This is a genomic window from Burkholderia sp. AU6039 (assembly GCF_002223365.1).
In the GTDB taxonomy this organism is placed as follows: domain Bacteria; phylum Pseudomonadota; class Gammaproteobacteria; order Burkholderiales; family Burkholderiaceae; genus Burkholderia.
Genome location: NZ_NKFK01000006.1, coordinates 168,418 through 399,103, shown reverse-complemented (window position 1 = coordinate 399,103; position 230,686 = coordinate 168,418). Strand labels below are relative to the sequence as shown.

The following is a 230,686-nucleotide window of genomic DNA, read 5'->3' as shown; positions in this document are numbered from 1 at the left end:
GTCGCGACGAAAAGCAACGGCATCGCGATCAGCATGCCGTGGTGGGACGCGCGCACGGCCGAGATGGCCGAACGCTATCCCGACATCGCCGTCGACAAGCAGCACATCGACATCCTGTGCGCGCGCTTCGTGCTGCAGCCTGACCGCTTCGACGTCGTCGTCGCGTCGAACCTGTTCGGCGACATCCTGTCGGATCTCGGGCCGGCCTGTACGGGCACGATCGGCATCGCGCCGTCGGCGAACCTGAACCCCGACCGCAAGTTCCCGTCGCTGTTCGAACCCGTGCACGGCTCCGCGCCCGACATCGCGGGGCAATTCATCGCGAACCCGGTCGCGATGATCTGGTCGGCAGCGTTGATGCTCGACTTCCTCGGCAACGGCGCCGGCCCCGAACGCGAAGCGCACGATGCGATCGTCGCCGCGATCGAGGACGTGCTGCGCACGGGGCCGCATTCGCGCGATCTCGGCGGCAATGCGGGGACGCAGGAAGTGGGTGAGGCGATCGCCGCGCGGATCGCGGGCTGACGATCGTGCCCGGCGTGATCGCACGCGCCGGGGCGTGACTGCGTGAATCGGTGAGCGGTGAGGGAAGTGCGGTGAGCAACACGCAACGTATTTGCGCACTCGTGCGAGTACCGTCGCCTGCACGGTGAAGTCGAGTGGTGAGCAATACCGCCCCGCAACGCGCACGGCTCCCGCGATCCGTCGTCGACGTCGACACGATCGGTGAGTTGCACATCGCGCGCGTGCACACCGATCGTCAATCCACTGCCGGCGCTGTGCGATCAGTGAGATGCATCACGCGGTGAAGCACACCGTTGCGTGCAAACACGTGCATCACGAGAGGCCAACGGGTGCGGCGCGTCGGCCTTGCCCGATGCGATGCCGCGTCGAACCGCTCACTGCGCACAGTCCGACGCGACATTTCACCTCCTCCCGAAAAATCTCACCCTCAGCGCACCAAGTCCCGAATTTCCTCACCGTTGCATCCCGGTGATGCGTTCGTCGATCCGTCGAGCCGAGCCGACGCGCGCGTCACAGCCCAAGGTCGGACAGCCCCGGATGATCGTCCGGACGACGGCCGAGCGGCCAGTGATAGAGACGATCCTGCTCGCGAATCGGCAGGTCGTTGATGCTCGCGTGACGATGCGCCATCAGGCCGTTTTCGTCGAACTCCCAGTTTTCGTTGCCGTACGAACGGAACCAGTTGCCGGCGTCGTCATGCCATTCGTAGGCAAAGCGCACCGCGATGCGATTGCCGTCGAACGCCCACAGCTCCTTGATCAACCGGTAGTCGAGCTCGCGCGTCCACTTGCGCTGCAGCAGCCCGACGATCTCGTCGCGGCCGGTCACGAATTCCGCACGGTTGCGCCATCGGCTTTGCGGCGTATAGGCGAGCGACACGCGTTGCGGGTCGCGCGTGTTCCATCCGTCCTCGGCGGCGCGCACCTTCTGGCGCGCCGTTTCGAGCGTGAAGGGCGGAACGGGCGGACGGACTTCGGGGGAGGCGGACATGGGTTGCTCCTGTTCAGGTTCTGGCCGCGGACAATCGCGGCCGGTTCGGATTCGCTGCTTCGACTAGCGGGACACCACGTCGAGCAGCAGTTCGGCCGTTGCGCGCGCGTCGCGCGCAGCGTTTGCATCGCCGGTGACGAGTGCCACGCCGATGGCACCGTCGATCAGCACCAGCCATTGGCGCGCCAGACGCGCGAGCCCGCGTCGTTCGATGCCGGTTTCGTCGGCATACGCATCGAACCGCTCGCGTACGAATGCCAGCAGGCGTGCCTTGTGCTCGCGTGCGACGACGCGCACAGGGTCGTCCGCGTCGGGAATCTCGCCCGATGCGTTCAGGAACGCGCAGCCGTGAAAGTCGGGCTGCCCGAACCAGTCGCGCAGCACGTCGAACATGCCGAGCAGTTGCGCGCGCGGCGCCTTGCCGCGCGCCAGCGTTGCATCGACGAACCAGCGCATCCAGCGCTCGTCGCGACGTTCGAGCGCGGCCACGACCAGCGCCTCCTTCGATTCGAAATGCGAATAAAAGCTCTTTCTGGCCGCGCCGGATCGCTTGACGATCGCGTCGACGCCGGTTGCATGGATGCCGCCCGAATAGATCAGCGCTTCGGCTGCATCGAGCAACCGGTCGCGAACGCCCGGTTCGGCGGAGGAGTCGTGAGGTGTGTTCATGGGTTTACGGTAGAACGATCGTTCTCCGTCGTCAACACCCGCATGAAAAAGCCCTGTCGTCGAGAGGGCTGAATCGCGGTCTGGCCGCGTGACATGGCCCGCCGCGTTTACGACATTTTTTCTTGAAGCGGACGCGCGACGCTCACTACACTTCGGTCACCCTGTCTGGGCAAAGGACATCATGCAGCGACCGGAATCCGCGCGCCCCGCGCGCGCCTATGCGGCTTATGCGAAGCGGCTCGACGGCCGCGTCGTCGTGCGGCGCTTCGACCCGCGCAGCGATTCGTACGACGCGTTGACCGCGCTGCTGCATCGCGCGTTCGTACCGCTTGGCGCACTGGGCTTCAACTGCCCGGGCGTCGATCAGCCAGCCTCGGCGACACGCGAACGCGTGCTCACCGGCGAGTGCTTCGTCGCGCTCGGCAATGCGCACCTGGTCGCGACGATGACGATGCGTTCGCACGATCCCGATTCCCGCTGCGATCCGTATCGCAGCCGGCACGTTGCAACGCTCGGCCAACTGGCCGTCGATCCCGTCTGGCAGGATCGCGGCATCGGCCGTTCGCTGCTCGCGTTCGCGCAACGGCGGGCCGCCGCGCGCGGCGCGACGCACCTCGCGCTCGACGCGCCGTATGCGGCCGTCCGGCTCATCGATTTCTATCGACGCGAAGGATTTCAACCGGTCGACGTGATGCGCTTTCCCGGACACAACTACGACAGCACGATCCTGTGCAAAGCCATCAGCGTCGGGAGCGATCGCATCGTTGCCGCCGATACGGCGCAATTCGACGTCACGCGGCACGTCGGAGCCGCTTCATGAAACACGATATGCCGAAGCGCGAAGGTGGCGACGATCACACCCGGCTCGACGTCCGGCAGGCTCGGGTGCGCGCGGCGCGGCGGCTGCGCGGTGTGTTGAAGCTGACGATTCTCACGATCGCGGTCGCTCAAGCGCTGGCGTTCGCGTTCGAAAGCCTGCTGGTGATGGCCGGCTTCGCGCCGGATGCCGCGACGGTGCTGCTGTTCCGCTTCGTCACGTGCGCGCTCGTCAGCTTCTGGCTGCAGGCGGACGCGTTGCGCGCCTATCAATACGCGGCGCAACACGGGTTCGTCACCGTTCCCGGCGCGCACGGCGATCCGGCCGACATCGCGCCGCAATGCCCGAAGCGCTGGCTCGTCATGCTGAGTCTTCAGCTCGACCCGCGAAGGGCGAATGGTGAACGGATCAAGTAGTGGCCTGCGCACCGGTCGATATCCATCGATGTCGATCGCTTCGCGCATGAGTGAGTCGCAATGACGCGTGAAGGCTCACGGTTGATGGTGCGGTTCGGCATGGCATCGCATGGCGTGCGTAGCGAACGATCACGCGGCAAGCCAGGAGGGTGGTGCGTGGAAGCGTGATGACGGGAAGCGAGGCAGCTGACGACAGGTGAAGTGAACGTGCGATTGCAGGTCACCGATGTGCGACGGTGTCGCGATTCGGCGCGCAAACACAGCTCCCGAATAATCTCACCTTGAGCGCGGATTCGCGTGTTTCGACTCGAAAACGCAGACGTAAAACAGAAACGGGGCAGGCGGCAAACACGCCGCACCGCCCCTTCTCGACACTCAGGCCGTCCAGTCGAGAATCACCTTGCCGCTTTCACCCGACAACATCGCGGCGAAGCCTTTCTCGTAATCGTCAGCCGCGAAGCGGTGCGTGATGATCGGCGACAGGTCGAGGCCGCTCTGCAGCATCGCGACCATCTTGTACCAGGTCTCGAACATCTCGCGACCGTAGATGCCCTTGATCTCGAGCCCCTTGAAGATCACCTGGTTCCAGTCGATCGCCGTCTGCGCCGGCGGAATGCCGAGCAGCGCGACCTTGCCGCCGTGGTTCATCGCCTCGAGCATGCTCGTGAACGCGCTCGGTACGCCCGACATTTCGAGGCCGACGTCGAAGCCTTCGGTCATGTGCAGGTCGGACATCACGTCGCGCAGCGACTCGCGCGCGACGTTGACCGCGCGCGTCGCGCCCATCTTGCGCGCGAGTTCGAGCCGGTAGTCGTTGATGTCGGTGATGACGACGTTGCGCGCGCCGACGTGCTTCGCGATCGCGACGGCCATGATGCCGATCGGGCCCGCGCCGGTGATCAGCACGTCTTCGCCGACGAGGTTGAACGACAGCGCCGTGTGCGTCGCGTTGCCGAACGGATCGAAGATCGATGCGAGATCGTCGGAAATCTCCGGCGGAATCTTGAATGCGTTGAACGCGGGAATCGCCAGATACTCGGCGAACGCGCCTTCGCGGTTCACGCCGACGCCGACCGTGTTGCGGCACAGATGCCGGCGCCCCGCGCGACAGTTGCGGCAGAAACCGCACGTGATGTGCCCTTCGCCTGACACGCGATCGCCGATCGCGAAGCCGCGCACTTCCTGCCCCATCTCGACGATCTCGCCGACATATTCGTGACCGACATGCATCGGCACGGGAATCGTCTTCTGCGCCCAGTCGTCCCACTTCCAGATATGGATGTCGGTGCCGCAGATCGCCGTGCGGCGGATCTTGATCAGCACGTCGTTGTGGCCGACTTCGGGGCGCTTCACGCGCGTGAGCGTGAGGCCGGGGCCGCGCTCGAGCTTTGCCAGTGCTTTCATGATCGCGCCTCCGTCAGATGATGCCGAGCGACTTGCCGACGCGCACGAACGCGGCGACCGTCTGGTCGATCTGCTCGGGTGTATGTGCGGCGCTCATCTGCGTACGGATGCGCGCGCGGCCGCGCGGCACGACGGGGAACGAGAAGCCGATCACGTAGACACCTTCGTCGAGCAGCTTGTCGGCCATGTTCGTCGCGAGCTGCGCGTCGCCGAGCATCACCGGGATGATCGGATGCGCGCCCGGCACGAGTGTGAAGCCGGCCTCGGTCATCTGCTTGCGGAACCGCGCGCCGTTTTCGCGCACGCGCTCGCGCAGCTTCGCGCCTTCGTCGCTGCCAAGCAGCTCCAGTACCTTCAGCGATGCCGCGGCGATGCTCGGCGTGAGCGTGTTCGAGAACAGGTACGGGCGCGAGCGCTGGCGCAGCAGTTCGACGACCTCGCGACGCGCGGCGACATAGCCGCCCGATGCACCGCCGAGCGCCTTGCCGAGCGTGCCAGTGATGATGTCGACGCGGCCTTCGACGCCGCAGTGCTCGGGCGTGCCGCGGCCGTGCGTGCCGATGAAGCCGACCGCGTGCGAATCGTCGACCATCACGATCGCACCGTAGCGATCGGCGAGATCGCAGATGCCTTTGAGGTCGGCGATGATGCCGTCCATCGAGAACACGCCGTCGGTCGCGATCAGCTTGTGGCGCGCGCCCGCCGCGTCGGCTTCCTTGAGCTTCGCCTCGAGGTCGGCCAGGTCGTTGTTCTTGTAACGGAAGCGCTTCGCCTTGCAGAGGCGAACGCCGTCGATGATGCTCGCGTGGTTCAGTTCGTCGCTGATCACCGCGTCGTTCTCGTCGAGCAGCGTCTCGAACAGCCCGCCGTTCGCGTCGAAGCAGCTCGAATAGAGGATGCTGTCCTCGGTGCCGAGAAACGCGGCCAGCGCGCTTTCCAGTTGCTTGTGCACGGTTTGCGTGCCGCAAATGAAGCGTACCGATGCCATGCCGAAGCCGTCCTGGTCGAGGCCGGCCTTCGCCGCGTCGATCAGGCGCGAATCGTTCGCCAGACCCAGATAGTTGTTCGCGCAGAAATTGAGCACGCCGGCACCACCGGCGAGCCGCACGTCCGCCGCCTGCGGACTCGCGATCTCGCGCTCGGTCTTGTAAAAACCGTCCGCGCGGATCTGGTCCAGCGTCCCGCGCACCTGGGCGAGAAAGGCATCACGCATCGCAAAGCTCCTGACAGGGTTTCGCATTCCGCAACGCGCCACTCGTGGCGGCGGCGCAACGGCCTGCTACTGTTATAGTCGGTCGTTCGGTTGACCGCATTTATCCGATATTCCGAACTAGAATTCGAAATATCGAACAACTCTAAGCGAACGGAATCCAGATGGCAAGTTCCTCCGGTTCGCGGCGCACGCCCGCCAGCGCCGCACCGCAACCGCCGGCCGCGACGCCGCCGCGTGTCGGCGAGCAGATCCAGCGGCTGCGCAACGAACGCAAGCTGACGCTCGACGACCTGTCGCGCGCGGCCGGCGTATCGAAATCGATGCTCTCCGAGATCGAACGCGACAAGGCCAACCCGACGATCGCCGTGGCGTGGCGGCTGACGAACGCGCTCGGCATCACGCTCGACGAGCTGTTCTCGCAGCCGAAGGCATCCGAGACGATCCGGGTGGACGGCCCGCACGACATCCCGACACTCGCCGGCCATGACGGCCGCTACCAGTTGCGCGTGTGGGGCCCGATCGACCTCGCCGGCAAGTTCGAGTGGTACGAGCTGACGCTGCCGGGCGGCGGTGCACTGATATCGAACGCCCACGAACCCGGCACGCGCGAGCACCTCACCGTGCTGCAGGGCGCGATGGAAATCGAAGCCGCGGCAGCCAGCCGGCGCCTGAAGGTGGGCGACACCGCGCGCTACCCGGCCGATGAGCCGCACGCAATCCGCAATCCCGGCAAGACCGAAGCGCGGGCATTGCTGATCGTGATCCATCGCTGACGGCGCGAATAGCTGGCCAAACGGACAAAGGGTCTATTGCAGGCCAGTTGCGGAAAGTACTGTATGTTTGTACAGTATACGGACATTCCGCCATGCATGGGCCGGAGTCGGCGCACCGAGGCGCCGGCCCGGTCGACAGGAGCCTGCAATGACAGAAGAACAAGATTTGGCCGCGCTCAGCTTCAAGGCTGCCGCGCACGACCTCGAGCTGATTGTCCGGCATATCGCCGGGCGCTACATCCACCAGCGCGTCCCGCTGACGTGGAGGCTGCTGCACGCCATCGAGGCCGAGGCGCTTGCCGATCTCGGCTTTGCCAGCCGGCACGAGGCCGGCATGCGTCAATTGTTCGAGCGACAGTTGGACATGACGTTTCCCGAAACGGACGATCCGATCGACTTCGGGCGCTCGAATGCGCTGCCCGCCGTATTTTCGTTCGCGGTTCTCGCCTATGAAGCGGCGTCAACCGCGTCGAACGACACGGCGCCGCCCGCGCGCGTTCATCGCCCGGCCAAGGCATGGGGCGACTGAGTTCCAGCCCGGGCCGCCGCATATGGCGACCTTGTCCTGCCTCTTGCTGCCCGAGACGTTGCGGAAAGGGCTACCATACACGCAACTAACGGAATAAATCACATGTCTCTTCCCGCCTCTTCCGACACCCCGGCACGCCCGGAAGAAACAGATCTGTTCGACCGCGGCGCATCCGACTGGATCGTCTCGCCAGAAGCCGCATTCGATGCCTGGCTCGCGATGCAGGACTATCGCCGCTCGTCAGCCGACGTCTATCGCGCACAATGGGGCGCGTTTCTCACATGGATGCGCGCGCACCAGAAGAATCTGGCAACGGTCGATACCGCAACCATCGCGAATTTCGTCGGCGAACTGCCGATCCGGAAAACCCAGCGAATGCGCTATTTGCGGCTGATCGAGCGTGTGCTCGACCACATCCGGCGTACCGAATACGCGTCGACCAACCCGGCCCGGTTCATTGCTCAGGACGGCGAAGCGAGCTGGCGCAAGGCGCGCGACAACGAACCGACCGGTTTCCTCACGCCGGCCGAGCGCGCGACGTTGCTCGCGTACCTGTTCTCGCCGATCGGCGTATCCGGTTCCGCGTACTGGAAAGAGCGGCGCGACCGCGCACTCGTTGCCGCCTTTCTCGGTGCCGGCATCAAAACCGGCGAAGCGCGTGCGCTTACGATTAGTTGCATCAATACAAGTGGAACGTCACTGCGAATCGAGTCGACGCATCCGGATTTCGCACGCGAAACCCACCTGGCATCGTTCGCGATCGCGCTGCTGGAAGCCTGGCTCACCGAGCGCAAGCGCCAGGACATTCCGGGGGAACTCGTGTTCCCGGCATCCCATGCCGGGCGGCCGATGCACAAGGCGACGATGCTGCGCGCGATCGACGCGATCGTCGAATCCGCCGGGCTCACGTCGTCGCGCACCGCGCGCGCGAGCCCGCAAACGCTGCGCAATACCTATGCGGCTGAACTGTTCGAACACGACGTGCCGCCCGAACGGGTCGGCAAATGGCTGGGCTTCATGCGGCCGATCTCGTCGAACCGCCTGCATCGTGCATGGAAGAACTGGCGTGACGGTCTGGCCGACAGCAACGGTGACGCGTCCGACCACGACGAAACTCACTGATCACGAATTGGCTGCTCACGCGAAGCGATCCGTGAGCAGCCTTGTGTGGCGTAGCCTCACCGTTTCACAGCTCCCGAAAAACCTCACCTCAAGCTTCCCGGATCGTCTCACCTGTGTGGCGCGGCCTATGCTGGCGTCACGTGTGCGCGAATCGCGCGGCCGCTTCGAATCGGGACGGCCATGCGCCCGAAGCATGCTCGCACTCGGGGCAGGCCACTTCGAAACCTTCTTCGCCGTGTGACAGCTCCGGCTCACCGTCGCAATGCGGACAATGGGCCGGCACCGGAATCTCCTGATCCAGCGAGGTGCCGATCGCGGCAAACGCCTCCGCATCCAGTTGCCCGGCATCGGCCAGACGGCGAATCAGCGCGGCGATTTCCGGATTCATGCCGCGGCTCGCGCGCAACGAACTCACATCGCGCGTCGCACGTTCCAGTTCATCACCCTGGCTGCGCAACTGTTCTTCAAGCCGGTCGGCACGTGCCTTGGCCGAACTCAGTTGCTGCAGGAAATCGAATTCCTTGCGTTGAACGTCGCGCAAACCGCTCTGGTAGGTCGACGCCATGCTGCGCAACGAATCCAGCTCGACCAGCATCGGTTTCACGCGGCGTTCGGCTTCGGCCACTGCGTCCTTGATTTGCTGCGCATAGTGCTCGGTGCGCTGCTGCAGTTCGGCCTGCAGCGCATCGATGCGATCGCGCAGCGCCGCATTTTGCGTCTGCTCGGCTTCGACGCGGCCGGCGGCCGCCGCCAGTTCCTTCTCGAGTCGGGCGACTGTGGTGAGCAACGTCGCTTCACTGGCCGAACCGTGCGTCGTTTGCGACGCGAGCTGGACCTCGAGTTCGGTCACGCGAGCCTGCAACTGCTCGTTTTTCGCTTCGCCACGCGCGAGCGCGCCTTCGAGCGTCTCCTGGCGGACGGTTGCGTCGCGCAACCGCTGTTCGGCGTCGGCAATGCCGGCACGAACCTGCTCGCGATCTGCATCGAGACTGTCGCGCGCGGCTTTCAACGCTTCTTCATAGAGTGCGCCGAGCAACGCACCTGCCTTTTCCTCGACGGCTTTCGGGATTGCGGCACCGTCGAGCCTGATTTTGGAGGCGGAACGGATGCGCTCCCAGAAATGGTCGATGTCTTTCGGGATATCGCTGGCGCTGCCGGTCTGGGTGAGATCGCGGACATTGGCAGCCGACGGCCGGATGCCGAGATCGAAAAACAACCGCTTGCAGGCGTGCAGCGACAGTTCCTGCCGTCGTGCACCGTTCGCCCGCAGCGATTCCAGTTCGTCCCGAATGGCTTGACGTATTTCGTCCAGGGTCATCGCTGTGCTCACAGACATTGAAATGTGTCAATCATAACGAAATACGTATCTATCGATACTTGTTTCGGCTTGCCGTTGTGAATTTACGTCGCTTTGCACAGAAATCGGGTCTGTGAGCCAATCCGGTCGACTGTGGTCCAGGATTCCGTGAAACAAAGCGAAGAAAGTTAGCCAAGTCCTTGTCGCGCAAGCATTTTCCTGCAGACCTCGAATTTCGGCATTTGTTTCACATGACAGCGGATCCGATTGCCTGTCGGTGTTCAGGGGTTGGGGTGTCTGTGGAAAACTCGTTAGCCGATGTCTTGAGAGTATTAGAAGTAAACACCCTTGAACCCTTAGTTAAAAACGTTAACGCCACGGCACAGCCTTATGCTGCAAGGCTTTCCGGCCGACAAGGTGAAGTTTTACGGGAGCCAAGGTGATCTTCTGCGGGAGCTGACGTGATGGGGTTCAGGGAGCTGCGTGAGCCGTTGCGGGAAAGGTCGTGAGCGGATTCGGGATCACAGTGAAACACGAGATTTACCAAAGGTGAGGCTTTTCGGGGCCTCACAGCCATAGAACCCGCGCAGTGCCTGACTGCACAGTTTTCTGCCTGTGCAGACATAGGTGAGAATTTGCGGGACCTTCTTCGCGCCCCGATTCTGCCCATCTTTTAGGCAGTTTTTCCGAAAGGTGAGGTTTCACGGGACTCCACGGGCGTTTGGTGTGAGGATTTCCGGGAAACGAACGCCATTTTGCACAGCAAAAGCGCTCTTGGGGACCTGTGAAGCCCTAAAGGTGAGGCTTTTCGGGAGGGAAATCCGGGTTTTCCTGCCCGTATCCGCTTAAGGTGAGGTTTTTCGGGGCCCCGGTCACAGGCAGTGATTGCGGCCACAGGTGAGACTTTTCGGGAATGGAATTTGCCCGAAAAATGGTCAAAGGTGAGGCTTTACGGGACCAGTGAGCGGCTGAATTCGTCGAAAAGCCCGCCAGGACTGGAAGAAATCTCGTTTTTGCTGTGCCACTTTTTGGCACAGGTGAGATTTTTCGGGGCCTGACATGAGGTTGTCGTATGAAGGATTTCCGTCGAAAGGTGAGGCTTTTCGGGGGATGTCGGCGGCGCACAGCCAAATGCTTTCTGTGCATAAGTATCGGAAGGCATTGGGATTTTTGATACCGAGGCGGTTACGGTGAGGTTTTTCGGGAGTCGTTTCCCTGCCTGTGGCGGCACAGCGATTTTTAGGTAAGGTGAGCGTTTTCGGGAGGCCCTGGTGGCGAATCCCCCGCGTGTCGGGCATTCGCCGATATCCGGACGAATGAAGTCACTGTGCTCAAGGTGAGTATTTTCGGGACCCGATACGGTTTGTGCGCTGTACAATGCGCGCCCGGGCCGGCAAAGCACGCCTGATCGGGTCGCGCGGGCCGGTTTCGCAGGCGTCTTTCGGGATGTCGGATCCGATTCCGATTTCCCGGCAAGTCACGCCTGTACATGCATACAGGCCGATGGAGAGCGATCGGGAGGCGCATCGACGTGGGATCGCAACCCTGTGCCGAACGCACGGCAGCGCAGTCGTAAAATTACGACAAATCGAAAGGTGAGCCGATACGGGAGCCCGTTTCGCACGTGTCGTGCACAGGGGAAATTCTGTGAATCGGCGCATCCCGCAGCACGTCTGGACGAGTCCGGAACGCTGCAAATCCGGAGCGGTGAGGGTTTTCGGGAGCGCCTGGGGTGAGCGCCGTTTTGCACGCGCACTTCACCCGCTATGGTGAGCATGTCGTTCTGGACGCACTTCACCGCAGGCGCTATCCTTCCGGAAAACTTCTCCTCCGACCCGACGTATGGCCACGACGAAGCGCGCCAAGAAAACCGATGTGGATGTGGTGAGTGCCAGTTCAGCCGAATTGCGGAAGGCCGTCGAGGCGATCGCAATTCAGCCGAAGAGCGGCAAGATCACGCTCCTCACTCGCAAGCTGTTCAATGTCCTGCTGGCCGTGGCGCAGCAGGCCGACGACTCGGGCGATACGTATCGCGCGCTGCTGTCGGACATCGTTGCCAACTCCGCCTTCGATTCGAACGACACCGCGCTGGTGAAGGAACACCTGCGCCGCATGGTGTCGGTGCAGGTCGAATGGAGCACGGGGACGTCGAGCCAGAAGCCGGGCCGCAAGTGGGGGATCTCGACGCTGATCGCCGACGCGGAAATTCTCGAGGATCCGGCGACCCGCCGCGTGTGGGTCGAATTCTCGTTCGCGCCGAAGATCAAGAAGAAGCTGCTCGACCCGGTCCAGTATGCGCGCCTGAGCCTGCAGTTCCAGAGCCAGCTGCGCAGCAGCGCTGGTCTCGCGCTGTACGAAATCTGCGTGCGCTACCTGACGAACCCGAGCCACCTGACGATGCGCGAGCCGTGGGAATGGTGGCGGCCGATCCTGTCGGGCACGCCCGACACGGAAGCCGGCGACGAGGCGAAGCGTGAGTACAAGTACTTCAAGCGCGACTATCTGCGTCCCGCGATCGCGGAAGTGAACGCAGTCACCAACATCTTCGTCGAGCTGATCGAGCATCGTGAAGGGCGCCGTGTCGCGGAGATCCAGTTCCGCGTGACCGAACGCAAGCAGCCGATGCTCGCGCTCGACGAACACCCGAACGTGTTCGACAGCACGCTGGTCGACCGGATGGTGAAGCTCGGGATCCCGTTGAAGGAAGCGCAGACGCTCTATGCGGACAGCGAGGAGAATCGCATTCGTGCCGCACTGCAGATGACCGAGCAGCGGATGCGCAGCACTACGCTGCCGCCGGTGCGCAGCGCGCCGGCGTTGTTCAAGGATGCGCTGAAGAAGGGTTATGCGCCGCCGGTCGAGTCGGTCGACGCGCTGCCTGCCGGCACGCCGTCCCCGAAGGTTGCAGCGGCTCAGCCGGACGATCTGAAGGCACGCCTGCTGAGCGAGTTCGCGGCGTTCCGCCGCAAGGAAGCGAAGGTGCTGTACGAAGAGCAGGGCGACGCGGAGCGCGAAGTGGCGCGCGAGTCGTTCGAGTCGGAAGCGCTGCCGACGATGGGCACGCATCTGCGCGATGACTGGCGCAAGCGCGGCCTCGATTCCAAGCTGGCCGAGACGGCCTTTTTCGACTGGCTGGCCCAGAGGACCTGGGGCGAGCCGACGGATGGCGACCTGCTGTCGTTCACGCTGAATCAGTCGCGGGCCGCCTGAGGCCCGCTCAGGCCCGCTGACGAGCCGCCGCCGGCCCCGCCCTCGATTGGCGGGCCCGGCGTCTTCACCAGGCGCTGCAGGCCGTTTCCATCACTCCGACAACAGCATCCGCTCGAGCTGCTCGAGGATCGCGTCGCGCTTGTCCTTCGGGAGACCGCGCAGGCGCAATTCGATGCGATCTTCACCATACGATTTCAGGTCGCCGACCGACTTGCCGCCGAGCTTGATCTCGAGACGCTGCGCATAGCGCTGACGGCCCGCGGCCTTCGGCGTTTCCTGCGCCGCGACGCGGCCCTTGACGATGTCCGACACCTGGCGCGTGCTGAGATCGTCGGACACGATCTTGTTGATCAGCCGCAGCGTCGCCTCGGTGCCGCGCGCGTTGTGATAGCGGCCGACCTGATACGCCATGTTCGAACCGAAGCGATCAGGGCGCGCGACCATTTCCTGCATGATCGCTTCCGGCAGCTTGCCGATCGACAGCGCGACGGCCACCGTCGATTCGTCGAGGCCGAGGTGCTCGGAGAGCTCCTTCTGGCTCTGGAAATGCTTGTCGTCGAGGAAGCGGCGCCACACGACGGCGTTGTCGAACACCGTTTGTGAATCGCGCTGGACGTTGAGATCGTAGCCGAGCTTGTAGCTCTGGATGCCGATCGGCACGTCGATCACGATCGCCTTGACCGATTCCTTGTTCGCTTCCTTCAGTGCCCGCACGCGGCGGCCGCCGTCGCTGACGAAATACGTGCCCGGGTTCTCGTAGTCGGGAATCACGTGGATCGCCTGCTGCTGCCCTTGCTTGGCGAGGTTGACGGCGAGTTCGGCAATCGACGACTTCAGATAGAAGTGCCGCGGATTGAACGGGCTATGCTTGATCGCCTTCAGCGGCAGCTCGATCACCTGCCCCGGCGCATAGCGGTTCTCGAGACGCCACGCGCGATATTGTGCCGATTCATCGATCGACGGATCGAGCGTGAGTTCGGGAGCGGGCGACGGCGCGATATCTTTCTTCGCGGATTTGGTCGGTGCCGGCGTAGGTGTCTCGGACTTGACGATGCCGTCGATCGCATTGAGTCGATCAAGCGCCGTGCGCTTCTCGCTCGTCGTGATATCCGGGCGCGCTTGGAATCCTTTGGCAAATTGGGAGGGTTTCATGTGACTCCTTTGTGCGCATAAAGTCAGGGCAGCATGGCGACGATTTCGTCGGCGCATGCGCGAATTTCTGCGGCGGCCAGCTTGCCGCCACGATCGTTCATCTGCAGTACGGTCTGACCGAGCGCCATCGCCTGCTTGTACGCTTCCCGGGTCGGGATCTGCGTTTTCAGCAACGGGAAGCCGAGTTCCTCGAGCGCACGCTTGAGCTCGCGGGTCAGCATGCGCTTCTCTTCGGTCTTGTTCAGCAGGAAGACGGCGCGGAGGTCTTCGTTCATGACCTGCGCTTGCTGGATCAGTTTGACCAGCCCGACGCTCGACCAGTAATCGGCCGGCGACGACGACGTCGGGATCACGGCAATCGATGCGGCCAACAGGACGACGCCCGATACCTTCTCGGTGATCGACGGCGGGCAGTCCACGACGATGATGTCGTAGTCGTTGATGAACTTCTTGATCTCGCGATGGATCTGGCCATCGGCTTCGGCCAGGTTGACGACCGGAAACGGAATGCCGGTGTCGCTGTCGCCGGATGCGCTCGACCAGTGAACCAGTGTGTTTTGACGGTCTGCGTCGATGACGAGGACGCGCTTCCCTTTTTCATGGAACGCGGCACCGAGGTGCATGGCAATCGTGCTTTTGCCGACGCCACCTTTTTGTTGAGTGACTGCAATGATTTCCGCGGCCAATTTTCACTCCTATTTTGGTCGTTGGAATTCTACAGGACGATATTTGGATTTCAATGAAATTGTCGTTAGACAACTACGCATTGGCCATTTGGACGATCGGTTTATGCGCATAAACGAAGCGACGATGGCAGATGACTTGATCGGATGGTGTGGCGGATGCCTGCGAGGTCGGTGAGCGACTCGGTCGCGTTGCATGTGGCGTCGTCGGTGTGAGTAGCGAGTTGACGCGCAGGCAGCGTGCACTGTCCTATCGTTCGATGGGGGAGCCCCGGCTGAGAGCTGGAGAGTTTGTGCGCATAAACTCTCCGCGGAAAGCGTGGCGCGCGATTCGTGCCGGGAGGGCCGATGCTTCTGATCTAGGTTTGTGAGTGGCACACCCTGGCCGGGTATGCAGCATCGAGATATCCCACTTGACCTGCGGACGTCGACCTAACGGGCTATCCAGGCGCTACGTTTATGCGCATAAACCGCGAGCGATAAACGGCGAGTAACCAAGGTCACCTGCCGGCCGCGCCGGAATCCAGTGCCGGGCGGCCTACTTGCGAGGCAGCATACCGACGCGGCAATCCCACCGAAGCAGGCATCACACCCACTCAGGCATCACACCCACTCAGGCATCACACCCACTCAGGCATCACACCCACTCAGGCATCACACCCACTCAGGCATCACACCCACTCAGGCATCACACCCACTCAGGCATCACACCCACTCAGGCATCACACCCACTCAGGCATCACACCCACTCAGGCATCACACCCACTCAGGCATCACACCCACGCGCCGAAGCGTTGTATTCACCGCGCCGCGAATCGCGAGGTCCCTGCGCCCGGCAGTCGCCCGCTTTATGCGCATAAACCAACCGGCCTGCGGCGCCACCGGCCACACCCTTTGCAGACCGAACCCCATCGTATTGGTCAGGCGCGCGAACCTTTGATCACCATCCCGCGATAGAGCCCCGCGCGCCTTTATGCGCATAAACCCACCAATTCATTGAAGCGCGTCCTGACCAGCACTCCCCTTTCGCGATCCATCGCACCGCATCATCCGTCGGCCTCTACGAAGCAGCGAATCCGCGCCCGATCTCCCGATTACTCGTCGCCTGCCCCACCAAGCCACCCAATACAGACTGGCTACAATACAGGGCTCTACCCTCCAGGCCTGAATGATGATCACGATCTACCACAACCCCCGATGCTCGAAATCGCGCGAGACGCTTGCGTTGGTCGAGTCGCTGAATACCACCGGTGCGCCGTTGAATGTCGTCGAGTACCTGAAGACACCGCCGACGGTCGAGGAACTGGAAGCGCTGCATCGGCAGCTTGGCCGCCCGGTCCGCGACATGCTGCGCGACGGTGAAGAGCCGTACAAGGCGCTGAATCTGGCCCGCGCCGACCTGACCGATGCGGAAGCCTACGCGGCGATCGCCGCGCATCCGATTCTGCTGCAGCGCCCCATCGTCGTTTACCGCGGCAAGGCCGCCATCGGCCGGCCGCCCGAATCGGTGCAGGCGCTGTTCGAATAATTCTTGCCCGCCGTATTTTTTTGATTGCGTCAGCCCAGCGCAAGCATTAGCACGAGCATCGGCAATTGAAGCCAGCTCGATCACCGGGCAGCATGCGACCCCGGCCCTGACGATCGCCGTCACGCGATCCGGGCCTAGCCTTCCCCGGACGACGCACCGTCGTCATCCGGGGCAGGCCCCCGCCCCGCCGCCGCTTTCGCGGCCGTCCGCAGCAGCGCGATCTGCCCGCGATAGGCTCTGCAGCCACTGCAGGTCGGCAGGTGTACGCGCACCTGCAGGCGCTCATGCAGGGTCAGATGCCGGTCGAGTGCATCCGACAGCAGTCGCGTCACGTCAGTACATTTCCCCGGCAGCATCTTCGGTCGTCAATCCTTGTTCGCTCAGGCAGGTTCGCAGGCGCGTGCGCGCCCGGTAAAGCAGCACGCTGCAATGATTCGTCGTCAGCGTCAATTCGCTGCAGATGTCCGTCATTTCGAAGTCGAGGAATTCGCGCATCATGAACACGCGCCCGATCTGCTCCGGCAGGTGATCGAGGCAGGCCTCGAACAGCGTCCAGAACTGCTGCTGCTGCAACAGCGTTTCGGGGCGTGGCCACGGTCGCGGTTTCGCATGCGCGGCCCAGTGCCCGTTTTCCTTGAACAACTCGCGATCGAGCACCGATTCGCCGTCGAGCTCGGCATCGAGCGCGGACAGGCTCACCGTCCGCTGCCGCGCGCGCAGCACGTCGATCAGCTTGTTGCGCAGGATGCCGAACACCCAGGTCTTGTGCGCCGACAGCCCGGCGAAATCGCCCGCATGCGACCACGCGGCGGCGAGTGCTTCCTGCACGGCGTCTTCGGCCGCATCGGCATCACGGAGCTGGAGCCGCGCGAAGCGCAGCAGGTCGCGCCGCAGTTGCGCGAGATAAACGGGATCGTCGTAGGCGGACGGCATGAATGGGTTGCAAGTCTCGAAGCGATCGCGCGTGCGCCACAGGGCAGGCGCATCGCTGTGCGAGCAGCTTACTGGGCGCGGTGCCGGCCTGCAATGCATGTTCCGTCACGAATTCACGAAACCGGCCGGCGCGCTGCGCTATGCTTGCCGAACCCTGTGTCGCGTGTCGGCAACGACTCGCGGTAGGCAATCTGTAATGTCAGAGCATAACGGCCGAGTTATCCACAATTTCTGTGGAAAACCTTGTGGAAAGTCGGCCGGACGGCCCCGTGGGGCGGTTCGCGGGCTGGCTTGCCTATAAACAGACCTTTGTCGCCCGTTCGGAAGTAATCGATCCGATTCCTCACTCACCGGAAGGAGAATGTCATGTCCTATCGCATCGCTGTGGTCGTCGGCAGCCTGCGTCGCGCTTCGTCGAACCGCGCGCTCGCACACGCCGTGATCTCGCTCGCCCCCGCCGATTTCTCGTTCGAGTTCGTCGAGATCGGCGAGCTGCCGCTGTACAGCCAGGACTACGACGCGGATTTCCCGGAAGTCGCGAAGCGCTTCAAGCAGTCGATCGAGGCCGCCGACGCGCTGCTGTTCTTCACGCCCGAGTACAACCGCTCGATTCCGGGCGTGCTGAAGAATGCGCTGGACTGGGGCTCGCGCCCATGGGGTTCCAACTCGTGGTCGGGCAAGCCGGGTGCCGTGCTCGGCACGTCGCCGGGTGCGACGGGCACCGCGCTCGCACAGCAGCACCTGCGCAACGTGCTCGCGTATCTCGACGTGAAGACGCTCGGGCAGCCCGAGATGTTCATCAAGCACGATCCGGCGCGCATCGACGACCAGGGCCAGATCGTCAGCGAAGACACCCGCAAGTTCCTGCAGGGCTTCGTCGATCGCTACACGGGCTGGGTGCGCTTGCTGAAGTCGGCCTGAGCGCCACGCCCGATCACGCCGCCGGCACCGGCGCGGGCCCGCACGCAGCGGGTCACGTGCCGGTGTGCCGCGCGTGTCGTGCATCGCGTGCTTCACGGATGCCCAGCAGGATCTCGTCGAGCAGCGCGATGTCGAACGGCTTCGACAGCACGCGGACGTTGACGGTGCGCGTGCGGTCGAGCTCCTCCGCGTAACCCGTGACGAGTATCACGGGCAGTTTCTCCGGCCGTTGTTCGACCGCTTCGGCGAGGTCGATGCCGTTCAGGCGGCCCGGCATGTGGATATCCGAAATCACGAGATCGAACGCGTCGTTCGCGGCCGCGCCTTCGATGAGGCGCAACGCGTCGTCGGCGGTGGGCGCGTAGGTCACGCGGTGCCCGAGCAGCGACAGCAGCGCTTCGGTGCCGGCCGCGACTTCGCCGTTGTCCTCGACGAGCAGCACGTGCAGCCCGGCGAGCGTCCCCGCCCCCGCATCGTGCACGACCGCCGGCGGCCGCGCGACGACATCCTCGACGCGCGCGCGCGGCAGGTAGAGGCGCACCGACGTGCCGGCGCCGACCGCGCTGTCGATCGTCGCGAGGCCGCCCGAGCGTTCGCAGAACGCGAACACCTGCGGCAGGCCGAGCCCCGTCCCCATCCCCTGCGCCTTCGTCGTGAACAGCGGCTCGAACGCGCGCGCGAGCACGTCGGGCGCCATGCCCGAACCCGTATCGTCGAGCGAGATCTGCACGAAATCGCCGGTGAGCGGAAAACCGTCCTCGCGACGCAGTGTCACGTTGCGCGCGCCGACGGTGAAGCGGCCGCCGGTCGTCATCGCGTCGCGCGCGTTGACCGCGAGATTGATCACCGCGAGCTCGAGCTCCGCGACGTCGACGCGGATCGGCCAGACACCCGGCTCGATCGCGACGACCAGCGACGATTTCGAACCGAGCGATGTCTTCAGCAGTTCGCGGCACGTGCCGACCCATTGCCCGACGTCGATCGTCTCGTTGTGCAGTGGCTGCTTGCGCGCGACACCGAGGAGCTGGCGCGTGAGCGACTGCCCGTTCTTCAGCGCGCGTTCGATCGCGCCGAGTTCCTTGTCGAGATGCTGGACCCCGCGCCGCCGCGCGATCTGCACGTTGCTCGAGATGATCATCAGCAGGTTGTTGAAGTCGTGCGCGACGCTGCCGACGAGATTGCCGAGCGCCTGCATCTTGCGCGACTGCCGGTATGCCGATTCGATCGAGCGCCGCATCGACGCTTCGGCCTGCCAGCGGTCCCACGCCTCCTCTTCCGCCTTCAGCCGCTTGAGCGACAGCCAGATCACGGACCACAGCGCAATCGACGGCGCGAACATCGAGATGAACAGCACGCTCAGGTGTTCATACCATTCATGCCAGATCGCCGACGTGCGGTACGAGCACGTCACGTAGACGGGGTAGCTGCCGACCTGGCGATACGCGACGATCTCGCTGCTCGCGCCGTCGTGGCGCACGCGCACGACGCCGGCGCGCGGATCGTTGCGCGCGTCGCCGAACGTGACGGCGCGATCGGTGTGCGCGAGTGCCGGCGGCGGCGGATACGACGCGATCACCGCGCCGTCCGAGCGCGCGAGCGCCATCGTCATCGGCGTGCTCGCTCCGCCGAGCAGGTCGCGGTAGAACGCGTTGAAATACGACGACTTCAGCGCGATCGACACCATCCCGGCGAACGAACCGTCGCTATGGCGCCGCGCGACGCCCGTGTTGAACACGGGAATGTTCTCGAGCTTGAGCGGCCCCATCATCAACCGCGAGATGTGTTCGATGACCTTGCCGTCGCGGATGCCGGCGAAGTCGTCGCGGTTCGCGATCGACGCATAGGGCGCCGGATAGTAGAGGCTGTTCGCGAGCAGCATCCCGCTCGCGCCGAAGATCGACACGGCGGCCACCTGCGGATAGCCGCCGCCGATCGTGTTCAGCGCTTCGTGGATGTCGGACTCCCGGTTGCGCACGGTCGCGTCGTCCATGTCCTGCACGAGATCGACGATGCGCGCATCGAGCGTCTCGCTCAGGTCGAACACCTTGAGCGCGTGCTCCTCGGCCACCCGCACCGTGCGCATCGTCACGTCGCTCGCGGCGGCCTCGCGCGTCTTCAGGTCGTTGTACGCCATCACCACGACGTAGATGCACGGCAGCACGATCGCCGCGACGAGCAGCACGATCAGCGTCATGCGACGCACCGCGAAATCGTGCTCGGGCGCACCGGACGCATAGTTGCCGTCGTCCTGCCAGTCGTCGGCGGGTGGGGAGGCGGGAGCGTGGGAATCGGCGGGCCGGTCGGACATCATCGAGGAAGCGGGTGAGGCGGAGGTGCCTGCCATCATAAACGAGTTGCGACGGCTCGCCGCACGGCCCCGGACGCCAACCATCCTGTCGATTTCGACAGGGGGAAATTGTCAGATTGAAAACGCGACGAATCCGGCAGCGCAAACGTACACAAGGAAAAATTTTGCGTACTTATCTCGAAAATGGTCGGGGCTGTTTTCGGAATGGCGCGTGTTCGGATCAATTCTGTTCGAAATGCTGAAAATGGCGAGTTGCATCGCCTCCGGTTTACTCAGAGAATCGCGCCTTGCTTTCCCTATGACAGATATATGCGCCCGCCGGTGTTCGCCGCGCGGTGCGTCGCGCGCACTCCGCGTCGCGGCGCCCGCGCGCGGCCGCCAGACGGTTGCCCGCACACCCGAACGCATGGCGCCTAAAGAAGTGCGCCGCGCGGTCGTTAACGCGAGAGAGACCATTCCGTATACCGCATCGCCCCATGCCTTTGCCGATTGTAATTGCCGACGATTCGCTGCTCGCTCGCAAACTTCTGACAAAGGCGCTGCCGGGAGGCTGGGACGTCGAAGTCGCGTATGCCGCGAATGGTCGAGAGGCCTTGGCGCTCTATCGTGACGGCAAAGCTTCCGTAATGTTTCTGGACCTGACGATGCCCGACATGAGCGGATATCAGGTCCTGGAGACACTGCGCCACGAAGATCTGAACACGTTCGTGATCGTGGTATCCGCCGATATTCAGCCGCAGGCGCAAGCACGCGTGCGCGAATTGGGCGCGATCGCATTCGTAGCCAAGCCCGTGACGTCGGAGGCATTGCTGCCCATTCTCAAGGAGTATGGGTTGTATGCCTGACTCGGTGTTCACGGCGGAGCAACGCGACGCGTTGCAGGAGATCGCCAACCTCGCAATGGGCCGCGCCGCCGCGCGGCTCGCGTTGTTGCTCGGGCACTTCATCGAGCTGTCGGTGCCGCGCGTGCGGGTCGTGAAAGCGACCGACGCGGGCGACGCGCTGCGCGAGATGACGGGCATTCACGACAACGTGACCGCCGTGCGCCAGGGTTTTCGTTCCGACATCAAGGGCGAGGCGATCGTGTTGTGCCGCACCGCGAGCATCGCGCGGCTCATGTCGGTCGTCGACCGCACGTTCGGCGATGGCGTGTACGGCGGGATGGCGACACCCGACGAAGTCGTGTTCGACGTCGCGAACGTGCTGATGGGTGCGTGCGTCGCGTCGATCCTCGACGAGCTCGGCCGCAAGCCCGTGTTCTTTCCGCCGGGGCTGCTCGGCGCGAACGTGTCGTTCGACGACGTATTCCAGCCGACCGAGCTGGCATGGAGCGTGGCATTGCTGCTGGAAGTGAACTTCGGGCTCGAGGACCACGCGTTCCGGGCCCACTTCGTGATGCTGATGGCCGAGGATTCGATCCGGCTGATGGGCGACGCGCTCGACGCGTTGCTGTCCGCGCTATGACGGCCGCCACCTCGTCGCTGAGCGACCTCGTGATCGAGCGGGTGGGCTTCGGCCTGTTCGTGCTCGACCGCGCGATGAACGTGCTGATGTGGAATCGCTTCATGCAGGACCACAGCGGCATCCCGGCCGCGGACGTGATCGGCCGCAACCTGTTCGACTGCTTTCCCGACCTGCCGCGCGCGTGGCTGTCGCGCAAGCTCGAGAGCGTGTTCCAGCTCGGCAGCTTCGCGTTCAGCTCGTGGGAGCAGCGGCCCTACCTGTTTCGCTTCGAGCATGACCGGCCGATCACGGGTGGCGTCGACTACATGCAGCAGGACTGCACGTTCATGCCGCTCACGCGCGGCCGCGACGTCGAAGCCGTGTGCGTGACGATCTCGGACGTCACGCATGTGAGCGTGATGCAGCGCGAGCGCGAGGAAGCGGTCGCGAAGCTGCGCGAGCACGCGAATCGCGACGGCCTGACCGGCATCGCGAACCGGCGCTTCTTCGAGGCGCGGCTCAGCGACGAATTCGCACGCTGGCAGCGCTATGGCGGCGACATGTCGGTGCTGCTGTTCGACCTCGACCACTTCAAGACGATCAACGACCGCTTCGGGCATGCGGCCGGCGATGCCGTGCTGCGCGAGACGGCGCGTCGCGTCGCGTCGATCGTGCGCGCGCAGGATACGTTCGGCCGCTTCGGCGGCGAGGAATTCGCGTTGCTGCTGCCATGCACGAATCTCGACGAGGCGATGCTCGTGGCCGACAAGGTGCGCGATGCGATCGGCAGCGTGCCGGTCGATGCCGAGGGGGTCAGCGTGCCGGTGACGGCGAGCGTCGGCGGCGCCTGTGCGAAGGCGGGCGCGCCGACCAGCGACGTGCTCGTCAACGAGGCCGACGCCGCGCTCTATCGCGCGAAGCGGCTCGGGCGCGACCGGTCGGTCGCGTATGCATAGGTAGCGCATCCGCCCCGCCGTGCGCGGAGCGGATGCGCCGGGCGCGTGCCGCGCTCAGCTTTTCGCGATGTCGGCCAGGACGCCGGCGAGCACGGCCGGCTGCGACATGAACGGCGAATGGCTGCTGTCGAGCTGGTGCACGTGGGTCGGGTTGCCGGGCGCGAACGCGTCGGCTTCGTCGATGAAGCGCTGCTGCAGCGCGGGCAGGATCACGCGATCCTGCAGGCACTTGATGTAGTGACGGTCGATCGCGCCCCAGCGTGCGGCCGTCGTCGGGATCGCGGTCGCGAACGGCGCGGCCGGCACGTCGCAGCTCATCAGGTTCGCGACGGCCTCGAAGTCGGCCTGCGGCACGTCGTCGTACAGCGCGCGCTTCGCGAGCTCGCGATAGGCGGCGTCGCCGCTGCGCGGATCGATGCGCAGCGCACCGGCGACGCGCGGGCTCGCCAGCATCAGCGGGCCGAGCATTTCCCCCTTGTTTTCAGGTGCGCGCACGTAGTCGAGGCCCGGCACGCCCGACGCGGGCATGAAGGCCGCGAGATAGACGATCTTCGCGATCTTGTCCGGCGCGCGTTCGGCGGCCGCCGTGATCGCGAGGCCGCCCATGCTGTGCCCGACGAGCACGACCTTGCCGCGGCCGAGTGCGTACGCGTCGTCGACCGCCTGCATCACTTGCGTGGCGTAATCGTCGAGCGTCGTGTTCGCGACCGGCGACGGCTCGGCGCCGAACGCGTCCTTGTCGAGCGGGCGTGCGAAGTAGGAAGCGGGAAAACGGGCGTTGATGCCGTGCGCGGGCAGGTCACGCGCGATCGACAGGTGGCCGCGCGCGGCCAGCGCGGCCGCGACGTGCGCGTAGCACCACGCGCCGTGCCAGGCGCCATGCACGAGCACGAAAACGGGATGATCGGACTGCGGGGTGGCGCTTGCGTTCGTCTCCATGGTGTCCGGGTCTTCAGATCTTGAGAAAGGTGTCATCTTAGACGAACCCGTGTGCGCCCTGACGGGCCGGATTCGATCCGTCCTCTTGTCTCGTACAGGCCACATTTCGTTCGTATCTGATTTGAATTTATCGCGAAGCACGCTAATTTGTTGCTTTACTTGCGATTGCGCCCCATGAACGTCGACTATCTTTTCTACCGGAGGCCGGACAAGCCTGGCCCCTATTCGCTCGACGACCTCGGCGACATCGCGCCGCCGATCGGCCCGGGCGACCTCGTGCGTGCGGGCATCGCACGCGTGTTCGCGCAGATCGACTGGCAGGAATCGCCCGATGTGCCGGGCGCGTGGTTCGGCACGGGCGGCGCGACATTCCAGTTCACCGCGGAGCCCGACGGCCGCGTGACGAGCTTCATGGGCTCGCGCCTCGAACGCCGCTCGATGCTGCAACTCACCCGCGAAATGGGGCTCATTGCGCTCGACCTGCAACGCGACATCGTCTACGGCTGACGCGCCGCCGGCGCCGGCGCCCGCCCGGGCCGGCCGCGCTTGCCGGCCAACGGCTTCCGGCATGCCGCCGCACGTGGCGCGTGTCCGCCATCGAACTTCAAAGATTGCTATACTTTCGCCCAATTCCGGCTTCCGGCCGGTAATTTGTGCCTGTCTGTGTCGATCGTTCGCATATCTCGCACGCATTTGACACCCTGACCATCCCAGCCGGGCATGGCTTCTTCAATCGCCCCGCGTGGGTGTCTCCGTGGAGCTCGTCTTGGCCGTTTCCCATTCCGTCGTGGACGAACAAGAAACCGACGCCGCTGCCGTCACATCGGGCAGTTCTTTCTATCTTGCGATGCGCATCCTGCCGGCCGTGCAGCGCGATGCGATGTTCCAGGTCTACGCGTTTTGCCGCGCGGTCGACGACATCGCCGACAGCGACCTGCCACGCGCCGAGCGCCACGCGGGCCTCGATCGCTGGCGCGCGGACATCGACGCATGCTTCGCCGGCCGCCCGCCGCGCCACCTGGCTGCGCTCGACCGCGAGATCCGCGCATTCAACCTGCAGCGCGACGACTTCCACGCGATGATCGACGGGATGGCGATGGATGCGGTCGAAGACATCTGCGCGCCCGACGAACCGACGCTCGACCTCTTCTGCGATCGCGTGGCGAGTGCGGCCGGCCGACTGTCGGTGAGGATTTTCGGGATGCCGGAAGCCGAAGGGATCAAGCTGTCGCATCATCTCGGCCGCGCGCTGCAACTGACCAACATCCTGCGCGACATCGACGACGATGCGGCGATCAACCGTTGCTACCTGCCGCGCGAGCTGCTTGCGCGCGAAGGCATCGCGATCACCGACCCGGCGACGATCGTGCGCGATCCGGCGCTGCCGCGCGTGTGCGCGACGCTCGTCGAGCGCGCGCTCGAGCACTTCCGCCAGGCCGACGCGGTGATGGACACCTGCGCGCGTGCGCAGGTGAAGGCGCCGCGCATCATGTCGGGCGCGTATCGCTGCATTCTCGAAGCCGCGATCGCACGCGGCTTTGCCTTCCCGCGCGCACCGCTGCGCAAGCCGAAGGCGCGCATGCTGATGATCGCCGCGCGCTACGCGCTGTTCTGAGCCGACCGAGTCGATGCCCAGGACCGTCCACGTGATCGGCGCCGGCGTTGCCGGCCTGTCGGCCGCGGTCGAGCTGCAACGCCGCGGGCGGCGCATCGTGCTGCACGACGCGCACGCGCATGCGGGCGGCCGCTGCCGCTCGTGGTTCGACGGGACGCTGAACACGACGCTCGACAGCGGGCTGCACACGGTGTTCGCGGGACAGCCGGCGACGCAGCGCTACCTGCGCGCGATCGGCGCGGCCGACCAGCTCACGGGGCCCGCGCTGCCTGAATTCCCGGTCGTCGACGTCGCGTCGCAGCAGCGCTGGACGCTGCGCTTCGGCAACGGGCGCTGGCCGTCGTGGCTGTTCGATGCCGCGTCGCGCGCGCCGGACACGACGCCGCTCGACTACCTCGCGCTCGCCCCGCTCGCGTTCGCGCGGATGGGCCGCTCACTCGCACAGACGATGCGATGCGACGGCATGCTGTGGGAGCGTTGGCTGCGGCCGTATTTCCTCGGTGTGCTGAACGTCGAGCCGCGCCACGCGAGTGCCGAACTCGCGCGCGCGGCGCTGTGCAGCACGTTTTCCGCGGGCGGCCCTGCTTGCCGTCCGCTCGTCGCGCGCCACGGCCTCGGCAGCGCATTCGTCGAACCGGCGCTGCGGATGCTGCAGCACGGCGGCGCGCAGATCCGGCTGAATTCGCGGCTCGACGCGTTCGAATTCGGCGCGCACGGCAACGCGGTCGATGCGGTTTCGGTCGGCGGCGAGCGGATCGATCTCGCGCCGGGCGACGCCGTCGTGCTGGCCGTGCCGCCCGAGGTCGCGCAGCCGCTCGTGCCCGAACTCACCGCGCCCGACACGTTCAGCGCGGTCGTGACCGCGTATTTCGCGGCTGAAGCGCCGGCCGGCAATCCGCTGCAGACGTCGGTGGTCAACGGTGTGGTCGATACGGTGCGCACCGGCGGCGGCCAGCTCGCGGCGACGATCCGCGACGCGGGCCGCTGGCTCGACACGCCGCGCGACACGCTCGCGCGGCGCATCTGGGAAGACGTCGCGCGCGTGACCGGCGCGAACCCGGAAACCATCCCCGCGTGGCAGCTCGTCGTCGAGCCGCACGCGGGATTTGCGGCGGTGCCGTCGCAGGAAATGAAGCGTCCGGCCGTGCGTACGCGCTGGACCAATCTTGTGCTGGCGGGCGACTGGATTGCCACCGGCTTGCCCGCCACGATCGAGGGTGCGATCCGCTCCGGCCAGCTGGCCGCGGACGTGCTCCAGACACAGTAAGTAAAAGAGGGACCGATGAACGATCTCACCGAAATGGCTACCCTGTCCGCCGGCGCCGTGCCGGCCGGCGTCGATACGGCCGTCGCGCGTGCGACCGACGCGCTGCTGGCCGCGCAGAACGCGGATGGCCACTGGGTCTACGAACTCGAAGCCGATTCGACGATTCCCGCCGAATACGTGCTGCTCGTCCACTATCTCGGCGAGACGCCGAACCTCGAGCTCGAACAGAAGATCGGCAAGTATCTGCGCCGCATCCAGCAGGCCGACGGCGGCTGGCCGCTGTTCACCGACGGCGCGCCGAACATCAGCGCGAGCGTGAAAGCGTATTTCGCGCTGAAGGTGATCGGCGACGACGAGAACGCCGAGCACATGCAACGTGCGCGCCGCGCCATCCACGCGATGGGCGGCGCCGAGATGTCGAACGTGTTCACGCGCATCCAGCTCGCGCTGTACGGCGCGATTCCGTGGCGCGCGGTGCCGATGATGCCGGTCGAGATCATGCTGCTGCCGCAGTGGTTCCCGTTCCATCTGTCGAAGGTGTCGTACTGGGCGCGCACGGTGATCGTGCCGCTGCTCGTGCTGAACGCGAAGCGCCCGCTCGCGAAGAACCCGCGCGGCGTGCGCATCGACGAACTGTTCATCGATCCGCCCGTCAACGCCGGGCTGCTGCCGCGCCAGGGCCACCAGAGCCCCGGCTGGTTCGCGTTCTTCCGCGTGGTCGATCATGCGTTGCGCGCGGTCGACGGGTTGTTCCCGAACTACACGCGCGAACGCGCGATCCGCCAGGCCGTGTCGTTCGTCGACGAGCGCCTGAACGGCGAGGACGGCCTCGGCGCGATCTATCCGGCGATGGCCAACTCGGTGATGATGTACGACGCGCTTGGCTACGCGGAAGATCACCCGAACCGCGCGATCGCGCGCAAGTCGATCGAGAAGCTGCTCGTCGTGCACGACGATGAAGCGTATTGCCAGCCGTGCCTGTCGCCGGTGTGGGACACGTCGCTCGCCGCGCATGCGCTGCTCGAAACGCGCGACGCGCGTGCCGAGGATGCCGCGATCCGCGGCCTCGAATGGCTGCGTCCGCTGCAGATCCTCGACGTGCGCGGCGACTGGATCTCGCGCCGCCCGCACGTGCGGCCCGGCGGCTGGGCGTTCCAGTACGCGAACGCGCACTACCCGGACGTCGACGATACGGCGGTGGTCGCGGTGGCGATGGAGCGCGCGCAGCAACTCAAGCAGAACGACGCGTATCGCGATTCGATCGCGCGTGCGCGCGAGTGGGTCGTCGGAATGCAGAGCAGCGACGGCGGCTGGGGCGCGTTCGAACCGGAAAACACGCAGTACTACCTGAACAACATCCCGTTCTCGGATCACGGCGCGCTGCTCGATCCGCCGACGGCCGACGTGTCGGGCCGCTGCCTGTCGATGCTGTCGCAGCTCGGCGAGACGCCGCTGAACAGCGAGCCGGCACGTCGCGCACTCGACTACATGCTCAAGGAACAGGAACCGGACGGCAGCTGGTATGGCCGCTGGGGGATGAACTACGTGTACGGCACGTGGACGGCACTGTGCTCGCTGAACGCGGCCGGCCTGACGCCTGACGATCCGCGCATGAAGCGCGGTGCGCAGTGGCTGCTGTCGATCCAGAACAAGGATGGCGGCTGGGGTGAGGACGGCGACAGCTACAAGCTGAACTATCGCGGTTTCGAGCAGGCGCCGAGCACCGCGTCGCAAACCGCGTGGGCGCTGCTCGGCCTGATGGCGGCCGGCGAGGTGAACAACCCGGCGGTGGCGCGCGGCATCGACTACCTGATCGCCGAGCAGAACGAAGAAGGCTTGTGGGACGAGACGCGCTTCACGGCGACGGGCTTCCCGCGCGTGTTCTACCTGCGCTATCACGGCTATCGCAAGTTCTTCCCGCTGTGGGCGCTCGCCCGCTATCGCAACCTGAAGCGCGACAACACCACGCGCGTGACGGTCGGGCTGTAACGCGTGGCGCCGCAATCCACCGGCTCGTTGCCCGTCATCGCTGTGACGGGGATGGCGTTCGAGGCGCGCATCGCACGCGGCGACGGCGTCGAAGCCGTCTTTGCCGCACGGGCCGACCGCCTCGAACGCGCGCTGACCGAGGCGACCGCGCGCGGTTGCGCGGGCATCGTGAGCTTCGGCACGGCAGGCGGGCTCGCGCCCGACCTGGCGCCCGGCGCGCTCGTGGTCGCGAGCGCGATCGACGGGCCGTTCGGTCGCGTCGAGACCGACGCGGGCTGGAGCGCGCGGCTCGTCGCCGCGCTGCACGACACGCCCGTCTGGGCGCGCGTCACGCGCGGCACGATCGCGGCCGTCGGCGCACCGGTCATCAGCGAGCAGGACAAGACGTCGCTGCATCGCGCGAAGGACGCGCTCGCCGTCGACATGGAGTCGCATATCGCGGCGGCCTTCGCGGCGGCGCGCGGCGTACCGTTCGCGGTGTGCCGCGCGATCGTCGATCCGGCGTGGCGCACGTTGCCGCGCGCGGCGACGGCCGGCCTGCGCGACGACGGCAGCACGGCGATCCTGCCGATCCTGCGCGAACTGCTGAAGCAGCCGTCGCAGCTCGGCCCGCTGCTGCAGGTCGCGAGCGATGCGCGCGCGGCGCGTACGACGCTGATCCAGGCGCGGCACGCGTTCGAGCGTGCCGGTGCGATGCGGATCGCCTGAGCGGCACGCGCCGCCTGTCTCGCCCTTCTCCCCCGGTTTCCGTTTCTCGCGGACAAAAAAAGAGCGCTGCATCTGCAGCGCTCTTTGTCTTTGCGGCGGTGGCCGTTGCAGCGTTACTGCTGCACGGCCGGCGCGCTCGCGGGCGTCGCGGGTGCGGCCGCCGATGCCGCAGCCGGCGCAGCGGCCGACGCAGCAGCAGGCGCGCTCGCGGGCATCGCGTTGTCCGCGCCCGGATCGTCGTACTGCGGCAGCCCCGGCGCGGCCGGTGCGTTGTTCGGCGTGGCGCCCGATGCGCCGCCCGCATCGCCCGGATCCTCGTAGTTCGGCAATCCCGGCACGGCCGGCGTTCCGGCCGGCACGGCGCCCGATTCACCCGGTTCGTTGTAGGTCGGCACCGTGGCCGACGACGACTGGCTGCGATACGTCAGCGACTTGCGTTGCTGGAGGTACGCGTCGCGCACGAACGAATACGGATCGAGCGCGGCCTGCTTCAGCAGGTCGGTCGCGCCGAGCAGATCCGAACGCGCGCTGATGAACTGCGCGATGTACATCGGGTTGCGCGCGGCCGGCTCGATGTAGTTCAGCAGGTTGAAGCGCACGTCCACCGCGCGGCCGACGCCGTCGCGGATCGTGCTCGGCCCGAACACGGGCAGCACGAGGTACGGGCCCGACGGCACACCCCAGCGCGCCATCGTCAGGCCGAAGTCCTGGTGATGCTTCGGCAGCCCGGCGGGCGTCGCGATGTCGATCAGGCCGGCGACGCCGAACACCGAGTTCATCGCCACGCGCATCAGATCTTCGGTGGCGTCGGTGATGCGGAGCTGCAGCAGGTTGTTCGCGATGTTGCCGAGATCGCCGAGGTTCGAGAAGAAGTTGCTGATCGCGGTGCGCACGGGCGTCGGCGTGACCTTCTGGTACCCCTTCGCGATCGGCTGGGCGATGTTCGTGTCGACGGTGTCGTTGAACTTGTACATCGCCCGGTTCATCGGCTCGAGCGGGTCGTTGGGGTTGCGGTTCGGTCCCGTCGCGCAGCCGGTCAGCGCCGCGCTGGCGGCAACGGTCGCCGCAATGATTCGCACCTTATTCATTGATTCCTTGCGATTGGTTCTTGGCGCGTTTGACGCGCGGTTTGCCCATCAGGACGGGCTGGAACACCACGGCGCCGATCAGCGTGCAGGTCAGTGCCAGCGCGAGCAGCTTGCCCATGCTCGACGTGCCCGGGTGGTGCGACAGCCACAGGCTGCCGAATGCGGTCGCCGTCGTCGCGGCGCTGAACAGGACGGCATGCGTGAGGCTCGAGTGCAGCAACCCGGTTTGCCCCGCGCGCCACGCCATCACGAAATACACCTTGAACGCGACGCCGACGCCGAGCATCAGCGGCAGCGCGATGATGTTCGCGAAGTTGAGCGACATGCCGAGCACGACGCACAGCTCGAGCGTCACGACGCCCGACACGAGCAGCGGCACCAGCGTGCGCAGCACGTCGCCGAAGCGGCGCAGCGTGACCCACAGCAGGACCGTGATCGAGATGATCGACCACAGCGCCGCATGCAGGAACGCGTTGATGATCGTGTCGGCCGAATGCAGGATCGAGATCGGCCCGCCGGTCGTGCCCGGCTCCGCGGCTTTCACGGCCTTCGCGAAGCGGCGCAGCATCGTGTCGTCGCCCGGGTCGACGCCCTTCGGCACCTTCGGCGAGATCTGCACGAGCGCATGGCCGTCCGGCGCGACCCAGTCGCGCACGAGCTGCGGCGGCAGCGATTCGCGCGTGACGTCCTGCGGCTGCAGCAGCGACGCGAGCTGGTTGAGCGCGATGCGCAGCGTATCGGAGAACGCACGCTCGGCGCGGTCGCGCGTCGCGGCATCCGCGGCGGCGAGCTTCGCGAGCGACGCCGACAGGTGCTGCGCGGCGGCTGCGCCCGGGCCCGGGTGATCTTCGGCCGCGTAGCTCAGCAGGTCCGACACGCGCTTGAGCGCGGCGACGCGCTGCGCGTCGGTCGCGGGCGGCGCGGGCGGCTGCGTCAGCGCGGGCAGCAGGTCGCTCGCGGCCGCGGCGATCGCCGCGCGCTTGGCCGGCTGGTCGGCGGGGATGAAGGTCGACAGCGTGGTCGTGCGGCCGACTTCGGGTAGCGCGTCGAGGCGCTTCGCGGCCGCATCGGCCTGCGCGAGCGACGGCGCGAGCAGCGTGACGTCGTTGACGGCGGCTTCCGGCGAATCCTTCAGGGCGAGCAGCGTCGCCATCGATTCGCTGTTCGGGTCCTTCAGGTGCAGCGGGTTGAAGTCGAAGCGCAGGAATGCGAGCAGCGGCAGCGCGCCGATCACGACCACGAGCGTGCCGATCAGGATCGGCTTGCGATGGCGGTCGAGGTAATCGTCGACCGGCGCGAGCCACGGAAAGCCCGGCGTCTTCGATTCGCCCGGCGGCGCGAACAGGCGCAGCAACGCGGGCAGCAGCGTGATCGTGGTGAGCAGCGCGACGAACATCCCGACGCCCGCGATCAGGCCGAGCTCGGACACGCCGCGATAGGCGGTGGGGATGAACGAGAAGAAGCTCGCCGCGACGGCCGCGGTGGCCAGCGCGAGCGGCATGCCCATCGAGTGCGCGGCGCCGATCAGCGCGTGGTCGATGCGCGGATCGCGGAAGCGCTCCTCGCGGTACTTCACGCCGTACTGGATCGAGAAATCGACGCCGAGGCCGACGAACAGCACCATGAACGCGACCGAGATCATGTTCAGCGAGCCGACCATCGCGAGGCCGAGCGCGGCGGTCACGACGAGGCCGACGAACAGCGTGACGAGCACCGAGCCGATCATCCGCTTCGAGCGCAGCGCGAGCCACAGGATCACGAGCACGGCGAGCAGCGTGAAGACGCCGTTGAGCGCCGCGCCGTCCTCGACCGACGCGAATTCGTCGTCGGCGAGCGGCTGTTCGCCGGTCAGGCGCACGACCGCGCCGTAGCGCTTCTCGAGGTCGATCGAACGGGCCGCGTCGCGGATCACCTGGCTGGTTTCCGCGCCGGCCTTCAGCGCGCCGTAGTTGACCACGGGCTGCACGGTGACGAACGCGCGCGCGGGCTGCCGCGCGGCATCGTTGTCGACCAGCGCGCGCCACGAGAACGCGGCCGGCTTGCCGGCCAGCACGTCGTCGACCGTCGCGGCGCTGCGGGCGAGCAGCTTCGCCATCGTCGGCAGCTTCACCTGGCCGGTCAGCAGCGGCTGGCCGAGCGTGGTGGAGAGCGTCGTGGCGAGCCCGGTCAGGCTCGGGTTCTTCGCGAGTTCGTTGACGAGCGGGCGCGCGCTCGCGAGCTGCGCGGTCGTATCGGTGACTTCCTGCGGCGACAGGAACAGCAGCCCGTTGTGCTCGAAGAACGGCCCGCCGCCGGGCTCGGCGACCTGGCCGATGCGGCCGGCGGCGGCATCCTTCTGTAGCGCGTCGGTCAGCGCCTGCGCGGCGGCATTCGCGAATTCCGGCGCGGGCGCCTCGACGACCGCGAGGATCGTGCCGTTGCGTTGCGGGAACGCTTTGTCGACGGCGTGGCCGAGCGCGGCAAATTGCGGTTCCGCATCGACGAGCTTGCTGATGTCGGTGTTGATCTTGAAATGCTGCGCGACATAGACGCCGCTGAGCGCGGCGATGACGAGCGACAGCACGACGACCCAGACGGGCCGGCGTACCGACCATGCAACGAGTCGGACGATGAGAGATGTCACCATGTGGCGGTGGGGAGCGGCTGGAAAGGGCAAAGTAGCCAAGTATACCGGCGCAGCGTGGCGGCGGTCGTGACGTTGGGGGTTACGAGAACGGAAGGAGATTTGTTCGCGGCGGCGGAATCGATACCGGTGGCCGGCCGGTTTGTAAGGGGATATTTACATAAACGGCGCCGCGCTGCTTCGACGCGCCGCCGCGAGCCTGTGACAAAGGATCTGAAAGGTAACAGTCGGTCACGGCGGCGCACCGAGGCGTCGGGCCCGGTATACTTTGCTCCGTCGGCCGGTGCAATGAACCGGTCGTTTTTTCTCATCGAGCGATATTCGTATGAAACGTCATCTGTTTGCTTTCGTCGCGGCGGCCGCCGTGTCGGTTTCCGCTTTCGCGCAGAGCGCGCCGGTCGATATCGTCCGCAACGCGGTCGAGGGCACCGTCAACGCGATGAAGGCCGATCCGGCCGCCCGCGGCGGTGACATGGCGAAGGTCTCGGCAGTCGTCGAGCAGCGCTTCCTGCCCGCGACCAACTTCGAGCGCACGACCCGCATCGCGGTCGGTGACGCGTGGAAGCAGGCCACGCCGCAACAGCAGCAGGAGCTGTACAAGCAGTTCAGGCTGCTGATGACGCGCACCTACGCCGCGTCGCTCGCGCAGCTCGGCAGCCAGGACGCGAAGTTCTCGTTCAAGGCCGGCGGTGCGTCGGGCGCCGACGCGCTCGTGCAGTCGACGGTCACGACGCCGGGCGACAGCCAGTCGGTCGGCTATCGTCTCGGCAAGGTCGGCAACGACTGGAAGATCTACGACATCGACATGTCGGGCGCGTGGCTGATCCAGGTCTACCAGGGCCAGTTCAAGAGCCAGCTCGCATCGGGCGGCATCGATGGCCTGATCGCGTATCTGCAGAAGCACAATTCGCGGACGAACTGACGGCCGCTGAGCGATCCGGATTCCGGATGCACGAAGGGCGCCCTCGGGCGCCCTTTTTCATGGCGGTGCGCTGGCGGCGCGTTACGCGCCGACGCCGAGCATCCGCAGGCAATCGTCGACCACCGCATCGACGAACGCGGCACGATCCGCTTCCGGCGCCGCGATGATGTGATCGGTCGCGCCATGCACGCCCGCATAGATCAGCAGCGCGGTGACCTGCGGATGCGCGAGCCGCCAGGTGCCGGCCCGTGCGCCGCCGTCGAGAATCGCGCCGAGCTGGTCGAGGATCGCGTTCTTGTCGGCATTCGCGCGATCGTGGTGATGGTGGTTCGTGTAGACGATGTCGTGCGTGCGGTAGGTCGCCGCGTAGGTTTCGATGTTGGCGCGGATCCACGCGCGCAGGCGCGCGAGCCAGTCGTCGGCGTCGCACGCGTCCACCGCGTGCTGCAAACGGTCGAGGAACGACGCCGTGTAGCGCTGCGCGAGCGCGGCGAGCATGTCGGACTTCGATTCGAAGTAGTGATAGAACGTGCCCTTCGCGACCTGCGCGTGTTCGACGATCTCGCTGATGGTCGTCGCTTCCACGCCCTGCGCGAGAAACAGCGTCTCGGCCGCCGCCATCAGTTCCTCGAGGCGCACTTCCGCCGGCTTCGTGCGCGGCTTGCCTGCCGGCGTGTCGTCTTTCACTGTCCTGAGTCCTGCCTTGGTCCTGTCCGTCATCGCGCGGCTCGACGCCCGTTCATGCAAAGCCCGCAGTTTAGGCCAGCGTCCTGCTCACGGCCAACGCAATCCATTGACCGACGGTCAGTCGATATATATGATGAGAATCATTCTCATCTCAATGCCCGTCAAGGGCTGACCACCATGCCTCGCTATCGTCGCGCCGCACTCGTCCTGGCCGCCTGTCTCGGCACCTTTCTCGCCACGCTCGACATCAGCATCGTCAACGTCGCGCTGCCTACGCTGCAGACGGCGCTCGATACCGATATCGGCGGCCTCCAGTGGGTCGTCAATGCGTATGCGCTGGCGCTGTCCGCGTTCATGCTGTCGGCCGGGCCGCTCGGCGATCGCTACGGGCACAAGCGTGTTTGGCTCGCCAGCGTCGTCCTGTTCACGGCGGGGTCGGTGGTGTGCGCATGCGCGGGCAGCATCGAGCCGCTGCTGATCGGGCGCGCGATCCAGGGGCTCGCCGGTGCGTTGCTGATACCGGGCGCGATGCCGATCCTCACGCATGCGTTTCCCGATGCGCGCGAGCGTGCCCGCGCGATCGGCGGGTGGTCCGCGTTCAGTGCGCTCGCGCTGATCCTCGGGCCGCTGGTGGGCGGCCTGCTCGTCGAGCATGGCGGATGGCAGAACATCTTCCTCGTCAACGTGCCGATCGGCATCGTGACCGTGCTGCTCGGCGCATGGGGCATTCCGGAGCGCCGGCATCCGCAGCACGCGGCGTTCGATCCGCTTGGCCAGGCACTGAGCGTGATCTGGCTCGGGTTGCTCACGTACGGGCTGATCGGCATCGGCGAAGCCGGCGCGTGGCATGCGAAGGTGCTCGCGCCGCTGGCGGGCGCCGCGGTGGCGTTCGTCGTGTTCGTGCGAGTCGAGACGCGTGTCGAGCGGCCGCTGCTGCCGGTCTGGCTGTTTCGCGACCGGCGGCTGGTGCGCGCCAATCTCGCGTCGTTCGTGCTCGGGTTCTCGGGGTACAGCAGCCTGTTCTTCCTGTCGCTGTTCCTGCAGCAGGCACAGGGGCGCACGCCTGCCGAGGCCGGCTGGCAACTGATGCCGCAGTTCGTGATGACGGCGATCACGTCGATGCTGTTCGGGCGCATCGCGGCGCGTATTCCGTTGCATGCGCTGATGGTGGCCGGGTACGGCCTGATCGGCGCGATGCTCGCGGTCATGGCCGGCTTCGGTGCGGGCACGCCGTATGGGCCGGTCGGTGTCGCGCTGGCGGTGCTCGGCGTCGGCATGGGGCTCGCGGTGCCCGCGACCGGCATGACCGTGATGGAACTGGCGCCGGCCGAACGCGCGGGCATGGCGTCGGCGACGATGAACGCGTTGCGCCAGACGGGGATGAGCGTGGGCATCGCGGTGCTCGGCAGCATGATGAGCGTCGGTGCGCTGCACCGGATGACGGCCGCGATGCAGGCGGCCGGCAGCGCGCAAGCGGATACGCTCGCGCGACAGGCGGTGATGGAGCATGTGTTTGCGGCAGGGCAGCCGGCGCTGCTCGGTGCGTATCGGGACGCGATGGCGCACGGGTTTTCGGTTGCGGTTTTGTGTTCCGGGATCCTTAGTATTTCGATTGCTGTGATGCTGATGGTGCGGCGTGAAACGGAGAAGCAGTCGGGACGCGCGGCGGCGGCGTGCGTGACGTCGTCACAATCGGAATGACAGTGGTCGATCAACTTTTCATGCGTGTCACGACACGCACGGCGGCGGCAAGAACGGCTTTCAGATCACGTCATCCGACGAAGAGCGCATTCTCACCGCTGTTCATTCGACCAAGCTATCGAATGACATATGTGCCGATGTACATGAGCATCGTGGGAACTGCCAAGGCGACCAAAGAAGATGCCAATTTTTTTGCCGTGACGCGGTGGCGACTGATTCTCCAACCCGTGAAGGCGAATGCAAGTGATGGCCCGATCAGAAACGCAACGAGCAGAATGGTAGTCGGCCACGGCGGAGAGCAGAGGTCGATTTCATGGCAAGAATTCCGATCGGAAGGCCACCGCAAACCGGTATGAATGCGCCAGTCGATTCGACTCCCGATCCAGCATGCAAACCAGGTCGTGATCAGGCCCGCGGTCCAGTACGCAAGTGAAAATCCGGCACGTTTCACCTGATCTCCCAGAAAAGGATGGTTTTCGATTTTGCCAGATCGGAGTAGCCGAGATCCGTGAGTGGAATCTGCAGGCTGGATATTCCGATTCGTCGGCCTATCGACGCGAAGATACCTCTCGTACTGGATACCGGGAGGCGAGAACCGTTCCAGAGGTCGATATGTCCGCCGCTAAAGTCGTCGGCAGCGTCGCCCTGTTGTTGCCAGTACCCGAAGAAGAAAATGATGCCGGTGCGATTTCTGACCCGGTTTTCCCAATCGGGGCCGGTCACGTTCTCCGGAGCGGGTAATCCTGCGATCGGGCGCAGCTTCAACCATTCAGCAAACTCGTATGCGCGTGTGGCCGTCGATTTGCCGTTGAGCTTGAGGCGGCCCAGTGTCGGCTTGCCTGGCATTGGCCGGACCCGCTTCTGCGAAAACGACTTCATCTCGATGCCGACGTTGTGCAGCGTTACACTCATCCGGATGGCGCACTGGTTCTGGTACTGCCCGTTTGGATCGGCGTATGGATTTCCGTGAGCATAGTTGCTCCAGAGTTCGGAAAACGTCACCGACTTCAGTTGGACTTCCTTGTGCGAGTTTTGAACGGCGGTCGTCCTCACGACTGTTTTTGCGTTTGGCATTACGCATCCCCGCTCAATCGTGCGAGCGCTTCGTCGCCCCAATAGACCGTGTACGTGCCCTCATGGCTCGTATGAACACGCGGCAGGTATCCGGTGGCATCGAGTCGACCCGAGTGAACACGCCCGTCCGATGTTTCGATGATGTACGGATAATCCGGCAATGCGCCGTTTCCGACGGCGCGAACGCATTCGTCATATGCGCCCGCGGCTACGGCCGCCGTATTGCGTTGCGGATTCGATCCGGACGAAACGACGCCTTCCGTTTCCGCTTCGTCATCGCACCATGAATTGCCGGAGAGCACCGCGATGATGCGTGGCGGTGTCGCACATCGACATAAAACGATGTCGCCATCGGCCGCCGTTTCGCCCATGAATGCGATGCGCTTCGGTCCGCCGGCCTTGGCAATCTGTCCAGTACTTCCGCATGCTTCACAGAACGCGGGGCCGCCGATCAAAGCAACCTGATGGCCAGCGTCGCCAAACGTGAATCGTGGCCCTGCGTAGGCAATGACGTGTCCCCCGGTTTCCAACTCGTCGCCGACAACGGCGATACGGCGCATCATGATTTCGCTCCTCGGTCCAGATCACCGATATCTGCCGGTGATGCCGGTTGCCGCACGACGAGTTCATGCAGGCGTCATGCGAAACACGAGCACGATGCTCGTTCCGGCAAGCGAAAGGATTCCATCGACCCGGGGAGCGGTCGATTGGACGAGTATGAAATTGGACGGCGAATCGTGAGGTGGACGCCGTTGACATGCTGGCCTACCTCCGCCGATGCTCGACCGCGAACTTGATCAGCTCGGCCTGCCCTTCTATCTCCAGCTTGCGCTTCAGATTGAGCCGGTGCGTCTCGACCGTGCGCACCGACAGCCCCGTCTGCTGCGCGATCTGCTTGCTGGACAGCCCTTCCGCCAGCGCGTCGAGGATGTCGCGTTCGCGCGGCGTCAACCGGTCGAGCGGCGACGCGGTCGCGCTCGCGTGGATCATCCGCGCGGCGAGCCCCTCGCTGAAGAACGTCTGGCCGGCCAGCACCGCGCCGATCGCACGCACGATCTCGCTCGCGGGCGAATCCTTCAGCAGGTAGCCGCTCGCGCCGGCACGCACGGCCTGCGTCACGTATTCGATGTTGTCGTGCATCGACAGCATCAGCACGCGGATGCCCGGAAAGCGCTCGTGGAACACGCCCGCGAGCGTGATGCCGTTCATCCCGTTCATGCCGACGTCCATCAGCGCGAGATCGGGTTCGAGCGACGCGGCAAGCGCGAGCGCCTCGTCGGCGTTGCCGGCTTCGCCGACCACGGACAGGTCGGCCGCTTCGAGCCGCATCCGCAAGCCGTCGCGCACGAGCGGGTGATCGTCGACGAGCAGCAGTCGGGCGACGGGCCGGGCGGTGTCGGGGGCGCTCATGCGTGAAAGGTCTCCTGTGATGGGGCGCGTCATGACGCGGCGCCGGGCAGTGGCACGCGCGCGGCGACGATCGTGTGGCCGACCTGCGACGTGATCGTCAGCATGCCGCCGAGTGCGTCGAGGCGCTCGCGCATGTTGCGCAGGCCGATGCCGCGGCGCGCGTCGGCCTGCGAGCGTTCGGCGTCGAAGCCGCAGCCGTTGTCGGCGATGGTCAGCATGACGGATTGCGCGCCGACGTCGAGCGTGACGGCCGCGCGCGACGCCTGCGCATGATGCACGATGTTGCTGAGCGCCTCCTGGGCGATCCGGAACAGCGCGGTGTTGACGGCTTCGGGCAGCGGCCGGGTGCCGCTGTGCGCGACCTGCGTATAGCCGATGTCGATGCCGCTTTCGGCGCCAAGCTCGCGCACCAGTTGCTCGAGCGCGGCTGCGAGGCCGAGGTCGTCGAGCATCGACGGACGCAGCGCATGCGAGATGCGCCGCACTTCGCGCAGCGTGTCGCCGAGCCGCCCGACGCCCGATGCCAGTGCCTGCTCGGCTTCGGGCAGGCGGCCCGTGCCGCGTTCGAAGCGGGCGAGCGCGGATTCGAGCATCAGCTTCGCGGACACCATCATCTGGCTGATCCCGTCATGCAGCTCGCGCGACAGCCGCGCCCGCTCCTGCTCCTGCGATTCGACGACACGCTGCGCGAGCAGCTTGAGCTTCGCGTCGGTGCTGCGCGACTCGCTGACGTTCAGCACCAGCGCGCACACGGCGATCGCCGCCGCGCCGGTGAGCGCGATCGCGGTGAGCCAGCTCATCGTGCGCTCGATGTTCGCGGATGCGCGTGCGTCGATGCGCTGCAGCGCGGTGTCGACGTCGTCGAGATAGATGCCGGTGCCGACCATCCAGCCCCAGCGCTCGAGCGCGACGACGTAGCCGAGCTTCGGCGCGACGCGGCCCGTCGACGGCCGCTGCCATGCGTAGCGCACGTAGCCGCCGCCGCTCGACGCCGCGCCGATCAGCTTCTGGATCGTCAGCGCGCCCTGCGGGTCGCGCATCGACCAGTAGTTGTGGCCGACGCGCTCCGGCTCGCGCGGATGCATCAGCGAATTGCCGTGCAGGTCGTACACGAAGAAATAGCCGTCGGGGCCGAAATCCATCTTCTGCAGCATCGCGAGCGCCTGCGTGCGCAGCAGCGCGTCGTCGCGCGCGTTGCGGCCGCTCGCGTCGTAGAGCGGCATGATCGCGCTCGTCGCCAGCTCGACGTAGTGCTTCAGCTCGACTTCCTTGCTCGACAGGTACGCGGCCTGGATCGTCGCGTGCTGCGTGCGCGCGAGGGACGTCGCCTGCTGGCGCACGCCGAAGCCGATGCCGGCGATCGCGAGCAGGAACGGCACGATGGCCAGAAGGAAGATCTTTGCCTTGAGTCTCATGGTGGTGCGAAGCAGCCGCGTACCCGCGCGGGCGGGCCGGGTGCGTCAGCCGTGCGGCGGCAGGTCGAGGCGACATTGTCGGCGATTTTGCGCACGGGCGGCGACGGCGGCCGTCCGGCCCTTGCTCGGCCATCGCTCGGCGGCGTGGCGTGTCCGGCCGCTCAGGCCTGCCGCGCCGCGAGGCCGCCGGAAGCGGCCGGGTGCACGACGATGCGGTTGCGCCCGCCTTCCTTCGCGCGATACAGCGCGTCGTCGGCCAGCTTCAGCGCGCCCTGCATGTCGTCGTCGTGTTCCGGATAGCTGGTCGTCACGCCGATGCTCACCGTCAGGCGGCCGGACGTGCCGGCGTCGTGCCGGATGCCGAGATCGAGGATGCCGGTGCGGATCGTTTCGGCGATCGTCACCGCGCCGTCCGTGTCGATGTCGGGCAGCACCACGACGAACTCCTCGCCGCCGTAGCGTGCCGCGTAATCGGCCGGGCGGCGCAGGCAGCCGGCGATGCAGTGGCCGACCGCGGCAAGCGCGTCGTCGCCGGCCTGGTGCCCTTGCGTGTCGTTGTAGCGCTTGAAGTAATCGACGTCGATGAACAGCAGCGACAGCGCGTGCTGCGAGCGCGCGGCACGGCGCCATTCGCGCGCGAGCGTGACGTCGAGCATCCGGCGGTTGTCGAGGCCCGTGAGGCCGTCGGTGCGCGCGAGCGCCTGCAGTTCGGTTTCCGCTCGGTGGCGCTTGCGCAGCTGCACGTCCAGCAGCAGCGACAGGCCGACGAAGCCGATCGCGAGCGCGACCATCGCGGAGCCGATCGGAATCGCACGGTCGTACCACGCGGCGTAGGTATCGGCTTCCGAGCGCGCGACCATGATGATGAGCGGCAGGTTCTCGAGGTGCCGGAACACATACAGGCGCCGCACGCCGTCGATCGACGCGGTGTCGGCGAAGCTGCCTTCATTGGCGGTCATGAACCGCCGGAACGTGCTGGCGTGGCTGATGTCGCGGCCGACGATCTTCGGGTCGTACGGCTCGCGCGCGAGCATCCTGCCGTCCGTGTTGATCAGCGCGATCGAGCCGCGATCGCCCAGCGACAAGCGCGAGAACAGGTTCTGGAAATATTCGAGCCGGATCGACATCACGGCGACGCCGCCGAACGCGCCGTCGGGCTTCGTGATCCGCCGGCTGAGCGCGATGCTCGGCGAGCCGCCGCGCAGCCGCGAGTGATACGGCGGGCTGACGTACAGGCCGGCGTCGGGATGATCGCGGTGCACGACGAAGTACGGCTCGTTGCTGAAGTTGGCCTTGCGCGGCACGTCGCTCTTGCCGTCGACCTCGATGTCGCCCTTCGCGTCGAGCACGTAGATCCCGCCGAGGTACTTGGCGGTCGTCGCACGGTCGAACAGCACCTGGCGCCGCAGCGGCATCGGCAGCTTGACGACCTCGGGGTCGTTCTCCCCCTCGACGACGGCCTGCAGCGACAGCGAATAGATCTCGATGTTGCGCTCGATGTCCCACGACGCCATCAGCGCCAGATTCTGCTGCATCGCGATCGAGCGGTCGTGCGCGTCGATGCGGCCCTCGTACAGCACGACCCCGCACAGGAGCAGCAGGACCAGCGCGATCAGCAGCCCGGTATAGAAGATCAGGTGCGGCAGCAGGAACCGGCGCAGATGAACGGCGACACGGCTCGTCAGGCCGGATTCGCTGGGCATTGCGTAGTCGGTTTCTGCCATGGTCGGTGGATCGGTGGGCATTGCCGCCGGGAGGCGGGCCGATGCGATTGTTCGTATGACGTGTCGGCGGAGATCCGTTACGCGACCATTCCGACGCCTTCCTGCCGGCCGGCGGGGAAATTGGACGCCGATTATCGGTAATCGCGGCCAGATATACCGGTAAATCAAGCATTCACTGGTGACATCTGCGCCGATTCAACGATCCGACGAATCGGGCAACGCGAATTCAACGGAGTATAACGCGCGCGTCCGCGTGCGCGGAAAATGTTGGGGGCCATTGATCCGGATCAAATTTCAGCGAATTCCCGGGCTGGCGAATATCGGGCAGCGCGTTCCAGCGCAAGGCTTTGCGGCATGAAGGGCCGTGGCGCGCGGCATGCAGCCGCCGATTCTCTCCGGATAACGGCACACGCAGGCGAAAAATGAAGGCAGACGATATGTGCCGATTATTCGTTTCAACGGCCGGGCGAACGCGAAAATGAAAAACGGGCGGCCGTCGCGGCCGCCCGTTTCGTGAAGCACGCCTGCGCTTAACCGCCGTGCTGTTGCGCCTTGAACGCGAGGCGGAACCGGTGCAGCAGCGGCTCGGTATAGCCGCTCGGCTGCGACGTGCCCTGCAGCGCGAGCGCGCACGCGGCCTTGAACGCGGTCGACTGGTCGTAGCCGGGTGCCATCGGGCGATAGTTCGGGTCGCCGGCGTTCTGCTGGTCGACGACGCGCGCCATCCGCTTGAACACGTCGAGCACGAATGCCTCGGTGATCACGCCGTGGCGCAGCCAGTTCGCGATGTGCTGGCTCGAGATGCGCAGCGTCGCGCGGTCTTCCATCAGGCCGACGTCGTGGATGTCGGGCACCTTCGAGCAGCCGACGCCCTGTTCGACCCAGCGCACGACGTAGCCGAGGATGCCCTGCGCGTTGTTCTCGACTTCGCTCAGGATCTCGGCCTCGCTCCACGCGGCGCGCTCGACGACCGGCACGGTCAGCAGGCCTTCGAGCAGCGCGTCGCGTTCGCTGGCGTACGGCGTCTTCTCGAGTTCCTGCTGGACGGCCTGCACGTCGACGAGGTGGTAGTGCAGCGCGTGGAGCGTCGCGGCGGTCGGCGACGGCACCCATGCGGTGTTCGCGCCGGCGCGCGGATGCGCGATCTTCTGCTCGAGCATCGCGTGCATCAGGTCCGGCATCGCCCACATGCCCTTGCCGATCTGCGCGCGGCCGCGCAGGCCGGCCGACAGCCCGGCGAGCACGTTGTTGCGCTCGTACGACTGGATCCACGCCGACGACTTCATGTCGCCCTTGCGGATCATCGGGCCCGCTTCCATCGCGGTGTGCATCTCGTCACCGGTGCGATCGAGGAAGCCGGTGTTGATGAACGCCACGCGTGCGGCGGCCGCGGCGATACATGCGGCGAGGTTCACGCTGGTGCGGCGCTCCTCGTCCATGATGCCCATCTTCAGCGTGTTGCGCGGCAGGTTGTACAGATCCTCGATGCGCGCGAACAGCGTATCGGCGAACGCGACTTCGACCGGGCCGTGCATCTTCGGCTTCACGATGTAGATCGAGCCGGTGCGTGAGTTGCGCTTCGCCTTCAGGTCGTGCAGCGAGCACAGTACCGTGACGACGCCGTCGAGGATCCCCTCCGGAATCTCGTTGCCGTCGCGGTCGAGCACCGCGCCGTTGGTCATCAGGTGGCCGACGTTGCGCACGAACAGCAGCGAGCGGCCGTGCAGCGACAGCGTGCCGCCGGCGGGCGTGGTGTACTCGCGATCGGCGTTCAGGCGGCGCGTGAAGGTCTTGCCGCCCTTCGCGACTTCCTCGACCAGCGTGCCCTGCATCAGGCCGAGCCAGTTGCGGTAGAGCTGGACCTTGTCTTCCGCGTCCACCGCCGCGACCGAATCCTCGCAGTCGATGATCGTGCTGACCGCGGCTTCGAGCACGACGTCCTTCACGTGCGCGAGATCGGCGCGGCCGATCGGCGTCGACGCGTCGATCTGGATCTCGAGGTGCAGGCCGTTGTGCTTCAGCAGGATCGCGGACGGCGCGTCGGCCGCGCCCTGGTAGCCGACGAACTGCGCCGGCTGCGCGAGGCCCACGACGCCCTTCGCGGTTTCGACGGCGAGCTGGCCGTCCTGCACGCGGTAGCGCAGCGCGTCGCGGTGCGAGCCGCTCGCGAGCGGCGCCGCGTTGTCGAGCACGTTGCGCGCGTAGTCGATCACGCGCTGGCCGCGCGTCGGGTTGTAGGCCGTCGTGCGTTCGGCGCCGCCGTCTTCCGGCAGCGCATCGGTGCCGTACAGCGCGTCGTACAGGCTGCCCCAGCGGGCATTCGCGGCGTTCAGCGCGTAGCGCGCGTTCGACAGCGGCACGACGAGCTGCGGGCCGGCCTGCGTGGCGATCTCGCTGTCGACGTTCGCGGTGGCTGCCGCGACGTTCGACGGGACCGGCACGAGGTAGCCGATCTGTTCGAGGAACGCGCGATACGCGGCGTGGTCGCGCACGGGGCCGGGGTGCGCACGGTGCCAGGTGTCGAGTTCCTGCTGGAGGCGGTCGCGTTCGGCGAGCAGCTCGCGGTTGCGCGGCGCGAGGTCGTGCACCAGGGCCGAGAAACCGCTCCAGAACGCGGCCTTGTCGATGCCGGTGCCCGGCAGCGCTTCGTTTTCAATGAACTGGCTCAGCGCTGGCGCGACTTGCAGTCCTGCTTGGTCGATCATCGTTAATCCTCCCGGGGAAAAAATCGCGCGCGGCTTTGGCTGGTTACGCTGCGACGCTTTGTGTGCCGGCGCGGGCGATCTGCGCGTCCTGTTCGGACTTTACGCCAGACACGCCGATCGCGCCCGCGATCCGGCCGCCGACCGTGACCGGCACGCCGCCTTCGAGCAACCCCGTCAGCGGCGCGCTGAGAAACGCGGTGCGGCCACCGTTGATCATATCCTCATACGCCTTCGTCTCGCGCCGGCCGAGCGCCGCCGCGCGCGCCTTGTCCTGCGCGATATACGTGCTGGCCGGCGATGCACCGTCCAGGCGCGCAAAAGCGAGCAGGTGGCCGCCGTCGTCGACGACGGCGATCGACACGGCCCAGCCGTGGTGCTCCGCTTCCGCGCGGGCGGCGGCGAGCATGCGGTCGGCATCGGCGAGTTCCAGTTCGGGTTTCGTCTGCATGGCAATCCTCCGGAATCCGGTCAGTTGACGAGATGGTTGTCGACGAGCTCGATCCAGTGGCGCACGGGCGTGCGGCCCGCGCCGTTCAGGTGAGTCTGGCAGCCGACGTTGGCCGTGACAATCAGGTCCGGCCGCGCGGCCTCGAGCGCGTCGAGCCGGTTGTCGCGCAGTTTCGTCGCGAGGTCGGGCTGCGTCAGCGAATACGTGCCGGCCGAGCCGCAGCACAGATGGCCGTCGGCGACATTCGTCAGATCGAAGCCGAGCCGCGTCAGGATGCGTTCGACCGCGCCGCCGAGGCGCTGCGCGTGCTGCAGCGTGCACGGGCAATGCACCGCGATGCGGCGTGGCGTCGACCCGGCCAGCGCGTCGAGCGGCTCGGCCGCGATCACCTCGGCCAGATCGCGTGCGAGCGTGCTGACGCGCTGCGCTTTCTCCGCATAGACGGGGTCGGAGCGCAGCAGGTCGCCGTATTCCTTGACGAAGGCGCCGCAGCCGCTCGCCGTCAGCACGATCGCTTCCGCGCCGGCTTCGATCGCGGGCCACCAGGCGTCGATATTGCGGCGTGCGCGGGCGAGGCCGGCCTCCTGCGCGTTCAGGTGATATTCGGTCGCGCCGCAGCAGCCGGCTTCGCGCGCGGGGCTCACGCTGATACCGAGCCGGTCGAGCACGCGCGCGGCCGCCGCATTGGTGTTCGGCGACAGCGACGGCTGCACGCAGCCTTCGAGCATCAGCACGCGCCGCGCGTGGCGCACGGGCGGGCGCGGTGCGGCCGCGGGGACGGCGGCCGGGATCTTGTCCTGCAGCGTGCCGGGCAGCAGCGGGCGCAGCGCGCGGCCGGCCTTCAGCAACGCGGCGAACGTCGCCGGGCGCGGCACGACATGCCGCAGCCCCGCGCGCAGCAGGCGCTCGCGCGCGGGCCGCTGCACGCGCTTCTCGGCTTCCGCGCGGCCGATGTCGAGCAGCGTGTGATAGCGCACGCCGGACGGGCAGGTCGTCTCGCAGTTGCGGCACGTCAGGCAGCGGTCGAGATGCTGCTGCGTGCGCTCGCCGCACGGCTCGCCTTCGAGCAACTGCTTGATCAGGTAGATGCGCCCGCGCGGACCGTCGAGCTCGTTGCCGAGCACCTGGTAGGTCGGGCAGGTCGCGTTGCAGAAGCCGCAGTGCACGCACGCGCGCAGGATCGCTTCCGCTTCATCGGCCCGAGCGAGGGCCTTGCTTGCTTCGCTGAGATTGGTTTGCATCGGCGGGTCGGGATCGGGTTCGCGTCAGAAGTCGGCGTACAGGCGGCCGGGATTGAAAATCGCATGCGGGTCGAGCTGCGCCTTGAGCTGCCGGTGCACGCGCAGCAGCGCGGGCGGCAGCGGCTGGAACGGCTCGCGCGTCGTGCCCGGTGTGAAGCAGGTCGCGTGGCCGCCCCACTGCGCGGCGAACCGCGGCACGTCGGCCGGTGCGGTATCGCTCTTCAGCCAGCGCTGTGCGCCGCCCCAGTCGACGAGCTGCGCGCCGGGCAGTGCATCGAGCGGTGCGGAGGCCGGCGCCGACACGCGCCACAGCGGGCGCGGATCGTCGAAGAACGGCAGCGCCAGGTCGCGCAGTCGAGCCCAGAACGCATCGTCGCGATCGTCCATGCGTTCGCCGCCGATCGTGTCGCGCGCGGCTTTCACCGAGCCCTCGCCGCCTTCGATCCGCACGCGCAGCACGCCGTCCGCGTGGCATGCGCCGGCGAGCGGCAGCCCCGCGCGACGCCATGCGGCGACGCGCGGCACGGCTTCGTCCACGGCAAGCTGTAACGCGAGATCGCCCGTCGCGCGCGGCTTCGGCAGCACCTTCAGCGACACCTCGGTCACGACGCCGAGACAGCCGAAGCTGCCCGCGAGCAGCCGCGACACGTCGTAGCCCGCGACGTTCTTCATCACCTCGCCGCCGAAGCGCAGGTGCTTCGCGTGACCGGTGATCACGCGGCAGCCGAGCACGAAGTCGCGCACCGCGCCGGCCCACGGGCGGCGCGGGCCCGACAGCGCCGCCGCGAACATGCCGCCGACCGTGGCCGCGCCGCCGAACGTCGGCGGCTCGCACGGCAGCATCTGGCCGGCCGCGTCGAGCATTGCTTCGAGCTCGGCGAGCGGCGTACCCGCGCGCGCGGTGACGACGAGTTCGGTCGGGTCGTACGACACGATGCCGCGATGCGTGCGCACGTCGAGCGTGCGGCCTTCGACCGGGCGGCCGAGGAACGCCTTCGTGCCGGCGCCGCGGATGTGCAGCGGCTGGCGATCGTGGATCGCCGCGTCGACCTGCGCGACGAGCGCCGCGCTGTCGTCGATCGATTCGATTTCGCGTCGCATCAGAAGCGCTCCAGTTCGGGAAACGGCAGCTTGCCGTGATGGACGTGCATCGCGCCGAATTCGGCGCAGCGGTGCAGCGTCGGGATGTTCTTGCCGGGATTGAGCAGCCCCTGCGGATCGAATGCAGCCTTCACCGCGTGGAAGAACGTGATCTCGTCGGCGTTGAACTGCACGCACATCTGGTTGATCTTCTCGCGGCCGACGCCGTGCTCGCCCGTGATGCTGCCGCCCGCCGCGACGCACAGCTCGAGGATCTTGCCGCCGAGCGCTTCCGCGCGGTCGAGTTCGCCGGGCCGGTTCGCGTCGAACAGGATCAGCGGGTGCATGTTGCCGTCACCCGCGTGGAATACGTTCGCGACCGGCAGCCCGTATTCGGCGGACAGCGCGGCGATGCCTTCGAGCACGCGCGGCAGCTCGCGGCGCGGGATCGTTCCGTCCATGCAGTAGTAGTCCGGCGACATGCGGCCGACCGCGGGGAATGCGTTCTTGCGGCCGGCCCAGAAGCGCTGGCGCTCGGCTTCGTCGCGTGCGACGCGGATCTCGGTCGCGCCCGCGTCGCGCAGCAGCGCGGCGACGCGTTCGGCGTCTTCGTCGACGTCGGTCGGCGAGCCGTCGAGCTCGCACAGCAGGATCGCCTGCGCGTCGACCGGGTAGCCCGCGTGGATGAAATCCTCGGCCGCGCGGACCGCGAGGTTGTCCATCATCTCGAGGCCGCCGGGGATCACCCCCGCGCCGATGATTCGCGCGACTGCCGCGCCGGCTTCGGCGACATCGTCGAAGCTCGCCATCAGCACCTTCACGCTTGGCGGCTTCGGCAGCAGCTTCACGGTGACTTCCGTGACGATGCCGAGCATCCCTTCCGAGCCGGTGAACAACGCGAGCAGGTCGAAGCCGGGTGCGTCGAGCGCGTCGGCGCCGAGCGTGAGCGTCTCGCCGTCGATCGTCAGGATCTCGACCTTCAGGATGTTGTGCACCGTGAGCCCGTATTTCAGGCAGTGCACGCCGCCCGCGTTTTCGGCGACGTTGCCGCCGATCGAGCAGGCGATCTGCGACGACGGATCGGGTGCGTAGTAGAGACCGTGTGGCGCGGCCGCCTGCGAGATCGCGAGGTTGCGCACGCCGGGCTGCACGCGTGCGATGCCGGCATCGGGGTCGATGTCGAGAATCCTGTTGAACTTCGCCATCACGAGCAGCAGGCCTTTTTCGAGCGGCATCGCGCCGCCTGACAGCCCGGTGCCCGCGCCGCGCGCGACCACCGGCACGCCGAGCGCGGCCGCGACGCGCAGCACTGCGCGCACCTGCTCGACCGTGTCGGGCAGCACGACCGCGAGCGGCACCGTGCGGTACGCGGCAAGGCCGTCGCATTCGAACGGCTTGAGCGCCTCGCGTTCGTGCAGCACGTCGAGGTCGGGCGCCGCCGCGTGCAGCGCGGCGACGAGCGTGTCTCGGCCGACGGTCGCGAGTGGGCCGTCGATCCGTTCGTCGTAGATGAAACTCATCGGGGTTGTCTCCGTCTCCTTCATGCGGCGGCCGCGCGATGGGCGGTGCGCCGGATGGAGGGGATTCTTGGCGGGCGGCGCGCGCGTGTCCAGACGTGGCGAATGTGGTCATACCAGTTTTTACGAGGCGGCCGGAAATCTGCTGTATCGGTCGCCATAAAACTGAATCGTTAAAAGGGTTTGTGGGAAAATTGCCGATATCCTTTCGAAGTGGTCATACCAGTATGGAAATGCAGGATCGAGTGGGCCCGGCGCGGAACGTGGCCGACGTCGTTGCCGAGCGCATCGAGCAGCTGATCGTCGACGGCGTGCTGAAGGCCGGGCAGGCATTGCCGTCCGAACGGCGGCTGACCGAGAAGCTCGGCGTGTCGCGCACGGCCGTGCGTGAAGGGATGAAGTTGCTGCGTGCGCGCGGCATCATCGACACCACGCACGGCAAGGGCTCGTTCGTGGCGAGCCTGACCCCGCAACGCGAGATCACGCCGATGATGCATCTGCTCGGCTCGCAGCCGCGCACGCTGTACGACCTGTTCGAGGTGCGCGGGATGCTCGAGACGGAGGCCGCGCGGCTCGCTGCGTTGCGCGGGACGCCGGCCGATTTCATCCTGATCAAGCGCCGCTATGAAGAGATGACCGCGGCCGATGCGCAGGATCTCGACCCGGCCGCGCGCGCGAAGCTCGATCACGCGTTTCATCTGGCGATCTGTGAGGCGTCGCATAACCCGGTGCTCGTGAATACGCTGCAGTCGTTGACGGATCTGCTGCTGAGTTCGGTGTTTGCGTCGGTGAACAATCTCTATCACCGCGAGCCGTTGAAAAAGCAGATCGATCGGCAGCATGCGCGGCTCTATAACGCGGTGACGGGGCGGTTGCCCGATCAGGCGCGCAAGGCGGCGAGCGAGCATATTCGCCAGTGCGTCGAGTATCTGCGGGAGATCGAGCAGGAGGAGCAGCGGTTGGTGCGGTCGACGTTGAGGCTCGAAGGGTGGACGTGAGGTCGGCTATGCGTGGCGGTGTGTCTTGATGCGCATCACGCACAGTGGGTCGGCTGCAGACGCTTGTCACAGGGCCATGTCAGACTGTGAGCCATTCTTCGTGTGGTCTCGCTGCTGCCTGCCGTGATGTGTGGACGCCGTCGTGTGTGTAGTGCCTGACGGAACCACGCCGGGCGAACCGGTGCGCCACGCTTCCTGAACGGAGGACATCGCATGTCGAACCGGACCCACGACGACGGGCACGACGCCCGCCCCGCCAAAGCAGCCGAAGAATTCGCTGATGCGCAGCGCGACGCGTTACTTGTGTTGCTGAATGAGCTGCTGGAGGCCGAGCGCGCAGGTGCGCGGGTTGCGTCGGAGACCGTGGCGGAAATCGACGATCCCGAACTTCATCGGCTTGTGGCCGGGATTCGCCAGGATGAGGCGCACTGGTGTGCGGTGCTGGTCGACGCGATTCGGTCGCTCGATGCGACGCCGACGCATGCTACCGGGGCGTTTTATGAGAAGGCGATGGCGATTGATGAGGTGGCCGAGCGGCTGGCGTTTTTGAATCGTGGGCAGCGGTGGGTGGTGAGGAAGTTGCAGGCGTTACTGCCGACGCTTGCGCAGCCGGATATGCACCATGCGCTCACGCAGATGCTGGTGGCGCATGAGAAGAATATTGGGGCGGTTGATGCGCGGCTGAGGGAGGATTGGGCGGGTGGGGGGCCGTGATGGGCACACGGAGAGATTCCGTGCGTTAGACCATCGGAGTACGGCTAGAAACAGGTATCCGATCGTTTTGTTCGGATCGTCGGCAATTGCACATATCGGAAGCGACTGGTCAGCTCCAACCACGGAAATCGCTGTCTAAATGTGGTTTGCGTTAGCCATGGTCGCACTGGGTATATTGCGTATTTACTCACTATTGCACGGGGCAATTTTCCGGCGCGTTGGTCGATTATGTGCTTGCGTTAATTAATTTATATTCGTATATAATTTTAGCTCATGGTTTTCGTATTTGGGGGAAATGTTGAATCCGAATATCGGGGGTGAGTGTCGGAGTTGTGTGTCGGGTGACTTTAAAAGATTGGTTTCGGAGTATCAAAGGGCGGTTATCGAGGCTCTTGTGCTTATGCAGCGATCTGGGATACAGATGCCAAATTCGGCATATGGTTGGGTATACGCAGAAATTCCGATGAGCGGAGAATTGGATGGTGGAGGGCATTACTTCAAACACGGCTTGGGCTGTGAGGTGCGTTGCTCTGGAAAATCGGTTGATTTTGATTTTGGAAAAAATGGTGAGGTTGGTGGATTTGATGCGTGGTGGTTAGCCAAATTTGCCGGGGAGAATTTGGGGGGCTATGGGTTTGATAATTTTGCTATGTTGGATGAATATGTAAATTTATTAATATCCACGGGGGAGTTGACTCAGACCTTGGATGGCCTGTGCTTTTTTAGCGGCGCAGAATCATTGTATGCTGTTGATGTCGATGGAAGAAAGCCGGGAGATAATCTTCCATTAAAAGACAAAGATCCCATTCTCGTGCTCCATGCGCAGCAGTTTCAGGCGGCTGACTTAATGAGGAAGAGTTACGAAAAAATCATAGAAAAATTAAAAAAGCGCGATCGTCTCAGTCTGAATGATAAAATAAGCGCCGGAATATATCTGTCAACTTGGCTCGGATTTCTTCGTGTGACATGTGAAGGTTTTTTTACGCTCAAAATCCGTAAATTGCTTCAGGAGGAGCGTCCGGGAGAGTTCATTGAGATTGTTGCGCAACATGATGTGGTCTTGAAGTTGGAAAAACAGCATCGAGATGCCCTCAGAGATTTTAGGAATAATACCTTTCACCCTCAACGGGATATTCGAGTGAAAAGAGAGTTTTTCGATTCTGAGAAGGGGCGTATCCCGTGGGCGCACGAGCTGCACAATGAAGTGGCTCAATTCTTTAGTTCATATCGAATTCAATGTGAGGCTCATTATTTTGTGCAAGGGAGATTGAGTGAGTTGGACATAAGGCGGAATCGTGTTCAACGACGGAAGCGGTCTGTATCTTGAGGCGACATGGTATGCGTGCGTGTTGTCCGGTCGTCAAATTCACGGCGCTTTGATGGGCCGACGAAACATCTGCTATGCAATGCTTCGCGCTGGGTGTGCAGAAGGGACGTCAAACGGTGAAATCTGGTTCATCAATCAACCTCCATGGATTCCAAAGGTAGCCAAAAAAAAGCCCGCCGAAGCGGGCAACCTCACGATGCGGAGGGGGAGATACGAATAAGCGTGGCCGCGTGCTCAACCTTTTGTCGCACCAAACGTCAGCCCCGCCACAAAATGCTTCTGCATCGCGAAGAACATCGCGACGGACGGCAACGCCGCCAGGATCGATCCGGCGGACACGAGATTCCACGACGTCGTCCATTGCCCCTTCAACGCGGCAACGCCAGCGGTAATCGGCGCGGCCTCATCTCCTTGCGTAAGACACAGCGCCCAGAAGTAGTCATTCCACACGAACGTGAAAACGAGAATCGCCAGCGCCGCCAACGCGGGCCGAATCAACGGCAGCACGATCCGGTAAAAAACCGTCCATTCCCCCGCCCCTTCGATCCTTGCCGCTTCGATCAACTCGAACGGCAACTGCTTGATGAAGTTGCGCAGGAACAGCGTGCAGAACCCGGTCTGAAACGCGACATGAAAAAGAATCAGCGCTTCGACCGTATTGAACACGCCGAGCCGCAGCGACAAATCCCGCACCGGAATCATCAACACCTGCACGGGCACGAAGTTACCGGCAACGAACGTCCCGAACAGCGCCGTACTTCCGCGAAACTTGTAGGTGGCCAGCGCAAAGCCGGCCATCGCCGCCAGCGCGATCGACCCGACAACGGAAGGCACCGTAATCTGCACGCTGTTCCAGAAGTAATGCAGCATCGGCGACGTCGTCAGCGCGTCGCGATAGTTCTCGATCATCGAGAAGTGCCGTGGCCAGCCCCAGTAGTGGCCCTCGACCAGTTCCTCGGTCGAGCGCACCGACGTGATGAACACGGCGATCATCGGCAGCAGCCAGATCAGCAGCGCAACCGGCAGCGACAACTTGTACAGCCTGCGCGAGACAGGCTTCCATTGGGCAACGGGAGTCGGAAACATGATGGCCACCGGTCAGGTTATTGCTCGTTGCGCAGCAGGCGGCGCAACTGGAACACGATGTAGACGAGCATGATCGCGAACAGCACGACCGCGATCGACGCGGAATAGCCGAGCCGGTAGTACTTGATCGCCTGGTCGTACATGTAATACGCGAGCACGGTCGAGCTCTCGAACGGGCCGCCGCTCGTCATCACCGAGATCAGGTCGAAGCTGCGCAGCGCGCCGATCACCGTGACGACGATCGCCATGAAGGTGGTCGGCCGCAGTTGCGGCAGCACCACGTGCCACAGCAGCGCGAAGCCGCGCGCGCCTTCCATCCGTGCGGCTTCGATCTGTTCCGGGTTGAGCGACGTAAGGCCGGTGAGGTACAGGATCATGCAGTACGCGGTCTGCGGCCACAGCGCGGCGAACACGATGCCGAACGTCGCATAGCGCGCGTCGCCGAGCACCGGGATGCCGTGCCCGGCGATCAGCGCGAGCAGCCCGAACGTCGGATCGTAGAACCACGAGAAGATCAGCCCGACGACCACGCCGGACAGCACGAACGGCGCGAAGAACAGCGACTTCACGAGCCGGATGCCGGCCACCGCCTGGTTCAGGTACAACGCGAGCGCGAGGCCGAGCGGCGGCGCGAGCATGAAGAGCGCGAGCCAGATCACGTTGTTGCGCAGCGCGGTGTAGAACGTCGGCGCATGCAGCAGCTCCGCGTAGTTCGCGAGCCCGACGAAGGTGCGCTCGGTCATCCCGTCCCAGTTGTACAGGCTCAGCCACAGCGTCGACAGGATCGGCCAGATCACATAGACGGCTACCATCGCGCAGGCCGGCGCGAGAAAGAGCCATGCGGCGCGCTGTTGGCGCCGCACGGCAGGCGACGGGCGACGCGCGGGCACCGCGGTGGCGGCGGATGCGCCGCGCGGCGGCGGCGCGGCGCCCGCGCCGGCGGGCGGGGGGGACGTGATCGGACTGGACACGGCAAGCCTCCTGAACGGGCACGGCGGCACGAGGCCGCCGGTTGAGTCACACGGTCACTTCTTGTAGATGCGCTTGCGGGTCTGTTCGAGTTGCGCGAGCACCGTATCGAGCTGCGCGGGATTCGCGACAAACTGCTGCATGCCCTTCATCCCCTCGTCCGCCATTTCCTTCGTCATGTCGCGGTCGTAGAACTGCGCGACGCCGCCCTTCGTATCGGCGAGGATCCGGAAGCCGATACGCGAGATCGGATCGGCCGGCTCCGGCGACTTGCTGTTGGCCGACAGCGAGCCGAGCCCTTCCGCGAGCTTCGCGCCCATCTCGGGCGTTTCGACGAACGCGAGGAACGTGTGCGCATCGGCCTTGTTCTTCGCCTTCGTCGGAATGTGCAGCGATTCGACCGGGCCGTCTTCGGCGGTCGGCACCTTCGGGTCGATGATCGGGAAGCGGTAGTAGCCCATTTCCTGCTTCACGTTCGGCGGAAAGCCCGCCGCGATGAAGGTGCCCATCAGCATCATCGCGGCCTTGCCCTGGAACAGGAACGGCTGCGCGCCGTCGAGATCGTAGGACAGCGCGTTGTCGATGAAGTAGCCCGCGTCGATCAGCGACTTCCACGTCATGTAGACCTTCTTCACGCGCGGGTCGGTGTACGGCACGTCGCCGGCCATCAGCTGCTGGTGAAACACGTTGCCGTTCAGGCGCAGGTCGAGGTAATCGAACCAGCCGGCGAGGGTCCATGCGTCGCGGCCGCCGATCGCGATCGGCGTGATGCCGGCCGCTTTCAGCTTCTTGCACGCGTCGAGAAACTGGTCCCACGTCTTCGGCTCGTCGGCGATGCCGACCTTGTGGAACAGGTCCTTGCGGTAGAACAGCCCCCACGAGTAGTAGACGGTCGGCGCCGCGTACTGCTTGCCGTTGTACGAGGATGCGTCGCGCGTCGACGCGTACATCGTGCCCCAGCCGTTCTTCGTCCAGTCGCCGCTCAGGTCCTCGAACAGCCCGCGCTTCGCGTAGTACGCCATCCGTTCGCCGGCGTGCCAGTTCACGACGTCCGGTGCGACGGTCGTGAGCCAGGCGGGGAGCTGCACCTTGTACGCTTCCTCGTCGACGAAGGTCGCCTTCACGTCGATGTCGGGATGCGCCTTGTGGAACGCTTCAATCGTCGACTGCCAGACCGCGCGCTGGCTGGCGCCCTTGAACGCGATGTTGATCGTCAGCGTGCCGGCATCGGCGGGCGCCGTCATGCCGAGCGATGCCAGTGCGACAGCGGCGGCCGTGGCGAGCCGAACGGCGGTGCGAAGGGGGCGATGGGTCATACGTGTCTCCAGTCCTGGGTGTCGTTGTGCGTGACCGGCGCGTCGTGGCGCCGGTCGCGGTTGCTACGGACGGCTTCGATACACGGCCACGTCTTGTGGCCCGACTTGCGCCGTGCCGAGCACGAACGCGGACGGCGGTACCGCGTCGATCGTGTGCGGCGCGTCGCCATAGTTGAAAACGTAGGTCAGGCCGCCGCGCCGGCTTACGCGTACGCCGTCGCCGAGCGGCGCGGGCGCGAGGCCGGCTTCGGCCGCGACATCGGCGAACAGCCGGGCGGTGGTCGCGTCATCGAACAGCGCGGCCCAGTAGTGCAGCGTGCCGTGCGATACCCACGCCGGGTGACCGTCGGCGAAGCGCGCACGCACGACGCCGTGCGTGTCGTCGTGCAGCTCGACGAAGTCGCGCCAGTGGCGTGCGTTGCCGGCGAGCGGCGCGCCGTCGCGCAGCGTGCCGTCGATCCGCTCGGTCACGTTCGGCCGCAGCGATTCGACGCGCCACACGCGCACCGGCAGGATCGACGCGAGCGGGCCGGGCGGCAGCGTCGGCGGGATCTGCAGGTCGACGGTCTTCGAACCGGTGCGCGGGCCGAGCACGACATGCGCGCCGGAGGCGGCGAGCCGCGTGGCGAAATCGTTCGGCACGACCGGCAGCGGCGGCACGACGACGAGGCGGTAGCCGTCGAGCGGCGCGTGCGCGGAAACGATGTCGACGTCGAGGCCGAGCGAGCGCAGCGCCGAGTAGTACTCGAACGCGAAGCGCGGGTAATGGAAATCGGCGCCCTGCGGCTGCACTTCGAACAGCCACTTCGCTTCGTAATCGAAGACCAGCGCGACGGGAGCGCGCACGGCGCCGTCCGCATCCGCGCCGGCGTCGTGCACGGCCGCGATCTCTTGCGCCACGCGTTGTGCCTCGCGGCCGCCTTCGTCGAGCTTGTCATCGGGGGTATGCAGGCCCGCATGCATCTGCTCCTGCGCGAACGGCGCCTGCCGCCAGCGGAAGTACGACACGCAGCCGGCGCCGTGCGCGAACGCTTCCCAGCTCCACAGGCGCACCATGCCCGGCAGCGGTGCAGGGTTCCACTGCGCCCAGTTCACCGGGCCGGGCTGCTGCTCCATCACCCAGAACGGCAGTTTCGACATGCCGCGATAGAGATCGTGATTGAACGACGCGAAGTCGGGATGCCCGGTGCGCAGCCAGCGCGCTTTCACGTCGGGTGCGAACCATTGCTCCTCGAGCGCGCCGAGCGGATAGCTGTCCCAGGTCGCGATGTCGAGGTCGCGCGCGACTTCGTAGTGATCGAACTCGGTGAACAGCTGCATGAAGTTGTGCGCGACGGGGCGGCCCGGCGAATGCGCGCGGATCACGTCGACCTGCATCCGGTGATAGCGCGCGACTTCGTCCGACGCGAAGCGCCGGTAGTCGAGGCGATGCGATGGGTGGGCCTCGGTCACGGTGCCGACGGGTGCGTCGATCTCGTCGAAATGGCGATATTCCATGCTCCAGAACACGGTGCCCCACGCGCGGTTCAGCGCGTCGATCGTGCCGTAGCGCGCCTTCAGCCACGCACGGAAACGCACGAGCGCGGCCGGCGAGTAGCTGACGACGGTCTGGTGGCAGCCCAGCTCGTTGTCGGTCTGCCAGTAGCGCACGGCCGGGTGGCGGCCGTAGCGTTCGGCGACGGCCGTGCAGATCTGGCGCGACGCCTCGAGATAGGTCGGCGACGAGAAGTCGTAGTGGCGGCGCGAGCCGAACGCGCGCGGCCGGCCGTCCGCGCCGATCGCGAGGATGTCGGGGTGGCGATCGACCAGCCATTTCGGCGGTGTCGCGGTTGGCGTGCACATCACGATTTCGAGGCCGGCCGCGCCGAGCACGTCGACCGCGCGATCGAGCCAGCCCCAGTCGTATTCGCCCGGCGACGGCTCGATGCGGCTCCACGCGAATTCGGCGATTCGCACCTGCTCGATGCCGAGCGCTTTCATCCGGCGGGCATCGTCGGCCCACATCGTTTCCGGCCAGTGTTCCGGGTAGTAACAGACTCCGAGGCGCATGCCCGATCCTTATGCGTAATGGTGAACGTGGACGTCGGCGCACGCGGGCACCGCGCGGCCGTCTTCGGTGAAGAGATGGCAGGCCGCGGCCGGCGCATGCACACGCACGCGTTCGCCGCTGCGCACCTGCGCGTCGCCGGGCACCTTCGCGATGATCGAGTGGCCGCCGGGCTGGTCGAGATGCACGTAGGTCTGTTCGCCGAGGCGTTCGACGAGCGCGACGTCGCGCGCGAGCGCCGTCGTGTCGTGTGCGGCGCCGAGCGTCAGGTGTTCGGGGCGAATGCCGAGCGTCACGGTAGCGCCCGCGCCGAGCGCCGAGCCGTCACGTGGCAGTACGAAGGTTTCGCCGGACGGCGTGAGCGTGACGGTCGTGCGATGCGCATCGCAGGCGGTGACGACGGCCGGCAGGAAGTTCATGCGCGGCGAACCGATGAAGCCCGCGACGAAGCGGCTCGCCGGGTGGTGGTAGAGGTCGAGCGGCGCACCGACCTGCGCGATGCTGCCGTGCTGCGCGGTATCGGCGCCGGCATGCAGCAGCACGATCTTGTCGGCGAGCGTCATCGCTTCGGTCTGGTCGTGCGTCACGTAGACGACGCTCGCGCGTTCGAACTGCCGGTGCAGCTTCGCGATCTCGATGCGGGTCTGGCCGCGCAGCGCGGCGTCGAGATTCGACAGCGGCTCGTCGAACAGGAACACGCCGGGCTCGCGCACGATCGCGCGGCCGATGGCGACGCGCTGCCGTTGTCCGCCCGACAGCGCCTTCGGCTTGCGATCGAGCAGCGTGTCGAGCTGCAGGATGCGCGCGGCATCGCGCACCTTCCGGTCGATCTCGGCCTTCGGCACGCGCGCGAGCTTCAGCCCGAACGCCATGTTCTCGTAGACCGTCATGTGCGGAAACAGCGCGTAGCTCTGGAACACCATCGCGACGCCGCGTTCGGCGGCCGGCACGTCGTCGACGCGGCGGCCGTCGATCGACAACTCGCCCGCGCTCAGATCCTCGAGCCCGGCGATCATCCGCAGCAACGTCGACTTGCCGCATCCGGACGGCCCGAGGAACACGCAGAACTCGTGCGCGCCGATCTCCAGATCGACGTCGCGAATGACCGGCGCGTGATCGCCATAGGCTTTCTGCACGCGCCGCATCGAGATGCTCGCCATTGTCTCCGCTCCATGTTCTAATGCGCTTTCATCAATGATTAAGCGCTTAATCATCGCGATCAAAAAAAGAGGCGATGCGATCGCGGCCGAGTCGCGCCCGTCGGTCGGGCGGCAGGGTGTGCGGCGATAGTGCGCCGCTTCGGTGAGCGAAGCAAATACTGGATAGACGTCTCATATAGTGAGCAAGCGATGGCAACCCTGGATGAAGTGGCGCGCCGCGCCGGCGTGACGGCCGCAACCGTGTCGAACGTGCTGCGCGACCGCGGCCGGGTGGGCGAGGCGACGCGGGCGCGGGTGCTGGAGGCCGTGGCGGCGCTCGGGTATCGCCCGCATCTCGCCGCGCGGGCGCTGGCGGAAGGGCGTGCGCCGACGGTCGCGCTGATGGTGTCGAGCATCGCGAACCCGTTCTATCCGGAGTTCGCGCTGGCGGTCGAGCGTGCGGTGCGGCGCAACGGGCAGTTCCTGATCGTCTGCAACACGAACGAAGATCCGTTGCAGGGGCGTGCATATCTCGACCAGATCGCCGGCACGATCTCCGAAGGCATTCTCGTGACCAATGCGAACCTGCATCTGCCGGATCTGCGCGACGTGGCGGCACGCGGCGTGCCGGTCGTGCTGTGCCTGTGGGAGCGGCCCGAGGCGCCGCCCGACGGGTTGCCGTGCGTGGCGATCGATTTCCGCGAGGCGGGGCGGATCGCGACGCGGCACTTGCTCGAACTGGGCCACGAGCGCATCGGCGTGATCGTCGGCGGGTCGGCGAGCGGCGTGCAGGCGGCGCGCTACGACGGCTTCGTCGACGTAATGCGCGAAGCGGGGCTCGATGCGTCGATTGTCGCAGCCGAGCCCGATTCGATCGAAGGCGGCGTGCGCGCGGCGGGGTGGTTGCTCGATGCGCACCCACGGTTGACCGCGCTGGTCGCGACCAACGACCTGCCGGCGATTGGCGCGATGCATGCGGCGGCCGATCGCGGCCGGCGTGTGCCCGATGACCTGTCGATCGTCGGGATCACCGACATTCACCTGGCGAGCGACACGCGGCCCACGCTGACGACCGTCGCGATCCCGACCGCCGAGGCCGCCGGGATCGCGGTCGAACTGCTCAATGCGCTGCGCGAGGCGGGTGGTCACAGCGATGCGGCATCGCGCGTGCGGACCGCGTCGCGGCCGAGGCTGGTGGTGCGGGGGACGACGGGTCGTGTGGCGGGCGGCGGCGCGACGCCGTCGGTTTGATGCGGGGCGCCGCGAGTAGGTTGAAGTCGCTGTCGTGATCGTTGCGCCCCGGCATCGGGTGGCGCCCGCCTTAGCAAACGGCACATGGCAAGCGGCAAACGCACCGCCGTCCTCACCCGCCTTCGACGAGCCGCATCACGATGTTTCTGGCCGATTCCAGATGCGCGACCGTCATCGAGCGCGCCGCGCGCGCATTGCGTTCACGGCACGCCTGCAGGATTTCCTCGTGCTCGACCTGGAACGACGGCGTATCCGCGAGCAGCGTGGCCTGCAGGCGCTCATACCGTTCAACCTGGCTGCGCAGCTCCGCGATCGTCTTCAACTGCCGCGCGTTGCCGCAGCACGAATACAGCAGCGCGTGGAATTCGCGGTTCAGTTCACCCTGCCGGCGCGGCACGGCCGCGTCACCGAGCAAACGATGGACGAGCTCGGCGCGTGCGAGCGTCTCGTCGTCGAGCCGCTTCACGCTCCGGTAGATCGCGTCGCCTTCGAGCAGCGCGCGCAGGTCGTAGATTTCCTGCACATCCGACGCACTCAGCATGCGCACGACGGCGCCGCGATTCCTGAAGATGTCCAGCAAGCCTTCGCGCTCCAGGCGCTGGATTGCCTCGCGCATCGGAATCCGGCTGATGCCGAACCGGTCGGCCAGGTCGCGTTCGACGAGCCGCTCGCCGGCTTCCAGCTCGCCGTTGATGATCATGTCCCGCAACGAGGCGGCGACCGCGTCCGCGGTGGAATCGAGTTTGGCTTCCATGCCTGCATGTTCCGTCAATTTGGAATAATGGTATACCAAATGAGAATCCGGTGCCAAAATGGCGAGCGCAGGCGGGCTTCGCAAAACGACATCCGGCCCGGCCGAAGCAACCCACATCAATGGAGAGCGAGATGGCATCTGGCGAACACACGTATCGCGTCGCAGTAGAGTGGACGGGCAATCGCGGCACCGGCACGTCGGGGTATCGCGAGTACGGGCGCGATCATCTGATCCGGGCCGGTTCCAAGCCGGATATTCCCGGTTCGTCCGACGCGGCGTTTCGCGGCGACGCCGCGCGCTGGAATCCGGAAGACCTGTTGCTGGCGTCGGCATCGGCGTGCCACAAGCTCTGGTACCTGCATTTGTGCTCGGAAGCGGGTATTCGCGTGCTTGCGTATGTCGACAACGCGGAAGGCACGATGGTCGACAGTGCCGATGAAGGCCGCTTCACGGAAATCGTGCTGCGCCCGCATGTGACGATCCAGGCCGGCGACGATCGCGAGCGGGCGGCACATCTGCATCATGACGCGCACGCGAAGTGCTATATCGCGAACTCGGTCAACTTCCCGATCCGCTGCGAACCGGTGATCGAGTTCGCCGCCGCGTGACGCCGACACCCGCCTGAGTGAAATCGACGATGAAGCTCTTCTACTACCCCAGCAATGCCAGCATGGCGCCGCACATCGTGCTGGAAGAAATCGGCAAGCCGTTCGAACTTGAATTCGTCGACCGCACGCACGACCAGCACAAGTCGCCGGACTACCTCGCGCTCAATCCGAACGGGCTCATCCCGGTGCTGGTCGACGGCGACCTGGTGCTGTACGAAGCCGCCGCCATTTGCCTGCATCTCGCCGATACGCATCCCGAGCAGCGGCTTGCACCCGCACTCGGCACGCCGGAACGCGCGCAGTTCTACAAATGGCTGATGTGGCTCACCAACACGCTGCAGGCGACACTGATCGCGTATTTCTATCCGGAGCGCTGGGTCGATGTGGGCAATGCGGCAGGCGCCGCGCAGGTGAAGGCTCACGCGGAGGCGAAAATCGCGGCGTTGCTGGATCAGCTCGACCGCCAGCTGGAGAAGAGCGGCGGCCCGTGGCTGCTCGGCGCGCACTATACGGTGCTCGATCCGTATGCGCTGATGCTGTGCCGCTGGACGCGCGGCTTTGCCGAGCCGGCGCGGCAGCGTCAGGTACTCGGCGGCTATCTGCAGCGGGTGCTCGCGCGCCCGGCGATCCAGCGGGCGTTGCAGACCGAAGGGCTTGTGCAGCCCTGGGTGTGACGGAGCGTACGCTCTGGTTGAAGGGGGGCCTTCCGACAGATCTCGGAAGACCCTTGCGCGAATAACTGCACATCACAACGTTCAACCGTGAATCAATTTTAGTTCGCAGTTTGGTTCCGAGTACTTAACGGGTGCGTGTACGACCGGTGCACGAGAATTCGATCTGATTTGCTGTATATGTGCTTTGGGAACTCGACCAGAGATGTTCGAGTGCACGTCAATCAGACGCGTCTGGAATTCGATTTTTGTGGTTTCCCATCAACGGCTTGGCAATTGTTGACAGTCATTTTTCGGTGTTTCAGTAAGCTCGCTGTCAATAACCAAACGAATGGGCGCAGGCCGCGTCGATAAGAATGAACAAGAATACGCACCGCCTGGTGTATTCCAGGCTTCGGGGTATGGTGGTGGCCGTCGCGGAGACGGCGACTGCTGAGGGGAAATCGGCAACGGGCGAGGCGCGCGCGCGGCGGCGGTCGTCGGCGTCCGGCACGCGCGCCGTCGCGGCGGGCGTGGCCGTGCTCGGGATGTTGCCGGCCTTCTCCGGTGCACAGATCGTCCCGACGCCGGGTACCAGCACGCACGTGATCCAGACGCCGAACGGCTTGCCTCAAGTCAACGTGGCCGCGCCGTCGGGCGCCGGCGTCTCGGTCAACACCTACAATCAGTTCGATGTACAAAAGGCCGGCGCGATCCTGAACAACTCGGCCACGATGGTCCAGACCCAGCAGGCGGGCTGGATCAACGGCAACCCGAATTACAGTGCAGGCCAGGCCGCCCGGATCATTGTCAACCAGGTCAACAGCCCGAACCCCTCCCAAATTCGGGGCGCTTTGGAGATCGCCGGCTCACGGGCGGAGCTCGTCCTCGCGAATCCGTCGGGCATTTATCTTGATGGCGCGTCCTTCATCAACACCAGTCGCGCAACCCTCACAACGGGCGTGCCGTACTACGGTGCCGATGGCTCGCTCGCTGGCTACAACGTCAATCGCGGGCTCGTGACGGTTGCCGGTGCAGGCCTGAATGCCGCCAATATCGACCAGGTGGACCTCATCGCACGCGCGGTGCAGGTGAACGCGGCGGTTTACGCGAAGAATCTGAATGTGATCGCCGGCGCGAGCCAGGTCAATCACGACACGCTCGCCGCGACACCGATTGCCGGCGACGGCCCGGCTCCGTCGGTTGCGATCGACGTGAGTCAGTTGGGCGGTATGTATAGCAACCGGATCTTCCTTGCATCGAACGAGAACGGCGTCGGGGTGGGCAACGCCGGCACGATCGCTGCGCAAGCGGGCGACCTGACGCTGCAGTCGAACGGCCGGCTCGTGTTGACGGGCAAGACCACGGCTAGCGGCAACCTCGCGCTGTCGGCTGCCGGGGGCATCCAGAACAGCGGCACGGCGTACGCGCAGCAGTCGGCGTCGGTGTATACTGCCGCCGATCTGACGAACACCGGGACACTCGCCGCGCAACAGAATACGACAGTGGACGCGGGCAGCGTCAATTCGACCGGTACGCTCGGCGCGGGCGTGAACAACGACGGTTCGGTTGCGCACAGCGGTGACTTGAACTTGACAGCATCGGGTCAACTGAACGCGACCGGGCAGAATGTGGCGGGCGGTAACGCATCGCTAGCGGGCGGCAACGTGAATCTTGCCGGCAGCCAGACGGCGGCAAACGGCAATCTGTCGCTGAGCGCGACGGCCGGCGACGTGAACGTGTCGAATGCTACCGCGAGCGCACAAGGCGCCATTCAGGCACATGCATCCGGTACGGTGATCAACGATCACGGCAGCCTGTCGAGCGCCGGCAGCACGACGCTGACCGGTGGTGCCCTCTCGAACCAGAGCGGCAAGGTTTCATCGCAGGGGCCGCTGTCGGTCAACGTGGCCGGCCAGATCGCCAACGAGTCTGGCGAATTGGTCTCGGAGAGCACGGCGGACATACAGGGTGGCGCCGTCGCGAACAACCAAGGCACCATCCAAAGCGCAGCCGGCATGACGGTGGCTGGCGTGTCACTGGATAACACGGCCGGGCGAATCACGTCGCTCAATGGCGATGGCTTGTCGGTGACGACGAGCGGCCAATTGACCAACGCTACAGGCACGACGGCTAATGGTGCGCAAGGCGGTGTGATCGGCGGCAACGGCGATGTTTCGGTCCGCGGCGCAAACGTTGTCAACCGCGGCGCGATCACTTCCAACACAAATCTGCATGTTGCAGGCCAGTCGGTCGACAACGGTGGTGGCACGCTGCAAGCCGCGCAGAACGTTGCGGTCGACGCCGGCTCGTATCTGATGAACAACGGCGGCTCAATCGTCGGCCAGACGGCCACAGTCAGCGCCACGACGCTCGACAACAGCGCCGGCACCGTGCAGGCCGGTCAGGTCTCGTTGAATGCGACGGATCTCGTGAATCACGGCGGCACGATCACGCAGACCGGGGCCGGGGCGATGAGCGTGAACGTGTCGGACACGCTCGACAACTCGAATGGCGGCACGCTGCAAACCAACAGTACCGACCTGACGCTCACCCCTGCCGCACTCGTCAACGACGGCGGCACGATCACCCATGCCGGCAACGGCACGCTGACGCTTGGCGGTGGTACGGGTTCGGTGTCGAACGTCGGCGGCGCAATCGCCAGTAACGGGCATTTCGTCGCGCAAACCGGCACGCTGAACAACACGTCGGGCTCGATAAACGCGCAGACCGGATTGACGGCGACCGTCGCCGGCACGCTGAACAACGCGAGCGGCAAGCTGTTGTCGAACACCGACGTGAGTGTCACCAGCGGTACGCTGTCGAACGATGGCGGTCAGATTGGTGCGGGCACGAACGCGACGATCCACACCGGCTCGATGACGAACCAGGGCGGCTCAATCGTCGCGCCGAACCTGTCGGTCACCGCTGATTCGACGCTCGACAACAGTGGCGGCAAGCTCGAAGCCAATCAGCTTGCGTTGACGGCCGTAAATCTCGTCAACCACGGCGGCACCATCACGCAGTACGGTTCGTCGGCGATGGGCATGAACGTCAGCGGCACGCTCGACAACTCGGCCGCCGGTGTGATCCAGACCAACAGCACGGATTTGGCGCTCACGCCAACTGAGCTGAACAACGCGGGCGGCACCATTACGCACGCCGGCACGGGCACGCTGACGGTCGCACCGGGCAATGGCGCCAGCGCGTTGAACAATGCGTCGGGCACCATCGTGACGAAGGGGCAAGCGATTGTCGATGCGGGCAGTTGGAACAACTCGAGCGGTATCCTCGCCGCGCAGCGTGGCATCAACGCCACGATTGCGGGCGACCTGAACAATGCGCAGGGCTTGCTGCGATCAGACGCGTCGCTGTCATTGAAGAACGGTGGTGCCCTGTCGAACCGGGGCGGCCACATCCAGGCCGGGCAGTCGACGGCCGGCGACACCAGTACGCTGGATATTCAATCGGCCTCGATCGACAACGCGGACGGCGCCATCGTCGACCTCGGCGCGGGCAAGATGACGGTCCAAGGCGGCAGCCAGATTGCGAACAGCCACGCTGGTGGCGTATCCGGCATGGGGGCGATTACCGGCAACGGCGACGTGACGATCGGCGCAGCATCGATCAGCAACACGCAAGGCGGCCAGTTCAGCGGCGGCTCGCTTCACGTCCAGGGCAACACCTTGGACAACAGCGGCGGCACCATTGGCAACGTTACGAATTCGACCGGCGACGTGAACGTCACGACGACCGGCGCGATCACGAACACGAGCGGCCAGATCAGCTCGACGCATGACCTGTCGGTCGCGGCGGCCACGCTGCAGGGCGGCGGTACATACAACGCAACCCACGACGCGAACGTGAACCTTCAGGGCGACTATTCGGTGGCGTCCGATACGCAGTTCAACGTCGGTCACGATCTTGCCTTCACGTTGCCCGGCACCTTCACGAACAACGCGAACCTGCAGTCGGTCAACAACATGAGCGTCAACGCGGGCAACATCGTCAACGTGGGTGCCCTGACTGCCGGCGGCCTGCTGCGCACGCAGTCGACCAACCTGACCAATACCGGCGCGCTCGTGGGCACGAGCGTGTCGCTCAACGCGACGAATACGATCTCGAACCTCGGCCCGACCGCGCTGATTGGCGGTTCAGACAGCAACGGCACGCTCGAAATCCTCGCGCACGACATCGAAAACCGCGACGACACGACCGCGACTGATTCGATGGCGACGACGGCCATCTTCGGCATGGGCAAGGTCGTGCTGGCTGGCGGCAAGGACGCAAGCGGCAACTACACGAACGCCGCGCTCGTCAACAACGTCTCGGCCCTGATCCAGTCGGGCGGTGACATGGAACTGCACGCGGACAAGGTGACGAGCACGCGTCGCGCGATGAAGACGTCCACCAGCCAGATCGATCCGGCATCGCTCGCGCAGTTCGGCATTCCGATCAGCGGTCGCACGGGCCAGATCGGCGTGAAGGATCCGGACAGCATCGGCGGCGTCTACACCGAGCCGCCTCATGGCGGTCAGTGGAACAGCACGTATCAGTTCACGACCTACTACGCGGACAGCGCGACGGCGACGACCGTGACGGACATCAGCCCGGCCGCGCAGATCGTGTCGGGCGGCAAGATCGATGCGTCGTCGGTCGGCACGCTGCAAAACTACTGGAGCAACCTCGCGGCGGTCGGCGACATCAAGATGCCGGCCTACTACGACGCCGACGGCTGGGCGGCGTCCGGCCAGAAGCTGCCGGGCGTGTCGGTTTCCTACTCGGGCCAGTATCACTACAACAACTACGACAACTCGGAACACGACTGGCAGTTGCCGTTCGGCAACGCACCTTTCGTGACCGGTCGCCCGGGTGGTTACACGCAGGCGGCGCCGGCATCGATCAAGGATTACAAGCTACCGAAATACGACTCGACGTTGAGTTCGAACGGCACGATTTCGGGCACGGGCGTCAGCGTCAACAATACGGCGGGCAACGCATCGATTCCGTCGCTCGGCTTGCTGCCGGGGCAGTCGGTGCCGGGTCTCACCCCCACCAACCTGAGCGGCAACGCGAGCGGTGCGAAATCGGGTGCGTCGGCCGTGCACGGCGGTCCGTCGGCGCCGGTCGATCCGATCATCGCCAGCGCGACGGCGCTGAACGTCCTGAACAACCTCACCATTCCGCAAGGCGGCCTGTTCAAGCCGACGACCGCGCCGAATGCGAGCTACGTGATCGAAACGAATCCGGCGTTCACGAACCAGAAGAATTTCATGTCGAGCGACTACTTCTTCGGTCAGCTCGGCGTCGACCTCACGCATATCCCGAAGCGGCTCGGCGATGGTTTCTACGAGCAGCAGCTCGTGCGCAACGAAGTCACGGCGCTGACCGGCAAGGCCGTGCTCGGCCCGTACGCAGACCTGCAGACCATGTATCAATCGCTGATGGCGGCCGGCGCGGATCTGTCGAAGTCGCTCGATTTGCCAATCGGCGCGAGCCTGTCGGCCGATCAGGTGTCGAAGCTGACCAGCAACGTGGTCATGATGGAAACGCGAGTGGTCGACGGTCAGTCGGTGCTCGTGCCGGTCGTCTATCTCGCGAAGGCCAGCCAGCAGAATATCGACGGCCCGTTGATCAGCGCGACGAACATCGATTTCCAGAATGCACAGTCGTTCACGAACAGCGGAACGATCAAGGCGGACAACACGCTGGCAATCCAGGGCAAGCAGATCGACAACGCATTCGGCGCGCTGCAAAGCGGCGGACTGATGTCGCTGAAGACCGAGAACAACATCGACCTGACGTCGGCGAACGTGAAGGCCGGCAGCCTGCAGCTCGACGCCGGGAAAGACCTGATTCTCGATACGGCGACGAAGACGAATACGCGGGTGAGCCGCGACGGTGCGACGAGCGTGGTGACCACGCTTGGGCCGACCGCGAAACTCGACGTGGCGGGCGATGCGTCGATCACGACGGGCGGCAACTTCCAGCAGAACGCGGGCAACCTGTCGGTCGGTGGCAATCTCGGCATGAATGTCGGCGGTAACTGGGATCTCGGCGCGGTGCAGACCGGCGAGCACAAGATCGTGCAGCGGGCGAACGGCGTGTCGAATACCGACATCAACAAGGTCACCGGCAGCTCGGTGCAGGTTGGCGGCGCTTCACTGATCGGCGTTGGCGGTGATCTTACCGCCAAGGGCGCGCAGATCGACCTTGGCCAGGGCGGCACGATCGCGGCGCAGGGCAACGTGACGCTCGGCGCCGCAACCGCGACCTCGACTGTGAACAGCAACAGTTCGGGCAGCGACAGTCACGGCAGCTATGCGGAGACGCTGCATACGTTGGATCAAGCACTGACCGGGACGACGCTTAAGGGCGGCGACACGGTGAATATCGTGTCGGGCAAGGACATTACCGTAAGCGGCAGTGCGATTAGCCTAGACAAGGGCAACGCGAACCTGCTGGCGGCCGGCGACGTGAATATCGGCGCGGCAACCGAGACACACGAGCTGAACTCGCACGAAACGCACAGCCACAGCAATGTCGTAAGCGGCGTGAAGGTTGCGAGCGGGATCGACCAGACGATGACGCTCAATCGCGGCAGCCTGGTATCGGCGGACGGTGTGAACATCGTCAGTGGGAAGGACGTCAATGTTCAGGGCAGTACCATCGTCGGAACGAACGACGTTGCACTCACGGCTGCGCGTAATGTGACGGTGACGACGTCGCAGGATACCTTGCAGTCGTCGAGCTACTACGACAAGAAGGAGTCGGGGCTGATGTCGGGCGGTGGCCTGTCCGTGTCGATCGGCAGCAGTTCGTTGAAGACGACCAGCCAGACGAGCGAGGTGTCGAACAACAGCAGCACGATCGGTTCGCTGAAGGGCAACGTCAGCATCACCGCTGGAAACGACCTGCACGTGACGGGAAGCGACCTGATCGCAGCGAAGAATCTCAGCGGGACTGGCGCGAACGTGACTATCGATGCCGCGCAGGACACGAACCACCGCGGCGAGACGCAGGAAGTGTCGAAGAGCGGCCTGACGCTCGCGCTGAAGGCGCCGGTGATCGACGCGGTGTCGAATGCGGTGGGTCAATCGCGTGCGTCCAGTAATAGCCAGGACGGCCGTGCGGCGGCGCTGCACGGGATGGCCGCGGCGAGTGCGGCGTGGGATGCGAACGTAGCCGCGGGCGACGTGGTCAACGCGCTGGGCGCAGGAAAAACGCCTGAATTCAAGGTCGAACTCAGTGTCGGCAGCAGTCATAGCAAGAGCGCGTTCTCCGAAGACAGCGTGACGAATCGGGGCTCGAACGTGAATGCGGGCGGGACGGTGGCGTTTGCGGCAACGGGTAACGGGCAGCCAGGCAGCGGCAATGTGACGATCGCCGGCTCGAACGTGAACGCAAACGACGTGATTCTGGCGGCAAAAAATCAGGTCAATATCGTCAATACGACGGATACGGATTCGACGCGCAGCACGAACGAGTCGAAGAGCGCAAGTGTGGGCGTGTCGGTGGGTACGGGCGGCTTTGGCGTGTCGGCGGCGATGTCGAAGGCCAACGGCGACGGCAACAGCGATCTGGCGACGCAGAACAATAGTCACGTGAACGCGGCGAATACGGTCACGATCATCTCGGGCGGCGATACGAATATCATCGGCTCGAACGTGAAGGGCAATCAGGTGAACGCCGATGTGGGCGGGAATCTGAACATCGTGAGTGTGCAAGATACGATGTCGAGCGCAGCGCATCAGTCGAGTTCCGGCGGCGGCTTCAGCATCAGTCAGGGCGGCGCCAGTGCGAGTTTCAGCCAGAGCAAGGGCAACGCGTCGGGCAGTTATGCGGGCGTCAATGAGCAAGCCGGGATCCAAGCGGGTGATGGCGGCTTCAATATCAACGTCACTGGCAATACCGACCTGAAAGGCGGGCTGATCGCGAGCGGCGCGGATGCGTCGAAGAATTCGCTGACGACGGGTTCCCTCTCCTACTCCGACATCCAGAACCAGTCGCACTACGATGCGAGCTCGAGCGGTTTCAGCGCGGGCGCGACGACCGGCGACGGCGGGATGAACTACAGCACGCACGGCAGCACGTCGGGCAAGAATGCCGGTGGTGCCGCGCCCATGCTTGGCCAAAACGACAGCGGCAGCGACAGCGCGACGACGAAGAGCGGCGTCAGCGCCGGAACAGTCACGATCACGGATTCGGCGAACCAGAAGCAGGATGTGGCGAGCCTGAACCGCGATACGACGAACACGAACGGTACCGTCGCGAAGCTCCCCGACATGCAGAACCTGCTAGCCAACCAGTCGGACATGATGGCTGCGGCCAGCGCGGCAGGTGAAGCCGTATCGCGCAGGATTGGAGACTACGCGGACAAGATGATGAAGGACGCAGCGGCCAATGGCGACCAGGCAGGAGTCGATGCGTGGAAGGAAGGTGGAGCGAACCGCGCGCTGATGCAAGGTGCCGGCGCGGCACTCGTGACCGGGCTCGCCGGCGGCAACGCGGTCGGCGGCGCAGCCGGCGCGGCGATTGCGTCGATCGCGTCCGGCAAGCTGAACGATTTGAGCAGCGCGATCGCTGGCAGCGATCCGACAGGCAACGCCAATATGAATCAGGCGCTGGGCAACATCGTGGCGAACGCGCTTGCGACGGGTGCCGGTGCGGCCGTGGGCGGGGAATCGGGAGCCTTCTCGGGCTACAACGTGGATCGCTTCAATCGGCAGTTGCATCCGGACGAAAAGAAGGCTATCCACGACAAGGCGAACGGCGATAAGGCACTCGAAGACCGGTTGACCCGTGCGGCATGTTTTATTGACCAATGTTGGGCCGAATTCCCGCCCAACAGTGCGGCCTTCAACACAAACTTCGTCTCACTTGTTGAGGCGGAAAATTTGAAATCCGAAATCGGGTGGGTGAAGTCGCAGCAAGGTCAAGGTCTCTTCGCTTACACCGACGGTCAACGGTACGTGGATAACGTTAAGGCAAATCTTATTGCCCCCGGCAAGGATGCCATTAAACTCGTGACCGGTGGTCTTGCTGCAACAACCGGCCTTGGCGTATGTGGCTTTGGTGGTGCTGCATGTATTATTGGCGGCCCAATGACCGCAATGGGGGCCAGTGATTTCACCGAGGGCGCTTCTGGGTTGTATAACTTTTATATGGGAAGGGGCGCTGCAGGATTCAATCCATTGAGGGAGACGTTCTCTTCAGTTTCTCCCCAATGGGGCGGAACCATATATGACGTTGTAAATTTTGGCGTAAGTGTTGGGGGTCTTTTTGCGCCTCGCGCGCTTAATGTCGGACTTGCCGATGGCCTTGGTCGGCCGCAGTCTATGTTTGGCGTGTCAGTTCCTGCGTACAACAATGTCAAGTTGCTCCCACTAACAAAAATGCCGTTGCCGGGAGTAAATCAGCCCTTGATGTTGTTTGGTGTCGGATCGAGAGGGGTTGCTGTTTATAATGACGTATCAAAGGAAACCAAGGCAGGTCATCAATGACTGGAAATTTTTATGGGAAAGCCCGTCTTTTTGTGGCCGTTTCCTCAATATCATTTGGGACGGGGATGTTCTGGGCGTTTCTCGTGTCAGAGTTGGTTCGACATGCATTTGGATTTGATGAAAATAAAACGCTAATTTTTCTCGGTGGGCCATTTTTTATAATTTACTTTGTTTGGTGCTGCAAGGTGCTGCCTGGAATTCTGACAAAGAACAATCGCGCATAAGAATCTTCGAAACGAAAATTCTAAAAATCGTGCCTGGAATATTTTTTGGGGGGCGTGGAGTTGCGCTGGCGAAGCTGTAGGTATGTTCGGCGTTACCACGCCTCGCATCGGCAACGGCAATTCTGAGAGTTCGGTGATGTAGTATTGGCGAGTATATTTCTAACTGGATATGTGGAAATGAAATTTGATCGCGGTCCAGAATTTCGGCGCCCACGGGTAGGTCCATATCGTCAGACACGAACATATCATCTTCTGGTGACTCTATCCGGTGTCGTCGCGAAGGCGGTAAAGGGGCTTTTTGTTTTGGCTACCGTGGCGTTCTACCTTCTCGTCGAGAGCGCGGGTGGATCAACTGGTCCCACGTTATCTCGAAGCCGCTCGCTAATTTTCTGGGGCGCAGTCGTTGCTATCGCCATACTGTCATTTTTGCTTTTCCGTTTCCGGAGTTGAAAAGTCAATGCAACTTGGCTGGCAGTGCAGCCTGAATTTCCGATAAGCACACGACGTAGTCAATATTCACAATCACACGTCAAAAAATACATGAGAACTATTCGCCGGGGGAACTCCGCAGCAGCACTGCTGCTGATAGCGGCAAGTGTGTCGGCGCAGGAAGCGCCGCGCCTGGCTGTTCAGGGAAACGACCAGCAAATCCGACAGCAGGAGGAAGCGCGCGAGCGCGAACGGACCGTCACCGCGCCCGGGGTGCGTTCGAGCGTGACGGCGAGCGCAGAGTATCCGGCACTACCGTCCGAGTCACCCTGCTTTCGGATCGATCGCTTCGCACTCGACGTGCCCGACGCGCTGCCCGCTTCCCTGAAATCGCAAGGCGCATCCGCCTTGCCGATGGACCGCTTCGCCTTCGCGCGCGAATGGCTCGATCACTACGCCGGCCAGTGCGTCGGCAAGCAAGGCATCGACGTGCTCGTCAAGGGCCTGTCGCAAGCGATCCTGGCACGCGGGTATGTCACGACACGCGTGCTGTTGCCCGAACAGGATCTGTCGACCGGCACCCTGAAATTTTCGCTGATCCCCGGCGTGATCCGCCACGTGCGCTTCGCTGACGAGAAGCTGCGCGGCACCTGGAAAACCGCCTTCCCGACGCGCGATGGCGAACTGCTGAACCTGCGCGACCTCGAACAGGGCCTCGAACAAATGAAGCGCGTATCGAGCCAGGACGTGTCGATGCAGATCGTTCCTGCCGATGCACCGGGCGAGAGCGACGTCGTGCTCGACGTAAAGCGCGGCAAGCCGTGGACCGTGGTCGCGTCGATCGACAACTCGGGCACGCGCGCGACCGGCCGGCTACAGGGCAACCTGTCGCTCGGCATCGACAATCCGCTGGGCCTGAACGACATCTTCAACATCGGCGTGAGCCAGGATCTGGAATTCGGCGACAAGCGTCTCGGCTCGCACGGCTGGAACGGCTTTTACTCGATCCCGTGGGGATACTGGACCGCGACGCTCTCGGCATACACCAATACGTATTACCAACAGATCGCCGGCGTGAACCAGACGTTCATCGCGAGCGGTAATTCAAAGACGGTCGATTTCAAGCTGAACCGCGTGTTGTCGCGCAGCCAGAACGACGTCTTTGGCGCACAGTTCCGGCTCTCGCGCCGCTTCGGCCAGAGCTTTATCGAAGACACGGAGATTCCGCAGCAGCGCCGCAACAACACGTTCGTCGAATTTGGCCTGACTGATCGCCACTATTTCGGCAACGCGCAGTTCGACGGGACGCTTGCGTACCGGCAGGGCATCGGCGCATTCGGCGCACAGGACGACATCCTGGCAAGCGACGGTGGCCCGACCTACCGCTACAAGATGGCCGTGCTCGACGCGAACCTGTCGGTGCCGTTCGCCATCGCGCAGCAGCCGTTCCGCTACGTGACGACGTTCCACGGTCAGTACACGGGCAATACGCTGTACTACATCGACGACCTGACGATCGGCAGCCGGTACACGGTGCGCGGCTTCGACGGGGAAACCATGCTGGCCGCGTCGCGTGGCTTCTATTGGCGTAACGAGCTGCAGGCGCCGATCGGCCAAACCGGGCAGGCGGTATATGCGGGCATCGACTACGGCCGCGTGTGGGGCCCGCAGCCGGTCACACTCGTCGGCACGCAACTGGCCGGCGCCGTGATCGGCGTGAAGGGCAGCGTCGCGACTCGATTGGGCGCCTACGGTTACGACCTGTTTGCCGGTACACCGATCTACAAGCCATCCGGATTCCCGACGGCACGGGTAACCGTCGGTTTCCAGGTCACTGCACAGTTCTGATGAAAGGGGAGCGCGCCGGTATTCGGCACGCTGTGGTCGGAAACGACGTCGACGACGGCCGGGACCTGACGGCCTTGCCGGGCACCCGGATCGCCGGTCTATTGTCCGGGAGCCACGAGCCACGTTCCCGCCGCGACGTCAGTGTTGCCATCGACGCACGGGCGAGGCTATACCTGGGCGCTCTGTAATCCGGCCGCGGCCTCACAACCCGACGCCATACACCTCCCCCGCCGCCGCGCGAATCGCATCGGCCATCATCGCGACGGCCGGCGAATGCAGCCGGTCGGTGCGCGTGATGATCCCGAAATCGTCCATCCGGCAATCCATCTCCAGCGGCAGCACCGTGACGATCCCGTGCCGCGCGTAGTAACGCGCGACGTCCTCGGCCAGCACCGCGATCATGTCGCTCTGTTCGAGCAGCTGCGTGATGAACAGCAGCGCGGACGTCTCGACGAGATTCGCCGGCGGCGCGAGGCTCGCGCGCTGGAACACGAGATCGAAGCGGTGGCGCAGCACGCTGCCGGCCGGCGGCACGACCCACGCGGCGCGCTGCACGTCCGCGAGGGACAGCGGCGCTTGCGCGAGCAGCGGATGGCCGGGCCGCACGACCGCGGCGACCGACTCGCCGGTCAGCGGCTCGTAGCGCAGCCGCAGCTTGTCGTGTTCGGCGGAGAGCCGGCCGATCACGATGTCGATTTTTTCCTGTGCGAGATGTTCGAGCAGCACGTTGCTGGTGTCGATCTCGACCGACACGTGCAAGCCGGCATGCGTGCCCTTCACCGCAGCGACGGCCGGCGGCACGAGCCGCAGGCCCGGCGACGTGATCGCCCCCACCGCCACGTGCCCGAGATGGCCGGCCTTCAGCGCGGCCAGTTCCTCGTGCGCCTGGTCGAGGCTGCCGAGCGCCGCGCGCGCATGGCGGATCAGCGCGTCGCCGTACAGCGTCGGCCGCATCCCGCGCGGCAGGCGCTCGAACAGCACCGCGCCGATCGATTCCTCGAGTTCGCGCAGCAGCTTCGACGCGGCCGGCTGCGTCATGTTCAGCGCGGCCGCCGCGCGGTGAATGCTGCCTTCGTCGGCGAGCGCGACGACCAGCAGAAGCTGGCGCGTCTTCAGGCGGCCACGGTTTCCCCACGGGCTGGCTTCGGGCATCGTACGGGTTTATATCGATATCGGAATCGATATCGTAATCGCCAAAAACGTCATTAGCCAGTTATCAAAATTCTGCCTAGACTGCGCCGGTATCCCGTCACCACAGGACTGACGATGTCGGCAACGAAACCCAGGCTGCGCTCCACCCAATGGTTCGGCACGAACGACAAGAACGGCTTCATGTACCGGAGCTGGATGAAGAACCAGGGCATCCCCGATCACGAGTTCGACGGCCGGCCGATCATCGGCATCTGCAATACGTGGTCCGAACTGACGCCATGCAATGCGCACTTCCGCAAGCTCGCCGAGCACGTGAAGCGCGGGATCTCCGAGGCCGGCGGCTTCCCGGTCGAGTTCCCGGTGTTCTCGAACGGCGAATCGAACCTGCGCCCGTCGGCGATGCTCACGCGCAACCTCGCGTCGATGGACGTCGAGGAGGCGATCCGCGGCAACCCGATCGACGCGGTCGTGCTGCTCGCCGGCTGTGACAAGACGACGCCCGCGCTGCTGATGGGCGCGGCGAGCTGCGACGTGCCGGCGATCGTCGTGTCGGGCGGGCCGATGCTGAACGGCAAGCTCGAAGGCAAGAACATCGGCTCCGGCACCGCCGTGTGGCAACTGCACGAAGCGCTGAAGGCCGGCGAGATCGATGTCCATCACTTCCTGTCGGCCGAAGCCGGGATGTCGCGTTCGGCCGGCACCTGCAACACGATGGGCACCGCGTCGACGATGGCGTGCATGGCCGAGGCGCTCGGCGTCGCGCTGCCGCACAACGCGGCGATTCCGGCCGTCGATTCGCGCCGCTACGTGCTCGCGCACATGTCCGGCATCCGCATCGTCGAGATGGCGCTCGAAGGGCTCGTGCTGTCGAAGATCCTCACGCGCGCGGCGTTCGAGAACGCGATCCGCGCGAACGCGGCGATCGGCGGCTCGACCAACGCGGTGATTCACCTGAAGGCGATCGCGGGCCGCATCGGCGTGCCGCTCGAACTGGAAGACTGGATGCGTATCGGCCGCGACACGCCGACGATCGTCGACCTGATGCCGTCGGGACGCTTCCTGATGGAAGAGTTCTATTACGCGGGCGGGCTGCCGGCGGTGCTGCGCCGGCTCGGCGAAGGCGGGCTGCTGCCGAACCCGGATGCGCTGACGGTGAACGGCAAGTCGCTGTGGGACAACGTGCGCGAAGCGCCGAACTACGACGACGAAGTGATCCGCCCGCTCGACCGGCCGCTGATCGCGGACGGCGGCATCCGCATCCTGCGCGGCAATCTCGCGCCGCGCGGCGCGGTGCTGAAGCCGTCGGCGGCGAGCCCCGAGCTGCTCAAGCATCGCGGCCGCGCGGTCGTGTTCGAGAACCTCGACCACTACAAGGCGACGATCAACGACGAGGCGCTCGACATCGACGCAAGCTCGGTGATGGTGCTGAAGAACTGCGGGCCGCGCGGGTATCCGGGGATGGCCGAGGTCGGCAACATGGGGTTGCCGCCGAAGCTGCTGCGTCAGGGCGTGAAGGACATGGTGCGGATTTCCGACGCACGGATGAGCGGCACCGCGTACGGCACGGTCGTGCTGCACGTCGCGCCGGAAGCCGCCGCCGGCGGCCCGCTCGCGGCCGTGCGCAACGGCGACTGGATCGAGCTCGACTGCGAGGCCGGCACGCTGCATCTCGATATTACGGATGACGAACTGCAGCGCCGCCTGTCGGACGTCGATCCGACCGCGGCGCCGGGCGTGGCCGGCCAGCTCGGCAAGGGCGGCTACGCGCGGCTGTACATCGATCACGTGCTGCAGGCCGACGAGGGGTGCGACCTCGACTTCCTGGTCGGCACGCGCGGCGCGGAAGTGCCGAGCCATTCGCATTGAGCGGCTGCGCGGCAGCCGGTTGCGGTCTTTCCCGGCCCGCGCAACGTGAAACCGTAAACGCATGACGGCCGGTCGTCACCGAGGCCGAAGCAGGACGCGAACCATGACATCGAGCAGCACGCCGCGCTATCGCGGCATCTTCCCCGTCGTTCCGACGACGTTTACCGATACGGGTGAACTCGACCTCGCGAGCCAGAAGCGCGCGGTCGATTTCATGATCGACGCGGGCTCGGACGGGCTGTGCATCCTCGCGAACTTCTCCGAGCAGTTCGCGATCACCGACGACGAACGCGACGTGCTCACGCGCACGATCCTCGAGCACGTCGCGGGCCGCGTGCCGGTGATCGTCACGACGTCGCATTACAGCACCCAGGTGTGCGCGGCGCGCAGCCTGCGCGCGCAGCAGCTCGGCGCGGCGATGGTGATGGCGATGCCGCCGTACCACGGCGCGACGTTCCGCGTGCCGGAAGCGCAGATCTTCGAGTTCTATGCGCGCGTGTCCGACGCGATCGCGATTCCGATCATGGTCCAGGACGCGCCCGCGAGCGGCACCGCGCTGTCGGCCTCGTTCCTCGCGCGGATGGCACGCGAGATCGAGCAGGTCGCGTACTTCAAGATCGAGACGCCGGGCGCCGCGAACAAGCTGCGCGAGCTGATCCGGCTCGGCGGCGATGCAATCGAGGGGCCGTGGGACGGCGAGGAGGCGATCACGCTACTCGCCGACCTGCACGCGGGCGCGACCGGCGCGATGACGGGCGGCGGGTTTCCGGACGGCATCCGGCCGATCCTCGAAGCGTGGCGCGAAGGGCGCCATGACGACGCCTACGCGCGCTACCAGGCCTGGTTGCCGCTGATCAACCACGAGAACCGCCAGTCCGGGATCCTCACCGCGAAGGCGCTGATGTGCGCAGGCGGCGTGATCGCGTGCGAGCGGCCGCGGCACCCGATGCCGGAACTGCATCCGGACACGCGCGCGGAACTGCTCGCGATCGCGCGCCGGCTCGATCCGCTCGTGCTGCGCTGGGCGCACTGAACGGTCACCGAACGATTCGCGAAGGAGGCATGCACGATGAGTGATCAGGTTTCGCTGGGGGTCGTCGGCATCGGCAAGATTGCGCGCGACCAGCATCTTCCGGCGATCGACGCCGAACCGGGTTTCAAGCTGACCGCGTGCGCGAGCCGTCACGCGGAAGTCGCCGGCGTGCGCAACTATCGCGACCTGCGCGCGCTGCTGGCCGCCGAGCGCGAGCTCGACGCCGTGTCGCTGTGCGCGCCGCCGCAGGTGCGCTATGCGCAGGCGCGCGCCGCGCTCGAAGCCGGCAAGCACGTGATGCTCGAGAAGCCGCCGGGCGCGACGCTCGGCGAAGTGGCCGTGCTGGAAGCGCTCGCGCGCGAGCGCAGCCTCACGCTGTTCGCGACCTGGCATTCGCGCTGCGCGAGTGCGGTGGAGCCCGCCCGCGCCTGGCTCGCGACGCGCGCGATCCGTGCGGTGCAGTTGCGCTGGAAGGAAGACGTGCGGCGCTGGCATCCGGGGCAGCAATGGATCTGGGAGCCGGGCGGCCTCGGCGTGTTCGACCCGGGCATCAACGCGCTGTCGATCGTCACGCGCATCCTGCCGCGCGAGCTCGTGCTGCGCGAGGCGACGCTCATCGTGCCGAGCGACGTGCAGACGCCGATCGCCGCCGAGCTCGATTGCGCGGATACCGACGGCGTGCCGGTGCGCGCGGAATTCGACTGGCGGCACGGCCCGGTCGAGCAATGGGAGATCGCGGTCGACACGGCCGACGGCGTGCTCGCGATCAGCCGCGGCGGCGCGCAGCTGTCGATCGCGGGTGAGCCGGTCGAGCTCGGGCCCGAACGCGAGTATCCGGCGCTGTATGCGCACTTCCATGCGCTGATCGCGCGTGGCGAAAGCGACGTCGACGTGCGGCCGCTGCGGCTCGTCGCCGATGCGTTCCTGTTCGGCCGGCGCGTACAGACCGACGCGTTCGGCCGCTGATCACGCGGGCGCGCCGCGGCGCGATCGCACACGACGAATCATTACGGCACAAGCCGATATCAAGGAGACACCGCATGAACCGCACGACTCACACGATCCGCCGCCATACCCTGCGCGCGCTGCTCGCCGCGCTTTGCATTGCACCGCTCGGCATGCAGGGCGCCGCGCGCGCCGACGCGCCGCTGAAGATCGGCTTCCTGGTGAAGATGCCCGAGCAGGCGTGGTTTATCAACGAGCAGAACGCGGCGTCCGCGCTCGGCCAGAAGGAGAATTTCTCGGTCGTGAAGATCGGCACGCCCGACGGCGAGAAGGTGCTGGCCGCGATCGACAACCTCGGGTCGCAGGGCGCGCAGGGCTTCGTGATCTGCGCGCCGGACGTGCGCCTCGGCCCGGCGATCGCCGCGCGTGCGAAGCGCTACAACATGAAGTTCGTGACCGTCGACGACCAGCTCGTCGATTCGACCGGCAAGCCGCTGCCGAACGTGCCGCACCTCGGGATGTCGGCGACCAAGATCGGCAACCAGGTCGGCCAGGCCATTGGCGACGAGATGAAGCGGCGCGGCTGGAAGCCCGAGGAAGTCGGCGCGTTGCGGATCACGAACTACGAGCTGCCGACCGCGAAGCTGCGCACCGACGGCGCGACCCAGGCGCTGCTCGCGAGCGGGTTCCGCAAGGAGAACGTCTTCGACGCGCCGCAGAAGACGACCGACGACGAAGGCGGCTTCAGCGCGGCCGCGCCGGTGCTCGCGCGCCATCCGAACGTGAAGAAGTGGGTGGTCTACGCGCTGAACGAGGAGACCGTACTCGGCGCGGTGCGTGCGACCGAGCAGCTGCACATCCCGGCGGCCGACGTGATCGGCGTGGGCATCAACGGCGCGGGCGAGGCGTTCGCCGAATTCCAGAAGAAGGAGCCGACCGGCTTCTACGGGACGATCGCCGTCAGCTCGACGAACCACGGCAAGGACAGCACGCAGAACCTCGTCGAATGGATTCGCGACGGCAAGACGCCGCCGGCCGACACGCAGACGAGCGGCAAGCTGATGACGCGTGCGAACTGGCAGGCCGTGCGCGCCGAGCTCGGCATCTGAGCGCACGAGGCGAGAACGCGATGACGACGCAGACGATGACGGCCGTATCCGGCAACGATGTCGCCGAGACGCCGCCGGGCGGCCCGCTGCTCGCGCTCGACGGCATCACGGTGACGTTCCCGGGCGTGCGCGCGCTCGACGCCGTGTCGCTGTCGGTGCGCGCGGGCGAAGTGCACGGGCTGATGGGCGAGAACGGCGCGGGGAAGTCGACGCTGCTGAAGGTGCTGTCCGGCGTGAACCAGCCGCAGGCCGGCACGCTGACGCTGAACGGCACGGTGCAGCGCTTCGCGTCGACGCGCGCGGCGCTGGAGGCCGGCATCGCGATCATCTACCAGGAGCTGCATCTGGTGCCCGAGCTGACGGTTGCGGAGAACCTGATGCTCGGGCAACTGCCGAGCCGGCTCGGCGTGGTCGACGAGCGCACGCTCGCCGCGCGCGCGCTCGATGCGCTGGAGCGGCTCGGCGAGCACATCGATCCGGGCATTCCGGTGAAGTACCTGTCGATCGGCCAGCGCCAGATGATCGAGATCGGCAAGGCGCTGATGCGCGACGCGCGCGTGATCGCGTTCGACGAGCCGACGAGTTCGCTGTCCGCGCGCGAAACCACGCAACTGTTCCGGATCATCCGCGCGCTGCGCGCGGAAGGCCGCGCGATCATCTACGTCACGCACCGGATGGAGGAAGTGTACGAACTGTGCGACCGCGTGACGGTGTTCCGCGACGGCCGCCGCATCGACACGTTCGATTCCGTCACCGATCTCGACCGCGACCGGCTGATCGGCTGCATGGTCGGTCGCTCGATCGAGGACGTGTACGGCTACCGGCCGCGCCCGGCCGGCGACGTGCTGATCGAGGCGAAGGGGCTGGCGGGGCCCGGGTTGTCCGAGCCGGTGTCGTTCACCGCGCGGCGCGGCGAGATCGTCGGTTTCTTCGGGCTCGTCGGCGCAGGCCGCTCGGAGCTGATGAAGCTGCTGTACGGTGCCGCGCGCCCGAGCGCGGGGCACGTCGAGCTGAACGGGAAGCGGGTCGCGTTCGGCAGCCCGCGCGACGCGGTGCGCGCCGGTCTCGCGCTGTGCCCGGAAGACCGCAAGCAGGAGGGCATCGTCGCGATCGCGTCGGTGGCCGACAACCTGAACATCAGCGCGCGCCGGCATTTCAGCCCGGCGCGGGTGCTGCTCGACGGGCGGCGTGAACGCGAACTCGCGCAACGCTACATCGAGCGGCTCGCGATCAAGACTCGCGACGGCGACACGCCGATCGGCGCGCTGTCCGGCGGCAACCAGCAGAAGGTCGTGCTCGCGCGCTGGCTGGCCGAGCGCATCGACGTGTTCCTGATGGACGAGCCGACGCGCGGCATCGACGTCGGCGCGCGCGCGGAAATCTACAACCTGTTCTATGAACTCGCGGAAGCGGGCCGCACGGTGATCCTCGTGTCGAGCGACCTGGCCGAGGTGATCGGCGTGTCGGACCGGATCATCGTGATGAAGCAAGGACGGATCGCGGGCGAGGTCGCGAAGGCGCAGGCGACGCCCGACGCGCTGATCAAGCTCGCGCTGCCGCGCTAGCGCCCCGCAACGATCAACCGGATGCAAACGACATGAGCCAGGCAATGCAACCCCAACGCACTTCCCCGTCCCCCGATGCCGCCGTCGCACCTGCGCGAGCGCGCGGCGGCGTGTGGCAGCTGATCAACCGCTCCGGCATCGTGATGGTGTTTCTCGTGCTGTTCGCGACGCTGTCGCTGACCGTGCCGGACTTCCTCACGCCGCGCAACATCCAGGGCCTGCTGTTGTCGGTCACGCTGATCGGCTCGATCGCGGTGACGATGATGTTCGTGCTCGCGCTCGGCGAGGTCGACCTGTCGGTCGCGTCGATCGTCGCGTTCTCGGGCGTCGTCGCGTCGACGCTGATCACCGCGACGCACAGCGTCGTGCTCGGCATCGCGGGCGGCGTGCTCGCGGGCGGGGCGGTCGGGCTCGTCAACGGCGTGCTGATCGCGCGCTGGCGGATCAACTCGCTGATCGTCACGCTCGCGATGATGGAAGTCGTGCGCGGGCTCGCGTTCATCACGTCGAACGGCGACGCGGTGATGATCTCCGAGGAACGCTTCTTCGATCTCGGCGGCGGCTCGTTCCTCGGCATCTCGTATCCGATCTGGAGCAACATCGTCGGCTTCGTCGTGTTCGGCTTCCTGCTGCGCAAGACGGTGTTCGGCAAGAACGTGCTCGCGGTGGGCGGCAACGGCGAGGCCGCGCTGCTCGCGGGGCTGCCGGTGATGCGCATCAAGATCACCGTGTTCGTGCTGCAGGGGCTCGTGACGGGTTTTGCCGGCGTGATGCTCGCGTCGCGGATGAGCCTCGGCGACCCGAAGACGTCGGTCGGGCTCGAGCTCGGCGTGATTTCCGCGTGCGTGCTGGGCGGCGTGTCGCTGACGGGCGGCGTCGCGACGATCTCCGGTGTGCTGGTCGGCGTGCTGATCATGGGCTCCGTCCAGGATGCGATGAGCCTGCTGAACGTGCCGACGTTTTACCAATATCTGATACGTGGCGGAATTCTGTTGCTCGCGGTGCTGTTCGACCAGTATCGTCGCAACCAGCGGCGCGCGATGAAGATCTGACCCTTGGCGAACGCGCGGCCGCCTGCATAAGCGACGAATATCGGGAGACGGCATGCAACAGATTCATCCGGCCGGGCAGGCGACGCTGCTGGCGGACACCCGCAACACGCTCGGCGAAGGTGCGACGTGGTGCGACAGGACGCACGCGCTGTATTGGGTGGATATCGAAGGTGCGCAACTGTGGCGCTGCCGTGCGGATGGCTCCGACCTCACGCCGTGGGCGATGCCCGAGCGGCTCGCGTGCTTCGCGCTCACGCGCGACCCGGACGTGCTGCTCGTCGGGCTCGCTACGCATCTCGCGTTCTTCAATCTGCGCAGCGGCGCGTTCACGCGGATCGTCGACGTCGAACCCGAGCTGCCGACGCGGCTGAACGACGGGCGCTGCGACGGTTCCGGCGCGTTCGTGTTCGGGATGAAGGACGAGGGTAGCGAGCCGCCGAAAGCGGTCGGCGGGTTCTACCGGCTCAATGCCGATCTCACGCTGGAGCGGCTCGCGTTGCCGCCGGCGGCGATCGCGAACAGCATCGGGTTTTCGCCGGATGGCACGAAGATGTACTTTTGCGATTCGCTGGTGCGCGAGATTTTCGTCTGCGATTACCGCGCGGGCGGCGATGTCGCGAACGTGCGGTCGTTTGCGCGCCTGACCGATCCCGACGGCGATCCGGACGGCTCGATCGTCGATCGCGACGGCGGCCTGTGGAACGCGCAGTGGGGTGGCCGGCGCGTGGTGCGCTACGGGCCGGACGGTGTCGAAACGGATCGCGTGGCTGTACCGACCGCGCAGCCGAGTTGCGCGGCGCTCGACGGTGAGGGTCGCCTCTACGTGACGAGCGCGCGCATCGGATTGAGCGACGATGCGCTGGCCGACGACCCGCATGCGGGCGGTGTGTTCGTCGCGCAGACGCGGCACACGGGGTTGCCGACGGCGCGGTTTGCGGGAACGCCCGCGGCCTGAATGGCCGGCGATGACGGGGGAAGTCCATCCATTCGCGGACAAGAATCCGGTTAGTTCGGGGGGATGTCTTGAACGCGATTTTGCTTATGGACTTCGGTCTTTCCGGCTCACGCTTGATCAGATTCCGGGTCGTCCTGCATCCACCATACCGGATGATCATGCGGCTCTCGCAACCACATCCAGCGACCCGGCACGTGCTCGGTGGGCCGCCGTTGTTCGCGTTCCTCCCAAGGCATCAACGTGCGGACCGTGGGGAATGCTCGCCCCTTGTAGACCACCAATGAGTGGCTGGAAACCGTGGAGAATCCCTCCCACAACCCGGTCTCGGGACACAGCATGCCAGTGCACAGGTTCATTTCGCCGTATTTCTGACGTTTCGCCTGCCGCTCTTCAAGGCGACGTTGCCTGCGTTCCTCGGGCGTCAAGATTTTGTATGTGCGGCGTATCTCGACTATCCACAGTCGCTGCGGAAATGATCCATCCATCGGATTGATGTAACCAAGATCGACATCGATTGGAAATTTGCTCCCGGGGATGTCTTTTGAGCGATAGCGAAAGGACTGCAAGTTGGGAGCATCGGGGGTGCGCGTCCTTATTTCATTCCCATATCGATGATTCCCTCGAGAGTTAACCCAATAGTCCTCTAACTGGAGAAGTGACTTTATTTCCGTGTCAGGCAGATTGGCAACCCTTGCGTCAACGACAATTCTTACCCCAGCCGGAACAATTTTCACCTTGTCGCGATCCTCACTGTAGTCTTCCGGATCGTCGCCAGTGGAAAATTCAATCTTCGTCCCGCGCAGCGCACGATTTTTGTATTTATAAAGAAACCCTTTTGCGGGAGGGTGCGTCCACGTCGTGTAGTTTGTCCCAAAGATAATATTCTTCGGATCGTATGGCGCATCATCGCGCAGGATCGACATTGCTGTTTTAAGGATGGCGCGCAGCGCGACGCGCTGCTCTTCGGCTGTCGTCTGCATTTCAAATCCCTCCCCCAACGGCGTTAAGTGAAGCATCGTATCCTCCTGTGCACGTACCGGGGTTGCGCACGAAAGCACGATCAGGGCGGTCCCAATAGGCTTGCACCACTTCCGCACACGCATAAGCATCTTCTTCATGTAACTGGCTCAGGTATCCCTCTTCGAATCTCACCATCTTGGCCGCCGTTTCTGGCGAAACTCTCAACAGCTTGCACACCTCGGCCTGTGCGATCGGCACATCGGGTTTCATATAGGTTCCGCCCGTCTGATTTTGCATGTGCGAAATCATCCAGTAATAGTGAAAAACCAACATGCGATGTAGCCCAGCCATTACCCGCGCGTCATCTGGGAGTCGCGTCTTCTCGGCTGTGAAAAAAACATCTTTGCGCATACTGTCGTCATACACTCGCATTGCCTGAGAGAACATCGCGTAATCGCTCGGATGTTGTTGAAGCAAGGCCATCATCCAGAATGTTTGCTGGCAATGTCGTGCCTCGTGATAAAGCAAATCCGCGAATGCCTTCAGCGTGCCATCCAAGGACGTCGCATTATTCGATGATTTAACGATTTTCGCGATTTCTCTCTCCTGGATACCTATTACCCAGTAGTTTCCAACAAATGATGCACTGACATCCGAGCGCATGTTGTATTTGGCAGCCCCTTCCGTTGCATTAACAATATCGATCTTGGGAGTCGCCCCATTTGACTTCATCGGGTCCCCTGAAGAACCACTTGGCAATCCAAACGGCCCCGCCGCAAGGGCGGTATTCAATACATTGCCAACCGCAAGCGCGATGCTTTCCTTTGCCTCATCCGATATCTCGCCGCTCAACGTATCGAACCTGCCCCACTCGATCCCGTTGAGTGCCTTCTTGATCGCTACCGCATAGGCCTTCGCCACCGGATACTCGACATCCCGGCGCACCGGCATGTCAGGAGGTGCATCACCCTGTTTAGCCCCGTCGATGAAGTGATGGAAGCGCAACCCGAAGTTCAGCGGATCGCAGGTCGCGAACGCGGCCGGCTGACGCTCGGACGTCGCTCCCTGTTCCGGGGTGCTGACCTTCTTGCCCTTGATCGTCGTGGTGCGTTTGTCGGCGTTCGGAGCTTGCGCGGTGTAGGGCGTCGTGTTGTCACGCACGACGGCCGCCCGGTTCACCGCAATCACCCTGTCCGGATCGCTCGCCGCCAGCAGTTCCACCGTGCCGAACGCGATGTCGTGGCTCGTCACGACTTCCGTTTCGCCCAGCTCGTTGCTTATGCCCTCGATCACGTGGCCGTTGTCGAGCGTGACCCGGTACGGCTGGTTCGGCAGCGCAAATCCGCTGTCATGCTCCAACAGCACGAAGTGCGCGGCATATTGCCCCGGATGGTCGGGTGTGACCGGCAGGCGCATGGGTCGCACCTGGCCTTCGTCTGTCTGATGACTGCCGGCATAGATCGTATGTTCGCCGGCCGTTCGCACCACATAACCTTGATCGCTGATGCGAACCTCCGTACTTCCTGCGTGCAGCACGATTTCGTCTGCCGCGTGCAAGTGGATGCTGTCGGTTGTACTCGTAATGTTGATGGTCTTTTTCGCGGTGAGGTCGACACCATCGGTCTGCGCTTCGATCCGCACTTTTCCTGCTGCTGCGACGAGCGCCATGCCGGCCTTGTGCACGAACAGCGAGAACGCATTCGACACGCTCGCGAACAGAGAACGCCCCACGGCAAGCCCGACATGCCGGCCGCTGGTTACGGCAACATCCTCGCCGCTCGCAATATGAGCGCTACGCTCAGCCGCCAGACTGAATCCGGCTGGTCCGGCCAGTACGATGTCCGCCTCTGTCAATTCCGGGAAATCGTCTGGGCCGGCAGGCGTATTGCCCCGAATCGCATCGTTGCGCGCCTTGATCGCCTTGGCCACATCGCTCTGATCCGCGGCGGGCTGTTGCACCTGATGTTGCTGCGCCAGGCCCGTGAGGCTCTCCTGTAGTTCGCGCGCCCGCGTGAGTCGGCCTATGGCCTCCTTGGCGTCCTTCGCATGACCCGGGCCGCCCGGTTGGCCGTCCGTCGATACAAACAAACCCTTCAACGCCCGAACGACGCCCCAATCGTCGGTGCGAAGATCGAAGCCTCTGCCGCGAGCATCGGCGCGCCCCGTCTTGCGCGTCATTCGCCGAAGGTTGCCGAGGCTCAGCATCGACGCGCCCGCGTCGCTGGCAAGCTGCGTCTGGATTTGTTCCCGCGTATCGTCAATGGCCAGATGGCCGGATGCCGTACCGTGGAGTTCACGGCCGCGAATCACCGATATCGCGTGATTGTGCGGTTGGTCCAGTGCAGGCTGGCGGAACGCGTTGACGACGCTCCCGATGATCACCGGCAAATCCGGGTCGCCGTAGTAGTGCGACACCGCCACTTCATGACCGATGCGCGGGATGAACGTCGCTCCCATGTCAACGCCTTGCCACGGCGACAGCACACGCAGCCAGATGCCCGAATTTTCGTCGTGCTGACCTTGCCGGTCCCATTGGAACTGTACTTTTACCCGACCGTATTGGTCCGTCCAGATTTCCTGCCCGGCGGGGCCGACGACGATTGCTTTCTCAGGTCCGCCCATAATGGGCTTGCGTACGCTGCGCTCCAGTCGAAACGGTTCGTTCGTCGGCAACAGTTCGAACTGCGCGTCGGCGCGATAGGTTTGCTCGTGACCGGTTCTCCCGGCGAGGTCCTCGATATCGAGCGTGCAGGACAGAACCACGTACTCGCGATTCGCAGCCTGCTGCGGATGGCCGATGAGCGTAAAGGTGTGACCAACCGTGAGGCCGCGCAGACTTCCTTTGCCGTTCACCCGTCGCCCGCCACAGCGCTGCGCCTCAAGCCGCACACGCGCGAAGTGCAGCGCCTCCCGCTCAGTATCGTTCGGCTGGCCCGTCAGCCCGTGCGCGCCGGCGAGCGGCTGACTGTAGTCTCCCCAGTCATAAATCTCGCCATCCGAGCTGGCCGTCGGACGAGGGTCTTCCACGGTAGTGTCCAGCCTCGCGCGTGGCCGCGTGTAGTCGTAATCCGTCACGCTCACGGATCCTGCCGTCAATCGACTGGTCACGGACAGCGTATGAATGTGTTCCTCGTCGATGCGCTGACCGCCGGGTGGCAGATAGCGCAAGGTCTCGTAAGCCTCGCCGTGCGGTTGGTGTCCGCCCATCGTGTCGCACAAGACCAGACGGTGATGGCCGTCATCATGTTCGAACCACCACCAGATGCCCCATTCCTCCCAGAGCCGTTGCAGGAACGCCCAGTCCGATTCAAACGCTTGTCGCTGGACGTCGCGTTTGGGATAGATGCCCCGAAAGGCGCCCAGCCGCTTGTCGACAGGGTAGGGATATTTCGACAGCACCGCGTCGGTGATTTCGACGACGGTCATATCCTGAAACAGCCGGCAATCCTGCGTCAGGGTCGCGCGATAGAGCCATGGCCGCAGTTCGAGTTCGTACAGGATCGCGTCACGATCCTGACCGGCAAGCCGTGCCACTTCGACCAATCCGGTGATCTCGCGCGTACCCGCCCCGATGTTGCCGCGCCCGGTGTTACCCGCCAGCCCCGGCATGAACCGACCTTTGCCTTCGAGCTGGATCGACACGGTGACTTCCGTGCCGACTATCTTGTCCAGATCGAGATCGGCCGTGCGGCTCGGCGAAATAGCATAGGCGTCGTCGGTGCGCAGTGTGACGAGGTAGCGGCATTCGTCGAGGCGGCCGATGGTTTCGGTGCCTTGCAGGCGCACCGGGATGAATACCGGCAGCGCATCCACGCCATAGGTCGGCAATGACGCACCCGCGATCGACAGCGTGCGAGCCTGAGCAAAAAGCGCCATTTACGCTGCCCCTGTCGTCCGCTGACCAATGATGGTCGCACCGCACCCGGTCTTGTCGCCGTGATAGCCCACGCGCCGGCCGTGATGGGTACGCGGGCCACTCGCCAGCAATGGGAAAATGCTACCGCATTTCGGATAACGAACGTCGTGGCCATCAAGAGCGACACCAATGCCAAGATGCTTCAGATTACTGGCAGCTTCAATGACGGTGCCGCCATGATCGGTGGCGTCTCCAAGTCGAACCATTTCGAGGCCTTGTGCGTTCTTCATCGATGACACGTTCGAGGAATGAGGCACTCTTTTACCTCGCATCAAAGCGCCGCACAATTTTCAAGATGGGATTGGGTAATTTTCAATATTTTAATTAGCAGATCGACTGATATTTTCGTACTTATATGAGCTCATTGTGAATGTGACCCGTGTCGAGATCGATGTCACGGCTATGCGATTCGCCTCCCGACGTGCTGGTAAGATGGCCCGCAATTCCATCCCGCCCGCACCATGAGTTCCGCACCGACCAAACCCGCGAATCCAAAGAACGCCGCGAAGAACACCGCCCGCGCGACCGGCGACAAGCCGAAGGCGCGCGTGCAGCAGCGCCTGACCTACGTGATCGGCGGTCTCGACCGGCTGCTGCGTCGCCACATGACCGACGCGCTCGCGCCGCTTGGCATCACGCTCGCGCAATACACGGCGCTGTCGGTGCTCGAGGCGCGCGGCGCATCGTCGAACGCGCAACTGGCCGAGCGCTCGTGGATCACGCCGCAATCGGCGAATGAAGTGATGAGCGTGATGGCCGCCCGTGGTTTCGTCACGCGTGAAGCCGACCCGTCGCATGGCCGCATCATCCTGCTGACGCTGACCGACGAAGGCGCGGCGATGCTGCGCGAATGCGAAGCCGTGCTGCGCCCGCTCGAGACGCGCATGCTCGGCGACGTCTCCGCGGACACAGCCGCGGACGTGCAGCGCGTGCTCGAACTGTTCTCGCGCAACCTGCGCGGCTGACCCCCTTCCGAACCTTCATCGCGCCGGCCCGTGCGGGCCGCGTTCGCGTTGCCGGTCGCCTGACCGTTCCCCGATTCCGTCGCCTCCTGCCGCTTTCCGCTCCGGGTTTACACCGGCGCGCGTGCCGCTTGCAATATCAGGTAGCCTGATATTAAATGAAGCCGTCCGCAGCAGGAATGCTGCGCACCGAATCGCACTGGAAACGAACGACAGGAACCGACATGAGCAAGTACGACAACCGCTGGCAGACCGTTGAAGTGAAGGTGGAGGCCGGCATCGCGTGGGTGACGTTGAATCGCCCCGAGAAGCGCAACGCAATGAGCCCGACGCTGAACCGGGAGATGCTGGAAGTCCTCGACGCGGTCGAGTTCGACGACGAGGCGAAGGTGCTGGTGCTGACCGGCGCGGGCGCTGCATGGACCGCCGGCATGGACCTGAAGGAGTACTTCCGGGAGATCGACGGCGGCTCCGACGCGCTGCAGGAAAAAGTGCGCCGCGACGCATCGGAGTGGCAGTGGCGTCGACTGCGGATGTACAACAAGCCGACGATCGCGATGGTGAACGGCTGGTGCTTCGGCGGCGGTTTCTCGCCGCTCGTCGCGTGCGACCTCGCGATCGCGGCCGACGAAGCCGTGTTCGGGCTGTCGGAGATCAACTGGGGCATCCCGCCCGGCAACCTCGTCAGCAAGGCGATGGCCGATACGGTCGGGCACCGCCGCGCGCTGCACTACATCATGACCGGCGACACGTTCACCGGCGTGGAAGCCGCCGACATGGGCCTCGTGAACAGCAGCGTGCCGCTGGCCGAACTGCGTGAAGCGACGATCGCGCTCGCGGCCCGCTTGATGGACAAGAACCCGGTCGTGCTGCGCGCGGCGAAGCACGGCTTCAAGCGCGCGCGCGAACTCACGTGGGAACAGTGCGAGGATTACCTGTATGCAAAGCTCGACCAGGCGCAGCTGCGTGACCCGGAGCGCGGCCGCGAGCAGGGCCTGAAGCAGTTCCTCGACGACAAGACGATCAAGCCGGGCCTGCAGGCATACAAGCGCTGATACAAGCGCGGACGCAGCCGCCGGCTTCCCCGCCGGCGTAATCGCAAGAGACAGGCAAGGCAGGAGACGACATGACCGACAGACGGATGCTGATCGGCGGCGAGTGGTGCAACGCTCGCGACGGCCGCACTTTCGACCGATTCAACCCCGCGACGGGGGCGCTGGCGTCACGCGCGCCGGCGGCCGGCGTGGCCGACGCCGACGCGGCGATCGACGCCGCGCACCGCGCGTTTCCCGCCTGGTCGGCGCTCGCGCCAACCGAGCGCCGCCGGCTGCTGCTGAAGGCGGCCGACCTGATGGACGCGCGCATCGACGCGTTCATCGCGACCGGCGTGGCCGAAACCGGCGCGACGCCCGGCTGGATCGGCTTCAACGTGACGCTCGCGGCGAACATGCTGCGCGAGGCCGCGTCGATGACGACGCAGATCGCCGGCGACGTGATCCCGTCCGACGTGCCCGGCAATCTCGCGCTCGCGATGCGCGTGCCGTGCGGCGTCGTGCTCGGCATCGCGCCGTGGAACGCGCCGGTGATCCTCGGCACGCGCGCGCTCGCGATGCCGCTCGCGTGCGGCAACACGGTCGTGCTGAAGGCATCCGAAGCGTGCCCCGGCGTGCATGCGCTGATCGGCGCGGTGCTGGATGAAGCGGGGCTCGGCGCGGGCGTGGTCAACGTGATCACGCACGCGGCGGCCGACGCACCCGAACTCGTCGAGCGGCTGATCGCGCATCCGCACGTGAAGCGCATCAACTTCACCGGGTCGACGCATGTCGGGCGCATCATCGCGCGCCACGCGGCGGCGCACCTGAAACCGGTGCTGCTCGAACTCGGCGGCAAGGCACCCGTGCTGGTGCTGGACGATGCCGATCTCGACGCGGCCGTCGCCGCGATCGCATTCGGCGCGTTCTTCAACCAGGGGCAGATCTGCATGTCGACCGAGCGCGTGATCGCGGCGCGGCCGATTGCCGATGCACTCGTCGAACGCCTCGCCGCGAAGGCGCGCACGCTGGTCGCGGGCGATCCGCTGGCCGGCCATCCGCTCGGCACGATGGTCGATGCGGCGGCCGCCGCGCGTGCGGCGTCGCTCGTCGAGGATGCGCGGGCGCATGGCGCGCAGCTGCCGCTTGGCTGTCGCGTCGAAGGTGCGACGATGCAGCCGGCGATCGTCGATGGCGTGACGCGCGACATGCGTCTGTATCGCGAGGAATCGTTCGCGCCGGTCGTCGCGATCCTGCGTGCGGACAGCGACGACGAAGCGGTCGCGCTCGCGAACGACAGCGAGTTCGGGCTGTCGTCGAGCGTGTTCAGCCGCGATGTCGCGCGCGCGATGGCGGTCGCGCGCCGGATCGAATCGGGGATCTGCCACATCAACGGGCCGACCGTGCACGACGAGGCGCAGATGCCGTTCGGCGGCACGAAGGCGAGCGGCTACGGCCGCTTCGGCAGCCGTGCGTCGATCGCCGAATTCACCGAGCTGCGCTGGATCACCGTGCAGACCACGCCGCGTCATTACCCGATATGAGCGAGGCGACGATGAATGTAGCGAAGCCTCCGGGCGAGGCCGCACAAGATACCGGCGGCGTGCGCTATCGCGCCGCGGCCGTCGCCGTCGGCGCGGCCGAGATTCGTCGTGCGGAAAACGGCGCGTGGTACCTGCGTTCGCGCGAACCGCTCGGCGACTACCCGACGCGCCTGACCGACTGCCTCGTGAACGGCGCGCAAGCGCATCCCGATCGCGTGCTGGCCGCGAAGCGCGGCGACGACGGCCGCTGGATCGAGATCACTTACGCGCAGATGCTCGAACGCGCCCGTGCGCTGGGACAGGGCCTCGTCGATCTCGGGCTGTCGGCCGAGCGACCGCTTGCGGTGCTGTCGGGCAACGACCTCGAGCATCTGCAGCTGATGTTCGCGGCGATGCTGGCCGGCGTGCCGTATTCGCCGATCTCGCCCGCGTATTCGCTGGTGTCGACCGACTACGGCAAGCTGCGTCACACGCTCGGCGTGCTGCGGCCGGGCGCGGTGTTCGTCGCCGAACGCGCGCCGTTCGCGCGTGCGCTCGACGCCGTGTTGCCGGCCGATGCGGCGCTGATCGTCGCACGCGATGCCGATGCCGATGTCGACGCCGACCGAAAGGGCCGCGCGGTGCCGCTCTCGCACTTGCTAGCCACGGTCCCGCGCACGATCGACGCGATCCACGCGGCGGTCGGCCCCGATCATCTCGCGAAGATCCTGTTCACGTCCGGCTCGACGAAGCAGCCGAAGGCCGTGCCGACCACGCACCGGATGCTGTGCAGCAACCAGCAGATGCTGCGCCAGACGATGCCCGAACTGACGCGCGAGCCGCCGGTGCTGGTCGACTGGCTGCCGTGGAATCACACGTTCGGCGGCAGTCACAACCTCGGCATCGCGCTGTACAACGGCGGCACGCTGTATATCGACGAGGGCCGCCCGATGCCGGGCCGCTTCGACGAAACCGTGCGCAACCTGCGCGAGATCGCGCCGACGATCTACTTCAACGTGCCGAAAGGCTGGGAAGAACTGACGGCCGCGCTCGAACGCGATGCCGGGTTGCGCGACACGTTCTTCTCGCGCGTGAGGCTGTATTTCTTCGGCGGCGCGGGCCTGTCGCAGGCCGCGTGGGACCGGCTCGACCGCGTGACCGAAGGGCATTGCGGCGAGCGGATCCGGATCATGGCCGGCCTCGGGATGACGGAGGCGTCGCCGTCGTGCCTGTTCACGACGGGGCCGCTGATGCGCGCCGGCTATATCGGGCTGCCCGCGCCCGGCTGTGACGCGAAGCTCGTGCCGTGCGGCGGCAAGCTCGAACTGCGTTTCAAGGGGCCGAACGTGATGCGCGGCTACTGGCACGCGGACGTCGATCCGCGCGACGTGTTCGACGACGAAGGCTATTACCGCAGCGGTGATGCGGGCGTGTTCGCCGATCCGGCGCGGCCGGAGCTCGGGCTGCTGTTCGACGGGCGGCTGACCGAGGATTTCAAGCTGAGCAGCGGCACCTTCGTCAGCGTCGGGCCGTTGCGCGCGAACGCGGTGTCGACCGGCGCGCCGTATGTGCAGGACGTGGTCGTCACCGGGATCAATCGCGACGACATCGGGCTGCTGGTGTTTCCGCGTGTCGACGCGTGCCGCGCGTTGGCGGGGCTCGCCGCCGATGCCTCGGTGACCGACGTGCTGCGCGCGCCGGCCGTGCGCGCGGTGTTCGAGCAATGGCTCGTCGAGCTGAACCGGCAGGCGAGCGGCGGTTCGACGTTCGTCGCGCGCATCCGGCTGATCGACACGCCGCCGTCGCTCGACCTCGGCGAAGTGACCGACAAGGGTTCGCTGAACCAGGCAGCCGTGCAGCAGCATCGCGCGGCGACGATCGACGCGCTGTACGACCCGGCGCGGCGCGATCCCGACGTGATTTACGCGTAAGCAGTACGCGCGAGCAGCAAGCAGCAACAAGCACGCACAACGACCGGCCGGCCACGACACCGGCAGGCACGCTTGCGGCCAGTGAATCAGGCTGCCTGATAAAGGCGGCCGTTCAGACGACACCTCGCGCGCTGCTTCGCCACTGGCCGGCGACGGCGCGCGGCGGCCGTTGCATGCCCGACCGATTACAAGACATGGGACTGGAGACACGATGAACACCTACGTAGCGGAAAAATCCACGGTCGCGACCACGCTCGCGCTGTGTTTCGCGATCGCACTTCTCGAAGGGCTCGACCTGCAGTCGGTCGGCGTCGCCGCGCCGCGCATGGCGCGCGAATTCGGGCTGTCCGTATCGCAGATGGGTATCGCGTTCAGCGCGGGCACCTTCGGGCTGTTGCCGGGCGCGATGCTCGGCGGGCGGCTCGCCGACCGGATCGGCCGCAAGCGCGTGCTGATCGCATCGGTCGTGCTGTTCGGGCTGCTGTCGATCGCGACCGCGCAGGTATCGACGTTCGCGATGCTCGTCGTCGTGCGCGTGCTGACCGGCATCGGCCTCGGCGGCGCGATGCCGAACCTGATCGCGCTGTCGTCCGAAGCGGTCGAGCCGCGCTCGCGCAGCAGCGCGGTCGCGACGATGTACTGCGGGATCCCGTTCGGCGGCGTGATCGCGTCGGTGATCGGCGTGCTGCTCGCGGGCGACACCGAATGGCGACACATCTTCTACGTCGGCGGCGTGGGGCCGCTACTGCTCGTGCCGCTGCTGGCGTGGTTCCTGCCGGAGTCGCGCGCGTATCTCGACGTCGCCGGCACGCCGGCCGCGCGGTCCAGCGTCGCACGCACGCTGTTCGGCGACGGCCGCACCACGTCGACGGTCGCGCTGTGGGTCAGCTACTTCTGCACGCTGATCGTCCTGTACTTCCTGCTGAACTGGCTGCCGTCGTTGATGGCCTCGCGCGGGCTCGATCGCGCACACGTCGGCCTCGTGCAGATCGCGTTCAACGTCGGCGCGGGGCTCGGTGCGCTCGGCATCGGTGCGGCACTCGACCGGATGCGCGCGTCGCGCGTGGTCGGCGGCATGTACGTGGGGATCGTGCTGTCGCTCGCCGCGCTCGCGGCGGCGCCCGGTTTCGCGTCGCTCGCGGCCGCTGCGTTCGCCGCCGGGATGTTCGTGGTCGGCGGGCAGTCGGTGCTGTACGCGCTCGCGGCGATCTACTACCCGACCGCGATGCGCGGCACGGGTGTCGGCGCGGCGGTGGCAGTCGGCCGGCTCGGTTCCGTCGTCGGGCCGCTCGCGGCCGCGACGCTGCTGGCCGCCGGCCGCAGCGCGCCGGTCGTGATCGGCGCGAGCATCCCCGTCACGCTCGTCGCGGCCTTCGCTGCATTCGTGCTGATTCGCCGCCCGCAAGCCGGCGACTGATGGTTCGTTTTTTCAATGCGCGCCGTCAGAGCGCGCTTACTCAAGGTCTGGAGACGCAACGATGAAGACGAAGACAAGGAACGGCCTGCTGGCCGCCGGCGCGTGCTGCGCATTTGCCGCGCCGGTCGCGCATGCGCAGTCGAGCGTGACGCTGTACGGGATCATCGATACGGGCGTCGAATTCGTGTCGCACGCGAACGCGGCAGGCGACCACGTCGTGCGGATGCCGGGCGTGACGGGCGAACTGCCGTCGCGCTGGGGGCTGCGCGGCACCGAGGATCTCGGCGGCGGCTATCAGGCGGTGTTCACGCTCGAAAGCGGCTTCAACGTGCGCGGCGGCGATCTCGGGCAGGGCGGCCGGTTGTTCGGGCGGCAGGCATTCGTCGGGCTGAAGAGCGGCTTCGGCACGCTCGCATTCGGCCGGCAGTACACGATGACCTATCTCGCGCTGCAGGGCGCGGACATCATCGGCCCCGACATCTACGGGCTCGGCTCGTTCGACGCGTACGTGCCGAATGGCCGCGCCGACAACGCGGTGACCTACGTCGGCGCGTATCGCGGCGTGACGTTCGGCGCCGCGTATTCGTTCGGCCGCGACGGCGCGGGCACCGGCAACTCGCCGGGGCAGGGCACGTGCGCGGGGCAGGTGCCGGGCGACGCGGTGCAGTGCCGCAACTGGTCGGTGATGCTCAAGTACGACAGCGCGTATTTCGGTGCGGCGGCCTCGTACGAGGAACAGCGCGGCGGCACCGGCGCGGCCGCGAACTTCTTCGACGGCGTGGCGCCCGTTCCCTTCACCAGCAGCGGCGGCAAGGACGCGCGCACGCACGTGAGCGCGTATGCGCAGGCGGCCGGCGCGAAGATCGGCGCGGGCTGGATCGGGCGGCGCGTGTCGACCGGTTCACCGGCCGCGGCCGGTGCGCATTCGGATTTGTTCTTCGTCGGCGCGTCGTATGCGGTGAAGCCGGATTTCGTCGTCGACGGCGAAGGCTACCGGATCGTCAACAGCGCGCACGACACGCGCGCGACGATGGCCACGCTGCGCGCGACCTATCTGCTGACCAAGCGCACGGCCGTCTACGCGCAATCGTCGTATCTGTGGAACAGCGCGCATGCGCGCTACTCGGTCAGCGGCGGCGGGCCCGGCACGACGCCCGGCGCGGGGATGGGGCAGCTCGGCGCGATGGTCGGCGTGCGGCACATGTTCTGATTCACCGGCGTGACGAACCGAACGGGAGTTATCTTGAACAGGAAATCTGCATTCCTCTGTATTGCGCCGCTGTCCGCCGCCGCGATGCTCGCCGGTTGCGGCGGCGACGATTCGATCAGCGCCGCGCCCACGCACCTGAGCGCCGCGACACCGGCCGCGATGGCGCAGACCTGCGACGCGCTCGCCGCGAAGCTCGCGTATGCGAACACGTCGTTCACGTCGGTGACGACCGCGGCCGCCGGCGCACTCACGGTGGCGGGCAAACCGATCGCCGAGCACTGCGTGATCGCAGGGAAGATGAACGAGCGCGTGAGCACGGTCGACGGCAAGACCTATGCGATCGGCTTCGAAATGCGTTTGCCGAAAGCGTGGAACGGCCGCTTCTTCTACCAGGCGAATGGCGGCCTCGACGGCAACGTCGTGGCCGCGACCGGCGAGATCGGCGGCGGCGGGCCGCTGACCGATGCGCTGAACCAGGGCTTCGCGGTGATCAGCTCGGATTCCGGGCACAGCGCCGCGCAGAATCCGCTGTTCGGCCTCGATCCGCAGGCGCGCATCGACTACGGCTACGGCGCGGTCGACGCGCTCACGCCGATGGCGAAACAGGTGATCCGGCTCGCATACGGCAAGGCGCCTGATCGCAGCTATTTCGGCGGCTGCTCGAACGGCGGCCGTCACGCGATGGTCACGGCGGTGCGCAACCCGGCCGACTACGACGGCATCATCGCGGGCGATCCGGGCTTTCATCTGCCGAAAGCGGCGATCGGCGAGATGTACGGCGCGCAGCAGTTCGCGAAGATCGCATCGGCGACTGGGTCGAACGGGCTGCCGGATATCCGCAGCGGCTTCAACGACGCGGAGCGGCAGTTCGTCGGCGCGAAGATCCTCGAGAAATGCGATGCGCTCGACGGTGCGGCCGACGGGATGGTGCAGGACGTCGCCGCGTGCCAGGCGCATTTCAGCGTCGATGCGGACATCCCGACCTGCGCGAACGGCACGCGCACGGGTGCATGCCTGACGACCGCGCAGAAGACCGCGCTCGGGAACGTGTTCACGGGCGCACGCAACAGCGCGGGCACGGCGCTCTATGCGGGCTTTCCGTACGATCCGGGCATCGCCGGCGGCGGCTGGGCCGCGTGGAAGCAGTCGAATTCGGTCACGCTCGACCCGGCCGCGATGGCGTTCACGTTCATGTCGCCGCCAAAAACCGCCGCGGCGCTCGCGAACCTGCCCGGTTTCGCGCTCGGCTTCGACATGGACAACGACGCGCCGGCGATCTTCGCGACCAGCGGCGTGTACACGCAATCCGCGTGGACGTTCATGACGCCGCCCGACGAGACCAACCTGTCCGCGCTGAAGGCGCGCGGGGCGAAGCTGCTGGTCTATCACGGCACCGGCGACCCGGTGTTCTCGTTCGACGACACGCGCGACTGGTACTCGCGGGTGGCGCAGGCGAACGGCGGCGATGCGTCGGATTTCGCGCGCTTCTACCCGGTGCCGGGGATGAACCACTGCTCGGGCGGGCCGGCGGCCGACCAGTTCGACCTGCTGACGCCGCTCGTTGCGTGGGTCGAACAGGGGCAGGCGCCCGGTGCGGTGGCGGCCACTGCGCGCGATGCGACGAACGCGGTGCCGAATGCGGATGTGCCGGCGTCGTGGGGTGCGGGACGCACGCGGCCGCTGTGCCCGTATCCGCAGGTGGCGCGCTACAACGGATCGGGCGACGTGAATTCGGCGGCGAGCTTCAGTTGTCGCTGACGTAGCCGTCGATGGGAGGCGGCCGGCGCATGCATTCGCGCGCCGGTCGCCTCATGTGTGCAACCGCTCATTTACTCGCCCGGTTCGACCGGCACCTCGAGCCCGACCTTCACGCGGCTCATGCTCACCAGCGTCTTGAACCGCTTCACGTTGTTGTTCGCGAAGAACAGCTCACGCGTGAGCGCGTTGTACTGATCCATGTTGCGCACGGCCAGGATCAGCACGAAATCCCATTCCCCCGTCACGTAGTAGCACTGCTGGATCTGCGGGCAGCGCTCGAAGGTGCGCTTCATCGCGTCGAGCTGGTCGATCTGCTCGCTTTCGACCTCGACGTTGACGACGATCGTCAGCGGATGATCGACCTTGTCCGGCGCGACGACGGCCGTGTAGCGCTCGATCACGCCGTCGTCCGCGAGACGTTTCAGGCGCCGGTTCACGGCCGCGGTCGACAAGTTGACGCGCGCGCCAAGTTCGCTTTGCGGCGTCTGCGCGTCGCGCTGGATTTCCATCAGCAGCTTGCGATCGAACGCATCGAGTGGGGTGGTCATGATGGCGCGTGAAACCTCGAAAGAATGAGAAATTTTTGCGTGGCGGCCGCCGATTTGGCGATTTTATTGACCCGCATGCGCAATATTATTTTTCGAACCGGCGGCGCGTGCAACCCGTGCGCGCCCGACCCGAACCGCCTCACGGAGTGCTGCCCGCCATGCTGATCGCCAACCCCCGCGCCTCGCGCACCGCCTATCCCCACGCGCTGCGCCGCGTGATGAACATCGCATCGGCCGACGAAAGCGGCGCGTGGCTGTCGCACTGGCCGCTCGTCGGCAACGCGCGCACGCCGTTGCGCGCGTTGCCGGATCTCGCCGCGCGGCTGGGCGTCGCGAGCGTCAGCGTGAAGGACGAGTCGTGCCGCTCGCCGCTCGGCAGCTTCAAGGCGCTTGGTGCGCCGATCGCGCTGGTGCGGCTCGTGAAGCGCCTGCGACGCACGCAGGATCTCGATCCGCAAGGGCTCGTCACCGGCCGCTACGCGGCGGAACTGGCCGACCTGACGGTGATCAGCGCGACCGACGGCAATCACGGCCGCGCGCTCGCCGCCGCCGCGCGTGCGATCGGCTGCGGGTGCGTGATCGTGCTGCACGCAAACGTCGACGCCGAGCGCGAACGCGCGATCTCCGCGTACGGCGCGCGGATCGTGCGCATCGAGGGGAACTACGACGAGTCGGTCGTCTGCGCGGCGCAGCTTGCGCAGGCAAACGGCTGGTATGTCGTGTCCGATACGTCGTACGACGGCTACGAAGCGATTCCGCGCGACGTGATGCAAGGCTATGGCGTGATCGCCGCCGAGGCCGCCGCACAGGCGGCGCAGGACGACGGGCGGCCGTTCACGCACGTGCTGCTGCAGGGGGGCGTGGGCGGCCTCGCCGCGGGCGTCGCGAGTTACCTGTGGGAGCGCGACGGCGTGCAGCGGCCGCGTTTCATCGTCGTCGAGCCGCGCCAGGCCGATTGCCTGTACCAGAGTGCGCTCGCGGGGCGCGCGTCCAGAGCGACCGGCAGCGTCGATTCCGTGATGGCGGGGCTCGCGTGCGGCGAGGCGTCGCCGCTGGCGTGGGACTTCCTCGAGATGTGCATCGACTACTTCATGCTGATCGACGACGAAGACGCGGTGCAGGCGATGCGCGGCCTCGCGGCCGGCAGCGTGCGCGACGTGCCGCTCGTGGCCGGCGAATCGGGCGCGGCCGGCGTCGCGGGGCTCGAGGTGCTGATGCGCGACCCTGCGCTCGCACGGCAGGTGGGGCTCGATGCGCACTCGCGCGTGCTGGCGATCAATACGGAAGGCGCGACGGCGCCGTCCGTGTACCGGAACTGCGTCGGCGAAACGGCCGATGCCGTGCTCGCGCGGCAGCGCGCCTGGCTGGACCGCGCGGCAGTGGCGGCCTGAACGACATCCCGACCGATCCCGACCGATCCCGATCGACCACGACTGACGAGGCCAACGCGATGGACGCAACCGAAGAAAGCACGCTGCAGGGGCAACTGAAGACCTGGCGCCGCCACTTGCACCAGCATCCGGAGACGGGGTTCGAAGAGGTGAACACGTCGGACTACGTCGCGCGCATCCTGACGACGCTCGGGCTCGACGTGCATCGCGGGATCGGCGGCACGGGGCTCGTCGCGAACCTGACGGCCGGCACCGGCAAGCGCGCGATCGGCATTCGCGCGGACATGGACGCGCTGAACATCGCCGAGCACGCGCCGGGCCGCGAACACGCGTCGCGCACGCCCGGCAAGATGCATGCGTGCGGGCACGACGGCCACATGTCGATGGTGCTCGGCGCCGCGCAGCTGCTGGCCGAGCGCAAGGATTTCGACGGCACCGTGCGTTTCATTTTCCAGCCGGCCGAAGAGCACGGCCGAGGCGCGAAGGCGATGATGGCCGACGGGCTGTTCGAGCGCTTTCCGGTCGACGCGATCTTCGGCGCGCACAACATGCCGGGCATGCGCGCGGGCACGTTCTCGACGCGTGCGGGCGGCATCATGGCGAGCGAGGACAACTTCGTGATCCGGATCGACGGGCGCGGCACGCATGCGGCGCGCCCGCACATGGGCATCGACCCGATCGTGATCGGCGCGCAGGTCGTGCTCGCGCTGCAGACGATCGTGTCGCGCAATCTCGATCCGGGCGAGCAGGCCGTGATCTCGTGCACGGAGTTCATCACCGACGGGCTGCGCAACGTGCTGCCGTCGACCGTGACGATCAAGGGCGACACGCGCAGCTATTCGCGCGACGTGCAGGCGCTGCTGGCCACGCGGATGCGCGAGATCAGCGAAGGGATCTGCCGCACGCACGGCGCGACCTGCACGTTCGAGTACACGCACGAGTTCGCGCCGACGGTGAATTCGCCGGAATGGGTCGACACGGCCGTGCGGGCCGCGGCGCAGGTGGCGGGCGCGGAGAACGTGGACGCGAACGTCCAGCCGATGATGATTTCGGAAGACTTCGGCGCGTTCTTGCAGGCCGTACCCGGCAACTTCGTCTTCATCGGCAACGGGGAGGCGGCAGGGCGCGGCGGCGTGCCGCTGCATAACGCGGGCTATGACTTCAACGACGAGATCCTGTCGATCGGCGCGCGGTATTTCGAGGCGGTGGCGCGGCAGGCGTTGAAGGCGGCGTAGCGCATCGCTGCATGAGGCGGATGCGACGGGAAACGGCTCGCTGTGCGGCGGTCCGTTTCACTGTCACGCGACACGAGCGACGCCGCAGCCGCTGGCAACACATCGTGGCCGCGATCGCGCGATGTGTTGCCTGCCGCGAATGTCACTGCATCACACCAGCTCGCCGAGACACGTGTCGAACTGCGCGACGAGCCGGTCGACGTCATCGGCCGTCGTCTGCGGACAGACGAGCATCATGTTGTGGAACGGCGTGATCAGCACGCCGCGATTCAGCAGGTACAGGTGCACGATGTGCTCGAGTTCGCTGTCGAGCTGCGCGCCGGCGATCGTGCCGTTGCGCGGCGGCGTGGGGGCGAACTGGAACTCGGTGCGCGCGCCGATGCGCGTCACGCACCACGGCAGGTTGTGTTTCGCGATCGCCTGTTCGAGCCCCGTCGCCAGCCGCGCGGCGAGTTCGAACATATGCGCATAGGCCGCGTCGGTCGCGACTTCGGCGAGCGTCGCACGCATCGCATGCATCGCGAGCATGTTCGCGGTGAGCGTCGTGCCGATCCCCGAATGGCCGGGCGGCGCGTTCAGCTTCGCCTGCTTCGCGCGTTCGGCAAATTCCGCGCTGAACCCGTACACCGCGCACGGCACGCCGCCCGCGATCGGCTTGCCGACCACCAGCATGTCCGGCTCCAGATCGTGCGCGACCGCATAGCCGCCCGGGCCGCTGCTGATCGTGTGCGTCTCGTCGATCACGAGCAGCGTGCCGTAGCGGCGCGTCAGTTCGCGCGCCGCCTGCCAGAAACCCGGATCGGGCAGCACCATCCCGATGTTCGTCATCGCGGGCTCGGCGAGCACGCAGGCGACATCGCCGCCTTTCAGCGCCGCTTCGAGCGCGGCGAGATCGTTGAATTCGACGACGCGGGTGTTCGCGAGCAGGTCGTACGACTGCCCGAGCAGGCTGTCGCGCTGCACGGGGCGGCCGTCGACGAGATCGACGAAGACGTCGTCGACCGTGCCGTGATAGCAGCCGTTGAACACGACGATCGTGTTGCGGCCGGTGGCCGCGCGCGCCCAGCGCAGCACGAAGCGGTTCGCGTCGCTCGCGCTCAGCGCGAATTGCCAGACCGGCAGCCGGAAGCGGCGCGCGAGTTCGCGCGACACCCACGCGGCATCCTTGCTCGGCAGCATCGTCGTGTAGCCGCGCGTGGCCTGCTCGACGAGTGCCCGCGCGACGGGTTCGGGCGCATGGCCGAACATCGCACCGGTGTCGCCGAGGCAGAAGTCGGCGTAGCGGTGGCCGTCGACGTCGGTGAAGGTCGCGCCGCGCGCTTCTTTCACATACAGCGAGAACGGCGTCGACCAGTCCTGCATCCAGTGCAACGGCACGCCGAACAGCAAGTGCTCGGACGCTTCCGCGGACAGGGCGCGGGAGACCGGCATGGCTTCGGTGAATGCACGGCGCTCGCGATCGAACAGCGCGCGGGCGCGGATGAGGTCGACTCCGTGGCGGGAAGGCAAAGGCAGCTCCTGGGCTGTGAGGATGACGAAGACGATAGCGCGGAGCGCGGGGGGCTGAATAGAGGCGGAATTACCGAGGCGGACGCAGGTGCTCGGACGCGGCGATTCAATGATGCGCATGTTGACGTGCGAGCAGCACGAAGACCCGGCTCATTTTTTCCATTCGATTCAATTTGATTGGGAGATAGCATAGGTAAATAAAAAACGGAAATCGGTATAAAGGTTTCCATGTATTTGATTCCGGTTTTTCGCAACCTATCGTTGACGCATGTCGTTGCGTGAATATGTCCACATCGCTAGGTGAATACTGCCTTACGGAGGGGGCGGCAGGGTGGGCAGGCCGGCGAACGGGCATTGCCGGCCCCGTGCGCGCAATGGCGTAAATGGCATTCCACGGGGATATTGCATTCAAATTTCGAGATAAGGAAATATCGACTTTGAATGGAATGGGCGGAATGTTTTGTCCGAATCGAACCGCTCATGGGCGGCGTTCGGATTTCACGAAACGGCCTGAATACGGAATAGAAAAATGAAGATCGGCAAATACATCATCGCGGCGGGCGCATGCATTGCATTCACCGGCATTGCCCAGGCGGGCCCGACGTCGCCGCACGCCGTCGTCAAGACGATCCGGCTGACGGCGCACATTGGCGACAGCCTGTTCGTGTCGACCTCGGGCGCTGCGGCCGCCCATGGCGTGGTCGAGCTGAATGCGACGGACGGCTCGCCGCAGACGTTCGGCGCAACGCTGCCGATCCGCGTCTACACGACGAATCCCGACGTCCGCGTCGCGCTGCTGCAGCCGCTGAGGCTGTCGAACGGCCGCTACGACATGACCGACGCGAAGGTCGTGCTGGCGGACAAGGCCGCCGGCGCGGACATCGCGCACGATGGTGCGCGCACGCTCACCCTGGTCAAGCCCGGCATCAATGGCTACGACGAAACCCGCAACCTGACGATCCGTGCCAATGCGCCGGCCACGCGCGGGGCAGCCGGGGTCAACGGAAGCTACCGGGGCGATCTGGTGCTGATGTTCGAACCGGTCGCGTCGGCGGGGGACGATACGGTTCCGGGCGGCAGGGTGGCGGCGGTAGACAAGTAAGGATCTGGCCGGCCGGGTTGCTGCAATAAAAGTTTTTGCGCATAAACCGACAGCGGCACGACTGGCCGCTGTCGTATTGCATGGAAAGTTAGTGTGTGCTCACACTTGGGCTGTTTCGTTCGACGTGTGTTCGGCGCCGGTCCATGGTGTGCCGACGTCGCTGCGAATGACGGGAGCGTCGACGCGCGGTGCCGGTGAGTGGGTGCTCGCTTGGCGGTGCCTGGCGCTTCCCGTTCGCAGCAGCGGCACGCTACGCCAGCGTCTTGACCATGTGGTGTTCGTCATAGAACCGCCCGTCGACGAACATCGAGCGCGGTTCCGTCCCGAACCGCACGAACCCTTGCGACGCATACAGCCGCTCCGCGGTGGCGTTGACCTCGTTCACGCACAGCATCAGTTGCTTGCAGTCCCATTCCCGCGCCGCGTGGGCGGTCGCGCTTTCGAGCAGCGTTTGCGCGATGCCTTGCCCGCGATACGCGGGATCGACGAACACGCCCCAGATCGTCGCCTTGTGCGCGATCTTCACGCGCGCATCGCGACGCACGCCCGTGAGGCCGACGAGCGTATCGCCGTCGAACGCGCCGAACACGGCGCGTTCATGGGTCGGCGTGATGCGCGTCGCGAATTCGTCGACCGGCACCTGCGATTCTTCGTCGAGCGTCGGCAGGAAGGAGGTGGGGGCGGTGTCGACCGCACGCAGGCGGACGGTCTGGAAACGGGCGGCGTCGGCCGCATCGAGCAGGCGGGTGGTGATCGTCATCGGGGGCGTTCCGGTTGAAGGTCGTGCATGCCGGCGCGAGCCGCTGGGGCCGCGGGATGCATCGTCCTTATCGTAATAGGAATCCCGGTGTTGCGCGGCGACGTTCGGCACCGCCGCGTGATCGCATTCAGATCGTCAGAGCGTCAGATCGCGTCGCGCGGCCGCCTGGCATCGCCGTCGACGCAGCACGCGAGCACCTCGGCATCGGTGTCGCCGAGGCTCAGGTACACGTGCCCGACCGCGCTGTCGAAATACAGGCTGTCGCCGGCGCCGAGCCGGTACGCATGGCCATTCTCGAAGCGCAGCTCCAGCTCGCCGCTCAGCACGAACACGAACTCCTCGCCGCTGTGCCGGATGTAGTCGGGGAAGTCCGACAGCTTGCGCGCATGGATGCGCCCGCGCACGGGCACCATCCGCTTGCCGGTCAGGTCGTTCGCGAGCATCCCGTACGCGTAGTTCGGCGTGTCATAGACCATCTGCTGGCCGGCCGGCGTGAACGACGGCGTCATCGCGCCGGCGGGCGCCGGGCGGCCGAACATCGTGTCGAAGTCGAGCGCGAGCGCATGCGTGAGCGCCGCGAACTTGTCGTAGGTGAGCGCGATGTCGCCGCGCTCGGCCTTCGATATCGTCGACACCGCGATACCTGAGCGCTCGGACAGTTGCGCGAGCGTCAGGCCGCGCGACTTGCGCGCGTCGCGCAGCCGCGCGCCGACCGTCTGGTGGTCGAGCTGCGGCGCGGCGTCGGTGGGCGGCGGAACGGGGACGGTGGCTTTGGGCATGCGGATACGGGGCGCGGCGTACGTGACGTGAATACGGATTTTGTCGTATACGAGAATAAATTTTCTCGTATATGATAATTTTCGTCGAAATCGCCGATGGTGGGCGTGACGGCCACTCTAGCATCGGACGGCGCGAAACTCGCGGGGCCGGTGCGGCCGGCGTGAACGACACGTGTGCGTATCGGCACAGCTCGCCCGTGCGGCGGTTGCCCCACGATTCCGCATACGGCAGCGGCTTTCCCAGCCATTTATTTTCCCGGCCGGTCGCGGCCGGCCTTGCGAAGGTGCAAACCATCATGTCCAGTGAAATCCAACGTCTGCAGACGAGCGCACGCATGAGCCAGGTCGTGATCGCGAACGGCTTCGTCCACCTGGCCGGCCAGGTGCCCGATACGGCCGGCGCGCCGATCGCCGTGCAGGCGACCGAAATCCTTACGCGTATCGACGCGCTCCTCGCCTCGGCCGGCATCGACAAGACGCGCGTGCTGACGGCCAACATATGGCTCAGCGATGCCGCGCACTTCGACGCATTCAATGCGGTGTGGGACGCCTGGGTGCCGGCCGGCCACGCGCCGACCCGCGCCTGCGTGCAGGCGTTGCTGATGAAACCCGGTCTCGACGTCGAGATCGCCGTGACCGCGCTCGCCTGACGCCCGCGCCGCGCGCCCCGAGGAACGCCCGATGACATTCGACACGCTCGTCCTGGGCGGCGGCATGATCGGCGTGTCCGTTGCCGTGCACCTGCAACAGCGCGGCCTGTCGGTCGCGCTCGTTGACCGCAAGGCGCCCGGCAACGAGACATCGCTCGGCAATGCCGGGCTGATCCAGCGCGAAGGCGTGTATCCGTACGCGTTTCCGCGCGGCTTCGGCACGCTGCTGAAATACGCGTGCAACCGCTCGCCCGACGTCCGCTATCACGTCGGCGCGCTGCCGAAACTGATTCCGTTCCTGTACCGCTACTGGCGCAACTCGCATCCGGCGCGCCATGCGGAGATCGCGCGCGCGTATGCGCCGCTGATCGAACACTGCGTGACCGAGCATCGTGCGTTGATCGAAGCGTCCGGCGCGGGCGCATTGCTGCGCGAAGGCGGCTGGCTGAAGGTGTTCCGCACGGCCGCGACGCGCGATGCCGAAACGCGCGCCGCCGAGCGCTGGCACGCCGAATACGGCGTGATCTTCGACGCGCTCGATGCGGCCGCACTGCGCGACGCCGAGCCGAACCTGAGCCGCGCGCTGGTCGGCGCGCTGCGCTACACGGGCTCCGATTCGATCAGTGATCCGAATGCACTCGTGACCGCGTATGCGCGCCACTTCGAGCAACTCGGCGGCCGCATCCTCACCGGCGACGCGCTGACGCTGTCGGCCGCGAACGGCTGGCGCGTCGACACCGCGCAAGGCCCGGTCGATGCGCGCGCGGCAGTCGTCGCGCTCGGGCCGTGGTCGGACCTGCTGTGCGAACGGCTCGGCTACACGCTGCCGCTCGCGGTCAAGCGCGGCTATCACATGCACTACGCGGCGCAGCCGGGCGCGCGGCTGAACGGGCCCGTGCTCGATGCCGACAGCGGCTTCCTGATCACGCCGATGACGCGCGGCATCCGCCTGACGACCGGCGTCGAGCTCGGGCTTTGCGATACGCCGCCGACGCCCGTCCAGCTCGCCGCCGTCGAACCGGTCGCGCGCGAGCTGTTTCCGCTCGGCGCGCGCGTCGACGGCGCGCCGTGGCTCGGCCGCCGGCCGTGCACGCCCGACATGCTGCCCGTGATCGGTGCGGCGCCGCGCCACCGCGATCTGTGGTTCGCGTTCGGGCATGCGCATCACGGCTTCACGCTCGGCCCCGTGACCGGCCGGCTGGTCGCCGACCTGATGACCGGCACGCAGCCGTTCGTCGACCCGACGCCGTTTCGCGTCGAACGCTTTCTGCACGGCCGCTGAACCGGCGACCGTGCGCTGCAGCAGGGCGGCCGGCACACGACGCCGGCCGCTCCATCCAGCGGCCGGCCGACCCGGCTCGCCGCGACGATCAACGACTGGAGACAACATGCAACAGCACACGATGCGGCGCGAACTCGGCGCGCGCCAGATTTCGTTCATGGCGCTCGGCATGGCCATCGGCGTCGGCCTGTTCCTCGGCTCGGCGTCCGCGATCAAGGCGGCCGGGCCCGGCGCGCTCGTCGCCTACCTGATCGGCGGCGCGATGATTTTCCTGATCATGCGCGCGCTCGGCGAGATGGCCGTGCATCGGCCGGTGTCCGGCTCGTTCGGTGCGTATGCGTTCGAATATGTCGGGCCGTTCGCCGGCTATGTGGTCGGCTGGAGCTACTGGCTGCTGATGGTCGGCGTCGGTGTCGCGGAGACGACCGCCATCGGCATCTACATGGGCTTCTGGTTTCCGGATGTGCCGCAGTGGCTGTGGGTCGTGTCGGCGATCGCCGCGATCTCGGCGTTCAACCTGCTCAACGTGAAGGTGTACGGCGAACTGGAGTTCTGGTTCGCGATCGTGAAGGTCGTGACGATCGTGCTGATGATCGCGGGCGGCGCGCTGATCGTGTTCACCGGGATCGGCCATGGCGGCGAGCCCGTCGGCCTGTCGAACCTGTGGCGCCACGGCGGCGTGTTTCCGCATGGCGTGCTCGGGGTCGTGAGCGCGCTGCCGATCGTCGCGTATTCGTTCGCGGGCGTCGAGATGATCGGCCTCACCGCCGGCGAGGCGCGCGAGCCGCAGAAGATGATCCCGCGCGCGATCAACTCGGTGCTGTGGCGCATCCTGATCTTCTACGTCGGCGCGCTGTTCATCATCATGGCGCTGTATCCGTGGCACGAGCTCGGCGAGCATGGCAGCCCGTTCGTGACGACGTTCGAATCGCTCGGGCTGCGACAGGCGGCCGGCATCGTCAACTTCGTGGTCGTGACGGCCGCGTTGTCGAGCTTCAACTGCATCGTGTTCAGCGGCGCGCGCATGCTGTCGAGCATGGCCGGCAACGGCCTCGCGCCCGCGTCGTTCGCGGCGCTGAGCGCAAGCGGGTCGCCGTCGCGCGCGGTGCGGGCGACCGTGCTGTTCATGTCGGTCGGCGTGGTACTGAACTACGTGATCCCGGCACGCGTGTTCGGCTGGCTGATGTCGTTCCTGTCGTTCGACGTGGCCGTGATCTGGGCGATGATCGTGCTGACCCACATGCGGTTCCGGCGCGCGCTGGCCGCGCGCGGCGAGACGGTGGCGTTCCGCCTGCCGTACGCGTCGGTCACGTCGTGGATCTGCCTCATGTTCGTCGCGTTCGTGTTCGTGATGCTTGGCGTCGATCCGTCGACGCGCGGGTCGCTGTATGCCGGCGCGGCGGTGATGGCGCTGATGGCGATCCTCTACCGGCGTTCGCGGCATCTGCAGGCGGCTGCGCGGTCGACGCGCGTCGGGCTTGGTGTCGAGCGGGTGTGACGCCGATGCCCGGGGCACCGGTGCGGGTGAGCGTTGGAGTGATCGCGCGACGGGGGCGTTGCGGGCGAGGGTGCCGCGGAAATATCGGCGGCGCGTGATGCGCGCCGCGCGGGCACGAAGAACGAGAGCGAGGTGAAACCGGCGCGCCGTCGCGCCGAACCGGTGCCCGACGCCAAACGCGCGACGAGGCGCCCGATCAGGTCAGGCGCTCCGCATCGGAATCAATAACGCGACAATTGATTGCCGTTGATCTGCACGCGATCGCCCGGACGCAGGTTGCCCGGCGACTGCACGTCGAACGAGCGCATCGTGCCGTCGCTGACCTGCACGTCGATCCGGTAGCTGCTCGGGCCTTGCGCGGCGCCCATCTGCTGGCCGATCTGGTTGCCGGCCACCGCACCGCCGAGCGCGCCGATCACGGTGGCCGCATCGCGGCCGTGACCGCGGCCGAACTGGTTGCCGACCAGGCCGCCGACCAGCGCACCGACGACAGTGCCGGCGACGCCCGACGGGCCGACCGAGCCATTGACCGGCTGGATGTTCGAGACCGTGCCGTATTGCGTGCCGTAGCCGTTGCCGTACTGCTGCTGATTGCCGTACTGGTCATATGGCTGCGACCCGTATTGCTGCGGGTTGCCGTACTGATCGTACGGCTGCGGCGCCTGGTTCGGATACGGCTGTTGCTGCTGCACGTAACCCGGTTGCGAATACGCGGGCTGCGCGTAGCCGGGCGTCGCGTATTGTTGCTGCTGCGGATACCCCGGCTGCGCGCCGTAGTAACCCGGCGCGACGCAGGCGGTCAGCGGAAGCGCCGCGACGGCGACGAGCGAGGCGAACAGAACGGTCTTCGTGGAAGGCATGCGCATCATGATGTTTCCTGCATCGGCAACGGGTTCGCCGACGAATGCCGGAACGGGTGGCGAACTCGGCGTGAGTATAAGGAATGGCCGGAGGCGCGTCCGGTGCGGCCGGGTAACAACGTGTAAAGTCTGTTGCCGCGTAAATCGCCGCGCAGGCGGCGCGCGAAAGCGACGCCCGGCAAGGGCGCGACACGCTTTCCGGACATCCGCATTCCGGTGATGCCGATACTGCGCGACCTTCGGCCTTTCCGCCGTCTTCCCCGTGATCCCGCCCCATCGCCGTGCCAGGCCCGGCGGCCGCGCGCGCCGCGCATCGCGAAATCGAATGCGCGGCATCGCGACATTTAATTGGCCTCGGGCGACGGCCTCCGATATCGTGGCCGGATTCCCTGCCAACGGTCGCGCCGTGCCGGCTGCGGTGCCTTCCCCTGTCCGCGCCGGCGACGTGCCGCGACCGCCCCACATTCCGAGCCATGACCGATCGTCTCTTCATCAACGCCGTCGACGCCGGCGGCCAGCCCATCCACCTCGTCGTCCGTGACGGCCGCTTTGCCGCGATCGGCGCCGATTGCGCCGCCGCGCCCGGCGCGCAAACGATCGACCTCGACGGCCGCGTCGTGCTGCCCGGCTTCGTCGACGGTCACATCCATCTCGACAAGAGCTTCGTCGGCGATCGCTGGGTGCCGCACGAACCGGTCGGCACGCTGCGCGAGCGGCTCGCGGTCGAGAAGCGCCAGCTCGCGGCCGCGCCGCCGATCGTCGAGCGCGCGAATGCGCTGATCGCGCAGGCCGCCGCCTTCGGCACGGTCGCGATGCGCAGCCACGTCGACGTCGATGCAACCACCGGCCTGTCGAACCTGCAGGCCGTGATGGCCGCGCGCGAGCAATGGCGCGGGATCGTCGATATCGAACTGGTCGCGTTTCCGCAGGCTGGCGTCGTCACGTGCCCCGGCACCGCCGAGATTCTCGACGCGGCCGTGCGCGAAGGCGCGGACGTGGTCGGCGGGATCGACCCGACGACGCTCGACGGCGATGCGGACGGCCAGCTCGACATCGTGTTCGGCATCGCCGAGAAGCGCGGCGCGAAGATCGACATCCACCTGCACGAGCCCGGTCAAACGGGCATCGCGCAGCTGCTGCGGATCGCGGCGCGCACGCGCGCGGCGGGGCTCGGCGGCCGCGTGAACGTGAGCCATGCGTATGCGCTCGGCCAGGTGAGCGATGACGACGTGCAGCGCACCGCGGCGGCATTGGCCGACGCCGGCGTGTCGATCCTGACGAATGCGCCGGGCGACTGCGCGTTTCCGCCGGTGCAAACGCTGCGCGACGCGGGCGTGCACGTGTTCGCGGGGAACGACAACATCCGTGACGCCTGGTGGCCGTACGGCAACGGCGACATGCTGCAGCGCGCGATGATGGTCGGCTATCGGTCGGGCTTCTACACCGACGAAGCGCTCGGCATCGCGCTCGACATGGCGACGCACGCCGGCGCTCGCGTGATCGGCAAGGATAACTACGGAATTGCAGTCGGATGCGATGCGACGTTCGTCGCGGTGCGTGCGCCGAATGCGGCGGCGGCCGTCGCGGGCGTGCCGGCCGAGCGCTGGGTGTTCCGTCGCGGCGAAAGCGACACCGGCGCGCCATTCGCTCCCGCGCTGCGCTTCACGCGCTGACCGACCTGACCGGCGGCACGGCACGCGCCGTGCCGCCTTCGCACCGAACGCACTGACTGCACTGACCGACCTCACCGGAACCGACATGACGAACCTGCTGATCCGCAACGTCCGCCCGAACGCCGACGCCGCGCTCGACATCCTGATCGAAGGCGATCGCATCGTGCGTGTCGGCCCGTCGCTCGACGCGCCCGCCGGCTGCGCGATCGAGGACGGCGCAGGCGCGCTCGCGCTGCCCGGCCTCGTCGAGGGCCACACGCACCTCGACAAGACGCACTGGGGGATGCCGTGGTATCGCAACCAGGTCGGGCCGCGCCTCGTCGACCGTATCGAGAACGAGCGCCACTATCGCGCGACGAGCGGCCATGACGCCGGCGCCGCGTCGCTCGCGCTGGCGCGTGCGTTCCTCGCGGCCGGCACGACGCGCATCCGTACGCACGTCGACATCGATACCGAAGCCGGGCTGCGGCATCTGCACGGCGTGCTCGCGACCCGCGAGACGCTGCGCGGGCAGGTGGAGATCCAGATCGTCGCGTTTCCGCAATCGGGCGTGCTCAAGCGGCCGGGCACCGCTGCGCTGCTGTCCGAAGCGCTGGCCGCCGGCGCCGATCTGCTCGGCGGGCTCGACCCGTGCGCGATCGAAGGCGATCCGGTCGAGGCGGTGGACGTGCTGTTCGCGATCGCCGAGCGCCACGGCCGCGGGCTCGACCTTCATCTGCACGAGCGCGGATCGATGGGCGCGTACTCGCTCGACCTGATCCTGCAGCGCACGGCTACGCACGGCATGCAGGGCAAGGTGACGATCAGCCACGGGTTCTGTCTCGGCGATATCGCCGAACGTGAGCGCGATGCGCTGCTCGCGCGGATGGCCGAACTCGGCGTCGGGCTCGTCACGACCGCGCCCGCGGCGGTGCCTGTGCCGCCGGTAGCCGCGTGCCGCGCGGCGGGCGTGACGGTCATCGGCGGCAACGACGGCGTGCGCGATACGTGGACGCCGTACGGGTCGCCCGACATGCTCGAACGCGCGATGCTGATCGGCATGCGCAACGATTTCCGCCGCGACGATGCGCTCGAAGTCGCGCTCGACTGCGTGACGCACGGCGCGGCGCGCGGTTGCGGCTTCGACGGTTACGGGCTGCAGCCGGGCAGCCGCGCGGACGTCGTGCTGGTCGACGCGCTGACGTTCGCCGAGGCTGTCGTCGCGCGGCCGGTGCGGCGGCTCGTCGTGTCGTCGGGGAAGGTCGTCGCGCGCGACGGCGCGCTGGTCTGAGTGAAGCGTGAGCGCAGCGTCGCCCCGGTATGATCGGGTTTTCAGCGGGATTTCCGGGGAGACGACGATGCGACGCACGACAGCGGCACGGGCCGCACGATGGATGGCGGCGGCCCTGTTCGCCGTGAGCGCCGCGCACGCGGTGGCGGCCGGCCCAACGGACGCACAGCAGGAAGCCAACCGGCGGACGGTGCTCGCGTTCTACGAAAAAGGCCTGAACGAGAAGGATGCCGACGCCGCGCTCGCGTACGTCGGTGATCGCTACGTGCAGCACAACCCGAACGCGGCCGACGGCCGCGACGGCTTCCGCAAGTTCGTCGCGTTCCTGCGCGACAAATATCCGCAGTCGCACAGCGAGATCAAGCGCTCGTTCGTCGACGGCGACTACGTGATCCTGCACGTGCATGCGGTGCGCGAACCGGGCACGCGCGGCAGCGCGATCGTGGACATCTTCAAGCTCGAGAACGGCAAGATCGTCGAGCACTGGGACGTCAATCAACCCGTGCCCGAGCAGGCCGCGAACGGGAACACGATGTTCTGACGAGGGCCGGGCGCGCGGGCATGTCGACGCGCCCGCGATCTCGTCGCATCGGCCGTGCCGCGGCGTCCTTCACGGTGCCGCTTGCTGCCTACTCCTCCAACTCCAGCATCCTCGCCAGCGCCTTCGTCAGTTCGCTGACCATCGGGTCGGCCGTCGGCCGATGCAGGATCGCGATGTCCATGTGCTCGATCGGCGCGAAGCCCTGCTTCGCGGTCAGCACGACGTGCTCGTCGGTCACCACGCGCGCGGGCAGCACGCTGATGCCGAGCCCGTCCGCGACGGCGGCCTGGATGCCGCTCAGGCTCGACGTCGTGAAGCTGATCCGCCAGCGGCGGCCGCGCTCCTCGATCGCCTTGATCATGTCGTCGCGATAGAGCCCGCGCGGCGGGAACACGACGATCGGCACCGGGTCGAGGTCGATCGACGGATGCTTCGCGCTGTCGATCCAGCGCAGCTTCTCGGGCCAGCGCACGACGGCCTCGCGGCTGTCGCGCCGCTGCTTGATCAGCACGAGATCGAGCTCGCCGCGGTCGTACGCGGCGCTGATGTCGCGGCTCAGCCCGCACATGACTTCGAGCTTCACCTGCGGATGCGCGCGCTTGAACGCGGCGAGCGCGTGCGTCGTGCGGCCCGCCGCGAAATCGTCGGGCACGCCGAGCCGGATCGTCAGCGCGACCGTGGCGCCCGACAGCGCTTCCAACATCTCGTCGTTCAGCGCGATCATGCGCCGCGCATAGCTGAGCACCGTCACGCCCGCGTCGGTCGGCCGCACGTCGCGCGTGCCGCGGTCGAGCAGGCGATGCCCGGCGATTTCCTCGAGGCGGCGCACCTTCTGGCTGACCGTCGACTGCGTCGAATGCAGGCGCGCGGACGCCGTCGTGAAGCTGCCGCAGTCGGCGACCATCACGAGCGCGCGCAGCAGGTCGAGGTCGAACAGGGGTCTATTCATTTATGCACTTCTGCGGATTAGAACATTTCATTTCCAAATGCGTGCGACGACTTTTAACATGGCCGGACGGAGTGGGCAATCGCGGTTTCGCCGGACGGGGCGTGGCGTCGCGCGGGCTGTTGAGGCGTCTGGCGCATATTCCAGTGGCGGTATAGGGCGCTTTGCCGGGGCGGTCTGAGCCGCGCTTGGAAAGTGCTGCGTCAATCGCCTGTGTAGACGTCGCCGTTCGCGAATATCTGGGGAAATACGCTGTGTGTCGGATGTGCATCGCGCAGGGTAAACACGCAAAAATCACTCTTTTAGCCGTAGACCAGCCACTGTACTAGCCTTCAGGTTCGCCCCCGCCTTCACCGCCTTTCTATTCCTGTTTCCCCCGCTTGCGCCCAAAAATTGAGCGGTCTAGACTGCATCGCAGTTTCATCGAAGTCCCTGTCTTTCGCGCACCGCGCCGGGCCTGCCGGCGCACCGCTCCCCACCGGACGCCGGCGTTCGCCCGCCGCGTCGAGACCTACAAGGACGCACCATGAACCGCACTGCAAAGCTCCTCGTTACCGCGCTCGCGTTCGCGCCGCTCACGTCTTTTGCACAGGACACGTCGACGATCCGCTGGGGCATCGACCCCACGTATCCGCCGTTCGAGGCGAAGCAGCCCGACGGCTCGCTCGCCGGCTTCGACATCGACCTGCGCAATGCGATCTGCGAGCAACTGCATGCAAAGTGCGTGTGGGTCGAGCAGGGCTTCGACGGGATGATTCCGGCGCTGCGTGCACGCAAGTTCGACGTGATCATGTCCGCGATGACGGCCACCGACGAGCGGCTCAAGCAGATCGACTTCTCGAACAAGCTGTATGCGTCGCCGGGTGCGCTCGTCGCACCGGTCGGCTCGACGCTGCTGCCGACCGCCGCGTCGCTCGCGGGCAAGCGCGTCGGGATCGACCAGGGCACGACGCAGGAGGCGTACGCGAAGGCCGAATGGGCGACCAAGGGCGTGACGATCGTCTCGTACCAGAACCAGGACCAGGTGTACCAGGATCTCGTCAACGGCCGCCTCGACGCGACCTTCCAGGACAAGACGCAGGCCGGCTACTCGTTCCTGAAAACGCCGCGCGGCAAGGGCTATGCGTTCGCGGGCCCCGACGTGACCGACGTGCGGATCACCGGCTACGGCGTCGCGATGGGCGTGCGCAAGGGCGATGAAGCGATGAAGAAGCGGCTGAACGACGCGATCGTCGCGATCCGCGCGAACGGCACGTACCAGAAGATCGCCGCGAAATATTTCGACTTCGACATCTACGGCGCGAAGCAGCAGCTGACTTCCGCACCGTGAATCAGTGATTGCGTGATTCCGTGATTCACTCCATCGACAGGCACACCATGACGAGTATCCAGGACCGCGTCGCACAAGCCGTGACGCCCGAACTGATCGCCGCGTTCCGCGAGGAAGGCGCGGTCTGCGTCAAGGGCATCTTCTCGCCCGACGAAGTCGCCGCGCTGCGCGCCGGCATCGACACGAATCTCGCGCACCCGAGCGAGCGCGCGAAAGTCGCGAGCCGGCCCGACGATCCGGGCTGGTTCTTCGAGGATTTCTGCAACTGGCAGCACAACGGCGCGTATCGCGACTTCATCGTGCGCTCGCCGGCGCCGTCAGTCGCCGCCGCGCTGATGGGCACCGAGCACGTGCGACTGCATCACGACCACCTGCTCGTGAAGGAGCCCGGCACGCGGCAGCGCACGCCGTGGCACCAGGACCAGCCGTACTACAACATCGAAGGCGACGACAACGTCAGCATGTGGATTCCGGTCGATCCGGTGCCGCTCGAATCGACGCTGGAATTCGTCGCGGGCTCGCATCTCGGGCCGTGGCTGATGCCGCGCACGTTCATGGACAAGGAAGCGAAGTGGTTCCCGGAAGGGAGCCTGGCTGACCTGCCCGACATCGAAGGCGACCGCGCGGCGTTTCCGATCCGCCACTGGGCGCTCGAGCCCGGCGACATGGTGTGTTTCCGGATGCTCACGCTGCACGCGTCGGGGGGGACGCAGAACCGTCGGCGTGCGTTCTCGATCCGCTTCGTCGGCGACGATATCCGTCACGCGCCGCGCCGCTGGAAGACGTCGCCCGATTTCCCGGGGCTCGCCGAGCAGCTGCCCGACGGCGCGCCGCTCGATCACCCGCTGTTTCCGGTCGTGTGGTCGCGTGGCGCGGGGCAGGCCCGCGCGATCTGACGCGGGCGGGTGTGCGTGATGGACGCGGCGGCCGTTTCCTGACGAAACGGCCGCCGCGTGCTTTTGTACGTTGGGAACAGGATCAGGTCGGGTGGCGTCCGGCGCCCGGCTTGAAGCGCGAGCCGAGCCGGTAGCGGTTGCCCGGATGCAGGAAGTGCACGAACGTGACGGGCTGCCCGTTCGTCCAGGTGCGGCGCGTGAGCGTGAGGCACGGCTCGTCGGCGCGCATGTCGAGCAGCCGCGCCTGTTCGCCGGTCGGCAGCGACGCATCGACCACGTGCTCGATCTCCAGTTCGTCGTGCGACACGTTGTTGAACAGGTACTCGGACGGCGGCTCGACCTGGAAATCCTGGTCGATGAAGCCGGGCGCGGCGGCCGGGTTCACGTAGCGATCCTCGAGCTGGATCGGGCGGCCGTTTTCCTCGTGCACGCACACCACATGAAACACCGGCGTGTTGACCGGCAGGCCGAATGCAGCCGCGACGTCGAACGACGCGGGCTCGCTCGACTGACTCAGCACGCGGCAGCGATATTCGTGCCCACGCGCGCGGATTTCGTCGCGGATGTGCGCGATCATCAGCAGGTTCGACTGCGGCTTCACTTCGGCGACGAACGTGCCGACGCCCGCGATGCGCTTCAGCACGCCTTCCTCGGTCAGCTCGCGCAGTGCGCGGTTGACCGTCATGCGTGCGACGCCGAACTGGGCGGCGAGATCGAGCTCGGACGGGATGCGGTCCCCCGGGCGCCAGTCGCCCGCTTCGACGTTCTGGCGAACGAGCGTCTTGATCTGCTGGAACGGTGCGGTGGCCTTCGTGACCATCGGGGATCCTTGCGCGAAAAGGTGACGAAGCTAGTCGTCGTGACTGACGATGACCAGGATCTCCGCCTGCGCGGTGCCGAGGCTGCGCGTGCGGTGCGGGATGAGTGCGTTGAAATAGACTGAATCGCCGGCCTTGAGTTGCACCGTCTCGTTCGGAAATTCGATTTCGACGCGCCCCTTGTGCACGAACAGGAATTCCTCGCCTTCGTGCTCGCGGAACGTCGACGCGACGAATTCGTGCGGCGGATGCACGACGAACGGCAACATCTTCTTCGGCGCGACGCCGGCCGCGATGCTTTCGAAGCGGTGGGCCTGGCTGTCGGCTGCGGCGCCCATCGTCGTGCGCTCGCCGGCGCGCGTGACCGTGATCAGCTCGCGGTTGTGGCTTTCCGAGAACAACTGCTCGACGTCGACGTTCAGCGCCTTCGACAGCTTCAGCGCGACCGCGATCGACGGCACGCTCAGGCCGCGCTCGACTTTCGACAGGTAGCTCTTGGTGAGGCCCGTCTCGTCGGCCAGCACGTCGAGCGTCCAGCCCTTCTGTTTTCTGAGCAGCTTCAGGCGAATCGTCATGGGGCGCCAGGTGTCCTTCGAAAAACCGATTGTAACGCATGACACAAAGTGTCCTGTGGTGTATCGTGTGTCATGTTTTGCCGGGAAAGCGGCCGCGGACGGCGCGACCGACCCGATCCATTCAGGAGGTGAACATGGCGGAAACGCTGAATCTGACGAAGGAGGCGCTGGTCGCGCTGGCGGAGCGGCGTCTGGACAGCGCGGTGGGCGACAGCGGCTGGTCCGCGCGGCAGAAGCTCGCGCTCACGTGCCGGATCCTGTTCGACGCCGGTCACGATTCGGGCCTGGCCGGGCAGATCACCTGCCGCGCGGGCGAGGCCGGCACGTACTACACGCAGCGGCTCGGGCTCGGTTTCGACGAGATCTCGGCGGCGAACCTGTTGCGGGTCAACGAGGATCTCGACGTCGTCGACGGCGAGGGCATCCCGAATCCGGCCAACCGGTTCCATACGTGGATCTACCGCGAGCGCCCGGACGTGAACTGCATCATCCATACGCATCCGGCGCATGTCGCGGCGCTGTCGATGCTCGAGCAGCCGCTCGTCGTGTCGCACATGGATACCTGCCCGCTGTACGACGATTGCGCGTTCCTGAAGGACTGGCCCGGCGTGCCGGTCGGCAACGAGGAGGGCGAGATCATCTCGAAGGCGCTCGGCAGCAAGCGCGCGATCCTGCTGTCGCACCACGGCCAGCTCGTGGTCGGCAAGACGATCGAGGAAGCGTGCATGCTCGCGCTGCTGATCGAGCGGGCCGCGAAGCTGCAGCTGCTCGCGATGGCGGCCGGTGAAATCAAGCCGGTGCCGCCGGCGCTAGCGCGCGAAGCGCACGACTGGATTTCGAAGCCGAAGCGCGATGCGGTGACGTTCGACTACTACGCACGCCGGGCATTGCGGACGCATCAGGACTGTGTCGCATGAGCGGGCGATTCGTCGTTCTTGTCCCAGATCATCATTGAGGAATACCTATCGTGTCCATCCTGCTGAAAGGCATCATTGCCTACCCGGTTACGCCGTTCTCCGCTGACGGCGGCGTCGACCTGAAAGCGCTCGAAGCGCTGATCGAGCGGCTGATTGCCGACGGCGTCCACGCGATCGCCCCGCTGGGCAGTACCGGCGAAAGCGCGTACCTGTCCGACGCCGAATGGGACGCGGTCGCCACCGCGTCGATTCGTGCGGTGAAGCGGCGCGTGCCGACCGTCGTCGGCATTTCCGATCTCACCACGGCGGGCGCGGTGCGCCGCGCGCGCTTTGCCGAACAGGTCGGCGCCGATGCGGTGATGGTGTTGCCGGTGTCGTACTGGAAGCTCGCCAACGACGAGATCGCCGCGCACTATCGCGCGATCGGCGCAGCCATCGGCATCCCGATCATGCTGTACAACAACCCCGCGACGAGCGGCGTCGACATGTCGCCCGACCTGATCGCGACGATCTGCCGGACCGTCGACAACGTGACGATGGTGAAGGAGAGCACCGGCGACATCGGGCGGATGCACCGGCTCGCGCAACTGAGCGACGGCGCGATTCCGTTCTACAACGGCAGCAATCCGATGGCGCTCGCCGCGCTCGCGGCGGGTGCGGCCGGATGGTGCACGGCCGCGCCGAACCTGAATGCGGCGTTGCCGCTGGCGCTGTTCGACGCGATGCAGGCGGGCGACCTGGCGCGTGCGAGGACGGTATTTCATGCGCAGCTGCCGCTGCTGCAGTTCATCGTCAACGGCGGATTGCCGGTGACCGTGAAGGCCGGGTTGCGCCTGCGCGGCTTCGATGCCGGCGAACCGAGAAAGCCGCTGATGCCGCTCGGCGACGCGCGCACGCGCGAACTCGAACGCCTGCTCGCGGCGCTGCCCGACGGTGTGACGACATGAGCGATACGGCACGGCCGCCGATCTCCGCCGCCATCGACGCGGTGCGGGTCGGCAAGCGCCGGCCGCTGGCCGGCACGCCGCACGCCAGCGCGATCGACAAGCAGCCGGTCGACGCGCGTCTGTGGCTGGGCACGCTCGGCTTCGCCGGCGACGAACAGGCCGATGCGCGGTATCACGGTGGACCTGACAAGGCGGTGCACCACTATGCGCACGATCACTATGCGTGGTGGTCGGCGCAAATCGGCGCGCGCGACGTGCTGGCGCAACCGGGCGCGTTCGGCGAGAACCTGTCGACGCTCGGCGTGACCGAGCACGACGTGTGCCTCGGCGATGTGTTCACGCTGGGCGGCACCGTGCTTCAGGTGTCGCAGTCGCGGCAGCCGTGCTGGAAGCTGAACGCGCGCTTCGATCATCCGCGGATGGCCGCGCTCGTGCAGCAAAGCGGCCGGACCGGCTGGTACTACCGCGTGCTGCAGGAAGGCTGGGTGGAGTCGGGTGACGTGCTGACGCTGGATGAGCGCCGCTACCCGCAATGGCCGCTGGCGGCGGTGCTCGACGTGCTGTACCGGCGCACGCTAGACATGGCCGCGCTCGATGCGCTGTGCGCCGTGCCGATATTGCCGCCCGGCTGGCGCACGATGCTCGAAAGGCGCCGGACGGAGCGGCAGGTCGAAGACTGGACGAAGCGGCTCGAAGGACGATGATGCGCCGCGTGCCGCGTGCCGCGTGCCGCGTGCCGCGTGCCGCGTGCCGCGTGACTCAGTGGCTCGGCAGTTCCCGCACGTCGGCGGTGGGCACCGAGCCGAACGCGTCGCTCAGCGCATAGCCGATCAGCTGTCGCGCGGCCGCCTCGGGCGTCGCGAGCGCGCCGCTCGACTTCAGCTGGTCGAATTTCTCGCGCATCGGGAAGTTGTCTTCGCTGGTCGAGCGGATCGTCGCCTGCATGCCCGTATCGACGACGCCCGGCGCGACGCTGCAGATCCGCAGCGCGCGGTTCGCGTCGAGTGCGACTGCACGCGCATGGTGATCGAGTGCCGCCTTGGTCGCACAGTAGACGCTCCAGCCCGCGTACGCGTTGCGTGCCGCCCCGCTCGACACGTGCAGGATCCGGCATTCGGTCGTGGCCCCTGCCGCTTGCGTGAGCGCGGCCGACAGCATCAGCGGCGCCGCGACGTTCACGCCGACCGCGCGCGCGACGATCGCCGGGTCTTGCGCGGCGAGCGGGCCGATCGGATCGACGATGCCCGCGTTGTTGAACAGCAGCACGATCGACGCGCCGTCGACGAAGCGGCGCAGCGTGTCGCCGGCCAGCCAGGCCGCGACGGCCGCCGGGTCCGACAGGTCGAGTTCGATTTCGGCGAAGCGGTCGCCGGCTTGCGACGCGAGCGACGGATGGCGGCTGCGCGACACGCCGAGCACGGCGACGCCTTCCAGCAGCAGTTGTTCGGCGAGCGACGCGCCGAGGCCGCGCGTGTGTCCGGTGACGATGGCGCGCACGTGCGGGGCGGAAGAGGAGGCGGTCATGGTGGTAAGCGGTTCGAAGAGGTGAACGGGATGAGCGGCGTCGACGAGCGGTGCGCATGCGTGGCGGCATGGCGTGCGGGTCGGGCGATGCGTGACGTGGTGCGCGAAGGCGGTCGCGCGGCGCCGCAGACGTCGGGGTGACGCATATCGTAGCGCTCGCATGCGGGGCGTGCAAACGCCGCCGTGCGTGCGGAGGCGGAATCCGCGGTGCTGCGCGTATCCGACGCCGCGCGGCGCGGGCTCTCCGAGACGTTGGACGAAAGCCTGCTGCGGCAAGTGCGCGCGTCGGCGCGCCGTGCGGCGCCGGGCCACGCGACGCGAGCTATCATATGGCTCGCCCGTGCGCGATGCCGGACGGGCCGCGACCGTTTCCCTTCACCTGCTGCACGCTGCGACCCACTCATGAACACCACGCCGGATACGCCCACGCCACGCGCCCTTCGCGAACTCACGCCCCTCGAGGCCCGCATTCTCGGTGTGCTCGTCGAGAAACAGCACACGGTGCCGGACACCTATCCGCTGTCGCTGAATGCGCTGACCGCGGGCTGCAACCAGAAAACCGCGCGCTCGCCGGTGATGAACGTCAGCGAGGATGAGGTCACGACCGCGCTCGACGGGCTGAAGCACCTGAGCATCGTGATGGAAGGCAGCAGCAGCCGCGTGCCGCGTTTCGAGCACAACATGAACCGCGTGCTCGGCATTCCGAGCCAGGCGATCGCGCTGCTGACGATCCTGCTGCTGCGCGGCCCGCAGACGGCCGCCGAACTGCGCCTGAACAGCGCGCGCCTGCACGGTTTCGCGGACATCTCGTCGGTCGAGGCGTTTCTCGACGAACTCGCGGCGCGTGCGCAGCCGCTCGTCGTCCGGCTGCCGCGTGCACCGGGCGCGCGCGAGAACCGCTGGATGCACCTGATGTGCGGCGAAGTGAATCTGGCCGATTTCGCCAGCGCGGAGTCCGGCAGTGCGGATTCGGTGCCGCCTTCCGAATTCGAAGCGCTGAAGGCCGAACAGAAGCGCCTCGCGGATGAAGTGGCGCGGCTGAATGCGCTGGTTCTGCGGATGGCCGGCGAGCTGGGCATCGACGTCGACGCGCAAGGCGACGCGGGCTGATGTAGATGGCGGCGGTGGCCCGCCGCGGGATGGCCACGTCGCAGCACGGCCGGGTCGGGGCGCGATGCGGGGACTACCCGCATCGCCGCGTTACTTCAGCTTGACGCCCGGTACGAGATAGCGCGAACCGCCCGGTTTCAGGATCGGCGCCAGCGCCTCAAATGGCGCATCGAGTTGCGGCCCGAGGCAGGCGCCTGCCGCGTGGCCAATGCCGGATACGGCGAACGACAGCTTGCCGGGGGCATCGAGCTCGAACGCCAGATATTCGGGGAACACGTCGGCGCACGACAGCGAATCGCCTTTGCCGTCCGTCACTTGCAGACCGTGTGTTGTCTTGTCGCGCAATCGCGTAATGAAACCCGCCAGCGCGGGGCTCGTTTCCGGATTGCCGTCCTTGCCCGCCACGGTCGCGTCAATCACGCGGTTCCATTCGAGGTACGCGCCGCGCAGCAGGTCGAACGTGACAGGATCGTAGTGATTGTCCGGGTACGCGCCGCCGCAGAACAGGCTGCCCGATTCGACGATACCCATCGCCGCACGCGACAGCCAAGTGACCGTCACTTGCTCGTCGTCGTAGCCGCCGAGCGATCCGGATGCCGACCCGTCGTCGCTATAGCGCGTCGATGCGCATTCGAGCGCCGCGAGACTCATCTGCCAGTGCCGTTGTTCCAGCAGATGGTTGACTCGCGCCATCACGGCCGGATCGGGGTATCGGCTCAGCCGCGGATATGCGAGCACCGTGCGCGGGTCGCTCCACATCCGGTACGCGACCGTGCCGTCGCCGATCTCGGGGCCCACCGGCCGTGCATGCCCGGCAAGCTTCAGCGTGGCATACGGCGCGTGCTGCATGTCGATGTCCGCGCTACGCGCGATGCCGCTGCCGACACCACTCCCGGACACGGCAGTGATCGCTTCGACGGCACCGGGCGCAACCGCATCGGGATCGTATTCCGCAACGCGCCGCAGCGTGAAATTGCGTGACTTGCCAGAGCGCGCATCGATCCAGCGGCCGTGATAGCCGGCCTTGTCCCGCGTGCCCTGCCAAGTGGCCGCGGCATGATCGAAATCGGCTTGCTGGCCGAATCCCAACGAACTGCGGGCATCGTCCGGCAACTGCGATCGCACGAGCGGTTCGACCAGTTGCGCGGGCGTGCCGTGCAGCGGAATATCGACGCCGTGCTGCGCATAGAAGTAGCGGCCCGAGATTGAACCATCCGCAGCCGGGCGATCGTCGAGTTCCATCACGACGGCGCCGGCGCCCTGCAGCGTTCCTTCATAGACCGTGCGCGGCGCGGCATCGACACAGCCCGCGCGCAACGCAATCAGCACCAGCACGATCCGGATCAGCGGGCGCGTCACCAGCGGCACCCGGTTTGTTCGGACGCGTCGACGTCCAGTACCCTGCCGAACGCGGTCTGCTTGCCGGTGCGCGCGCTGGTATAGGTCATCGAATAGATCATCGCGCCTTGCGACATCATTTCGTACCGCCCGTTGATCCTGCCGTCGACCATCTCGACCCAGGTTGTCGTGAACTGGTGCGGGCGGCCCTCGGCGAGCACTTCCTCGTCCACGTGCTCGACCACCAGCGGCAGCGCCGTTTTCGCTTTCGCATAGCGGACCATGCCGCCTGACCAGCCGACGGCGTCGTCGTAGTAGCTGCGCATCTCGAAGCGCACCGGTTTGTCGCCGTCCGACTTGAAGCAGTACACCTCGGTGGAGACCTTCGCGAACGCGGGCAGCGACGCGCAGAGCAGCAGGGCGGCAAGGATTTTTTTCATGATGGGTCGGTGAAGAATGAAATGCGGCATCAACCGAGCACGATCCGCGTGGCACCTGCATCGACGAGCTGGAACAGCAGATCCTCGACGGCCGTCTCGGGCGCGGAGCCGAGATCCGCATTGACGCGCCACCCGTGTTCCGTGCGAACCGGTTCCGACAGGTAGTGAACGATGCCGTGCAGGCCGTCTTCGGCCGGCGTGTTCTCGTCGTCGACGTCGAACCACGCGAAAAACCACGCCTTGAACGCCTCGACGGCCGCGCTTGCGTCGAGACCATCGGCCTCGATCGCGGCCCAGTCCCACACGAACGGGCGGATCGACACGGCTGCTGTTTCGAGGTCGAACGCCAACGGCTCGAACGCCAGCTGCGTGGCGGAATCGACCATCGCCGGCTGGCCGGCCGATTCGCCTTCGGTGGCGATGAGGTCGGCCCGGCACGGCAACGCGAGCGGCCCTTCGGTGGCGAGCGTGCCGTCGGCCCGCCGGTAGGCCGGTTCGACGATCACGGCCGGTTGCGCTGCCGCTTTCGCGAGCAGGTCGGCATACGGTTGGCGGATGGCGCGGAGCAGTTCGGAGACGGTCATCGTGGCGTATCGATTGGGCAGGGAGCGATCGGTTACAGGCAGTCAGTATGCGGCGCGGCCGGCATCGCACGATGTGGCCTTCGGTACCGGACAGCCGTGATCGTACGGCACTTCGACAACACGCGGACAGTCGGCCGAATGGCCTGCGCAACCCGCATCGCGCGGCGACCGATTTAGACGTTTACCTTCAAACAATCGAAAACGCCCATCGAGCGCGCGCTCGTTGTGCTTCAATTCATCCGGTTTGTAGTCCTACTAAAATGACAGGTTCAGAACAGGCCGGATTACTCATTCACAGGAGACAGTCGATGGCTCGGAAACGGTTTTGAAGCGGCACACGCGATGGTCTGCAACACCGCGAACTTCCTTCGATGAAAGCAGGTTATCCCAGGGGCCCCAACCATGTCCTCCAGACGTTTCATGATGGCCGCGGCAGCGATGTCCGCCGCGTTGGCCATCACCGCGCCGGCAGCCAGCGCCGCCGCGCCAGCCGTATCCGACCCGTTCTACACGTACACCGGCACCACGCCGTTGGCATCGATCCCACCGGGCACGGTGCTCAAGACGCGCAACGTCACCTACCACGTGGCCGGCATCCCCACCGCGCTGACCGCGCAGCAGTTGCTGTATCGCACCCATAACGCGCTGAACCAGCCGGTCGTCAACGTGACGTCGGTGATCCGGAGCCCGGTCGGCAACGGCCAGGCCATCTCGTACCAGTCGGCCTACGATTCGCTGAATCCGTACGACGAGCCGTCGCAGGTAATCGCCGGCGACCGTGACGTGACCAAGATCATCAACGTCGGCACGCTGCTCTACAGCGCGGAATCGATCCCGCTGTCGACGCTGCTGCTGCTCGGCTACAACGTCATCGTGCCCGATACGGAAGGCCAGACGGCCGACTTCGCCGCCGGCCCCGAATACGGGATGACGACGCTCGATTCGATCCGCGCGGCGCTCAATACGCCGTCCACGGGCCTGAATCCGTCGAGCAAGGTCGCGATGATCGGCTATTCCGGCGGCGCGATCGCGACGAACTGGGCCGCGCAGCTCGCGCCGAGCTATGCGCCCGAGATCAACCGGCAGCTCGTCGGCGCGGCGGAAGGCGGCGTGCTGGTCGATCCCGCGCACAACCTGCGCTACGTCGACGGCAGCATCGTGTGGGGCGGGGTGGCCGCGGCCGCGCTGGCCGGGCTGTCGCGCGGCTACGGCTTCGACCTGACGCCCTATCTCAGCGATACCGGCGTCGCCGTGTTCAAGGACATCCAGAGCCAGTCGCTCGCCTACATCCTGCCGAAGTACACGGGGCTGCGCTGGGGCACGCTGTTCAAGCCGCAATACGCGAACGACATCAACAGCATTCCCGTGTACGTGACCTATGCGAACAAGGTGAATGCGGGGCTGGCCGCATCGCCGACGATCCCGATGTTCATCGGCCAGGGCACGGCCGGCGCGCTCGATGGCACCTTCAGCAGCCAGGTGGGCGACGGCGTGATGATGGCGTACGACGTGCGCGCGCTGGCGCAGAAGTTCTGTGCCAGCGGCACGCCGGTCACGTACAACGAGTATCCGCTCGAACATGCGGGCGCGATCGTGCCGTGGGTGGCCGGCATGCTGCCGTGGCTCTACGACCGTTTCAACGGGAAGGCCGCGCCGAGCAATTGCTGGCTGACGTCGCTGCTGCCGAGCAATTCGCTGGCGCCCGAGACACTGCACTAGCCGCCACGCTGCGTGTGATGCGGCGCATGGCCGGGCGACCCTTCGCGGGTCGCCTTTTTCTTTTTGCCTTTTGATCTGCGTCGCGCTGCGGCAAGGCCGCCGCGTCGGTCTCCCCGCCGCAACCCGCCACCGTCCCGCCCGGGTGCCATAATCGAGCCTGCCCATCATTCCAGACGTCCCCCGGAGAATCACCATGCAGAACCTCGACAATCCTTCCCACGATCGCGAGGTAGGCAGCGCCGACGCGACGCAGGACACCACGCGCATCGACGACGTCCGCATCGGCGCCGTGCGCCCGCTGATTTCGCCGGCGCTGCTGCTGGACGAACTGCCGGTGCCGGCCGCCACGCAGACGCTCGTCGAGGACACGCGCCGCGCGATCGGCGACATCCTGCACGGCCGCGACGACCGGCTGCTGCTCGTCGTCGGCCCGTGCTCGATCCACGATCACGACCAGGCGCTCGATTACGCGCGCCGCCTGAAGATCGCCGCCGATGCGCTGAAGGACGACCTGCTGATCACGATGCGCGTCTACTTCGAGAAGCCGCGCACGACGGTCGGCTGGAAGGGCTACATCAACGATCCGCGCCTCGACGGCAGCTTCCGCATCAACGAAGGGCTGCGCGCCGCGCGGCAACTGCTGCTCGACATCAACGCGCTCGGCCTGCCGGCATCGACCGAATTCCTCGACCTGCTGAGCCCGCAGTACATCGCCGACCTGATCGCGTGGGGCGCGATCGGTGCGCGCACGACCGAGAGCCAGAGCCATCGCCAGCTCGCGTCGGGCCTGAGCTGCCCGATCGGCTTCAAGAACGGCACCGACGGCGGCGTGCAGGTCGCGTCCGACGCGATCGTCGCCGCGGCCGCGAGCCATGCGTTCATGGGGATGACGAAGATGGGGATGGCCGCGATCTTCGAGACGCGCGGCAACGACGACGCGCACGTGATCCTGCGCGGCGGCAAGAACGGCCCGAACTACGACGCCGAACATGTCGAGGCGAGCTGCGCGGTGCTGCGCAAGGCCGGCCTGCGCGAGCAGGTGATGGTCGACTGTTCGCATGCGAATTCGAACAAGTCGCACGACCGGCAGATCGACGTCGCGCAGGATCTCGCGCGGCAACTGTCGCAGGGCGAGCAGCGGATCGTCGGCGTGATGGTCGAGAGTCATCTCGAGGCCGGCCGCCAGGACCTGAAGCCGGGCGTGCCGCTGAAGTACGGCGTCTCGATCACGGATGCATGCCTGAGCTGGACGCAGACGGAGCCGGTGCTCGACGTGCTGGCGGAGGCAGTGCGGCAACGGCGCGTGCAGGCGCGCAGCGCGTGACGAGGGCGATGTGCGTGATTCGCTGCGGTGTCCGTAATGTCGCCATGGCAAGACGCGCCTGACAGCGGCTGCGTCATCACGTCCGATGCAGCGTTTCGCGAGTGGCGCTACCATGGGCCGGTGTGATGCGTCGTACAGAGGCCTTTTCGTTTCACGCGGCGCATGCACGGAGGCGGCTTGGCCGGCCGCCGACACCGACAACAATTCACCGGAGCGCATAACAGCATGGCTTTCTACAAGACCCTCATCGCAGCAACCGTCCTCGCCTCGAGCGTCAGCGCACACGCGCAGATCGCGGGTGCGCAGCCGATCAGCGTGACCGTCGAGCAATCGCAGGCGCTGCTCGAAGGCTGGAGCGTGAAGAAGAGCGTGCTCGGCAAGGCCGTCTACAACGACGAGAACCAGAAGGTCGGCACCGTGCGCGACCTGATCGTCGCGCCGGACGGCTCGGTATCGGCGGCGATCGTGTCGGCCGGCGGCTTCCTCGGCGTGGCCGCGCATGACGTCGCGGTGCCGATCGCATCGCTCGACGTGCGCAACGGCAACATCTACCTGCCGGGCGCGACGAAGGATGCGCTGAAGGCGACGCCCGCGTTCCAGTACGCGAAGGTGCCGTCGCCGCCGAAGCCGAAGAAGCTCGACGACAAGCACTGAGCCGGCACGGATTGGCAATGCCCGGCGCGCAACGCGCCGGGCATTTTGTTTGCGGTCAGCCGTTCGACGGATCGTCCGGTGGCGCGAGCGCCACAATGTGGCTGATGCCTTCGTGCGCCATCTTCGTATAAGGGCTGAAGCGCTCGGTATTGCGGACGAGTTCTTCCGCCACCGTGCGCTCGACCCCCGGCAGCTGCACGCGAATGTTCGCGTTCAGCATGAACAGCCCATCCACCGGATCGCGGCAGAAGTCGACCGATGCACTGACCGACGCGCCGGCGATCGACACGCCGGCTCGCGTGGCGAGCAGGCTCAGCGCCCCGTGAAAGCACGCCGCATAGCTCGCGGCAAACAGTTGCTCCGGGTTCGGGCCGTCGCCCGGCCCGCCGAGTGCGGACGGCAGGCGCAGCGCCACATCGAGGCGGCCGTCGTCGGAACGCGCGACACCCGATGCGCGGCCATGCTCCGCCGCCCCGCCCGTGACGGTCACCGTCGTCGAATAGAGCGTCTGCGGTTCCCGCCCGCGATACTTGTCGAGCAGCGAGAGCGGCGGCGGCCGTAGCGGCGTCATGGCGTGTGCGATCCTGCGGTGCGGCTCAGCGCGCGGGCTGGTTTTTTTTGAACCACGTATCGAAGGTCGTCGCAGCGAGGCGCGCGCCGGGCGCGGGGACGAGCGTGTCGTCCTGCAGTATCGCGCCGAAATAATCGGCGCCTGCGTCCCTGACCACCGTGCGCGGGTCGTGCGTGATCTTCAGGAAATGGTCGACCAGGTCGGCGATCCGCACCCGATCGGGGCCGCCGATTTCGGCGATGCCGTTGCGCGGTGCGTCGAGCGCGACATCGGTGACGGCGGCCGCGACGTCGTCGGATGCGATCGGCTGGAAGAACGCGGTGGCCTGCCGCGTGGTGTCGCCATCGGCGCTCGCCTGTGCGATCGCGCCGACGAATTCGAAGAACTGCGTCGAGCGCACGATCGTGTACGGCACGCCTGCTGCGCGGATCAGGTCTTCCTGAATGAGCTTGCCGCGGAAATACGCGCTTTGCTGCAGGCGGTCGGTACCGACCACCGACAGCGCGACGTGATGGCGCACACCCGCCGCGCGCTCCGCGGCGAACAGGTTGCGCCCCGACGTCTCGAAGAATGCCTTCACGGCCGCTTCCTCGAACGACGGCGAGTTCGCGAGATCGACCACGACATCCGCGCCCGCCAGCGCGTCGCCGAGCCCCGCGCCCGTGATCGTATCGACGCCGGTCGACGGCGCTGCCGCCAGGGCGTCGTGGCCGCGCGCGATCAGGTTCCTGACGACTTTGCTGCCGATGAGGCCGGTACCACCAATCACGACGATCTTCACGATTGCTCTCCTTGAACGGGCGCGCGGGAGGCGCGCCGCCTGAATCGGTCGAAGCCGGCGCGCATCGCATTCGCACGCGTGCGCAGGCACGTTGCCGAATGGCGCGCCGCGATGCCCGCACGCCGTTCGATCAACCCGCATCGTAGGCAGATGCCGCGCGATCCGGTAGAGCCCCACAGGTGCTCACGGTGTTGCTTCGAATGCATCAATCGACCGGCTCCAGCGGCGCCGTCGTCGTTACGGTGGTCATCGTGGTCATCGTCGTCAGGCACTGCAGGTCGCGTGCGCGCGTCTGTTCGATCATGTAGTCGATGAATGCGCGGATGCGCGTCGGCAGGTGCTTGCGGCTCAGGTAACACAGATAGTGTCCGCCGTCGTCCGGCGCGTGCTGGCCGAGGCAGCTCACCAGTTGCCCGTCGGCGAGCAGGTCGCACACCTGGTACGCGGGCAGTTGCGCGATGCCGAGGCCGTCGAGCGCCGCGCGCACGACCAGATCCATGTCGTTGAAGGTGTGATGTGCGGCGAGCTGGTGCTGCTGCGCCAGCCCGTCGATCTTGAATTCCCATTCCGTCACGCGGCCCGACGCGGTGCGCAGGTTGATGCAGCGATGCTGCGCCAGCTCGTCCACGTGACGCGGCAAGCCGTGCCGGTGCGCGTACGACGGCGACGCGCAGACGATCATCTGCATCGGAATCAACTGGCGCGCGACGATCGCGCTGTTCTCCATGCGGCCGTCGCGAAACGCGACGTCGATGCGGTCGGCGGAGAAATCGGCCGGCCGGTCGTTCAGCAGCAGTTCGAGCGTGATGTCCGGATACTGCGCGTGGAAATCGCCCAGCAGCGGCGCGATGATCTTGCGGCCGAAGCCGGGCGTCGAGCCGATCCGCAGGTGTCCGCTCGGCGGGCCGCTGCGCAGCTCGCGCATGTCCTCGATCGCCTGCGCGAGATGTTCGATGCCGGGCCGGCAGTTTTCATAGAAGCGTTCGCCTTCGCGCGTGAGCGACATGCTGCGCGTCGTGCGCTGGAACAGGCGCGCGTCGAGCCGGTCCTCGAGCCGCTGCACGTGGCGGCTGACCGACGAGCGGCCGACGCCGAGGCGATCGGCGGCGCGGGCGAAGCTGCCTTCGGTGACGACGGCCAGGAAGGTGACCACGCCGGCGTAGCAGGTCGAGAAGGTGCGCGCGAACGGATCGTCGGCGTCGGGGCGGCGGATGGAAGTATCTGACATGAAGGTGCTGGAATCGTGGTGTCCATACGCGACTAGACGTTTCAGCACAGCGGCCTGTGACACCGTCCGCCATCTTTTTTAAAAATGGGACGCGGCGGCGGGCGGGCAGGCTATTTTTCCGGCTCGATCTCGAGCTTCGATGGCGCGCGATGCGCGCACGTCACCCAGCGATGCAGGTTGCTGCCACGATCCGGGCGAGCTTGTCGGGGTTGCGCTGCACGAGAATCCGGACGATGCGCGTGCCGTCGGTCTCGAACGACATCGCGGCGTCGAGCTGTCCGTCGATGAAGCGCAGCATGGCCCACTGGCCGTTGAGCACGACGGGCCGCATCTCGACCCCGCCGCCGTGGCGCAGCCACGTCGCATAGAACAGTTGTGCGACACGCCGGCTGCCGACCATTGGCCTCGGGACGCTCCGGACCTTGCCGCCGCCGTCGCCGATCAGGGTCGCGTCTTCGGCGAGCAGCGCCTGGATCGACGGGAAGTCGCCCTGCGCGAGCGCGTGCGAGAACGTCTGCAGCAACCGGTGGTGCGTTTCGCGCGGCACCGCGTGGCGAGGCGAATCGTCGTCGCGCAGCCGCGCCTTGGCACGGCTGACGAGTTGCCGGCACGCGGCTTCGGACTTGCCGATCGCGTCGGCGATCCGGTCGTAATCGATCTCGAAGATTTCATGCAGCAGGAAGGCGGCGCGCGCCTCCGGCGTCAGCCGTTCGAGCAGCAGCAGGAACGCGACCGACACGTCGTTCGCGCGCTCGGTCATTTCCTCGGGCGTGGCCGGTGATGCGTCGAGTTCCGGCTCGGGCAGCCAGATCCCCGCGTATTGCTCGCGCCGGATCTTTGCCGCGCGCAGGCGGTCGATCGACGTGCGTGTCGTGACGGCGACGAGCCACGCTTCGGTGTTCTCGATCCCGTCGCGTGCCGTGTCGTGCCAGCGCAGCCAGACGTCCTGCACGATGTCCTCGGCGTCCGCGATGGAGCCGAGCATCCGGTACGCGATCTTCTGCAGGCGCGGACGCAGTGCCTGGAACGTGTGTGCGTCGTCGGCCGTCACGGCCATACTCCGCTGAACCCAAATGTGACCGGCCCGCTCAGGAGCACACTGCCGGCGCCATCCCAACGCACCGTCACGTCGCCGCCGTCGCACTCGACCCGCACGGTCTCGTCGAGCAACCCGCGCCGGATGCCATTGACGACCGCCCCGCACGAACACGATCCCGAACCGAGCGGCACGCCGCCGCCGCGCTCCCAGATGCGCAGGCGAACATGCGTGCGATCGATGACCTGAACGAAATGCACGTTGGTTTTCCGCGGAAACAGCGGGTGCGTTTCGATGGCAGGGCCGAGCGCCGCGACATCGATCGCGCGGAGATCGTCGACAAAGAACGTGCAGTGCGGATTGCCCATGTTGCACGCGGCCGGCGCGCCGGGCAGCGGCAGCGCGAGGGTGTCGAGTGACTCGGCGAGCGGCACGTCGCGCCAGCCGGTGAGCGGCCGGCCCATCTCGACGGTGATCAGGCTGTTCGCCTCCGTCGAGCACACGAGATACCCGCGGGGCGTCCGCAGCACGAGCGACGACAGGCCGGTTTCCCGCATCAGTTGCCACGCGACGCCGCGCGTCGCGCTGCCGCAGGTGTCGAGCGGCGAGCCGTCCGCGTTCCAGAACGCGACGCGGGCCGCCGCGTCGTCGCAGTCCGACACGACCGCGAGCTGGTTGAAGCCGATGCCGAAACGCCGGTCGCCCATGCGCCGCACCAGATCGGGGGCGATGGGGGGCGCTTGATCCTGATCCTGACCGCGCAGGTCGACGATGGCGAAGTCGTCGCCATTTGCGTTCATCTTCTGAAATCTGAGCGGCATGACAGTTCCGGAAGGGAGGCAGGCGAACACTGTACGTGGCTCGCCGTTCGCGATCAATCGCCGCACGACGCCGTGCCCGCGCCGCGCACCTACGTAATTCTACGTAGCTCCGCATACGTAGTTATCCGCTTGTAAGCCGCCCCGGTCGCGCGGAATACTACGGCCCATCGCCGCGACCTCTGCGAGGCCGCGGCACGACGCATCGACGTCACGCGGGTTCGGCCCCTCGCCGCATCCACTCAAAAACACATTGGAGACCAGGAGACGCCATGAATCGGGCTTCCAGTACCCTGCTCTGGATCGCGGTCGCGCTGCTCGGCGCGTTCGCATTCGGCACGATCGCACTCGCACACGGCGAGCGCGTCAGTGCCCTCTGGATCGTGATCGCCGCAGTCTGCGTGTATCTGATCGCATATCGCTTCTACAGCCGTTTCATCGCCAGCAAGGTCATGCAGCTCGACGGGCTGCGGATGACGCCGGCCGTCAAGTACAACGACGGCCTCGACTACGTGCCGACCAACAAGTACGTGCTGTTCGGCCATCACTTCGCCGCGATCGCCGGCGCCGGCCCGCTCGTCGGGCCCGTGCTCGCCGCGCAGATGGGCTACACGCCCGGCATGCTGTGGATCCTGGCCGGCGTCGTGTTCGCCGGCGCGGTGCAGGACTTCATCGTGCTGTTCATCTCGACGCGCCGCGACGGCCGCTCGCTCGGCGATCTCGTCAAGATGGAGCTCGGCACGGTGCCCGGCGTGATCGCGCTGTTCGGCGCGTTCCTGATCATGGTGATCATCCTCGCGGTGCTCGCGCTGATCGTCGTGAAGGCGCTGACCAATTCGCCGTGGGGCACGTTCACCGTCGCCGCGACGATCCCGATCGCGCTGTTCATGGGCGTCTACACGCGCTACATCCGTCCGGGCCGCATCGGCGAAGTGTCGATCATCGGCTTCGTGCTGCTGATGGCATCGATCGCGTTCGGCCAGCACGTGCACGATTCGCCGACGCTCGCCGCGTGGTTCACGTTCACGGGCACGCAGCTCACGTGGATCCTGATCGGCTACGGCTTCGTCGCGTCGGTGCTGCCGGTGTGGCTGCTGCTCGCGCCGCGCGACTACCTGTCGACCTTCCTGAAGATCGGCACGATCCTCGGCCTCGCGATCGGCATCCTGGTCGTCGCGCCGGAACTGAAGATGCCCGCGCTGACGAAGTTCGTCGACGGCACGGGCCCGGTGTGGTCGGGCAACCTGTTCCCGTTCCTGTTCATCACGATCGCGTGCGGTGCCGTGTCGGGCTTCCATGCGCTGATCTCGTCGGGCACGACGCCGAAGCTGATCGACAACGAAACCAACGCGCGCTTCATCGGTTACGGCGCGATGCTGATGGAATCGTTCGTCGCGATCATGGCGCTGGTCGCTGCCTGCGTGATCGAACCGGGCATCTACTTCGCGATGAACGCACCGGCCGCCGTGCTCGGCTCGACGCCGGAAGCGGTGGCCAACACCGTCACGCAGTGGGGCTTCGTGCTGACGCCCGACATGCTGACGCAGACCGCGAAGGCCGTCGGCGAAACGACGATCATCGCGCGGGCGGGCGGCGCGCCGACGCTGGCCGTCGGCATGGCGCACATCCTGCACCAGGTGATCGGCGGCGAAGCGATGATGGCGTTCTGGTATCACTTCGCGATCCTGTTCGAGGCGCTGTTCATCCTGACGGCCGTCGATGCCGGCACGCGCGCGGGCCGCTTCATGCTGCAGGACCTGCTCGGCACGTTCCACCCGGCGCTCAAGCGCACCGAGTCGCTGCCCGCGAACCTGGTCGCCACCGCGCTGTGCGTGGCCGCGTGGGGCTACTTCCTGTACCAGGGCGTGGTCGATCCGCTCGGCGGCATCAACACGCTGTGGCCGCTGTTCGGCATCTCGAACCAGATGCTCGCCGCGATCGCGCTGGTGCTCGGCACCGTCGTGCTGTTCAAGATGAAGCGCGAGCGCTATGCGTGGGTGACGATCGTGCCGACCGTGTGGCTGCTGATCTGCACGCTGACCGCCGGCTGGCAGAAGATCTTCGACGCGAACCCGAAGGTCAGCTTCCTCGCGCACGCCGCGAAGCTGCAGGCCGCGGTGGACGAAGGCAAGGTGCTCGCGCCGGCGAAGTCGATCGCGCAGATGAAGCGGATCATCTTCAACGACTACATCGATGCGGCGCTGGCCGGGCTGTTCATCTTCGTCGTCGTGGCGATCGCGGTGTACGGCGTGATCGCCGTGCTGCGCGCGCGCCGCGAGTCGAAGCCGACGGTGCGCGAGACGCCGTACGAAGCGATGCCGGCCGCGCAGGCGCTCGGCAGCGGACGTTAAGGGGAGGCCGCGATGTTCAGCGATCTTGGCAGCGACCTGCGCAGCGCGGGGCGTTACCTCGGGCAGGCGTTGCGGCTGATGGTCGGCCTGCCCGACTACGACACCTACGTCGCGCACATGCGCGCGACCCATCCGGACCGCGAGCCGATGACGTATGAGGAATTCTTCCGCGAGCGTCAGAATGCGCGGTACGGGTCGGGCGCGGGGAAGTGCTGTTGAACCGGGCGGTCCAGGCCGTTCGGTAACCGAAAGGGAAGCGCCGCGATGCATGTCGCGGCGCTTTTTTCTTTGGTGGGCCGGCGGCGCGCTGCGCCGTTTGCCTGAACGCAGCACGGCAAATTCCGCCGGCCGGTATCATAGGGTTTCCTCTTTTCCCGATGGACCCGCAGGAGAACACGTCGTGCATGTCGGTGAGCGTTTCAACAGCATTTCCCATCTCGTCGGCGCGGTGCTGTCGGTGGTCGGTCTCGTCGCGCTCGTGACGATGGGCGCGCTCGAAGGCGATCCTTACAAAGTGGTGAGCTTCAGCGTGTATGGCGCGATGCTGATCCTGCTCTATGCGATCTCGACGCTGTACCACAGCGTCCGCAATCCGCGCCTGAAAGCAATCCTGCAGAAGTGCGACCACTCGGCGATCTACCTGCTGATCGCCGGCAGCTATACGCCGTTTACGCTGGTCACGCTGCGCGGCCCGTGGGGCTGGTCGCTGTTCGGCGTGAGCTGGGGGCTGGCCGTGTTCGGGATCGTGCAGGAGCTGACGCTCGGGCGGCGCACGCGCTTGTTGTCGATGATCCTGTACGTGGCGATGGGCTGGCTCGCGCTCGTCGCGGTGCGTCCGCTGATCCACGCGCTGCCGCCGGTCGGCACCGCGTGGCTCGTGGCCGGCGGGTTGATCTACAGCGCGGGGATCTACTTCTTCATCAACGACGAGCGCATTCGCCACGGGCACGGCATCTGGCATCTGTTCGTGCTGGCCGGGAGCCTGTGCCAGTTCGTCAGTGTCGCGATGTATGTCGCGTGAGCGACGGGCGGCGTTGAGGCAATGACGGCGCGCCGTGCCGCCGCGCGCGCGCCTGCCGGAGCATGCGTTACCGGCGCGTGGCGGTCCGCAGCTGCGTGGCCGGTTCGCCGGGTACCGGTGTCGGCCGCGTGGTGATCCACCATGTCGCGGCGGCGAGCGCCGACAATCCGGTCGCGATGCCGAGCGCCACCCGCATCGCCGCCGGAAACGGCTGGAACGTCGCGATGCACGCACCGAAAATCGCCACCCCGAGCGCCGATCCGCTCTGCCGCGCCGCGTTCAGCGCGGCCGCTGCAACACCAGCGCGGCGCCGGTCGACCGTCCCGAGCGCCGGCGACGTCGCGGCCGGCGAGATGAATCCCGATGCAAAGCCGATCGCGAGCATCGGCGCGACGGCGAGCCATGCGGGTGTCGTCGCGCCGATGCCCGTCATGCCGAGCGCGCCGGCCGCATAGAGCGCGAACGCCGCGCACATCGTGCCGCGCGCGCCGAAGCGCGCAACCAGCCTGCCCGAACCCAGCCCGCCGAGCGCGACCATCGCGGTCATCGGCAGGAACGCGAGCCCCGTATCGAGCGGGTTCGCGCCGCGGACTTGCCGGTAGAACAGGCTGAACACGAACAGCAAGCCGTAGAACACGAACGCCGACGCCATCGACACGACCGTCGATCCGGCGAACAGCCGGTTGCGGAAGAACGCGAGCGGCAGCATCGGTTCGCGGCGCCGCGCTTCGATCGCGATGAATGCGCTCCACGCGACGACGCTCGTCACCGCGCCGCCGATGATCGGCGCCGAGCGCCAGCCGAGCGTCGGGCCTTCGATCAGCGTGCCGATCAGTGCCGCGATCGCAACGATGGCCGCGGCCTGGCCGCCCCAGTCGAAATGCCGCGATGCGTCGACGACGGCGGCGCGCACGACCGAGCGGCCGAGCCAGATGCCGGCCAGCCCGAGCGGCAGGTTCACGAAGAACAGGCTGCGCCACCCGAACAGATGGATCAGCAGGCCGCCGATCAGCGGACCCGACGCCATCGCGATGCCACCGCAGCCCATCCACAGGCTGATCGCCGACGCGCGCGCGGCCGGTGCGGGGAAGGCGCGGTTGAGCAGCGCGAGCGAGCAGGGCACCAGCATCGCGCTGCCGACGCCTTGCAACGCGCGGGCGATCGCGAGCGCCGGGAGCGTCGGCGCGACGCCGCACAGCGCCGACGCGGCGACGAATACCGCGAGCCCGGCGAGATAGACGTCGCGATCGCCGAGCCGGTCGCCGAGCGTGCCGCCCGTCATCAGCAGGCTCGCGAACGCGAGCGTGTATGCATTCACGATCCACTGCAGGCCGGCCACGCGGCTGCCGAATGTCTGGGCGATGTCGGTGAGCGCGACGTTGACGATGGACGCGTCGAGCAGCACGAGCGTGTAGCTCACGCAGGTCGCGGCGAGCACGCGGCGCGCGGTGACCCGATCCAGTGCGGCGGCCGTCATGCGCGTTCGGGCGACGGTGTGGCGGCCCGCAGCGCATTGAACCCGACCCATCCCCAGTACACGCGATGATGCGCGATCAGCCCGTCGCGCAGGTCCATCACCTCGACGAGGTCGACCTGGTCGCCGTCCGGCGTTGCGCGCGGGTATTCCCAGACGAGCTGGCGGCCGTTCGAGAAGAACAGCCCGGTGCGGTACCAGCGCCCGAGCGGGTTGCCCGGATTGCGCAGGGCCGCCGCGAAGAATGCGCCGATCGCGGCCTTGCCGTGCAGCACGCCCGAGCCATGATCGGGCAGCGTGACGACGATCAGCGGCGTTTCGAGTACCGCGTCGTCGGCATACAGCGCCATCAGCGCATCGACGTCGCGCGCGACCACGGCCGCGTGCCAGCCTTCATAAATGTGCCGGGTATCGGTGTGGGCGTGTGACATGGCGGGTTCCGGAAGCATCAATAACGGAACCCACTGTAGGGGCGCGCCGCCGCGGGACGTTTCACGTCGACCCGAAACGTGGATGTCGCCGCGCCGCAGGTGGCCGCGTGCCGGCTCTCATCCGGCCAGCGCGTCGAGATTCAGCTGATACGACTTCCCGATCCACACCGCGCTATCGCGATGGTCGCGCAGTTCGTCGTTCGTATTCGGGTGCAGGAAGATATCGAGCGCGCCGTGGTTCAGCACGAGCCACGGCACGATCTCGTCGAAGCGCGCGGCGTCGAACGCGATCTGGTACGACCAGGCCGGGTGCGGGCCGACGAGGCGTTCATGAAAGCGGCCGAGTTCGATGACCGCGCCGAACCGTTCGTCGACGACCTGGCGAAACGCCCAGGCCGCGTCGCGGCTGGCCGCATCGAAATAGACGTGGGCGTGCCAACTGTGGATGGCGGTGGTGTCGAGGGCAGCCATGGAAGGACTCGATGAAAATGGGAATGCATGAGATGCCGTGCGAAACGGCCGATGCGTGATTATCGCGCGTCATTGCCGTGCGCGTCGTGTCGCGATCCGGCAATCCGGACGCGATGATTTGTCCTGAATCACGAGAACCGTTCGATTCGACCAGTCCAGCGATTGAGGTGTCCGCACGCGCGATATCACGCCGGAAGCCTTGTCGGCGGGTGCGCCGGTGGTGATCGCATCGGCAACATGCCATTTCGGAAATTGAAACAGCGTGGCGTGCGCTGCTTCGGATCGTCTGAACAAAGGCGATCAGGGCATTGAATGAAATAAAGAAATTCCTGTTTGACGGGATTCGCGCATGACGCGATTTGCGCACCGGGTGTCGACACCGAAAATATCAATTGCAGAATCGGCTATTCATACGGAATGCAGCGCGTCATACGATGGTTTCAACGCATCGTCGAACATGATCGATGCGGGGACAACCACCTGGAGGCCACTATGCGATCCCTCGTTCCCGTTGCGGTACTTTCCTGCGCACTCGCTGCGCTGCCCGCCGTCAGTTTCGCTCAGTCCGCCGTGACCGACGGCGCATCGAATGCGTCGCTGTCGAGCTGGTCGGCGGCGCGTGCCGAAACCGACGCGCAACTGATGCAGATGACGCGCGCCGGTTATCGCGCAACGTCGGCCGGCAACCAGAACTATCCGCTCGCGATGCAGCGTGCGCTCGAACGGGTCCACAACCCGGTGCCGGACCGGTCGCGCGAAGAGCATGCCGCGATGGAGGCGCGCGCCGCGCGCGACGTGCAGGGCGGCCATCCGGTCAAGGCGTTCTTCGTGAAGACCGCGTACTACCTGAAGGGCGAGAACACGTTCTGATGCAGGAGGCGAGCATGGCTTGCACGATCCGATTTGCAGGCGTCGCTCGCGCGTCGGCGCCGCGCCGGCCGCCGGACGCACGAGCGACGCCACGGCGCGACGATGGGCACGACGCGCGGCGTCGTACGAAGCATCTGCGCGCCGCGCGCCGCGACGCCGTCGCGTGCCGCATCGCATGGCCGGCTTTCGACGCGAGCGATGCGCCGGCCGACGGGAGCCCATCATGAAGGGCGCCCGGAAGAACCGTCGCCACGTGCCGCTGACTCGCGAGTGGCTGCTGCCGCTGCCACCCGTGCATGCACGCGACATCTCGCTGAAATGCCACATGGCGCTCGTCGCGCTGCGTAGCGGGCATGGCAGCGAGGCGCTGCTGATGCGCTTGCGCACGAGCGTCTACCTGGTGTTCCTGGCGCTCGACGATGCGGTATGCGCGGACGCGGACATCGACCTGTGCGTCGATGCGGAACGGGCGCTCGATGCAGGCGTGGCGCGCGCGGCGCAAAGCGGCGCATGGACGCTGCGCGACGACGAATGCGCGGTGCTCGAGCATGTGCTCACGGCGCACGACACGTGCGTCACGACGCTCACGCGGCATCGGCTGGCCGAGCTGTGGGAGCACGTCTGCGCATTCGCATCGAGCGGCCAACTGGCGCTCGTCGCGGGCGCGGCGCAGAAGCTGCGCATGCATGCGGCCGAATCGCTGGCCGCGTAGCGTCGCACCGGTTTCGCAGGGAGGATGGAGGAGACAGGGCCGGCCGCACCGGCGCAGCCGACACGGTCGCGTTGATTCAGCGCATGCGTGGCTGTCGCGGCAATCCCTACGGTGATGGCGAAACGCGATGCAAAATCGCGGCCCAAAACAAAAGCGCCACGGAGCGGACTCCGTGGCGCTTCATTTTTTCCCGCCGGCGCGGAGGCGTGGCCTCCGCGTGGCGAAACGCGCTTAGGCTGCTGCTGCCGGCTTCGCCGCCTTTTGCAGCTTGCCCTTGCCGGCGCGCTGGATTTCCTCGAGCTTGATCTCGACGTGACGCGAGAACACGTACTCGGCCGGGCGCTGCTTGTCGATCGGAATGTCCGGCGCGAACGGGCCGTCGGTCTTGATGCCCTTGCGGCTCACGGCGAACGCCTTCAGCGGGTGCGCCATCGTGTCCATCACGGCGGTCGCTTCGAAGCCGCAGTGGACCATGCAGTCCGCGCACTTCTCGTAGTTGCCGACGCCGTAGTTGTCCCAGTTCGTGTCTTCCATCAGTTCCTTGAAGGTCTTTACGTAACCTTCGCCGACCAGGTAGCACGGCTTCTGCCAGCCGAACACCGTACGCGCCGGGTTGCCCCACGGCGTGCACTTGTACGTCTGGTTGCCGGCCAGGAAGTCGAGGAACAGCGACGACTGGCTGAACGACCAGCGCTTGCCGCCTTCGCCGCGCTTCAGGATTTCGCGGAACAGGTTCTTCGTCTTGTCGCGGTTCAGGAAGTGCTGCTGATCCGGCGCGCGCTCGTACGCGTAGCCCGGCGACACGGTGATGCCGTCGACGCCGATCGGCTTCAGCGTATCGAAGAACTTCGCGACGCGCTCGGGGATCGCATCGTTGAACAGCGTGCAGTTGATGTTCACGCGGAAGCCGCGGCGCTTCGCTTCCTTGATGGCCGCGACTGCCTTGTCGTACACGCCTTCCTGCGACACCGAGTGGTCGTGCATCTGCGCGTCACCGTCGAGGTGGACCGACCAGACGAAGTACGGGCTCGGCTGGTAGTCGTCCATCTTCTTTTCCATCAGCAGCGCGTTCGTGCAGAGGTAGACGAACTTCTTGCGCTTCATGATGCCGCGGACGATTTCCGGCATTTCCTTGTGCAGCAGCGGCTCGCCGCCCGCGATCGACACGATCGGTGCGCCGCATTCGTCGACCGCTTCCAGGCATTCCTGGACGGACAGACGTTGGTTCAGGATGGGGTCCGGGTAATCGATCTTGCCGCAGCCGTTGCACGCGAGGTTGCAGCGGAACAGCGGCTCGAGCATCAGCGCGAGCGGATAGCGTTTGTTGCCGGACAGGTGTTGGCGCATGATGTACGCGCCGACGCGGACTTGCTGGAGCAGCGGAATAGACAAGAGATGTCCTCCTTAAACTTCGCGGGCGACAGCTTGCGTGAGCTTCGCCGGCAGCTTGAATTCGACTTTTTCCTCACGGCCCGCCATCGTCGTGACGTCGACGGGACCCAGCGCGCGCAACGCGCCGATGACATCTTCGACCATCTCCTCGGGCGCGGACGCCCCGGCGGTCAGGCCCACGGTTTTCGCATTCGCGAACCATTCGGCCTTGACTTCCGAACCGTCGGCGACGAGGTAGCTCGGCACACCGCTTTCGGTGCCGATCTCGCGCAGGCGGTTCGAGTTCGAGCTGTTCGTCGCACCGACGACCAGCAGCACGTCAACCTGTTCGCTCAGCTCGCGCACGGCGGCCTGGCGATTTTGCGTCGCGTAGCAGATGTCGCGCGTGTCCGGGCCGACGAGGTCGGTGAACCGGCGCTGCAGCGCTTCGATGATGCCGCGCGTATCGTCCACCGACAGCGTGGTCTGCGTAATGTACGCGACCGGCGTGTCGACGGGCAGCGTCAGCGTATCGACTTCGGCTTCGCTCTGCACGAGGATCACCTCGGCCGGAATCTGGCCGATCGTCCCCTCGACTTCCGGGTGGCCCGCATGGCCGATCAGGATCAGCCGGCGGCCCGCCGCGACATACTGGCGGCCCTGCACGTGCACTTTCGTGACGAGCGGGCAGGTGGCGTCGAGCACGTCGAGCCCGCGCGTTTCCGCGTCGCGCTCGACCGTCTGGGCGACCCCGTGCGCGCTGAAGATCGCGACAGCGCCGTGGGGCACCTCGTCGAGTTCTTCAACGAATCGGGCCCCTTTATTACGCAGATTTTCGACGACATGCCGGTTATGCACGATCTCATGACGCACATAGACCGGCGCACCGTGCTGTTGCAGCGCGCGATCGACGATCTCGATCGCGCGGACAACCCCCGCACAAAAGCCGCGGGGCTGGGCAAGGATGACTCGCATAAGTGAGCGAACTCCGACGACAGACGCCGGGGTTCGAGGAGCTGGCACTCGCTCGCTCGCCCCGGCTTGATGTTATGAAGGCAGGAACGAACCGGCCGGCCAGGCCCCGGAACCCCGAATTAATCGCGCATTTTAACTCTATCGGGAAGTCCTTGCTCTGGTGCTGTGTCCGGCGTGTTGCATTTGCGGGAGAACCGCGTCGGCGCTGGCGCGCGCGGAACCCAGTAAACTACGCGGTTTCGCGGGCAGCCGCTCCGGCTGCCCGGCGTCGCGCTCATTTCAAGGCCATTCGATGACCGTCGATTCTTACGCGTATTGCCCGGCCGCCCGTGCGGTTTCGGGTGTTTTGTTCCAGACCCCTATTGATTTTGCCGATGCCGGCGCCCGACAGGAGGCGCGCCGATGATGCTGGTTCTTGCATTCCTGGTGTCCGGCGTGTCGTTGATGATCTGGATCGTGCTGCTCGTCGCGCGCGGCGGCTTCTGGCGTGCGGTGCCCGCGCGGCCGCTGCCGCCCGAGGCGCGCGGCGCGGCGGCCGAGGCCGGCTGGCCGGCCGTCGTCGCGGTCGTGCCGGCGCGCAACGAGGCCGACGTGATCGCCCGGGCGGCGACTTCGCTGCTCGAGCAGGATTACCCGGGCGAATTTCATCTGATCATCGTCGATGACCACAGCGACGACGGCACCGCCGACGCAGCCCGCGCGGCCGCGCTCGCGATCAACCGCGCCGACCGGCTGACGGTGCTGGCCGCGAAGCCGCTGCCGGCCGGCTGGTCGGGCAAGGTTTGGGCCCAGTCGCAGGGGATCGCCGCGGTGCAGACGCTCGGCCTGCCGGCCGACTACCTGCTGCTGACGGATGCCGACATCGGCCATCCGCCCGACGCCGTCGCGCAGCTCGTCACGCGCGCGCAGGCCGAGAACCGCGATCTCGTGTCGCTGATGGTGCGGCTGCGCTGCGATTCGTTCTGGGAAAAGGCGCTGATCCCGGCGTTCGTGTTCTTCTTCGCGAAGCTCTACCCGTTCTCGTGGATCAACAACCCGCGCAACCGGACGGCCGGCGCCGCGGGCGGCTGCATGCTCGTCAAGCGCACGGCGCTCGAGGAAGCGGGCGGCATCGAGTCGATCCGCGGCGCGCTGATCGACGACTGCAGTCTCGCCGCGCAGATCAAGCATCGCGGCGAGGGCCGCCATCCGATCCGGCTCGACCTGGCCGACCGCAGCGTGTCGTTGCGCCCGTACGACAGCTGGCGCGACATCTGGAACATGATCGCGCGCACCGCGTTCACGCAGCTGCACTACTCGCCGCTGCTGCTGGCCGGCACGCTGCTCGGGATGACGATCATCTATCTCGTGCCGCCCGCCGCGGCGCTCGCGTACGGCGCGCGCGCCTGGCCGGCGTGGCTCGCATGGGCGTCGATGTGCGCCGCGTATGCGCCGATGCTGCGCTACTACCGGCGCTCGCCGCTGTGGGCGCCGGCGCTGCCGCTCGTCGCGCTGTTCTACGTCGGCGCGACGTTCGCGTCCGCGTGGCGCTACTGGCGCGGCAAGGGCGGCCAGTGGAAGGCGCGCGTGCAGGCGCCGGTGGATCGCTGAGTCTTGCCCGGGAGGCGTGCCTCCCGGCAGCCGGAAAACAAACAGCCCGATCGGTGGAAACCGGTCGGGCTGTTTTGTTTTGGACGATGCCTGTTCGGCGCTGCGGCGTGCCGGTACTCAGCGCTGCGTCAGCATCATGTACATCTGGACCACCACGTCCGGCGAGAACGTGAACGGCACCCAGCCGTAGCCCGTGTGGCGGGCCACCAGCAGGCGGTCGCCATTCGACTGTTTCTGCACGGCCATCATCGGGTTCTTCGTCGTCACGAAGCGCCAGCCGGCCGGGATGCCGGGCGGCGGCTCCGGCTGCATCGATGCACGCGCATGCGCGAGTTCCTCGATCAGCTGGCCCAGTTGTTCCGGATGCAGCGTGATCGATTCGCCGTTGATGGTCAGCGTGAGTTCGTTCTGCGTCGGGCGCGACACGTGCAGCGTCGCTTTGTCGGACGGGGCCGGCGTGGTGGCGACGTCGGATTCGGCTTCGACCGGCGTTTCGGCTTGCGCCGTCGCGACGATGGCTGCTTCGGCGTCGGCCGTTGCATCCACCGTTTCGCCCGCCGCCGGCGCGGGCGCGATCACGGCCGGTTCCGCCGCCGGCGTACCGGCCGGTGCAGGTTCGACGACTTCGGCTGCAACTGCCGTGGCGGCGACTGCGCTCGTCGCGGCTTCCTTGACGACGGCCTCGACCAGCGCCTCGGCGTCGGCGATGGCCTTCGCGTGGTGCTGCGCAGCCGCTTCGGCTTGTGCGATCGCTTCGGCATGACGCTGCGTGACGGCCTCCGCCTGCGCGGTGGCATCGGCGTGGCGCTGCGCGGCCGCCTCGGCGTGCGCGATCGCTTCGGTATGGCGTTGCGTGACGGCTTCGGCCTCGGCGGTCGCTTCGGCATGACGCTGCGCGGCGGCCTGCGTTTCCGCGATCGCCTGCGTGTGCTGCTGCGCGAGCGCCTCGGCTTCCTTGATCGCAGCCGTATGGCGCTGCGCGGCGGCTTCGGCTTCGGCGATGGCAGCCGCGAGACGCTGCGTGGCCGCTTCGGCTTCGGCGGTCGCTTCCGCGTGCCGCTTCGCGGCGGCCTCGGCTTCGACGGTCGCGGCTGCATGGCGCTGCGCGGCCGCCTCGGCTTCGGTGGCAGCCGCGTGATGGCGCTGCGCGGCGGCCTCGGCTTCGGCGATCGCTGCCGCGTGGCGCTGCGACGCCGCTTCGGCATCCGCATGACGCTGCGCGAGTGCTTCGGTCAGCGCGGTGGCTTCCGCATGGCGCTGCGACGCGGCTTCGGCTTGCGCGGTGGCATCGGTATGACGCTGGGCGGCGGCTTCGGCCGCGGCGGCCGCGCTGGCGTGGCGCTGCTGCGCTGCCTCGGCATCGACTGCTGCTGCCGTGTGGCGTTGTGCGGCGGCCTGCGCTTCGGCTTCCGCGGCGGCGTGACGCTCGGCCGCGGCCCGGGCCTCCGCTGCCGCGGCGCGCGCGAAGGCTTCCGCGCTGCGGGCCGCCTGCTGCGCGGCGTGGTGATCGTGGAGGAGCTGATCGACGCCCACGGTGAGCGAAGCGATCTGATCGTTCAGGTTCATGCGTGTCTTCTCTGCGTAAGACCCGCGATTTTAACCGCTGCGCCGGTAGCGGGCCGCGCGCGACGTGTAACAAAGTGCGCAAAGCGGCGTGAAGCACGCCGCTTTGTGTTACTTCAGGTAGCCCGCGGCGCCGAACCAGTCGAGCGCATCGCGCAGCCCTTCACGGTACGGGCGCGCCCGGTAGCCGAGTTCGCGCTCGGCTTTCGCGGACGTGAAATACATCTTGTTCTTCGACATCCGCAGCCCGTCCACGGTGACGAACGGCTCCTTCTTCGTGAACTTCGCGACCGCTTCCGCACCGACCGCGAGCGGGTAGAGCGGCCAGCGCGGCAGCGCGATCGTCGGCGCCTTGCGGCCCGTCATCTGCGCGATGTCGGCCAGCATCTGCTGCAGCGGCAGGTTCTCGCCGCCGAGGATGTAGCGCTCGCCGATCCGGCCGCGCTCGAGCGCGAGGAAGTGGCCGTGCGCGACGTCGTCCACATGCACGAGGTTCAGCCCCGTGTCGACGAACGCGGGAATCTTGCCGAGCGCGGCTTCGACGATGATGCGGCCGGTCGGCGTCGGCTTCACGTCGCGTGGGCCGATCGGCGTCGACGGATTGACGATCACGGCCGGCAGCCCTTCGTCGGCGATCATCCGCTCGACCGCGCGTTCCGCCAGCACCTTGCTGCGCTTGTAGACGCCGATCGCCTGCTCGGCCGTGAGCGGCCGGTTTTCGTCGGAGGGATCGCCGGCGCTCGTCACCTTCAGCGTCGCGACGCTGCTCGTATAGACGATCCGCTCGACGCCTTCCGCGCGCGCCGCGCGCATCGTCGCGACCGCGCCCTCGAGGTTCGCGCGCTCGATCTCGTCGGGATCGGGCGCCCACAGCCGGTAGTCGGCTGCCACGTGCAGCAGGTAGCGCACGCCGCGCAGCGCGGCGCGCATCGACGCCTCGTCGCGCATGTCGCCGGTGACGATCTCGGCGTCGAGATCCGCCACGTTCGTGCGCGGGCTGGTCGGGCGCACGAGCACGCGCACCGCATAGCCTTTCTGCTGCGCAATGCGCGCGACGGCCGAGCCGACGAAGCCGGATGCGCCGGTGACGAGAACGAGATCGCGGGAGGTATCAGTCATGCGTTTCCTTCAGGGCCGCGCGCGGGCGGCGCGGCGGTTGAGCATCGGCGAGATTGTACGTGGTCGGCGCGGGCGGCGACGCCACGCCGTGACGGGCATGAAGCGGCTCCGGCCCGTGTGCGAAGCGGCCGACGCGACTACAATGCCGGGCTTGAATGCAACGGGAGGGCGACGCGATGAGCCGCAATGAACTGGACGAACGGATCGAGACCTACTACGTGCGGGTGCGCGGCGTCGTGCAGGGCGTCGGCTTCCGTCATGCGACGGTGCGCGAGGCACACGCGCTGAAGCTGCGCGGCTGGGTCGCGAATCTCGAGGACGGCACCGTCGAGGCGATGATCCAGGGCCCCGGCGCGCAGATCGACCGGATGCTCGCGTGGCTGCGCCACGGGCCGCCGGCCGCGCGCGTGACCGAGGTGACGTTCGAGGAACGCAAGACCGAGAAACGCTTCGAGCGCTTCCAGCAGCAATAAGAGGCGCGGAACGATCATGACGGGGTATCCGGAGGCCGGGCGCGGCCTCATGTTGTCGGTGATGGCGTCGACGCTGTTCGCGCTGATGTCCGCTTACGCGAAACTGCTGGCGCCGCTCACGGGGCTCGACATCTTCGCGTGGCGCGTGTTGTGGACCGCGCCGGGCGCGCTCGCGCTGATCGCGCTGCGCGGCCGTTGGCCGGCGCTCGTCGACCTCCTGCGCCGCGGCGTGCGCGACTGGCGCCTGCTGATTGCGCTGCCCGTGAGCGCCGCGCTGCTCGGCGTGCAGTTGTGGCTGTTTCTGTGGGCGCCGCTGCACGGCCGCATGCTCGAAGTGTCGCTCGGCTATTTCCTGCTGCCGCTGACGATGGTGCTCGTCGGCCGCTTCTACTATCACGAACGGCTCGATCCGCTGCAATGGGCGGCGGTCGCGTGCGCCGCGCTCGGCGTCGCGCACGAAGTGTGGGCGACGCGCGCGTTCGCGTGGCCGACGCTCGTCGTCGCGCTCGGCTATCCGCCGTATTTCGTGCTGCGCCGGCGGATCAACGCCGATTCGCTCGCCGCGTTCGCGGTCGAGATCGTGCTGCTGTGCCCGATCGCGTTCGCGATGGTCGTGACGAGCACGACGCAGGTGGCCGACCATCCGGTGCTGTGGGCCGCGCTGCTGCCGGGCCTCGGCGTGCTCAGCACGCTCGCGCTCGCGAGCTACCTGAAAGCGAGCCGGATGCTGCCGATGGCGCTGTTCGGGATTCTCGGCTACGTCGAACCCGTGCTGCTCGTCGCGGTGTCGCTGCTGCTGCTCGGCGAGACGCTGAGCATCGCGAAGCTCGCGACGTACGGGCCGATCTGGGTCGCCGTCGCGCTCACCGCGTGGCACAGCGCGATGTTGATGCGGCGCCTGCCCGCGCGCGGATAAACGTCGATCGCGACGCGGCGGCTGCATGCGGCGTGCCGCGTCGCGCATCGCAAAACCACCACGCCGCAGCGGTCGAACACATTGATTCTGGCCGCAAACTGGCATCGCGCTGACGCGAGTCTGGCGACGCTGCCCGCCTTGCGCGACAAGGCTCGCGCGTGTAATCGAACAGAAGATTCGGTTGCACTTTGTTACTTAGGGTCTCCCCGGATCGGCCATTAGACTGGCCTTACCGACTTCCCTTCGTATGCAGCCTTTCAATGAACGGTCATCTCCGTGCCTGGCCGGCCGGGTTGGCGCGATGCGGGCATACGCGTATCGCCGCTGATCGCGCTCGCCTTCCGCTCCTCGATCCATTCTCCGGTGCGTACCGCACCGCCGTCGTGCAGGTGTGCTCATGTCGTTGAGCCCGCCGCCTTCCGCCACGTTTCCACCGTCGCGCGGCGGCCGCCTGATCGAAGTCGATTTCTTCCGCGGCATCGTGCTGTTGATGATCGTCGTCGATCACATCGGCGCGAGCGTGCTGTCGCGCGTCACGCTGCACGCGTTCGCGCTGTGCGATGCGGCCGAGGTCTTCGTCTTTCTCGGCGGCTTCGCGACCGCGAGCGCCTATGGCGCGATTGCCGAGCGGCACGGCGCGCGCGCCGCGCAAAAGCGCTTCGTGCGCCGCGCGATGCAGATCTACCGCGCGTTTCTCGCGACCTCGACGCTGATGCTCGTCGTGTCGGCCGTGCTCGATCACTACGGGATCGATGCGCCGAACCTCGCGCTCGACGACGTCAGCGTGATGCTCGCGTCGCCGCTCACGGGCGCAGCCGAGCTGCTGACGTTCCAGCGCCAGCCCTATCTCGCGTCGGTGCTGCCGATGTACGTGCTGTTCGCGCTCGCGTCGCCGGTGCTCGTGCCGTTCGCGCGCCGGCATCCGTGGCTGCTGGTTGCGCTCAGCGTCGCGTCGTGGCTGACGGCGGGCTGGCTCGGCCCCGAGCTGCTGGATGCCGACGGATTCCGCTGGAGTTTCAATCCGTTCGCGTGGCAACTGATGTTCGTCGCCGGCGTGCTCGCGCGCTGCCAGCCGTTCTACCGGCGCATCGCGCTCGGGCGCTGGGGGGCCGCCGCGACCGGGCTCGCATGCGCGGTCGTGCTCGGCTGCGCGAGCTACAAGCTGTTCTCGGGGCTGCCGCTGCCGGAAGGCGTGTTCAAGCGCGATCTCGCGCTGCCGCGCGTCGTGAGCTTCGCGGCCATCGCGTGGCTGATGGCCGATTGCGTGCGCTTCGGCTGGATCGCGCGGATCGCGCAGGGTGTGCGCCCCGTCGTGGCCGTGGGCCAGCGCGGGCTCATCTGCTTCGTCGCGGGCGCGGCGATCTCGCTCGTCATCGATTCGCTGCTGCATCCGGTCGTGCGCAGCGCGGATCTGCGGCACGTCGGCGTCGGCCTCGTGGCCGACGCGTGCGCGCTCGGGCTGATGATGGCCGTGGCCGGCTCGGGATCGTGGATCGCGCGGTGGCGCGGCGCGGCCGCGTGAGCGGCGCGGGACGCAGTGCGTGCGGCACGGAGCGTGCCGCGCGGCGTCAGTGAGGTGAGTCGATACGGGAGCGGGGAACGGGGGTGGCGTCGTCGGATTCGGCGTCGTCGCGTTCGTCGGGCGCCGGCTCGTCGCGTTCCGCGAGTACCGCGTCGGCTTCGGCCGCGGCGCGCGCGGCACGTATCGCGGTGCAGCGCTGAGCGTGCCGGATGTCCGACAGTATCCTCAAGAGCCGCGTTGCTTTGCTTTTCATCGTCTTCTCCCGCCAGTGCGCATCTCGCGAAGCGGATGCGCTTCCTGCAACCAGTGTAGGACGCGTTCGCGTGCCTGGCGGGAGAATGTGGCGTGCACGCCGCACGCCGAGGGATATTACTTACTGCGCGGTGGCGACGCCCTGCGCCTGCGGCGCTTCTTCGCGGCGCGCTTCCGCACAACGCTGGTGCTGGCGCGACAGGCGGTTCATCAGCGGCAGCAGCAGCAGCGCGAGCACCATGCCGATCGCGGCGAGCCAGCCGAGCTTCTCGAACAGCGACAGGTACAACGGCAGCGATTCGGTGGCCGGCAGTTCGTGCGACGGCATCTGCGCGAAGTTCGCGACGACGCTGCCCAGATACTGCGACACGCCGGTCGCGACGAAGTACGCACCCATCATGAAGCCGCTCATGCGCGCCGGCACGTAGCGGGCGATCATCGCGAGGCCGAGGCCGCTCACCAGCAGTTCGCCGAGCGAGTAGAGGCCGTAGCCCCACACCATGAACCACGACGACACGCGGCCGTCGACCGCGTAGCGGCCGCTGATCGTGAACACCAGGTAGCCGGCGGCCACCGCGCCGAAGCCGAGCGCGTACTTCGCGGCGACCGGCAGGTCGCGGCCGCTCTTCGCGACGGCGTTGTACACCCACACGAGCACCGGGCTCAGCAGCATGATCCAGATCGGGTTCAGCGCCTGGAACTGCGCGGCGCTCCACGTGAACAGCGTCGTGTCGAACAGCATGAAGCGCGGATCGACGTTGCGCAGCGCGAACAGCGTCAGCGACGTCGACATCTGCACGTAGAAGATGAAGAACAGGATCACCTGGCCGATCAGCACGAGCGCCGCGATCAGGCCCGCGCGCTCCGAGCGCTCCGACTTCGCGATCATGTACGCGAAGATCGCGAGGATCGCGAACGCTGCCGTCCACACGCTGGCGACGGCGAGCTGCTTGTGCTGCAGCACGTACAGCGTGATCAGCGCGAGCCCGACACCGCCCAGCGCGACCGCGCCGAGGCGCTTCCAGCGGATCGGCTGGTCGTCCGGCAGCGAGCCGACGTGCGCGAGCGTGCGATGCATCAGCATGAAGTTGAGGATCGCGAGCAGCATGCCGCCGCAACAGACCGCGAACGCGGCGTGCCAGCCCCAGTGATCCTTGATCCACGGCGTCGCGAGCATCGACACCGTCGAGCCGATGTTGACCGCCATGTAGTAGATCGTGAACGCGCTGTCGATGCGCGCGTCGTCGCCTTCATAGATGCGGCGCACGAGGTTGGCCGCGTTGGCCTTGAACAGGCCGTTGCCGACGACGATCACGCCGAGCGACGCGTACATGTACGTCAGCTGATCATTCGGGACCGACAGCATCAGGTAGCCGGCGCACAGCACGGCCGCGCCGATGATCATCGTGCGACGGGCGCCGAGCACCTTGTCGCCGATCCAGCCGCCGATCGACGGCGCCGCATAGACGAGTGCGGTGAACGCACCCCAGGTCAGGTTCGCATGGCTGTCGGTGAAACCGAGCCGGTCGACCATGAAGAGGACCAGGAGCGCGGCCATGCCGTAGTAGCCGAAGCGCTCCCACATTTCGATGAGGAAGACCGTCGTGAACGATCGGGTTTGTGAAACGGGTGGTTGCATCATCAATCTCGTTTGAAACGGACGGCACGGATCACGCGTCGTCTTTGGGGTCGAACTGGCGCCGATGCACAATGGGCCGGGTAGGCTTCGTGCTGGCGATGGAACAGTCGGGCGGTTAGCCCGGGCCGGGGTCGGACTCCGCCGGGTGTGGCGGGGAAGGGCCCCGACCGGCGCGCGCATGGTAACGGCTGCCGGTCCGGTGCGTCAGGTGCCTGCCACCTAGGGAAACTCCCAATGTGGCAGCAGCTTTCAGGAACATTCGTCTCATCATCTATTTGTAAGATTCCGTGCAGGTCCTCCGAAGATTCCCGGAGAGCCGCTTGCAGCTTGCCTGTGAAGCCGGCGAGTCTGGCAAGATAGCGCGTCGTTTCGCTCGCTTCGTGTCCCGTTTAGTGCACCGGGCTTGACACCGAAGACGTGGGCGAACCCGAAGACTAAGCTATATCGTTCTAACTTAGTTATTTTCCATCAAACATTTTTTGACGATCACTTTTCGGCCTGCTATGGTTCCCCCCACTGAAAACTCGCGGGCTGCAGATGCTGCCGCGCTGGGCAGCAAGATTCGCGCGTTGCGCCAACGACTCAAGCGCACGCTCGACGACACCGCTACCGCCGCGGGGATTTCGAAGCCGTTTCTGTCTCAAGTCGAACGCGGGCTCGCGTCGCCGTCGCTGACATCGTTGGCCGGTATCGCGCACGCGCTCGGTGTGACGGTGCAGTACTTCGTGGATACGCCGAGCGAGGAACGCTCGGTGTGCCGAGGCGAGCAGCTGCGCTTCTTCGGGTTTGCCGATTCGGCGAACCTGTTCGCGCGGCTGACGAACGTATCCGAAGGGCGCCAGCTGGAGGCGATCCTCGTGAGGATGCCGCCGGGGCAGAAGCGGTCCGAGGTGACGACACATGCAGGAGAGGAGTTCCTGTATGTGATTGAAGGGGAAGTGTCGCTGACGCTGGAAGGCAAGACGTTCGTCCTGCAGGCCGGCGACAGCTCGCACTATCAGTCGACGGTCCCGCACAGCTGGGTCAACACCGCGAAGATCGAGTCGGTGGTGGTCTGGGTCGGTACACCGAGGCTGTTCTAACGCACAGGTATTCCTTCGTTTCGAAGACGGAATACCTGTCGAAAGAAACGTAAGGAATACTAAAATGCAATACGAGAATCACGGGCCTCCTCAATCGCTGCGCCCGTCAGCGTCTCAAGCGTAATCCGCGGCATCCGCCGCGCGACGCTCACCGAACAACCTTTCTCAAGACTGCCACGATGAAATCCTTGCATGCCATGTCGGCCGTGCTGGCCGCGCTCGCCCTGACGCCTGCCGCACACGCCGTTACCGTTCCGTCGAACGTCGCGCTCGCGCCTCAACAGGACCTGACGCGACAGGTGCCCGCCGAAGTCGAGTCGCTCGACCCCGCGCACATCGAGTCGTGGACCGGCAACACGATCGGCCTCGACCTGTTCGAAGGGCTGGCCCGCATCGATGCCGCCGGCCAGGTCGTGCCGGGCGTCGCGCTGTCGTGGGAGCGCAAGTCGCCGACGACGTGGATCTTCAAGCTTCGCCGTGACGCGAAGTGGAGCAACGGCCAGCCGGTGACGGCCGCCGATTTCGTCTATTCGTGGCAGCGCCTCGTCGATCCGAAGACGGGCTCGAAATACACGATCCTCGTCGAGTTCATCAAGAATTCGAAGGACATCATCGCGGGCAAGGCCGCCCCGTCGACGCTCGGCGTGCGCGCGATCGATCCGTACACGCTCGAGGTGACGACCGACGTGCCCGTCGCGTTCTTCCCCGAGCTGACCGCGATGGCGCCGCTCGTGCCGGTGAACAAGGACGTGGTCGCGAAGTTCGGCGATGCATGGACGCGCCCGGGCAACATCGTCAGCAACGGCGCCTACCAGCTCGTCGACTGGCAGCCGAACAACCGCATCGTCGTGACGAAGGACGCGAAGTACTGGAACGCGCCGAAGGTCGTGATCAACAAGGTCACGTACCTGCCGATCGAAAGCGACGAAACCGCGATGCGCATGTACCAGGCCGGCCAGATCGACTACAGCTACTCGATCCCGTCGGGCATCTTCCAGCAGGTCAGCAAGCAGTTCGGCGGCGAGCTTCGCCAGGGCCTGCAGCTCGCGACGTACTACTACTACCTGAACAACAGCGACGCGGCGCTGAAGGACAAGCGCGTGCGCCAGGCGCTGTCGATGGTGATCGATCGCGACGTGCTCACGTCGAAGCTCACGCAGGCCGGCGAGAAGCCGATGTACGGCCTGATGCCGAACGGCACGAAGGGCGTGCAGCAACCGTTCACGCCGGAATGGGCATCGTGGCCGATGGCCAAGCGCATCGACGCCGCGAAGGGCCTGCTGAAGCAGGCCGGTTACTCGGACGCGAAGCCGCTGTCGTTCACGCTCACGTACAACACCAACGACCTGCACAAGAAGGTCGCGCTGTTCACCGCATCGGAGTGGCGCACGAAGCTCGGCGTCAACACGAAGCTCGAGAACGTCGAATTCAAGGTGCTGATGAAGCAGCGGCATGACGGCAAGGTGCAGATCGCGCGCGACGGCTGGTTCGCCGACTACAACGACGCGATGACCTTCTTCGACCTGATCCGCTGCGGCAGCGCGCAGAACACCGTCGGCTACTGCAACAAGCAGGTCGACACGCTCGTCGACGAAGGCAACCAGAAGCTCGATGACCAGGCGCGCGCCGCGCTGCTCACGCAGGCGCACGACACCGCGCTGAACGACACGCCGATGGTGCCGCTGTTCCAGTATTCGGCCGACCGTCTCGTGAAGTCGTACGTGGGCGGCTATTCGCTGAAGAACGTGATCGACATGCGTGCTTCGCAGGACATGTACCTGATCAAGCACTGAGCGGAGCGATCATGCTGGCCTACGCACTGAGGCGCACGTTGTGGGCGGTGCCGACGATCCTCGCGGTCGTCACCGTCTGCTACCTGCTCCTGCATTTCACGCCCGGCGGCCCGTTCGATACGGAAAAGCAGCTGTCCGCGGCCACGCTCGCGAACCTGAACGCGAAGTATCACCTCGACGAGCCGCTGTGGAAGCAGTACCTGCTGTACCTGAACGCGCTGCTGCACGGCGATCTCGGCCCGTCGTTCCGTTACGTCGACTGGTCGGTGAACGATCTCGTGAAGAAGGCGCTGCCCGTGAGCCTCGGCGTGGGCGGCGTGTCGATCCCGATCTCGATCGTGTTCGGCGTGCTGCTCGGCACCATCGCGGCCGTGCGCCGCGACAGCTTCATCGACCGCTTCGTGATGCTGATCGGCAACTTCGGCAACGTCATCCCGCCGTTCGTGCTCGGTCCCGTGCTCGTGTGGATCTTCGCGATCCTGCTGAAGACGTCGTCGGGCAACGGCTGGCTGCCCGCGGGCGGCTGGGGCGACGGCGGCTGGCAGTACCGGCTGCTGCCGATCGTGCTGCTGACCTTCATCAACATGTCGCTGCTCGCACGCGTGATGCGCGGCTCGATGATCGAGACGCTGTCGAGCAACTACATCCGCACCGCGCGCGCGAAGGGCCTGCCGGGCTCGACGATCGTGCTGCGCCATGCGCTGAAGCCCGCGCTGATGCCGGTCGTGTCGCTGTTCGGCACGGTCTGCATCACGTCGATCACGGCGGCCGTCGTCACCGAGTCGGTGTTCGCGCTGCCGGGGCTCGGGCAGCTCGTCGTGAACGGTGCCATCAACCGCGACTACACGCTGGTGCTCGGCCTCGTCGTGCTGACGACCGTCTGCGCGGTGCTGTTCAACCTGCTGGTCGACCTCGCGTACGCGTGGCTCGATCCGCGCATCCGTTATTGAGCGAGGCACAGCGATGACTCCGACTACTCCCGTCGTCGGCCTGCCCGTGCAGACCGACTCGCCGCCGCGTTCGCGCTCGCCGCTCGCGCTTGCGATGGCGCGCTTCCTTCACAACCGTGCGGCCGTGTTCAGCCTCGTGCTGCTCGCGCTCGTCACGCTCGCCTGTTTCGTCGGCCCGTGGCTGCTCGCGGCCGATCCTTCGGCAAGCGACTGGGGCTCGATCAGCCTGCCGCCGACCTGGGCGAACCAGCACTGGTTCGGCACCGACGAACTCGGCCGCGACCTGCTGGTGCGCACGCTGATCGGCGGCCGCGTGTCGATCGAGGTCGGCCTGCTCGGCACGCTCGTGTCGGGCCTGTTCGGCGTCGCGTGGGGCGCGACCGCGGGCTTCGCGGGCGGCCGCGTCGACTCCGTGATGATGCGCATCGTCGACATGATGTACGCGATCCCGTACCTGCTGATCGCGATCCTGATGATGACCCTGTTCGGCCGCTCGTTCATGCTGGTCGTGCTGACCATCAGCGCGTTCTCGTGGATCGACATGGCGCGTGTCGTGCGCGGCCAGACGCTGTCGCTGCGCAGCCGCGAGTTCGTCGATGCGGCACGGGCGATCGGCGTGTCGCCGGCGTCGATCGTGCGGCGCCACATCGTGCCGAACCTGCTCGGGGTGGTCGTCGTGTACGCGACGGTCTCGGTGCCGGGCATCGTGCTGACCGAATCGGTGCTGTCGTTCCTCGGCCTCGGCGTGCAGGAACCGATGACGAGCTGGGGCGTGCTGATCCAGGACGGCGCGCAGAAACTGGAATCGATGCCGTGGCTGCTGCTGGCCCCGGCCGTCATGCTGTGCGTGACGCTTTACTGCGTGAACTTCGTCGGCGATGGCCTGCGTGACGCGCTCGACCCGAAGGATCGCTGAAGATGGTCGCACTGCTTGAAGTAGACAACCTCGGCGTGCGCTTCACGCGCAAGGACGCGCCGCCGGTGGACGCCGTGAGCGGCGTGTCGTTCTCGCTCGAAGCCGGCAAGACGCTCGGCATCGTCGGCGAATCGGGCTCGGGCAAGAGCCAGACCGTGATGGCGATGCTCGGCCTGCTGGCCGGCAACGGCACGACCACCGGCGCCGCGCGCTATCGCGGCGACAACCTCCTCGAGATGGATTCACGCGCGCTGAACAAGGTGCGCGGCGACCGGATCGCGATGATCTTCCAGGATCCGATGACGTCGCTCAATCCGTTCCTGACGATCGAGCGGCAGATGACCGAGACGCTGCAGCTGCATCGCAAGCTGTCGCGCAAGGACGCCACGAAGCGCGCGATCGAGGCGCTCGAATCGGTGCGCATCCCCGACGCGGCACGCCGCATCCGCATGTATCCGCACGAGTTTTCGGGCGGCATGCGCCAGCGCGTGATGATCGCGATGGCGCTGCTGTCCGAGCCGGAAATCCTGATCGCCGACGAGCCGACCACCGCGCTCGACGTGACCGTGCAGGCACAGATCATCGATCTGCTGCGCGAGCTGAACCGCGAGCGCGGCACCGCGATCGTGCTGATCACGCACGACATGGGCGTGGTCGCGGGCCTCGCGGACGACGTGATGGTCATGTATGCGGGCCGCACTGTCGAATACGCGCCGGCCGAATCGATCTTCGCGGCGCCGTCGCATCCGTACACGATCGGCCTGCTCAACGCGCTGCCGCGCCTGACCGACGCGGACGATGCGCCGCTCGTCGCGATTCCCGGCAATCCGCCGATGCCCGGCACCGCGCCGGCCGGCTGTGCGTTCGCGAAGCGCTGCACGTATGCGGAAGAACGCTGCGGCGCGGCGCGCCCCGCGCTCGAAACCTATGGCGCCGTGGGCGCGGTGCGCGCATGCCACCGCCCCGTGGCCGATCTGACGGGAGGTCTGCGATGAGCGTCGATGAACGCCGCCAAGCCGGCGCGACGGACGACACGCTGCTGTCCGTCGAGGGTCTGAAAGTGCATTTCCGCGTGCCGCTCGGCGGCTATCCGTGGTCGCCGAAGGGGACGCTGCGCGCCGTCGACGGCGTGTCGTTCGACGTGAAGCGCGGCGAGACGGTCGGGCTCGTCGGCGAGTCGGGCTGCGGGAAGTCGACGCTCGCGCGCGCGCTGATCGGCCTCGTGCCGATGACGGCCGGCACGGTGAAATGGCGCGGCGAAGCCGTGGCGCCCGATCACCTGCGCGGCACCACGATGCGGCGCGAAGTGCAGATGATCTTCCAGGATCCGCTCGCGTCGCTCGATCCGCGCATGACGATCGAACAGGTCGTCGCGGAGCCGCTCGTCACGCACCAGGCCGGCCTCGGCCGCACCGAGGTGCGCCGCCGCGTGGTCACGATGCTCGAACGCGTCGGCCTGAACGCGCATCACCTGCTGCGTTATCCGCACGAATTTTCAGGCGGGCAGTGCCAGCGCGTCGGCATCGCGCGCGCACTGATCGGCGAGCCGAAGCTCGTGATCTGCGACGAACCCGTCTCGGCGCTCGACGTGTCGATCCAGGCGCAGATCGTGAACCTGCTGCGCGACCTGCAACGCGAACTGTCGTTGTCCTATCTGTTCGTTGCACATGACCTGGCGGTGGTGAAGGCCATCAGCCAGCGTGTGCTCGTGATGTATCTCGGCCGCGTGATGGAGTTCGGCACGCGGCATGACGTGTACGGCGTGCCGCAGCACCCGTACACGAAGGCGCTGCTCGACGCGGCGCCGACGCCGGAGCCGGCGCGCGAGCGTGCTCGCCGTCCGATGCTGCTGGCGGGCGAGATGCCCTCGCCGCTCAACCCGCCGTCCGGCTGCGCGTTCCGCACGCGCTGCCCGGTCGCGATCGACGCGTGCGCGCAGGACGTGCCGCTGCCGGAAGTTCGGCAGGGGTCGGCCGCGCGTGTCGCGTGCATCCGCGCGGGTGTGGCGTGAGCTGAAGTGACGCAGCAAACATAACCAAGGCAGGTCAACAGGGGTAGGTGCGGCGCGAACGATCTTCGCGCCGCGGGTACAGGCGCGTCTTTAATCGGGCGCGCCGGGGGGCCGGGCGCGGATCGCAACCGGCGTGGACGATATCAACACAAGACGAGAATTACGATGAAAAAACAGAAGACGATCGGGACGGCATCGAAAATGCTGCTTGCCTGGGGGCTGCCGGCACTCGCCGGTGTCTCGCTGACGGGCGTCGCGCACGCCGACGACGCGGCCCCCGCACCGCTGACGGTCGCGCAGGCCGCACCGGGCACGACCGTTGCGCAGGCAACGACCCCGAACGCCATCATCAACGCCGAAGCGAACCAGGCCGTCACGCCGCCCGACGAGCCGTCGGCGCAGTCGCAGTCGAAGGGCTTCATCGCCGACAGCCATCTCAACTTCCTGTTCCGCAACTATGCGGACGTGCTCGACGCCAAGGGCGGGCCGCATCGCCACGCGTGGGTCCAGGGCGCGATGGCGAACTTCGAGTCGGGCTACACGACGGGGCTGATCGGTATCGGTTTCGACGCATCGCTGTATGCGGCGCTGAAGCTCGACGGCGGACAGGGTGCCGGCAGCATGGTGCACATCGCGAAGGGCGGCGGTGGCGGCAACCAGCTCGCCTGGGCCTATCCCGGCATCTACGACGTGAAGGCGCGCATCTCGAACACGGTGGTCAAGTACGGTCTGCAGGCCGTCGACAACCCGTTCATGGAGCAGCACGACAACCGTGCGCTGCCGCCGACGTTCCTCGGTGCGACGCTCGTCAGCAATGAATTCAAGAATGTGATGCTCGAGGCCGGCAGCTTCACGAAGACCGACGCGCGCGGTCACACGACGCTCACCAACCTGACGACGCAATACGGCGGCACGCGCATCAACCGCCTGTCGTACGTCGGCGGCACGTGGGACTACTCGCCGAACGGCGAAATCGCGCTGTACGCGAACCAGGCCGACGACGTGTGGCACCAGTACTACGCGTCGGTGAAGCACAGCATCGGCAGCCCGCAGACGATCAAGTGGACGGGCTTCGGCAACGTCTACTCGACGCACGACACGGGCGACGCGCTGCAAGGCAAGATCAACAACAACGCATACAGCCTGTCGCTGGCCGCGCAGCACGGCCCGCACGAGCTGCTGCTCGGCTTCCAGCAGGTGCTCGGCGACCAGTTCTTCGACTACCTGAACGAAACGAACGGCATCTTCCTGACCAACTCGATGGACGTCGACTACAACGCGCCGCACGAAAAGTCGCTGCAGCTGCGTTACACGTTCTACGGCAAGGAAGCGGGCCTGCCGGGCTTCAAGGCGATGGTCTGGGGCGTGACGGGCTGGGGGGCGGACGGCAGCGCGGGTGCGGCGAACGACCCGAGCAAGTCGAGCATCTACTGGAGCAACGGCGCGCCGGTGCAGGGCCGTCACCACGAGTTCGGCTTCATCCCGTCGTACACGTTCCAGAGCGGCAAGCTGAAGGACACGAAGGTCACGTTCATCGCGATGTGGCATGCCGGTTCGGCACACTACTCGGACGCGACGAACACCGAGTACCGCCTGGTCGTGAACCTGCCGCTGCACGCGTTCTGATCGAAGGGGGCGCAGGCGCCCCCGCTTCGCACGGCCGGCCTTCGATCGACGCGATCAGGCCGGCTTGTGCAGCCCCGCGACCGGATCGTTCGCAGCGGGCATGTCTTCCACGAGCGACGTGAGCTGGCGGCCCGTGTCGCGCCATGCATCGAGGCCGCCGCGCAGCGCGAGCGCATCGGTGAAGCCGGCGTCGAGCAGGCGCTTCGCCATCAACGCGGCCGTGAACTCGTTCGGGCACGAGCAGTACACGACGAACTTCTGCGAGAACGGATAACGCGCGACGATGTCGCCGATCTGGCGTTCGTCGGCGAACTGCGCGCCGGGAATCGTGAACGGGTCGAGCTTGCGGTGCTCGGGCGAGCGCACGTCGAGGACAACCGGCGCGGACGTATCGCGCAGCATCGCGTCGAGCTCGTCGACGCCGACCCGCGCGCTCGCGAGCTGGCGGATCAGCGCGCGGCGGCGCATCCAGCGGATCGCCGCGTACACCGCCAGCACCGCGACGGCCACCAGCAGCGCCGCGCGGCCGAGCTGGCCCGCGCCGGCGAACAGCCAGTCGATCTGGCGCGCGAACATCAGCCCGACCATCAGCCCGACGATCGTCCACAGCGCGGCGCCGAGCGCGTCGTAGCCGAGGAATGTGCGATAGCGCGTGCCGAACGCGCCGGCCATCGGCACCGACACGAGCGACAGCCCCGGAATGAAGCGCGCGACGGCGAGCACGCGCACGCCGTAGCGGCCGAAGAAGCGTTCGGTTTTCTTCACGCAGCTGTCACGCGACAGCGACAGGCGGCAGATCGTCTTCAGCGTCGTGCCGCCGAAGCGCCGGCCGGCGAGGTACCACACGGTGTCGCCGATCAGTGCGCCGAGCACCGACAGCACGACCACCGTGACCAGTTGCGAGCCGATCATCGCCGGGTGCATCGCGGACATCGCGCCGAACAGCACGAGCGTCGGCATCGCGGGCACCGGCAGCCCGATGGCCGCCGCGAGCACGTTGACGAAGACGAGAAGCGGCCCGTATTGGGCGACGAGGTCGCGGAGGAGCATGACGGCTGGCCGAAAAGGAAACGCGCGCGGAAAGCACGCAGATGGGCCGATTATCGGCCTTTTTCAAGTCAGCGGCGGGAATAACGCAACGTGCGTGACGGCGGCAGGGGGCGCGGTGAGCCGGCGCGTTGCGCGCGGCTCACCGTTCGAAATCAGGAGGAGGTGCGGGCGAGCGACGCGGCGCCGTGGTTTTCGCCGGGGAGCTCGGCGCCGTGCGAGCGGATCGCCGCGATCAGTTCGGCCGGCGTGATCTCGTAGCGGACTTCGCGGTGGATGCCGGGCTTGCGTTCGTCGATCTCGATCAGCAGCACGCTCTTGCCGTCGCCGGTTGCTTCGAGCCGGAGCGAGCGCAGTTCGCGACCGTCGGTCGGGTCGTGTTCGGTGAGCAGGGTCATTGCCCCGGATGAGCCGGAAGTGCGCATCGAACCTATCCTCGTATCGTGGACGCCGTAGTGGCGAAGATGTCTTGGTTGAATACAGCTTGGCGCAGTTTAACGCGAACGGGCCGCAATTCGGAGCAATTTCGTTGGGGGGAATTGAGGGCTGAACCATTGATCCTTCTGATGTTTGAGCCGCGCGGGGCGGGCGTTTGCGCCGGATCGGGCGCAGCTGCGGCCGGCGCCTGACCGCCGTGCGCGGCCGGGCCGGCCCGGGCGGCGACACGCGGCGCAGCGCGGGTCGCCGCGGCGGCATCAGAAGCGGTCGGCGAGCCCCATTGCCGGGTCGCTGACCGAGTGGCGGCCGGTTTCGACACGGCCGGCGACGCGGCGCGAGAAACTCGCGTCGCTGTCCGCGGTGACGATGAAGTCGTACCAGTGGCCGGTCGAGTCGAGCTTCCAGTGCAGCTCGGCCTGGTCGCCGGCGCGTACCGTGACCGTCCACGTGGTACCGGTACCGTGGCCATGACCCTGGCTGTTGCCGTCCTCGTTGCCGTGGCCATGACCGCGATCGTCGTGCGCGCCGCGGCCGGACAGCGGCCCGTAGACCTGGTTCGACCTCACGGTGAAGCGCACCGTCCCGCCGCCGTGGTTGCGCAGCTTCAGGTGGAGGTTGCCGCTCGCGCCCGCATAGCCGACGCGAACTTCCGGCTGCGGCGCGCGTGCACCGGCCAGGCGGCTGAGGTCGCCGGTGAAGCGGCGGTGATAGCCGTTCGGGCCCAGCACCCACAGGTCATATTTACCGCCGTTGTCGGCGCGCGCGGCCCAGTCGCCGTGCAGCGTCTTGCCCGGTTCGACGACGTAGCGCCGCGGCAGGCGGTCGAGGTGCAGCTTGTCATAGACGTGAAACACGGCGGCGGCGCGGCCCGTGTTCGCGAACTTCAGCGTGACCGTGCCGGTGCCGGCATCGGTACGCGCGCTGGCATGGAGTTCGTAAGGCAGTGCGCGCGACGGGCGCACGCCGATCGCCTGGGCGGGCAGCGACGGCGCGGCCGGCGGCACGATCTTCGGCGCGGCCTGTTGCGCGGCGCTCAGCGCGTCGACCTGGCTTTTCGTCGTATGGCCCGCGAGCGTCGGCAGCGGTTCGTTGTTCGGCGAGCGGAAGTTGAACGCGCTCGTCAGGTCGCCGCACACCGCGCGGCGGTACGCGCTGATCTGCGGCTCCGCGACGCCGAAGCGCTTTTCGAGGAAGAGCAGCGTCGACGTATGGTCGAACACCTGCGAGTTGACCCAGCCGCCGCGGCTCCACGGCGACACGACCCACATCGGCACGCGCGGGCCCGGGCCGTACGGACGGCCGTCGATCGCCGGCTGGCTCGACGTGGCCGGCGTGAAGTCGTGGTACTCGGCGGCAACGTCGGCGTCCCGCAGCGTATGGCCGCCCGCGAGCGTTCCGTCGGCGTTGCGCGACGGCACGGCCGGCGACGGCATGTGGTCGAAGAAGCCGTCGTTTTCGTCGTAGTTCACCAGCAGCACGGTCTTGCTCCATACCTCCGGGTTCGCCGTCAGCGCATCGAGCACGGCCTGCACGTACCAGCCGCCCTGCGCGGGGCTCGACGGCCCCGGATGTTCGCTGTACACGGACGGCGGGATGATCCACGACACCTCGGGCAGCGTGCCGTTGCGGATGTCGTCGCGGAACGATTCGAGGAAGCCGTACGGCATCGTGTTGCCGAACCCCTTCGCGAGCGGGCTCAGCGGATCGTCGATCGCCGGATCGTAGAACGCGCCGGCCGCCGTCACGGGCTGTGTGATGTCCGTCGACGCGACGTACGCGGGCCGGCGCGCGGGCGGCATCTGCTCGATCGCCGCGCGCCAGTGGCGGAAGCTCATCATCTCGTTGCAGCCGAAGTTGTCGATCAGGCTCTGGTAGACCTTCCAGTTCACGCCGGCCTGCTGCAGCCGGTCGGCGTAGGTGGTCCAGGTCCAGCCCTGGCTCGACGGGCCGATGTCGTTGCCGCCGTTGAACTGGTTGTTCAGCGCGGCGATCTTCACACGGCTGCCGTCGGCCGGGCTGATGCCGTTCGGGCCGTTGGTGCCGCTCCAGTAGAACAGGCGGTTCGCGATCGTGCCCGTGTGCATCCCGCAGTGATAGTGGTCGCACAGCGTGAACGCATCGGCGAGCGCGCGCTGGAACGGTACTTCCGCCGCGTCGTAGTAGCCCATCGACAGCGGCGTCTTCGCGTCGGGCCAGCGGTTCATCCGGCCATGGTCCCACGCGGCCTGCGCATCGGCCCACGTGTGCGGCGTGCCGCCGGCGCGCTGCGCGTTGCCCTGGCTCGCGTCGAGGTGATACGGCGTGACGGTGGTGGCGGGCGTCGGCTTCGTGTACGTCTGGTAGAACACGTTGCGGCCGTTCGGCGACGGCACCGCGAAGCGGTCGCCGTAACCGCGCACGCCCTTGAACGTGCCGAAGTAGCTGTCGAATGCGCGGTTCTCCATCATCAGCAGCACGACGTGCTTCACGTCCTGGATGGTCCCCGTTTCGTGAAACGCGGGAATCGCGAGCGCGCGGCGGATGCTCGGCGGAAACGCGGACAGCGCGGCGGCGGCGAGGCCGGAAGTGGCGGTTTGCTGGAGGAATTTGCGGCGTGACGTCATGGCGTTCGGGTCCTGTGATGATGGGAGCGTTCGTGACTTCGTCTGGCGGCGCCCGTGCATCGCCCCCCTGGGACGATTCGCGCGGCGTGTGCGTTCGAGTGCATCGGCCGCCCGTGGCGGAGGTGCGCGCATCGCGCGCGATGCGTGGTGTCGCGCGGATGCCTTGGCCGTCGCCGCGATCCCGTGCAACGCGCGCTCGTGATGCGCGGCCGGGACGTCGGCACACGCCGGCCCGGCACATGCCGGGTTGGGCGGCGCCCAGTCTAGGGGGGCGGCGTGACGTCGACGTGATGAAGACATGACATCGCATGTCGCGCGCATGACGTTGCGTGCGCAACGATTGATCGGGAAGCGATGCGTGACGGAATGGGTCAGGAATTACCGATCGCGGCGTGAGAAATCGGTCATATTTTTCCGGTTCGCGATGGAGGGGTGTGCTCGCGCATCGTTGCGGGTGCAACGGCATCGCATGACGCCCATGTTTCAAATGCGTGAAATCGGATAAGCTCGACACGTTGCTGCGCAGGTGCGCAGCCCGCGCGACTGGCGCGACTTTTCGGACCCGGCCCACCCATGACCGACATCACGATCCGGCACAGCGAGACGTACGACGTCGACGCGATCCGGCAAATCGCCGCGCATCCCGCGGTGTACGCGAATACGTTGCAGCATCCGTTTCCGTCGCTCGAGAAATGGCAGAAGCGGCTCGACGGCGTGCGCGAGCACGGCGTGAGCCTCGTCGCCGAAATCGACGGCGTGGTGGTCGGCCATCTCGGCCTGCATCCCGAACAGAATCCGCGCCGTCGCCATGCGGCAGGGCTCGGCATGATGGTCGACGCGACGCGCCACGGGCGCGGCATCGGCAGCCGGCTGCTCGCGGCCGCGATCGATCTCGCGGAAAACTGGCTGAACATCACGCGCCTCGAGCTGACCGTGTTCACCGACAACCGCGCGGCCGTCGCGCTCTACGAGAAGCATGGCTTCCGGGTCGAGGGTGAATCGCCGGGTTATGCGTTGCGCGATGGCGTGCATGCGTCCGTGTATCACATGGCGCGGATCAAGGCGCGGCAGTGAAGGCTCGGCCGACGCGTATCTGACAGCACGCGCGGCCGTGATGCCGCGCGTCATATTCATTCGAGAATTCGTTCGTTTTCTGCCGGCTGTGCCCGTCGTATCGTCGAAGGATTTGCCGGCTGCCTCGGCCGGCGTGCGTTTTTCCGAAACGATCATGCGCGGCGTTGCACGTCGGCAGGCTTCATCGTCATCGCTTCATGGCTGTTGCTTCCCAGCCATCGCTTCGCGCGCCGCACCTTCCCGCAACCGTCTCTTTCAACGGACCCGCTTCGATGAAAACTGCTCTCCGGAATCTGACTGCCGCCTGCCTGCTCGCCGCCGCGGGTGCGGCGCTTGCCGCTGCCACGCCCACGGGCGCCCCGGCGGCGAGCGCGGCGCCTGATGGCGCGCACCTGCCGCCCGGCATCGCGTGGCAGCACGGCGACGTCGACGCCGCCTTCGCGCTGGCGAAGCGCACCGGCAAGCCGCTGCTGCTCTACTGGGGCGCGGTGTGGTGCCCGTCGTGCAACCAGGTGAAGTCGACGATCTTCAGCCAGCAGGCATTCAAGACCCGCTCGTCGTTCTTCGTGCCCGTATATCTCGACGGCGATACCGAAAGCGCGCAGAAGCTCGGCGAGCGCTTCAAGGTGCACGGTTATCCGACGATGATCCTGTTCCGTCCCGACGGCACCGAAGTGACGCGGCTGCCGGGCGAAGCCGATCTCGATCGCTACATGCAGGCGCTGTCGCTCGGGATGACGGCCGCGCATCCGGTGCGGCAGACGCTCGCGACCGCGCTGAAGAATGGTGCGTCGCTGACGCCGGACGAATGGCGGCTGCTGGCCGACTATTCGTGGGATACCGACGGTGCGCTGCCGGTGGCGGCCGATCGCGTCGCCGAGACGCTGCAGTCGCTCGCGCAACGCGCACGCGCGGCCGGCGCGAAGGCCGAATCGGCGCGCTTCGCGCTGAAGTCGGCCGTGGTCGCTGCGTCCGACGATCCGGCGCAGGCCGGCGCGCTCGACAAGGCGGCGCTTGCCGATTCGTTGCGCACGGTGCTGCAGGATCCTGTGTTGTCGCGCGCCGACTCGGACGTGCTGGTTGCGGCGCCCGCGCGCGTGGTCGCGTATCTCGGCGGCGACGACGCGCCGCGCGCGAAATTGCGCGGCGCGTATGACACGGCCCTCGCGCGCCTGTCGACCGATACCACGCTGTCGTCGATCGACCGGCTGATGGCGCTGCACGGCCGCGTGCTGCTCGCGCGCGGCGATGCACGCAAGGGGGCACCGCTGGCCGCGCCGGCGCTGGCCGACACGGCGCGCAAGCAGATCGCCGCGTCGGTGCAGGGCGCTGCGAATGCCTACGAGCGGCAGGCGCTCGTCAGCGAAGGGGCCGACACGCTGACCGACGCGGGGCTGTACGACGAGTCGGATGCATTGCTGAAGACCGAGCTGACGCGTTCGTCCACGCCGTACTACTTCATGTCCGGGCTGGCTGCGAATGCGAAGGCGCGCGGCGACAAGGCCGCGGCGCTCGACTGGTACCGCAAGGCCTATGACTCGGCGAGCGGGCCGGCGACGAAGCTGCGCTGGGGCGCGACCTACTTTGCGAATGCGGTCCAACTGGCGCCGGACGATTCGGCGCGCATCGAAGGGATTGCCGCGAGCGTGCTCGCGCAGGCCGACAAGACGCGCGACGCGTTCTACGGCGCGAACCTGCGCGCGCTGACCAAGGTCGTCACGCAGTTGAACCAGTGGCGCGGCAGCGGTGCGCACGATGCATCGGTCAAATCGATCGCGAAGCAGCTCGACGGCATCTGTGGGAAACTGCCCGCCGGCGATCCGCAGGCAAGCGCCTGCGCGCGCCTGATCCAGCCGGTCAAGGCATAGATCCGGTGGCACTGCGTGGGCTGTCGGGATGCCTTGCGGCGCTTGTCCCGATACCCACGAGGCCACCGACACCATGCCCCACCTGACGCTCGAATATTCCGCGAACCTCGACGGGTTCGATGCCGGCGCGACCTTGCGCGCGCTCAATGCCGCGCTTGCCGCGTCCGGTCATTTCAACGAGCTCGACATCAAGAGCCGCGCGCTGCGGTTCGATACATTCGCGGTCGGCACGTCGCCGGCGCCGCGCGCGTTCGTCCACGCGAAGCTCGCGGTGCTGAGCGGCCGGACGACCGACGTCAAACGTGAATTTTCGGAGCAGGTGCTGGCGGAACTGAAGCGGCACGTCGTTGCGCCGCCCGGCACGCACCTGCAGCTGAGCGCGGAAATACTCGAACTGGAACGCGAGTCCTACGCGAAAGCGAGCATCGAGCCGCGCTGAGCGTACGGTGCGGTGCGTGCGGTGCGAGCCGCGAACATGGCGGTGATGCGCGCACGGCCGGCGGATTCGAAACCGGACTATTGGCCCGTGGAGTACGTGCCGCGATTGCCGTAGCCGGCGCCCGCGGCCCGCGGTGCACCCTGCTGCCGCGCGATCTTCGCCTCGGCGGCCTGAATGCTGGCCGGGTAGAACCAGTCGCTCGGCTGGAAGCCGGCCTTTCTCAGTGCAACCACTTCGGCATGAACTTCGGCGCGCGTGAGCGGCTGGCTGGTTTGCGCCTGCGCGGCGAGCGGCGCGGCGAAGACGGCGGCGAGGGCGATGGTGCGGATGAGCGGGTTCATGAGCGGATACCTCCAGGTTTTCGACGGCGCCGATCGCATGCGGTCACCGTTGAAAGCAGTGTAGGCCTCGCCCGACGCGCGAAAAATGCCGCTGCGACCAACGTAGTGTTCTGCTGCGGATAACAATGAGTGAGCCGGCGAGCGCGTGTGGGCGGCGTGCGGCAAAAGGGGGGAGGAGTGGAGGAGCGGCCGGCCGCATCGACGCGGCCGGCGGGCGGCGGCCCGGAGACGGGCCGCTGCTGGGGTGTTACACGAGCCCCGTCGTGTAGTACACGGCGATCACGAAGAACACCGCGAGCGTCTTGATGATCGTGACCGCGAAGATGTCGCGATACGACTCGCGGTGCGTGAGGCCCGTGACCGCGAGCAGCGTGATCACCGCGCCGTTGTGCGGCAGCGTGTCCATGCCGCCGCTGGCCATCGCGACGACCCGGTGCAGCACGTCCAGCGGGATATTGGCGGCTTGCGCACCCTTGATGAACAGGTCCGACATCGCGGCGAGCGCGATGCTCATGCCGCCCGACGCCGAGCCCGTGATACCGGCGAGCGAGCTGACCGACACGGCCGCGTTGACGAGCGGGTTCGGGATGCTCTTCAGTGCATCGCTGACGACGAGGAAGCCCGGCAGCGCGGCGATCACGCCGCCGAAGCCGTATTCCGACGCGGTGTTCATCGCGGCGAGCAGCGCACCGGCGACGGCGGCCTTCGAACCGGCCGCGAAGCGCCCGCTCACGCGCTTGAATGCGGTCAGCACGACCAGCACGATGCCGAGCAGCAGCGCGGCCTCGACCGACCAGATCGCGACGACCGTCTTGATCGACGTCGTGACCGGCGCGTGCACGCCGGGCAGCACGTCCGGCGCGACCGTGTACGACGCGGCGCCGTACCACTGCGGAATCAGCTTCGTGAACGCGAAGTTCGACACGCCGACCAGGATCAGCGGCAGGATCGCGAGCGCGGGATGCGGCAGCGACGTGGTCTCGACGCGCTCCGGCTCGTTGACGAGCGACGTGCCGTAGCCTTCGCCCTTCGCCATCGCCGAACGGCGGCGCCATTCGAGATACGTGAGGCCGACGACGATGATGAACAGCGAGCCGATCGTGCCGAGCACCGGCGCGGCCCAGGCGGTCGTCTTGAAGAACGTGGTCGGGATGATGTTCTGGATCTGCGGCGTGCCGGGCAGCGAATCCATCGTGAACGAGAACGCGCCGAGCGCGATCGCGCCGGGCATCAGCCGTTTCGGGATGTTGCTCTGGCGATAGAGTTCGGCCGCGAACGGATAGACCGCGAACACCACGACGAACAGCGATACGCCGCCATAGGTGAGCAGCGCGCACACCGCGACGATCACCGCATTCGCGCGCGAGCGGCCGATGTAGCGGATCGCCGCATGGACGATCGACTCGGAGAACCCGGAGAGTTCGATCACCTTGCCGAACACCGCGCCGAGCATGAACACCGGGAAGTACAGCTTGACGAAGCCGACCATCTTCTCCATGAAGATGCCGGAGAAGACCGGCGCGACGGCGGCGGGTTCGGTCAGGAGCACCGCGCCGAGCGCGGCGATGGGCGCGAACAGGATCACGCTGTAGCCGCGATACGCGGCAAACATCAGGAACGCCAGCGCGGCGAGGACGATCACGAAAGACAAGGGAGTCTCCTAATGGCTTTGGTTGTTGTTCGATCGCGGGACGCGCCGCGGACCGGCTCAGGTTCGTGCAGGTTTCGTGCCATCGGCCGGATTGCGCCGCCGGACATGGGTCCGCCGGAGACTGGCGGGCCCGCGCCGGTCGTTGTCTGAGGATTCTACATAAAACGTCTCCATCTGGAGACGAAATGGCCGTCCGGCCAGCCCGTGGAATCGGGCAGGGCTTTCCTGGACAACGCATTGCGGCGTGTCTCCGGAGTGAGATAATCCGTCTCGTTCCGGAGACAGTCGGCCAAAAATACACGGAGACGACGACACGATGATGAATGACTGGGCCCGCCTGCCCGTCAACTACGGCGACGTGCTGCGGCGCGCCGCCGAGTCGCTGTTCCGGACCTTCGAGGATTCGAGCGCGGGCACGGTGGTCGTCGATCGCGATGCGCGCGTCGTGTGGATGAACGAGCGGTACGCGGCGCGCTTCGGTTTCGCCGATCCGCAGCAGGCCGTCGGCCTCGACTGCGAGGCCGTGATCCCGAACAGCCTGATGCGCGAGGTCGTGTCGACCGGGCAGCCGATCCTGCTCGACATCATGGAGACGGGCCGCGAGCCGCTCGTCGTCACGCGCCTGCCGCTGAAGAACGAGGCCGGCGAGACGGTCGGCGCGATCGGCTTCGCGCTGTTCGACCAGTTGAAGACGCTTACGCCGATCTTTTCCCGCTACGCACAGCTTCAGCAGCAGCTGATCGCGACGCAGCGTTCGCTCGCGCAGGCGCGCCGCGCGAAATACACGTTCGCGAGCTTCGTCGGCACGAGCGCCGCGAGCCTCGAAACCAAGCGCCAGGCGCGCCGCGCCGCGCAGGTCGATTCGCCGGTGCTGCTGCTCGGCGAGACGGGCACCGGCAAGGAACTGCTTGCGCATGCGATTCACGCGGCGTCGGCGCGCGCGCTCCAGCCGCTCGTGACCGTCAACGTCGCCGCGATTCCCGACACGCTGCTCGAAACCGAATTTTTCGGCGCGGCGCCTGGCGCGTACACGGGCGCCGATCGCAAGGGGCGCATCGGCAAGTTCGAGCTGGCCGATCGCGGCACGCTGTTTCTCGACGAGATCGGCGACATGCCGCTGCCGCTGCAGGGCAAGCTGCTGCGCGTGCTGCAGGACAAGGAATTCGAGCCGGTCGGCTCGAACCGGATCGTGCGCGCCGACGTCCGGATCATCGCGGCCACGAGCGCCGACCTGCCGGCGCTGGTCGCGGCCGGGCGTTTTCGCGCGGATCTCTATTACCGGCTGAACGTGCTGACGATCCACGCGCCGCCGCTGCGCGCGCGCGCGTCCGACATCGCGGCGCTAGTCTACGCGACGCTCGAGGAGCTGGCCGCGCAGCACGGGCGCGCCGCCCATTGCGAGCTGACCGACGATGCGCTGCGGATGCTGTGTGCGTATCCGTGGCCGGGCAACGTGCGCGAGTTGCGCAATACGCTCGAACGCGCGCTGATGCTGTCGGACCGGTCGGTGATCGATGCGCGCGCGCTCGCGCCGTTCCTTGGGCCGGTGCGCGTCTCGACGGACGGGGCCGCACCGGCGCAGCCGCTGGCCGTGGCACCGGCCGAACGGCGCGCGGGCGAGCGGCCTGCTGCGCCGGCCGCTTCGTATGCCGATGCATTGGCGGCGTGGGAGCGCCAGTTCCTGACCGATGCGCTGGCGGCCTGCGACGGGAAGGTGGTGGAAGCGGCCGCGCGCATCGGGATCGGCCGCGCGACGCTGTACAAGAAACTGGCGGCGCTGGGCATCGACCGGTAAGCCAGACGGCCAAGCCAACACGCTCGGACGTGAAGCATCGAACAGGAGATCACGATGAAACGGATCGGCATCGCAGGGTGGCTGACCATGTTGCTGGCGACCGCTGCGTTCGCGCAGTCGGGCGACACCGATGCGCCCGAGGCGCGGCGCAACTGGTACAACGATCCGTTCATCGCGCTGTCGCGGGACGTGGCCGAATGCCCGTTGCCGCTCGGCCCGTGGATGACCCGGGCCGAGATGACGGACGACGCGCATTACCGCGCCGAACGCGGCACCACCTGCTGGCTCGCGCATCGCTGCACGAAGCCGAATTCCTATATGTATGACGCACCGATCGCCGACGCCGTGAAGGCGCACTTCGCCGGCTCCGATCGGCTGCATGGCACGAGCCTGTGGATCACCGTGCAGCGACGTTTCATTTACGTCGAAGGATGTGCGGACACGGCGTTCGATCAGCCGGCGTTGCAGCGCGAACTCGAGGCGCTTCCGGACGTCGAGCAGGTGTTCGTTCGCATCACCGACGATCCACGCAAGCGCTTGCCGTACAAGGCGCGCGGGCAACCCGGCCGTACGCCGAACTGACGGCCGAAGGGCCGCGCATGGCATACTCGCGACATTCAAAAAAAGGTTGACGGGAACAACAATGAAACACATGCTTGCGTCGGTCTGTCGGTGGCCTCGGGCGGCCGTTGTCTTGGCTCTGGTTGCAGGGCTCGGCGGGTGTGGCGGCAGCGCGCCGCTGTTCACTTCGGATGGGCGTCCGACTACCCAGGTGCAATGCACCGGTAGCGACTGGAGCAATTGCACGGACAACGCGCGGGCGATCTGCAACGGCGATTTCGAAGTGATTCAGCAATCGAGCGATGACGCCACGCGAAATCTTCTCTTCGCGTGCAAGAAAAAGAGCGGTTATTGATCCCGAGATAACCGGCTGAGGCGACCACGATCGGGCGAAGCGTTTTTCTGTTGGCTGAGCGTCATCTATTTTTCACGAATAACACTCACGGAGTCCCATCCATATGGCGACCTACAGGCAACTGACCGCGCAGCTCGAACGGCTTCAGCAAAAGATCGACAAGGAACGTGAAAAGGCGATTGCCGATGCGATTGCCGATATCCGCGCGAAAATCGAGGAATACGACATTACGCCGGAAGAGCTCGGGTTTCGTCCGGTAGGCGCGGCCGCTGGCGCAGCCAAGCCGAAGCGCGTGTCGCCGCCGAAATATTTGAATCCGAAGACGGGGGAAACCTGGAGTGGCCGCGGGCGCTCGCCGACCTGGCTCGGCAAGAATCGCGAGCGTTTCCTGATCAAGGACTGACTCCCGAAAAACCTCACCTTTCGCGTACTGACTGACGGTGCGAACGGCCATGCGGCCGTCGCACCGTTTTGTTTTTGCGCATTTCCGGCGCGATTCCCGACGGCGTATTGAACTGCGACGCCGCGCAATTAACGGATCCCGTTTTGCGAATTCGCTGCGATTCGCCGGGATATCGCGGCGAATTCCGGTAAACAGCCGCGCAATTGCGCAGCGCATGCGCATTGGCCTGCGCCATTCTCGTGGTGCACGCATGCTGCGAATTCCGATCACCTTTCGCGTGTTGGCGCGTGGCGCCGTGCAATTCCCGAAGAGTCTCACCATGGCTCCTGTAAATCCTCACCTTTGACGAAGCGGACGCAGCGTCGCGCTGCACGCCTGCACCGTGTGCGCCGGGCGGATGTGCTCGGCCGGCGTGCGGCGAGGGCTTCCGTACTGGTGTTGCAGGCCCATGATGCGAGCGTTGACGTGGGTCGAACAGTCGGCCGTTCGGCATATAGGCAGCCGCATGCGCTTCGCCTATGCTTGGGGTTCGCGTCGATCGGCGTATGGCCTGCCCGTGCCGCATGCCGATCGGGTCGTCTTTCGTTACCGCAGGGAGCCGATGTGACCGTTCGCCATCTCGATGCGTTGTTCCAGCCCAAGTCCGTTGCGGTCGTCGGCGCGTCGTCGCGCGCGGGCAGTATCGGCGCGATGGTGTGGTCGCGCGTGCTCGACGGTGGATTCGAGGGGCCCGTGTGGCCCGTCAATCCGAAGTATCGTGAGCTGCACGGGCATCCGGTCGTTGCCGATGTCGACCGGTTGCCCGCGCCGCCGTCGGTGGCCGTGATCTGCACGCCGCCCGCGACCTGGGCCGGCATCGTGCGCAAGCTCGGCGAGCTCGGCACGCGCGTTGCGGTGATCGTCGGCGAGGCGCGCACCGATGCCGATCGCACCGCGCTCGATCGCACGCTGAAGGCGGCGAAGCCGTTCGTGCTCCGTATCGTCGGGCCGGGCAGCCTCGGCGTGCTGTCGCCCGCACGGCACGCGCATTTCGGCGCGCCGGCCTACACGGCACGATCGGGCGGCGTCGCATGGGTGTCGCAATCGAACGCGCTGACGAACGCGGTGCTCGGCTGGGCCGATGCACGGGGCCTCGGCTTTTCGCACGTCGTCGCGCTCGGCGGCGAGTCCGACGTCGATGCGGGCGACGTGCTCGACTATCTCGCGAGCGATCCCGGCACGCGCGCGATCCTGCTCGAACTCGATACCGTGCGCGCCGCGCGCAAGTTCATGTCGGCCGCGCGCGCGGCCGCACGCAACAAGCCGGTGCTCGCATTGCGCACCGGCCGCGCCGATCCCGGCGACGCGCTCTATACGGCGGCGTTCCAGCGCGCGGGGATGGTGCGGGTGGATGCGCTCGACGATCTGCTCGACGAGATCGAGACGCTCGGCGTCGGCCGCGTCACGGCGCGCGGCGCGGCCACGCTCGTGACGAGCGATGCGGGGGTCGCGAAACTCGCGGTCGATGCGGTGGCCGAGGTGCGCGACGTGCTGACCGACTGGTCGCCCGCGGCCACGTCGGCGGTGTCGGCGGCGCTGCCGCATCTCGCATCGCCCGGCAATCCGCTGACGCTGGGCGACGATGCGCGCCCCGAGCATTTCGCCGCGGCGGTCAAGGCGCTCGCGCCGTTCCCGCAAACGGGCACGCTGTTCGTCGTCCATTCGACTTCCCACAGCGCGCCGGCCGATGCGGTTGCGCACACGCTGATCGAATCACGGCAGTACGCGCATCGCGGCATCCTCGCGTGTTTCTTCGGCGCGGTCGATGCGGCGACGCGCGATGCGCTGCACGCGAACGGCATTCCGGTGCACACCACGCCGCAGCGGCTCGCGCGCGCGTATGCGCGTCTCGTCGACTACAACCTCGGGCGGCAACTGCTGATGCAAACGCCCGAGGGTACGCCGCTGCAGCCGGCCGAGTGTGTTGCATCCGCGCAGGCCGATGCGCGCCGGATGGTCGAAGCCGGCCAGCATGAACTGACCGGCGAAGCCGCGCTGCGCTGGCTGTCTCATTTTGGCCTGCAGGGCGAGCCTGCCGTCGAGCCGGCCGGAAAGAAAGTCGTCGATGTCACCGTCGACATGTACGACGATTCGAACTTCGGCCCGGTGTTTCGCTATGCCGTGCCGCCCGCGGACGGCGTATCGGCGCCGTTCGTCGTCTATGGCCTGCCACCGCTGAACACCGTCCTAGCCCGCGCGGTGATGGAGCGCTCGCCGTACGCACGCAGCACACCCATCGAGCCGACGCTCGATGCGTTGACGGCGCTGTCGCAGGTCGTCTGCGACGTGCGTGAAGTCGTTGCGATGTCGGTCACGCTGCGCGTGCTGTCCGACCGCGCGCACGTGATCGCGCCGCGCATCACGCTGGCCGCGGGGCGCAGCCGGCTCGCGATCATGCCGTATCCGCGTCACCTCGAGCAGACGCTCGAGTGGCGCGGCGAGACGGTGACGATCCGCCCGATCCGTCCGGAAGACGAGGCCGCGCACAACGAACTGCTCGGTGCGATGACGCCGGAGGATCTGCGGATGCGTTTCTTCGGCGCGGTGCGCAGCTTCGATCATTCGCAGGTCGCGCGCATGACGCAGATCGATTACGACCGTGAGATGGCCTTCATCGTGTCGTTCACCGATGTGTCGGGGCGCGACCACACACTCGCGGTGGCGCGCGCGGTGGCCGATCCCGACAACGAGACGGCGGAGTTCGCGATCGCGGTACGACCCGATCAGAAGGGCAAGGGGCTTGGCCGGCTGATGATGACCCGCATCATCGACTACGCGCGCTCGCGCGGAACCGCCTGGATGGTCGGCGAGGCGCTGCGCGAGAACACGGCGATGATCTCGCTGGCGAAGGCGTGCGGGTTCGCTGTGTCGACGACGGAGGAGCCTGGCGTCGTGGGCTTCAGGATGAAGCTGCAGCCGTAGCGTCTGTCGGCGGCCCGACGCGCGGAGGCGTTGCATGCGGTGGATGTCTCCGGCCTCCCGGCATGTTCCGAATGTTCCCGGTCAGGAATGCAGAGCATTCGAGCCTGCGTCGCGAGCGAAGCAACCGAGAAAGTGTCGGCGCCTGTTCGCAGCGGAAATGTCGACGCGCAAATGGCACCGATCCGGCACCGCGAGATGCGTACCGCTTGCCGCGATATCCGCCCCGCAGCGCTGTTTCAGACAAGGTGTCCGCACGCATTTACCGCCGCATTCCGCCTTCGAAAATTCGAAATTGCCCAAAAGGTGAGACTTTTCGGGAGCTGTCGGTGAGCTTCTCCGGGAAGGTTGGGGTGAGTCGATACGGGAGCGCTTGGTGAGCCAATACAGGAACACTCGGTGAGCCTTCCCGGGAATGGCTGGTGAGCACCTTCGGGAGCCGCCGGTGAGCCTTTCCGGGGCGCATGGGTGAGGATCTGCGGGAAGTGTCGGTGAGGACATCCGGGACGCTTGGGTGAGGGTCTCCAGGAGCCTGGGTGAGCTTATTCGGGAGGGTTGGGTGAGCGCTTGCGGGACGCAAAGGTGAGGCTTTTCGGGAGCGTCCGGATGCACGTCTCCCGCAAGCGCAACGCCGGCCTGGGCCGGCGTCACGCGGGGTGCGGGCACGCATGAACCGTGCCCGTGGCTACATTCAGGCAGCGAGTTTCGACGCCGCGTCGTTCACCTGGTCGCGCGAAATCGCGAGTTCCTCGAGGTGCGGATCGGCATAGATGGCGCCGGTTTCGCGCTCGAGGCGGGCGATCGTCAGCGCACAGCGCGCGGTGTCCTTCGGCATTGCGATGAAGCGCTTGACCGATTCGCCGGACGTGAACGCTTCGAACAACGCGCCGCGCACGTCGTCCGGAAGCGTCTTGGTCCACTGGTACGGCTTGCCGTTGAACGTGATCGACGGCGGCAGCGTGCGTTCCTTCTTGGTCGCCGTGATGAGCCCGTAGGTGCGGGCCGCGTCGCCGATCTGCTCGGGCGAGAAGAGTTCGTCGGGCGTGATGTCGAACTGCTCGATGTAGCTCTCGATCGCCTGCATTGCAGCGGTACGATCGTCGCGCTTCTTCTGCGCGCGCGCGACGATATCGCGCAGCTCGTCCGCCTCTTCGGGCGTGATCGTGAAGCTTGCCTGCTTCTGCTGAAGTTCGGAGAAACGCTGGAATTCTTGATCGTTCAGAAGTTTGGCCATGACATCCATCGGACACGACGGCCGCGACAACCGGCCGCCGTAGTTTTTGAGAGGGCCGCTATTTTAGCGTAGCGCCGTGGGCGCACGATATGGCACCGTGCATTGCGCTCCGCAGAGGGGTTGCGCGCGACCGGGGGCAACGCGATAGCGCCGCCCCCGGTGCGCTCCGCCGGGCCCGCGCGTCAGCAGGTCTCGTCGCGGCACATCGACAGATGGGCGGCCGTCTCGCGCACCCCTTCGACGACCGTGTCGACGGACGGCGCCATATGCGCATCGATCCGGCGCATGTACGGGCAGGTCAGCACCGCGATCGCATGGCCGGACGGCCCGAGGATCGGTGCGCTCAGGTCGGTCACGCCGTACGCCTGGCGGCTGTCCTCGCGCAGGTAGCCGTCCTGCCGGATGGACTGGCACGCATACGCGAGTTCCTGCTCGTTCAATGGCGCTTCGCCCTTGACCTTGCGATGCTCGGCGAGCATGTGCGCGCGCTGCTCGGCACCCTGGAACGCCAGCATCACGCGCCCCGATGCCGTATCGACGAGCCCGACACGCGAGCCGAGCCGGACCGACACGCCCCACGGGCCGGGCCCGTCGACCTGCGCGATCACGAGCAGGTTGCCGCGATCGTAGACGGACAGGTGACACGATTGCTCGGAGGCATCGGCGAAACGCTGCATCGGCGGCAACGCCTCGGCGATCAGCCGGCTCATCGGCGGATGGCGGTGCGCGAGCGAGAACAGCTTGAGGCTGAGCGTGTAGCGGTCGCCGCCGGTCGAGCGCATCACGTAGCGGCGCGCGACGAGGCGTTCGAGCATCCGGTAGATTTCGCTCGCGTTGCGGCCGAGTTCCTTCGTGATTTCAGTGCGGGTGAGGCCTTCTTTCTGCTCCGACAGGAGTTCGAGAATGTCGAGACCCTTGTCGAGCGCGGGTGCGCGATAGCGGTCGATTGCGCCCATCGATTCCCGTGCGTCGCAGCCGGGAAGCAGGTCGTTGGTTGTTTGCATTGTCGGTGTGAAGTTGGGGGATTACTTTCGATCGATTGGCGACGCACGCTGACCGATTCTGCAACACGCTTGTGTCGCGCCCGCGTGTGGCGACGAACGCCATCCGTTTGAGCTTAACAACAAACATTTAGTGTGCAATGCAGCGTCTTTTTACCGATCGTTACCGGATAAGAACGGATCGATTCCCGTTCGGGATGACAGGGAAGCCCCGAATACCCGGTATTCATGACAGGTGGCACCGGTTCAAGGCATTCGAAAGGAAATCGGGCGGTGGCGCTGCCCGCGATGCTGCGCCGCAGCGCCGGCGGGCGCACCAATAGTCGGTATCCGTCGCGCGTCATTTCACGGCGCGCGGCCGATGGTACAAAGGCTGGCGGGCCAGCGACGGTGCGGCCGCGCGTGAAGCCGGCCGGTATCGGCCGGACCATGTCGCGGGTGCCGGGCCGTCGTCGCCGATGCGCAGACCGGCGGCCGCCCGTTCGATGCGCGCCATACTTCCGTGCGGCGCCGCGATCGCTGCGCCCGCGCGACCCTCGCGCGTCGACGGTATGCCGGATGCGGCGTCGACGCGCGCAATCGACGATCGACAATCAGTCCGGCGCGCGGCCGCGAAAGGCCGCGTCGGCCGGTATCCTGTCCCATTCGACAACAGAGGTTGACCACGATGAAACTGCTTCGCTATGGCCCGTCCGGCCAGGAAAAGCCCGGGATGCTCGACGCGGACGGCCGGATTCGCGACCTGTCCGCGCAGGTGCCGGACCTGTCCGGCGATGTGCTGTCCGACGCGGGTCTCGCGCGGCTGCGCGCGATCGATCCGGCCACGCTGCCGCTGGTGTCGGGCGAGCCGCGCATCGGCGCGTGCGTCGGGCAGGTCGGCAAGTTCATCGGCATCGGCCTGAACTACGCCGATCACGCGGCCGAGGCCGGCATGCCGGTGCCGAAGGAGCCGGTCGTGTTCGGCAAGTGGACGAGCTCGATCTGCGGCCCGAACGACGGCATCGATATCCCGAAGGGCTCGGTCAAGACCGACTGGGAAGTCGAGCTGGGTGTCGTGATCGGCGCGACCTGCAAGGACGTCGACGAAGCGCGCGCGCTCGATTACGTCGCGGGCTACTGCGTCGTCAACGACGTGTCCGAGCGCGAATGGCAGATCGAACGCGGCGGCCAGTGGGACAAGGGCAAGGGCTTCGACACGTTCGGCCCGATCGGTCCGTGGCTCGTCACGCGCGACGAGGTGCCCGATCCGCAGCGTCTCGACCTGTGGCTCGAAATCGACGGCCACCGTTATCAGAACGGCAACACGCGCACGATGGTGTTCACCGTCGCGCAGCTGATCGCCTATCTGTCGCGCTGCATGACGCTGCAGCCGGGCGACGTGATCACGACCGGCACGCCGCCGGGCGTCGGCATGGGCATCAAGCCGTCGCCGGTATTCCTGAAGGCCGGCCAGACGGTGCGCCTCGGTGTCGAAGGACTCGGCGAGCAACTGCAGCGTACGCGCGACGCGCGATAGCCCCGCACCCGGCGATTCCGTCGAACGACCGCCGCCGGCAGTTCAATGGCAAGGGCCCGATTCCGCATTGCGCGGAATCGGGCCCTTGTCTTTGGTGACGCGAGCGCGATCACACGATGTTGTCGAGTTCGCAATGCGCTTCCAGCCGATACCCGTCGGGATCGACGACGAACGCCGCGTAGTAGCCGGGGCCGTAGTGTTCGCGCTTGCCGGGCCCGCCGTTGTCCTGGCCGCCGTGCTCGAGTGCGGCGCGGTAGAACGCGTCGACCTCGACGGGCGAAGCGGCCTTGAACGACAGGTGCATCCCCGAGTCGGGATCAGGGGCGACGGGGCGAGGTGCATATTGCAACCACAGCTGCGGCTCGGTTGCGCCGTACCCGATGGATTCGTCGTCGGTATGCAGCCGTTTGTAGCCGAGCGCGCCGAGCGTGCTGTCGTAGAAGGCTCGGCTGCGGCCGACGTGTGCAACGCCGAACGAAAGGTGATCGATCATGTGCGGCTCCTTGGACTGAAGAGGGACGTCAGTGCGGCAAGCCTGCTTATAACCACCATGCCAGCCGCTTGTAGCGGAGTGTGCCGAGTGTGCTGTCGTAGAACGCGCGGCTGCGGTTGTTGTGGATAACGCCGGACAAAAGACGATCGATCATCTGTGGCTCCTTGGACTGAGGCGGGTGTCAGTGCAGCAAACCTTTTATAACTACCATGCCGGTTATGTTAGGAAGCGCCCGCGGGCTTGTCAACCGGCATGGTGGTTAGATACGATCCGGGCATGAGCGATACGCAACCTTCCGTCACGATGGACTGCCTGATTCCGGCGCCGCCCGAAACCCTGAGCATCGATTTCGCGAACACGCTGTACTGGCGCGGCAGCGATCCGCCGACCGAAACCTTCGGCACGATCGACGACCTGCTGGCGTGGTGTCGCGACCAGGCAAGCGTGCCGGCCGGCCTGGCGGAAGCGTGTCGTGCGCACGGCGAAGAAGAAGGGGAGCCGGCGATGCTCGCGCACGCGCTCGCGTTGCGCGAGGCGCTGTATCGGCTCTTTCTTGCGCAGGCCGAACAGCGCGAGCCGCAGGCGGACGATCTCGCGCTGCTCGGCGGCTTCCTGACGGAAGCGGCACCGCGCGTCGCGCTGGCGCGCATCGATGGCGGCTATGCGTGGCGGATCGGGGAGGCGCGTGCGACGCTGGCCGGGCTTCTGAGCCCGGTATTGTGGTCGGCGATCGACCTGCTCGGCGGCGCGCGGCTCGCGAAGGTCAAGCGTTGCGCGAACGACGCCTGCCAGTGGCTGTTCATCGACGACAGCAAGAACGGCAGCCGCCGCTGGTGTTCGATGTCGTCGTGCGGCAATCGCGCGAAGGCGTATCGCCACTATCACAAGGCCGACTGACGGTCGGCCCGTTCACTGCACGACAACCGCCCTGGTTATTTCACCGACAGCTTCCGCCACAGCGTCGTCTTGCTGATGCCGAGCATCGCGCACGCGCGGTCGCGGTCGCCGCCGCATGCGTCGAGCACCGCGCGGATCTCGTCGGCCTCCGCGCGACGGCGGCGCGCGTGCAGTGTCTGCGCATCGTCGCTGTCGGCCGCATCGGGTGGTGCTGCGAACAGCTCGGGTGCGATCGCCTGCAGCGCGTCGGGATCGAGCGCGCCGCACGCGGCGGCCGGATCGCTTTCGTCGGCTTCCTCGGCCAGTTCCACCGCGATCCGCTCGATCACGTTCTGCAGTTCGCGCACGTTGCCGGGCCACCGGTAGCGTACGAGCGCAGCCTGCGTTACGCCGAGCACGCGTGTGGCATCGGCGGCGTCGCGCAGACGTTCGGCGAGGCGCGGCTCGCGTCGTGCGGCCTGCACGAGCAGCGTGGCCGCGAGTGCGGGGATGTCGGCGGCGCGCTCGCGCAGCGGCGGCAGGCCGACATTCAGGATGTTGAGCCGGTAATAGAGATCCGCGCGGAACGTGCCGGCCTCGACGGCCGCGAGCAGCGGACGGTGCGTCGCGGCGATCACGCGCACGTCGATGCGGATCGGCTCGGTCGAGCCGAGGCGGATCACCTCGCGCTCCTGCAGCACGCGCAGCAGCCGGCTCTGCAGCGACGGCGGCATCTCGCCGATCTCGTCGAGAAACAGCGTGCCGCGGTGCGCGGCTTCGAACAGGCCGGTCTTGCCGCCGCGCCGCGCACCGGTGAACGCGCCTTCCTCATAGCCGAACAGCTCGCTCTCGAGCAGCGCCTCCGGAAACGCGCCGCAGTTGACCGCGACGAACGGGTAGCTGCGCCGCGCGGACAGCGCGTGCAGGCTTTGCGCGATCATTTCCTTGCCGGTGCCGCTTTCGCCGAGCACGAGCACGGTCGCGTCGGATTTCGCGTAGCGGCGCACGAGATCGCGCACGCGCGCCATCGGCGCCGATGCGCCGACCACGTCGTCGAGCGCATAGCGCGCGGCGAACTGCTGCATGGTGGGCTGCGAGCGCAGCGCGCGGTCGAGCCGTTCGACCGCGCGCGATTCCTGGAACGTCAGCACGCTGCCCGACGTGACCCCGCGATCGACGAGCGGCCCGCGATGCACGACGTAGCGCACGCCGCGCACGGTCGCGAGCGCGTCACCGTCCTCGCCGCGCAGCGTGCGCAGCTCGGGCCGGAGGTCGACGAGCGCGCGGCCGACGGCCGCCGCGGGTTCGACCCCGAGCGCCGACGCGAGCCGCTCGTTGATCGCTTCGACGCGGCCGTGTGCGTCGAGCGCGACCACGCCATCGCGCAGGTGCTGGAGCAGGTTGTCGAGCCGCTGGCGGCGGAACGCCTCGGCATGCGTCGCATACGCGACTTCGAGTGCCGTATCGACGGCCTTGCGTACCGATGCGTGCGAATACAGGAACACCGCGCCCATGCCGGCGCTGGCCGCGAGATCGGTGACGAGGCCGGGGCCGACGATCGTCTCGATGCCGCGGTCGTGCAAGTCGTGCACGCAGGCTTCCGCTTCCTGCGCGGACTGATATGACGCAAACTGCACGTCGAGGCCATACGCGGCGACGAAGCGGCGCACTTCGGGCGGCGTTTCCCCGGCGCTGACGAGCGCGATCCGCGATGCGTCGCGCCGGGCGCGTGCCAGCGCCTGCATCACGTCGAAACCGGTCGGCGACACGACCACCACCGGCACCTGTGCACGTGTCTTCAGGAACCCGCCGTTCGAGCCGGCCGCGACGATCACGTCGGGCCGCGCGGTGCCGGCTTCGGCGATCGCGCTGAGCGCATCCTCATAGGCGCGCGTCACGATGCGCACGTCGGCGCGTTCGTCGAATTCGCCGGCGATCTCGCGAAACAGATCGCGCAGGCGGCTGATGCCCATCGCCCAGATGCGCGGGCGCGCCGCGCGATCGGCCGGGCCGACGGGCTTGGTCGAGGAGAGGTCCATGGCGGTCGATTATGCGCGCGCGATTTCATTTTTGAAACATGAAATTGCTGAATTGAAATCGCCGGGCACTTCGACGCCCGTGCCGGTTGCTTAAGAATCAGTGGGTTAGCGACGTTGCGCGAGCTGGCCCGGTCCTTGCTGTTGATGGTCGTTCCTTCAGGAGGCCGTTCATGAGCAATACGCATCTTCAGAGCGCCGGCGCGAAATTCCGCGCGGCAGTCGCGGCGGAGCAGCCGCTGCAGGTGGTCGGCGCGATCACCGCCTACGCAGCCAAGATGGCGCAGGCCGTCGGCTTCAAGGCCGTGTACCTGTCGGGTGGCGGCGTCGCCGCGAACTCGCTCGGGATCCCCGACCTCGGCATCAGCACGATGGAAGACGTGCTGATCGACGCGAACCGGATCACCAACGCGACCGACCTGCCACTGCTGGTCGACATCGATACCGGCTGGGGCGGCGCGTTCAACATCGCGCGCACCGTGCGCTCGTTCATCAAGGCCGGCGTCGCGGCCGTGCACCTGGAAGACCAGGTCGGCCAGAAGCGCTGCGGCCACCGTCCGGGCAAGGAAGTCGTGCCGATCGAGGAAATGGTCGATCGCGTCAAGGCAGCGGTCGATGCGCGCACGGACGACCAGTTCGTGATCATGGCGCGCACCGACGCCGCCGCCGCCGAAGGGATCGACTCGGCGATCGAGCGCGCGGTGGCCTATGTCGAAGCCGGCGCGGACATGATTTTCCCGGAAGCGATGAAGACGCTCGACGACTACCGCCGTTTCAAGGCCGCCGTGAAGGTGCCGATCCTCGCGAACCTGACCGAATTCGGCTCGACGCCGCTGTTCACGGTCGACGAGCTGCGCGAGGCGAACGTCGATATCGCGCTGTACTGCTGCGGCGCGTATCGCGCGATGAACAAGGCCGCGCTGAACTTCTACGAGACGGTGCGCCGCGACGGTACGCAGAAGGAAGCCGTGCAGACGATGCAGACGCGTGCCGAGCTGTACGACTTCCTCGGTTATCACGAATACGAGCGCAAGCTCGACGAGCTGTTCGCGCAGGGCAAGAAGTAACGCGCCCGCGCGCCGGGACACGATTCCGGAGAGCGTTGCATGGGGCTGGACCAGGTGCTGGAGCGCCGAGTCCGGCCGACAGCTTTGCATCGGTCGGGCCTTGTGCCGTGGCGCCGGTTCAACCGACAGCCTTGCATGGGGCCGCATCAGGTGCTGAAGCGCCAAGTCCGGCCGACCGCGAAGCATGGGGCCGGACTAAGCGCTGAAGCGCCAAGTCCGGCCGACAGCCGATCCCCCCGATACACATTGGAGAGCAGAAACATGAGCGAGACGAAAGACGCAGCAGCACCGGCCGCCGCAGGCGCATTCAAGCCGAAGAAGTCGGTGGCGCTGTCGGGCGTGACGGCCGGCAACACGGCGCTGTGCACGGTCGGCAAGACCGGCAACGACCTGCACTATCGCGGCTACGACATTCTCGACGTCGCCGAGTCATGCGAATTCGAGGAAATCGCGCACCTGCTCGTTCACGGCACGCTGCCGAACCTGACCGAACTGGCCGCGTACAAGACCAAGCTGCGCGCGCTGCGCGGCCTGCCGAGTGCGTTGAAGGCGGCGCTCGAGCAGATCCCGGCGTCCGCGCATCCGATGGACGTGATGCGTACGGGCGTGTCGGTGCTCGGCACCGTGCTGCCGGAGAAGGACGACCACAATCTGCCGGGCGCGCGCGACATCGCCGACCGCCTGATGGCATCGCTCGGCTCGATGCTGCTGTACTGGTATCACTTCTCGCACAACGGCAAGCGCATCGAGACGGAAACCGACGACGACTCGATCGGCGGCCACTTCCTGCACCTGCTGCACGGCAAGACGCCGTCGAAGTCGTGGGTCGAGGCGATGCACACGTCGCTGATCCTGTACGCGGAGCACGAATTCAACGCGTCGACGTTCACCGGCCGCGTGATCGCGGGCACGGGCTCGGACATCTACTCGGCGATCACCGGCGCGATCGGCGCGCTGCGCGGGCCGAAGCATGGCGGCGCGAACGAAGTCGCGTATGAAATCCAGAGCCGCTACAGCTCGCCGGACGACGCCGAAGCCGACATCCGCCGCCGCGTCGAGAACAAGGAAGTCGTGATCGGCTTCGGCCACCCGGTCTACACGATCTCCGATCCGCGCAACAAGGTGATCAAGGGCGTCGCGCACAAGCTGTCGAAGGAAGCGGGCGACCTGAAGCTGTACAACATCGCCGAACGCCTCGAATCGGTGATGTGGGACGCGAAGAAGATGTTCCCGAACCTCGACTGGTTCAGCGCGGTGTCGTATCACATGATGGGCGTGCCGACCGCGATGTTCACGCCGCTGTTCGTGATCTCGCGCACGTCCGGCTGGAGCGCGCACATCATGGAGCAGCGCATCGACAACAAGATCATCCGCCCGAGCGCGAACTACACCGGTCCGGAAGACCTGCAGTTCGTGCCGATCGAAAAGCGCTGACATGCCCACCGTGCACGCCGGCCTCCCGCGTGACGGGGGCCGGCGTGCGCCGGACGCCATACCCGAGTTCCCCACACCATGAATACCGCCAACCGCAAACCCCTGCCCGGCACGTCGCTGGACTATTTCGACGCGCGTGCCGCGGTCGAAGCGATCGCGCCCGGCGCCTACGACACGCTGCCGTACACGTCGCGCGTGCTCGCCGAAAACCTCGTGCGCCGCTGCGATCCGGCGATCCTTGCCGATTCGCTGAAGCAGATCATCGAGCGCAAGCGCGAACGTGATTTCCCGTGGTTCCCGGCGCGCGTCGTGTGCCACGACATCCTCGGGCAGACGGCGCTCGTCGATCTCGCCGGCCTGCGCGACGCGATCGCCGACGGCGGCGGCGACCCGGCCAAGGTGAACCCGGTCGTGCCCGTGCAGCTGATCGTCGACCACTCGCTCGCGGTCGAATGCGGCGGCTTCGATCCGGACGCGTTCGCGAAGAACCGCGCGATCGAGGATCGCCGCAACGAGGATCGCTTCCACTTCATCGAGTGGACCAAGAAGGCGTTCGAGAACGTCGACGTGATCCCGCCGGGCAACGGCATCATGCACCAGATCAATCTCGAGAAGATGTCGCCGGTGATCCAGGCGCAAGACGGCGTCGCGTATCCGGACACCTGCGTCGGCACCGACAGCCACACGCCGCACGTCGACGCGCTCGGCGTGATCGCGATCGGCGTCGGCGGCCTCGAAGCGGAGAACGTGATGCTCGGCCGCGCATCGTGGATGCGCCTGCCCGACATCGTCGGCGTCGAGCTGACCGGCAAGCGCCAGCCCGGCATCACCGCGACCGACGTCGTGCTCGCGCTGACCGAATTCCTGCGCAAGGAAAAGGTGGTCGGCGCGTACCTGGAGTTCCGCGGTGAAGGCGCGGCGAGTCTCACGCTCGGCGATCGCGCGACGATCTCGAACATGGCGCCCGAATACGGCGCGACGGCCGCGATGTTCTTCATCGACGGCCAGACGACCGACTACCTGCGCCTCACCGGCCGCAGCGACGAGCAGGTGAAGCTCGTCGAGACCTACGCGAAGGCGGCCGGCCTGTGGGCCGATACGCTGAACAATGCGCAATACGAGCGCACGCTGACGTTCGACCTGTCGAGCGTCGTGCGCAACATGGCCGGCCCGTCGAACCCGCACAAGCGGCTGCCGACGTCCGATCTCGCCGCGCGCGGGATCGCCGGCCAGTGGGAAGAGAAGGCGGGCGAGATGCCCGACGGCGCGGTGATCATCGCCGCGATCACGAGCTGCACGAACACCAGCAACCCGCGCAACGTGATCGCAGCGGCCCTGCTCGCCCGCAACGCGAACGCGCGCGGCCTCACGCGCAAGCCGTGGGTGAAGAGCTCGCTCGCGCCCGGCTCGAAGGCGGTCGAGCTGTACTTGGAAGAAGCGAACCTGCTGCCCGAACTCGAGAAGCTCGGCTTCGGCATCGTCGCGTTCGCATGCACGACCTGCAACGGGATGTCGGGCGCGCTCGACCCGAAGATCCAGCAGAAGATCGTCGATCGCGACCTGTACGCGACCGCCGTGCTGTCCGGCAACCGCAACTTCGACGGCCGCATCCACCCGTATGCGAAGCAGGCGTTCCTCGCATCGCCGCCGCTGGTGGTCGCGTACGCGATCGCCGGCACGATCCGCTTCGACATCGAGAAGGACGTGCTCGGCCACGACCAGGACGGCCAGCCCGTCACGCTGAAGGACATCTGGCCGACCGACGAGGAGATCGATGCGATCGTCGCGTCGAGCGTGAAGCCCGAGCAGTTCCGCAAGGTCTACGAACCGATGTTCGCGCGTAGCGCCGATGCGGGCGAGCGCGCGGCACCGTTGTATGAATGGCGCGCACAGAGCACGTACATCCGCCGTCCGCCGTACTGGGAAGGCGCGCTGGCCGGCGAGCGCACGCTGCAAGGCATGCGCCCGCTCGCGGTGCTCGGCGACAACATCACGACCGACCACCTGTCGCCGTCGAACGCGATCCTGCTGGATAGCGCGGCCGGCGAATATCTCGCGAAGATGGGCCTGCCGGAAGAAGACTTCAACTCGTACGCGACGCACCGGGGCGACCACCTGACCGCGCAGCGCGCGACCTTCGCGAACCCGACGCTGATCAACGAGATGGCGATCGTCGACGGCGCGGTGAAGAAGGGCTCGCTCGCGCGCGTCGAGCCGGACGGCAAGGTCATGCGGATGTGGGAGGCGATCGAGACGTACATGAATCGCAAGCAGCCGCTGATCGTGATCGCCGGCGCCGACTACGGCCAGGGCTCGTCGCGCGACTGGGCGGCGAAGGGCGTACGGCTCGCGGGTGTCGAGGCGATCGCCGCCGAAGGCTTCGAGCGGATCCACCGCACGAACCTGATCGGCATGGGCGTGCTGCCGCTCGAGTTCAAGCCGGGTACCAACCGGACGACGCTCGGCATCGACGGCACCGAGACCTTCGACGTGATCGGCGAGCGCACGCCGCGCGCCGACCTGACGCTCGTGATTCATCGCAAGAACGGCGAGCGCGTCGAGGTGCCGATGACGTGCCGGCTCGATACGGCCGAGGAAGTGTCGATCTACGAAGCGGGCGGCGTGCTGCAGCGCTTCGCGCAGGACTTCCTCGAATCGTCGCAGGCGGCTTGATCGGTCACACAGGGATAACGCACACATGGCTCACACTCCTCAAATCAGGATTCCCGCGACCTACATGCGCGGCGGCACCAGCAAGGGCGTGTTCTTCCGGCTGCAGGACCTGCCGGACGCCGCGCAGGCGCCGGGCGCCGCGCGCGACGCGCTGCTGCTGCGCGTGATCGGCAGCCCCGATCCGTACGGCAAGCAGATCGACGGGATGGGCGGCGCGACGTCGTCCACCAGCAAGACGGTGATCGTGTCGAAGAGCGCGCGGCCCGGCCACGACGTCGACTACCTGTTCGGCCAGGTGTCGATCGACAAGGCGTTCGTCGACTGGACCGGCAACTGCGGCAACCTGTCGGCGGCGGTCGGCCCGTTCGCGATCAGCGGCGGGCTCGTCGATCCGGCGCGCGTGCCGCGCGACGGCGTCGCGACCGTGCGGATCTGGCAGGCGAACATCGGCAAGACGATCGTCGCGCATGTGCCGGTGACGAACGGCGCGGTGCAGGAGACGGGCGATTTCGAGCTGGACGGCGTCACGTTCCCGGCGGCCGAAGTGCAGCTCGAGTTCATGGACCCGGCCGCCGAGGAAGAAGGCGCGGGCGGGTCGATGTTCCCGACCGGCAACCTCGTCGACGATCTCGCGGTGCCGGGCGTCGGCACGCTGAAGGCGACGATGATCAACGCGGGCATTCCGACGATCTTCGTCGAAGCGGAAGCGATCGGCTATACGGGCACCGAGCTGCAGGACGCGATCAACGGCGATGCGAAGGCGCTCGAGAAGTTCGAGACGATTCGTGCGCACGGCGCGCTGCGCATGGGCCTGATCGACACGCTCGATGAAATCGCGACGCGGCAGCACACGCCGAAGATCGCGTTCGTCGCGAAGCCGGCCGACTACGTCGCATCGAGCGGCAAGCGCGTGAACGCGGGTGACGTCGACCTGCTGGTGCGTGCGATGTCGATGGGCAAGCTGCACCACGCGATGATGGGCACGGCGGCGGTCGCGATCGGCACGGCCGCGGCGATCCCCGGCACGCTCGTCAACCTGGCGGCGGGCGGCGGCGAACGCAACGCGGTGCGCTTCGGGCATCCGTCGGGCACGCTGCGCGTCGGCGCGGAAGCGCAGCTCGAGAACGGCGAGTGGACCGTCACCAAGGCGATCATGAGCCGCAGTGCGCGCGTGTTGATGGAAGGCTGGGTGAGGGTGCCGGGCGACGCGTTCTGAGCGTGGCCGGTTCCGGCAAGGCAGCCGGAATGCGCGCGGCTTGCCCCGATCCCTGCGAAGCGGACCCCGCGACGCAGGGATTTTTCATTTGACGCGTTGACGCCCGCGTGACGGGGGCGATCCGATGCGAGGCGTATGGCATCGGAGACCGTCGCGATACGCGACACAGACAGGAGAATCGTATGCCGCTCGATGCGCCGCTTTCCGGCATCCACATCGTCGAATTCGAAGGTCTCGGCCCCGGCCCGCTCGCGGGCTGGATGCTCGCCGGGATGGGCGCGCGGCTCACACTGATCGCCCGTCCGTCCGGCCGCACGAGCGCGCCGGACGCGTTGCAGGCCCGCGACGGCGACCTGCTGCGCGAAGGCAAGACGATCGTCGAACTCGACCTGAAGTCGCCGGCCGGCCGCGACGCCGCGCTCGACCTGGTCGCGCAGGCCGATGCGCTGATCGAGGGGCTGCGGCCCGGCGTGATGGAGCGGCTCGGCCTCGGGCCCGACGATTGCGCACGCCGCAAGCCGACGCTCGTGTACGGGCGGATGACCGGCTGGGGCCAGCACGGCCCGCTCGCGGCCGCGGCCGGACACGACCTGAACTACGTCGCGCTGACGGGACTGCTGTCGCTGTCCGCGCCGCGCGACGGCCGGCCGGGGTTGCCGCCGACCGTCGTCGGTGATGCTGGCGGCGCGCTCGGGCTCGCGTTCGGGATCGTCTGCGCGCTGTTCGACGTGCGCGGTGGCGGGCCGGGGCGCGTGGTCGACGGCGCGATCGTCGACATCGTGTCGATGCTCGGCTCGCTCGCGCTGTGGGCGCGCGCGAACGGGCAGCTCGACGGCGCGCAGCCGAGCCTCTTTCATGACGCGCCGTTCTACGACGTGTATCGCTGCGCGGATGGTGAATGCGTGACGATCGGCGCGCTCGAGCCGCCGTTCTATGCGCTGCTGGTCGAACGGCTCGGGCTGAACGACGTCGATCCGGCGTCGCAGTACGACCGCGCGCGCTGGCCCGCGCTGAAGGCGCGTTTCGCGGACGTGTTCGCGCAGCAACCGTCCGCATACTGGCGCACGCTGCTCGAAGGCACCGATGCGTGTTTCGCGCCGCTGTTGAGCGTGGCCGATGCGGCCGTGCATCCGCACAACGCGGCGCGCGGGATCTATCGGACGGATGAGAACGGTAACGTGCGGGCGCGCGTGGCGCCGCGGTTTTTGCCGTTGGCGGGGGACGGGGCGGGTTAGCGCGAAATCGGCTGCCGGCCGCTCACGCCGTTTCCTCCGGCGCATCCGGCATCTTGCCGTCGCCGACGCGGTTGATCGTGCCCTGCGCGATCGCGACGAGCCGCTCGTGATCGCCGTCGATGACGAACACATGACACTGGCAGGTCGCCTGGTGCCGCCCCGCGTAGACGAGCTTCGCGCGGGCGACGAGCGTGCCGTTCACGGCCGGCCGCAGGTAATTGATCTTGTATTCCGCGGTGATCACGCGCGGGCCGAGCACGAGCGCGCCGGCGAACGTCAGCGCGTTGTCCGCGAGGTAGCTGATGACGCCGCCGTGCACGAAACCGTGCTGCTGCCGCAGTTCCTCGCGCACGGGCAGGCACAGCGACACTTCGTTGTCGCCGATATGCATCAGCTCCGTGCCCAGCAGCATGCTGAACGGTTGCGCGCGCAATGCGCCGCGCGCGTGGTCCGTGATGTCGGTCATCGACTTTCCTCGAAATGAGTGCCCGCTTGCGCTGAACTCTAGGAAGGGGGATGCCGATAAGCAAGGAAATTCGTCCGCATTTCGCGCAATTTCCAGCGCGATGCGACGCGATTATTGCGTCGAATGCCGTAGATTTCCCTGTTTTCGGGGGATTCCGCTGGAATGCGCGGACAACGTGAATTTCGTTGCCGTCCGCACCTAAAGTCGGACGAAGAAATGCCGCTAATGCCGGGGCATTGCCTCATCGTCCGCTTTCCAGGAATCTCCCCCATGTTCGGAAAAATCAAGCTCGCGTCGGGTCTGCTCGGCGTGTTGACCGTGTTTTGCGTCTTCCTGTTCGCGATCGAGGCGCTCGGCTTCTGGGCGCTCAAGTCGACGCGCAGCGGCGTCGACGATCTGTCGAACGTCGCGATCACGCAGGTCGAGGCGGCCAGCCAGGCGACCCAGCAGTTGCTCGACGCGCGCATCAACCTGTCACGCGCAGGCACGCGGATGGTGCGCGGCGGCCCGAAGCCGGAAGACATCATCCGCCATGCCGGCGCGTCGCTCGCGGAAGCGGACAAGGCGTTCGCCGCGCTGACGGCCGCGCAGCCGGTCGACGATGCCAACCGCGCGCGCGTCGCGGCGCTCACCGAGCGCTATCGCGCGCTGCGTGGCGCGCTCGGCGAACTCGTGCAGTTCCTCGACGCCGACAACATCCAGGCTTTCCTCGACCAGCCGACACAGAGCATCCAGGACGCCTATATCGCCGAGTTGCGCCGCTTCACCGACTATGGCGGCGCATCGAGCCGCACGGCGCTCGACACCATCGACGGCGGCATGCTCTGGTTCAAGTCGGTGGGCATCGTGCTGCTGGTGGCGATGCTCGTGGCGAGCGCGGCGATCTACGCGGCCGCGCGGCGCGCGGTCGTCGCGCCGCTGGAAGAAGCCGGCCGCCATTTCGAGCGGATCGCGCAGGGCCGGCTCGACGAGGTCGTGCGGGCAGGGGGCGTGTTCGAGATCGACCGGATGCTGCGCGGCCTCGCCACGATGCAGACGAGCATCGCGGGCACCGTGCGCACGGTGCGCCAGGCGTCCGACGCGATCCACCTCGGCGCGGGCGAGATCGCGGGCGGCAACGCCGACCTGTCGGCGCGCACCGGCACGCAGGCGGCGTCGCTCGAGGAAACGGCCGCGAGCATGGAGGAACTGACGGCGACCGTCCGGCAGAACACCGACAGCGCGCGTGCGGCGAGCGCGCTGGCCGACGCGGCGCTCGAGGCGACGAGCCACGGCGGCGGCGTGGTCGATAGCGTGATCGACCGGATGCGCGGCATCGCGCAGAGCTCGGGGCGGATCGCGGAGATCATCTCGGTGATCGACGGCATCGCGTTCCAGACCAACATCCTCGCGCTGAACGCGGCCGTGGAAGCCGCCCGCGCAGGCGAACAGGGGCGCGGCTTCGCGGTCGTCGCGGGTGAGGTGCGCTCGCTCGCGCAGCGCAGCGCGCAATCGGCGAAGGAGATCAAGGCGCTGATCGAGGATTCGGTCGCGCAGATCAACGGCGGCGCGGAGCTCGTCGAGCGCGCCGGCGATGCGATGCGGACGGTGTCGGCGTCGATCACGCGCGTCGTGCAGACGATGTCCGAGATCACGGCGGCGTCGGTCGAGCAGAGCGTCGGGATCGAGCAGGTGAACCAGGCCGTCACGCAGATGGATCAGCTCACGCAGCAGAACGCGGCGCTGGTGGAGGAGGTCGCGGCGGCGGCCGCGTCGCTGAACGACCAGACCGCGCACCTGATGCAGGCGGTGTCGGTGTTCGAACTGGGCGACGGCCGCGCCGCACGCGGCGAGCGCGCGGCGCCGTCGTTCGACGACGCGGGTTACGCGCCGGCCGGCAGCGCCGCGTAGGCGGTCTCGAGGTGGTAGGGCGTCGTCGACGGCATGTCGGCGCGCGCCACCTGCCCGTCCGCCGTCTTGCACTCGAACCAGCCGCGCGGATGCAGGAAGCGCGCGGCGAAGCGTTCGATCTGCCGCGCGAGCGGCGCGGAGGCCGGCGTGCCGCCGTGCGTCGCGAGCGCGCGCAGGTACTCGGTCTGCGCCCAGATCCGCTGCGTGCCGTCGATGCACGCGCCTTGCGCGTCGAGCGCCGCGCAGACCCCGCCCGTCTGCGGATCGACGCCGTATTGCTCCGCGAACACGAATGCGCGCGCCAGCGCGCCGGGGAGCCCGGTCTGCGCGAGCCGCGCGCCGGCCGCATCGACCAGATAGAACCATTCGAACTGATGGCCGGGCTCGAACCGGTTGTCGGCCGCGCCGAGCGGCAGCTCGGCCACGCAGCCGGTTGCCGCGTCGACGAACGTGCGCTCGACGGCCTGCGCGGTGCGCGCGAGCGCGTCGTCGAACGCCGTGTCGCCGAATGCGGCGGCCGCCGCGAGCCACGCTTCGGTCAGGTGCATCAGCGGATTCTGCAGCGCCCCGCTGCCGGATGACGAGAAATCGGCGTGGCGCGCCGCGTCGAGCAGCGCGTCGCCGCGGTGCGGCGCGAAGCGGTCCTGAATCAGCGCGGCGGTCTCTTCGGCTGTCTTGCGCGCGGCGGCGTCGCCCGACGCCGCATACCACGCGGCGCACGCGAACACGATGAAGGCGTGCGTGTAGAGATCCTTGGTCGTGTCGAGCGGGGCGCCCTGCGCGTCCACGCTGTAGTGCCAGCCGCCGTGGCGCGGGTCGCGAAAGTGGCGGCCGAGCGCGTCGAACAGCGTGGCCGCGTGCGTGGTGTCGCCGGCCTGCGCGAACACGAACAGTTGCCGCGCGCAGGCCATCGCGCGATAACGGGTCACGGGCAGCGGCGCGTGGGTGGCCGGATCGACGGCTTCGAACGGCAACTGTAATGTCTGGTCGAACCCTGAACCCCGCCAGATCGGCAAGACGACGTGCGCGAAATGGTGGCGCAGCTGGGCGGCCTGGGCGGAAGCGGAGTCGGAAACGGACATGACGGGGTTGAGCGCTGGGTTCGAAACGTGTCGGCGCGGCCCGGAGGATCGGCGCGACCGGGGCCAAGGATAAAACATTCCGCACGGCCGGCACCAAAAAAGGAGATAAATCGCATGCTGAGCAACCTGGAACTCGTGATGCGGCTCGTCCTCGCGGCGGCGCTGGGCAGCGTCATCGGCTTCGAGCGCGAGCGTCTGTCGTGGGCGGCCGGCCTGCGGACGCACATGCTCGTCTGCGTCGGTTCGACGCTGATCATGATCGTATCGGCGTTCGGGTTCGCCGACGTGCTCGGCAGCAGCGAGCACATCGTGCTCGACCCGTCGCGGATCGCCGCGCAGGTCGTATCGGGCATCGGCTTCCTCGGCGCGGGCTCGATCCTGCTGCGCGGCGAGATCGTGCGCGGGCTGACGACGGCCGCGAGCCTGTGGTCGGTCGCCGCGATCGGCCTCGCGGTGGGCGGCGGGCTCTACGTCGCGTCGATTTCGGCGACGATCATCATCCTGATCATCCTGGCCGGCATCAAGCCGCTGGAGCGGCGCTACTTCACGGTGCGCCAGCGGCGCCAGCTCGCGCTGACGGTCGTGGGCGGCACGCTGAACTTCGATTCGCTGCACGCGGCGCTCGGCCCGGACAGTGCACGCGTGAAGCAGTTCATCGTGCAGCGCGCCGACGACACGGGCGAGCACGACGAGGTGCGCATCGCGCTTGCGCGGGTATCGGAACTTGAATACCAGGCGATCTGCGACAAGCTGCGCGCGCTGAAGGGCGTCACGCGTTTCGAAGAGGGCAACGGGTTGTCGGGCGACGAATAGGCGGAATCGGCGACGGGGCATGCGACAATGGCCGACCACCGATTCCGTTCGACATCCGGTTCCGCGCTTGCGGGCCCCGCCATCCGATTTCCATGACCGAATCCGTTTCCTCGCCTCGCTCCCGCTCCCGTTCCAATCGTTCGTCGGCCCGTTCGCGCCCGCGCTCGGCTGCTGCCGCGGGCAGTACGTCCGCGAGGGCGACGGTGCGGTCCGGCAGTGCGCCGGCCGGCGACGCGTCGCGAGACGAACGGACGCTCGACCTGTTCGGCGATCCGGTGCTCGAGCCGGGCGAGCGTGTGCCGGCCGCGGCGCGTGACGAAGCGGGCGCGCAAGCCGAGGCGGCGGTCGATGTCGCGGACGATGTGGCGTCCGGGCGGCAGGCTGCGCTGGACGGGTTCGGTGCGCCGGATGGGGTGGCCGCGGCAGGACATGTGGAAGCGGCAGAAGGTGCAGTGACGCCCGGAGACGCGACGGTGGCGCATGGCGTTGCGTCGCCTGAAGGTGGTGGTGACGCAAACGTCGACGTCGTGCCGGCTTCTGGCGCAGCTGCGATGCAGGCGGTCGATATTCCCCTGGCCGATGGCGTCGCATCGAAGGCCGCCGACGGGCCTGCGGGCGATGGCGCCGCAACGGCGGCGACCAAGCTGCAAGCAGATGAGGGTGCTGAGGTGAAGGCGACCGGATCTCAAGCGGCTGATGGCGAAGTCGAGAAGGCTGTTGTTGCTGCTGCCGCCGTTAAATCCCGCGAAGGGCGATCCTCCGGTGACGCCGCGAAGGAACGCCGTGCGTCGTCAGGTGGCAAACGCCGGACGGCTGCCGGCGCAAGCGAAGCGACAACGGAGCAATCCGCGCCGGTCGTGTCGAGCGTCGACTCGGCGCCGGACGCGGCCGGGGCGAGCCCGGTGACGACGGTCGAGCCGCAGACGTCGGCGCAGCCGGCCAAGCCGGTGATCGCCGCGAACACGGCCAACACCGCCAACACCGCCAACACCGCCAACACCGCCAACACCGCCAACACCGCGAAGGCCCATGACGCCGCGCCGCGGGCCGACGCCACCGTATCCCCGGTCACCCAGCCGCTGGCTTCCGCTGCCTCCTTTGTCACGAAGCCGTCGGCGGAGCGCACGCAACCGGCCGCGCCGGCGTTCGATCCGGATACGCACCTGCGCCCGCTGACCGACAGGCTGGCCGCCCTGCAGGCCGATGTGGACGGTCTGACGCGCACCGCCGATCGCGAGATGCGTCGCGTCAACCGCCTGCTGCTGGCGTTGGCCGTCGTCGTGCTGGCCGGGCTCGTCGCGCTGGTGATGCAGACGCGGCAGATCGCGCACCTGAAGCAGGACGTCGCCACGAAGCAGCAGCGGATCGACCGCCTCGCGGCCGATCTGTCGACGCAGCAGGCAACGCTGATGACGCTCGAAGAGCATCACGAAGCGCTTCTGTCGCAAGTCGACCGGCTTCAGCGCAACGCGAACCGCGAAGCGGCCGTCGCGAAGCGCGCTCGCCGCACGCGTTAATCGTTTCGACCCTATCCTGGAAGCCCGACCGAGCAAGGATCGCCGTGATGTACCGGCGATCCGCCGTCGCGCGCATGCGGCAAACTGATGCGGTGCGCTGGCAGAGTTCAGGGAAAACCCTTAGAATGAAGTCCATCTAAGGGAAAACCCTAGCCACATCTGTCAGGAGTCTCACATGAGCTTCATCCTCGCCCTGCTGCAAAAGATCGACGACCTTTTCGTGTCCCCGCACCTGCCGCTCGATGCCGAATACTCGTACGCTGCGCGTCGTGCCGAAGCCGAGCGCGTGCGTCGTGCGCACCTCGTGCCGATCGTCCTGTACCGTCGCTGATTCGCTGATTCGCTGATTCGCTGATTCGCTGATTCGCTGATTCGCTGATTCGCTGTCAGCGCGGCGCCTGCCGCACCTGCCTGTCCGCTTTCCGCCGCTGCATCGCGCGCCGGCGCGACCGTCCCGCTACACTGGAAGTCCGATTCCGTTCACGGTGACCGCGCCATGCTGCAGATGCGGCCAATGACGGCCAGCGAATTCCACGCGTACCGCACGCGAGCCATCGACGGCTACGCGAGCGATCTCGTTTCATCCGGACAAAATGCTGTCGAAGACGCGGCCAGCCGTGCGCGCGCCTGTTTCGACACGCTGCTGCCGGACGGCCTGCGTACCTCCGGCCAGACCCTCGTCGTGCTCATCGACGGCGCCAGCGGCGACGCGGTGGGCGACCTCTGGTATGCGATCGTGCCTGAAGGGCCGAACCGCACGCTGTTCATCTACGACCTCGACATCGCCCCGTCCCGGCGCCGCCAGGGCTGGGCCACGCGTACGCTCGAGGCGCTCGATGCCGAGGCACGCCGGTACGGCGTCACCGAGATCGGGCTGTCGGTGTTCAATCACAACGCGGCGGCCCGCGCGCTGTATCGTGCGTGCGGCTTCGCGCCGATCACGACGACCTTGATCAAGCCAGTCATTTCGGACTGAAGCCACCGGCCGGCGCCGCGTCGTCGTGTGCTGGCGGTTCGCCCCGCCGCGATCGGCCAATGCCGGCCGACCTCACGATCCTTCCTGTTCGCCAAGCGCCAAGCGCCAAGCGCCAAGCGCCAAGCGCCAAGCGCCAAGCGCCAAGCGCCAAGCGCCAAGCGCCAAGCGCCAAGCGCCAAGCGCCGAACGGCCATCCGGCCGTTCGGCACACATCACCGGCACACATCACCGCGCGCGTCCCTTCCATCTCCGCAACAGCAACGCGTTGGTCACGACGCTGACGCTCGAAAACGCCATCGCCGCGCCCGCGATCACCGGATTCAGCAAGCCGAGCGCCGCGAGCGGCACGCCGACCAGGTTGTAGACGAACGCCCAGAACAGGTTCTGCTGGATCTTCCGGTACGTGCGTCGGGAGATGTCGATTGCGTCCGCGACGAGCGCCGGGTCGCCGCGCATCAGCGTGATGCCGGCCGTGTGCATCGCGACGTCCGTGCCGGTCGCCATCGCGATGCCGACATCGGCCGCCGCGAGCGCGGGCGCATCGTTGATCCCGTCGCCGACCATCGCGACGATCCCGCCGTGCGTGCGCTTCAGCTCGGCGACGACGCGCGCCTTGTCGTCGGGCAGCACCTGCGCATGAACCTCGCCGATCCCGAGCGACGCCGCGACGGCAGCCGCGCTGCCGCGGTTGTCGCCCGTCACGAGTACGCTCGCGACGCCGCGCGCCGACAGCGCCGCGATCGCGTCGCGGGCACCCGGCTTCACGGTGTCGCCGAAAGCGATCAGCGCGAGCAACGCGCGCGGCGCGTCGGCGCGCATCAGCCACGAGATCGTGTTGCCCGCGCGCTCGAGTTCCGCCGCGCGCGCGTCGAGCGCGGGCGGCGCCGCGATGCCGAGCTCGTCGCGCCAGCGCGTACTGCCGAGCGCGAGCAACTGCCCGCCGACACGTGCTTCCACGCCGCGTCCGGCCACCGCACGCGCATCGGCGGCGACGGGCGACGACACCGCACCGCCGCGTGCGGCGATGTCGGCTTCGTGCGCGGCGACCACGGCGCGCGCGAGCGGATGGTCGCTCTGGCGCTGCACCGCCGCCGCGAGCGCGAGCGCTTCGTCATGCGGCACGTCGACCGCTTCGAACGCGGTCACGGACGGCTTGCCTTCGGTCAGCGTACCGGTCTTGTCGAACGCAATCACGGTCGTGCGCTGCGCGAGTTCGAGCGCCTGCGCATCCTTGATCAGCACGCCGTGCCGGGCCGCGACGCCCGTGCCGGCCATGATCGCGGCGGGCGTCGCGAGGCCGAGCGCGCACGGGCACGCGATGACGAGCACCGCGACCGCGTTGAGGATCGCGGTTTCGGTGCCGGCGCCCGCGATCAGCCAGCCGACCAGCGTCAGCAACGCGATGCCGAGGATCGCCGGCACGAACACCTCGCTCACGCGATCGACGAGCCGCTGGATCGGCGCCTTCTCGGCCTGCGCGGATTCGACGAGGCGGATGATGCGCGCGAGCGTCGTCTCCGCGCCGATCGCGGTGGTTTCGACGACGAGCGCGCCTTCGCCGTTGATCGAGCCGGCCGTGACGGGGTCGCCGTCGTCCTTCGGCACGGGCAGGCTTTCGCCGGTGATCAGCGATTCGTCGATGTGCGAGCGGCCCGACACGATCCGGCCGTCGACGGGCACGCGCTCACCGGGACGGATGCTGACGCGGGTGCCGACGCGTACCTGCGCCAGCGGCACGTCGCGCTCGACGCCGTGCTCGACGACGCGCGCGCGGTCGGGACGCAGCGCGTTCAGCGCGCGGATCGCGTCGGTGGTCTGGCGCTTCGCGCGCGATTCGAGCCACTTGCCGAAGCGCACCAGCGTGACGATGACGGCCGACGCCTCGAAATACAGGTGGCCGGGATGCAGGGGGTCGCGCAGCAGCATCCACAGGCTCAGCCCGTACGCGGCCGACGTGCCGAGCGCGACGAGCAGGTCCATGTTGCCGGTGCGTGCCTTCACCGCATGCCAGGCCGCGCGATAGAAGCGCGCGCCGTAGCCGAACTGGACGATCGACGCGAGCATGAGCTGGAGCCAGCCGGGCAGCATCAGGTCGATGCCGAACGGCGCGACGAGCATCGGTGCGACAAGGGGCGCGCTTAGGACGGCGGACCAGATCACGAGATCGCGTTCGCGAATCGCTTCGAGGTGCTTGCGGGTGTCGGGGTCTTGCGCGGGGCTGCCCGGTTGCGCGTCAGCCCCGACGGTGGCGCCGGCTGATGAGGCGGCGGAGAGCGACGCGCGGTAGCCGGCTGTGGTGACGGCCGCGATCAGCGTCACGGCGTCGAGCGCGCCAGCGCCGTGCACCGACGCACGCTCGGTCGCGAGGTTGACGGAAGCGCGCGCGACGCCCGGCACGGCGGCCAGCGCCTTTTCGACGCGGCCGGCGCACGATGCGCAGGTCATCCCGCCGATGTCGAGTTCGAGATCGGCGGGGGCGATGGCGGCTGCCGGCGGGATCGCGGCGCCGGCTACCGGCGTCGCGCCATAACCGGCTTGTTTCACGGCTTCGGCGAGCCGGGCGGCGGTTACATCGGGCGCGGCGTCGACGGTAGCCCGTTCGGTCGCGAGATTGACCGACGCGCGCGTGACGCCCGGCACCTTCGCCAGCGCTTTTTCGACACGCGACACGCAGGACGCGCACGTCATCCCGTCGATGTCGAGTTCGATGCTGGCGGGCGCGGCAGGCAGCGAAGGCGCGAACGCGGCGACGCCGGCATCCGTTACCGTCGGCGTCGCGCCGTAGCCGGCCTGCTTCACGGTGTCCACCAGTTGCGCGGCGGAAACGTTCGCCGCGGCATCGACGGTGGCCCGTTCGGTCGCGAGGTTGACCGACGCGCGCGTGACGCCCGGCACCTTCGCCAGCGCTTTTTCGACGCGCGACACGCACGATGCGCAGGTCATCCCGTCGATATCGAGTTCGATGGTGGTGCTGTCGGCCGGAAGCGGGTGGCGGGTCGTGGAAGCGGCTGCGGCCAGCGGTGCGGGCGATGCTTCGACAGGATGGGCATGCGGCGCCGCGGCGTCTTCGAGCAGCGGGGCGCGCACGGTGGCGCGGTAGCCGGCTGCGTCGACCGCCTCGACGAGCTGCGCGGCTTCGACCGTATCGTGCGCAGTCACAGTCGCCGTGTGCGTGTCGAGGTCAACCGCCGCGTCGACGACGCCCAGCACCGCGGCCAACGCCTGTTGCACGCGGCCCGTACAGCCGCCGCAATGCATGCCGTCAATGCTCAGCTCGGTCGTATGCAGCGCTGCGGAGGCAAGTGATTCAGTCATGTCGGATTCCCTGAATGCGCGGCTCATGCCGCCAATGATCCCAGTATCAACATTCCCATAATGGTAAGGTCAAGGGGAACGTGATGCTTGCGATGCAAGGGGGGCGGATCGGCTCAAGGCATCCCTGTTCACAGGGTGCCACGGCCCTGAAAAAGCGAACGCCCGGCTTCCGCGAGGAAAGCCGGGCGTCCCGTGCTTGCACGCGATCGCGTGGTTACGCGCAGAGCTTGGCGCTGGCGAGACGGTTCAGGCTGACGCCTTGTTCGGCGGCCTGGATCACCAGCGCGCGGTGAGCCTGCGGCGGGATGCGGACCTTGAATTCACCGCTATAGGTTCGGTCGGCGATCGGTTCGGGCACCTTTTCGCCGTTCGCGGCCATGTCGCGCACGACATCGGCAACGAGCCGGCGGATGCCGGCGAGCGCGCCTTCCGGCGTCGCGTCGAGCCACGAAAGAGACGGGAACTCCGCGCACAGGCCGACGTGCTCCCCGTCCTCCGGGGACCACGTTACGCGGTACGTAAAGTGGTCTTGAGTCATGATTTCTGTTCCTTCAGTCGGTCGATCGCGTCGAGAACCTGCCGCACCTGATAGGCCTTGGCTTTCCCGCGATCGTTCTGGATATTCACTCGAGGATCGCCTTGCCACGGTGTCTTGAAAATGGCGTGGCTCGAACCGGATTGGCGGGCCTGGCCGAAGTGTGCCTCGCAGACCTTGAACAGATCGCCGAATCGCACATTCGCGGGCTCGCGCCTCATTTGTTCGAGGATCTTCCAATCGCTTGCCATGCTGAATGGTGTCAATAGTGACACCATCTGTCAATCCAGATGGCAACTCAATCGCTACTGAGACCGGTCCGAAGCCGGCCGAAACCGCCTCGATACCGCCCCAATTTTCCTGAAGATCCGGCGAAACATTTGGGACCGGTCAGCCCGCGGATACGCGCCACCCGCTAATCGGCATATTGGGGGATGCCCTGAGGCGCTATGATACCGGCCTGACATCAGCGCCCACCGTTATGAACCGTAGCGAGACGGTTGTCCGGGCAGGCTGGGGTGCCTTGCTTTCGCCATTCGCAAGTCGAACAAGGCGTTGACTGAAAAGAACGATATTCGGCCAGTAATCGATGATTGAAAACCAGCAGGAATCAGTTTCTCTGCGGCGCGCGTGCGCGTCGCTCGCCATCATGGCGTTGCTAGCGGGGTGCGCGTCGCAACCGGACGCCATCCAGCGGAAAACCGGCTGGATGCGCGCGGAAGTCGCCGACTCCTATGTCTACGCGTATCCGCTCGTGCTGATGGACGTCGCGAAGGAAGCGGCGACGGGCGGCGACGGCGCGCAACCGGGGCAGGCGCCGCTCAACACGCTGCGCCATGCGCAGGCGCTGCCGCCCGTCGGCGCGGTCAATCCACCGCTGCCGGGCGTCGACACGCTCGACTCGACCGGCTGGCTCGACGTCGCGACCGAACCCGTGATCGTCACGTTGCCCGACACGCGCGGCCGCTACTGGGATGCGCGCGCACTCGACATGTGGACGAACGTGCTGTGGTCGTCGTCGAGCGTGGCCGCACGCGGGGCACGCGGCGGCGCGCGATCGCAAACGATTGCCTTCGCCGCGAAGGACTGGCAGGGCACGCTGCCGAAGGGCGCGGTCCGGATCGACGTGCCGTCGGCCAATGCGTGGCTCGAAGTCCGGCTGCAGACGAGCGGCGGGCGCGACCTGACGAACGTGAAGAAACTGCAGCGCGCGATCCGCGTGGTGCCGCTGTCCGTCTACACGGGCGCGGCGCGCGGCGCGTCGGTCGCGGTGCATGCGGGCAGCGCGCCGTCCGAAGCGGTGGGCGGCGGCACGCCGGCCGAGCAGGTGGCCGCACTCGATCCGAAGGCGTTCTTCACGCGCTTCGCGCAGGCGCTGCAGGACAACCCGGCGCCGGCCGACGATGCGCACGCACAGGAACTGCTCGGCGACATCGGCGTGTCGGCTGGCTACCCGGTGCTGTGGACGGGCGACCGCCTCGCGGCCGCGACGGCCGGCGTCGCCGAGGCGCGCGCGCGGCTCTCGACCCCGCCGTCGAACCTGCTGAACGCGAACGGCTGGAGCTGGATCGGCGATACGGCCGGCAAGTACGGCCAGGACTACACGCTGCGCGCGTACGCGGCCTACACGCAGTTCGGCACCGCGACGCGCGACGACGAAACGCTCGCGGTCGTCCGCGTCGACAGCGACGGGCATCCGCTGAACGGCGCGAACCGCTACGTGCTGCATTTCGCGCCGGGCGCGCTGCCGCCGGTGCGCGCGTTCTGGACGCTCACACCCTATTCGACCAACGGCGCGCTGCCCGACGTCGGGTCGGCGCGTCGCTCGCTCGGCGATCGCGACCGGTTGCGCCGCAACCACGACGGCTCGATCGACATCGTCGTGTCGGCGTCGCCGGGCGGCACGCATGCGGCCAACTGGCTGCCGGCGCCGCGCGCCGATTTCGCACTCGCATTGCGCCTGTACGCGCCGAAGCCGCAGGCGAGCGACGGGTCGTGGATGCCGCCCGTCATCGTCCGGAAATGAACGGATGACCGGCGGCGTTGTCCGACCGGCGGGCGCGACGGCGCCCGAACCACGTACCGTCACCTCCTGAGCCTATACTTTCGGGATAGCGTGCGCGGCCGCCCGGTTCTCCGGCGCGGCCCGGCATTCCATCCCGAGGCATTCAAGCATGGCAAGCGCAGACAAAGAAACCGTACCCTCGACCCTCCATGCCCTCGGTGGCGTTACACGCTCGCGCCGGGCCCGGCGCATCGGCATCGGCCTGCTGATCTTCATCGTTTTATTCGGACTGCTCGGGTTCTTCGCGGCGCCGCCGCTGATCCGCCATATCGCCGAACAGCAGTTGAGCAAGCAGCTCGACCGGCCCGCCACGATCCAGCGCATCGCGCTGAACCCCTACACGCTGAACCTCGAAGCCGACGGCATCCATCTCGGCGACAAAGGCGGCCAGGGCGACTTCGTCGACATCGCGAAGCTCGTCGTGCGGCCGTCGTGGTCGTCGCTGTTTCGCGGCGCGCCGATCGTCAATGAAGTGCGCCTCGACTCGCCGCGCTTTCATATCGTCCGCTACGACGCGCAGCGCTTCAACTTCACCGACCTGATCGAGAAGTTCTCGACGCCGTCGCCGAAACCCGAAAGCAAGCCGACGCAGTTCTCGGTGTCGAACATCCAGGTCAACAACGGCCGGATCGATTTCGACGACCGTCTGCTGAACGAAAAGCACGTCGTCGACAACTGGACGCTCGGCATCCCGTACATCGCGACGCTGGCGTCGAAGACCGACATCTTCGTCGAGCCGAAGCTGCGCGCGCGCTTCGACGGCAGCCCGATCGCGATCGACGGCAAGACCAAGCCGTTCGCGCAGTCGCGCGAATCGGAGATCGCGCTGAAATTCGACGGCCTCGACGTGCCGAAGCTGATCTCGTACGTGCCGGCGAAGCTGCCGGTGGCCGTGACGAGCGGCCTCTTGAGCAGCGACCTCGCGGTCAACTTCGTGATGAGCGGCGAGACGCCCGCGCTGCGCGTGTCGGGCACCGTCGACCTGAAGGACGCGAAGGTGACCGACCATGCGTCCGCGCCGCTGTTCGCCGCGCGCGGCGTGCACGTCGCGGCGGCCAGCCTCGAGCCGCTGCGCAACGCGATGCACTTCGACGAGATCCGGATCGACCAGCCGGTGGTCGACCTGGCGCGCGACAAGCAGGGCGTGCTGAACGTCGAGAAGCTCGCCGCGCAGCCGGCGGCCGCCTCGAAGGCCGCCGAGGGCAAGCCGGCGGCGTCGGGCGCAACCGGGGCTTCCGCCGCGGTCGCAGCCACCGCCAGTGGCGCGAAGGTCGAAGCCGCAACGAAGGAGGCGCCGCCGCTCGACCTGACGATCCGCCATTTCGCGATCGACGGCGGCACGGTCAACGTCGACGACCGCGTGCCGGCGACGCCGACTGCGCTGTCGCTTACGAAGCTCGCCGCGACGCTCGACGGCTTCACGATGCAGGGCAAGACGCCCGCGAAATACACGCTGTCGACGTCGCTGTCGCGCGGCGGCGACGTGACGGCCGAAGGCGCGTTCAATCTCGCGGAGAAGCAGGTCGAGAGCAAGCTGACGGTCGCCGCGCTCGCGCTGCCGGCGCTGCAGCCGTACCTCGGCGAGGCGACGCGGGCGCGCGTGCTCGACGGCACGCTCGGCGCGACCGTCAACGCGAAGGCCGACTGGGGCAAGACGCCGCTCGCCGCGCAGGTTGCCGACAGCACGGTCAGCCTGAAGTCGCTGAAGATCGCGACGCCCGATGCGAAGGCGCCCGCGATCGTGCTGCCCGACGCGAGCGCGAAGATCGCGAAGGTCGACGTGGCCACGCGCATCGCGGAGATCGCCAGCGTCGACGTCAGCGGGCTCGCGCTCGACGTGCAGCGCCTGAAGGACGGCAAGATCGACCTCGCGGCGCTGGCCGAACCCGCGCAGGCCGCGGTGCCGAAGCGCACGGTCGCGCGCAAGGCCGAGGCCGCCGCGCCGTCGTGGCATTACCGGATCGACGCGCTGAACGTGAAGGATTCGTCCGCGAACTTCACCGACCTGTCGACGCCGCGCCCGGTGAAGCTGGCGATCAAGCCGCTGGACCTGGCGGTGCAGAAGATCAGCGACGACCTGACCAAGCCGCTGCCCGTGCAGCTGAAGGCGACGCTGAACCGCAAGGGTTCGCTGAACGTGACGGGCGACGTGACCGCGCAGCCGCTGAAGCTCGGCCTGAAGATCAACGGCAACCGTCTCGACGCGGCCGCGTTCGAGCCGTATTTCGGCAGCGCGCTGAACGCGACGATCGCCAGTGCGCTGCTCAACGCGCAAGGCAACCTGACGTTCGCGCAGGTGAAGGGCGCGCCGCGCGCGACCTATCGCGGCGATGTCGCGCTGGTCGACGTGCGGATGCTCGACAAGGCGACCTCCGACCCGTTCGCGGGCTGGCGCTCGCTCGCGCTGACGAACCTGAAGGCGAACTACGACGAGAAGGGCACCGACGTCGATGCCGCGCGCGTGACGTTCTCGAACTTCTACGGCCGCGTGCTGCTCGACGCGCAGGGGCGTTTGAACCTGAAGGACGTGGTCGCGAAGGAAACGGGCCCCGCGCAGTCGCTCACGCGTGACGCGAGCAAGGGCGAACCGGTGCCGCTGTCGCCGGGCATGACGCCGCCGGCCGCCGCCCAGGCGGCGTCGGCCGCGGCCGCGCAGCAGGCGTCCGTGCCGGCCGCCGCCTCGGCGACGGTGGTCGTGAAGGCCGCGCCGCCGCCGCAGAACCCGGTGCGCATGCATTTCGGCGAGTTGCTGCTGCAGAACGGCCGCGTGACGTACACCGACAACTTCATCAAGCCGAACTACACGGCGAATCTCGTCGCGATCAAGGGCACGGTCGGCGCGTTCGGCACGGATTCGACGACGTCCGCGCCGGTCGACGTGGCCGCGAATCTCGCGGGCAACGGGCCGATCTCGATCAAGGGTTCGGTGAACCCGCTGATCGAGAAGCCGGCGCTCGACCTCACCGCGACCGCGCACGACATCGAGCTGACCAACCTGACGCCGTACTCGGCGAAGTACGCGGGCTACCCGATCACGAAGGGCAAGCTCAACGTCGACCTGCATTACGAGCTGGCGAACGACCAGCTGAAGGCGAACAACCACATCTTCATCGACCAGCTCACGTTCGGCGACCATGTGGAGAACGACACGGCGACCCGGCTGCCGGTGAAGCTCGCGATCTCGCTGCTGAAGAACACGCGCGGCCAGATCGACGTGAACCTGCCGGTGTCGGGCTCGCTGTCGAATCCGGAGTTCAGCGTCGGCGGGCTGATCTGGCGCGCGGTGCTGAACCTGATCGCGAAGGCCGTCACGTCGCCGTTCTCGCTGCTCGCGCATGCGTTCGGCGGCGGCGGCGAGGATCTCGGCTACGTCGAATTCGCGCCGGGCTCGTATCAGCTCGACGACGCGCAGCAGAAGAAGCTCGACACCGTCGTGAAGATGCTGACCGAGAAGCCGTCGATCCGCCTCGACCTGATCGGCCGCGTCGATCCGGCGAAGGACACGTCGGGGCTCGGCGACGCGTACGTCGATCGGCTCGTGCGCCAGCAGAAGCTGAAGGACGTGGTCGGGCAGGGCGAGAGCATCGACCCGATGTCGGTGAAGGTCGAGCCGGCCGAGTACAGCAAGTACCTGACGCGCGCGTACAAGGCCGCCGACTTCAAGAAGCCGCGCAACGTGATCGGCCTGCAGAAGACGCTGCCCGACGCCGACATGAAGAAGGCGCTCGCCGACCATGCGCCGGCCGACGACAACGCGCTGCGTGCGCTCGCGCAGCAGCGCGCGCAGGCCGTGCGTCAATACCTCGACGGGAAGATCGATTCGAGCCGCGTGTTCGTCGTCGCGCCGAAGCTCGATGCGAAGGGCATCGAGGACAAGGGCGCGACCACCCGCGTCGACTTCGGCCTGCAGTAAGCGAGCCATCCGCCGCCGCGTCCGTTCATCCGTTCGGGCGCGGCGGCGCGTTTTTTTCAGCGCGCGGCGATCGCCGGTTCCTCGCGCTTGCCCAACTCCTTCTTGGCAGCCAGCGGCAGACGCGCGTCGTCCCACTGCGCCAGCCATTCGACTTCCTTCGCGGTGAACACCTGTCCGTAGTTGCGCAACGCGTACTGCAACGCGTCGACGACGTGATGGCGAATGATTTCGGGGGTGCGTGCATCGTCCAGCACGAACCGGAGGGCTTCCAGGGTCGACATACTCGTGCTCCGGGTCAGGGAAAACCCTTTATCACACACCAATAGTCGCGCGCCAAGCCGGAAAAAAATCGTGCGGCCGATGACGCTGCCGGCGGTTTGACCGATGCACCGGTGTAGTGCCGGCAGGTGAGCGCGCCCCGTCGCAACGTGCGCCAGGCCACCTTGCTTTGCGACCGATTCGTGTCACTTGCGATTGGTTACGTTTGATAGAAAACAGAAAGCCCCGCTTCATGCGAGCGACCCACGACGCGCCCATATTCTTGCGCGCCTGATGGCAAGTCACGCAGTTCAACGTCAATCGAAGAGGTGGGGTGATCATGTCTTTCCTTGGTAAGCAGCGGAAGGTGGTGGCGGTGGTGGCGGGCGCGCTGGTGCTCGCCGGTGCGGGTGCGCACGCGGCGCAGCAGGACGGCGACAGTCAGGGCGAGGATCGCGGCCACGCGAGCCGCGTCGTGAAGCACGTGCTTCTGATCAGCGTCGACGGCCTGCACGAGCAGGATCTCGCGCGCTGCATCGGCGCGAACACGTGCCCGAACATCGCGGTGCTCGCGAAGAGCGGCGTGACGTACACGAATGCCTATACGCCGGGCCTGTCGGATTCGTTCCCGGGCCTCGCCGCGCTCGTGACAGGCGGCTCGCCGAAGACGGCCGGCCTGTTCTACGACGTGTCGTACGACCGCAACCTGTACGCGCCGGGCGACACGAGCTGCTCGGGCAAGCAGGGCTGGAACGTCGTGTTCGACGAGACGACCGGCATCGATGCCCAGAACGGCGGCGCGCTCGTCCACCTCGACGGCGGCGGCGCGTTCAACCCGCAGGCGATCCCGAACGCGAAGGTCAACGGCAAGTGCGTGCCGGTCTATCCGCACAACTACGTGAAGACCAACACCGTGTTCGAGGCCGTGAAGGCCGGCATCCCGAACGCGACCACCGCATGGGCCGACAAGCACGCGTGGGGCTACGACTGGCTGAACGGGCCGTCGGGCACCGGCGTCGACGATCTGATGCGCACCGAGATCAACTCGATCGACCCGGTGACGAAGACGGACTACACCGACGTCTATTCGCATACCGCGCAGTTCGACAACCTGCACGTGCAGGCGCTGATCAACCAGATCAACGGACGTGACTCGACGGGCACGAAGAGCGCACCGGTGCCGACGCTGTTCGGCGGCAACTTCCAGACGCTCAGCGTCGCGCAGAAGGCGCCGGTCGCGAAGGGCGGCGGCTATCTCGATGCGAACTTCACGCCGAACGGCCAGGTCGCGAACGCGATCACGTACGTCGACAACTCGATCGGCCATATCGTCGCGGCGCTGAAGCAGGCGAACCTGTATGCGTCGACGGCCGTGATCGTCACGGCGAAGCATGGCCAGTCGCCGACCGATCGCACGAAGCTCGTGAAGAACGGCGACACGCTGACGAAGCTGCTCGAAGCGAACAACTACGTCGACCCGAACGGCAACTTCGGCCAGAACAACACGAAGACGGGCAACCTGAACGACGGCTCCGGCCTGGTCGACACGGGCTTCGTGCAGACCGACGACGTCGGCCTGATCTGGCTGCGCGACCGCAACCAGCGCACGGCCGTGGTGCAGACGCTGAAGGCGAACCTCAGCTGCAACGCGCCGGGGATCTGCGCGGACGGCTCGCAGGCCTACATCCTGTACGGCGCGGCGCTTGCTGACCGCTTCGGCGATCCGGCCAACGGCCGCACGCCGGACATCGTCGTCCAGCCGAATCCGGGCGTGATCTACACGTCGAGCACGAAGAAGGACGAGGAGCACGGCGGCAACGCGCCGGACGACAGCCACCTCGGCCTGCTCGTGTCGTATCCGGGCCTGCATCGCGCACGCACGGTGACCGACACGGTCGGCACGAAACAGGTCGCGCCGACGATCCTCGGGCTGCTCGGCGCGAACCCGCGCCTGCTGCATGCGGTGGTGGCCGAGAATACCGGCGTGCTGCCGGGGCTCGGTATCGATCGGCACTGACGACGGCTGCCGGACCCCGCTGCCCGGCGGTGTCCGGTACGGCGGGACGCGCGGCCGAGCGCGTCCCGCCGCATGACGCATGACGAATGCGGGCCGGCTTACGCCGGCGCGCATTCGTCCAGCATCCATGCCCTGAAGTGCCGCAACGCTTCGCTCGTCTCGAGGCGCTCCGGCGCGTAGCACAGGTAGTGCCCCTGCGCGTCGACCTCGACGGGCGCATCGAACGGCTCGACGAGCGTGCCGGCAGCGAGATTGTCCGCGATCAGGAAGCGCGGCACGAGCGCGAGCCCGAGTCCCGCCTGCGCGCCTGGATCAGCACCGAATACTGTTCGAAGCGCGGCCCGGCGAGCGCGTTCATCTGCGTGGCGCGATGGCGTTCCGCCCACGCGGACCACGCGATTTCCGCCTGCTCGTGCACGAGGCGCGGCGCCGTGACGGCGTCGGCGGGCGTGCGCAACGCGTGCCGCTCGCCGAATTCGCGCGTACAGACCGGCACGAAGGTTCGCCCATCCAGGTAATCGCTTCGCACCCCTTCCCATGCCCCGTCGCCGTAGCGGATCGCCGCGTCGAGCCCGAACGGAAAGATGTCGCCGTGCGCGAGATGGCGGCGAAAGCTCAGCGTGACGCCCGGCGCGACGGCCAGGAAACGCGAGAGCCGCGGTACGAGCCACTTGGTCGTAAACGTCGGCACGCTGGCGATCGTCAGCAGGTCGCCGTTTTCGCGCGCGCTCAGCAGTTCGATCGACGCGTTGCCGATCTCGCGCAGCGGGCCGGCGACGCGTGCGTGGTACACCTGCCCGGCACGCGTGAGCACGAGGCTGCGCCCCTCGCGCACGAACAGCTTCACACCGAACAGCGCCTCGAGATTCGCGATCTGCCGGCTGACTGCGCTGGGCGTCAGGCCCAGTTCGCGGGCCGCGTAGGAGAAGTTCAGATACTTCGCAGAACAGGTGAATGCGTGCAGTTCCGAGACGTTCGGATACAGGTGCTTCATCGCGACTATTCCTTCGGCGCACAGATCGATGCGGGCTTTGTACGTTTTTTTCATGACGATGCCATGTCGGATCCGCACACTGCGGCCATCCAGAAAACGCGTGGCAGCCCCGCCCGGCGGGCGTTGCGCGGTGTCTTCGTCTCTTGTCCGCGAGTGTTTTCATGCCTGCGTCTACCGCCCCGGCCCTGGCCGATGGTGTTCCGATTTCGCGTAACAGGCCGGTACGCCCGAGTGCCGGACGCTTCCTGCTGCACGCGCTCGTCGCGGTGTTCGGGCTCTACCTGTTGCTGCCGATCGCGCTGCTGCTGATCGGCTCGGTCGGCCAGTCGTGGACGAATACGCTGCTGCCGACCGGCTTCACCTGGCACTGGTTCGCCGATCTCGCCGGAAATCGCAGCTTCACCCGCGCATTCGGCGTGAGCCTGACGGTGGCGCTGGCGTGTTGCGCGCTGAATGCCGCGGTCGGCCTGCCGCTCGCGTATGCGCTGCATCACCGTGCGCAGGCCGGGCGCGGCATGGCGACGCGCGTCGTGATGCTGATGCCGGTGGCCGTGCCCGCGCTGACGCTCGGCTTCGGCTATATCGCGATCTTCAGCGGCGACACGCTGCCGTGGCTCGGCACGCTGCCGCTGATGATCGGGGCCCACGCGGTGCTGACGCTGCCGTACCTGCTGCAGACGCTGCTCAGCGATCTGCGCCACCTCGGGCTCGCGCGCCTCGAGGCTTGCGCGGCGACGCTCGGTGCGACGCCGCTGCGCCAGTTCGTCACGATCGTGCTGCCGAACCTGCGGCACAGCCTGTTCTCGGGGCTCGTGATGGTGGCCGCGCTGTCGATCGGCGAATTCCAGATCTCGAACCTGATCGCCGGCTTTCGCTATCGCAACTATCCGATCGTGCTACTGCAGGCGTTCTACGGCGCGTCGGGGATGGCATGCGCGGCGACCGTCGTGCTGCTCGTCCTCGCCGTGCTCGCGACGCTCGTATCGGTCGGCACCGTGCAACGTATGAAGTGAGTCCGTCATGAGTCTCGAGTTCGAACACGTCAGTTTCCAGTACCCCGGCGCGCGACACGGCGTCGACGACGTCACGCTGTCCGCCGCGCAAGGCGAGCTGCTCGCGGTGATGGGGCGCAGCGGGTCCGGCAAGTCCACGCTGCTGCGGCTCGCGGCCGGCCTGCTCGACGGCGGCAGCGGCCGCATCGCGATCGGCGGCGCCGACATGGCCGGCGTGCCGGTGTGGCGGCGCGAGGTCGGCATGGTGTTCCAGCACTACGCGCTGTTCCCGAACCTGTCGGTGGCCGACAACGTCGCGTACGGGCTGAAAATGCGCGGCGTCACGGCCGATGCGCGGCGGCAGCGCGCGCGTGACATGCTCGAGCGCGTCGGCCTCGCGGCGCATGCGGAACGCGGCATCGCGATGCTGTCCGGCGGGCAGCAGCAGCGTGTCGCGCTCGCGCGTGCGCTCGTGATCGAGCCGAAGCTGCTGCTGCTCGACGAGCCGCTGGCCGCGCTCGATGCCGGCATCCGCCATCAGTTGCGCGACGAGATTCGCGCGCTGCAGCGCGCGTGCGGCGCGACGACGCTGCTCGTCACGCACGACCAGGACGAGGCGCTGAGCATGGCCGACCGCGTCGCGATCGTCGACGGCGGGCGCGTGCTGCAGGTAGGCGCGCCGCGCGACCTGTACGAGCGGCCTGTGTCCGCGCAGGTCGCGCGCTTCGTCGGGCATTCGACGCTGCTGCGCGGCCGCGTGACCGCGCCCGACACGGTCGACGTGCGGTTCGCGACGCTGCGCGTCGAGACCGGCGGGCACCGGCCGGGCGCCGAGGTCGAGGTGCTGGTGCGGCCCGAGCACGTGGAGGCCGATCCGCCGGCGCACGGCGTGAACCGCATCGACGGCGCGCCGGGCGACGTGCGCTACTTCGGCGCGACGCAACGCTACGACTTCATTCCCGCCGGCTCGGCCGACCCGCTGCTGTGCGAAGGCCGCGTGCCGGCCACCCGGCGGATCGCGATCGACCCGCGCCATCTGCTCGTGCTGCCGGCCGCGCCGGACGCGCAATGACCCCTTTCATTCAACGGAGATCCCCGATGCCTGCAGGCCACCCTCTTGTGAAGACCCTACGCGCCGGCGTGCTGGCGCTCTGCGCGTTCGCGGCGCTGGCCGCCGCGCCGGCGCACGCCGCGCCGCTGTATCCGGGCGAGGACGCGCTGTATGCGAAGGCCGCCGACGAAGGGCTCGTCGTGTCGTTCGACACGGGCCCCGAATGGGCCAACTGGAAGGCGCTGTTCGCCGAGTTCCGCAAGCGCTATCCGAAGGTCGAGATCACCTACAACGACATCGGCTCGGCCGCGACCGTGGTGTCGCTCGACAAGTCGCGCCGCCGTCCGCAGGCCGATACCGCGTACTACTTCGCCGCGTCGGCGCTCGACGCCGAAAGCAAGGATGTCGTCGCGCCGTTCAGGCCGGTCAACTTCGACAAGCTGCCGGACGTGTTTCGCTCGGCGGACGGTCGCTGGTTCGCGGTGCACTCGCTGAACATCGCGTTCCTCGTCAACCGCAAGCTCGTGAAGAACGTGCCGCAGCGCTGGTCCGACCTGCTGAAGCCGGAGTATCGCAACGCGGTCGTCTATCTCGACCCGCGTTCGACCGGGCAGGGGCAGGTCGCCGTGTTCGCGGCCGCCTATGCGAACGGCGGCAGCGTCGAGAACCCGAAACCCGGCACGGAATTCTTCGGCAAGCTGAAGCGCGCGGGCAACGTGCTGCGCGTCGAAGGTACGACGCCGTATGCGAAGTTCGTGAAGGGCGAGATTCCGATCCTGATCGGCTACGAGAACGACGGCCTGAAGGCGAAGTACGTCGACGGCATGGGTGACGCAGCCGACGTCGTGATTCCGCAGGACGGCAGCGTATCGGCGCCGTATGCGATGAGCCTCGTGAAGAACGGCCCGAACCCGTCCGCCGCGCAGCTCTGGCTGAACCTGGTGATGAGCGACGTCGGGCAGGCGCTGTTCGCGCAGGGCTTCGTGCGGCCGGCCGTGCCCGGCACGCCGGTCGCGCCGGATGTCGCGGCGAAGCTGCCGAAGGCGCCGCAGGTGCGTCCGCTCGACGTGGCGAAGGCGGCCGCGCGCAAGGCCGAGGTCGACCAGCTCTGGTCGCAGGCGACGCTCGGCCAGTAAGGGGCACGCGATGCAGACCTCCCTGGCGGAACGCGGCGCGCTGCGCCGCTTCGGCGCGGTGCCGGCGGCGGTATTGCTGGCGGTGTGCTTCGCGCTGCCGCTCGCCGCGCTCGTCGGCTCGGCCTTCACGGATGGCGGCCGTGCGTTCGGTGCGGTGCTGCGCGATCCGCTCGTCGCCGATGCGATCGCGCATTCGCTGGCGCTGGCGGTGGGCGCCGGCACGCTGTCGGTCGGCATCGGCGTGCCGGTCGCATTCGCGCTGGCGGGGCAGTCGCCCGCCCGCCGCCACTGGACGCTCGCGCTGCTCGGCGTGCCGCTCGCGTTCTCCGGGCTGGTGATCGCGTACGGCTTCATCCTCGCGTTCGGCCGCGCCGGCTTCGTCACCACGCTCGCGGCGTCGCTGGGCGCGGACCCGACCGTGCTCGGCGGCGCGATCTACACGATGCCGGGGCTGGCGGTCGCGTATGCGTACTACCTGATCCCGCGGGTCGCGCTGATGATCTACCCGGCGCTCGCGAATCTCGACCGGCGGCCGCTCGAGGCGGCACTGACGCTCGGCGCGCGCCCGTGGCGTGCATGGCTCGACGTCGCGTGGCGCGAACTGTGGCCGTCGGTCGCGTCCGCGTGGTGCCTCGTCACGGCGATCGCGCTCGGCACCTACGGCACGGCGCTCGCGCTGGCCGGCACGCAGATCAACATCCTGCCGCTGCTGATGTATCTGAAGCTGTCGGACGGGCAAACCGATTTCTCGCAGGCGGCCGTGCTGTCGATCGTGCTGACGGCGATCTGCACCTGCGTTCTTGCATTGGGGGAAGGCCTTGTACGGCAACGACGTCATGGATGAGTGGTCGGGGGCGGCGTGCGACGCGCTGGCGCAACTCGCGCAACGGCAGCGCGGCACGCGGCGGCACCGCATGCCGGTCGGCGTGATCGGTCCGCGCGAGGCGACCGACGAACAGATGCGAGTCGCGCAGCGGATCGCGCATGCGCTCGCGGCGGCGGGTGTCGCCATCGTCGGCGGCGGCAAGCAGGGCGTGATGGAGGCGGCCGCGCGCGGCGTGCATGCGGCCGGCGGGTGCGCGATCGGGCTGCTGCCGGAGGACGATGCGACGCTCGCGAATCCCTACCTGAGCGTCGCGCTGCCGACCGGGCTCGGCATCACGCGCAACGCACTGGTCGCGCGGGCATCGCTGTGCCTGATCGCGGTCGGCGGCGGGCTCGGCACGCTGTCCGAGATCGCGCTCGGGTTGCAGTGGGGCAAGCCGGTGTTCGCGATTTGCGACGCGCCGCGCGTGGCGGGCGCCGAATGCTTCGACGAAGCGGATCCGCTCGTGGCACGGGTCGCGCGGTGGCTGGCCGATTCGGCGTAGGCCGATGGGATGAGGTTGAGGCTTCTCGTCCGGGGATCGTCGGCAGCGGACTTGAAATGGCGCGGGCAACTCGCCATATTGGCGATGCACGAACCTTCAACGACGCCTCGAAAGGAGTCCAGATGCGCCTTTTGCTTGCCCTGCTGCTGCCGTGGTTCCAGTTCTTCACGATCGGCCGCCCGATCGCCGGGATCATCTGCCTGATCCTGCAAATCACGATCATCGGCTGGATACCGGCCGCGATCTGGTCGGTGTATGCGCTGAGCCAGTACAAGACCGATCGGAAGATCGAGGCGGCGTTGCGCGAGCGGCGATAGGTCGTTGAACGAGAATCCGAGCGCTTTCAGCACTGCCTGAAGTAACGGCAAGGATTCATGTTTCGGCAGAAATCTACATAAGTTGTATGTGCTATTCGTTGCAATTTGTATAGATTTCCACCGAAATGACGGTATTTCCAATAATTGACGACTTCTGATTTCAAGCTGGAGCACGATGTCCATGCCTTTCTGAAGCCGGGGCTCGAGCGGCTGGCGCGTGAGCGGGATGCGTTGCGCGAGGCACGGGTGACGCAATGGACAAACGCTATAACGCGCTGCCGCTTCCCGAACAGCTTTCGCTCCGACGACAAGCGATCGAAGACGTGCTCGCGCATCCCGAGTGGTCGTTGCGCGAATCGGTACATCATCTGAAGAAAGCGATGCGGCTGACCAGCGCGGAAATGGCCAAGCTCGCCGGTGTGTCGACGAAGACGATTCAGGATATCGAGCAAGGCCGCAGCGACGGGACGGTACAGACGATGAACCGCATCTTCGGCATGCTGGGATTGAAGCTCGGTGTGGTGCGACAGAACGCCTAGGTGGACGTGACGGTGCAGCCGCCTTGGGCTGCTTCATCGGTTCCTGCTTTCTACCCCTCGCCGGCTATCCCGGCGGCGCCCCCTCCAGCGCTTCCGCCCGCGCGAACAGCCAGTCGACGAACGTGCGCAGTGACGGATCGTCGTCGTCGCGATACAGGCAATGAAAGGGCGGCGCTTCCAGGTGGACTTCCGGAAACAGCGCGACGAGCCGCCCTTGCTCGATGTCGTCGCGCACCACTGCACGCGGCGCGAGGCACACGCCGAGCCCGCTTGCCGCAGCCTTGATCATCAGGAAGAACTCGCGATAGAACGGCCCGCGCAGCGTCTCGGTGACGACCGAGCCCGCCTGGTGGAACCAGTATTGCCATGCCTGCGGCAAGCCCGCGTAATGCAGCAGCGGCGCGTTGCGCAGGTCGGCCGGCGTGCGCGCCTGGTCGAGCACCGGGTGGCCCGGCGCGCACACCGGCACCGCGACGGTCGCGAGCAGCGGCCGCGACACGAACCCTTTGCGGCGCAGCTCCGGCGTATAGCGACGAACCACGATGTCGCAGGTTTCGTCGAACTGGTCGCGCTCATTGTCGGGCGTCGTGACGAGTTGCACGTCGATGTCCGGATGGTCGGCCTGGAACGCAGCCAGTTGCGTGAGCAACCATCCGTGCGCGAACGAGACGGACGCGTTGATCCGCACCGGATGGCCGCCGCCGGGTTCGAACATTTGCCCCGTCGCCTGAGCGAGCCGGCCGAGGCAGCTCGCGACGTCGACGAGGTAATGCCGCGCGCGCGGCGTGAGCCGCAACGAGCGTCCGTCACGCTCGAACAGCTTCTGCCCGAAGAACGATTCGAGCACGCGGATTTGCTGCGCGACCGCGCTCTGGGTCACGTTCAGCTCGTCGGCGGCGAGGGTGAGGCTCTGCAGGCGGCCGGCAGCTTCGAAGCTGCGCAGCGCGTTCAGGGGCGGCAATCGGCGCATCGTGAGATCGCGAAGAAAAGCTACACAGTGGGTCAAAAAATGTCGTTTGTGGCGGTCGGGGCGCGTCCCTATGATGGCGCCGACAGGAGAACACCGCGATGACGATCATAGCGCCACCCGATTGCCGATCAACCGTAATTCGCCGCCGACTTCGCGCCCGGCGCGCGATGCGTCGCGAGGCAGCGGTGCCGCCGGCGCGCGGCCGCGGCGCGCTGGCGCTCGCCTGTGCCGGGCTGCTCGCGCTACTGGCCGGATGTGCGTCGAAGCCGGAAAACGAACGCCAGATCGGCAGCGGGGGATCGCTGGTGCGCTACAGCTCGAGCCAGACCGAAGTCGACCTGTCCGAAAGCGAGCAGCAGACGCTGCGCATGATGACCGATCGCCGCTATGCCGGTGCGACGCAGGGGCGCGCACTCGACGCGGTGGCCGGCGTGCTGCGCGCGCAGGGTTTTGCGCCGGTGACGGTCGATCGCGATTCGGGGCTGATCGAGGGCGGGCGCAGCGATACGCTGATTCCGAAGTGGCGGCAACTGCTGCGCGGCGCGCTGAAGGCGCGCATCGGCGGCTTGCCCGCGAAGCCGGATCACGAGCGGATTGCCGCCGTCGTCACGGTTCGCGTGACGGCGGCGCGCGACGCGATCGTGCGTGCGCGATTCGACCGCACGGTATGGGACAGCAACGGCGACTCGCGGATGAAGACCATCGTCGAGCCCGATTACTACCAGACCTTCTTCAGCGCGATCGACAAGGCGATGTGCACGACGTCGTGCGAGCGGTGAGCGGCACGCAGGTGCCGGCGCCGGGAGCGCAAGGGGGAACGGGAGCGGAGTGCGCGCCGTCGCCCGGAGAATGGCCGCGGATGCCGGCGCGGCGCCCGGTGCATCCGGCCGAAGCGGCAGCCGTCGACGAGAAAACGGCTGCCGGATCGTCGCCCGACCCGGCAGCGGCCTCGCCTACTTCACCGCAAACAGCGTCAGGTTCATGAAGATCTTGAACGCATAGCCGAGCGTGACGGCGCCGAGCACGCCGCCCGCCCACAGGACGACGAACCACATCCAGCCGCGCATGCGCGGCTTCGGCGCAGCGGGCTGGCCATCGGCGGGATCAGTGGTGGTAGTAATGCTGGTCTTCATGGCGCACCTTGCCTCGGAATACCCAGTAACCCATCGTCGTGTAGGCGATGATGATCGGGAGGATAACCGCTGCGCCGACCAGCGTGAAGGTCTGGCTGGAACGCGGCGCCGCGGCTTCCCAGATCGTCATCGTCTGGGGAATCGCATACGGGAACAGCGTGACGAGCAGGCCGACGTAGCCGAGCAGCACGAGCGCCAGCGCAAGCACGAACGGCGTCATGTCGTGCCGGGCGCGCACCGCGCGGCGCATCCACACCGCGCAGCCGGCGACCAGGAACGGCACCGGCAGCAGGCGCCAGAACAGCCCCGAGTCGAACCAGCGCTGCGCGATGGCCGGATCCTGCAGCGGCGTCCACAGGCTGACGACCGCGATGAAGCCGAGCAGCACCACCGTCAGCGGCCACACGACGCGATGCAGGCGCCGCTGCAGGTCGCCTTCCGTCTTCGCGACGAGCCAGCAGCAGCCGAGCAGCGCATAGGTCACGATCAGGCCGAGGCCGGTCAGCAGGCTGAACGGCGTGAGCCAGTCGAACGCATCGCCCGCGAACACGCCGTCCTTCACGTTGATGCCCTGCAGGAACGCGCCGAGCGCGATGCCCTGGAAGAACGTCGCGCCGGCCGAGCCGCCGATGAACGCGAGATCCCACAGCTGCTTCGTGCGCCGCGCCTTCGCGCGGATCTCGAACGACACGCCGCGGAAGATCAGGCACACCAGCATGAAGATCAGCGGCAGGTACAGCGCCGACAGCACGGTCGAATAGACGACCGGAAACACCGCGAATAGCCCGGCGCCGCCGAGCACGAGCCACGTCTCGTTGCCGTCCCATACGGGTGCGACGGTGTTCATCATCAGGTCGCGTTCCTTCTCGTCCGGGAAGAACGGGAAGACGATGCCGATGCCGAGGTCGAAGCCGTCGAGCACGACGTACATGAAGAGCCCCAATGCGATGATCGCGGCCCAGATTACGGTGACGTCCATAGGTTTTCTCGTATGCGAAAAGGGTGGGCTCAGACGGTCTCGAGCGGCTCGTCGACGGCCGACATCGGGCGGCGCGCGGTGTGGTCGGGGCGCGTGTCCGGGGTGTCGTCGTGCTTCACGTCGGGCAGCGCGGGGCCGGCCTTCATCAGCTTCAGCATGTAGTACACGCCGGTGCCGAACACGAGGAAGTACACGATCACGAACGTCATCATCGACAGGCTGACCTGCTGCACCGACAGCGGCGATACCGCATGCGCGGTACGCATCACGCCATACACGACCCACGGCTGGCGGCCCGCTTCGGTCGTCACCCAGCCCGCGAGCAGCGACACGAAGCCGGTCGGGCCCATCACGAGCGCGAAGCGCTGGAACCACTTCGATTCATACAGGCGGCCGCGGCGGCGCAGGAACCACGCGAGCGCGGCGAGGCCGATCATCGCGAAGCCGAGGCCGACCATGATCCGGAAGCTCCAGAACACGACCGTCGAATTCGGGCGGTCTTCCGGCGGGAATTCCTTCAGGCCGCGGATCTCGCCGTCCCAGCTGTGCGTGAGGATCAGGCTGCCGAGGTGCGGCACCTTCACCGCGTAGCGGGTCGTTTCCGCCTGCATGTCCGGGATGCCGAACAGGTTCAGCGCGGTACCGCCCTTTTCCGTTTCCCACAGCCCTTCGATCGCGGCGATCTTCGCCGGCTGGTGCTTCAGCGTGTTGATGCCGTGCTGGTCGCCGATCACGGCCTGCAGCGGCGCGAGTACCAGCAGCAGCCACAGCGCCATCGAGAACATCTTCTTCACGCCCTTGTCGCGGCGACCCTTCAGCAGGTGCCACGCGCCGGTCGCGGCCACCACCAGCGCGGCGACGATGAACGCGGCGATCGCCATGTGGAACAGGCGGTACGGGAACGACGGGTTGAAGATGATCGCGAACCAGTCGGTCGGCACGACGCGGCCGTCGACGATCTCGAAGCCCTGCGGCGTCTGCATCCAGCTGTTCGACGCGAGGATCCAGAACGTCGAGATCAGCGTGCCGATCGCGACCATCAGCGTCGCGCCGAAGTGCGCGCGCGGGCTCACGCGGTTCCAGCCGAACAGCATGATGCCGAGGAAGCCGGCCTCGAGGAAGAACGCGGTCATGACCTCGTACATCAGCAGCGGCCCGGTGACGGCGCCGGCGAAGCTCGAGAAGCCCGACCAGTTCGTGCCGAACTGGTAGCTCATCACGACGCCGGAGACGACGCCCATCCCGAACGCGACCGCGAAGATCTTCGACCAGAACAGGCAGAGGGTTTTGTAGTACTGCTTGCCGGTTTTCAGCCAGCGATATTCGAGCACGGCGATGAAGCTGGCGAGGCCGATGCTCAGCGCCGGAAAGACGATGTGAAAGGAGACGGTGAACGCGAATTGCAGGCGGGCCAGATCGAGGGCCGAAAGAGCGGTGTCCATACCAGTTGACCGAGGCTGACGATACCCGCCGGCGGGTGCCGGCGGACCCCGGCGGACGGGCGTCGGGGTTGGCTGGAGTATGGGCCGCGATGTTGCACCGCGAAATGCGCCAACTCGTCGCAGATGTCCAGCCCGTCGCGCGGATTTCCGGGGTAAATCGTTGATTCGTATCAAGAAGGCTGCTTGCGGCGCGCACGGCCGCGGCGTGGCGGTCTGACGCACGTGCGGCAATATGGCGCGTCGCGTCATCGGAACGGTTCGAGGCGGATGCAAATGCCGCGTGACGCCGCGCATCACGGCGCCCGCGCATGGCCGAACCATTGCGGCGCGTTATCGCGTAACGCACGCGGTCGTGCCGGCGGGCCGTGGCCGAATGCGGCTGTCACATGGGTAACGCCGCGCAACATTGGCGCGCCCGCCCGTAATGGATGACGGATCGCGCGCGGCGTAGCGTTCGGGATGTCGGGTTCGCATCGACGAACCGCCAGCCGGAGAACGTGACGTGAATGGATTGAAGCTCGCACTGGGCGCGGTGGCCGCAGTGGCGATCGCGACGGGCGGCGTGGCGCATGCCGCCCGGGTCGGGGTCTATATCGGCCCGGGCTACCCGTATTACTACCCCGTCGTCCCCGCGCCTTACTACTATCCGCCGCCCGTCGTCGCCGTGCCCGTCGATCCGGGGCCGCCGCCCGAGTACGTCGAGAAGGGGCAGCCGCAGGACCAAGGCGACGCGAACCTCTGGTACTACTGCGACGCGTCGAAGCATTACTACCCGTATGTGAAGACCTGCAAGTCGGGCTGGCGATCGGTGCCGGCGCGGCCGCAGTGACGGAGGCGCGACGATGAAATCCGTATTTCGACCGCTGCGCGTGCCGGCCGCGCTGGCGCTGGCCGGCCTGCTCGGCGCGTGCGCATACATGCCGACCGGGCCGAGCGTGATGGCGCTGCCGGGCACCGGCAAGTCGTTCGACCAGTTCCGCGTCGACGATGCGAACTGCCGTCAATACGCGTTCCAGCAATCGGGCGGCGTAAGCGCGGGCCAGGCGTCGACCGCGAGCGCGGTCGGCAGCGCGGCCGTGGGCACCGCACTGGGTGCGGCGGCCGGCGCGGCGTTCAACGGCGGCACGGGTGCGGCCGTCGGCGCAGGCGCGGGGCTGCTCGCGGGCAGCGTGGTCGGCGCCGGTGCGGCGCAAGGCTCGGCCTACGACATCCAGCGCCGCTACGACTACGGCTACCTCCAGTGCATGTACGCGGCCGGTAACCGCGTGCCGGTGCCGGGCGGGATGAGCGGCGGCGGTGGTGGGTATGGCGGTGGCGGATACGGCGGCGCACCGCGCGCGGCGCCGCCGATGCCGCCGGCGGGCGTCCAGCCGCCGCCGCCGCGCTACTGACGGTGGCCCGGGCGGCGTCGTACGGCATGGCGCGCACGTGCGCCAGGTGAGCCGTGCGCGCATCGACCGTCGATACGCACACGCTGCATGAATTGCGTACACTCTGAGTCTCGTTTCGGCAGGGCCGGGCGCATCGGTTCCGGTCCGCGTTTACCCAGGACTCAGCGATGATCGATTTACGCAGCGATACCGTGACACGTCCGAGCCAGGCAATGCTGGCCGCGATGACTGCCGCCGAAACCGGCGACGACGTATGGGGTGACGACCCGACCGTGCTGCGCCTGCAGGCGGTGACGGCCGAGCGGGCCGGCAAGGAAGCCGGCCTGTTCTTCCCGAGCGGCACGCAGAGCAACCTGGCCGCGCTGATGGCCCATTGCGAGCGTGGCGACGAGTACATCGTCGGCCAGCTCGCGCACACCTACAAGTACGAAGGCGGCGGCGCGGCCGTGCTCGGCAGCATCCAGCCGCAGCCGATCGAGAACGCGCCGGACGGCACGCTGCCGCTCGCGAAGATCGCCGCGGCGATCAAGCCGCTCGATAATCACTTCGCCCGCACACGCCTGCTCGCGCTCGAAAACACGATCGGCGGCCAGGTTTTGCCGGAAGGCTATGTGCAGGAAGCCACCACGTTCGCGCGCAGCCGCGGGTTGTCGCTGCACCTCGACGGCGCGCGCGTGTGCAACGCGGCCGTCGCGTCGGGGCGTTCGATCGCCGAGCTTTCCGCGCCGTTCGACAGCGTGTCGATCTGCTTCTCGAAAGGGCTCGGCGCACCGGTCGGCTCGGTGCTGGTCGGCAACCGTGCGCTGATCGAGCGCGCGCAGCGCTGGCGCAAGGTGCTCGGCGGCGGGATGCGGCAGTCGGGCATTCTCGCGGCGGCCTGCCTGTATGCGCTCGACCACAATGTCGAGCGGCTCGCGGACGATCACGCGAATGCCGCGCATCTCGCCGAAGGCCTCGCACGCATCGACACCGTGAAGGTGCTGTCGCACGCGACGAACATGGTGTTCGCGCAATTCCCCGAAGCCGATTGCGCGCCGCTCGAGGCGTGGCTCAAGGAACGCGGGATCCTCACGCAGATGCTGTACGCGTCGCGCTTCGTCACGCACTGCGACGTGTCGCGTGCGGACATCAATACGTTCATCGACGCGGTCGGTGCGTATTTCGCGCAACGCCGCGCGTAAGGGAGAATGCGCCGGCCGGCGGGGACGCCGGCCCGATGTGGCGCGAAGCAGGGGGCGGAGAGGCGACGGGGGCGACGTGGCAACCCGTCTGTCGATATCGGGCGAGCCGGCGGATCATGCTTGCCGGGGTGCATCGGCGGGCGGTGTGCCGTCGTGGAACAGCGCTTGCAGTTGCGAGCGCAGTTCGGCGCTGTCGGTGTGCTGGTGAACCTGGACCGCATGCTGCACGGCGGCTTCCAGCAGTTCGTTGTCGGAGTCGGCAGAAATCGCGACCGAGCAATTCATCGCGCTGGGAAACTCGCGGCAATCGATGTAGCGGCGAGACATGATGTTCTCCTTGCGGGAAAGGGCGCGGCCGGACAGGCGTGATCGGCCGCGCGTCGCGTTCGCGAGGCCGATGGAAAAAGTATAGGCGGCGCGGCGGGGATTCTCGCCTTCAGGTATACCGCACCCCGCGCACGGTGGCGATGGCGGTGCTTACGGCAGCGGCGCGAGCAGCCGCCGCGCCGCTTCGACGACCCGCTCGGACAACGACGCCATCGTCGGTGACTGCACGGTCCACGCGTGCCAGTACAGCGTGACGTCGGTCGGATGCGCGGGCGCGAGATCGACGAGCCCCTGCGTGTCGAGCGGTGCGCTGCCGATCAGCGGCTCCGGCACCATCGCGTAGCCGAGCCCGTGCCGCACCGCCGCGAAATGCGAATGGGTGCCCGGCACGTAGTGGCACGGGTACGCGCCGTCGGGCAACCCGAACTTCTCCTTCAGGAACGACGACTGCAGCGTATCGCGCCGCGAATACGCGACGACGGGCGCCTTGCGCGCGCTCGTGCGGTTCAGCCCGCGCGGAAACCAGCGCACCGCGAACGCGGCGGCCGCGAGCAACCGGTAGCGCATCGTGCCGAGCGGCGTCGCGAGGCAGCCGCGCATCGGCTTCGGCTCGGTCGTCACGCAGCCCACCGCCATCCCGCTTTCGAGCAACGCGAACGTGTGATCCTGATCTTCGACGATCAGCTCGAAGAGGATGCGCTCACCCGCGAGCACGGATGTCAGCGCCGGCAGAAACCACGTGCCGAGGCTGTCCGAATTGAGCGCGATCGTGACCGAGATCGGCGATTCGCGCTCGGTCGCGAGCGTGCTCTGCAGGTCGGCCTGCAGCAGCGCGACGCGGCGCAGGTGCTGCAGCACGCGCTGCCCGGCCACCGTCGGGCGGCACGGCCGCGTGCGCAGCACCAGCGGCGTGCCGAGGCTCGCCTCCAGCGCACGAACCCGCTGCGTGACGGCGGATGCGGTCACGTGCAGGCGCACGGCGGCCTGCTCGAAGCTGCCCGTGTCGGCGACGGCCAGCAGCGCGGCGGCCTGCTTCGGATCGATCGTCATCGACATGTCGGTGGGATTCCTGTGAACGTAAGACGAGAACAGCCGGTAGTGTAAGTCAGTGCGTACCGGCGGCCGGGGCGGCGCGAGGTTGTGCCGCATCGCATTCATCGTCGGAATCGGCCACGATACGCAAGCACGCCGCGTGCTCGATACCGGTGGCGCGCGCATTTTGAACTAGGCTATATGAACGCGCGGACCCCGGCATGTGCCATGCCGGCCCTTCGCGCGCGGACGATCGCGCGTCGCGCAAGCCGCGGCGCGGGCGTCATGACGATTCCCACTTGATGGAGACGAACATGTCGATTCGACTAGGCGAGGACGCGCCCGATTTCACCGCGGAGACCACCGAGGGAACGATCCGCTTTCATGAATGGATCGGCGACCACTGGGCGATCCTGTTTTCCCATCCGAAGGATTTCACGCCGGTGTGCACGACCGAACTCGGCTACATGGCCGGGCTCAAGCCGGAGTTCGACAAGCGCAACACGAAGATCATCGGGCTGTCGATCGATCCGGTCAGCGATCACCGGAAGTGGGTGGCGGATATCGCCGAAACGCAGGGGCATGCGGTCAACTATCCGCTGATCGGCGACGACGAACTGAAGGTCGCGAAGCTGTACGACATGATTCATCCGAATGCGAGCGGCGGCCCGCGCACGGCGGTCGACAACGCGACGGTTCGCTCGGTCTTCATCATCGGGCCGGACAAGAAGGTCAAGGCGATGCTCGTCTATCCGATGAGCGCGGGGCGCAATTTCGACGAGGTGCTGCGCCTGCTCGACGCGCTGCAACTCAACGCAAAGCATACGGTGGCAACACCTGTGAACTGGAAGCCCGGCGACGATGTCATCATTCCGACGTCGGTATCGGACGATGCGGCGAAGCAGAAGTACCCGGACGGCTTCCGGACGTTGAAGCCGTACCTGCGCTACGTGACACAGCCGCGTTGACGCACCGTGCCGGCCGGATGCCGGCGATGCCGGACCACGACGAGGCGGCCCGCGCGACAGCGATAGTCGCGGCGCGGGCCGGACGACAGCATCAGGTACGCATCGAACAAGCCTAAACCAGCGACGGAGCGACTTCGCGATGATCTTCCGGCAACTCTTCGACCCGCAATCGTCGACGTACACGTACCTGCTCGCCGACAGCGCGTCGCGCGAAGCGGTGCTGATCGATCCCGTGTTCGAGCAGGTGCGCCGTGACGCGGCGTTGCTCGACGAGCTCGGGCTGCGGCTCGTCGCGACCGTCGACACGCACGTGCACGCCGACCACGTGACGGGCGCGTGGCTGCTGAAGCAGCGCACGGGCAGCACGATCGCGATCTCGGCCGCGAGCGGCGCGCAGGGCGCCGACCGCTACCTGAACGACGGCGACCGCTGCGCGTTCGGCGCGCGCTACCTGACCGTGCGCGCGACGCCTGGCCACACGAGCGGCTGCATCAGCCTCGTGCTCGACGACGAATCGATGGCGTTCACCGGCGATTGCCTGCTGATCCGCGGCACGGGCCGCACCGACTTCCAGCAGGGCGACCCGCGCGCGCTGTATCGCGCGGTGCACGGCCGGCTCTTCACGCTGCCGGCCGCGTGCCTGCTGTATCCGGCGCACGACTATCGCGGGCTCACGGTGACGAGCGTCGGCGAGGAGCGGCGCTTCAATCCGCGTCTCGGTGGCGACCTGAGCGAAGACGATTTCGCGGGCTACATGCGCAACCTCGGGCTCGCGCATCCGCGCCAGATCGACGTCGCGGTGCCGGCGAACCTGCAGTGCGGCGTCGCCGCGAATGCGCCCGATGTACAGGCCGCGCCCGACTGGGCGCCGCTCGTCTATACGTTCGCCGGCTTCTGGGAAATCGATCCGCAATGGCTCGAGGATCATCTGCCGGCGGTGCAGGTCGTCGACGTGCGCGAGCCGGACGAATTCACCGGCCCGCTCGGCCACCTGCCCGGCGCGACGCCGATTCCGCTCGGCGAACTGGCCGCGCGCGCCGGCGAGATCGCGCGCGACCGCCCGGTCGTGACCGTGTGCCGCGCCGGGGGGCGCTCCGCGCAGGCGACCGTCATTCTGCTGAAGGCCGGTTTCGACACGGTGGCGAATCTCGGTGGCGGGATGCTGCGCTGGCGTGCCGAGGGGCGCGTCGTGATGGACGGCCGGTCGTAACGCTCCGAGTCGCACGACAAAATAAATTCCGACTCGCTGTCGAAACGGGCGCGTGCCGTTCGTCGTCAAGGTATCCGATCACGTGGCGCCGCATCACGCGGCGCCGAAACCCTGAGAGACCGCACGATGATGCCGACGCTCTACGCCCATCCTTTTTCGTCCTACTGCCAGAAGGTGCTGACCGCGCTGTACGAGAACGGCACGCCGTTCGCGTATCGCGTGCTCGCGCACGACGATCCGAAGCCGATGCAGGAGCTGGCCGCGCTGTGGCCGCTGAAACGCTTTCCGGTGCTCGTCGATGCCGGCCGCACGGTGATCGAGGCGTCGATCATCATCGAGTATCTCGGGCTGAACCATCCTGGCCCCGTGCGCCTGCTGCCCGATGACCCGCACGCGGCGCTCGAGGTGCGGACGATGGATCGCTTCTTCGACAACTACGTGTCGACGCCGCAGCAGAAGGTCGTGTTCGACGCGCTGCGGCCGGAGGCGGAGCGCGATGCGCGCGGGGTGGCCGATGCGCGGGCGATGCTGGAGACGTCGTACGCATGGCTGGACAAGAAGATGGCCGATCGCGAATGGGCGGCCGGCGACCGCTTCAGCCTCGCCGACTGCGGCGCGGCGCCGTTCCTGTTCTACGCGGACTGGACGCACCGGATCGATCCGTCGTTCGCGAACGTGCTGGCGTATCGCCGGCGTCTGCTGGCGCGGCCGTCGTTCGCGCGCGCGGTCGACGAGGCGCGGCCGTTTCGCCCGTTCTTTCCGCTGGGTGCGCCTGATCGCGACTGATCGGCGCGGGCGATGCGCGGCGCGCCGCCACTGCGCATGGCCGGCAGCGCGTGCCGGGGCGGCGGAACGTAAGCAGCGGCAGCATCGCGGCGTCTCTCCGTCACATCGTGTGGGTGGCCGACTGCGCGAGCGTCAGCAGTTCGTCGAACTGCGTGATCAGCTCGAAGCACAGCAGGAACGCGAGCGTATAGGCGGGCGCGGGGAAGCGCTGGATCATCGCGAGCACCTGCGGCGCGAAGCGCGAGCGGATCGCATCGCGCGTCAGCAGCCACGCGAGCGCGATGCCGATCGCGGCGCCCGCGATCAGGTCGGTCGGATAGTGAAAGCCGAGATACGCGCGCGGCACGCAGATGAACACGACCGCATACAGCAGCGCGAACACGCCGACGCGGCGCGCGATGATGAAGATGCCGGTGGCGATCGCCATCCACAGCATCGCGTGATCGCTCGGAAACGAACTCCATGCCTGCAGCGTGGCCGCGCGGAGTCCCGCCGACGGAAAGTGCAGGTGCAGGTCGGGGTTGTAGATCGGCCGCACGCGGAACGGCAACACCTGCGCGAGCAGCCGGCCGAACGCGAGCGCGACGAGCCCGCTCGCGATCGTCGCGACGACCAGTTCGCGCTGCCGCTCGCGGTTCGGGCCGGGCTGGAACCACAGCCAGCACAGCACGGGAATGAGCACGAAGCCCTTGAACGTGTACAGGCCCGCGATCACGCGGATCGCGTGATTCATCAGCGGGCCGAACGTGATGTGGGTGAGGAAGGTCTGGATCGTGGTGTCGAAATCGTTCATGTTCTGTGCGACCCGGGCGGACGCTCAGCGCATGACATGCGGCCGGCAGGATCGAAAAGCGCGCTCGTACCGGAGCGCAACGGGGGGCAAGTATGTCACCCGATATTTCGAAGAAAATGCGAAAAAATACCGGGAATCCCCTGATAAAACGGGGCTGTGCGGTGGGGCCGGATGGGCGAGCGCCACGTGGCGGGGCGCATCGAATCGTCCGACGTTTTCGCATCGATGCACACGGTCGTCGGAAAAATAATCGGTTGAACTGGACATTCGTTCGACCGGGTGCGGACCTTGCGCCGGATGGGGGCTTTTCGTGCCGAATGCGCACGAATCGGCTGGACTGCGCCGCGTCAGGCGTGCGCCGATCGAAAATAAAAGAAAAGGCGGGCAAGCCCTCGTGGGCCTGCCCGCCTTGTGCGTGCGATGCGGAATTTCAGCGGCGCCAGATCCGCACGGCGAGCGCGGCGAGCGACGTCACGACGGCCAGCCCGGTCACCGCATTCCAGCCCAGTTGCGCGAGCAACAAACTGCCGATCGCGGCGCCGGCCGCCATCCCGATGAACATGCCGACGAACAGCACCGCGTTGAGGCGGCTGCGCGACGCGGGGTCGATCCGGTAGACGATTGCCTGGTGTGCGATCAGCGTGGCCTGCACGCCGAGATCGAAGCCGATCGTCGCGACCGCGAGCAGCACGAGCTGGGCATGCGCCGACATCAACGGTGCGGCGGCCATCGACGCGAACGACACCGTCGCGATGCCGATGCCGAGGCGCGTGACGCGTTCGGGGCCGTGATGGTCGGCCAGGCGCCCGGCAATCGGCGCGGCCAGCGCACCAGCCGCACCTGCGAGCCCGAACGCGCCCGCGGCCGCGCTGCCGAGGTGGAACGGTGCGCCGTGCAGCATCACCGCGAGCGTCGACCAGAACGCGCTGAACCCGACGGCCAGCAGCCCCTGCGCGAGGGCGGCGCGGCGCAGCGCCGGATGCTGGCGCCACAACTGGCCGAGCGAGCCGATCAGTGCGCGATACGGCAGGCGCGTGGTCGGCTCGAAGTGCGGCAGCCCGCGCGCGGCCACGACGCCGATCACGGCGACGCTGACGGCCGCGAGCGCGAACATCGCGCGCCAGCCGGCCGTTTCGGCGACGAATCCGGCTACGACCCGCGACAGCAGGATGCCCAGCAGCAGCCCCGTCATCACCGTGCCGACGATGCGGCCGCGATGCGCGTCGTGAGCGAGCGTCGCGGCGGCCGGTACGACGTCCTGCGCCATCGTCGCCGCGAGGCCGATCGCGAAGCTCGCCGCGAGCAGCAGCCCGAGCGACGGCGCGATGGCGGCGAGCAGCAGCGCGACGACCAGCGTCGCGGCCTTGGTCACGATCACGCGGCGGCGGTCGAAGCGGTCGCCGAGCGGCGCGAGCAGCAGGATGCCGAGCGCATAGCCGAGCTGCGTGAGCGTCGGCACGAAGCCGATCGCGCGTGCCGACGCGCCGAGATCGGGCCCGAGCGCGCCGAGCATCGGCTGCGCGTAGTAGAGCGGCGCGACCCCGAGGCCGGCGGCGGCCGCGAGCAGCAGCACGAGCCGGCGATCGGGCATCGAATGGGCGGCCGGCTGGGCCGGGGCGTGAGCGGCGTAGGCGGCGCGGGGCGCGGCATCGAGACGGGACGGAGTGGACATGGCGTGCATCCTGGTTGCGATGAAGGAATGGACGCGAGTGTGGCGGCATGCGGCCAGCCACGGTAGTGCCGCCCTGCGCAGATTTGTTATACGCTCCACGAATGACCGAAAAATCTCCGTTCTCTCCTGCTGCTGGCGGGTCTCCGCGCATTCAGTCGGTGCCGGTGGACGGCGCCGGCTATCGTTTCGAGCTGATGGAAACCTTCGTGCGCATAGTCGAGGCTGGCAGCCTGTCGGCCGCGGCCGCGCAACTGCATACGACGCAGCCGACGATCAGCCGGCGGCTGCAGGCGCTCGAGCGCTCGCTCGGCATGCGGCTGCTGCAGCGAACCACGCACACGATGCGGCTGACCGTCGACGGCGAGCGCTGCTTCAAGCGCGCGAAGGAGCTGCTGGCGAACTGGGCGGCTTTCGAGGCCGATCTGCGCGGCGCGCAGGAGGAGCCGGACGGGCTGTTGCGGGTCGCGGTGCCGCACGCGTTCGGCCAGGAGCGTTTCGTCGAGCCGCTCGCGCGGTTCCTGCGCGACTATCCGCGCGTGTCGGTCGAGTGGTTGCTGCAGGACGAGGTGCGGGATTTCGTCGGCAGCGGCATCGATTGCGCGATCCAGGTGGGCGAGCCGACCGATCCGGCCGTGGTCGCGATCCGGCTGTCGAAGGTGCCGCGCTTCGTGGTCGCCGCGCCGTCCGTGCTGAACGGCGCCGACGTGCCGGCCGACCCCGATGCGCTCGCCGCGCTGCCGTGGCTCGCGCTGCGCACGTACTACCGCACGGAGCTGGCGCTCACGCATTCGGTCACGGGCGAGACGCGACGCATTGCGATGCGCCCGCGCATCACGACCGCGAACCTGTACGCGCTGCGCAGTGCGGCGCTGCTGGGGGTGGGGGCGTGCGTCGGCTCGTCATGGATGCTGGCCGATCACCTCGCGCGCGGCGAGCTCGTGCACCTCGCGCCGGAGTGGCAGGCCGCGCCGCTGCCCGTCTACCTGACCTACCCGCATGCGCAGTTCTATCCGTCGCGGCTCGTGCGGTTCGCCGCGATGATGCGCGAGGCCGTGCCGGGGCTCGTCGAAGGGCGCGACAGCTGACCTCCGACGCGGGATGTGCCGCAAGCGGAGGGCGGCGGGCGGCCGCAGCGGCTTCAGCCGCGCCGGATCCCTTCGGGCAGCGCGC

At 66.9% G+C, this 230,686-nt stretch carries 196 protein-coding genes and 2 pseudogenes (2 of these 198 running past the window's edge); 113 read left to right on the top strand and 85 right to left on the bottom strand.

The window, feature by feature from the left end; genetic code table 11:
• Positions 1-525: the 3' portion of a tartrate dehydrogenase gene (locus CFB39_RS32120; protein WP_089475959.1), read on the top strand. It extends 561 nt beyond the left edge of the window; the window shows 525 of its 1,086 coding nt (coding positions 562-1,086); its start codon lies beyond the left edge, outside the window; its stop codon occupies positions 523-525.
• Positions 526-1,035: 510 nt separating this feature from the next.
• Here CFB39_RS32120 and CFB39_RS32115 read toward each other — a convergent pair.
• A complete protein-coding gene (locus tag CFB39_RS32115; protein ID WP_069250362.1) occupies positions 1,036-1,515 on the bottom strand; it encodes a nuclear transport factor 2 family protein in 480 nt (159 codons plus the stop codon).
• 63 nt (positions 1,516-1,578) lie between these two features.
• Positions 1,579-2,184: a TetR/AcrR family transcriptional regulator gene (locus CFB39_RS32110; protein WP_089428712.1), complete on the bottom strand. Its 606-nt coding sequence runs from the start codon at positions 2,182-2,184 to the stop codon at positions 1,579-1,581.
• 181 nt (positions 2,185-2,365) lie between these two features.
• Here CFB39_RS32110 and CFB39_RS32105 point away from each other — a divergent pair, with 181 nt between their 5' ends.
• Both CFB39_RS32105 and CFB39_RS32100 read left to right on the top strand, forming a co-directional pair.
• Positions 2,366-3,004, top strand: coding sequence for a GNAT family N-acetyltransferase (locus CFB39_RS32105; protein ID WP_089475958.1), 639 nt, complete (start codon positions 2,366-2,368; stop codon positions 3,002-3,004).
• Entirely contained in the window at positions 3,001-3,417 is a 417-nt protein-coding gene (locus CFB39_RS32100; RefSeq protein ID WP_089475957.1) for a hypothetical protein, read from the top strand. The genes CFB39_RS32105 and CFB39_RS32100 overlap by 4 nt, the downstream gene beginning before the upstream one ends.
• 375 nt (positions 3,418-3,792) lie before the next feature.
• Here CFB39_RS32100 and tdh read toward each other — a convergent pair whose 3' ends face one another.
• Both tdh and CFB39_RS32090 read right to left on the bottom strand, forming a co-directional pair.
• The gene (gene tdh, locus CFB39_RS32095; protein WP_011356765.1) at positions 3,793-4,821 is read right to left on the bottom strand and encodes an L-threonine 3-dehydrogenase; all 1,029 of its coding nucleotides are present in this window, start codon (positions 4,819-4,821) and stop codon (positions 3,793-3,795) included.
• Between the two features lie 13 nt (positions 4,822-4,834).
• The gene (locus CFB39_RS32090) at positions 4,835-6,034 is read right to left on the bottom strand and encodes a glycine C-acetyltransferase (protein ID WP_089475956.1); all 1,200 of its coding nucleotides are present in this window, start codon (positions 6,032-6,034) and stop codon (positions 4,835-4,837) included.
• Positions 6,035-6,195: 161 nt separating this feature from the next.
• Here CFB39_RS32090 and CFB39_RS32085 point away from each other — a divergent pair, with 161 nt between their 5' ends.
• The 3 genes from CFB39_RS32085 (at position 6,196) to CFB39_RS32075 (ending at position 8,458) form a co-directional block, all read left to right on the top strand.
• Entirely contained in the window at positions 6,196-6,807 is a 612-nt protein-coding gene (locus tag CFB39_RS32085; RefSeq protein ID WP_089428716.1) for a helix-turn-helix domain-containing protein, read from the top strand.
• 148 nt (positions 6,808-6,955) lie between these two features.
• Entirely contained in the window at positions 6,956-7,336 is a 381-nt protein-coding gene (locus tag CFB39_RS32080) for a DUF2471 family protein (protein ID WP_089475955.1), read from the top strand.
• 102 nt (positions 7,337-7,438) lie between these two features.
• Positions 7,439-8,458, top strand: a complete 1,020-nt coding sequence (locus tag CFB39_RS32075) for a tyrosine-type recombinase/integrase (RefSeq protein WP_089475954.1) — start codon at positions 7,439-7,441, stop codon at positions 8,456-8,458.
• Positions 8,459-8,594: 136 nt separating this feature from the next.
• Here CFB39_RS32075 and CFB39_RS32070 read toward each other — a convergent pair whose 3' ends face one another.
• Positions 8,595-9,776, bottom strand: coding sequence for a DNA-binding protein (locus CFB39_RS32070; RefSeq protein ID WP_089475953.1), 1,182 nt, complete (start codon positions 9,774-9,776; stop codon positions 8,595-8,597).
• A 1,821-nt stretch (positions 9,777-11,597) separates the two neighbouring features.
• Between CFB39_RS32070 and CFB39_RS32060 the strand changes: the two genes are divergently transcribed.
• The gene (locus CFB39_RS32060; protein WP_089428720.1) at positions 11,598-12,965 is read left to right on the top strand and encodes a replication initiation protein; all 1,368 of its coding nucleotides are present in this window, start codon (positions 11,598-11,600) and stop codon (positions 12,963-12,965) included.
• A gap of 90 nt (positions 12,966-13,055) precedes the next feature.
• On the opposite strand, the gene CFB39_RS32055 is transcribed toward CFB39_RS32060, so the two are convergent.
• Positions 13,056-14,117, bottom strand: a complete 1,062-nt coding sequence (locus tag CFB39_RS32055; protein WP_089475952.1) for a ParB/RepB/Spo0J family partition protein — start codon at positions 14,115-14,117, stop codon at positions 13,056-13,058.
• A 23-nt stretch (positions 14,118-14,140) separates the two neighbouring features.
• Positions 14,141-14,803 (bottom strand): ParA family partition ATPase, encoded by a 663-nt coding sequence (gene parA / locus CFB39_RS32050; protein WP_011353621.1) that lies wholly within the window; start codon positions 14,801-14,803, stop codon positions 14,141-14,143.
• A 1,165-nt stretch (positions 14,804-15,968) separates the two neighbouring features.
• Between parA and arsC the strand changes: the two genes are divergently transcribed.
• Positions 15,969-16,328: an arsenate reductase (glutaredoxin) gene (gene arsC / locus CFB39_RS32035; RefSeq protein ID WP_089428722.1), complete on the top strand. Its 360-nt coding sequence runs from the start codon at positions 15,969-15,971 to the stop codon at positions 16,326-16,328.
• A gap of 134 nt (positions 16,329-16,462) precedes the next feature.
• Here the strand turns inward: arsC and CFB39_RS32030 are convergent, their stop codons facing one another.
• Both CFB39_RS32030 and CFB39_RS32025 read right to left on the bottom strand, forming a co-directional pair.
• Entirely contained in the window at positions 16,463-16,684 is a 222-nt protein-coding gene (locus tag CFB39_RS32030) for a zf-HC2 domain-containing protein (protein WP_089475949.1), read from the bottom strand.
• Complete coding sequence (locus CFB39_RS32025) at positions 16,662-17,261, bottom strand: RNA polymerase factor sigma-70 (RefSeq protein ID WP_069252807.1); 600 nt, start codon at positions 17,259-17,261, stop codon at positions 16,662-16,664. Before CFB39_RS32025 ends, CFB39_RS32030 begins: the two co-directional genes overlap by 23 nt.
• A gap of 366 nt (positions 17,262-17,627) precedes the next feature.
• Here CFB39_RS32025 and CFB39_RS32020 point away from each other — a divergent pair, with 366 nt between their 5' ends.
• Positions 17,628-18,182 (top strand): NADPH-dependent FMN reductase, encoded by a 555-nt coding sequence (locus tag CFB39_RS32020; protein ID WP_039344642.1) that lies wholly within the window; start codon positions 17,628-17,630, stop codon positions 18,180-18,182.
• A gap of 52 nt (positions 18,183-18,234) precedes the next feature.
• On the opposite strand, the gene CFB39_RS32015 is transcribed toward CFB39_RS32020, so the two are convergent.
• A complete protein-coding gene (locus CFB39_RS32015) occupies positions 18,235-20,493 on the bottom strand; it encodes a hybrid sensor histidine kinase/response regulator (RefSeq protein ID WP_089475948.1) in 2,259 nt (752 codons plus the stop codon).
• Between the two features lie 473 nt (positions 20,494-20,966).
• Here CFB39_RS32015 and CFB39_RS32010 point away from each other — a divergent pair, with 473 nt between their 5' ends.
• From CFB39_RS32010 to CFB39_RS32000, 3 genes are read left to right on the top strand one after another with little or no spacing between them, the layout of a single operon-like run.
• The gene (locus CFB39_RS32010; RefSeq protein WP_039344648.1) at positions 20,967-21,335 is read left to right on the top strand and encodes a response regulator; all 369 of its coding nucleotides are present in this window, start codon (positions 20,967-20,969) and stop codon (positions 21,333-21,335) included.
• A complete protein-coding gene (locus CFB39_RS32005; RefSeq protein ID WP_039344650.1) occupies positions 21,328-21,954 on the top strand; it encodes a chemotaxis protein CheC in 627 nt (208 codons plus the stop codon). The genes CFB39_RS32010 and CFB39_RS32005 overlap by 8 nt, the downstream gene beginning before the upstream one ends.
• The gene (locus tag CFB39_RS32000) at positions 21,951-22,889 is read left to right on the top strand and encodes a GGDEF domain-containing protein (RefSeq protein ID WP_089428725.1); all 939 of its coding nucleotides are present in this window, start codon (positions 21,951-21,953) and stop codon (positions 22,887-22,889) included. Before CFB39_RS32005 ends, CFB39_RS32000 begins: the two co-directional genes overlap by 4 nt.
• Before the next feature lie 54 nt (positions 22,890-22,943).
• Here CFB39_RS32000 and CFB39_RS31995 read toward each other — a convergent pair whose 3' ends face one another.
• Positions 22,944-23,828, bottom strand: a complete 885-nt coding sequence (locus CFB39_RS31995; protein WP_089443729.1) for an alpha/beta fold hydrolase — start codon at positions 23,826-23,828, stop codon at positions 22,944-22,946.
• A gap of 174 nt (positions 23,829-24,002) precedes the next feature.
• Between CFB39_RS31995 and CFB39_RS31990 the strand changes: the two genes are divergently transcribed.
• The 5 genes from CFB39_RS31990 (at position 24,003) to CFB39_RS31965 (ending at position 29,407) form a co-directional block, all read left to right on the top strand.
• Complete coding sequence (locus CFB39_RS31990; RefSeq protein WP_046548815.1) at positions 24,003-24,335, top strand: hypothetical protein; 333 nt, start codon at positions 24,003-24,005, stop codon at positions 24,333-24,335.
• A 259-nt stretch (positions 24,336-24,594) separates the two neighbouring features.
• A complete protein-coding gene (gene hpnD / locus CFB39_RS31980) occupies positions 24,595-25,443 on the top strand; it encodes a presqualene diphosphate synthase HpnD (RefSeq protein WP_089428727.1) in 849 nt (282 codons plus the stop codon).
• Between the two features lie 13 nt (positions 25,444-25,456).
• Positions 25,457-26,710 carry a hydroxysqualene dehydroxylase HpnE gene (gene hpnE, locus CFB39_RS31975; protein ID WP_089475947.1) on the top strand — a complete coding sequence of 418 codons (1,254 nt, stop codon included), beginning with the start codon at positions 25,457-25,459 and terminating at the stop codon, positions 26,708-26,710.
• A 15-nt stretch (positions 26,711-26,725) separates the two neighbouring features.
• Entirely contained in the window at positions 26,726-28,699 is a 1,974-nt protein-coding gene (shc, locus tag CFB39_RS31970; RefSeq protein WP_089433545.1) for a squalene--hopene cyclase, read from the top strand.
• Between the two features lie 51 nt (positions 28,700-28,750).
• Positions 28,751-29,407 carry a phosphorylase gene (locus CFB39_RS31965; protein WP_241022391.1) on the top strand — a complete coding sequence of 219 codons (657 nt, stop codon included), beginning with the start codon at positions 28,751-28,753 and terminating at the stop codon, positions 29,405-29,407.
• 113 nt (positions 29,408-29,520) lie between these two features.
• Here CFB39_RS31965 and CFB39_RS31960 read toward each other — a convergent pair whose 3' ends face one another.
• A complete protein-coding gene (locus CFB39_RS31960) occupies positions 29,521-30,495 on the bottom strand; it encodes a VacJ family lipoprotein (protein ID WP_089475946.1) in 975 nt (324 codons plus the stop codon).
• A complete protein-coding gene (locus tag CFB39_RS31955) occupies positions 30,488-33,121 on the bottom strand; it encodes an MMPL family transporter (protein ID WP_089475945.1) in 2,634 nt (877 codons plus the stop codon). Before CFB39_RS31955 ends, CFB39_RS31960 begins: the two co-directional genes overlap by 8 nt.
• A gap of 322 nt (positions 33,122-33,443) precedes the next feature.
• On the opposite strand from CFB39_RS31955, the gene CFB39_RS31950 reads away from it, so the two are divergent.
• The gene (locus tag CFB39_RS31950; protein ID WP_089428733.1) at positions 33,444-34,040 is read left to right on the top strand and encodes a phospholipid-binding protein MlaC; all 597 of its coding nucleotides are present in this window, start codon (positions 33,444-33,446) and stop codon (positions 34,038-34,040) included.
• 81 nt (positions 34,041-34,121) lie between these two features.
• On the opposite strand, the gene CFB39_RS31945 is transcribed toward CFB39_RS31950, so the two are convergent.
• Complete coding sequence (locus CFB39_RS31945) at positions 34,122-34,760, bottom strand: TetR/AcrR family transcriptional regulator (protein WP_089475944.1); 639 nt, start codon at positions 34,758-34,760, stop codon at positions 34,122-34,124.
• 144 nt (positions 34,761-34,904) lie between these two features.
• Between CFB39_RS31945 and CFB39_RS31940 the strand changes: the two genes are divergently transcribed.
• Positions 34,905-36,428 carry an MFS transporter gene (locus CFB39_RS31940; RefSeq protein ID WP_089475943.1) on the top strand — a complete coding sequence of 508 codons (1,524 nt, stop codon included), beginning with the start codon at positions 34,905-34,907 and terminating at the stop codon, positions 36,426-36,428.
• Between the two features lie 447 nt (positions 36,429-36,875).
• Here CFB39_RS31940 and CFB39_RS31935 read toward each other — a convergent pair whose 3' ends face one another.
• The 10 genes from CFB39_RS31935 to glcD form a co-directional block, all read right to left on the bottom strand.
• Positions 36,876-37,502, bottom strand: coding sequence for a type VI secretion system amidase effector protein Tae4 (locus CFB39_RS31935; protein WP_089475942.1), 627 nt, complete (start codon positions 37,500-37,502; stop codon positions 36,876-36,878).
• Complete coding sequence (locus tag CFB39_RS31930; RefSeq protein ID WP_089475941.1) at positions 37,502-38,065, bottom strand: PAAR domain-containing protein; 564 nt, start codon at positions 38,063-38,065, stop codon at positions 37,502-37,504. Before CFB39_RS31930 ends, CFB39_RS31935 begins: the two co-directional genes overlap by 1 nt.
• A gap of 202 nt (positions 38,066-38,267) precedes the next feature.
• Entirely contained in the window at positions 38,268-38,912 is a 645-nt protein-coding gene (locus tag CFB39_RS31925; protein ID WP_043186307.1) for a response regulator transcription factor, read from the bottom strand.
• Positions 38,913-38,941: 29 nt separating this feature from the next.
• Positions 38,942-40,327, bottom strand: a complete 1,386-nt coding sequence (locus CFB39_RS31920; protein ID WP_089475940.1) for a cache domain-containing protein — start codon at positions 40,325-40,327, stop codon at positions 38,942-38,944.
• A 161-nt stretch (positions 40,328-40,488) separates the two neighbouring features.
• Positions 40,489-42,051: a sensor domain-containing diguanylate cyclase gene (locus CFB39_RS31915; RefSeq protein ID WP_089475939.1), complete on the bottom strand. Its 1,563-nt coding sequence runs from the start codon at positions 42,049-42,051 to the stop codon at positions 40,489-40,491.
• 530 nt (positions 42,052-42,581) lie between these two features.
• Entirely contained in the window at positions 42,582-44,756 is a 2,175-nt protein-coding gene (locus tag CFB39_RS31910) for a malate synthase G (protein WP_089475938.1), read from the bottom strand.
• 43 nt (positions 44,757-44,799) lie between these two features.
• A complete protein-coding gene (locus CFB39_RS31905; protein WP_089428739.1) occupies positions 44,800-45,204 on the bottom strand; it encodes a heme-binding protein in 405 nt (134 codons plus the stop codon).
• A gap of 20 nt (positions 45,205-45,224) precedes the next feature.
• Positions 45,225-46,445 (bottom strand): glycolate oxidase subunit GlcF, encoded by a 1,221-nt coding sequence (glcF, locus tag CFB39_RS31900; protein ID WP_089475937.1) that lies wholly within the window; start codon positions 46,443-46,445, stop codon positions 45,225-45,227.
• Positions 46,446-46,469: 24 nt separating this feature from the next.
• Positions 46,470-47,546 carry a glycolate oxidase subunit GlcE gene (glcE, locus tag CFB39_RS31895; protein ID WP_089475936.1) on the bottom strand — a complete coding sequence of 359 codons (1,077 nt, stop codon included), beginning with the start codon at positions 47,544-47,546 and terminating at the stop codon, positions 46,470-46,472.
• Positions 47,546-49,045 carry a glycolate oxidase subunit GlcD gene (glcD, locus tag CFB39_RS31890; RefSeq protein WP_089475935.1) on the bottom strand — a complete coding sequence of 500 codons (1,500 nt, stop codon included), beginning with the start codon at positions 49,043-49,045 and terminating at the stop codon, positions 47,546-47,548. The genes glcE and glcD overlap by 1 nt, the downstream gene beginning before the upstream one ends.
• A gap of 224 nt (positions 49,046-49,269) precedes the next feature.
• On the opposite strand from glcD, the gene glcC reads away from it, so the two are divergent.
• From glcC to CFB39_RS39760, 3 genes and pseudogenes are all read left to right on the top strand, one after another.
• Entirely contained in the window at positions 49,270-50,040 is a 771-nt protein-coding gene (glcC, locus tag CFB39_RS31885) for a transcriptional regulator GlcC (RefSeq protein WP_089475934.1), read from the top strand.
• A gap of 273 nt (positions 50,041-50,313) precedes the next feature.
• A pseudogene (locus tag CFB39_RS31880) lies at positions 50,314-50,754 on the top strand (DUF6306 domain-containing protein); the annotation flags it as partial.
• Positions 50,755-51,049: 295 nt separating this feature from the next.
• Positions 51,050-52,081, top strand: coding sequence for a hypothetical protein (locus CFB39_RS39760; protein WP_373452754.1), 1,032 nt, complete (start codon positions 51,050-51,052; stop codon positions 52,079-52,081).
• 234 nt (positions 52,082-52,315) lie between these two features.
• Here the strand turns inward: CFB39_RS39760 and CFB39_RS31870 are convergent, their stop codons facing one another.
• The 5 genes from CFB39_RS31870 to CFB39_RS31850 all read right to left on the bottom strand — a co-directional run bounded on the left by CFB39_RS31870 (position 52,316) and on the right by CFB39_RS31850 (position 58,659).
• Entirely contained in the window at positions 52,316-53,167 is an 852-nt protein-coding gene (locus CFB39_RS31870; protein ID WP_089475931.1) for a carbohydrate ABC transporter permease, read from the bottom strand.
• A 17-nt stretch (positions 53,168-53,184) separates the two neighbouring features.
• On the bottom strand, positions 53,185-54,138 hold the full coding sequence (locus CFB39_RS31865; RefSeq protein ID WP_089475930.1) for a carbohydrate ABC transporter permease: 954 nt from the start codon (positions 54,136-54,138) through the stop codon (positions 53,185-53,187).
• Positions 54,139-54,192: 54 nt separating this feature from the next.
• The gene (locus CFB39_RS31860; RefSeq protein ID WP_089475929.1) at positions 54,193-55,452 is read right to left on the bottom strand and encodes an ABC transporter substrate-binding protein; all 1,260 of its coding nucleotides are present in this window, start codon (positions 55,450-55,452) and stop codon (positions 54,193-54,195) included.
• 63 nt (positions 55,453-55,515) lie between these two features.
• Positions 55,516-57,501, bottom strand: coding sequence for a beta-galactosidase (locus tag CFB39_RS31855; protein WP_089475928.1), 1,986 nt, complete (start codon positions 57,499-57,501; stop codon positions 55,516-55,518).
• A gap of 9 nt (positions 57,502-57,510) precedes the next feature.
• Positions 57,511-58,659 carry an ABC transporter ATP-binding protein gene (locus tag CFB39_RS31850; protein ID WP_089475927.1) on the bottom strand — a complete coding sequence of 383 codons (1,149 nt, stop codon included), beginning with the start codon at positions 58,657-58,659 and terminating at the stop codon, positions 57,511-57,513.
• Positions 58,660-58,848: 189 nt separating this feature from the next.
• On the opposite strand from CFB39_RS31850, the gene CFB39_RS31845 reads away from it, so the two are divergent.
• On the top strand, positions 58,849-59,889 hold the full coding sequence (locus CFB39_RS31845; RefSeq protein ID WP_089475926.1) for a LacI family DNA-binding transcriptional regulator: 1,041 nt from the start codon (positions 58,849-58,851) through the stop codon (positions 59,887-59,889).
• Between the two features lie 112 nt (positions 59,890-60,001).
• Here CFB39_RS31845 and CFB39_RS31840 read toward each other — a convergent pair whose 3' ends face one another.
• A complete protein-coding gene (locus CFB39_RS31840) occupies positions 60,002-60,643 on the bottom strand; it encodes a GntR family transcriptional regulator (RefSeq protein ID WP_089475925.1) in 642 nt (213 codons plus the stop codon).
• 131 nt (positions 60,644-60,774) lie between these two features.
• Here CFB39_RS31840 and CFB39_RS31835 point away from each other — a divergent pair, with 131 nt between their 5' ends.
• The 4 genes from CFB39_RS31835 (at position 60,775) to CFB39_RS31820 (ending at position 73,905) form a co-directional block, all read left to right on the top strand.
• A complete protein-coding gene (locus tag CFB39_RS31835; RefSeq protein WP_089428752.1) occupies positions 60,775-61,251 on the top strand; it encodes an OsmC family protein in 477 nt (158 codons plus the stop codon).
• A gap of 29 nt (positions 61,252-61,280) precedes the next feature.
• The gene (locus CFB39_RS31830; protein ID WP_089475972.1) at positions 61,281-61,925 is read left to right on the top strand and encodes a glutathione S-transferase family protein; all 645 of its coding nucleotides are present in this window, start codon (positions 61,281-61,283) and stop codon (positions 61,923-61,925) included.
• 353 nt (positions 61,926-62,278) lie between these two features.
• The gene (locus CFB39_RS31825) at positions 62,279-71,404 is read left to right on the top strand and encodes a hemagglutinin repeat-containing protein (protein WP_089475924.1); all 9,126 of its coding nucleotides are present in this window, start codon (positions 62,279-62,281) and stop codon (positions 71,402-71,404) included.
• A gap of 764 nt (positions 71,405-72,168) precedes the next feature.
• Complete coding sequence (locus CFB39_RS31820) at positions 72,169-73,905, top strand: ShlB/FhaC/HecB family hemolysin secretion/activation protein (RefSeq protein ID WP_089475923.1); 1,737 nt, start codon at positions 72,169-72,171, stop codon at positions 73,903-73,905.
• A 201-nt stretch (positions 73,906-74,106) separates the two neighbouring features.
• Here CFB39_RS31820 and CFB39_RS31810 read toward each other — a convergent pair whose 3' ends face one another.
• Positions 74,107-75,057: a LysR substrate-binding domain-containing protein gene (locus CFB39_RS31810; protein WP_089475921.1), complete on the bottom strand. Its 951-nt coding sequence runs from the start codon at positions 75,055-75,057 to the stop codon at positions 74,107-74,109.
• A 114-nt stretch (positions 75,058-75,171) separates the two neighbouring features.
• On the opposite strand from CFB39_RS31810, the gene CFB39_RS31805 reads away from it, so the two are divergent.
• The 7 genes from CFB39_RS31805 (at position 75,172) to CFB39_RS31775 (ending at position 83,582) form a co-directional block, all read left to right on the top strand.
• Positions 75,172-76,923, top strand: a complete 1,752-nt coding sequence (locus CFB39_RS31805; RefSeq protein WP_069252773.1) for an IlvD/Edd family dehydratase — start codon at positions 75,172-75,174, stop codon at positions 76,921-76,923.
• Positions 76,924-77,026: 103 nt separating this feature from the next.
• Positions 77,027-77,956, top strand: coding sequence for a dihydrodipicolinate synthase family protein (locus CFB39_RS31800; protein WP_089475920.1), 930 nt, complete (start codon positions 77,027-77,029; stop codon positions 77,954-77,956).
• A gap of 36 nt (positions 77,957-77,992) precedes the next feature.
• Entirely contained in the window at positions 77,993-78,922 is a 930-nt protein-coding gene (locus CFB39_RS31795; RefSeq protein ID WP_089475919.1) for a Gfo/Idh/MocA family protein, read from the top strand.
• Between the two features lie 74 nt (positions 78,923-78,996).
• A complete protein-coding gene (locus CFB39_RS31790; RefSeq protein ID WP_089475918.1) occupies positions 78,997-80,010 on the top strand; it encodes an arabinose ABC transporter substrate-binding protein in 1,014 nt (337 codons plus the stop codon).
• Between the two features lie 20 nt (positions 80,011-80,030).
• A complete protein-coding gene (araG, locus tag CFB39_RS31785; protein WP_089475917.1) occupies positions 80,031-81,575 on the top strand; it encodes an L-arabinose ABC transporter ATP-binding protein AraG in 1,545 nt (514 codons plus the stop codon).
• A 32-nt stretch (positions 81,576-81,607) separates the two neighbouring features.
• Positions 81,608-82,627 carry an L-arabinose ABC transporter permease AraH gene (gene araH, locus CFB39_RS31780; protein WP_089475916.1) on the top strand — a complete coding sequence of 340 codons (1,020 nt, stop codon included), beginning with the start codon at positions 81,608-81,610 and terminating at the stop codon, positions 82,625-82,627.
• 52 nt (positions 82,628-82,679) lie between these two features.
• Positions 82,680-83,582 (top strand): SMP-30/gluconolactonase/LRE family protein, encoded by a 903-nt coding sequence (locus CFB39_RS31775; protein WP_089475915.1) that lies wholly within the window; start codon positions 82,680-82,682, stop codon positions 83,580-83,582.
• Between the two features lie 107 nt (positions 83,583-83,689).
• On the opposite strand, the gene CFB39_RS31770 is transcribed toward CFB39_RS31775, so the two are convergent.
• The 3 genes from CFB39_RS31770 to CFB39_RS31760 are packed head-to-tail and all read right to left on the bottom strand — an operon-like array spanning position 83,690 to position 88,688.
• Positions 83,690-84,598, bottom strand: a complete 909-nt coding sequence (locus CFB39_RS31770; RefSeq protein WP_256991495.1) for a hypothetical protein — start codon at positions 84,596-84,598, stop codon at positions 83,690-83,692.
• Positions 84,564-88,418 (bottom strand): type VI secretion system Vgr family protein, encoded by a 3,855-nt coding sequence (locus CFB39_RS31765; RefSeq protein ID WP_089475913.1) that lies wholly within the window; start codon positions 88,416-88,418, stop codon positions 84,564-84,566. Before CFB39_RS31765 ends, CFB39_RS31770 begins: the two co-directional genes overlap by 35 nt.
• Positions 88,419-88,688, bottom strand: a complete 270-nt coding sequence (locus CFB39_RS31760) for a PAAR domain-containing protein (protein ID WP_089475912.1) — start codon at positions 88,686-88,688, stop codon at positions 88,419-88,421.
• 231 nt (positions 88,689-88,919) lie between these two features.
• On the opposite strand from CFB39_RS31760, the gene CFB39_RS31755 reads away from it, so the two are divergent.
• From CFB39_RS31755 to CFB39_RS31725, 7 genes are all read left to right on the top strand, one after another.
• Entirely contained in the window at positions 88,920-89,423 is a 504-nt protein-coding gene (locus CFB39_RS31755) for a MarR family winged helix-turn-helix transcriptional regulator (protein WP_089475911.1), read from the top strand.
• Positions 89,424-89,644: 221 nt separating this feature from the next.
• Entirely contained in the window at positions 89,645-90,475 is an 831-nt protein-coding gene (locus tag CFB39_RS31750; RefSeq protein WP_089475910.1) for a p-hydroxycinnamoyl CoA hydratase/lyase, read from the top strand.
• Between the two features lie 71 nt (positions 90,476-90,546).
• Complete coding sequence (locus tag CFB39_RS31745) at positions 90,547-91,995, top strand: aldehyde dehydrogenase (RefSeq protein ID WP_089475909.1); 1,449 nt, start codon at positions 90,547-90,549, stop codon at positions 91,993-91,995.
• On the top strand, positions 91,992-93,905 hold the full coding sequence (locus CFB39_RS31740) for a feruloyl-CoA synthase (RefSeq protein ID WP_373452753.1): 1,914 nt from the start codon (positions 91,992-91,994) through the stop codon (positions 93,903-93,905). Before CFB39_RS31745 ends, CFB39_RS31740 begins: the two co-directional genes overlap by 4 nt.
• A gap of 211 nt (positions 93,906-94,116) precedes the next feature.
• Entirely contained in the window at positions 94,117-95,322 is a 1,206-nt protein-coding gene (mhpT, locus tag CFB39_RS31735) for a 3-(3-hydroxy-phenyl)propionate transporter MhpT (RefSeq protein WP_089475908.1), read from the top strand.
• A gap of 61 nt (positions 95,323-95,383) precedes the next feature.
• On the top strand, positions 95,384-96,532 hold the full coding sequence (locus tag CFB39_RS31730) for a porin (RefSeq protein WP_089475907.1): 1,149 nt from the start codon (positions 95,384-95,386) through the stop codon (positions 96,530-96,532).
• A gap of 33 nt (positions 96,533-96,565) precedes the next feature.
• A complete protein-coding gene (locus CFB39_RS31725; protein ID WP_089475906.1) occupies positions 96,566-98,290 on the top strand; it encodes a tannase/feruloyl esterase family alpha/beta hydrolase in 1,725 nt (574 codons plus the stop codon).
• A 71-nt stretch (positions 98,291-98,361) separates the two neighbouring features.
• Here the strand turns inward: CFB39_RS31725 and CFB39_RS31720 are convergent, their stop codons facing one another.
• Positions 98,362-98,838: an Lrp/AsnC family transcriptional regulator gene (locus tag CFB39_RS31720; RefSeq protein WP_039340400.1), complete on the bottom strand. Its 477-nt coding sequence runs from the start codon at positions 98,836-98,838 to the stop codon at positions 98,362-98,364.
• Between the two features lie 158 nt (positions 98,839-98,996).
• Between CFB39_RS31720 and CFB39_RS31715 the strand changes: the two genes are divergently transcribed.
• On the top strand, positions 98,997-100,229 hold the full coding sequence (locus tag CFB39_RS31715) for a diaminopropionate ammonia-lyase (RefSeq protein WP_089475905.1): 1,233 nt from the start codon (positions 98,997-98,999) through the stop codon (positions 100,227-100,229).
• 59 nt (positions 100,230-100,288) lie between these two features.
• Complete coding sequence (locus CFB39_RS31710) at positions 100,289-101,464, top strand: M20 aminoacylase family protein (RefSeq protein WP_089475904.1); 1,176 nt, start codon at positions 100,289-100,291, stop codon at positions 101,462-101,464.
• A gap of 150 nt (positions 101,465-101,614) precedes the next feature.
• Here the strand turns inward: CFB39_RS31710 and CFB39_RS31705 are convergent, their stop codons facing one another.
• Positions 101,615-102,973, bottom strand: coding sequence for an aspartate aminotransferase family protein (locus CFB39_RS31705; RefSeq protein ID WP_089475903.1), 1,359 nt, complete (start codon positions 102,971-102,973; stop codon positions 101,615-101,617).
• Between the two features lie 529 nt (positions 102,974-103,502).
• Between CFB39_RS31705 and CFB39_RS31700 the strand changes: the two genes are divergently transcribed.
• On the top strand, positions 103,503-104,075 hold the full coding sequence (locus CFB39_RS31700) for a hypothetical protein (RefSeq protein WP_089475902.1): 573 nt from the start codon (positions 103,503-103,505) through the stop codon (positions 104,073-104,075).
• A 250-nt stretch (positions 104,076-104,325) separates the two neighbouring features.
• Here the strand turns inward: CFB39_RS31700 and CFB39_RS31695 are convergent, their stop codons facing one another.
• Positions 104,326-104,835, bottom strand: a complete 510-nt coding sequence (locus CFB39_RS31695) for a GNAT family N-acetyltransferase (RefSeq protein WP_089475901.1) — start codon at positions 104,833-104,835, stop codon at positions 104,326-104,328.
• A gap of 143 nt (positions 104,836-104,978) precedes the next feature.
• Entirely contained in the window at positions 104,979-105,614 is a 636-nt protein-coding gene (locus CFB39_RS31690; RefSeq protein WP_089475900.1) for a helix-turn-helix domain-containing protein, read from the bottom strand.
• Between the two features lie 296 nt (positions 105,615-105,910).
• Here CFB39_RS31690 and CFB39_RS31685 point away from each other — a divergent pair, with 296 nt between their 5' ends.
• The 3 genes from CFB39_RS31685 to CFB39_RS31675 all read left to right on the top strand — a co-directional run bounded on the left by CFB39_RS31685 (position 105,911) and on the right by CFB39_RS31675 (position 109,044).
• The gene (locus CFB39_RS31685; protein ID WP_089475899.1) at positions 105,911-106,264 is read left to right on the top strand and encodes a RidA family protein; all 354 of its coding nucleotides are present in this window, start codon (positions 105,911-105,913) and stop codon (positions 106,262-106,264) included.
• Positions 106,265-106,295: 31 nt separating this feature from the next.
• Positions 106,296-107,546 carry an FAD-binding oxidoreductase gene (locus CFB39_RS31680; RefSeq protein WP_089475898.1) on the top strand — a complete coding sequence of 417 codons (1,251 nt, stop codon included), beginning with the start codon at positions 106,296-106,298 and terminating at the stop codon, positions 107,544-107,546.
• A 106-nt stretch (positions 107,547-107,652) separates the two neighbouring features.
• Positions 107,653-109,044 (top strand): amino acid permease, encoded by a 1,392-nt coding sequence (locus CFB39_RS31675; RefSeq protein ID WP_089475897.1) that lies wholly within the window; start codon positions 107,653-107,655, stop codon positions 109,042-109,044.
• A 221-nt stretch (positions 109,045-109,265) separates the two neighbouring features.
• On the opposite strand, the gene CFB39_RS31670 is transcribed toward CFB39_RS31675, so the two are convergent.
• Positions 109,266-109,913, bottom strand: coding sequence for a glycine zipper 2TM domain-containing protein (locus CFB39_RS31670; protein WP_089428777.1), 648 nt, complete (start codon positions 109,911-109,913; stop codon positions 109,266-109,268).
• Between the two features lie 464 nt (positions 109,914-110,377).
• On the opposite strand from CFB39_RS31670, the gene CFB39_RS31660 reads away from it, so the two are divergent.
• The 3 genes from CFB39_RS31660 to CFB39_RS31650 all read left to right on the top strand — a co-directional run bounded on the left by CFB39_RS31660 (position 110,378) and on the right by CFB39_RS31650 (position 113,388).
• Positions 110,378-111,577, top strand: a complete 1,200-nt coding sequence (locus CFB39_RS31660) for an amidohydrolase family protein (protein WP_089475895.1) — start codon at positions 110,378-110,380, stop codon at positions 111,575-111,577.
• 85 nt (positions 111,578-111,662) lie between these two features.
• On the top strand, positions 111,663-112,847 hold the full coding sequence (locus tag CFB39_RS31655; protein ID WP_089475894.1) for an amidohydrolase family protein: 1,185 nt from the start codon (positions 111,663-111,665) through the stop codon (positions 112,845-112,847).
• Positions 112,848-112,914: 67 nt separating this feature from the next.
• A complete protein-coding gene (locus CFB39_RS31650) occupies positions 112,915-113,388 on the top strand; it encodes a nuclear transport factor 2 family protein (RefSeq protein ID WP_089475893.1) in 474 nt (157 codons plus the stop codon).
• A gap of 88 nt (positions 113,389-113,476) precedes the next feature.
• Here the strand turns inward: CFB39_RS31650 and CFB39_RS31645 are convergent, their stop codons facing one another.
• Positions 113,477-114,337 (bottom strand): LysR family transcriptional regulator, encoded by an 861-nt coding sequence (locus tag CFB39_RS31645; protein WP_089475892.1) that lies wholly within the window; start codon positions 114,335-114,337, stop codon positions 113,477-113,479.
• Between the two features lie 523 nt (positions 114,338-114,860).
• Between CFB39_RS31645 and CFB39_RS31640 the strand changes: the two genes are divergently transcribed.
• Positions 114,861-115,664 (top strand): ABC transporter substrate-binding protein, encoded by an 804-nt coding sequence (locus CFB39_RS31640; RefSeq protein WP_089475891.1) that lies wholly within the window; start codon positions 114,861-114,863, stop codon positions 115,662-115,664.
• A gap of 47 nt (positions 115,665-115,711) precedes the next feature.
• Positions 115,712-116,560 (top strand): phytanoyl-CoA dioxygenase family protein, encoded by an 849-nt coding sequence (locus tag CFB39_RS31635; protein ID WP_089475890.1) that lies wholly within the window; start codon positions 115,712-115,714, stop codon positions 116,558-116,560.
• A gap of 82 nt (positions 116,561-116,642) precedes the next feature.
• Here the strand turns inward: CFB39_RS31635 and hutC are convergent, their stop codons facing one another.
• Both hutC and CFB39_RS31625 read right to left on the bottom strand, forming a co-directional pair.
• Complete coding sequence (hutC, locus tag CFB39_RS31630; protein WP_069252748.1) at positions 116,643-117,380, bottom strand: histidine utilization repressor; 738 nt, start codon at positions 117,378-117,380, stop codon at positions 116,643-116,645.
• Positions 117,381-117,410: 30 nt separating this feature from the next.
• Entirely contained in the window at positions 117,411-117,953 is a 543-nt protein-coding gene (locus CFB39_RS31625) for a helix-turn-helix domain-containing protein (RefSeq protein WP_089475889.1), read from the bottom strand.
• A 134-nt stretch (positions 117,954-118,087) separates the two neighbouring features.
• Here CFB39_RS31625 and CFB39_RS31620 point away from each other — a divergent pair, with 134 nt between their 5' ends.
• The 3 genes from CFB39_RS31620 to CFB39_RS31610 are packed head-to-tail and all read left to right on the top strand — an operon-like array spanning position 118,088 to position 120,521.
• A complete protein-coding gene (locus CFB39_RS31620) occupies positions 118,088-118,870 on the top strand; it encodes an aldolase (protein ID WP_089475888.1) in 783 nt (260 codons plus the stop codon).
• A 50-nt stretch (positions 118,871-118,920) separates the two neighbouring features.
• Entirely contained in the window at positions 118,921-119,817 is an 897-nt protein-coding gene (locus tag CFB39_RS31615; protein ID WP_089475887.1) for a dihydrodipicolinate synthase family protein, read from the top strand.
• The gene (locus CFB39_RS31610) at positions 119,814-120,521 is read left to right on the top strand and encodes an MOSC domain-containing protein (protein WP_089475886.1); all 708 of its coding nucleotides are present in this window, start codon (positions 119,814-119,816) and stop codon (positions 120,519-120,521) included. Before CFB39_RS31615 ends, CFB39_RS31610 begins: the two co-directional genes overlap by 4 nt.
• A gap of 55 nt (positions 120,522-120,576) precedes the next feature.
• Here CFB39_RS31610 and CFB39_RS31605 read toward each other — a convergent pair whose 3' ends face one another.
• Positions 120,577-121,341 (bottom strand): SDR family oxidoreductase, encoded by a 765-nt coding sequence (locus CFB39_RS31605; RefSeq protein WP_089475885.1) that lies wholly within the window; start codon positions 121,339-121,341, stop codon positions 120,577-120,579.
• Positions 121,342-121,743: 402 nt separating this feature from the next.
• Here CFB39_RS31605 and CFB39_RS31600 point away from each other — a divergent pair, with 402 nt between their 5' ends.
• Positions 121,744-122,451, top strand: coding sequence for a YceH family protein (locus CFB39_RS31600; RefSeq protein WP_089475884.1), 708 nt, complete (start codon positions 121,744-121,746; stop codon positions 122,449-122,451).
• Between the two features lie 90 nt (positions 122,452-122,541).
• On the opposite strand, the gene CFB39_RS31595 is transcribed toward CFB39_RS31600, so the two are convergent.
• Genes CFB39_RS31595 through CFB39_RS31585 form a run of 3 tightly spaced genes read right to left on the bottom strand, consistent with a single transcriptional unit; the run spans position 122,542 to position 124,813 of the window.
• A complete protein-coding gene (locus tag CFB39_RS31595; RefSeq protein ID WP_089475970.1) occupies positions 122,542-123,810 on the bottom strand; it encodes a hypothetical protein in 1,269 nt (422 codons plus the stop codon).
• Positions 123,807-124,229: a hypothetical protein gene (locus tag CFB39_RS31590; protein WP_089475883.1), complete on the bottom strand. Its 423-nt coding sequence runs from the start codon at positions 124,227-124,229 to the stop codon at positions 123,807-123,809. The genes CFB39_RS31595 and CFB39_RS31590 overlap by 4 nt, the downstream gene beginning before the upstream one ends.
• Positions 124,230-124,258: 29 nt before the next feature.
• Positions 124,259-124,813 carry a hypothetical protein gene (locus tag CFB39_RS31585; RefSeq protein WP_089475882.1) on the bottom strand — a complete coding sequence of 185 codons (555 nt, stop codon included), beginning with the start codon at positions 124,811-124,813 and terminating at the stop codon, positions 124,259-124,261.
• Between the two features lie 402 nt (positions 124,814-125,215).
• On the opposite strand from CFB39_RS31585, the gene CFB39_RS31580 reads away from it, so the two are divergent.
• The 3 genes from CFB39_RS31580 (at position 125,216) to CFB39_RS31570 (ending at position 128,510) form a co-directional block, all read left to right on the top strand.
• Positions 125,216-126,532 (top strand): lipase family protein, encoded by a 1,317-nt coding sequence (locus CFB39_RS31580; protein WP_089475881.1) that lies wholly within the window; start codon positions 125,216-125,218, stop codon positions 126,530-126,532.
• A 193-nt stretch (positions 126,533-126,725) separates the two neighbouring features.
• Positions 126,726-127,856: a 3-deoxy-7-phosphoheptulonate synthase gene (locus CFB39_RS31575; protein ID WP_089475880.1), complete on the top strand. Its 1,131-nt coding sequence runs from the start codon at positions 126,726-126,728 to the stop codon at positions 127,854-127,856.
• Between the two features lie 225 nt (positions 127,857-128,081).
• Positions 128,082-128,510, top strand: coding sequence for a PRC-barrel domain-containing protein (locus CFB39_RS31570; RefSeq protein ID WP_046548755.1), 429 nt, complete (start codon positions 128,082-128,084; stop codon positions 128,508-128,510).
• Positions 128,511-128,565: 55 nt separating this feature from the next.
• Here the strand turns inward: CFB39_RS31570 and CFB39_RS31565 are convergent, their stop codons facing one another.
• From CFB39_RS31565 to dapF, 5 genes are all read right to left on the bottom strand, one after another.
• Positions 128,566-129,081 carry an Ohr family peroxiredoxin gene (locus CFB39_RS31565; protein ID WP_089475879.1) on the bottom strand — a complete coding sequence of 172 codons (516 nt, stop codon included), beginning with the start codon at positions 129,079-129,081 and terminating at the stop codon, positions 128,566-128,568.
• Positions 129,082-129,106: 25 nt separating this feature from the next.
• Positions 129,107-129,862, bottom strand: coding sequence for an SDR family oxidoreductase (locus CFB39_RS31560; RefSeq protein ID WP_089475878.1), 756 nt, complete (start codon positions 129,860-129,862; stop codon positions 129,107-129,109).
• A gap of 205 nt (positions 129,863-130,067) precedes the next feature.
• Complete coding sequence (locus tag CFB39_RS31550; RefSeq protein WP_089475876.1) at positions 130,068-131,090, bottom strand: LysR family transcriptional regulator; 1,023 nt, start codon at positions 131,088-131,090, stop codon at positions 130,068-130,070.
• A 160-nt stretch (positions 131,091-131,250) separates the two neighbouring features.
• Positions 131,251-132,147: an RNA polymerase sigma-70 factor gene (locus CFB39_RS31545; RefSeq protein WP_089475875.1), complete on the bottom strand. Its 897-nt coding sequence runs from the start codon at positions 132,145-132,147 to the stop codon at positions 131,251-131,253.
• Positions 132,138-132,947 (bottom strand): diaminopimelate epimerase, encoded by an 810-nt coding sequence (gene dapF, locus CFB39_RS31540; RefSeq protein WP_089475874.1) that lies wholly within the window; start codon positions 132,945-132,947, stop codon positions 132,138-132,140. Before dapF ends, CFB39_RS31545 begins: the two co-directional genes overlap by 10 nt.
• Positions 132,948-133,216: 269 nt before the next feature.
• On the opposite strand from dapF, the gene CFB39_RS31535 reads away from it, so the two are divergent.
• The 3 genes from CFB39_RS31535 to CFB39_RS31525 all read left to right on the top strand — a co-directional run bounded on the left by CFB39_RS31535 (position 133,217) and on the right by CFB39_RS31525 (position 136,316).
• Positions 133,217-135,295: a carbon starvation CstA family protein gene (locus CFB39_RS31535; protein ID WP_089428804.1), complete on the top strand. Its 2,079-nt coding sequence runs from the start codon at positions 133,217-133,219 to the stop codon at positions 135,293-135,295.
• A gap of 12 nt (positions 135,296-135,307) precedes the next feature.
• Positions 135,308-135,514: a YbdD/YjiX family protein gene (locus tag CFB39_RS31530; RefSeq protein ID WP_011353713.1), complete on the top strand. Its 207-nt coding sequence runs from the start codon at positions 135,308-135,310 to the stop codon at positions 135,512-135,514.
• Between the two features lie 181 nt (positions 135,515-135,695).
• Positions 135,696-136,316, top strand: a complete 621-nt coding sequence (locus tag CFB39_RS31525) for a hemolysin III family protein (RefSeq protein WP_039349524.1) — start codon at positions 135,696-135,698, stop codon at positions 136,314-136,316.
• 67 nt (positions 136,317-136,383) lie between these two features.
• Here the strand turns inward: CFB39_RS31525 and CFB39_RS31520 are convergent, their stop codons facing one another.
• The 3 genes from CFB39_RS31520 to CFB39_RS31510 all read right to left on the bottom strand — a co-directional run bounded on the left by CFB39_RS31520 (position 136,384) and on the right by CFB39_RS31510 (position 138,692).
• Positions 136,384-137,793 carry an MFS transporter gene (locus CFB39_RS31520; protein ID WP_089475873.1) on the bottom strand — a complete coding sequence of 470 codons (1,410 nt, stop codon included), beginning with the start codon at positions 137,791-137,793 and terminating at the stop codon, positions 136,384-136,386.
• On the bottom strand, positions 137,790-138,221 hold the full coding sequence (locus tag CFB39_RS31515; protein WP_089475872.1) for a nuclear transport factor 2 family protein: 432 nt from the start codon (positions 138,219-138,221) through the stop codon (positions 137,790-137,792). The genes CFB39_RS31520 and CFB39_RS31515 overlap by 4 nt, the downstream gene beginning before the upstream one ends.
• Positions 138,222-138,338: 117 nt before the next feature.
• Positions 138,339-138,692 carry a DOPA 4,5-dioxygenase family protein gene (locus CFB39_RS31510; RefSeq protein ID WP_089475871.1) on the bottom strand — a complete coding sequence of 118 codons (354 nt, stop codon included), beginning with the start codon at positions 138,690-138,692 and terminating at the stop codon, positions 138,339-138,341.
• Between the two features lie 492 nt (positions 138,693-139,184).
• On the opposite strand from CFB39_RS31510, the gene CFB39_RS31505 reads away from it, so the two are divergent.
• Together CFB39_RS31505 and CFB39_RS31495 are read left to right on the top strand one after the other, a co-directional pair.
• Entirely contained in the window at positions 139,185-139,562 is a 378-nt protein-coding gene (locus CFB39_RS31505; RefSeq protein ID WP_089475870.1) for a hypothetical protein, read from the top strand.
• A gap of 223 nt (positions 139,563-139,785) precedes the next feature.
• Positions 139,786-140,274 carry a hypothetical protein gene (locus CFB39_RS31495; protein WP_089475868.1) on the top strand — a complete coding sequence of 163 codons (489 nt, stop codon included), beginning with the start codon at positions 139,786-139,788 and terminating at the stop codon, positions 140,272-140,274.
• A 231-nt stretch (positions 140,275-140,505) separates the two neighbouring features.
• Here the strand turns inward: CFB39_RS31495 and hpnH are convergent, their stop codons facing one another.
• Both hpnH and ispH read right to left on the bottom strand, forming a co-directional pair.
• A complete protein-coding gene (hpnH, locus tag CFB39_RS31490) occupies positions 140,506-141,666 on the bottom strand; it encodes an adenosyl-hopene transferase HpnH (protein ID WP_089475867.1) in 1,161 nt (386 codons plus the stop codon).
• A 12-nt stretch (positions 141,667-141,678) separates the two neighbouring features.
• Positions 141,679-142,620, bottom strand: a complete 942-nt coding sequence (ispH, locus tag CFB39_RS31485; RefSeq protein ID WP_039349543.1) for a 4-hydroxy-3-methylbut-2-enyl diphosphate reductase — start codon at positions 142,618-142,620, stop codon at positions 141,679-141,681.
• A 402-nt stretch (positions 142,621-143,022) separates the two neighbouring features.
• Here ispH and CFB39_RS31475 point away from each other — a divergent pair, with 402 nt between their 5' ends.
• A complete protein-coding gene (locus CFB39_RS31475) occupies positions 143,023-144,210 on the top strand; it encodes a glycosyltransferase (protein WP_089475865.1) in 1,188 nt (395 codons plus the stop codon).
• Positions 144,211-144,327: 117 nt separating this feature from the next.
• On the opposite strand, the gene CFB39_RS31470 is transcribed toward CFB39_RS31475, so the two are convergent.
• Entirely contained in the window at positions 144,328-145,776 is a 1,449-nt protein-coding gene (locus tag CFB39_RS31470) for a phage tail protein (RefSeq protein WP_089475864.1), read from the bottom strand.
• Between the two features lie 108 nt (positions 145,777-145,884).
• Entirely contained in the window at positions 145,885-146,892 is a 1,008-nt protein-coding gene (hpnA, locus tag CFB39_RS31465) for a hopanoid-associated sugar epimerase (RefSeq protein ID WP_059780150.1), read from the bottom strand.
• 176 nt (positions 146,893-147,068) lie between these two features.
• On the opposite strand from hpnA, the gene CFB39_RS31455 reads away from it, so the two are divergent.
• The 3 genes from CFB39_RS31455 to CFB39_RS31445 all read left to right on the top strand — a co-directional run bounded on the left by CFB39_RS31455 (position 147,069) and on the right by CFB39_RS31445 (position 149,803).
• On the top strand, positions 147,069-147,365 hold the full coding sequence (locus CFB39_RS31455; protein WP_069253069.1) for an acylphosphatase: 297 nt from the start codon (positions 147,069-147,071) through the stop codon (positions 147,363-147,365).
• Positions 147,366-147,381: 16 nt separating this feature from the next.
• Complete coding sequence (rarD, locus tag CFB39_RS31450; RefSeq protein ID WP_089475863.1) at positions 147,382-148,281, top strand: EamA family transporter RarD; 900 nt, start codon at positions 147,382-147,384, stop codon at positions 148,279-148,281.
• A gap of 397 nt (positions 148,282-148,678) precedes the next feature.
• Positions 148,679-149,803 (top strand): OpgC domain-containing protein, encoded by a 1,125-nt coding sequence (locus CFB39_RS31445; RefSeq protein WP_089475862.1) that lies wholly within the window; start codon positions 148,679-148,681, stop codon positions 149,801-149,803.
• A gap of 46 nt (positions 149,804-149,849) precedes the next feature.
• Here CFB39_RS31445 and CFB39_RS31440 read toward each other — a convergent pair whose 3' ends face one another.
• Together CFB39_RS31440 and CFB39_RS31435 are read right to left on the bottom strand one after the other, a co-directional pair.
• Positions 149,850-150,056, bottom strand: a complete 207-nt coding sequence (locus CFB39_RS31440; RefSeq protein WP_089475861.1) for a hypothetical protein — start codon at positions 150,054-150,056, stop codon at positions 149,850-149,852.
• 120 nt (positions 150,057-150,176) lie between these two features.
• Entirely contained in the window at positions 150,177-151,697 is a 1,521-nt protein-coding gene (locus CFB39_RS31435) for a peptide MFS transporter (protein ID WP_089475860.1), read from the bottom strand.
• 500 nt (positions 151,698-152,197) lie between these two features.
• On the opposite strand from CFB39_RS31435, the gene CFB39_RS31425 reads away from it, so the two are divergent.
• The 7 genes from CFB39_RS31425 (at position 152,198) to CFB39_RS31395 (ending at position 160,072) form a co-directional block, all read left to right on the top strand.
• Positions 152,198-152,776, top strand: a complete 579-nt coding sequence (locus CFB39_RS31425) for a cupin domain-containing protein (RefSeq protein ID WP_069252724.1) — start codon at positions 152,198-152,200, stop codon at positions 152,774-152,776.
• A 179-nt stretch (positions 152,777-152,955) separates the two neighbouring features.
• On the top strand, positions 152,956-154,569 hold the full coding sequence (locus CFB39_RS31420) for a peptide ABC transporter substrate-binding protein (protein ID WP_089475859.1): 1,614 nt from the start codon (positions 152,956-152,958) through the stop codon (positions 154,567-154,569).
• Positions 154,570-154,580: 11 nt separating this feature from the next.
• Positions 154,581-155,519: an ABC transporter permease subunit gene (locus tag CFB39_RS31415; RefSeq protein ID WP_089475858.1), complete on the top strand. Its 939-nt coding sequence runs from the start codon at positions 154,581-154,583 to the stop codon at positions 155,517-155,519.
• Positions 155,520-155,532: 13 nt separating this feature from the next.
• On the top strand, positions 155,533-156,435 hold the full coding sequence (locus CFB39_RS31410; RefSeq protein WP_089475857.1) for an ABC transporter permease: 903 nt from the start codon (positions 155,533-155,535) through the stop codon (positions 156,433-156,435).
• A gap of 2 nt (positions 156,436-156,437) precedes the next feature.
• Positions 156,438-157,430 carry an ABC transporter ATP-binding protein gene (locus tag CFB39_RS31405; RefSeq protein WP_089475856.1) on the top strand — a complete coding sequence of 331 codons (993 nt, stop codon included), beginning with the start codon at positions 156,438-156,440 and terminating at the stop codon, positions 157,428-157,430.
• Positions 157,427-158,446 (top strand): ABC transporter ATP-binding protein, encoded by a 1,020-nt coding sequence (locus CFB39_RS31400; RefSeq protein WP_175239929.1) that lies wholly within the window; start codon positions 157,427-157,429, stop codon positions 158,444-158,446. Before CFB39_RS31405 ends, CFB39_RS31400 begins: the two co-directional genes overlap by 4 nt.
• Positions 158,447-158,611: 165 nt before the next feature.
• A complete protein-coding gene (locus tag CFB39_RS31395) occupies positions 158,612-160,072 on the top strand; it encodes an OprD family porin (RefSeq protein ID WP_085038394.1) in 1,461 nt (486 codons plus the stop codon).
• A gap of 54 nt (positions 160,073-160,126) precedes the next feature.
• Here CFB39_RS31395 and CFB39_RS31390 read toward each other — a convergent pair whose 3' ends face one another.
• The 3 genes from CFB39_RS31390 to CFB39_RS31380 form a co-directional block, all read right to left on the bottom strand.
• Positions 160,127-161,122 (bottom strand): DedA family protein/thiosulfate sulfurtransferase GlpE, encoded by a 996-nt coding sequence (locus CFB39_RS31390; protein ID WP_089475854.1) that lies wholly within the window; start codon positions 161,120-161,122, stop codon positions 160,127-160,129.
• A 152-nt stretch (positions 161,123-161,274) separates the two neighbouring features.
• Positions 161,275-161,544, bottom strand: a complete 270-nt coding sequence (locus tag CFB39_RS31385) for a hypothetical protein (protein ID WP_089428821.1) — start codon at positions 161,542-161,544, stop codon at positions 161,275-161,277.
• A gap of 270 nt (positions 161,545-161,814) precedes the next feature.
• Positions 161,815-164,160 carry a phosphocholine-specific phospholipase C gene (locus CFB39_RS31380; RefSeq protein ID WP_089475853.1) on the bottom strand — a complete coding sequence of 782 codons (2,346 nt, stop codon included), beginning with the start codon at positions 164,158-164,160 and terminating at the stop codon, positions 161,815-161,817.
• 573 nt (positions 164,161-164,733) lie between these two features.
• Here CFB39_RS31380 and CFB39_RS31375 point away from each other — a divergent pair.
• From CFB39_RS31375 to CFB39_RS31365, 3 genes are all read left to right on the top strand, one after another.
• Positions 164,734-165,234 carry a GNAT family N-acetyltransferase gene (locus CFB39_RS31375; protein ID WP_089475852.1) on the top strand — a complete coding sequence of 167 codons (501 nt, stop codon included), beginning with the start codon at positions 164,734-164,736 and terminating at the stop codon, positions 165,232-165,234.
• Between the two features lie 272 nt (positions 165,235-165,506).
• Positions 165,507-167,102: a thioredoxin family protein gene (locus CFB39_RS31370; protein WP_089475851.1), complete on the top strand. Its 1,596-nt coding sequence runs from the start codon at positions 165,507-165,509 to the stop codon at positions 167,100-167,102.
• A 73-nt stretch (positions 167,103-167,175) separates the two neighbouring features.
• Positions 167,176-167,541, top strand: a complete 366-nt coding sequence (locus tag CFB39_RS31365) for a 5-carboxymethyl-2-hydroxymuconate Delta-isomerase (RefSeq protein WP_046548726.1) — start codon at positions 167,176-167,178, stop codon at positions 167,539-167,541.
• Positions 167,542-167,618: 77 nt separating this feature from the next.
• Here CFB39_RS31365 and CFB39_RS31360 read toward each other — a convergent pair whose 3' ends face one another.
• A complete protein-coding gene (locus tag CFB39_RS31360; RefSeq protein ID WP_089433560.1) occupies positions 167,619-167,882 on the bottom strand; it encodes a DUF4148 domain-containing protein in 264 nt (87 codons plus the stop codon).
• Positions 167,883-168,129: 247 nt separating this feature from the next.
• Positions 168,130-169,533: a GntP family permease gene (locus tag CFB39_RS31355; protein WP_089428826.1), complete on the bottom strand. Its 1,404-nt coding sequence runs from the start codon at positions 169,531-169,533 to the stop codon at positions 168,130-168,132.
• A gap of 316 nt (positions 169,534-169,849) precedes the next feature.
• On the opposite strand from CFB39_RS31355, the gene CFB39_RS31350 reads away from it, so the two are divergent.
• The 5 genes from CFB39_RS31350 to CFB39_RS31330 all read left to right on the top strand — a co-directional run bounded on the left by CFB39_RS31350 (position 169,850) and on the right by CFB39_RS31330 (position 175,608).
• The gene (locus CFB39_RS31350) at positions 169,850-171,328 is read left to right on the top strand and encodes a sigma-54-dependent Fis family transcriptional regulator (protein ID WP_089475850.1); all 1,479 of its coding nucleotides are present in this window, start codon (positions 169,850-169,852) and stop codon (positions 171,326-171,328) included.
• A 54-nt stretch (positions 171,329-171,382) separates the two neighbouring features.
• Positions 171,383-171,910: a BON domain-containing protein gene (locus CFB39_RS31345; RefSeq protein WP_089433481.1), complete on the top strand. Its 528-nt coding sequence runs from the start codon at positions 171,383-171,385 to the stop codon at positions 171,908-171,910.
• 61 nt (positions 171,911-171,971) lie between these two features.
• A complete protein-coding gene (locus tag CFB39_RS31340; protein ID WP_081421152.1) occupies positions 171,972-172,244 on the top strand; it encodes a hypothetical protein in 273 nt (90 codons plus the stop codon).
• Positions 172,245-172,347: 103 nt separating this feature from the next.
• On the top strand, positions 172,348-172,647 hold the full coding sequence (locus tag CFB39_RS31335; protein ID WP_089475849.1) for an H-NS family nucleoid-associated regulatory protein: 300 nt from the start codon (positions 172,348-172,350) through the stop codon (positions 172,645-172,647).
• 603 nt (positions 172,648-173,250) lie between these two features.
• The gene (locus tag CFB39_RS31330; protein ID WP_089475848.1) at positions 173,251-175,608 is read left to right on the top strand and encodes a GNAT family N-acetyltransferase; all 2,358 of its coding nucleotides are present in this window, start codon (positions 173,251-173,253) and stop codon (positions 175,606-175,608) included.
• 688 nt (positions 175,609-176,296) lie between these two features.
• Here CFB39_RS31330 and CFB39_RS31325 read toward each other — a convergent pair.
• Positions 176,297-176,848 carry a hypothetical protein gene (locus CFB39_RS31325; RefSeq protein WP_089475847.1) on the bottom strand — a complete coding sequence of 184 codons (552 nt, stop codon included), beginning with the start codon at positions 176,846-176,848 and terminating at the stop codon, positions 176,297-176,299.
• Between the two features lie 173 nt (positions 176,849-177,021).
• Entirely contained in the window at positions 177,022-177,843 is an 822-nt protein-coding gene (locus CFB39_RS31320; protein WP_089433478.1) for an IclR family transcriptional regulator, read from the bottom strand.
• A 664-nt stretch (positions 177,844-178,507) separates the two neighbouring features.
• On the opposite strand from CFB39_RS31320, the gene CFB39_RS31310 reads away from it, so the two are divergent.
• Entirely contained in the window at positions 178,508-179,356 is an 849-nt protein-coding gene (locus CFB39_RS31310) for an ureidoglycolate lyase (RefSeq protein ID WP_089459184.1), read from the top strand.
• 109 nt (positions 179,357-179,465) lie between these two features.
• Here CFB39_RS31310 and CFB39_RS31305 read toward each other — a convergent pair whose 3' ends face one another.
• Positions 179,466-179,849, bottom strand: coding sequence for a VOC family protein (locus CFB39_RS31305; protein ID WP_089428835.1), 384 nt, complete (start codon positions 179,847-179,849; stop codon positions 179,466-179,468).
• 252 nt (positions 179,850-180,101) lie between these two features.
• Here CFB39_RS31305 and CFB39_RS31300 point away from each other — a divergent pair, with 252 nt between their 5' ends.
• A complete protein-coding gene (locus tag CFB39_RS31300) occupies positions 180,102-180,746 on the top strand; it encodes an ABATE domain-containing protein (protein WP_089475846.1) in 645 nt (214 codons plus the stop codon).
• A 35-nt stretch (positions 180,747-180,781) separates the two neighbouring features.
• On the opposite strand, the gene prpR is transcribed toward CFB39_RS31300, so the two are convergent.
• Entirely contained in the window at positions 180,782-182,764 is a 1,983-nt protein-coding gene (gene prpR, locus CFB39_RS31295; protein WP_089475845.1) for a propionate catabolism operon regulatory protein PrpR, read from the bottom strand.
• A 170-nt stretch (positions 182,765-182,934) separates the two neighbouring features.
• Between prpR and prpB the strand changes: the two genes are divergently transcribed.
• The 5 genes from prpB (at position 182,935) to CFB39_RS31270 (ending at position 190,386) form a co-directional block, all read left to right on the top strand.
• Positions 182,935-183,828: a methylisocitrate lyase gene (gene prpB / locus CFB39_RS31290; RefSeq protein ID WP_039349639.1), complete on the top strand. Its 894-nt coding sequence runs from the start codon at positions 182,935-182,937 to the stop codon at positions 183,826-183,828.
• A gap of 261 nt (positions 183,829-184,089) precedes the next feature.
• Positions 184,090-185,262: a 2-methylcitrate synthase gene (gene prpC, locus CFB39_RS31285; protein WP_089475844.1), complete on the top strand. Its 1,173-nt coding sequence runs from the start codon at positions 184,090-184,092 to the stop codon at positions 185,260-185,262.
• 78 nt (positions 185,263-185,340) lie between these two features.
• Positions 185,341-187,935, top strand: coding sequence for a Fe/S-dependent 2-methylisocitrate dehydratase AcnD (gene acnD, locus CFB39_RS31280; RefSeq protein WP_089475843.1), 2,595 nt, complete (start codon positions 185,341-185,343; stop codon positions 187,933-187,935).
• Between the two features lie 25 nt (positions 187,936-187,960).
• Positions 187,961-189,151 (top strand): 2-methylaconitate cis-trans isomerase PrpF, encoded by a 1,191-nt coding sequence (gene prpF / locus CFB39_RS31275; RefSeq protein ID WP_069252700.1) that lies wholly within the window; start codon positions 187,961-187,963, stop codon positions 189,149-189,151.
• Positions 189,152-189,333: 182 nt separating this feature from the next.
• A complete protein-coding gene (locus CFB39_RS31270; protein ID WP_089475842.1) occupies positions 189,334-190,386 on the top strand; it encodes a CaiB/BaiF CoA-transferase family protein in 1,053 nt (350 codons plus the stop codon).
• A 22-nt stretch (positions 190,387-190,408) separates the two neighbouring features.
• On the opposite strand, the gene CFB39_RS31265 is transcribed toward CFB39_RS31270, so the two are convergent.
• Positions 190,409-190,852: a PaaI family thioesterase gene (locus CFB39_RS31265; RefSeq protein WP_011353771.1), complete on the bottom strand. Its 444-nt coding sequence runs from the start codon at positions 190,850-190,852 to the stop codon at positions 190,409-190,411.
• Positions 190,853-191,122: 270 nt separating this feature from the next.
• On the opposite strand from CFB39_RS31265, the gene CFB39_RS31260 reads away from it, so the two are divergent.
• Positions 191,123-192,742, top strand: a complete 1,620-nt coding sequence (locus CFB39_RS31260) for a methyl-accepting chemotaxis protein (RefSeq protein WP_089433469.1) — start codon at positions 191,123-191,125, stop codon at positions 192,740-192,742.
• On the opposite strand, the gene CFB39_RS31255 is transcribed toward CFB39_RS31260, so the two are convergent.
• Complete coding sequence (locus tag CFB39_RS31255; protein WP_089433468.1) at positions 192,715-193,824, bottom strand: AGE family epimerase/isomerase; 1,110 nt, start codon at positions 193,822-193,824, stop codon at positions 192,715-192,717. The two genes, CFB39_RS31260 and CFB39_RS31255, sit on opposite strands and share 28 nt — an antisense overlap.
• A gap of 114 nt (positions 193,825-193,938) precedes the next feature.
• On the opposite strand from CFB39_RS31255, the gene CFB39_RS31250 reads away from it, so the two are divergent.
• The 4 genes from CFB39_RS31250 to CFB39_RS31240 all read left to right on the top strand — a co-directional run bounded on the left by CFB39_RS31250 (position 193,939) and on the right by CFB39_RS31240 (position 197,130).
• Complete coding sequence (locus CFB39_RS31250; protein WP_046548701.1) at positions 193,939-194,637, top strand: MgtC/SapB family protein; 699 nt, start codon at positions 193,939-193,941, stop codon at positions 194,635-194,637.
• Between the two features lie 92 nt (positions 194,638-194,729).
• A complete protein-coding gene (locus CFB39_RS31245) occupies positions 194,730-196,154 on the top strand; it encodes a flagellar hook-length control protein FliK (protein ID WP_089475841.1) in 1,425 nt (474 codons plus the stop codon).
• 175 nt (positions 196,155-196,329) lie between these two features.
• Entirely contained in the window at positions 196,330-196,485 is a 156-nt protein-coding gene (locus CFB39_RS40390) for a hypothetical protein (RefSeq protein ID WP_006481665.1), read from the top strand.
• A gap of 165 nt (positions 196,486-196,650) precedes the next feature.
• Entirely contained in the window at positions 196,651-197,130 is a 480-nt protein-coding gene (locus CFB39_RS31240) for a GNAT family N-acetyltransferase (protein ID WP_071333859.1), read from the top strand.
• A 225-nt stretch (positions 197,131-197,355) separates the two neighbouring features.
• Here the strand turns inward: CFB39_RS31240 and CFB39_RS31230 are convergent, their stop codons facing one another.
• The 3 genes from CFB39_RS31230 to CFB39_RS31220 all read right to left on the bottom strand — a co-directional run bounded on the left by CFB39_RS31230 (position 197,356) and on the right by CFB39_RS31220 (position 201,258).
• Positions 197,356-200,445, bottom strand: coding sequence for a heavy metal translocating P-type ATPase (locus CFB39_RS31230; protein WP_089475839.1), 3,090 nt, complete (start codon positions 200,443-200,445; stop codon positions 197,356-197,358).
• 214 nt (positions 200,446-200,659) lie between these two features.
• Entirely contained in the window at positions 200,660-200,983 is a 324-nt protein-coding gene (locus CFB39_RS31225; RefSeq protein WP_089475838.1) for a type II toxin-antitoxin system HicB family antitoxin, read from the bottom strand.
• Positions 200,980-201,258 carry a toxin HicA gene (locus CFB39_RS31220; RefSeq protein WP_206124945.1) on the bottom strand — a complete coding sequence of 93 codons (279 nt, stop codon included), beginning with the start codon at positions 201,256-201,258 and terminating at the stop codon, positions 200,980-200,982. Before CFB39_RS31220 ends, CFB39_RS31225 begins: the two co-directional genes overlap by 4 nt.
• A gap of 311 nt (positions 201,259-201,569) precedes the next feature.
• Here CFB39_RS31220 and CFB39_RS31215 point away from each other — a divergent pair, with 311 nt between their 5' ends.
• Positions 201,570-203,006, top strand: coding sequence for a DUF1254 domain-containing protein (locus CFB39_RS31215; protein WP_089428876.1), 1,437 nt, complete (start codon positions 201,570-201,572; stop codon positions 203,004-203,006).
• A 148-nt stretch (positions 203,007-203,154) separates the two neighbouring features.
• Complete coding sequence (locus tag CFB39_RS31210) at positions 203,155-206,958, top strand: DUF748 domain-containing protein (RefSeq protein WP_089475837.1); 3,804 nt, start codon at positions 203,155-203,157, stop codon at positions 206,956-206,958.
• A 56-nt stretch (positions 206,959-207,014) separates the two neighbouring features.
• Here CFB39_RS31210 and CFB39_RS31205 read toward each other — a convergent pair whose 3' ends face one another.
• Positions 207,015-207,239, bottom strand: coding sequence for a hypothetical protein (locus tag CFB39_RS31205; RefSeq protein WP_027790361.1), 225 nt, complete (start codon positions 207,237-207,239; stop codon positions 207,015-207,017).
• A 317-nt stretch (positions 207,240-207,556) separates the two neighbouring features.
• Here CFB39_RS31205 and CFB39_RS31200 point away from each other — a divergent pair, with 317 nt between their 5' ends.
• Entirely contained in the window at positions 207,557-209,233 is a 1,677-nt protein-coding gene (locus CFB39_RS31200) for an alkaline phosphatase family protein (RefSeq protein WP_373452752.1), read from the top strand.
• A gap of 98 nt (positions 209,234-209,331) precedes the next feature.
• On the opposite strand, the pseudogene CFB39_RS31195 reads toward CFB39_RS31200, so the two are convergent.
• Positions 209,332-210,227, bottom strand: a pseudogene (locus CFB39_RS31195) (LysR substrate-binding domain-containing protein).
• Positions 210,228-210,388: 161 nt separating this feature from the next.
• On the opposite strand from CFB39_RS31195, the gene CFB39_RS31190 reads away from it, so the two are divergent.
• The 7 genes from CFB39_RS31190 (at position 210,389) to CFB39_RS31160 (ending at position 215,632) form a co-directional block, all read left to right on the top strand.
• Positions 210,389-211,240, top strand: coding sequence for an ABC transporter permease (locus tag CFB39_RS31190; RefSeq protein WP_089475835.1), 852 nt, complete (start codon positions 210,389-210,391; stop codon positions 211,238-211,240).
• Between the two features lie 7 nt (positions 211,241-211,247).
• Entirely contained in the window at positions 211,248-212,291 is a 1,044-nt protein-coding gene (locus CFB39_RS31185; RefSeq protein ID WP_089475834.1) for an ABC transporter ATP-binding protein, read from the top strand.
• A 26-nt stretch (positions 212,292-212,317) separates the two neighbouring features.
• Positions 212,318-213,406 carry an extracellular solute-binding protein gene (locus tag CFB39_RS31180; protein ID WP_089461946.1) on the top strand — a complete coding sequence of 363 codons (1,089 nt, stop codon included), beginning with the start codon at positions 212,318-212,320 and terminating at the stop codon, positions 213,404-213,406.
• A gap of 10 nt (positions 213,407-213,416) precedes the next feature.
• Positions 213,417-214,250: an ABC transporter permease gene (locus tag CFB39_RS31175; RefSeq protein ID WP_089441446.1), complete on the top strand. Its 834-nt coding sequence runs from the start codon at positions 213,417-213,419 to the stop codon at positions 214,248-214,250.
• Complete coding sequence (locus CFB39_RS31170; protein WP_089441447.1) at positions 214,243-214,776, top strand: TIGR00725 family protein; 534 nt, start codon at positions 214,243-214,245, stop codon at positions 214,774-214,776. Before CFB39_RS31175 ends, CFB39_RS31170 begins: the two co-directional genes overlap by 8 nt.
• 122 nt (positions 214,777-214,898) lie before the next feature.
• Entirely contained in the window at positions 214,899-215,093 is a 195-nt protein-coding gene (locus CFB39_RS31165) for a YqaE/Pmp3 family membrane protein (protein ID WP_089441448.1), read from the top strand.
• Between the two features lie 254 nt (positions 215,094-215,347).
• Positions 215,348-215,632 carry a helix-turn-helix domain-containing protein gene (locus CFB39_RS31160; RefSeq protein WP_089441449.1) on the top strand — a complete coding sequence of 95 codons (285 nt, stop codon included), beginning with the start codon at positions 215,348-215,350 and terminating at the stop codon, positions 215,630-215,632.
• 64 nt (positions 215,633-215,696) lie between these two features.
• Here CFB39_RS31160 and CFB39_RS31155 read toward each other — a convergent pair whose 3' ends face one another.
• Entirely contained in the window at positions 215,697-216,602 is a 906-nt protein-coding gene (locus tag CFB39_RS31155; protein ID WP_256991494.1) for a LysR substrate-binding domain-containing protein, read from the bottom strand.
• Positions 216,603-216,769: 167 nt separating this feature from the next.
• On the opposite strand from CFB39_RS31155, the gene CFB39_RS31150 reads away from it, so the two are divergent.
• Positions 216,770-217,381, top strand: coding sequence for a hypothetical protein (locus CFB39_RS31150; RefSeq protein WP_256991493.1), 612 nt, complete (start codon positions 216,770-216,772; stop codon positions 217,379-217,381).
• A 174-nt stretch (positions 217,382-217,555) separates the two neighbouring features.
• Here CFB39_RS31150 and CFB39_RS31145 read toward each other — a convergent pair whose 3' ends face one another.
• The 3 genes from CFB39_RS31145 to CFB39_RS31135 are packed head-to-tail and all read right to left on the bottom strand — an operon-like array spanning position 217,556 to position 220,156.
• A complete protein-coding gene (locus CFB39_RS31145) occupies positions 217,556-217,735 on the bottom strand; it encodes a hypothetical protein (RefSeq protein ID WP_089475831.1) in 180 nt (59 codons plus the stop codon).
• A complete protein-coding gene (cydB, locus tag CFB39_RS31140) occupies positions 217,707-218,714 on the bottom strand; it encodes a cytochrome d ubiquinol oxidase subunit II (RefSeq protein ID WP_039364378.1) in 1,008 nt (335 codons plus the stop codon). Before cydB ends, CFB39_RS31145 begins: the two co-directional genes overlap by 29 nt.
• 29 nt (positions 218,715-218,743) lie before the next feature.
• Complete coding sequence (locus tag CFB39_RS31135) at positions 218,744-220,156, bottom strand: cytochrome ubiquinol oxidase subunit I (protein ID WP_089448586.1); 1,413 nt, start codon at positions 220,154-220,156, stop codon at positions 218,744-218,746.
• A 502-nt stretch (positions 220,157-220,658) separates the two neighbouring features.
• Between CFB39_RS31135 and CFB39_RS31130 the strand changes: the two genes are divergently transcribed.
• The 3 genes from CFB39_RS31130 (at position 220,659) to ltaE (ending at position 222,728) form a co-directional block, all read left to right on the top strand.
• On the top strand, positions 220,659-220,985 hold the full coding sequence (locus tag CFB39_RS31130; protein WP_089475830.1) for a hypothetical protein: 327 nt from the start codon (positions 220,659-220,661) through the stop codon (positions 220,983-220,985).
• A gap of 13 nt (positions 220,986-220,998) precedes the next feature.
• The gene (locus CFB39_RS31125; RefSeq protein ID WP_089475829.1) at positions 220,999-221,547 is read left to right on the top strand and encodes a YMGG-like glycine zipper-containing protein; all 549 of its coding nucleotides are present in this window, start codon (positions 220,999-221,001) and stop codon (positions 221,545-221,547) included.
• A 167-nt stretch (positions 221,548-221,714) separates the two neighbouring features.
• Complete coding sequence (ltaE, locus tag CFB39_RS31120) at positions 221,715-222,728, top strand: low-specificity L-threonine aldolase (protein ID WP_089475828.1); 1,014 nt, start codon at positions 221,715-221,717, stop codon at positions 222,726-222,728.
• A gap of 114 nt (positions 222,729-222,842) precedes the next feature.
• Here ltaE and CFB39_RS31115 read toward each other — a convergent pair whose 3' ends face one another.
• Positions 222,843-223,055, bottom strand: a complete 213-nt coding sequence (locus CFB39_RS31115) for a DUF1059 domain-containing protein (protein WP_089475827.1) — start codon at positions 223,053-223,055, stop codon at positions 222,843-222,845.
• Between the two features lie 150 nt (positions 223,056-223,205).
• Entirely contained in the window at positions 223,206-224,111 is a 906-nt protein-coding gene (locus tag CFB39_RS31110) for an HTH-type transcriptional regulator ArgP (RefSeq protein WP_089433450.1), read from the bottom strand.
• A 290-nt stretch (positions 224,112-224,401) separates the two neighbouring features.
• On the opposite strand from CFB39_RS31110, the gene CFB39_RS31105 reads away from it, so the two are divergent.
• From CFB39_RS31105 to CFB39_RS31095, 3 genes are all read left to right on the top strand, one after another.
• On the top strand, positions 224,402-225,055 hold the full coding sequence (locus CFB39_RS31105; RefSeq protein WP_089428890.1) for a peroxiredoxin: 654 nt from the start codon (positions 224,402-224,404) through the stop codon (positions 225,053-225,055).
• Between the two features lie 139 nt (positions 225,056-225,194).
• The gene (locus CFB39_RS31100; protein ID WP_089428891.1) at positions 225,195-226,265 is read left to right on the top strand and encodes an MBL fold metallo-hydrolase; all 1,071 of its coding nucleotides are present in this window, start codon (positions 225,195-225,197) and stop codon (positions 226,263-226,265) included.
• A gap of 126 nt (positions 226,266-226,391) precedes the next feature.
• Entirely contained in the window at positions 226,392-227,051 is a 660-nt protein-coding gene (locus tag CFB39_RS31095; protein WP_089428892.1) for a glutathione S-transferase family protein, read from the top strand.
• 100 nt (positions 227,052-227,151) lie between these two features.
• Here the strand turns inward: CFB39_RS31095 and CFB39_RS31090 are convergent, their stop codons facing one another.
• Together CFB39_RS31090 and CFB39_RS31085 are read right to left on the bottom strand one after the other, a co-directional pair.
• Entirely contained in the window at positions 227,152-227,844 is a 693-nt protein-coding gene (locus CFB39_RS31090) for a phosphatase PAP2 family protein (protein WP_089475826.1), read from the bottom strand.
• Positions 227,845-228,274: 430 nt separating this feature from the next.
• Positions 228,275-229,516: an MFS transporter gene (locus CFB39_RS31085; protein ID WP_089475825.1), complete on the bottom strand. Its 1,242-nt coding sequence runs from the start codon at positions 229,514-229,516 to the stop codon at positions 228,275-228,277.
• A 101-nt stretch (positions 229,517-229,617) separates the two neighbouring features.
• Between CFB39_RS31085 and CFB39_RS31080 the strand changes: the two genes are divergently transcribed.
• Positions 229,618-230,601, top strand: coding sequence for a LysR family transcriptional regulator (locus tag CFB39_RS31080; protein ID WP_089475824.1), 984 nt, complete (start codon positions 229,618-229,620; stop codon positions 230,599-230,601).
• Positions 230,602-230,654: 53 nt separating this feature from the next.
• Here the strand turns inward: CFB39_RS31080 and CFB39_RS31075 are convergent, their stop codons facing one another.
• On the bottom strand, positions 230,655-230,686 hold the 3' end of the coding sequence (locus tag CFB39_RS31075; protein WP_089475823.1) for a 2-hydroxychromene-2-carboxylate isomerase. It continues 607 nt past the right edge of the window; 32 of the gene's 639 nt are visible here — the last part of the coding sequence; the start codon falls outside the window, past its right edge; it ends in the stop codon at positions 230,655-230,657.

Coding starts and splice junctions, on each gene's coding strand:
- CFB39_RS32115 (WP_069250362.1), bottom strand. CDS start 1,515: ATGTCCGCCTCCCCCGAAGTCCGTCCGCCCGTTCCGCCCTTCACGCTC.
- CFB39_RS32110 (WP_089428712.1), bottom strand. CDS start 2,184: ATGAACACACCTCACGACTCCTCCGCCGAACCGGGCGTTCGCGACCGG.
- CFB39_RS32105 (WP_089475958.1), top strand. CDS start 2,366: ATGCAGCGACCGGAATCCGCGCGCCCCGCGCGCGCCTATGCGGCTTAT.
- CFB39_RS32100 (WP_089475957.1), top strand. CDS start 3,001: ATGAAACACGATATGCCGAAGCGCGAAGGTGGCGACGATCACACCCGG.
- tdh (WP_011356765.1), bottom strand. CDS start 4,821: ATGAAAGCACTGGCAAAGCTCGAGCGCGGCCCCGGCCTCACGCTCACG.
- CFB39_RS32090 (WP_089475956.1), bottom strand. CDS start 6,034: ATGCGTGATGCCTTTCTCGCCCAGGTGCGCGGGACGCTGGACCAGATC.
- CFB39_RS32085 (WP_089428716.1), top strand. CDS start 6,196: ATGGCAAGTTCCTCCGGTTCGCGGCGCACGCCCGCCAGCGCCGCACCG.
- CFB39_RS32080 (WP_089475955.1), top strand. CDS start 6,956: ATGACAGAAGAACAAGATTTGGCCGCGCTCAGCTTCAAGGCTGCCGCG.
- CFB39_RS32075 (WP_089475954.1), top strand. CDS start 7,439: ATGTCTCTTCCCGCCTCTTCCGACACCCCGGCACGCCCGGAAGAAACA.
- CFB39_RS32070 (WP_089475953.1), bottom strand. CDS start 9,776: ATGACCCTGGACGAAATACGTCAAGCCATTCGGGACGAACTGGAATCG.
- CFB39_RS32060 (WP_089428720.1), top strand. CDS start 11,598: ATGGCCACGACGAAGCGCGCCAAGAAAACCGATGTGGATGTGGTGAGT.
- CFB39_RS32055 (WP_089475952.1), bottom strand. CDS start 14,117: ATGAAACCCTCCCAATTTGCCAAAGGATTCCAAGCGCGCCCGGATATC.
- arsC (WP_089428722.1), top strand. CDS start 15,969: ATGATGATCACGATCTACCACAACCCCCGATGCTCGAAATCGCGCGAG.
- CFB39_RS32030 (WP_089475949.1), bottom strand. CDS start 16,684: ATGCTGCCGGGGAAATGTACTGACGTGACGCGACTGCTGTCGGATGCA.
- CFB39_RS32025 (WP_069252807.1), bottom strand. CDS start 17,261: ATGCCGTCCGCCTACGACGATCCCGTTTATCTCGCGCAACTGCGGCGC.
- CFB39_RS32020 (WP_039344642.1), top strand. CDS start 17,628: ATGTCCTATCGCATCGCTGTGGTCGTCGGCAGCCTGCGTCGCGCTTCG.
- CFB39_RS32015 (WP_089475948.1), bottom strand. CDS start 20,493: ATGATGTCCGACCGGCCCGCCGATTCCCACGCTCCCGCCTCCCCACCC.
- CFB39_RS32010 (WP_039344648.1), top strand. CDS start 20,967: ATGCCTTTGCCGATTGTAATTGCCGACGATTCGCTGCTCGCTCGCAAA.
- CFB39_RS32005 (WP_039344650.1), top strand. CDS start 21,328: ATGCCTGACTCGGTGTTCACGGCGGAGCAACGCGACGCGTTGCAGGAG.
- CFB39_RS32000 (WP_089428725.1), top strand. CDS start 21,951: ATGACGGCCGCCACCTCGTCGCTGAGCGACCTCGTGATCGAGCGGGTG.
- CFB39_RS31995 (WP_089443729.1), bottom strand. CDS start 23,828: ATGGAGACGAACGCAAGCGCCACCCCGCAGTCCGATCATCCCGTTTTC.
- CFB39_RS31990 (WP_046548815.1), top strand. CDS start 24,003: ATGAACGTCGACTATCTTTTCTACCGGAGGCCGGACAAGCCTGGCCCC.
- hpnE (WP_089475947.1), top strand. CDS start 25,457: ATGCCCAGGACCGTCCACGTGATCGGCGCCGGCGTTGCCGGCCTGTCG.
- shc (WP_089433545.1), top strand. CDS start 26,726: ATGAACGATCTCACCGAAATGGCTACCCTGTCCGCCGGCGCCGTGCCG.
- CFB39_RS31965 (WP_241022391.1), top strand. CDS start 28,751: ATGGCGTTCGAGGCGCGCATCGCACGCGGCGACGGCGTCGAAGCCGTC.
- CFB39_RS31960 (WP_089475946.1), bottom strand. CDS start 30,495: ATGAATAAGGTGCGAATCATTGCGGCGACCGTTGCCGCCAGCGCGGCG.
- CFB39_RS31955 (WP_089475945.1), bottom strand. CDS start 33,121: ATGGTGACATCTCTCATCGTCCGACTCGTTGCATGGTCGGTACGCCGG.
- CFB39_RS31950 (WP_089428733.1), top strand. CDS start 33,444: ATGAAACGTCATCTGTTTGCTTTCGTCGCGGCGGCCGCCGTGTCGGTT.
- CFB39_RS31945 (WP_089475944.1), bottom strand. CDS start 34,760: ATGACGGACAGGACCAAGGCAGGACTCAGGACAGTGAAAGACGACACG.
- CFB39_RS31940 (WP_089475943.1), top strand. CDS start 34,905: ATGCCTCGCTATCGTCGCGCCGCACTCGTCCTGGCCGCCTGTCTCGGC.
- CFB39_RS31935 (WP_089475942.1), bottom strand. CDS start 37,502: ATGCCAAACGCAAAAACAGTCGTGAGGACGACCGCCGTTCAAAACTCG.
- CFB39_RS31930 (WP_089475941.1), bottom strand. CDS start 38,065: ATGATGCGCCGTATCGCCGTTGTCGGCGACGAGTTGGAAACCGGGGGA.
- CFB39_RS31925 (WP_043186307.1), bottom strand. CDS start 38,912: ATGAGCGCCCCCGACACCGCCCGGCCCGTCGCCCGACTGCTGCTCGTC.
- CFB39_RS31920 (WP_089475940.1), bottom strand. CDS start 40,327: ATGAGACTCAAGGCAAAGATCTTCCTTCTGGCCATCGTGCCGTTCCTG.
- CFB39_RS31915 (WP_089475939.1), bottom strand. CDS start 42,051: ATGGCAGAAACCGACTACGCAATGCCCAGCGAATCCGGCCTGACGAGC.
- CFB39_RS31910 (WP_089475938.1), bottom strand. CDS start 44,756: ATGATCGACCAAGCAGGACTGCAAGTCGCGCCAGCGCTGAGCCAGTTC.
- CFB39_RS31905 (WP_089428739.1), bottom strand. CDS start 45,204: ATGCAGACGAAACCCGAACTGGAACTCGCCGATGCCGACCGCATGCTC.
- glcF (WP_089475937.1), bottom strand. CDS start 46,445: ATGCAAACCAATCTCAGCGAAGCAAGCAAGGCCCTCGCTCGGGCCGAT.
- glcE (WP_089475936.1), bottom strand. CDS start 47,546: ATGCGACGCGAAATCGAATCGATCGACGACAGCGCGGCGCTCGTCGCG.
- glcD (WP_089475935.1), bottom strand. CDS start 49,045: ATGAGTTTCATCTACGACGAACGGATCGACGGCCCACTCGCGACCGTC.
- glcC (WP_089475934.1), top strand. CDS start 49,270: ATGGAAATGCAGGATCGAGTGGGCCCGGCGCGGAACGTGGCCGACGTC.
- CFB39_RS39760 (WP_373452754.1), top strand. CDS start 51,050: ATGTTGAATCCGAATATCGGGGGTGAGTGTCGGAGTTGTGTGTCGGGT.
- CFB39_RS31870 (WP_089475931.1), bottom strand. CDS start 53,167: ATGTTTCCGACTCCCGTTGCCCAATGGAAGCCTGTCTCGCGCAGGCTG.
- CFB39_RS31860 (WP_089475929.1), bottom strand. CDS start 55,452: ATGACCCATCGCCCCCTTCGCACCGCCGTTCGGCTCGCCACGGCCGCC.
- CFB39_RS31855 (WP_089475928.1), bottom strand. CDS start 57,501: ATGCGCCTCGGAGTCTGTTACTACCCGGAACACTGGCCGGAAACGATG.
- CFB39_RS31850 (WP_089475927.1), bottom strand. CDS start 58,659: ATGGCGAGCATCTCGATGCGGCGCGTGCAGAAAGCCTATGGCGATCAC.
- CFB39_RS31845 (WP_089475926.1), top strand. CDS start 58,849: ATGGCAACCCTGGATGAAGTGGCGCGCCGCGCCGGCGTGACGGCCGCA.
- CFB39_RS31840 (WP_089475925.1), bottom strand. CDS start 60,643: ATGGAAGCCAAACTCGATTCCACCGCGGACGCGGTCGCCGCCTCGTTG.
- CFB39_RS31835 (WP_089428752.1), top strand. CDS start 60,775: ATGGCATCTGGCGAACACACGTATCGCGTCGCAGTAGAGTGGACGGGC.
- CFB39_RS31830 (WP_089475972.1), top strand. CDS start 61,281: ATGAAGCTCTTCTACTACCCCAGCAATGCCAGCATGGCGCCGCACATC.
- CFB39_RS31825 (WP_089475924.1), top strand. CDS start 62,279: ATGAACAAGAATACGCACCGCCTGGTGTATTCCAGGCTTCGGGGTATG.
- CFB39_RS31820 (WP_089475923.1), top strand. CDS start 72,169: ATGAGAACTATTCGCCGGGGGAACTCCGCAGCAGCACTGCTGCTGATA.
- CFB39_RS31810 (WP_089475921.1), bottom strand. CDS start 75,057: ATGCCCGAAGCCAGCCCGTGGGGAAACCGTGGCCGCCTGAAGACGCGC.
- CFB39_RS31805 (WP_069252773.1), top strand. CDS start 75,172: ATGTCGGCAACGAAACCCAGGCTGCGCTCCACCCAATGGTTCGGCACG.
- CFB39_RS31800 (WP_089475920.1), top strand. CDS start 77,027: ATGACATCGAGCAGCACGCCGCGCTATCGCGGCATCTTCCCCGTCGTT.
- CFB39_RS31795 (WP_089475919.1), top strand. CDS start 77,993: ATGAGTGATCAGGTTTCGCTGGGGGTCGTCGGCATCGGCAAGATTGCG.
- CFB39_RS31790 (WP_089475918.1), top strand. CDS start 78,997: ATGAACCGCACGACTCACACGATCCGCCGCCATACCCTGCGCGCGCTG.
- araG (WP_089475917.1), top strand. CDS start 80,031: ATGACGACGCAGACGATGACGGCCGTATCCGGCAACGATGTCGCCGAG.
- araH (WP_089475916.1), top strand. CDS start 81,608: ATGAGCCAGGCAATGCAACCCCAACGCACTTCCCCGTCCCCCGATGCC.
- CFB39_RS31775 (WP_089475915.1), top strand. CDS start 82,680: ATGCAACAGATTCATCCGGCCGGGCAGGCGACGCTGCTGGCGGACACC.
- CFB39_RS31770 (WP_256991495.1), bottom strand. CDS start 84,598: ATGCTTCACTTAACGCCGTTGGGGGAGGGATTTGAAATGCAGACGACA.
- CFB39_RS31765 (WP_089475913.1), bottom strand. CDS start 88,418: ATGGCGCTTTTTGCTCAGGCTCGCACGCTGTCGATCGCGGGTGCGTCA.
- CFB39_RS31760 (WP_089475912.1), bottom strand. CDS start 88,688: ATGAAGAACGCACAAGGCCTCGAAATGGTTCGACTTGGAGACGCCACC.
- CFB39_RS31755 (WP_089475911.1), top strand. CDS start 88,920: ATGAGTTCCGCACCGACCAAACCCGCGAATCCAAAGAACGCCGCGAAG.
- CFB39_RS31750 (WP_089475910.1), top strand. CDS start 89,645: ATGAGCAAGTACGACAACCGCTGGCAGACCGTTGAAGTGAAGGTGGAG.
- CFB39_RS31745 (WP_089475909.1), top strand. CDS start 90,547: ATGACCGACAGACGGATGCTGATCGGCGGCGAGTGGTGCAACGCTCGC.
- CFB39_RS31740 (WP_373452753.1), top strand. CDS start 91,992: ATGAGCGAGGCGACGATGAATGTAGCGAAGCCTCCGGGCGAGGCCGCA.
- mhpT (WP_089475908.1), top strand. CDS start 94,117: ATGAACACCTACGTAGCGGAAAAATCCACGGTCGCGACCACGCTCGCG.
- CFB39_RS31730 (WP_089475907.1), top strand. CDS start 95,384: ATGAAGACGAAGACAAGGAACGGCCTGCTGGCCGCCGGCGCGTGCTGC.
- CFB39_RS31720 (WP_039340400.1), bottom strand. CDS start 98,838: ATGACCACCCCACTCGATGCGTTCGATCGCAAGCTGCTGATGGAAATC.
- CFB39_RS31715 (WP_089475905.1), top strand. CDS start 98,997: ATGCTGATCGCCAACCCCCGCGCCTCGCGCACCGCCTATCCCCACGCG.
- CFB39_RS31710 (WP_089475904.1), top strand. CDS start 100,289: ATGGACGCAACCGAAGAAAGCACGCTGCAGGGGCAACTGAAGACCTGG.
- CFB39_RS31700 (WP_089475902.1), top strand. CDS start 103,503: ATGAAGATCGGCAAATACATCATCGCGGCGGGCGCATGCATTGCATTC.
- CFB39_RS31695 (WP_089475901.1), bottom strand. CDS start 104,835: ATGACGATCACCACCCGCCTGCTCGATGCGGCCGACGCCGCCCGTTTC.
- CFB39_RS31690 (WP_089475900.1), bottom strand. CDS start 105,614: ATGCCCAAAGCCACCGTCCCCGTTCCGCCGCCCACCGACGCCGCGCCG.
- CFB39_RS31685 (WP_089475899.1), top strand. CDS start 105,911: ATGTCCAGTGAAATCCAACGTCTGCAGACGAGCGCACGCATGAGCCAG.
- CFB39_RS31680 (WP_089475898.1), top strand. CDS start 106,296: ATGACATTCGACACGCTCGTCCTGGGCGGCGGCATGATCGGCGTGTCC.
- CFB39_RS31675 (WP_089475897.1), top strand. CDS start 107,653: ATGCAACAGCACACGATGCGGCGCGAACTCGGCGCGCGCCAGATTTCG.
- CFB39_RS31670 (WP_089428777.1), bottom strand. CDS start 109,913: ATGATGCGCATGCCTTCCACGAAGACCGTTCTGTTCGCCTCGCTCGTC.
- CFB39_RS31660 (WP_089475895.1), top strand. CDS start 110,378: ATGACCGATCGTCTCTTCATCAACGCCGTCGACGCCGGCGGCCAGCCC.
- CFB39_RS31655 (WP_089475894.1), top strand. CDS start 111,663: ATGACGAACCTGCTGATCCGCAACGTCCGCCCGAACGCCGACGCCGCG.
- CFB39_RS31650 (WP_089475893.1), top strand. CDS start 112,915: ATGCGACGCACGACAGCGGCACGGGCCGCACGATGGATGGCGGCGGCC.
- CFB39_RS31645 (WP_089475892.1), bottom strand. CDS start 114,337: ATGAATAGACCCCTGTTCGACCTCGACCTGCTGCGCGCGCTCGTGATG.
- CFB39_RS31640 (WP_089475891.1), top strand. CDS start 114,861: ATGAACCGCACTGCAAAGCTCCTCGTTACCGCGCTCGCGTTCGCGCCG.
- CFB39_RS31635 (WP_089475890.1), top strand. CDS start 115,712: ATGACGAGTATCCAGGACCGCGTCGCACAAGCCGTGACGCCCGAACTG.
- hutC (WP_069252748.1), bottom strand. CDS start 117,380: ATGGTCACGAAGGCCACCGCACCGTTCCAGCAGATCAAGACGCTCGTT.
- CFB39_RS31625 (WP_089475889.1), bottom strand. CDS start 117,953: ATGACGATTCGCCTGAAGCTGCTCAGAAAACAGAAGGGCTGGACGCTC.
- CFB39_RS31620 (WP_089475888.1), top strand. CDS start 118,088: ATGGCGGAAACGCTGAATCTGACGAAGGAGGCGCTGGTCGCGCTGGCG.
- CFB39_RS31610 (WP_089475886.1), top strand. CDS start 119,814: ATGAGCGATACGGCACGGCCGCCGATCTCCGCCGCCATCGACGCGGTG.
- CFB39_RS31605 (WP_089475885.1), bottom strand. CDS start 121,341: ATGACCGCCTCCTCTTCCGCCCCGCACGTGCGCGCCATCGTCACCGGA.
- CFB39_RS31600 (WP_089475884.1), top strand. CDS start 121,744: ATGAACACCACGCCGGATACGCCCACGCCACGCGCCCTTCGCGAACTC.
- CFB39_RS31590 (WP_089475883.1), bottom strand. CDS start 124,229: ATGAAAAAAATCCTTGCCGCCCTGCTGCTCTGCGCGTCGCTGCCCGCG.
- CFB39_RS31585 (WP_089475882.1), bottom strand. CDS start 124,813: ATGACCGTCTCCGAACTGCTCCGCGCCATCCGCCAACCGTATGCCGAC.
- CFB39_RS31580 (WP_089475881.1), top strand. CDS start 125,216: ATGTCCTCCAGACGTTTCATGATGGCCGCGGCAGCGATGTCCGCCGCG.
- CFB39_RS31575 (WP_089475880.1), top strand. CDS start 126,726: ATGCAGAACCTCGACAATCCTTCCCACGATCGCGAGGTAGGCAGCGCC.
- CFB39_RS31570 (WP_046548755.1), top strand. CDS start 128,082: ATGGCTTTCTACAAGACCCTCATCGCAGCAACCGTCCTCGCCTCGAGC.
- CFB39_RS31565 (WP_089475879.1), bottom strand. CDS start 129,081: ATGACGCCGCTACGGCCGCCGCCGCTCTCGCTGCTCGACAAGTATCGC.
- CFB39_RS31550 (WP_089475876.1), bottom strand. CDS start 131,090: ATGTCAGATACTTCCATCCGCCGCCCCGACGCCGACGATCCGTTCGCG.
- CFB39_RS31545 (WP_089475875.1), bottom strand. CDS start 132,147: ATGGCCGTGACGGCCGACGACGCACACACGTTCCAGGCACTGCGTCCG.
- dapF (WP_089475874.1), bottom strand. CDS start 132,947: ATGCCGCTCAGATTTCAGAAGATGAACGCAAATGGCGACGACTTCGCC.
- CFB39_RS31535 (WP_089428804.1), top strand. CDS start 133,217: ATGAATCGGGCTTCCAGTACCCTGCTCTGGATCGCGGTCGCGCTGCTC.
- CFB39_RS31530 (WP_011353713.1), top strand. CDS start 135,308: ATGTTCAGCGATCTTGGCAGCGACCTGCGCAGCGCGGGGCGTTACCTC.
- CFB39_RS31520 (WP_089475873.1), bottom strand. CDS start 137,793: ATGACGGCCGCCGCACTGGATCGGGTCACCGCGCGCCGCGTGCTCGCC.
- CFB39_RS31515 (WP_089475872.1), bottom strand. CDS start 138,221: ATGTCACACGCCCACACCGATACCCGGCACATTTATGAAGGCTGGCAC.
- CFB39_RS31510 (WP_089475871.1), bottom strand. CDS start 138,692: ATGGCTGCCCTCGACACCACCGCCATCCACAGTTGGCACGCCCACGTC.
- CFB39_RS31505 (WP_089475870.1), top strand. CDS start 139,185: ATGCGATCCCTCGTTCCCGTTGCGGTACTTTCCTGCGCACTCGCTGCG.
- CFB39_RS31495 (WP_089475868.1), top strand. CDS start 139,786: ATGAAGGGCGCCCGGAAGAACCGTCGCCACGTGCCGCTGACTCGCGAG.
- ispH (WP_039349543.1), bottom strand. CDS start 142,620: ATGCGAGTCATCCTTGCCCAGCCCCGCGGCTTTTGTGCGGGGGTTGTC.
- CFB39_RS31475 (WP_089475865.1), top strand. CDS start 143,023: ATGATGCTGGTTCTTGCATTCCTGGTGTCCGGCGTGTCGTTGATGATC.
- CFB39_RS31470 (WP_089475864.1), bottom strand. CDS start 145,776: ATGAACCTGAACGATCAGATCGCTTCGCTCACCGTGGGCGTCGATCAG.
- hpnA (WP_059780150.1), bottom strand. CDS start 146,892: ATGACTGATACCTCCCGCGATCTCGTTCTCGTCACCGGCGCATCCGGC.
- CFB39_RS31455 (WP_069253069.1), top strand. CDS start 147,069: ATGAGCCGCAATGAACTGGACGAACGGATCGAGACCTACTACGTGCGG.
- rarD (WP_089475863.1), top strand. CDS start 147,382: ATGACGGGGTATCCGGAGGCCGGGCGCGGCCTCATGTTGTCGGTGATG.
- CFB39_RS31445 (WP_089475862.1), top strand. CDS start 148,679: ATGTCGTTGAGCCCGCCGCCTTCCGCCACGTTTCCACCGTCGCGCGGC.
- CFB39_RS31440 (WP_089475861.1), bottom strand. CDS start 150,056: ATGAAAAGCAAAGCAACGCGGCTCTTGAGGATACTGTCGGACATCCGG.
- CFB39_RS31435 (WP_089475860.1), bottom strand. CDS start 151,697: ATGATGCAACCACCCGTTTCACAAACCCGATCGTTCACGACGGTCTTC.
- CFB39_RS31425 (WP_069252724.1), top strand. CDS start 152,198: ATGGTTCCCCCCACTGAAAACTCGCGGGCTGCAGATGCTGCCGCGCTG.
- CFB39_RS31420 (WP_089475859.1), top strand. CDS start 152,956: ATGAAATCCTTGCATGCCATGTCGGCCGTGCTGGCCGCGCTCGCCCTG.
- CFB39_RS31415 (WP_089475858.1), top strand. CDS start 154,581: ATGCTGGCCTACGCACTGAGGCGCACGTTGTGGGCGGTGCCGACGATC.
- CFB39_RS31410 (WP_089475857.1), top strand. CDS start 155,533: ATGACTCCGACTACTCCCGTCGTCGGCCTGCCCGTGCAGACCGACTCG.
- CFB39_RS31405 (WP_089475856.1), top strand. CDS start 156,438: ATGGTCGCACTGCTTGAAGTAGACAACCTCGGCGTGCGCTTCACGCGC.
- CFB39_RS31400 (WP_175239929.1), top strand. CDS start 157,427: ATGAGCGTCGATGAACGCCGCCAAGCCGGCGCGACGGACGACACGCTG.
- CFB39_RS31395 (WP_085038394.1), top strand. CDS start 158,612: ATGAAAAAACAGAAGACGATCGGGACGGCATCGAAAATGCTGCTTGCC.
- CFB39_RS31390 (WP_089475854.1), bottom strand. CDS start 161,122: ATGCTCCTCCGCGACCTCGTCGCCCAATACGGGCCGCTTCTCGTCTTC.
- CFB39_RS31385 (WP_089428821.1), bottom strand. CDS start 161,544: ATGCGCACTTCCGGCTCATCCGGGGCAATGACCCTGCTCACCGAACAC.
- CFB39_RS31380 (WP_089475853.1), bottom strand. CDS start 164,160: ATGACGTCACGCCGCAAATTCCTCCAGCAAACCGCCACTTCCGGCCTC.
- CFB39_RS31375 (WP_089475852.1), top strand. CDS start 164,734: ATGACCGACATCACGATCCGGCACAGCGAGACGTACGACGTCGACGCG.
- CFB39_RS31370 (WP_089475851.1), top strand. CDS start 165,507: ATGAAAACTGCTCTCCGGAATCTGACTGCCGCCTGCCTGCTCGCCGCC.
- CFB39_RS31365 (WP_046548726.1), top strand. CDS start 167,176: ATGCCCCACCTGACGCTCGAATATTCCGCGAACCTCGACGGGTTCGAT.
- CFB39_RS31360 (WP_089433560.1), bottom strand. CDS start 167,882: ATGAACCCGCTCATCCGCACCATCGCCCTCGCCGCCGTCTTCGCCGCG.
- CFB39_RS31350 (WP_089475850.1), top strand. CDS start 169,850: ATGATGAATGACTGGGCCCGCCTGCCCGTCAACTACGGCGACGTGCTG.
- CFB39_RS31345 (WP_089433481.1), top strand. CDS start 171,383: ATGAAACGGATCGGCATCGCAGGGTGGCTGACCATGTTGCTGGCGACC.
- CFB39_RS31340 (WP_081421152.1), top strand. CDS start 171,972: ATGAAACACATGCTTGCGTCGGTCTGTCGGTGGCCTCGGGCGGCCGTT.
- CFB39_RS31335 (WP_089475849.1), top strand. CDS start 172,348: ATGGCGACCTACAGGCAACTGACCGCGCAGCTCGAACGGCTTCAGCAA.
- CFB39_RS31325 (WP_089475847.1), bottom strand. CDS start 176,848: ATGGATGTCATGGCCAAACTTCTGAACGATCAAGAATTCCAGCGTTTC.
- CFB39_RS31320 (WP_089433478.1), bottom strand. CDS start 177,843: ATGCAAACAACCAACGACCTGCTTCCCGGCTGCGACGCACGGGAATCG.
- CFB39_RS31310 (WP_089459184.1), top strand. CDS start 178,508: ATGAAACTGCTTCGCTATGGCCCGTCCGGCCAGGAAAAGCCCGGGATG.
- CFB39_RS31305 (WP_089428835.1), bottom strand. CDS start 179,849: ATGATCGATCACCTTTCGTTCGGCGTTGCACACGTCGGCCGCAGCCGA.
- CFB39_RS31300 (WP_089475846.1), top strand. CDS start 180,102: ATGGTGGTTAGATACGATCCGGGCATGAGCGATACGCAACCTTCCGTC.
- prpR (WP_089475845.1), bottom strand. CDS start 182,764: ATGGACCTCTCCTCGACCAAGCCCGTCGGCCCGGCCGATCGCGCGGCG.
- prpB (WP_039349639.1), top strand. CDS start 182,935: ATGAGCAATACGCATCTTCAGAGCGCCGGCGCGAAATTCCGCGCGGCA.
- prpC (WP_089475844.1), top strand. CDS start 184,090: ATGAGCGAGACGAAAGACGCAGCAGCACCGGCCGCCGCAGGCGCATTC.
- acnD (WP_089475843.1), top strand. CDS start 185,341: ATGAATACCGCCAACCGCAAACCCCTGCCCGGCACGTCGCTGGACTAT.
- prpF (WP_069252700.1), top strand. CDS start 187,961: ATGGCTCACACTCCTCAAATCAGGATTCCCGCGACCTACATGCGCGGC.
- CFB39_RS31270 (WP_089475842.1), top strand. CDS start 189,334: ATGCCGCTCGATGCGCCGCTTTCCGGCATCCACATCGTCGAATTCGAA.
- CFB39_RS31265 (WP_011353771.1), bottom strand. CDS start 190,852: ATGACCGACATCACGGACCACGCGCGCGGCGCATTGCGCGCGCAACCG.
- CFB39_RS31260 (WP_089433469.1), top strand. CDS start 191,123: ATGTTCGGAAAAATCAAGCTCGCGTCGGGTCTGCTCGGCGTGTTGACC.
- CFB39_RS31255 (WP_089433468.1), bottom strand. CDS start 193,824: ATGTCCGTTTCCGACTCCGCTTCCGCCCAGGCCGCCCAGCTGCGCCAC.
- CFB39_RS31250 (WP_046548701.1), top strand. CDS start 193,939: ATGCTGAGCAACCTGGAACTCGTGATGCGGCTCGTCCTCGCGGCGGCG.
- CFB39_RS31245 (WP_089475841.1), top strand. CDS start 194,730: ATGACCGAATCCGTTTCCTCGCCTCGCTCCCGCTCCCGTTCCAATCGT.
- CFB39_RS40390 (WP_006481665.1), top strand. CDS start 196,330: ATGAGCTTCATCCTCGCCCTGCTGCAAAAGATCGACGACCTTTTCGTG.
- CFB39_RS31240 (WP_071333859.1), top strand. CDS start 196,651: ATGCTGCAGATGCGGCCAATGACGGCCAGCGAATTCCACGCGTACCGC.
- CFB39_RS31230 (WP_089475839.1), bottom strand. CDS start 200,445: ATGACTGAATCACTTGCCTCCGCAGCGCTGCATACGACCGAGCTGAGC.
- CFB39_RS31225 (WP_089475838.1), bottom strand. CDS start 200,983: ATGACTCAAGACCACTTTACGTACCGCGTAACGTGGTCCCCGGAGGAC.
- CFB39_RS31220 (WP_206124945.1), bottom strand. CDS start 201,258: ATGGTGTCACTATTGACACCATTCAGCATGGCAAGCGATTGGAAGATC.
- CFB39_RS31215 (WP_089428876.1), top strand. CDS start 201,570: ATGATTGAAAACCAGCAGGAATCAGTTTCTCTGCGGCGCGCGTGCGCG.
- CFB39_RS31210 (WP_089475837.1), top strand. CDS start 203,155: ATGGCAAGCGCAGACAAAGAAACCGTACCCTCGACCCTCCATGCCCTC.
- CFB39_RS31205 (WP_027790361.1), bottom strand. CDS start 207,239: ATGTCGACCCTGGAAGCCCTCCGGTTCGTGCTGGACGATGCACGCACC.
- CFB39_RS31200 (WP_373452752.1), top strand. CDS start 207,557: ATGTCTTTCCTTGGTAAGCAGCGGAAGGTGGTGGCGGTGGTGGCGGGC.
- CFB39_RS31190 (WP_089475835.1), top strand. CDS start 210,389: ATGCCTGCGTCTACCGCCCCGGCCCTGGCCGATGGTGTTCCGATTTCG.
- CFB39_RS31185 (WP_089475834.1), top strand. CDS start 211,248: ATGAGTCTCGAGTTCGAACACGTCAGTTTCCAGTACCCCGGCGCGCGA.
- CFB39_RS31180 (WP_089461946.1), top strand. CDS start 212,318: ATGCCTGCAGGCCACCCTCTTGTGAAGACCCTACGCGCCGGCGTGCTG.
- CFB39_RS31175 (WP_089441446.1), top strand. CDS start 213,417: ATGCAGACCTCCCTGGCGGAACGCGGCGCGCTGCGCCGCTTCGGCGCG.
- CFB39_RS31170 (WP_089441447.1), top strand. CDS start 214,243: ATGGATGAGTGGTCGGGGGCGGCGTGCGACGCGCTGGCGCAACTCGCG.
- CFB39_RS31165 (WP_089441448.1), top strand. CDS start 214,899: ATGCGCCTTTTGCTTGCCCTGCTGCTGCCGTGGTTCCAGTTCTTCACG.
- CFB39_RS31160 (WP_089441449.1), top strand. CDS start 215,348: ATGGACAAACGCTATAACGCGCTGCCGCTTCCCGAACAGCTTTCGCTC.
- CFB39_RS31155 (WP_256991494.1), bottom strand. CDS start 216,602: ATGCGCCGATTGCCGCCCCTGAACGCGCTGCGCAGCTTCGAAGCTGCC.
- CFB39_RS31150 (WP_256991493.1), top strand. CDS start 216,770: ATGCGTCGCGAGGCAGCGGTGCCGCCGGCGCGCGGCCGCGGCGCGCTG.
- CFB39_RS31145 (WP_089475831.1), bottom strand. CDS start 217,735: ATGAAGACCAGCATTACTACCACCACTGATCCCGCCGATGGCCAGCCC.
- cydB (WP_039364378.1), bottom strand. CDS start 218,714: ATGGACGTCACCGTAATCTGGGCCGCGATCATCGCATTGGGGCTCTTC.
- CFB39_RS31135 (WP_089448586.1), bottom strand. CDS start 220,156: ATGGACACCGCTCTTTCGGCCCTCGATCTGGCCCGCCTGCAATTCGCG.
- CFB39_RS31125 (WP_089475829.1), top strand. CDS start 220,999: ATGAAATCCGTATTTCGACCGCTGCGCGTGCCGGCCGCGCTGGCGCTG.
- ltaE (WP_089475828.1), top strand. CDS start 221,715: ATGATCGATTTACGCAGCGATACCGTGACACGTCCGAGCCAGGCAATG.
- CFB39_RS31115 (WP_089475827.1), bottom strand. CDS start 223,055: ATGTCTCGCCGCTACATCGATTGCCGCGAGTTTCCCAGCGCGATGAAT.
- CFB39_RS31110 (WP_089433450.1), bottom strand. CDS start 224,111: ATGTCGATGACGATCGATCCGAAGCAGGCCGCCGCGCTGCTGGCCGTC.
- CFB39_RS31105 (WP_089428890.1), top strand. CDS start 224,402: ATGTCGATTCGACTAGGCGAGGACGCGCCCGATTTCACCGCGGAGACC.
- CFB39_RS31100 (WP_089428891.1), top strand. CDS start 225,195: ATGATCTTCCGGCAACTCTTCGACCCGCAATCGTCGACGTACACGTAC.
- CFB39_RS31095 (WP_089428892.1), top strand. CDS start 226,392: ATGATGCCGACGCTCTACGCCCATCCTTTTTCGTCCTACTGCCAGAAG.
- CFB39_RS31090 (WP_089475826.1), bottom strand. CDS start 227,844: ATGAACGATTTCGACACCACGATCCAGACCTTCCTCACCCACATCACG.
- CFB39_RS31085 (WP_089475825.1), bottom strand. CDS start 229,516: ATGTCCACTCCGTCCCGTCTCGATGCCGCGCCCCGCGCCGCCTACGCC.
- CFB39_RS31080 (WP_089475824.1), top strand. CDS start 229,618: ATGACCGAAAAATCTCCGTTCTCTCCTGCTGCTGGCGGGTCTCCGCGC.